216 protein-coding genes and 4 tRNA genes (1 of these 220 running past the window's edge) are annotated in these 226251 nt (G+C 67.9%); 88 read left to right on the top strand and 132 right to left on the bottom strand.

Annotated elements, in window-relative coordinates; genetic code table 11:
• Positions 1-45 precede the first annotated feature (45 nt).
• The 8 genes from C882_RS07730 to C882_RS07695 all read left to right on the top strand — a co-directional run bounded on the left by C882_RS07730 (position 46) and on the right by C882_RS07695 (position 9956).
• A complete protein-coding gene (locus C882_RS07730) occupies positions 46-1485 on the top strand; it encodes a TolC family outer membrane protein (RefSeq protein WP_009540016.1) in 1440 nt (479 codons plus the stop codon).
• Positions 1486-1584: 99 nt separating this feature from the next.
• Positions 1585-2292 carry a DUF2497 domain-containing protein gene (locus tag C882_RS07725; protein ID WP_152415240.1) on the top strand — a complete coding sequence of 236 codons (708 nt, stop codon included), beginning with the start codon at positions 1585-1587 and terminating at the stop codon, positions 2290-2292.
• Between the two features lie 112 nt (positions 2293-2404).
• The gene (locus C882_RS07720; RefSeq protein WP_009540014.1) at positions 2405-5059 is read left to right on the top strand and encodes a valine--tRNA ligase; all 2655 of its coding nucleotides are present in this window, start codon (positions 2405-2407) and stop codon (positions 5057-5059) included.
• 18 nt (positions 5060-5077) lie between these two features.
• On the top strand, positions 5078-5644 hold the full coding sequence (locus C882_RS07715; protein WP_009540013.1) for a hypothetical protein: 567 nt from the start codon (positions 5078-5080) through the stop codon (positions 5642-5644).
• A gap of 5 nt (positions 5645-5649) precedes the next feature.
• On the top strand, positions 5650-6564 hold the full coding sequence (locus C882_RS07710; RefSeq protein ID WP_009540012.1) for an HAD-IIA family hydrolase: 915 nt from the start codon (positions 5650-5652) through the stop codon (positions 6562-6564).
• Between the two features lie 138 nt (positions 6565-6702).
• Positions 6703-8556 (top strand): dihydroxy-acid dehydratase, encoded by a 1854-nt coding sequence (gene ilvD, locus C882_RS07705; RefSeq protein WP_009540011.1) that lies wholly within the window; start codon positions 6703-6705, stop codon positions 8554-8556.
• A 30-nt stretch (positions 8557-8586) separates the two neighbouring features.
• Positions 8587-9471, top strand: coding sequence for a bacteriohemerythrin (locus tag C882_RS23050; RefSeq protein WP_009540010.1), 885 nt, complete (start codon positions 8587-8589; stop codon positions 9469-9471).
• A 62-nt stretch (positions 9472-9533) separates the two neighbouring features.
• Positions 9534-9956 carry a hypothetical protein gene (locus C882_RS07695; RefSeq protein ID WP_009540009.1) on the top strand — a complete coding sequence of 141 codons (423 nt, stop codon included), beginning with the start codon at positions 9534-9536 and terminating at the stop codon, positions 9954-9956.
• Between the two features lie 130 nt (positions 9957-10086).
• Here C882_RS07695 and C882_RS07690 read toward each other — a convergent pair whose 3' ends face one another.
• A complete protein-coding gene (locus tag C882_RS07690; protein WP_009540008.1) occupies positions 10087-10737 on the bottom strand; it encodes a DsbA family oxidoreductase in 651 nt (216 codons plus the stop codon).
• A 67-nt stretch (positions 10738-10804) separates the two neighbouring features.
• On the bottom strand, positions 10805-12130 hold the full coding sequence (locus C882_RS07685; protein WP_009540007.1) for a diguanylate cyclase domain-containing protein: 1326 nt from the start codon (positions 12128-12130) through the stop codon (positions 10805-10807).
• Between the two features lie 259 nt (positions 12131-12389).
• Here C882_RS07685 and C882_RS07680 point away from each other — a divergent pair, with 259 nt between their 5' ends.
• Positions 12390-13100 carry a hypothetical protein gene (locus C882_RS07680; RefSeq protein ID WP_152415239.1) on the top strand — a complete coding sequence of 237 codons (711 nt, stop codon included), beginning with the start codon at positions 12390-12392 and terminating at the stop codon, positions 13098-13100.
• Between the two features lie 10 nt (positions 13101-13110).
• Here C882_RS07680 and C882_RS07675 read toward each other — a convergent pair whose 3' ends face one another.
• From C882_RS07675 to C882_RS07655, 6 genes are all read right to left on the bottom strand, one after another.
• Positions 13111-13500: a response regulator gene (locus tag C882_RS07675; protein ID WP_009540005.1), complete on the bottom strand. Its 390-nt coding sequence runs from the start codon at positions 13498-13500 to the stop codon at positions 13111-13113.
• 238 nt (positions 13501-13738) lie between these two features.
• Positions 13739-14254, bottom strand: a complete 516-nt coding sequence (locus C882_RS07670; protein WP_009540004.1) for a sigma-70 family RNA polymerase sigma factor — start codon at positions 14252-14254, stop codon at positions 13739-13741.
• A 380-nt stretch (positions 14255-14634) separates the two neighbouring features.
• Positions 14635-14725, bottom strand: a tRNA-Ser gene (locus tag C882_RS07665).
• 194 nt (positions 14726-14919) lie between these two features.
• Entirely contained in the window at positions 14920-15126 is a 207-nt protein-coding gene (locus C882_RS25420) for a hypothetical protein (protein ID WP_236262542.1), read from the bottom strand.
• Between the two features lie 27 nt (positions 15127-15153).
• Positions 15154-15819 (bottom strand): thermonuclease family protein, encoded by a 666-nt coding sequence (locus C882_RS07660; protein WP_043644132.1) that lies wholly within the window; start codon positions 15817-15819, stop codon positions 15154-15156.
• 73 nt (positions 15820-15892) lie between these two features.
• Positions 15893-16156, bottom strand: a complete 264-nt coding sequence (locus tag C882_RS07655) for a hypothetical protein (RefSeq protein WP_043644129.1) — start codon at positions 16154-16156, stop codon at positions 15893-15895.
• Between the two features lie 463 nt (positions 16157-16619).
• On the opposite strand from C882_RS07655, the gene C882_RS07650 reads away from it, so the two are divergent.
• Positions 16620-17066 (top strand): hypothetical protein, encoded by a 447-nt coding sequence (locus C882_RS07650; RefSeq protein WP_043644127.1) that lies wholly within the window; start codon positions 16620-16622, stop codon positions 17064-17066.
• A gap of 195 nt (positions 17067-17261) precedes the next feature.
• Here the strand turns inward: C882_RS07650 and C882_RS07645 are convergent, their stop codons facing one another.
• Positions 17262-17531: a hypothetical protein gene (locus C882_RS07645; RefSeq protein WP_009540003.1), complete on the bottom strand. Its 270-nt coding sequence runs from the start codon at positions 17529-17531 to the stop codon at positions 17262-17264.
• On the bottom strand, positions 17528-17947 hold the full coding sequence (locus tag C882_RS23045) for a terminase small subunit (RefSeq protein ID WP_052000034.1): 420 nt from the start codon (positions 17945-17947) through the stop codon (positions 17528-17530). Before C882_RS23045 ends, C882_RS07645 begins: the two co-directional genes overlap by 4 nt.
• A 297-nt stretch (positions 17948-18244) precedes the next feature.
• Between C882_RS23045 and C882_RS07635 the strand changes: the two genes are divergently transcribed.
• Positions 18245-18850 carry a recombinase family protein gene (locus tag C882_RS07635; RefSeq protein ID WP_009540001.1) on the top strand — a complete coding sequence of 202 codons (606 nt, stop codon included), beginning with the start codon at positions 18245-18247 and terminating at the stop codon, positions 18848-18850.
• A gap of 577 nt (positions 18851-19427) precedes the next feature.
• Here C882_RS07635 and C882_RS07630 read toward each other — a convergent pair.
• Complete coding sequence (locus C882_RS07630; protein ID WP_009540000.1) at positions 19428-21083, bottom strand: AAA family ATPase; 1656 nt, start codon at positions 21081-21083, stop codon at positions 19428-19430.
• 194 nt (positions 21084-21277) lie between these two features.
• Positions 21278-21487 carry a helix-turn-helix domain-containing protein gene (locus C882_RS25795; RefSeq protein ID WP_043644123.1) on the bottom strand — a complete coding sequence of 70 codons (210 nt, stop codon included), beginning with the start codon at positions 21485-21487 and terminating at the stop codon, positions 21278-21280.
• A 130-nt stretch (positions 21488-21617) separates the two neighbouring features.
• On the opposite strand from C882_RS25795, the gene C882_RS07620 reads away from it, so the two are divergent.
• From C882_RS07620 to C882_RS07560, 13 genes are all read left to right on the top strand, one after another.
• On the top strand, positions 21618-22268 hold the full coding sequence (locus C882_RS07620) for a hypothetical protein (RefSeq protein WP_043644120.1): 651 nt from the start codon (positions 21618-21620) through the stop codon (positions 22266-22268).
• 23 nt (positions 22269-22291) lie between these two features.
• Positions 22292-23593 (top strand): site-specific integrase, encoded by a 1302-nt coding sequence (locus C882_RS07615; protein WP_043644118.1) that lies wholly within the window; start codon positions 22292-22294, stop codon positions 23591-23593.
• 166 nt (positions 23594-23759) lie between these two features.
• The gene (locus C882_RS07610; RefSeq protein WP_009539998.1) at positions 23760-24545 is read left to right on the top strand and encodes a YdcF family protein; all 786 of its coding nucleotides are present in this window, start codon (positions 23760-23762) and stop codon (positions 24543-24545) included.
• 69 nt (positions 24546-24614) lie between these two features.
• Positions 24615-25976: a lytic murein transglycosylase gene (locus C882_RS07605; protein ID WP_009539997.1), complete on the top strand. Its 1362-nt coding sequence runs from the start codon at positions 24615-24617 to the stop codon at positions 25974-25976.
• 88 nt (positions 25977-26064) lie between these two features.
• Entirely contained in the window at positions 26065-27183 is a 1119-nt protein-coding gene (locus C882_RS07600) for a septal ring lytic transglycosylase RlpA family protein (RefSeq protein ID WP_009539996.1), read from the top strand.
• Between the two features lie 115 nt (positions 27184-27298).
• A complete protein-coding gene (locus C882_RS07595; protein WP_009539995.1) occupies positions 27299-28525 on the top strand; it encodes a D-alanyl-D-alanine carboxypeptidase family protein in 1227 nt (408 codons plus the stop codon).
• Positions 28526-28543: 18 nt separating this feature from the next.
• Positions 28544-29248 carry a dTMP kinase gene (gene tmk / locus C882_RS07590; RefSeq protein WP_009539994.1) on the top strand — a complete coding sequence of 235 codons (705 nt, stop codon included), beginning with the start codon at positions 28544-28546 and terminating at the stop codon, positions 29246-29248.
• Positions 29245-30399, top strand: coding sequence for a DNA polymerase III subunit delta' (locus C882_RS07585; RefSeq protein ID WP_009539993.1), 1155 nt, complete (start codon positions 29245-29247; stop codon positions 30397-30399). The genes tmk and C882_RS07585 overlap by 4 nt, the downstream gene beginning before the upstream one ends.
• On the top strand, positions 30396-31994 hold the full coding sequence (metG, locus tag C882_RS07580) for a methionine--tRNA ligase (protein ID WP_268870307.1): 1599 nt from the start codon (positions 30396-30398) through the stop codon (positions 31992-31994). Before C882_RS07585 ends, metG begins: the two co-directional genes overlap by 4 nt.
• Positions 31994-32788, top strand: coding sequence for a TatD family hydrolase (locus C882_RS07575; protein WP_009539991.1), 795 nt, complete (start codon positions 31994-31996; stop codon positions 32786-32788). The genes metG and C882_RS07575 overlap by 1 nt, the downstream gene beginning before the upstream one ends.
• Entirely contained in the window at positions 32785-33576 is a 792-nt protein-coding gene (locus tag C882_RS07570) for an MBL fold metallo-hydrolase (RefSeq protein ID WP_009539990.1), read from the top strand. The genes C882_RS07575 and C882_RS07570 overlap by 4 nt, the downstream gene beginning before the upstream one ends.
• A 111-nt stretch (positions 33577-33687) precedes the next feature.
• The gene (gene fabI, locus C882_RS07565) at positions 33688-34458 is read left to right on the top strand and encodes an enoyl-ACP reductase FabI (RefSeq protein ID WP_009539989.1); all 771 of its coding nucleotides are present in this window, start codon (positions 33688-33690) and stop codon (positions 34456-34458) included.
• Positions 34459-34582: 124 nt separating this feature from the next.
• Complete coding sequence (locus tag C882_RS07560; protein WP_009539988.1) at positions 34583-35344, top strand: sulfite exporter TauE/SafE family protein; 762 nt, start codon at positions 34583-34585, stop codon at positions 35342-35344.
• Here C882_RS07560 and C882_RS07555 read toward each other — a convergent pair.
• Complete coding sequence (locus C882_RS07555; RefSeq protein WP_009539987.1) at positions 35341-35826, bottom strand: DUF3429 domain-containing protein; 486 nt, start codon at positions 35824-35826, stop codon at positions 35341-35343. The two genes, C882_RS07560 and C882_RS07555, sit on opposite strands and share 4 nt — an antisense overlap.
• A 299-nt stretch (positions 35827-36125) precedes the next feature.
• On the opposite strand from C882_RS07555, the gene C882_RS07550 reads away from it, so the two are divergent.
• The 3 genes from C882_RS07550 (at position 36126) to C882_RS07540 (ending at position 38078) form a co-directional block, all read left to right on the top strand.
• Positions 36126-36455 carry a hypothetical protein gene (locus C882_RS07550; RefSeq protein ID WP_009539986.1) on the top strand — a complete coding sequence of 110 codons (330 nt, stop codon included), beginning with the start codon at positions 36126-36128 and terminating at the stop codon, positions 36453-36455.
• A gap of 97 nt (positions 36456-36552) precedes the next feature.
• The gene (gene mazG / locus C882_RS07545) at positions 36553-37410 is read left to right on the top strand and encodes a nucleoside triphosphate pyrophosphohydrolase (protein WP_009539985.1); all 858 of its coding nucleotides are present in this window, start codon (positions 36553-36555) and stop codon (positions 37408-37410) included.
• The gene (locus tag C882_RS07540) at positions 37407-38078 is read left to right on the top strand and encodes a hypothetical protein (RefSeq protein WP_009539984.1); all 672 of its coding nucleotides are present in this window, start codon (positions 37407-37409) and stop codon (positions 38076-38078) included. The genes mazG and C882_RS07540 overlap by 4 nt, the downstream gene beginning before the upstream one ends.
• Positions 38079-38474: 396 nt before the next feature.
• Here the strand turns inward: C882_RS07540 and C882_RS07535 are convergent, their stop codons facing one another.
• Complete coding sequence (locus tag C882_RS07535; protein WP_009539983.1) at positions 38475-39203, bottom strand: hypothetical protein; 729 nt, start codon at positions 39201-39203, stop codon at positions 38475-38477.
• A 144-nt stretch (positions 39204-39347) separates the two neighbouring features.
• On the opposite strand from C882_RS07535, the gene C882_RS07530 reads away from it, so the two are divergent.
• On the top strand, positions 39348-40130 hold the full coding sequence (locus C882_RS07530) for an exodeoxyribonuclease III (RefSeq protein ID WP_009539982.1): 783 nt from the start codon (positions 39348-39350) through the stop codon (positions 40128-40130).
• Positions 40131-40221: 91 nt separating this feature from the next.
• On the opposite strand, the gene C882_RS07525 is transcribed toward C882_RS07530, so the two are convergent.
• The 4 genes from C882_RS07525 to C882_RS07510 form a co-directional block, all read right to left on the bottom strand.
• Positions 40222-40905 carry an OmpA/MotB family protein gene (locus C882_RS07525; RefSeq protein WP_009539981.1) on the bottom strand — a complete coding sequence of 228 codons (684 nt, stop codon included), beginning with the start codon at positions 40903-40905 and terminating at the stop codon, positions 40222-40224.
• Between the two features lie 6 nt (positions 40906-40911).
• Positions 40912-41706 carry a motility protein A gene (locus C882_RS07520; RefSeq protein WP_009539980.1) on the bottom strand — a complete coding sequence of 265 codons (795 nt, stop codon included), beginning with the start codon at positions 41704-41706 and terminating at the stop codon, positions 40912-40914.
• A gap of 135 nt (positions 41707-41841) precedes the next feature.
• On the bottom strand, positions 41842-43182 hold the full coding sequence (locus C882_RS07515) for an HlyD family type I secretion periplasmic adaptor subunit (RefSeq protein WP_009539979.1): 1341 nt from the start codon (positions 43180-43182) through the stop codon (positions 41842-41844).
• Entirely contained in the window at positions 43179-44957 is a 1779-nt protein-coding gene (locus C882_RS07510) for a peptidase domain-containing ABC transporter (protein ID WP_009539978.1), read from the bottom strand. Before C882_RS07510 ends, C882_RS07515 begins: the two co-directional genes overlap by 4 nt.
• A 185-nt stretch (positions 44958-45142) precedes the next feature.
• On the opposite strand from C882_RS07510, the gene C882_RS07505 reads away from it, so the two are divergent.
• On the top strand, positions 45143-47392 hold the full coding sequence (locus tag C882_RS07505) for a CHASE2 domain-containing protein (RefSeq protein WP_009539977.1): 2250 nt from the start codon (positions 45143-45145) through the stop codon (positions 47390-47392).
• Positions 47393-47449: 57 nt separating this feature from the next.
• Here C882_RS07505 and C882_RS07500 read toward each other — a convergent pair whose 3' ends face one another.
• The 3 genes from C882_RS07500 to C882_RS07490 form a co-directional block, all read right to left on the bottom strand.
• A complete protein-coding gene (locus C882_RS07500) occupies positions 47450-48277 on the bottom strand; it encodes an MBL fold metallo-hydrolase (RefSeq protein WP_009539976.1) in 828 nt (275 codons plus the stop codon).
• 120 nt (positions 48278-48397) lie between these two features.
• Complete coding sequence (locus tag C882_RS07495) at positions 48398-49171, bottom strand: SAM hydrolase/SAM-dependent halogenase family protein (protein WP_009539975.1); 774 nt, start codon at positions 49169-49171, stop codon at positions 48398-48400.
• The gene (locus C882_RS07490; RefSeq protein WP_152415238.1) at positions 49168-50421 is read right to left on the bottom strand and encodes an MFS transporter; all 1254 of its coding nucleotides are present in this window, start codon (positions 50419-50421) and stop codon (positions 49168-49170) included. Before C882_RS07490 ends, C882_RS07495 begins: the two co-directional genes overlap by 4 nt.
• A gap of 148 nt (positions 50422-50569) precedes the next feature.
• Here C882_RS07490 and C882_RS07485 point away from each other — a divergent pair, with 148 nt between their 5' ends.
• Both C882_RS07485 and infA read left to right on the top strand, forming a co-directional pair.
• A complete protein-coding gene (locus C882_RS07485) occupies positions 50570-51748 on the top strand; it encodes a M20 aminoacylase family protein (protein WP_009539973.1) in 1179 nt (392 codons plus the stop codon).
• A gap of 246 nt (positions 51749-51994) precedes the next feature.
• On the top strand, positions 51995-52216 hold the full coding sequence (infA, locus tag C882_RS07480; RefSeq protein ID WP_009539972.1) for a translation initiation factor IF-1: 222 nt from the start codon (positions 51995-51997) through the stop codon (positions 52214-52216).
• A 113-nt stretch (positions 52217-52329) separates the two neighbouring features.
• On the opposite strand, the gene C882_RS23040 is transcribed toward infA, so the two are convergent.
• Positions 52330-53130, bottom strand: coding sequence for a CoxG family protein (locus C882_RS23040; protein ID WP_009539971.1), 801 nt, complete (start codon positions 53128-53130; stop codon positions 52330-52332).
• 36 nt (positions 53131-53166) lie between these two features.
• The gene (locus C882_RS07470; RefSeq protein ID WP_009539970.1) at positions 53167-54048 is read right to left on the bottom strand and encodes an NAD(P)-dependent oxidoreductase; all 882 of its coding nucleotides are present in this window, start codon (positions 54046-54048) and stop codon (positions 53167-53169) included.
• An 84-nt stretch (positions 54049-54132) separates the two neighbouring features.
• Between C882_RS07470 and C882_RS07465 the strand changes: the two genes are divergently transcribed.
• Positions 54133-55113 (top strand): 2-hydroxyacid dehydrogenase, encoded by a 981-nt coding sequence (locus C882_RS07465; RefSeq protein WP_009539969.1) that lies wholly within the window; start codon positions 54133-54135, stop codon positions 55111-55113.
• A gap of 89 nt (positions 55114-55202) precedes the next feature.
• On the opposite strand, the gene C882_RS07460 is transcribed toward C882_RS07465, so the two are convergent.
• On the bottom strand, positions 55203-56246 hold the full coding sequence (locus C882_RS07460) for a TRAP transporter substrate-binding protein (RefSeq protein WP_009539968.1): 1044 nt from the start codon (positions 56244-56246) through the stop codon (positions 55203-55205).
• A gap of 555 nt (positions 56247-56801) precedes the next feature.
• Here C882_RS07460 and C882_RS07455 point away from each other — a divergent pair.
• From C882_RS07455 to C882_RS07445, 3 genes are all read left to right on the top strand, one after another.
• On the top strand, positions 56802-57416 hold the full coding sequence (locus tag C882_RS07455; protein WP_009539967.1) for a TRAP transporter small permease: 615 nt from the start codon (positions 56802-56804) through the stop codon (positions 57414-57416).
• A gap of 24 nt (positions 57417-57440) precedes the next feature.
• A complete protein-coding gene (locus C882_RS07450; protein WP_009539966.1) occupies positions 57441-58721 on the top strand; it encodes a TRAP transporter large permease in 1281 nt (426 codons plus the stop codon).
• An 87-nt stretch (positions 58722-58808) separates the two neighbouring features.
• A complete protein-coding gene (locus tag C882_RS07445) occupies positions 58809-59255 on the top strand; it encodes a universal stress protein (RefSeq protein WP_009539965.1) in 447 nt (148 codons plus the stop codon).
• Here C882_RS07445 and C882_RS23035 read toward each other — a convergent pair.
• Genes C882_RS23035 through C882_RS07425 form a run of 4 tightly spaced genes read right to left on the bottom strand, consistent with a single transcriptional unit; the run spans position 59242 to position 64462 of the window.
• A complete protein-coding gene (locus tag C882_RS23035) occupies positions 59242-60267 on the bottom strand; it encodes a dienelactone hydrolase family protein (protein ID WP_009539964.1) in 1026 nt (341 codons plus the stop codon). The genes C882_RS07445 and C882_RS23035 overlap by 14 nt on opposite strands.
• 24 nt (positions 60268-60291) lie before the next feature.
• On the bottom strand, positions 60292-61869 hold the full coding sequence (locus C882_RS07435) for a GH3 family domain-containing protein (RefSeq protein ID WP_009539963.1): 1578 nt from the start codon (positions 61867-61869) through the stop codon (positions 60292-60294).
• Positions 61870-61872: 3 nt separating this feature from the next.
• Positions 61873-64176 carry a penicillin acylase family protein gene (locus C882_RS07430; protein WP_009539962.1) on the bottom strand — a complete coding sequence of 768 codons (2304 nt, stop codon included), beginning with the start codon at positions 64174-64176 and terminating at the stop codon, positions 61873-61875.
• A 22-nt stretch (positions 64177-64198) separates the two neighbouring features.
• Positions 64199-64462, bottom strand: coding sequence for a GlsB/YeaQ/YmgE family stress response membrane protein (locus C882_RS07425; RefSeq protein ID WP_009539961.1), 264 nt, complete (start codon positions 64460-64462; stop codon positions 64199-64201).
• 171 nt (positions 64463-64633) lie between these two features.
• On the opposite strand from C882_RS07425, the gene C882_RS07420 reads away from it, so the two are divergent.
• Positions 64634-65581, top strand: a complete 948-nt coding sequence (locus tag C882_RS07420; RefSeq protein ID WP_009539960.1) for a 2-dehydro-3-deoxygalactonokinase — start codon at positions 64634-64636, stop codon at positions 65579-65581.
• A gap of 3 nt (positions 65582-65584) precedes the next feature.
• Here C882_RS07420 and C882_RS07415 read toward each other — a convergent pair whose 3' ends face one another.
• The 3 genes from C882_RS07415 to recG form a co-directional block, all read right to left on the bottom strand.
• Complete coding sequence (locus C882_RS07415) at positions 65585-66172, bottom strand: glutathione peroxidase (RefSeq protein WP_009539959.1); 588 nt, start codon at positions 66170-66172, stop codon at positions 65585-65587.
• Positions 66159-66821 carry a sulfite oxidase-like oxidoreductase gene (locus C882_RS07410; protein ID WP_009539958.1) on the bottom strand — a complete coding sequence of 221 codons (663 nt, stop codon included), beginning with the start codon at positions 66819-66821 and terminating at the stop codon, positions 66159-66161. The genes C882_RS07415 and C882_RS07410 overlap by 14 nt, the downstream gene beginning before the upstream one ends.
• A gap of 68 nt (positions 66822-66889) precedes the next feature.
• The gene (gene recG, locus C882_RS07405; RefSeq protein WP_009539957.1) at positions 66890-68980 is read right to left on the bottom strand and encodes an ATP-dependent DNA helicase RecG; all 2091 of its coding nucleotides are present in this window, start codon (positions 68978-68980) and stop codon (positions 66890-66892) included.
• Positions 68981-69087: 107 nt separating this feature from the next.
• On the opposite strand from recG, the gene C882_RS07400 reads away from it, so the two are divergent.
• Entirely contained in the window at positions 69088-69360 is a 273-nt protein-coding gene (locus tag C882_RS07400) for an FAD assembly factor SdhE (protein ID WP_009539956.1), read from the top strand.
• 11 nt (positions 69361-69371) lie between these two features.
• Positions 69372-72884: a transcription-repair coupling factor gene (mfd, locus tag C882_RS07395; RefSeq protein WP_009539955.1), complete on the top strand. Its 3513-nt coding sequence runs from the start codon at positions 69372-69374 to the stop codon at positions 72882-72884.
• Between the two features lie 486 nt (positions 72885-73370).
• Here mfd and C882_RS07390 read toward each other — a convergent pair whose 3' ends face one another.
• The 3 genes from C882_RS07390 to C882_RS07380 form a co-directional block, all read right to left on the bottom strand.
• Positions 73371-74162 carry a DUF502 domain-containing protein gene (locus C882_RS07390; RefSeq protein ID WP_009539954.1) on the bottom strand — a complete coding sequence of 264 codons (792 nt, stop codon included), beginning with the start codon at positions 74160-74162 and terminating at the stop codon, positions 73371-73373.
• 107 nt (positions 74163-74269) lie between these two features.
• A complete protein-coding gene (locus C882_RS07385; protein WP_009539953.1) occupies positions 74270-74644 on the bottom strand; it encodes a cyclic nucleotide-binding domain-containing protein in 375 nt (124 codons plus the stop codon).
• Between the two features lie 77 nt (positions 74645-74721).
• A complete protein-coding gene (locus C882_RS07380) occupies positions 74722-75138 on the bottom strand; it encodes a bacteriohemerythrin (protein ID WP_009539952.1) in 417 nt (138 codons plus the stop codon).
• Positions 75139-75791: 653 nt separating this feature from the next.
• On the opposite strand from C882_RS07380, the gene C882_RS24985 reads away from it, so the two are divergent.
• Together C882_RS24985 and C882_RS07370 are read left to right on the top strand one after the other, a co-directional pair.
• Complete coding sequence (locus C882_RS24985) at positions 75792-75950, top strand: hypothetical protein (RefSeq protein ID WP_009539951.1); 159 nt, start codon at positions 75792-75794, stop codon at positions 75948-75950.
• A 141-nt stretch (positions 75951-76091) separates the two neighbouring features.
• On the top strand, positions 76092-76286 hold the full coding sequence (locus tag C882_RS07370) for a hypothetical protein (protein WP_009539950.1): 195 nt from the start codon (positions 76092-76094) through the stop codon (positions 76284-76286).
• Between the two features lie 702 nt (positions 76287-76988).
• On the opposite strand, the gene C882_RS07365 is transcribed toward C882_RS07370, so the two are convergent.
• From C882_RS07365 to ssb, 14 genes are all read right to left on the bottom strand, one after another.
• Complete coding sequence (locus tag C882_RS07365) at positions 76989-77792, bottom strand: cytochrome c oxidase subunit 3 (protein WP_009539949.1); 804 nt, start codon at positions 77790-77792, stop codon at positions 76989-76991.
• 63 nt (positions 77793-77855) lie between these two features.
• Positions 77856-78434, bottom strand: a complete 579-nt coding sequence (locus C882_RS07360) for a cytochrome c oxidase assembly protein (protein ID WP_009539948.1) — start codon at positions 78432-78434, stop codon at positions 77856-77858.
• A 69-nt stretch (positions 78435-78503) separates the two neighbouring features.
• Positions 78504-80138, bottom strand: a complete 1635-nt coding sequence (gene ctaD / locus C882_RS07355) for a cytochrome c oxidase subunit I (protein WP_009539947.1) — start codon at positions 80136-80138, stop codon at positions 78504-78506.
• A 25-nt stretch (positions 80139-80163) separates the two neighbouring features.
• Positions 80164-81009, bottom strand: coding sequence for a cytochrome c oxidase subunit II (coxB, locus tag C882_RS07350; protein WP_009539946.1), 846 nt, complete (start codon positions 81007-81009; stop codon positions 80164-80166).
• Between the two features lie 422 nt (positions 81010-81431).
• Positions 81432-81854, bottom strand: coding sequence for a hypothetical protein (locus C882_RS24980; RefSeq protein WP_009539945.1), 423 nt, complete (start codon positions 81852-81854; stop codon positions 81432-81434).
• Between the two features lie 82 nt (positions 81855-81936).
• Complete coding sequence (locus C882_RS07340) at positions 81937-82242, bottom strand: hypothetical protein (protein WP_009539944.1); 306 nt, start codon at positions 82240-82242, stop codon at positions 81937-81939.
• Between the two features lie 100 nt (positions 82243-82342).
• Positions 82343-83113: a Crp/Fnr family transcriptional regulator gene (locus C882_RS07335; RefSeq protein ID WP_236262537.1), complete on the bottom strand. Its 771-nt coding sequence runs from the start codon at positions 83111-83113 to the stop codon at positions 82343-82345.
• A gap of 156 nt (positions 83114-83269) precedes the next feature.
• Positions 83270-83345, bottom strand: a tRNA-Lys gene (locus C882_RS07330).
• 99 nt (positions 83346-83444) lie between these two features.
• Positions 83445-83993: a peptidylprolyl isomerase gene (locus C882_RS07325; RefSeq protein ID WP_009539942.1), complete on the bottom strand. Its 549-nt coding sequence runs from the start codon at positions 83991-83993 to the stop codon at positions 83445-83447.
• 84 nt (positions 83994-84077) lie between these two features.
• Positions 84078-84608 (bottom strand): pantetheine-phosphate adenylyltransferase, encoded by a 531-nt coding sequence (gene coaD, locus C882_RS07320; protein ID WP_009539941.1) that lies wholly within the window; start codon positions 84606-84608, stop codon positions 84078-84080.
• Positions 84601-87429 carry a DNA gyrase subunit A gene (gene gyrA, locus C882_RS07315; RefSeq protein ID WP_009539940.1) on the bottom strand — a complete coding sequence of 943 codons (2829 nt, stop codon included), beginning with the start codon at positions 87427-87429 and terminating at the stop codon, positions 84601-84603. The genes coaD and gyrA overlap by 8 nt, the downstream gene beginning before the upstream one ends.
• Positions 87430-87605: 176 nt before the next feature.
• Positions 87606-89744: a sensor histidine kinase gene (locus tag C882_RS23030; RefSeq protein WP_009539939.1), complete on the bottom strand. Its 2139-nt coding sequence runs from the start codon at positions 89742-89744 to the stop codon at positions 87606-87608.
• Positions 89744-90808 carry a TRAP transporter substrate-binding protein DctP gene (gene dctP, locus C882_RS07305; RefSeq protein WP_009539938.1) on the bottom strand — a complete coding sequence of 355 codons (1065 nt, stop codon included), beginning with the start codon at positions 90806-90808 and terminating at the stop codon, positions 89744-89746. Before dctP ends, C882_RS23030 begins: the two co-directional genes overlap by 1 nt.
• 163 nt (positions 90809-90971) lie before the next feature.
• Positions 90972-91526: a single-stranded DNA-binding protein gene (ssb, locus tag C882_RS07300; RefSeq protein ID WP_009539937.1), complete on the bottom strand. Its 555-nt coding sequence runs from the start codon at positions 91524-91526 to the stop codon at positions 90972-90974.
• Between the two features lie 223 nt (positions 91527-91749).
• Here ssb and C882_RS07295 point away from each other — a divergent pair, with 223 nt between their 5' ends.
• A complete protein-coding gene (locus C882_RS07295; RefSeq protein ID WP_009539936.1) occupies positions 91750-92955 on the top strand; it encodes an ABC transporter substrate-binding protein in 1206 nt (401 codons plus the stop codon).
• Between the two features lie 79 nt (positions 92956-93034).
• Here C882_RS07295 and C882_RS07290 read toward each other — a convergent pair whose 3' ends face one another.
• The 12 genes from C882_RS07290 to folK all read right to left on the bottom strand — a co-directional run bounded on the left by C882_RS07290 (position 93035) and on the right by folK (position 104275).
• On the bottom strand, positions 93035-95356 hold the full coding sequence (locus C882_RS07290) for a DNA topoisomerase IV subunit A (RefSeq protein WP_009539935.1): 2322 nt from the start codon (positions 95354-95356) through the stop codon (positions 93035-93037).
• 86 nt (positions 95357-95442) lie between these two features.
• Positions 95443-96162, bottom strand: a complete 720-nt coding sequence (gene recO / locus C882_RS07285) for a DNA repair protein RecO (protein ID WP_009539934.1) — start codon at positions 96160-96162, stop codon at positions 95443-95445.
• Between the two features lie 7 nt (positions 96163-96169).
• Complete coding sequence (locus tag C882_RS07280; RefSeq protein ID WP_009539933.1) at positions 96170-96367, bottom strand: hypothetical protein; 198 nt, start codon at positions 96365-96367, stop codon at positions 96170-96172.
• A gap of 23 nt (positions 96368-96390) precedes the next feature.
• Positions 96391-97353 (bottom strand): GTPase Era, encoded by a 963-nt coding sequence (gene era / locus C882_RS07275; protein WP_083875727.1) that lies wholly within the window; start codon positions 97351-97353, stop codon positions 96391-96393.
• Between the two features lie 2 nt (positions 97354-97355).
• The gene (rnc, locus tag C882_RS07270; protein ID WP_009539931.1) at positions 97356-98045 is read right to left on the bottom strand and encodes a ribonuclease III; all 690 of its coding nucleotides are present in this window, start codon (positions 98043-98045) and stop codon (positions 97356-97358) included.
• A gap of 17 nt (positions 98046-98062) precedes the next feature.
• Positions 98063-98803 carry a signal peptidase I gene (gene lepB / locus C882_RS07265; RefSeq protein WP_009539930.1) on the bottom strand — a complete coding sequence of 247 codons (741 nt, stop codon included), beginning with the start codon at positions 98801-98803 and terminating at the stop codon, positions 98063-98065.
• 125 nt (positions 98804-98928) lie between these two features.
• Positions 98929-99348 (bottom strand): holo-ACP synthase, encoded by a 420-nt coding sequence (gene acpS / locus C882_RS07260; RefSeq protein ID WP_043644103.1) that lies wholly within the window; start codon positions 99346-99348, stop codon positions 98929-98931.
• Positions 99349-99390: 42 nt separating this feature from the next.
• The gene (locus C882_RS07255; protein ID WP_009539928.1) at positions 99391-100134 is read right to left on the bottom strand and encodes a pyridoxine 5'-phosphate synthase; all 744 of its coding nucleotides are present in this window, start codon (positions 100132-100134) and stop codon (positions 99391-99393) included.
• Positions 100131-100802 carry a DUF2062 domain-containing protein gene (locus tag C882_RS07250; RefSeq protein ID WP_009539927.1) on the bottom strand — a complete coding sequence of 224 codons (672 nt, stop codon included), beginning with the start codon at positions 100800-100802 and terminating at the stop codon, positions 100131-100133. The genes C882_RS07255 and C882_RS07250 overlap by 4 nt, the downstream gene beginning before the upstream one ends.
• 142 nt (positions 100803-100944) lie before the next feature.
• Positions 100945-103122 carry a RelA/SpoT family protein gene (locus C882_RS07245; protein ID WP_009539926.1) on the bottom strand — a complete coding sequence of 726 codons (2178 nt, stop codon included), beginning with the start codon at positions 103120-103122 and terminating at the stop codon, positions 100945-100947.
• Positions 103123-103209: 87 nt separating this feature from the next.
• Positions 103210-103671, bottom strand: coding sequence for a DNA-directed RNA polymerase subunit omega (gene rpoZ, locus C882_RS07240; RefSeq protein ID WP_009539925.1), 462 nt, complete (start codon positions 103669-103671; stop codon positions 103210-103212).
• 91 nt (positions 103672-103762) lie between these two features.
• Complete coding sequence (gene folK / locus C882_RS07235) at positions 103763-104275, bottom strand: 2-amino-4-hydroxy-6-hydroxymethyldihydropteridine diphosphokinase (RefSeq protein WP_009539924.1); 513 nt, start codon at positions 104273-104275, stop codon at positions 103763-103765.
• A 215-nt stretch (positions 104276-104490) separates the two neighbouring features.
• Between folK and C882_RS07230 the strand changes: the two genes are divergently transcribed.
• Complete coding sequence (locus C882_RS07230; RefSeq protein ID WP_009539923.1) at positions 104491-105063, top strand: LabA-like NYN domain-containing protein; 573 nt, start codon at positions 104491-104493, stop codon at positions 105061-105063.
• Positions 105064-105165: 102 nt separating this feature from the next.
• Here C882_RS07230 and C882_RS07225 read toward each other — a convergent pair whose 3' ends face one another.
• The 4 genes from C882_RS07225 to ehuR form a co-directional block, all read right to left on the bottom strand.
• Entirely contained in the window at positions 105166-106377 is a 1212-nt protein-coding gene (locus C882_RS07225) for a M24 family metallopeptidase (protein WP_009539922.1), read from the bottom strand.
• On the bottom strand, positions 106374-107360 hold the full coding sequence (locus C882_RS07220) for a cyclodeaminase (RefSeq protein WP_009539921.1): 987 nt from the start codon (positions 107358-107360) through the stop codon (positions 106374-106376). The genes C882_RS07225 and C882_RS07220 overlap by 4 nt, the downstream gene beginning before the upstream one ends.
• Positions 107360-108394 (bottom strand): hydroxyectoine utilization dehydratase EutB, encoded by a 1035-nt coding sequence (eutB, locus tag C882_RS07215; RefSeq protein WP_009539920.1) that lies wholly within the window; start codon positions 108392-108394, stop codon positions 107360-107362. The genes C882_RS07220 and eutB overlap by 1 nt, the downstream gene beginning before the upstream one ends.
• A 181-nt stretch (positions 108395-108575) precedes the next feature.
• Positions 108576-109955, bottom strand: coding sequence for a MocR-like ectoine utilization transcription factor EhuR (gene ehuR / locus C882_RS07210; RefSeq protein ID WP_052000032.1), 1380 nt, complete (start codon positions 109953-109955; stop codon positions 108576-108578).
• A gap of 144 nt (positions 109956-110099) precedes the next feature.
• Between ehuR and doeB the strand changes: the two genes are divergently transcribed.
• The 4 genes from doeB to C882_RS07190 all read left to right on the top strand — a co-directional run bounded on the left by doeB (position 110100) and on the right by C882_RS07190 (position 115036).
• A complete protein-coding gene (doeB, locus tag C882_RS07205) occupies positions 110100-111155 on the top strand; it encodes a N(2)-acetyl-L-2,4-diaminobutanoate deacetylase DoeB (protein WP_009539918.1) in 1056 nt (351 codons plus the stop codon).
• Positions 111156-111164: 9 nt separating this feature from the next.
• Complete coding sequence (locus tag C882_RS07200; protein ID WP_009539917.1) at positions 111165-111644, top strand: Lrp/AsnC family transcriptional regulator; 480 nt, start codon at positions 111165-111167, stop codon at positions 111642-111644.
• 401 nt (positions 111645-112045) lie between these two features.
• Positions 112046-113569 carry an NAD-dependent succinate-semialdehyde dehydrogenase gene (locus C882_RS07195; protein WP_009539916.1) on the top strand — a complete coding sequence of 508 codons (1524 nt, stop codon included), beginning with the start codon at positions 112046-112048 and terminating at the stop codon, positions 113567-113569.
• 51 nt (positions 113570-113620) lie between these two features.
• Positions 113621-115036, top strand: coding sequence for an aminotransferase (locus C882_RS07190; protein WP_009539915.1), 1416 nt, complete (start codon positions 113621-113623; stop codon positions 115034-115036).
• A 103-nt stretch (positions 115037-115139) separates the two neighbouring features.
• Here C882_RS07190 and C882_RS07185 read toward each other — a convergent pair whose 3' ends face one another.
• Positions 115140-116654 (bottom strand): catalase, encoded by a 1515-nt coding sequence (locus tag C882_RS07185; protein ID WP_009539914.1) that lies wholly within the window; start codon positions 116652-116654, stop codon positions 115140-115142.
• Between the two features lie 123 nt (positions 116655-116777).
• Positions 116778-117812: an EF-P lysine aminoacylase EpmA gene (gene epmA, locus C882_RS07180; RefSeq protein WP_009539913.1), complete on the bottom strand. Its 1035-nt coding sequence runs from the start codon at positions 117810-117812 to the stop codon at positions 116778-116780.
• A gap of 130 nt (positions 117813-117942) precedes the next feature.
• Here epmA and efp point away from each other — a divergent pair, with 130 nt between their 5' ends.
• The 9 genes from efp (at position 117943) to C882_RS07135 (ending at position 128629) form a co-directional block, all read left to right on the top strand.
• Positions 117943-118509, top strand: coding sequence for an elongation factor P (efp, locus tag C882_RS07175; protein ID WP_009539912.1), 567 nt, complete (start codon positions 117943-117945; stop codon positions 118507-118509).
• A gap of 14 nt (positions 118510-118523) precedes the next feature.
• Positions 118524-119324: an inositol monophosphatase family protein gene (locus C882_RS07170; protein ID WP_009539911.1), complete on the top strand. Its 801-nt coding sequence runs from the start codon at positions 118524-118526 to the stop codon at positions 119322-119324.
• A 132-nt stretch (positions 119325-119456) separates the two neighbouring features.
• Complete coding sequence (locus C882_RS23025) at positions 119457-120512, top strand: OmpA family protein (RefSeq protein WP_052000030.1); 1056 nt, start codon at positions 119457-119459, stop codon at positions 120510-120512.
• A gap of 76 nt (positions 120513-120588) precedes the next feature.
• Entirely contained in the window at positions 120589-121824 is a 1236-nt protein-coding gene (locus C882_RS07160; protein ID WP_009539909.1) for a hypothetical protein, read from the top strand.
• 67 nt (positions 121825-121891) lie between these two features.
• Positions 121892-123193, top strand: a complete 1302-nt coding sequence (locus tag C882_RS07155) for a peptidoglycan -binding protein (protein ID WP_009539908.1) — start codon at positions 121892-121894, stop codon at positions 123191-123193.
• Between the two features lie 101 nt (positions 123194-123294).
• Complete coding sequence (rpmE, locus tag C882_RS07150) at positions 123295-123519, top strand: 50S ribosomal protein L31 (RefSeq protein WP_009539907.1); 225 nt, start codon at positions 123295-123297, stop codon at positions 123517-123519.
• Positions 123520-123788: 269 nt separating this feature from the next.
• Positions 123789-125804: an adenylate/guanylate cyclase domain-containing protein gene (locus C882_RS25660; protein ID WP_152415235.1), complete on the top strand. Its 2016-nt coding sequence runs from the start codon at positions 123789-123791 to the stop codon at positions 125802-125804.
• A 67-nt stretch (positions 125805-125871) separates the two neighbouring features.
• Positions 125872-126369, top strand: a complete 498-nt coding sequence (locus tag C882_RS07140) for a DUF5872 domain-containing protein (RefSeq protein WP_009539905.1) — start codon at positions 125872-125874, stop codon at positions 126367-126369.
• 76 nt (positions 126370-126445) lie between these two features.
• Entirely contained in the window at positions 126446-128629 is a 2184-nt protein-coding gene (locus C882_RS07135) for a malate synthase G (RefSeq protein ID WP_009539904.1), read from the top strand.
• 72 nt (positions 128630-128701) lie between these two features.
• Here the strand turns inward: C882_RS07135 and C882_RS07130 are convergent, their stop codons facing one another.
• The 6 genes from C882_RS07130 to C882_RS07105 form a co-directional block, all read right to left on the bottom strand.
• Positions 128702-129025 carry a peptidylprolyl isomerase gene (locus tag C882_RS07130; RefSeq protein WP_009539903.1) on the bottom strand — a complete coding sequence of 108 codons (324 nt, stop codon included), beginning with the start codon at positions 129023-129025 and terminating at the stop codon, positions 128702-128704.
• Between the two features lie 82 nt (positions 129026-129107).
• Positions 129108-130253: a serine O-acetyltransferase gene (gene cysE / locus C882_RS25730; RefSeq protein ID WP_009539902.1), complete on the bottom strand. Its 1146-nt coding sequence runs from the start codon at positions 130251-130253 to the stop codon at positions 129108-129110.
• Complete coding sequence (gene nifV / locus C882_RS07120) at positions 130253-131437, bottom strand: homocitrate synthase (protein WP_009539901.1); 1185 nt, start codon at positions 131435-131437, stop codon at positions 130253-130255. The genes cysE and nifV overlap by 1 nt, the downstream gene beginning before the upstream one ends.
• Before the next feature lie 39 nt (positions 131438-131476).
• The gene (gene nifS, locus C882_RS07115) at positions 131477-132694 is read right to left on the bottom strand and encodes a cysteine desulfurase NifS (protein WP_009539900.1); all 1218 of its coding nucleotides are present in this window, start codon (positions 132692-132694) and stop codon (positions 131477-131479) included.
• A 23-nt stretch (positions 132695-132717) separates the two neighbouring features.
• Positions 132718-133680: a Fe-S cluster assembly protein NifU gene (gene nifU / locus C882_RS07110; protein ID WP_009539899.1), complete on the bottom strand. Its 963-nt coding sequence runs from the start codon at positions 133678-133680 to the stop codon at positions 132718-132720.
• 64 nt (positions 133681-133744) lie between these two features.
• Complete coding sequence (locus tag C882_RS07105; RefSeq protein ID WP_009539898.1) at positions 133745-134074, bottom strand: HesB/IscA family protein; 330 nt, start codon at positions 134072-134074, stop codon at positions 133745-133747.
• A gap of 307 nt (positions 134075-134381) precedes the next feature.
• On the opposite strand from C882_RS07105, the gene C882_RS07100 reads away from it, so the two are divergent.
• Positions 134382-136415 (top strand): hypothetical protein, encoded by a 2034-nt coding sequence (locus tag C882_RS07100; RefSeq protein ID WP_009539897.1) that lies wholly within the window; start codon positions 134382-134384, stop codon positions 136413-136415.
• 88 nt (positions 136416-136503) lie between these two features.
• Here the strand turns inward: C882_RS07100 and erpA are convergent, their stop codons facing one another.
• Positions 136504-136860, bottom strand: a complete 357-nt coding sequence (gene erpA, locus C882_RS07095) for an iron-sulfur cluster insertion protein ErpA (RefSeq protein WP_009539896.1) — start codon at positions 136858-136860, stop codon at positions 136504-136506.
• A gap of 171 nt (positions 136861-137031) precedes the next feature.
• Here erpA and C882_RS07090 point away from each other — a divergent pair, with 171 nt between their 5' ends.
• Genes C882_RS07090 through scpB form a run of 7 tightly spaced genes read left to right on the top strand, consistent with a single transcriptional unit; the run spans position 137032 to position 144429 of the window.
• Positions 137032-138204 (top strand): deoxyguanosinetriphosphate triphosphohydrolase, encoded by a 1173-nt coding sequence (locus C882_RS07090; RefSeq protein WP_009539895.1) that lies wholly within the window; start codon positions 137032-137034, stop codon positions 138202-138204.
• Complete coding sequence (gene argS / locus C882_RS07085) at positions 138201-139997, top strand: arginine--tRNA ligase (protein WP_009539894.1); 1797 nt, start codon at positions 138201-138203, stop codon at positions 139995-139997. Before C882_RS07090 ends, argS begins: the two co-directional genes overlap by 4 nt.
• The gene (locus C882_RS07080; protein WP_009539893.1) at positions 139997-141115 is read left to right on the top strand and encodes an SPOR domain-containing protein; all 1119 of its coding nucleotides are present in this window, start codon (positions 139997-139999) and stop codon (positions 141113-141115) included. The genes argS and C882_RS07080 overlap by 1 nt, the downstream gene beginning before the upstream one ends.
• Positions 141102-142127 (top strand): beta-N-acetylhexosaminidase, encoded by a 1026-nt coding sequence (gene nagZ / locus C882_RS07075; RefSeq protein ID WP_009539892.1) that lies wholly within the window; start codon positions 141102-141104, stop codon positions 142125-142127. The genes C882_RS07080 and nagZ overlap by 14 nt, the downstream gene beginning before the upstream one ends.
• A complete protein-coding gene (locus C882_RS07070; RefSeq protein WP_009539891.1) occupies positions 142124-142816 on the top strand; it encodes a site-2 protease family protein in 693 nt (230 codons plus the stop codon). Before nagZ ends, C882_RS07070 begins: the two co-directional genes overlap by 4 nt.
• 11 nt (positions 142817-142827) lie before the next feature.
• Positions 142828-143676, top strand: coding sequence for a segregation and condensation protein A (locus C882_RS07065; RefSeq protein ID WP_009539890.1), 849 nt, complete (start codon positions 142828-142830; stop codon positions 143674-143676).
• 3 nt (positions 143677-143679) lie between these two features.
• Positions 143680-144429, top strand: coding sequence for an SMC-Scp complex subunit ScpB (gene scpB / locus C882_RS07060; protein ID WP_009539889.1), 750 nt, complete (start codon positions 143680-143682; stop codon positions 144427-144429).
• A 320-nt stretch (positions 144430-144749) separates the two neighbouring features.
• Here the strand turns inward: scpB and smpB are convergent, their stop codons facing one another.
• Both smpB and dapA read right to left on the bottom strand, forming a co-directional pair.
• Positions 144750-145241 carry an SsrA-binding protein SmpB gene (gene smpB / locus C882_RS07055; protein WP_009539888.1) on the bottom strand — a complete coding sequence of 164 codons (492 nt, stop codon included), beginning with the start codon at positions 145239-145241 and terminating at the stop codon, positions 144750-144752.
• Between the two features lie 4 nt (positions 145242-145245).
• Positions 145246-146124: a 4-hydroxy-tetrahydrodipicolinate synthase gene (gene dapA, locus C882_RS07050; protein WP_009539887.1), complete on the bottom strand. Its 879-nt coding sequence runs from the start codon at positions 146122-146124 to the stop codon at positions 145246-145248.
• A 262-nt stretch (positions 146125-146386) separates the two neighbouring features.
• On the opposite strand from dapA, the gene C882_RS07045 reads away from it, so the two are divergent.
• From C882_RS07045 to C882_RS07030, 4 genes are all read left to right on the top strand, one after another.
• Positions 146387-148384 (top strand): lytic transglycosylase domain-containing protein, encoded by a 1998-nt coding sequence (locus C882_RS07045; RefSeq protein WP_009539886.1) that lies wholly within the window; start codon positions 146387-146389, stop codon positions 148382-148384.
• Between the two features lie 60 nt (positions 148385-148444).
• On the top strand, positions 148445-149173 hold the full coding sequence (locus C882_RS07040) for a haloacid dehalogenase type II (RefSeq protein ID WP_009539885.1): 729 nt from the start codon (positions 148445-148447) through the stop codon (positions 149171-149173).
• Positions 149170-150177, top strand: coding sequence for a threonine ammonia-lyase (locus C882_RS07035; protein ID WP_009539884.1), 1008 nt, complete (start codon positions 149170-149172; stop codon positions 150175-150177). The genes C882_RS07040 and C882_RS07035 overlap by 4 nt, the downstream gene beginning before the upstream one ends.
• Before the next feature lie 90 nt (positions 150178-150267).
• Positions 150268-151188: a DMT family transporter gene (locus tag C882_RS07030; RefSeq protein WP_009539883.1), complete on the top strand. Its 921-nt coding sequence runs from the start codon at positions 150268-150270 to the stop codon at positions 151186-151188.
• Here the strand turns inward: C882_RS07030 and C882_RS07025 are convergent.
• Positions 151152-151613 (bottom strand): DUF6789 family protein, encoded by a 462-nt coding sequence (locus tag C882_RS07025; RefSeq protein WP_009539882.1) that lies wholly within the window; start codon positions 151611-151613, stop codon positions 151152-151154. The two genes, C882_RS07030 and C882_RS07025, sit on opposite strands and share 37 nt — an antisense overlap.
• 264 nt (positions 151614-151877) lie before the next feature.
• On the opposite strand from C882_RS07025, the gene C882_RS07020 reads away from it, so the two are divergent.
• Positions 151878-152459, top strand: a complete 582-nt coding sequence (locus tag C882_RS07020) for an OmpA family protein (RefSeq protein WP_201448347.1) — start codon at positions 151878-151880, stop codon at positions 152457-152459.
• Between the two features lie 90 nt (positions 152460-152549).
• Here C882_RS07020 and C882_RS07015 read toward each other — a convergent pair whose 3' ends face one another.
• From C882_RS07015 to yajC, 4 genes are all read right to left on the bottom strand, one after another.
• Positions 152550-152927, bottom strand: a complete 378-nt coding sequence (locus tag C882_RS07015) for an Mth938-like domain-containing protein (RefSeq protein WP_009539880.1) — start codon at positions 152925-152927, stop codon at positions 152550-152552.
• 48 nt (positions 152928-152975) lie between these two features.
• Positions 152976-153950 (bottom strand): protein translocase subunit SecF, encoded by a 975-nt coding sequence (secF, locus tag C882_RS07010; RefSeq protein ID WP_009539879.1) that lies wholly within the window; start codon positions 153948-153950, stop codon positions 152976-152978.
• 11 nt (positions 153951-153961) lie between these two features.
• A complete protein-coding gene (gene secD / locus C882_RS07005; RefSeq protein WP_009539878.1) occupies positions 153962-155533 on the bottom strand; it encodes a protein translocase subunit SecD in 1572 nt (523 codons plus the stop codon).
• Between the two features lie 131 nt (positions 155534-155664).
• Entirely contained in the window at positions 155665-156129 is a 465-nt protein-coding gene (gene yajC, locus C882_RS07000) for a preprotein translocase subunit YajC (RefSeq protein ID WP_009539877.1), read from the bottom strand.
• 115 nt (positions 156130-156244) lie between these two features.
• Here yajC and C882_RS06995 point away from each other — a divergent pair, with 115 nt between their 5' ends.
• Entirely contained in the window at positions 156245-157102 is an 858-nt protein-coding gene (locus tag C882_RS06995; RefSeq protein WP_009539876.1) for an ATP-binding protein, read from the top strand.
• A 9-nt stretch (positions 157103-157111) separates the two neighbouring features.
• Here C882_RS06995 and C882_RS06990 read toward each other — a convergent pair whose 3' ends face one another.
• The 3 genes from C882_RS06990 to C882_RS06980 form a co-directional block, all read right to left on the bottom strand.
• Positions 157112-157915, bottom strand: coding sequence for an inositol monophosphatase family protein (locus C882_RS06990; protein ID WP_009539875.1), 804 nt, complete (start codon positions 157913-157915; stop codon positions 157112-157114).
• 89 nt (positions 157916-158004) lie between these two features.
• Positions 158005-158274 carry a hypothetical protein gene (locus C882_RS06985; RefSeq protein WP_043644093.1) on the bottom strand — a complete coding sequence of 90 codons (270 nt, stop codon included), beginning with the start codon at positions 158272-158274 and terminating at the stop codon, positions 158005-158007.
• A 62-nt stretch (positions 158275-158336) separates the two neighbouring features.
• Positions 158337-158996: a hypothetical protein gene (locus tag C882_RS06980; protein ID WP_009539873.1), complete on the bottom strand. Its 660-nt coding sequence runs from the start codon at positions 158994-158996 to the stop codon at positions 158337-158339.
• Between the two features lie 194 nt (positions 158997-159190).
• Here C882_RS06980 and C882_RS06975 point away from each other — a divergent pair, with 194 nt between their 5' ends.
• The 5 genes from C882_RS06975 to trhA all read left to right on the top strand — a co-directional run bounded on the left by C882_RS06975 (position 159191) and on the right by trhA (position 162831).
• Positions 159191-159796: an HdeD family acid-resistance protein gene (locus C882_RS06975; protein WP_009539872.1), complete on the top strand. Its 606-nt coding sequence runs from the start codon at positions 159191-159193 to the stop codon at positions 159794-159796.
• Between the two features lie 72 nt (positions 159797-159868).
• Complete coding sequence (locus C882_RS06970) at positions 159869-160321, top strand: YaiI/YqxD family protein (RefSeq protein ID WP_009539871.1); 453 nt, start codon at positions 159869-159871, stop codon at positions 160319-160321.
• Complete coding sequence (locus tag C882_RS06965; protein WP_009539870.1) at positions 160318-161505, top strand: BaiN/RdsA family NAD(P)/FAD-dependent oxidoreductase; 1188 nt, start codon at positions 160318-160320, stop codon at positions 161503-161505. The genes C882_RS06970 and C882_RS06965 overlap by 4 nt, the downstream gene beginning before the upstream one ends.
• A 202-nt stretch (positions 161506-161707) precedes the next feature.
• Positions 161708-161914 (top strand): cold-shock protein, encoded by a 207-nt coding sequence (locus C882_RS06960; protein WP_009539869.1) that lies wholly within the window; start codon positions 161708-161710, stop codon positions 161912-161914.
• A 194-nt stretch (positions 161915-162108) separates the two neighbouring features.
• Positions 162109-162831, top strand: coding sequence for a PAQR family membrane homeostasis protein TrhA (gene trhA, locus C882_RS06955; RefSeq protein WP_009539868.1), 723 nt, complete (start codon positions 162109-162111; stop codon positions 162829-162831).
• 1 nt (position 162832) lies between these two features.
• Here trhA and C882_RS06950 read toward each other — a convergent pair whose 3' ends face one another.
• Positions 162833-163270, bottom strand: a complete 438-nt coding sequence (locus tag C882_RS06950) for a nucleoside deaminase (RefSeq protein WP_009539867.1) — start codon at positions 163268-163270, stop codon at positions 162833-162835.
• A gap of 191 nt (positions 163271-163461) precedes the next feature.
• On the opposite strand from C882_RS06950, the gene C882_RS06945 reads away from it, so the two are divergent.
• From C882_RS06945 to C882_RS06930, 4 genes are all read left to right on the top strand, one after another.
• A complete protein-coding gene (locus C882_RS06945; RefSeq protein ID WP_009539866.1) occupies positions 163462-164982 on the top strand; it encodes an ATP-binding protein in 1521 nt (506 codons plus the stop codon).
• Positions 164983-165071: 89 nt separating this feature from the next.
• Entirely contained in the window at positions 165072-165686 is a 615-nt protein-coding gene (gene msrA / locus C882_RS06940; protein WP_009539865.1) for a peptide-methionine (S)-S-oxide reductase MsrA, read from the top strand.
• Positions 165687-165713: 27 nt separating this feature from the next.
• A complete protein-coding gene (locus tag C882_RS06935) occupies positions 165714-166385 on the top strand; it encodes a DsbA family oxidoreductase (RefSeq protein ID WP_009539864.1) in 672 nt (223 codons plus the stop codon).
• Between the two features lie 85 nt (positions 166386-166470).
• The gene (locus C882_RS06930; protein WP_009539863.1) at positions 166471-166968 is read left to right on the top strand and encodes a hypothetical protein; all 498 of its coding nucleotides are present in this window, start codon (positions 166471-166473) and stop codon (positions 166966-166968) included.
• Between the two features lie 98 nt (positions 166969-167066).
• Here C882_RS06930 and C882_RS06925 read toward each other — a convergent pair whose 3' ends face one another.
• The 6 genes from C882_RS06925 to C882_RS06900 all read right to left on the bottom strand — a co-directional run bounded on the left by C882_RS06925 (position 167067) and on the right by C882_RS06900 (position 168979).
• Positions 167067-167444, bottom strand: coding sequence for a hypothetical protein (locus C882_RS06925; RefSeq protein ID WP_009539862.1), 378 nt, complete (start codon positions 167442-167444; stop codon positions 167067-167069).
• A gap of 13 nt (positions 167445-167457) precedes the next feature.
• A complete protein-coding gene (locus tag C882_RS06920) occupies positions 167458-167676 on the bottom strand; it encodes a SlyX family protein (RefSeq protein WP_009539861.1) in 219 nt (72 codons plus the stop codon).
• 126 nt (positions 167677-167802) lie between these two features.
• A tRNA-Glu gene (locus C882_RS06915) sits at positions 167803-167878 on the bottom strand.
• Positions 167879-167938: 60 nt separating this feature from the next.
• Positions 167939-168014 (bottom strand) — tRNA-Glu (locus C882_RS06910).
• A 57-nt stretch (positions 168015-168071) separates the two neighbouring features.
• Entirely contained in the window at positions 168072-168548 is a 477-nt protein-coding gene (locus C882_RS06905) for a Mov34/MPN/PAD-1 family protein (RefSeq protein WP_083875741.1), read from the bottom strand.
• A 5-nt stretch (positions 168549-168553) separates the two neighbouring features.
• Complete coding sequence (locus tag C882_RS06900; RefSeq protein WP_009539859.1) at positions 168554-168979, bottom strand: hypothetical protein; 426 nt, start codon at positions 168977-168979, stop codon at positions 168554-168556.
• Positions 168980-169090: 111 nt separating this feature from the next.
• On the opposite strand from C882_RS06900, the gene C882_RS06895 reads away from it, so the two are divergent.
• Entirely contained in the window at positions 169091-170149 is a 1059-nt protein-coding gene (locus tag C882_RS06895; protein ID WP_009539858.1) for an RluA family pseudouridine synthase, read from the top strand.
• 15 nt (positions 170150-170164) lie between these two features.
• Here C882_RS06895 and C882_RS06890 read toward each other — a convergent pair whose 3' ends face one another.
• From C882_RS06890 to C882_RS06775, 24 genes are all read right to left on the bottom strand, one after another.
• Positions 170165-170716, bottom strand: a complete 552-nt coding sequence (locus C882_RS06890) for a hypothetical protein (protein WP_009539857.1) — start codon at positions 170714-170716, stop codon at positions 170165-170167.
• Between the two features lie 15 nt (positions 170717-170731).
• Positions 170732-172864 carry a protein kinase family protein gene (locus C882_RS24970; RefSeq protein WP_009539856.1) on the bottom strand — a complete coding sequence of 711 codons (2133 nt, stop codon included), beginning with the start codon at positions 172862-172864 and terminating at the stop codon, positions 170732-170734.
• Positions 172865-173022: 158 nt separating this feature from the next.
• Complete coding sequence (locus tag C882_RS06880; RefSeq protein ID WP_009539855.1) at positions 173023-174312, bottom strand: adenylosuccinate synthase; 1290 nt, start codon at positions 174310-174312, stop codon at positions 173023-173025.
• Positions 174313-174393: 81 nt separating this feature from the next.
• Positions 174394-175548, bottom strand: a complete 1155-nt coding sequence (locus C882_RS06875; RefSeq protein ID WP_009539854.1) for an ATP phosphoribosyltransferase regulatory subunit — start codon at positions 175546-175548, stop codon at positions 174394-174396.
• 154 nt (positions 175549-175702) lie between these two features.
• Positions 175703-177028 carry a methyl-accepting chemotaxis protein gene (locus C882_RS06870; protein ID WP_009539853.1) on the bottom strand — a complete coding sequence of 442 codons (1326 nt, stop codon included), beginning with the start codon at positions 177026-177028 and terminating at the stop codon, positions 175703-175705.
• Positions 177029-177185: 157 nt separating this feature from the next.
• Positions 177186-178361 (bottom strand): phosphoserine transaminase, encoded by a 1176-nt coding sequence (locus C882_RS06865; RefSeq protein ID WP_009539851.1) that lies wholly within the window; start codon positions 178359-178361, stop codon positions 177186-177188.
• Between the two features lie 77 nt (positions 178362-178438).
• Positions 178439-180343: an SLC13 family permease gene (locus C882_RS06860; RefSeq protein WP_009539850.1), complete on the bottom strand. Its 1905-nt coding sequence runs from the start codon at positions 180341-180343 to the stop codon at positions 178439-178441.
• A 60-nt stretch (positions 180344-180403) separates the two neighbouring features.
• Complete coding sequence (locus tag C882_RS06855) at positions 180404-181114, bottom strand: alanyl-tRNA editing protein (protein ID WP_009539849.1); 711 nt, start codon at positions 181112-181114, stop codon at positions 180404-180406.
• A gap of 28 nt (positions 181115-181142) precedes the next feature.
• Positions 181143-181952 carry a bifunctional hydroxymethylpyrimidine kinase/phosphomethylpyrimidine kinase gene (gene thiD, locus C882_RS06850; RefSeq protein ID WP_009539848.1) on the bottom strand — a complete coding sequence of 270 codons (810 nt, stop codon included), beginning with the start codon at positions 181950-181952 and terminating at the stop codon, positions 181143-181145.
• A complete protein-coding gene (gene glmM / locus C882_RS06845; protein ID WP_009539847.1) occupies positions 181952-183325 on the bottom strand; it encodes a phosphoglucosamine mutase in 1374 nt (457 codons plus the stop codon). Before glmM ends, thiD begins: the two co-directional genes overlap by 1 nt.
• A 78-nt stretch (positions 183326-183403) precedes the next feature.
• On the bottom strand, positions 183404-184564 hold the full coding sequence (gene folP, locus C882_RS06840) for a dihydropteroate synthase (RefSeq protein ID WP_009539846.1): 1161 nt from the start codon (positions 184562-184564) through the stop codon (positions 183404-183406).
• A 4-nt stretch (positions 184565-184568) separates the two neighbouring features.
• Positions 184569-186515 carry an ATP-dependent zinc metalloprotease FtsH gene (gene ftsH, locus C882_RS06835; RefSeq protein ID WP_009539845.1) on the bottom strand — a complete coding sequence of 649 codons (1947 nt, stop codon included), beginning with the start codon at positions 186513-186515 and terminating at the stop codon, positions 184569-184571.
• A gap of 16 nt (positions 186516-186531) precedes the next feature.
• On the bottom strand, positions 186532-187974 hold the full coding sequence (gene tilS, locus C882_RS06830) for a tRNA lysidine(34) synthetase TilS (protein WP_009539844.1): 1443 nt from the start codon (positions 187972-187974) through the stop codon (positions 186532-186534).
• Between the two features lie 8 nt (positions 187975-187982).
• Positions 187983-189017: a tol-pal system protein YbgF gene (ybgF, locus tag C882_RS06825; protein ID WP_152415232.1), complete on the bottom strand. Its 1035-nt coding sequence runs from the start codon at positions 189015-189017 to the stop codon at positions 187983-187985.
• A gap of 142 nt (positions 189018-189159) precedes the next feature.
• On the bottom strand, positions 189160-189693 hold the full coding sequence (gene pal, locus C882_RS06820) for a peptidoglycan-associated lipoprotein Pal (RefSeq protein ID WP_009539842.1): 534 nt from the start codon (positions 189691-189693) through the stop codon (positions 189160-189162).
• Positions 189694-189902: 209 nt separating this feature from the next.
• Positions 189903-191258 (bottom strand): Tol-Pal system beta propeller repeat protein TolB, encoded by a 1356-nt coding sequence (gene tolB, locus C882_RS06815; RefSeq protein ID WP_009539841.1) that lies wholly within the window; start codon positions 191256-191258, stop codon positions 189903-189905.
• A gap of 44 nt (positions 191259-191302) precedes the next feature.
• Positions 191303-192442: a TonB C-terminal domain-containing protein gene (locus C882_RS06810; RefSeq protein WP_009539840.1), complete on the bottom strand. Its 1140-nt coding sequence runs from the start codon at positions 192440-192442 to the stop codon at positions 191303-191305.
• Positions 192443-192459: 17 nt separating this feature from the next.
• The gene (tolR, locus tag C882_RS06805; protein WP_009539839.1) at positions 192460-192921 is read right to left on the bottom strand and encodes a protein TolR; all 462 of its coding nucleotides are present in this window, start codon (positions 192919-192921) and stop codon (positions 192460-192462) included.
• Between the two features lie 4 nt (positions 192922-192925).
• Entirely contained in the window at positions 192926-193606 is a 681-nt protein-coding gene (tolQ, locus tag C882_RS06800) for a protein TolQ (protein ID WP_009539838.1), read from the bottom strand.
• A 13-nt stretch (positions 193607-193619) separates the two neighbouring features.
• On the bottom strand, positions 193620-194081 hold the full coding sequence (locus tag C882_RS06795) for a YbgC/FadM family acyl-CoA thioesterase (protein ID WP_009539837.1): 462 nt from the start codon (positions 194079-194081) through the stop codon (positions 193620-193622).
• Positions 194081-195136: a Holliday junction branch migration DNA helicase RuvB gene (gene ruvB, locus C882_RS06790; RefSeq protein WP_009539836.1), complete on the bottom strand. Its 1056-nt coding sequence runs from the start codon at positions 195134-195136 to the stop codon at positions 194081-194083. Before ruvB ends, C882_RS06795 begins: the two co-directional genes overlap by 1 nt.
• Before the next feature lie 10 nt (positions 195137-195146).
• Entirely contained in the window at positions 195147-195824 is a 678-nt protein-coding gene (ruvA, locus tag C882_RS06785) for a Holliday junction branch migration protein RuvA (RefSeq protein ID WP_009539835.1), read from the bottom strand.
• Positions 195821-196327: a crossover junction endodeoxyribonuclease RuvC gene (gene ruvC, locus C882_RS06780; RefSeq protein ID WP_043644221.1), complete on the bottom strand. Its 507-nt coding sequence runs from the start codon at positions 196325-196327 to the stop codon at positions 195821-195823. Before ruvC ends, ruvA begins: the two co-directional genes overlap by 4 nt.
• A gap of 69 nt (positions 196328-196396) precedes the next feature.
• Positions 196397-197140: a YebC/PmpR family DNA-binding transcriptional regulator gene (locus tag C882_RS06775; protein ID WP_043644086.1), complete on the bottom strand. Its 744-nt coding sequence runs from the start codon at positions 197138-197140 to the stop codon at positions 196397-196399.
• A gap of 319 nt (positions 197141-197459) precedes the next feature.
• On the opposite strand from C882_RS06775, the gene C882_RS06770 reads away from it, so the two are divergent.
• Complete coding sequence (locus C882_RS06770) at positions 197460-199589, top strand: methyl-accepting chemotaxis protein (protein ID WP_009539832.1); 2130 nt, start codon at positions 197460-197462, stop codon at positions 199587-199589.
• An 86-nt stretch (positions 199590-199675) separates the two neighbouring features.
• On the opposite strand, the gene C882_RS06765 is transcribed toward C882_RS06770, so the two are convergent.
• Together C882_RS06765 and C882_RS06760 are read right to left on the bottom strand one after the other, a co-directional pair.
• Positions 199676-200995, bottom strand: a complete 1320-nt coding sequence (locus C882_RS06765) for an acetyl-CoA hydrolase/transferase family protein (protein ID WP_009539831.1) — start codon at positions 200993-200995, stop codon at positions 199676-199678.
• Positions 200996-201280: 285 nt separating this feature from the next.
• A complete protein-coding gene (locus C882_RS06760) occupies positions 201281-201544 on the bottom strand; it encodes a hypothetical protein (protein WP_009539830.1) in 264 nt (87 codons plus the stop codon).
• Between the two features lie 231 nt (positions 201545-201775).
• Between C882_RS06760 and C882_RS06755 the strand changes: the two genes are divergently transcribed.
• A complete protein-coding gene (locus C882_RS06755; protein ID WP_009539829.1) occupies positions 201776-201994 on the top strand; it encodes a helix-turn-helix domain-containing protein in 219 nt (72 codons plus the stop codon).
• A 48-nt stretch (positions 201995-202042) separates the two neighbouring features.
• On the opposite strand, the gene C882_RS06750 is transcribed toward C882_RS06755, so the two are convergent.
• Entirely contained in the window at positions 202043-202543 is a 501-nt protein-coding gene (locus C882_RS06750) for a DUF1465 family protein (RefSeq protein WP_009539828.1), read from the bottom strand.
• Between the two features lie 67 nt (positions 202544-202610).
• The gene (locus tag C882_RS06745; protein ID WP_009539827.1) at positions 202611-204299 is read right to left on the bottom strand and encodes a methyl-accepting chemotaxis protein; all 1689 of its coding nucleotides are present in this window, start codon (positions 204297-204299) and stop codon (positions 202611-202613) included.
• A gap of 375 nt (positions 204300-204674) precedes the next feature.
• Here C882_RS06745 and C882_RS06740 point away from each other — a divergent pair, with 375 nt between their 5' ends.
• From C882_RS06740 to C882_RS06730, 3 genes are all read left to right on the top strand, one after another.
• Positions 204675-205886: a 6-phosphofructokinase gene (locus C882_RS06740; RefSeq protein ID WP_009539826.1), complete on the top strand. Its 1212-nt coding sequence runs from the start codon at positions 204675-204677 to the stop codon at positions 205884-205886.
• A complete protein-coding gene (locus C882_RS06735) occupies positions 205886-206305 on the top strand; it encodes a DUF1489 family protein (protein ID WP_009539825.1) in 420 nt (139 codons plus the stop codon). Before C882_RS06740 ends, C882_RS06735 begins: the two co-directional genes overlap by 1 nt.
• A gap of 242 nt (positions 206306-206547) precedes the next feature.
• Positions 206548-207876, top strand: a complete 1329-nt coding sequence (locus tag C882_RS06730; protein WP_009539824.1) for an MATE family efflux transporter — start codon at positions 206548-206550, stop codon at positions 207874-207876.
• Here C882_RS06730 and C882_RS06725 read toward each other — a convergent pair.
• Positions 207859-208452 carry an NUDIX domain-containing protein gene (locus C882_RS06725; RefSeq protein WP_009539823.1) on the bottom strand — a complete coding sequence of 198 codons (594 nt, stop codon included), beginning with the start codon at positions 208450-208452 and terminating at the stop codon, positions 207859-207861. The two genes, C882_RS06730 and C882_RS06725, sit on opposite strands and share 18 nt — an antisense overlap.
• Positions 208453-208601: 149 nt before the next feature.
• Here C882_RS06725 and pepN point away from each other — a divergent pair, with 149 nt between their 5' ends.
• Together pepN and C882_RS06715 are read left to right on the top strand one after the other, a co-directional pair.
• Complete coding sequence (gene pepN / locus C882_RS06720; protein WP_009539822.1) at positions 208602-211241, top strand: aminopeptidase N; 2640 nt, start codon at positions 208602-208604, stop codon at positions 211239-211241.
• 39 nt (positions 211242-211280) lie between these two features.
• On the top strand, positions 211281-213053 hold the full coding sequence (locus tag C882_RS06715; protein WP_043644079.1) for an ABC transporter transmembrane domain-containing protein: 1773 nt from the start codon (positions 211281-211283) through the stop codon (positions 213051-213053).
• Here C882_RS06715 and C882_RS06710 read toward each other — a convergent pair.
• The 6 genes from C882_RS06710 to osmF all read right to left on the bottom strand — a co-directional run bounded on the left by C882_RS06710 (position 213035) and on the right by osmF (position 219253).
• Positions 213035-214324 (bottom strand): adenylate/guanylate cyclase domain-containing protein, encoded by a 1290-nt coding sequence (locus C882_RS06710; protein ID WP_009539820.1) that lies wholly within the window; start codon positions 214322-214324, stop codon positions 213035-213037. The genes C882_RS06715 and C882_RS06710 overlap by 19 nt on opposite strands.
• 72 nt (positions 214325-214396) lie before the next feature.
• Positions 214397-215227, bottom strand: a complete 831-nt coding sequence (locus tag C882_RS06705) for a hypothetical protein (RefSeq protein WP_009539819.1) — start codon at positions 215225-215227, stop codon at positions 214397-214399.
• Positions 215224-216009, bottom strand: coding sequence for an ABC transporter permease (locus C882_RS06700; protein WP_009539818.1), 786 nt, complete (start codon positions 216007-216009; stop codon positions 215224-215226). Before C882_RS06700 ends, C882_RS06705 begins: the two co-directional genes overlap by 4 nt.
• Positions 216006-217094 (bottom strand): ATP-binding cassette domain-containing protein, encoded by a 1089-nt coding sequence (locus C882_RS06695; protein ID WP_009539817.1) that lies wholly within the window; start codon positions 217092-217094, stop codon positions 216006-216008. The genes C882_RS06700 and C882_RS06695 overlap by 4 nt, the downstream gene beginning before the upstream one ends.
• Entirely contained in the window at positions 217091-218302 is a 1212-nt protein-coding gene (locus C882_RS06690) for an ABC transporter permease (protein ID WP_009539816.1), read from the bottom strand. Before C882_RS06690 ends, C882_RS06695 begins: the two co-directional genes overlap by 4 nt.
• A gap of 15 nt (positions 218303-218317) precedes the next feature.
• Positions 218318-219253 (bottom strand): glycine betaine ABC transporter substrate-binding protein OsmF, encoded by a 936-nt coding sequence (osmF, locus tag C882_RS06685; RefSeq protein WP_009539815.1) that lies wholly within the window; start codon positions 219251-219253, stop codon positions 218318-218320.
• 212 nt (positions 219254-219465) lie between these two features.
• Here osmF and C882_RS06680 point away from each other — a divergent pair, with 212 nt between their 5' ends.
• Positions 219466-220503, top strand: a complete 1038-nt coding sequence (locus C882_RS06680) for a TRAP transporter substrate-binding protein (protein ID WP_009539814.1) — start codon at positions 219466-219468, stop codon at positions 220501-220503.
• Here C882_RS06680 and C882_RS06675 read toward each other — a convergent pair.
• Complete coding sequence (locus tag C882_RS06675) at positions 220452-220706, bottom strand: DUF2061 domain-containing protein (RefSeq protein WP_083875724.1); 255 nt, start codon at positions 220704-220706, stop codon at positions 220452-220454. The two genes, C882_RS06680 and C882_RS06675, sit on opposite strands and share 52 nt — an antisense overlap.
• Before the next feature lie 106 nt (positions 220707-220812).
• A complete protein-coding gene (locus tag C882_RS06670; RefSeq protein ID WP_009539813.1) occupies positions 220813-221244 on the bottom strand; it encodes an Lrp/AsnC family transcriptional regulator in 432 nt (143 codons plus the stop codon).
• Positions 221245-221397: 153 nt separating this feature from the next.
• Here C882_RS06670 and C882_RS06665 point away from each other — a divergent pair, with 153 nt between their 5' ends.
• On the top strand, positions 221398-222513 hold the full coding sequence (locus C882_RS06665) for a saccharopine dehydrogenase family protein (RefSeq protein WP_009539812.1): 1116 nt from the start codon (positions 221398-221400) through the stop codon (positions 222511-222513).
• A gap of 208 nt (positions 222514-222721) precedes the next feature.
• Here C882_RS06665 and moaA read toward each other — a convergent pair whose 3' ends face one another.
• The 5 genes from moaA to napG form a co-directional block, all read right to left on the bottom strand.
• The gene (gene moaA, locus C882_RS06660) at positions 222722-223711 is read right to left on the bottom strand and encodes a GTP 3',8-cyclase MoaA (protein ID WP_009539811.1); all 990 of its coding nucleotides are present in this window, start codon (positions 223709-223711) and stop codon (positions 222722-222724) included.
• Positions 223712-223786: 75 nt separating this feature from the next.
• Positions 223787-224443: a NapC/NirT family cytochrome c gene (locus C882_RS06655; RefSeq protein ID WP_009539810.1), complete on the bottom strand. Its 657-nt coding sequence runs from the start codon at positions 224441-224443 to the stop codon at positions 223787-223789.
• 41 nt (positions 224444-224484) lie between these two features.
• Complete coding sequence (locus tag C882_RS06650; protein WP_009539809.1) at positions 224485-224937, bottom strand: nitrate reductase cytochrome c-type subunit; 453 nt, start codon at positions 224935-224937, stop codon at positions 224485-224487.
• A gap of 22 nt (positions 224938-224959) precedes the next feature.
• Positions 224960-225928 carry a quinol dehydrogenase ferredoxin subunit NapH gene (napH, locus tag C882_RS06645; protein WP_009539808.1) on the bottom strand — a complete coding sequence of 323 codons (969 nt, stop codon included), beginning with the start codon at positions 225926-225928 and terminating at the stop codon, positions 224960-224962.
• Positions 225925-226251: the 3' end of a ferredoxin-type protein NapG gene (napG, locus tag C882_RS06640; protein WP_009539807.1), read on the bottom strand. It continues 486 nt past the right edge of the window; 327 of the gene's 813 nt are visible here — the last part of the coding sequence; its start codon lies off the right edge, out of view; its stop codon occupies positions 225925-225927. The genes napH and napG overlap by 4 nt, the downstream gene beginning before the upstream one ends.

The following is a 226251-nucleotide window of genomic DNA, read 5'->3' as shown; positions in this document are numbered from 1 at the left end:
CGCCGCGGGGGACGCCGCCAGCAATTTCATTCAAGGTGATTGTCGATGAAAAAGCCTGTTTCCATCGCCGTCGCGGCCGCCATTTTCGGCGCTGCCGCCGCCTTTGTTCCGCTGTCGGCGGCCCACGCGGAAAGCCTCAGGGAAGCCCTGGCGAGCGCCTACCTCAACAACCCGACGCTCAAGGCCCAGCGCGCCGCCGTGCGCGCGGTCGACGAATCGGTGCCGCAGGCCAAGTCCGGCTGGCGCCCGACGGTGGAGGTCACGGGCTCGATCGGCAAGGCCATCGTCGACGACAATACCCGTACGACCGGCAGTTCCGACCTGACGCCCCGCGGCTATGAAATTCAGGTGGCGCAGCCGCTGTTTCGCGGCTTCCGCACGGAAGCGGCGGTGGAGCAGGCCAAGAATTCAGTGCGGTCCGCGCAAGCCGGCCTGCAGGCGACCGAGCAGGAAGTACTGCTTGCCGCGGCCACGGCTTACATGGACGTGATCCAGGCGCAGGCGGTGGTGGAACTGACGCAGAACAACGTGGATGTCCTGCAACGCCAGCTGGACGCGACGCGCGACCGGTTCCGTGTCGGGGAAGTGACCCGCACCGACGTGGCGCAGGCCGAGGCCCGCGTGGCTGGCGCGATCTCCGATCGCATCTCGGCCGAGAGCGAGCTTCAGTCGGTGCGCGCGACCTACGAGCGGGTCGTCGGAGCCGTGCCCGGCGAAGTGGACACGCCGCCGCCGGTCGCCAACCTGCCCGACAGTCTGCGCGAGTCGGTGGAACTGGCGATCACCAGCCGCCCCAGCGTCGTCTCGCGCCAGTACAGCGCTGACGCGGCCGTCGACAACATCGATCAGGTGCGGGGCGAGTTGCTGCCGACGGTCAACCTTATCGGCTCTTACGGTCAGAACTGGGAAAGCAGCCGCCAGGGCTTCCGCAGCGACAGTGCCAGCGTGGTGGTGCAGGCCACTGTCCCGCTGTACCAGGCGGGGCAGGTCTATTCCCGCCTGCGCGAATCCAAGCATGTCGCGGGCCAGCGCCGGATCGAGGTGGACGAGGCGCAGTTCGACGCCCGCGAGGCCGCCGTGCAGTCGTGGGAGAACCTGGCCGCCGCCCGCGCCGCCATCGAGTCGCTGACGGCCCAGGTGGAAGCTGCTCAGATCGCATTGGAAGGCGTCCAGCGCGAAGCCCAGGTCGGGGCGCGGACAGTCCTGGACGTGCTCGACCAGGAGCAGGAGCTGCTGGACGCCCGCGTCAACCTCGTGCGAGCCCAACGCACGGAATTCGTGGCGGCCTACCAGCTTCTGGCGTCGGTCGGTCGGATGACCGTCCAATCCCTCGACCTGCCCATCGAAGCCTATGATCCCGACGCCCACTATCTTGACGTGCGCGACCAGTGGATCGGCGGCAACAAGTGGGCCGAGGACGACGAAGAACTGGCGATCACCGGCAGCGAGCGCGGCGGCCCCATGGGTGTCCGGCTTGGCGAATGACCGGCGCGGATTAGGGGCGCTGGCTTTTTCTCGTGGTACGGTGAGGGGTTATCCGTTACTCTTCGCGGCCGGGAATAGGTATTAAGACGGTTTAGGCACATGGACGACAAGGGGCAGCAGGAACCATCGATGGAGGACATCCTCGCCTCCATTCGCAAGATCCTGTCGGAGGACGAGGAGGAGGACGCCCAGCCGGAGCCGAAGAAGGCCGAAGCGCCTCCTCAGCCCGAGCCGGAGCCCGAACCGGAGCCGGAGCCGGAACCCGAGCCCGAGCCCGAGCCGGAACCGGAGCCCGTCGCCGAGGACGAGGACGACGAGGATGTGCTCGAACTCACCGACAGCATGATGGTCGAGGACGAGCCGGAGCCGGAACCCGAGCCTGAGCCGGAACCGGAGTGGGAGCCCGAGCCCGAGCCCGAGCCCGAAGCGCCGGTCTTCTCGTTCGACGAGATGGACATGGACGAGCCGGAGCCGGAGCCTGAACCGGAGCCCGAACCCGAACCGGAGCCCATGCCGGAACCGGAGCCGGCGCCGCAGCCGAATCCTGCCGCCAGCCTGGACGACGATCACCTGATGAGCCAGGCCACCGAGGCCGCGTCCGCCGCCGCCCTGTCGCAGCTGGCCCGCACCATGACCTCGGACCGGCAGCTCACCGTCGGCCACGGCGCCATCACGCTGGAGGAACTGGTCCGCGATGCGCTGCGCCCGCTGCTGCGCGAGTGGATTGACGCCAACCTGCCGGGCATCGTTGAGCGCCTGGTCCAGCGGGAAATCGAGAGACTGGTATCCCGGTCCGAAAAGCAATAAAACCGCACCGGACCCATCATTATCTAACACCGCGCGCGACGCCGGGTCCCTGGGGCCCGGCGTCGGCGTTTTCGCCCCAATCGCCGTCAGAGAAAACGGGAAGACACACGCGATGCTGGACAAGACCTACAACGCCGCCGAGGTCGAGCAGAAACTTTATGCACGGTGGGAAGAGTCCGGCGTATTCGCTTGCAATCCCAAGGCCGACGGCAAGACGCCCTACACCATCATGATGCCGCCACCCAACGTGACCGGCACCCTGCACATGGGGCACGCGCTGACCTTCACCCTCCAGGACGCTCTGATCCGCTTCCACCGCATGCAGGGCCGCGACGTTCTATGGCAGCCGGGCACCGACCATGCCGGGATCGCGACGCAAATGGTCGTCGAGCGCAATCTGGAGAAAGAGGGAAAGACCCGCCACGACCTGGGCCGCGAAAAGTTCATCGAAAAGGTCTGGGAGTGGAAGGCGCAGTCCGGGGGCGCCATCATCAACCAGTTGCGCCGCCTGGGTGCCTCCGCCGATTGGCCGCGCGAGCGCTTCACCATGGACGACGGCCTGTCGGCCGCTGTTCGCAAGATCTTCGTCGACCTGCACCGCAAGGGCCTGATCTACCGCGACAAGCGCCTGGTCAACTGGGACCCCAAGCTGCACACGGCGATTTCCGACCTGGAGGTCGATCAGCGCGAGACAGTCGGCAAGATGTGGTACTTCCGCTATCCGGTGGAGGGGCAGGAGGGCGTCACCGTCACGGTCGGCACCACGCGCCCGGAAACCATGCTGGGGGATACCGGCGTCGCCGTGCACCCCGATGACGAGCGTTACGCCGACCTTATCGGCAAGCACGTCGTGCTGCCGATCGTCGGCCGCCGCATCCCCATCGTCGCCGACGAATACGCCGACCCGGAGAAGGGCTCGGGCGCGGTGAAGATCACGCCGGCCCACGATTTCAACGACTTCGAGGTCGGCCGCCGCAACGGCCTGGAGATGATCAACGTTCTCGACCGCGACGCGCGCATCAACGAGAACGCGCCCGAGGGCTACATCGGTCTCGACCGTTTCGAGGCCCGCGAGAAGATCGTCGCGGAGTTCGAGGCGCAGGGTCTGCTCGAGAAGGTCGAGGAAAACCCGATGACGGTCCCCTACGGCGACCGCTCGGGCGTGGTCATCGAGCCTTGGCTGACGGACCAGTGGTTCGTCGACGCCAAGACGCTGGCGCAGGAGCCCATCAAGGCCGTCGAGGAAGGGCGCACTCGCTTTGTGCCCAAGCAGTGGGAGAAGACGTTCTTCGAATGGATGCGCAACATCCAGCCCTGGTGCGTCAGCCGTCAGATCTGGTGGGGTCATCAGGTTCCGGCGTGGTTCGGCCCCGACGGCGAAATCTTCGTCGAGGAGACCGAGGCCGAGGCGCAAGGAGCGGCGGACAAGCACTACGGCAAGACCGTCGAGCTGACCCGCGACACCGACGTTCTGGACACCTGGTTCAGTTCGGCGCTCTGGCCGTTCTCCACGCTCGGCTGGCCCGAGGAGACGGAGGAGCTGAAGCGCTACTACCCGACCGACGTGCTGGTCACGGGCTTCGACATCATCTTCTTCTGGGTCGCCCGCATGATGATGTTCGGCCACTACGGCATGGATGAGGTGCCCTTCAAGGACGTCTACATCCACGCCCTGGTGCGCGACGAGCACGGCCAGAAGATGTCCAAGTCCAAGGGCAACGTCATCGATCCGCTAACGCTGATCGACGAGTACGGGGCCGACGCCCTGCGCTTCACCCTGGTCGCCATGGCCGCCCAGGGCCGCGATATCAAGATGAGCGAGCAGCGCGTCGCCGGCTACCGCAACTTCTGCACCAAGATCTGGAACGCCGCCCGGTTCTGCGAGATGAACGAGTGCCGCCCCGATCCGGCCTTCCAGCCGGCGGGCGTGACGTCGACGCTCAACCGCTGGATCGTCGGCAAGGCGGCCGAAACCGCCGCGACCGTCGCCAAGGCGGTGGAGGAGTACAAGTTCAACGAGGCGGCCCAGGCCGCCTACGGCTTCACCTGGAACACCTTCTGCGACTGGTTCCTGGAATTCGCCAAGCCCGTCTTCCACGGCGAGGACGAGGCCGCCAAGGCCGAGACCCGCGCCACGGCGGCCTGGGTATTGGACCAGATCCTGGTCATGCTGCACCCGTTCATGCCCTACCTGACGGAAGAACTGTGGGGCCAGATCGGCGGAACCGCGCGCGAGTCCATGCTGGCCCAGCACCACTGGACCGACGCCGGCGACGTGGCCGATGCCGCCGCGGCCGAAGAAATGGACTGGGTGGTGGAACTGATCTCCTCCGTCCGCTCGGTTCGCTCCGAGATGAACGTGCCGCCCGGCGCCCGTCTGGGCCTGCAACTGAAGGATGCCTCGCCCGAGACGGTGGCGCGCATGGAACGGCACGCAGCGCTCATCAAGACGCTGGCCCGGCTCGACAGCCTGGAGGCGGTGTTCGAGGCTCCGGCCAAGGGTGCGGCGCAGACCGTGGTGGGCGAGGCGACCGTCATCCTGCCGCTTGCCGGCGTCATCGACGTGGACCAGGAAAAGGCGCGCCTGGAGAAGGAGCTGAAGAAGGTCGAGGGCGAAATTTCCAAGCTCTCGGGCAAGCTCGGTAACGAGAAGTTCCTCGCCAAGGCGCCGGCAGACGTGGTGGCCGAGCAGCGCGAGCGACTGGCCGACGCCGAAGGCACGCGCGACAAACTGCGCGACGCGTACGACCGCCTGGCGGCCCTGTAAGCGGCCCGGCGGTGCGGCATGGCGAAAGGCGCGGACGGCAAGGGCAGGGCAGGGGCCAAGACCTCCGGTGGCAAGCCGTCCCGCCCGCCCGGCGCGCCCACGCCCGAGGAACGGGCCGAGGTGGTGGTGACCAAGCTGGAGCGGTTCATCCGCGAGGGCCGGTCCGCCACCGCCGGTGTCTCCTTCAAGTCCTGGCAGGGGATGGCGAAGGCGGAAATCACCGCCGCGCTCAAGGCCGCGGAGGGACAGGAGGCGCGCTCCTCCCGCCTGATCGACCGGTTCGTGCTGCTGGGTGGCGCCGCCCTGTCCACAATCGGGGTCTGGGGCACCGCGCTCGCCATCGGGCAGGCGCCCGACCGGGTGCTGGCGGCGGTGCTGAGCCTGCTGGCGGGGCTCGCGCTGCTCTGGATCGGCGGCGCGCTGGGGCTGAGGGCGCCGTTCGGGCGTTTCCGGGATGAGCGGCGCCGCGCCGCGCTCACGCGCGTCGATGACCTGCACCGCCAGGTCCGGCGCCTCGAAATCGACCTGAAATCAAGGGCAAAGAAGCTCCAGGCGGAGCGCGACGCCCAGGACGAGGCTTCATAAGTCAGATGCTCTATACCCCCTTCCAGACTGCCTGGAACATTTATCTGGAGGCGCATCCGCGCATGCCGGCCTTCCCGCCGCCGATGACGCCCGAACGGGTTTCGGGCCTGCTGGAGGTGGTCGACCGCGGCGGCGTGGACCTGGTGCTGTTCGATTCCTATGGCGTGCTGCACGTGGGTGGGGATGCCCTGCCCGAAGGGCTGGCCGCCTTCAAGGGGCTGCGCGAACGGGGGGTGCCGCTGTGCGTGGTCACCAACGACGTCACCCGCGGGCCCGACGGCGTGTGCCAGGGGCTGAACGCGAAGGGCTACGACATCGAGCCGGAAGAGGTTGTTTCCGGCCGCTCCCTGCTTCCCGCCATCATGGACGCCCGCCCGGCCGGAACCTGGGGCGTGCTCGCCACCCATGACGAAGACATCGCCGCCCGCTTCGCCGACTGCGTTCCCATGGGACGGGAGCGGGCACCGACGGCAAGCGATCTGGATGCCGTGGACGGCTTTCTGTTCGTCGACAACAACTACTGGACCGAGACCACGGCGGCGCTCCTGGATGCATCACTGACCATCAAGCCGCGCCCAATGGTCGTGTGCAATCCGGACGTCGCCTGTCCCTACGGCGAGCGCATTTCCGCCGAGCCCGGCTTCTACGCCCATACCCTGGCGGCGCGGGGCCTGACGGACGTGACCTTCCTCGGCAAGCCGTTCCGCGGGGTCTACGATCTCGTGGGCCAGCGCTTCCCCGCCGTGCGGCGAGAGCGCATGCTGATGGTGGGCGACAGCCCGCACACCGACGTCCTGGGCGGTCGCGGCGCCGGCATGAGGGTCATGCTGGTGGAGTACGGATTCCTGCGCGGCCAGGACACCCTGGCCCGCTGCCGCGAGGCCGGCCTGCTGCCCAACTTCATCGCTGCTACGCCTTGAGCGCCATTCCGGCAGCATTCTTCCGGCACCACACGGCGCTTGGGGTTGAAATGCCCCGAGTCGGCGTCTAACCGTAGACGTAGCCTTTCGCGTCCGATAAAAATCCGCATTAGAGCTGCGGCTTTCTGGAGAACGACCATGCCCGACTACCGCTCCCGCACCTCCACCCATGGCCGCAACATGGCGGGCGCCCGCGGCCTGTGGCGTGCCACCGGCGTCAAGGACGAGGATTTCGGCAAGCCCATCGTCGCGGTCGCCAACTCCTTCACCCAGTTCGTGCCGGGCCACGTCCACCTGAAGGACCTGGGCCAGATGGTCGCGCGCGAGATCGAGGCCAACGGGGGCATCGCCAAGGAGTTCAACACCATCGCGGTGGACGACGGCATCGCCATGGGGCATTCGGGCATGCTCTACAGCCTGCCGTCGCGCGAGTTGATCGCCGACGCCGTGGAATACATGGTCAACGCCCACTGCGCCGACGCGCTGGTGTGCATCTCCAACTGCGACAAGATCACGCCGGGCATGCTGATGGCCGCCATGCGGCTGAACATTCCCGCCGTGTTCGTCTCCGGCGGCCCCATGGAGGCCGGCAAGGTCCTGCGCGAGGGCAAGGAACTGGCCGTGGACCTGGTGGACGCCATGGTTGTCGCCGCCGACCAGAACGTCGACGATGAAACGGTGGCGGAGTACGAGCGCTCCGCCTGCCCGACCTGCGGATCGTGCTCGGGCATGTTCACCGCCAACTCCATGAACTGCCTGACGGAGGCCCTGGGCCTGTCGCTGCCGGGCAACGGATCGCTGCTGGCCACCCACGCCGACCGCAAGGAACTGTTCCTCGAGGCCGCGCGCACCGTCATGGCGATCACCAAGCGCTATTACCTGGAGGACGACGAGTCGGTCCTGCCGCGCAACGTCGGCGCGTTCGCATCCTTCGAGAACGCCATGCGCCTGGACATCGCCATGGGCGGTTCCACCAACACCGTGCTCCACCTGCTGGCAGCAGCGCAGGAGGCCGGCATCGACTTCACCATGGCCGACATCGACCGCCTGTCGCGCGAGGTGCCCGTGCTGTGCAAGGTCGCGCCCTCCGTGCCCGACGTGCACATGGAAGACGTCCACCGCGCCGGCGGCATCATGGGCATCCTGGGCCGGCTGGAGGCCGCGGGCCTGCTCGATGCCACGGTGCCCACCGTGCACTCCGCCACCATGGCCGACGCCATCGACAAGTGGGATGTCGCCCGCACCGCTGCGCCGGAGGTGGACACTTTCTACCGCGCCGCGCCGGGCGGCGTTCGCACGACGGAAGCGTTCAGCCAGAACCGCCGCTACATCGAGGTGGAGAAGGACCGCGAGAAGGGCATCATCCGCTCGGCAGAGCATGCCTTCAGCAAGGATGGCGGGCTGGCGGTGCTTTATGGCAATATCGCGCCCGAGGGTTGCATCGTGAAGACGGCCGGCGTGGACGAAAGCATTCTCAAGTTCTCCGGCCCCGCCGTCATCTGCGAGAGCCAGGACGAGGCGGTCGCCAAGATCCTGGGCGGCGTGGTGAAGGAAGGGGACGTGGTCGTCATCCGCTACGAAGGGCCGAAGGGCGGACCGGGCATGCAGGAAATGCTCTATCCCACCAGCTACCTGAAATCCATGGGCCTGGGGAAGGCCTGCGCGCTGGTCACCGACGGCCGCTTCTCGGGCGGCACCTCGGGCCTGTCCATCGGCCACGCCTCGCCGGAAGCGGCCTCGGGCGGCGCCATTGCGCTGATCGAGGAAGGGGACATGATCGACATCGACATCCCCAACCGCGGCATCGCCGTGCGGGTGTCCGACGAGGTCCTGGCCGAGCGCCGGACGGCCATGGAAGCCAAGGGCGCCAAGGCCTGGAAGCCGGCGAAGCGCGAGCGGCCCGTCAGCCAGGCCCTGCGGGCTTACGCCGCGCTGACCACCAGCGCACACAAGGGTGCGGTGCGCGACGTTTCGCAGGTCGAGAAGCAGTAGACCATTCAGTTACTAAGAGAGGGGAAGCGCGTGGGCAATCAGGGGGCGAGGAACATCGCGTGGAGCAAGGACCTTGAGATCGGCATTCCCGTCATAGACGCCGACCACAAGGTCCTGGTCTCCCTGCTGAATCAGGTTTTCGATACCGTCGGGGACAACGAGGAAAAGGCGACGCTCGGCAGCGTGCTCAACTCGCTGGTGGAGTACACCGAGTACCACTTCGCACGCGAGGAGAAGCTGCAGGAGGTCGCCGGGTATTCCGGGCTTGAGGCCCACAAGGCGCGCCATCGGGACCTGGAACGCCAGGTGATGGAAATTCGCAGCCGCTTCGAGGAGGACCCGGATAGTGTCCACGGCGGGGAAGTTCTGGATTTCCTACGGGACTGGTTGGTGGATCACATCGAAAAACGGGACTTCGACTACCGCGACGCCTGTCTCGCCAGCCCCGATGCCATCGCGGCAGCGGCCCGTATCCGCTTCGGTGAGTCCGATGCCGACCGGGAGGCGCAGGAGCGCGAGGAGGCCCGGGCGCCGGCGGTGGACTGGGCCGCTCTCAAGGTGCTTGTGGTGGAAGACAACCGCAACTTCCAGGTCATCATCCAGACGATCCTGAAAAGCCTGGGCGTGCGCGACATTCACGTCGCCGGCAACGGGCAGGAGGGACTGGACGACTTGGCGGAGCGGGCGCCCGACCTGGTGCTGTGCGACTGGCGCATGGAAACCATGGACGGGCTGGAGTTCGCCCGTCAGGCGCGGGAGCGCGGCTCGCAGGCGCGCATCATCATGATGTCGGGCTACTCCGATGGCGAGGTGCGCGAGAAGGCACTGGCGGCGGGCGTCGATGCCTTCCTGGAAAAGCCGATCACCGCCCGCGGGTTCCTCGATGCTGCCACCAAGGTTCTGTCCCACGTCTGACGGGCCGGCAACCCGACGGCGGACTGGCGAGTTTCCTTCCAGAGGATAGGGAGGAAACTCTTATGCTGTCCGCCAGTCCCGCCGCCGGCCTCATCCGGCGCACACAGGACATGACCCGGTTGCTGGGGGCGGCGCTCGACCAGGCGGAGTGGCTCGGCGACGAAACATCCCACGCGCAAGTGGGCCGGGCACTGGCGGCCCTGCACGACGCTATGACAGCCGAGATGTTTCCAGCTGTCCTGGAACTGGATCGGGACACCGGCCTCGTGGAGTTGCCGGAGGCCGTGGTTTCGGGGATGCGGCGCCGGAGCATCCTGAAACGCGATGACGACTGGCGCGCGCTTGGGCTGGTGTGCGATCGCGCCCGCCGCAACAGGGCCTCCGCTGCCGACATGGAAGACGCCGCCGACCGGATGGTGCTCATCGAGGCGCGGACACGCGCCTGGATTGCCCGGCGCCTGCGCCCAGGGTCGGCTGACCGATAGTCTACTAGTAGACGGCAGCCTGACGTGAAAGCGTGAAACCGGGGAGGTTTTTCGAGCGCACGGCACGAAAGATTTTCCAGAATTTACAGGGGCTTGCCGCAAATTCCTGAGCTACAATAGTAGCCGTCTGTCAGGCTTGGCTGACCGGATCGATGACCTGCGTTTCCGCGGCCAAATCGACCATGCGCACCAGCACCTCCACCTCCTGGGCACCGGCCAGGCTGTACGCCTGGTTGAACAGGAAGCAGGGAACGCCATTGATTCCCATGCGATGGCTGCGCGCGTTGGCATTGTAGACACCGTTCACGCCGGCCTCAGACCGCAGGTAGTGCAGGGCCGCGCGGTACTCCAGACCGCATTCGGCCGCGATGCCGGCAAGGACGGCCGGTTCGCCGATGTCCATGCCGTCGCTGAAGTAGGAGACAAACAGGGCATCCACCAGATCGGTCCGCAGATGGGACGGCGCCCACTGCACTAGGCGATGACTGTTCAGTGCGTTGGGCGTGCGGCGGATTCTGTCGAAGGCGAAAAGGATGCCTTCGTGGTGACCGGCGGTGGTCAGCGCCTCGTACATGCGGTCGACGCGCTGGCGGCCGCCGAATTTTCGCTCCAGGTACAACGACCGGTCCGTGCCCTCCGGCGGCAGTTCCGGGTTCAGCAGGAACGGCTGCCACGAGAAGGTCGCGCGCACCTCCGGACGGGCCCGCAGGGCACGTTCCATCCTGCGCTTCCCGATGAAGCACCAGGGGCAGACGGTGTCGAACACGATGGTGATGTGCATGCGTTCTCGCGGGGCGTGCCGTTCGCTTCCGGGCCTGCCACCGGACGCCCGGAAGGGCGGCGGCCCGTCAATCCTCCATCTGTGCTTCGGCCCGGTCCAGCAGGCTGTCGGCAGTGTCTTCGGGCCGCGCCTCTGCACCGCCCACGCGGGGCCAGACCTTGACCACCTCGTAAACGTCCTGAACGGCGAAGTCCGTGTAGCCGATCACACCGGCAATTCTGTGCATAACAACCTGCGCCTCGTCCAGCGGCGTGTCGGGCAGGACCACGGCGAAGCGCGCGTCGCCCATGTGCGCGGCCAGGTCTTCGGCGCGAATGAGGCTGGTGATCCACTGGCCGAGCTGCCGCCGCAGGTGATGGCCCGCCTCATTGCCGAATTCCGACGCAATCCGGTTGACGCCGCCGAAGGCGAACCGAATGACCGACAGCGCCTTGCCGCTGTGGCGCGCCTGGATCAGGTGGTCGGCCAGTCCGGCGCACAGCATGTCACGCGTGTACAGGTCGGGCAGGTCCTCCGACAGCAGGGCGGGGACGCGCGTGCGATCCAGCGCCCGGCGGATGGCCCATCGACTCTGCTGGCGGCGCACCAGCGTGGAGACTGCCCAACGCAGTTCCTCGGCGTCCGGCACGCGCGACAGCACCTGGCTCGCTCCCATGGCATGGGCGCGCGGCCCGACGTCCGGCGCCTCGTCGATCATCAGCACGACGGGTAGGTTGAACAGGCGCGGATTGCGGCGGATCTGGATGCACAGATCAAGCGCGGCGTCCGCCGACCCCGTCGCCGCCATCACGAAACAATCGAAGATGCGGCGGTTCATCAAGCTTTCGGCTTCAAACAAGCTGTCGGTCGCCGTGATCTCGACGCTGTTTCCTACGGCCGACCGCAGTCGCTGTACGTCGTCCTCTGAACCGGCCACCAGCACCTGCGGCCGCTCGTCCGCCACCGAAACCCGGTCCGAGGCCTCGATCCCGAACCGATTGGCGGCCGCAATCCGCAGGGACAGGGCCGCGCGCATGGTGGACATGCGCACCAGCGGCCGCAGGCGCGCGGCGAGAACGGCGCCGTCTATGGGCGGCGCCACCGCGTCATCCACGCCGGCGTCCAGCAGGTCCGTCAGCCGCGCGGGATCCCACGCGTGCAGAAGAAGGCAGACCGGCACGTCCCGCGTCTCCGGCCGGTCCTTGAGCGCCGCAACCACCTCCAGCGCCGGACGTCCGGGCGGGTCCTCGGCGATGACGATGACGTCCGGGCGCGCCGCGGCGGCATGTGCCACGGCCGCGTCCGGCTGCGTCAGGTGCTCGCCGGCGTGGCCCTCGGCGTTCAGGGCCTGCCACAGCGCGCATGACGCCGGGTCATCGGGTGCAATGAAAAGACAGTTGGCAACGTGAATCATCCCGTGTCCCCCCGGCACGTGAGCCCTGAAAGAGGCGCGGCAGCACGCCGCGACGGTCCCAGAATAGCCCTCCGGCGATCCTGTGGATAGGGGCGGAAAGCGGGAACGACGCTCGCGCGCATAGCCGCTTTCGTCTCAGTACCAAAACGTGTATCCTTTCAACGGATCTTTGGGGAAAGACCAGTCGCCGGCCATTCGTTACTGTGCCGTATCAGCAGCTCACCGAGCACGCGGCCGCCGGCAACGCGGGGGACATGGCATGAGCGCTACGCCGTTGGTTCAACGTCCGTTGGCCCGTCTGGCCACGGAAATCAACGATGCCCACCGTGAGGTGCGACGGCACGCGCGCGGTATGCTCGTGGACGCCCGACGCGCCGGTGACGCCCTTCTGGCCGCCAAGGCGGACGCCGACCGCGACATCCCCTTCAAGGACTGGGTGCGTCAGAACTGCGACTTCAGCTATTCCACCGCCGCCGTCTACATGCGCGTCGCGCGGGAATGGCAGGACGGGTCTAGCATGCTAGACCATCACGGATCTCTTCGGGACTTCATCAATAACAAGCCGAAACGATCCGTCGAGACCATGACGCGCGAAGATGCGGAATACGTTCTGAAGATCAACGCCTTGGCCGAGCGCGGGCATGCCGGCGAGGCTGAGGCGGCGCGGATCAAGCTGGACAAGGTCGCGCGCACTTTCGGCCTGAGTACGGCATCCGCTGTTCGGCGCGCCGGTGAGGTTCTGGCGCCGCCACACCCGGCGTCGGAGCTGGACGAGGCCATCACGCGCTTCATTCGCCCGTTCAACGCAGTGACCAAGCCGCAGCTTCTGGATTTGCTGGTGATGTGCTGTGCGCGCCATCCCGACCTGGTCGGACTGCTGGAGCGACAGCGCCGCAGCCTGATCGGCAGCGGAGCGCCGGACGACGCGACGCGCGAGGCGGCGCCGGAACGGAAAACCGGCAACCGCTAGCCTGGGTACCTCAGGCCGGGCAGGATTTTCGGATCAGGTCCTGCAGGCGCTCGGGCGGGAAGGGCTTCCGCAACAGCGGATACCGCCGCAAGGATGGCGGCAGGTGAGGGCGCTCGTAACCGGTGACGAAAATGATGGGAACCGAACGGCGCTCTAGCTCGGCAGCAACAGGATAGGCGGCGCGACCTTCAAGGTCTATGTCGAGAACGGCGCAGTCGACGGCTTCGGTCGCAACCAGCCGTTTCGCATCGAGAAGGTTGGACGCCGGACCGATCACGACCGCGCCGATGTCGGTCAGCGTCGACTCAAGTTCCTGTGCGGTCAACCAGATGTCCTCGGCCACCAGCACGCGCGGACCCTTCGCCCGGGCTGTACCTTCGGCGGTCACGGCCAATGCCATCGCTTGCAATCCTCTCCAACCCCTTGAGCCGGGACACCGGCACGGATGGAAAACCACGCAGAGGTCCCATTGGTTCCGTGCTGCCGCGTCGCGACCAATTGGCTGATAGGATGCCGGGGCGCTGTAAGCGGCGCAACCCGTAGCAGGCGAAAAAATACCACCAGGACCGCACGGGTCCTGGTGGCAAGGGACAGGGAGGACCTCCTCGGGTCGAACAGGAGGAGGAGGGCGGCGGCCTTTACAGGTCGCCGTCGGACATCTGCAGCACGGTGCGCAGGTTGGCGCGACCGCGCGACAGACGCGACTTCATGGTGCCCACCGGCAGGCTATTCAGCTCGGCAGCGGCCTGATGCGACAGCTCATCGATGCCCAGCATCTGGACGGCGGAGCGTTCCTGCTCCGACAACTCTTCCATCGCCTGCACCGTTTCCTTCAGGTACACACTGTGCATCTGGCTGGGGCGGGCGATGGTGCTTTCGTCGTGGACGGCCTGGCTCATGTAGCGCTGAGAGACCGCTTCGCGGCGCTTCTGGCTGATGAAGACGTTGCGCATCATGGTGAACAGCCAGCTCCGCAGGTTGGTGCCGGGCTTGTAGAGGTGCCATTTCAGAAGCGCGCGCTCCACGCAGTCCTGGACGAGGTCATTGGCGTCGGCCTCGCTGCGGGCGAGGGAGCGGGCATAGCGCTTGAGGTCGGGAATCTGGGCCTCGATCTGCTTGCCGGGATCGACATTCGCCATATCGGTATTGGTCATGCCGGTGCGCTCCTTGTTTTTGTGCGGTGGGAGCCGGGTTGGCGGCTCGCCTTTGCGTCATGGGTTCACCCTGCCCAAAGAGCGCGTAAAGACGCCATGTGAGTAAGAGGCCGAGGACATAAAAGTCTCGTGTCCATGGCCCGCGCCGCGCCCCGACCGCGCGCTCTGGCGACGGGAAATCTCGCAACGTACTGATTTTAAAAGAAAAACGGCGTCTCCTGATGTCGCCTGGCGGCTGCGGACAGGCGAAGAGGGGCCGCTCAGGGCCGTAAAAACGGCATAAAACTGCAGACGTGGAAGTCTTTCACGGAAGAAGGAACCGCAAAAAATCCCTTTGCTTCGGGAAATCCGGATACGTTGGGGCAAAAGGGGGGGGAAGGTGGCGGATGGGGTGGGATTCGAACCCACGGTGGGGCGGAACCCCACGCCGGTTTTCAAGACCGGTGCCTTAAACCGCTCGGCCACCCATCCCGCTTGATTTCCCTACATATTCGGGCGGGGTGGGTGGCGTCAATGGCCCTGTGATACTCGGTTGATACTCAAATGCGAATGGGGGCCGAGTGAGGGCGTCAATCCTCTAAACGGCCTTCTTTGTTTGCCCAACCTGGGTGGTCCGGGTGCCGGGGGGTCTTTAGTGCTGCGGCTTGGCGTTAGGTTGCTTCTAGTCAGAGGGGGGAGGCCACAAATCTCCCGCCTACCAACAATATTTCATCCCAGTACAGATAGGCGCCAAAAAATATTGCCCCTGTAATAGTGATATCCAGCGCCAGTAACATCACGATATAACTGTGACGGGGATATTTTTTAACGATGTGAGCAATTAGAATACCGGCCGCGACCGCTATTGCGATTGTGAAACCTAATTCCAGCATCTTGTGCCCCCTTTAATCGAAACGCCATTAGGGCAAGCTCTCGCACGCCCGCCCGTCGCCATCGCGGTCCAGCCGGTGCGGGTCGCCCGGCCCGGCTGATCGGAAGAAGGCTTGCGCCTCAGCATGCGTCCGGAAGTCGCCGCAGTCCTTGTCGCCACCCTGAGCGCCACCGCGGCTACGGGACCGGGCTTCTGGAGCGCTGCCGCCTTGCGCTTCGGCTAGACGCTTCCCGCGCCGCCAGTCCCACGGGGCCACGAAGTCGGTTGCCCATATGCCGCGCCCCTCCGCCTTAGCGGCCTGTTCGTCCCCAACGTAGTCGCGGCTGTACTTCCGGTAAGCCATCGCAAGCCCGTAGCGGACCATCCACGCATTGATGTTCGCGCCCTCGACGAAGCACTCACCGATGAGGCGCCCATAACGGTCTGTCTCGTTGCCCTCACATCGGACGGTGCGCCCTTCCAGGGCCTTATCCAGTTGGTTCGCGGAGTGCTGGCCGCACCGATAGGCCCGGCCGCCGGATCGGCACGTCTGGCCGCTTTCCGGTGCATCGATGCCATGGAGGCGGATGCGGGTGCCCCTGATTTCGAGTGTATCGCCGTCAATGACCGAGGCGCGGCCGGTCACTTCGGCATATGCCGGGGCAGAGAGTACCGCCGCGCCGACGAAGGCGATTGCGAAAGCGATTGAGCGCATGTGCCTGTTTCCCTTGGCAGTGGTTGCGCCAGGGTAACAGACCGCGGCTTAGGAGGTAGATATACCTTTTCCGCTAATCATGGCTGAACCGCCACCCGGCCCGCACAAGCTCATCAACAAGCCGATGCGCCAGGGCGCGCGCACGTTCGTCCGCGTCAATGCGCCGGTCAATGCCAAGGGCCTTGCGGTCGCCAGGGCTCATTGCGAGCTTGAGCGCAATCGCCAGGTCGCGTCTCAGGTCCGGGGTCGGGCGGTCAAACGTCATGCCCGCGAAGATGCACCGGACTTGAGAACAGGTCAAGAACACTACGCGGACAGGCGTGGAGTCGGCGCGCAACTATTGCCTCCCCCACATTTCCCGTGTAGCGGTGGAAATGGGACCATCAGAAGGAGGGGGCGCAGTGCTCACAATCCTAAAATTCCTCTTCGACGTGCTTTGCGTCGCGCTGGTCATCGCGGGGTTCATCGCCGCATGGCCCTAACGCCGCCCGAGTTCTGAAATTCCAGCGCAAATTTTCTCGGGCGCCCTGGAGGGCTCTCGCGCGCAACACGTCCGCCCCCTACCGGGGGGTCGGATCGGCCCCAGCGCCGCATCGGCGGATCGGACGAAACGGCTTGTCGGAACCTGCGGGCACTCTGTTGAGCGGCCCGACGCCCCGCCGGGCGGGTTCAACAGTGGCCCGGAAGCCTTTGATATTCCACGCCTCCACCGTCTGAAACTTTCGACAAATTATCTCCTTGACCGACACGCCGCGCGCTTCGCATCGTTTGGCGTATACATGGATCGAAGGAGGTAATTCATGCGCCAGTCAATCGCCTATGCCGAGGCCCGCCGGAAGCTCTCGGAGCTTGATCGCGCCTTTGAAAACGCGCTTGCCCAACGCGCCGCTAACTCCGGGGCCATCCACGGCAGCGTTTGCCAGTGGGCCGCTATCACGGACGCCGCGGAGCCGGACGGCGCGCGGGAGGCATTAGAGAAGCTGGGGCGCCTTTACCGCGGGACGGTCGGAGATTGGCTGCCCACTCCATCGCGGGAGGCACTGCGAGACGCCTTGAAGGCGCTTCAGGCTGGAGCGCCGTATGCGGTGCGGGCGGTGCGCCTTGCGGCCGAAGCGGCGGAACGTGAGGCGGACGCCTTCGCCGGATCGGAGTGCGCCACCGCGGAAGCCCATCACTCCGCCGTAGAAGGGGCTTGCTGCGTCATCCGCGCCACCCTGCGCGGTTTGAGCCGCCCACGGGTTCTATAGGCTTTTCCCGATTAAGTGTTAGTAGCAGATAGGGTGAGCGGCCTGCCCCGCCCCTCGATCTCCCTCAGAGGATGGGCCGCTACCTTCTGCCGGACCCGCTTTGGCCTGCCCAATGAGTCCGGCCAACTTTTTCAGATATCGCGGACTGTCTCGCGCCCCCCCCCGTGTCGCATTCGGGCAGGGGCGCGCGGTGGGTTAAGCGACGGAGGCGCCCGCCTCCAGTTCGTCCGCATAGGGTGCCAGGTCTTCGTCAAGGAAGGTCCGAAGCGACTCCGCGGCCCACTGCCGCGCCTTTGCATCGTCCTTGAAGTGGCGAAGCGCACCGACGTACAGACCGGCCGTGACCCACTCGTGCCAAGCGGTGCGAGGGGAGCCCTCCGCCGGAACCTTGAGGCCGGTCATGCGCTCGCATTTGCGCTCCAACTCGCGGCGGGTCAGGTCGGTGATTAGCCGCGGTTCGCTCATGCCACGCCCTCCGCCTTGTCGTCGCGGCCACCGCGGAGCACCCGGAGGACTTCGCGCGGATCGACCGTCGGCCGATCGTCCTCTTTGGCCCGCTCGCGCGCATCTTCCATATCCTTCGCGGTGCCCAACAGCCCGGCGTGTTCGCACAAGGCTCGTGCGGCGGACACGCGCGCATTGGCCGGGGCCTTGTCGTCCTGGGCCAGTTGCATGAGCGCGTTGATCCCCACCGCGCCGGAGCGGAAGCGCGCCCGCATCAGGTGGCGCAGGATCGCATCATGGACGTGCGGCTTCTCAAGTAGCTGGCGCCCGATCTCATGGGCCGACGCCTCAGAGTATCCGGCGGCTTTGGCCGCTGCGGTGGCGTTACCGCCGTTGCTGGCATATTCAACAGCGAACCGTTGTTGTTTATCCGTCATAGGAGCGGGCATGTCCTGCACCCCAACAAATCATCACCTTCCCGGGATTGTAGCACAAAGCCGGAACGATTGCGCCCCAAGAGGGTGCGCCATCGTAAATCCGCCTTATGAGAGAAGAGGGGCAAATCGGGGCTCGGGGAGACTGTACGGAAAACCCCTCCACCGGGCGCCGCTCGAAAGCCGCGGAAACCCTTGACCGGGATCGGCTGCTAGAGGGTGTACGGAAAACAGTTGTTAACCGTACACCCATGCCGTACCATCAGGGCCATAGGGAATTTCCGTTGGAGGGTGCCGACCATGAGCAAGCGCGTTGCGATCTACGCCCGAGTAAGCACGTCCGGCCAGACGGTTGAAAACCAGGTGCGTGAGCTTCGCCAGTGGGCGGAGCGGGCAGGGCATACCGTCGCCCTGGAGCTTCGGGACGAAGGCATTTCCGGCGCCAAGGGGCAGGACGCCCGGCCGGGGCTTAAGGCGCTCTCGGAGGCCGTGGCGCGGCGTGAAGTCGATATGGTGGCCGCTTGGTCCGTGGACCGCCTCGGGCGCTCCCTGCAAGACCTTGTGGGGCTGCTGAATGAGCTTCAGGCGTTCGGCTGCGATCTGTTCCTGCATCAACAGGCGCTCGATACGACCACACCGGCCGGGCGCGCCATGTTTCAGATGTGCGGAGTCTTCGCGGAGTTTGAGCGCGGGATCATCCGGGAGCGTGTCGCCTCGGGCCTGGAGCGCGCCAAGGCACAAGGCAAGCGGCTTGGACGGCCGGGCGTTGGCGATGTGCGCGAGGCGAAGGTACGCGACCTGCTGAAAGCCGGGTGCGGTATTCGTAAAGCGGCCCGTGAGGCCGGGGTAGGGGTCTCCGTGGCGCAACGGGTGGCGAAGGACCTGAAAGCCGCTCAGGCGGCCTAGAAAGCGCCCTCCGACGCGAAACGGGCCAAGGTGGGGTCGCCCCTGCCTTGGCCCGTCGCCGTTTGCTCCTTCCCGCGCAACGCCTATCCGGCGCTACGGACGGCCCGCTGTTCGAGGAAACATGACGATGCACGCGCCGCGGTGGTTATGTTCCTTCCGGTGACGCGCCACCGCCGAGACTGCGGTTTCTCCGGGGCGGACTTCAACAAAGGGCTTCCAGGTGGGTTTGCGGATCATGGTGGGTTTCTCCCTCTCGCTTCCAAACTTGGACCCGCTCCGGTGGCCGGTCACTGCGGGCCAAGCTATCTAGAGACCCGGAGCCATAAAGCTCCGGTCTCTATAGGTGGCTGGCAACGGAAAATGCAGCAAAATCAATGACTTGGAGCACCCCTCCGCCAGCCGTGGCGGCAACGGAAAATCCAGGAAAATCAAGGGGTTAGCGTCCTCGTGACCATCCGTTGCCGACCGTTGCCGCGTTGCCGCCATTGCCACGGCCACGCTTGGCAACGGCGGAAATGGCCCAAATCAAACAAATAGTCGGAAACATCCTATTGCCGATTTGGACCATTCTCGAAAGCTAGCTTAACATGGCTTCCAATACGGAGGGCCCGTTTCCTTCGCATTTGGCCGGAACGATCCCGCCGTCTTCACCCGTTACAAGGCGCCCGTCCGATAGCATGTAGTCAATGGCCGCCCGGACCTTGGCGCGGGACAGCCCCGCAATTTCACCGGGGCGGAGTTCGTAAAGCCCTGCTTGGCCGGTGCGCGTCACCTTGACCCCTTCGGCTGCCAAGCGGGCCGCTGCGCGGCTCACCGCCTCCAAAGCGGCGTCCTCCGGCGCGGAGCCGGTACGCTTGGCCGCTTGGTCGATCGGCCGGTGCTTGAACGTCTCATCGCACCGGACAAGCCGCCGCTGCCCCTGGAACATTTTGCGGGCGGGCAGATTGTGGAGGGGCGTACCGCTCGGGGCGGGAATGCCAAGCACAGTTTCGGCGCCGCTGCGGACCATGCCGAGGGTCACGCGCGGCCGGTCCAGGAACACGGCGGAGCCTCGGGCCGCCTCCGCGACCTGGGCAAGCGACGTGATAGGCGCGCCCTTCTTCGGGTGGTGGACCAGCACGACGGCGCAACCCTTGCGTTGCGCGAAGCTCTCCAGCGTCGAAAACAGCCGGTCCACGCTATCAGAACTGTCTTCGTCGCCCTGGAGGTACTTCCGCGCCGGGTCCACGACAAGCAGGCTCACCGGGGCGTTCTCATAGTCGGCTAGAATGTCCTCAATCGGCCGCCCGTCCACCGGGATCGTTTGCAGTTGGTCCGCCCGCTGTTCCGGGTCCATTGCCTCCAACCGCTCATACAGAATGTCGTGGCCGTCCTCACCGGACAGAAGAAGCGAAAGCCCTTTGCACGCTTCCTCCGGGACCGTGAAACCGCACCACTCGCCCCCGCCGGACCCCGCCACCGCGGCAAGCTCCGTTGCCACCGTGCTTTTGCCCGTCTTCCTGGACCCGACAAGCAAGGTGACGTAGCGCCGCGGAATGAGCCCTTCGACAAGGAAATTCACCGGCTGATCGTTCTTCTTCCGGCCTTCACAGAGCGCGGCGAACACCTCGGGATCGCCGCCCGACAGGCGCATGAACCGCTCCCACTTGGCGAAATCGCCAGTCGTCACCGTAGCGTCTGCGAACGCCTGCGCCTGTCGGCCCTCCTCTAACGCGTCAAATGACCAATTCGCCAGGGCAGGCCAACCAGCGTCCACCCAAGTGAACTGGCGCATGTGTTCTGTGGTAATAACGATCTCACCGAGAACGCGCTCGCCAGGTAGAGAAAACTTCAAATCCGGATCCCAAAGACCCTCGATTCTATTTGGAGTTCGGAGTTCTAAGTCGCCAAACTTCAGCCGGAATCGCGAGAAGAACGACGCAATAGTCTCATCAATGTTGGGTTCTCCGGGTTGTACAACGAAGGCAAAGCCCAAGCATATGCCCTCGCCGCCCATGGCGTACTTTACGAGAAGAAGGCTCACAACGGGGGGTGGAAAAACACGATCAAAAAACAGCTCAATGTTGCTCAACGCGCGCGGATCAACCCCCTTTATAAATTCCGGATAATCCTCGAGAGGTTCCCCTCTGTAGTAGACGGCCTTCAAGACCCCGCGGACTTCCATACCTGGGGGGATCATTACCGGCCCCCGATCTTCCGGTTTTTCAGGAATTTCGGTATACTGTTCCGTCATAAGTGCTTTCCATTACTTCGACCGTAGCGCCTCACGGCGCCCGCATCATTGGAGGGCCGGTGCAAGTCCAGTGGCCGGACGCCTCCAGTTGATGCGGCGGTCGGGTTGATGAACTGGACGCCAAAGGCGCCCGCGGTTGTGCCGGTGGGTGTTCATCGCCTCGTCTCCTTCCTCTTGTGCCGCGTTCGGCGGGCCTACTCAGTGGGCGCCGCGCCGTCCGTCGTCCCGTTGACCAGGGCTTCAATCTTCGCCTTCGGCAGAAGCACCCGGCCGCCGATCCGGACGCACGGGAGGTTTCCGCGCTTCACCGCGGCGTAAATCCCCTTCTCAGGCATTCCGAGGGCCACGGCCGCTTCCTTGACCGTCCAACAAAGCGGCGCGGGCGCGCTTGCGTGCTGTGGCATGACGTCAAAACTCCACGAATGTCACCGATATATCCGTTTTATCGGACAGCCAATGCTACCCGAAATCCGTTGCATGTCAATGACTGCCGGGGTATATCGATACTGAAGAGACTGGAGAGGGGAGTGCAAAGTGGCCGAAATCATCTATTTGGAAGGCAGCGGAAAGCGGGCCGAACTGCCGGAAAATTTGTTTCTCCGGTTCATGTGCCTGGAGCCCACGCGCAAGAGCTTCCAAGGCTTTGCCAATCTTTACGGCACCTTGGACTGCGGCGTAGAAGAGCCCGTCAGCGCTTGGCAATCCGAACGGGAGGCTTTCCGAAAGGCGGTCTTCCTCTGGCAGTTCATAGAGGGCACCACGGGGATTCCAGCCCGCGAAGATGAAGACATCCTCGGCATGTTCCCTGACTTGTTCGACGCGCTTGAGGATGAGGTTGTCGATGCGGGGGTTTTGGCGCTGGAGCTTTTTCCGAAGGCGGGATGGACTGTCGAGGCCCTCGGCGCCCACTCAATGCTTCACGGGATCGTAAGCGATCGCCTGCGGGATCGCATGGAGGCGAACCTTGTCTCCGATTTCGACCGCCTCTCATTGCGGGCGGAGCCCTTCAGCGTGTGTACCGCCGGAAAGATGTGGCTCCAACTCACGAACGCCGTAAACGAAAAGTGGAAGCTGAGGAAATGCCACTGGTGCCGGACGCCGTTCCGCCTGAAGGACCCGCGCGCCATGTACTGCTCCCCATCCTGTAAAACGTCCGCCATTAGAGCCCGGAGGGCAAAGAAATGAGCAGAGGACGCCCGCAAGGATACATGAAGGAGCGCACGCCCGGCCGGTGGTGGCTCAAGGTGGCCGCCGGTATCGACCCGCGCACCGGGCGCACGCGCTTCAAGACGAAGACAGTTGGCGCTGCCACTCGGAAGGAAGCGCAGCGGGAGCTTTCACGGTTCCTTGTCGAAGTGGACGAAGGCCGGGCGCCTGAGGCCGGAAGCCGTCTCACGGTCGGCGCCTATCTGGACCGCTGGCTTAGGGCTCACGCGCTCCACGTCTCAACCCGCACCTTGCAAGGGTATGAGTACATTGTGGAGGAGCGTATCAAACCGCACCTTGGGCGCCTGTCGCTCGTAAAGCTCACGCCGTCGGACATTGAAGCCGCCTACGCCGCCCTCTTGGAGTACGGCGCGAAGCACGGCGGGCCGCTGTCTCCGCAATCGGTGAAGCACGTCCACCGCTGCTTGTTCACCGCGCTCGATGCGGCCGTAAAGAAGGAAAGGCTTATCACCTACAACCCCGCATCGGCTATCCGGCCGCCGCGGGTGCCTCGCAAGGAAGCTCGCATCCTGCAAGGCCCTGAAGATGCCGCCCGACTGCTAGGCGCACTCCGCGGGCACAAATACTATGAGCCGGTCCTTGTGGCGCTGTCCACCGGCCTTCGGCGCGGCGAAGTTCTGGCGCTGCGGTGGCGAGACATTGACCTTGACGCTGGACGGCTCACGGTAAATCTCGCATGGGAAGCCGTGAAGGTGGACCCGAAGCCGGGAAGCAAGCTGGAGGAAAAAGGGCAGAAGGCCACCGAATACCGGCTGAAGGAGCCCAAGACCGCGAAGGGCCGCCGCACCGTCTACATTCCGGCCGTCGTGGTGGACGCGCTGAAAGCCTACAAGGCTCGTCAGAAAGAAGAGATGATGCAGACCGGCGCGCGGCAACCGGACGGCCTAGCTTTCTGCTGCCACTTCACCGGAGCGCCTATGAGCCTGAATGCCATGTCAGGCTCCTTCCGCCAGATCGCCAAAGACGCCGGGCTAAACGTGACCCTTCACGGCCTGCGGCACAGCCATATCTCTTCGCTGCTTATGGCGGGTGTTCCGCTGAAGCACGTCTCAGAGCGCGCCGGGCACGCCTCCGTCAGCGTCACGGCCGACATTTACGGGCACCTTCTGGAGACCATGGATCGGGCCACGGCTGAGGTTGCCGATGGCCCGCTGCGGGAAGCTTTGGACCGCGCCGGTGATACTCGGTTTGATACTCAAAGGAAGCGGCGGAAATCTGCCGTCGGGAAGACTGCTATCCGAAATATAGCGGACTTCAGGGTGAACAAGGATAAATTCGGGTAGCAAAAAGAGGCGAGGGAACCGGAATAACGGTTTTCAAGACCGGTGCCTTAAACCGCTCGGCCACCCATCCGTCCGCATCGCGCCGGAAAAAATGGCGCGGGCGCGGACTTTATCGTCTCTCACATCCGCCTTGCAAGCCTGCTCCACCTGCGCAATCCTCCGCGCCATGAGCTTCATCCTCTCCAAACTGGGCTGGATCGTCCTGCAGCCCGCCAACATCCTGCTCGCCGTCATCATCCTTGTCGCGCTGTTCGGGCGGATGGGACGGCGCACGCGGTGGGTGGTGCGCGGGCTGGCGGTTGCCGTGGCCGTGGTCGCGTTCACGCCCGTGCCGAGTTGGCTGCTGCGCCCCCTGGACGAGCGCTTTCCGCCGCCGTTGGAGGCGCAGGTTGCCGCCGCGCCGGGAATCATCGTGCTCGGCGGGTCCGTGAGCCTGGGCATGTCGCTCAACCGGCCGGGCATTGCGCTGAACAGCACGGCGGAGCGCTACACCGAGGCCCTCCGCCTCGCGCACGCTCACCCTGAAAAAACGATAGCATTTTCAGGTGGTAGCGGAAGCTTGTCGAACCAGGCTCTGAAGGAGGGACCGTTCGCCCGCATCCTGTTTTCCGAGTCCGGCATCGCGCCCGGACGCCTCGTGATCGAGTCCGATGCCCGCACCACTTCGGAAAGCCCCGACCTGCTGGCCGCCATGCTGCCCGAGGCCGCGCGGCACGAGGGCTGGCTGCTTGTGACGTCGGCTTGGCACATGCCCCGCAGCGTCGGCGTCTTCGAGGCGGCGGGGTGGCGGGTAGTACCCTACCCGGTGGACTATCGCACCCATCCCGCCGGCGGCTGGAACTCGGGGCTGATGAGCGGGCTGAGCGACCTCACCATGGCCGTGCATGAATGGGTGGGGCTTCTCGCCTACCGTGCCATGGGTCGAACGGACGAGATTTTTCCGGGTCCCTGAGGACCTTGCCGCCGGGCGTAAGGGTATGGCACAACCGCCGATGCGACTGCTTTTCGGGAAACCATCGCCATGCCGCGCCGCCGCCTGTCCGCCCCTGCCAAAGCCAATGCCCTGACCACCGCCGTGTGCGTCGCGGCCCTCACTGCCGCCACGGCGGCCTGCGCCGCCACGCCCACGCCCGAGGCGAAGCCGGGGCCGCAGACAGCCGCGCCGGCGCCGGCGGCGTCGCAGGCGCCGACCGTGGCTGAGCCCGAGCAGGTCGGGCCGGCCGAGCAAAAGGCCTTTGCGGCGTGGCTAGATGACCTGAGGTCCGAAGCCCGCGAGCGCGGCATCGGCGAGGACACGCTGGCGGCGCTAAGCGGGGTCGAGCCCCTGCCTCGTGTCCTGGAACTGGACCGCAGCCAGCCCGAATTCACCCAAACCTTCTTCGGCTACGTCGGCCGCCTCGTCAACGACCGCCGTATCGAGCAGGGCCGCGAGCGCCTGCGCCGCCATGCGGACCTGCTGCGGGAGGTTGAGGCGCGCTACGGCGTTCCGGCGCGGTTCATCGTGGCCTTCTGGGGGCTGGAGACCAACTACGGCGCCACGTTCGGCGGCTTCCCGGTGCTTGAGGCGCTGGCGACGCTGGCATGGGACACGCGCCGTAGCGACTTCTTCCGCCGCGAGCTGCTGACGGCGCTGGAAATCATCGACGCCGGGCACATTCCGGCCGACCGCATGATTGGCTCGTGGGCCGGAGCCATGGGGCACATGCAGTTCATGCCCACCACCTTCGCCGCCCACGCCACGGACGCGACCGGTGACGGCCGCATCGATATCTGGGGCAGCCTGCCGGACGCCTTCGCCTCTGCCGCCAACTATTTGACCAACGCCGGCTGGAACCCCAACGAGACCTGGGGCCGCGAGGTCCGCCTGCCGGACGGTTTCGACTACGCGCTGGCGGACGGCGAGGTCCGCAAGCCGCTGGCCGAATGGGCGGCTATGGGACTGACGCGAGCCGACGGTCGGCCTCTGCCCGTGGTCGACGGCATGAACGCGGCCTTGATCCTGCCGGGCGGGGCGCGCGGGCCGGCGTTCCTGATCTACGAGAACTTCGACACCATTCTGGACTGGAACCGCTCCACCCTCTACGCCATCGCCGTGGGGCACCTGGCCGACCGGCTGGTCGGCCTGCCGCCCATCGCCAAGGCGGCGCCGCCCGACGACCGCCCCCTCAGCCGCGCCGAGGTCATGCGCATGCAGACCCTGCTGAACGACGCCGGCTTCCCCGCAGGCGAGGCCGACGGCGTGGTGGGCTCGCGCACCCGTGCGGCGCTGCGGGCCTTCCAGACGGCCGCCGGCCTGCCGCCCGACGGATACCCCTCGGCCGAGGCGCTGGCCGCGCTGGAGACAGCGGCCAGCCGCCGCGCGGCGGAAGTGCCGGCCAACTAGCGCCGCCGCGTGCCGCATCGGTTGCGGCAGACGGCCGGACGGGGTACTCTCGCCACATCTGGGGAAGGCAGGAAAGCAGGGCCACCACATGATGGGTGATCGCGTTTCGTTCCAACGGCTTGTGCGCCGGGCCGGCGTTCTCACCGTCGCCGGTTTGACACTGGCCGCCTGCGCCGAGACGCAACTTGCCGTCCACACGGCCAAGCGGGTCGGCGGCACGGCCGACATCTCCACCGGCAGCGGCCGTTACAAGGTGGGGCAGCCCTACCAGATCGCCGGGCGCTGGTATCACCCCAAGGAAGACTATTCCTACGTGGAAGAGGGCATCGCCTCGTGGTACGGCCCCAACTTCCATGGCAAGGCCACCGCCAATGGCGAGGTCTACGACATGAATGACCTGACGGCGGCGCACCGGACGCTGCCGATGCCGTCTGTGGTGCGTGTCACGAACCTTGAGAACGGCCGGGCGCTCGTCCTGCGGGTCAACGACCGCGGCCCCTTCGCCAAGGAACGGATTATCGACGTGTCGCGCCGCGGCGCCCAGCTTCTGGGGTTCGAGGGGCAGGGAACGACGCGCGTGCGGGTCGAAATCCTGGCGGAGGAAAGCATGGCCATGCGCGACGCGCTGCTGAACGGCGGCGGCGAAGGGCGCATCGTGACGGCGTCGGCGCCCGCGCCGGCCGCGCCCGTTCCCCCGCCGGAGCCCCGGGTGACGGTGCGCGCACCCATTCCCGGCGGGGACGGAGGCGCGGCCAGCATCTCCGCCAGCCCGTCGGCCGGCGCCTCCGCCACCGTATCGGCGCCGCTTCCGGGTGCCGGGGCCGCTACGGTCGCCACCCGTCTTCTGCCGCCCCCCGGAGACGAACCCGCATCGCGTATCGCAACGTCGGAGCCCCAGAGAGAGCGGGTCATCGCGCCGGCTCCGTCCACGGTGCGGGCTCCGGCTCCGGCCACCGGTTCACAACCCGTGGCGGCGGCAGGCGGGGACACCTATGTCCAGGCCGGCGCCTTCTCCAGCATCGCCAATGCCCGGGCCTTGGAAGCGGACCTTCGGGATTTCGGGCAGACCCACGTAACGCCGGTGGACACCGGCGGCGGGACCATGTATCGCGTGCGGCTCGGCCCGCTGTCCGACGCTGCGGCCCGCAGCCTGCTCGACCGCATGGTATCGGCCGGGTTCGGAAATGCCATGGTGGTGACCGACTGACCACACCGCGTCCGGGCGTGCCGGGGGGAGCGCCGGATCGCCACGAGAATGCCCCGGTTCGCCGGTAAGAGACGGCCGCAGGGCTCCACGGATGCAATCAAGGTACGATCGATCGATGACGCGCACGACGACGGGTGACTTCTTCAAGGTCCTGCGACGGGGCCTCGCGGCTTCGGTGGTGGCGGCTTTCGCGGCCACGGCGGCCGGCGGCACGGCCTTGGCCATTGAAACCAAGGCGCGCGAGGCGCTGCTGATGGATTTCGATACCGAAACGGTTATGTTCGCCAAGGATGCCGACGTTCAGATGCCGCCGTCGTCCATGAGCAAGCTGATGACTACGTATGTAGTCTTCGACATGCTCAAGCAGGGCAAGCTGAAGATGGACGACATTTTCAGCGTCTCGGAGAACGCCTGGCGCAAGGGTGGCGCGGCGTCCGGCGGCTCGACCATGTTCCTCGAGCCCAACAGCCAGGTGACGCTGGAGGAGCTGCTGCACGGCATCATCATCCAGTCGGGCAACGATGCCTGCATTGTTGTCGCCGAGAATGTTTCCGGGAGCGAAGCGGCTTTCGCCCAACTGATGAACCGCGAGGCCGAAAAGATCGGCTTGACCGGTTCGAACTTCACCAACGCAACGGGCCTGCCGGCCCCGGATCATTACATGACCGCACGCGATCTGGCGACGCTGGCCAAACGCATCATCCTGGACTTTCCCGAGTACTACGACATCTACTCCAAGACCGAGTACACCTACAACGGCATCACCCAGCACAACCGCAATCCGCTGCTCTACATGCCCATCGATGCCGACGGGCTGAAGACGGGCCATACGGAGGTTGCGGGCTATGGCCTGACCGCCTCGGCCAAGCGGGCGGAGCGTCGGTTGATTCTGGTGGTCAACGGCCTGGACAGCACCAAGGAGCGTGCGCAGGAAACCCAGCAGCTGCTGGATTGGGGCTTCCGCACCTTCGAGAACCGCGACCTGTTCGACAAGGGCGAGGTGGTGGAAAGCGCCGAGGTCTGGCTGGGCGAGGCGGACACGGTGCCGCTCGTCATCGACCGGGACCTGCACCTGACCATCCCGCGCCAGCCCAGCGACGAGTTCCGCGTCAGCGTGGTCTACGACGGCCCCATCCCGGCGCCGATCCAGAAGGGCCAGCAGCTTGCGACCCTGGTGGTCGAGGGACCGGAAATGGAGCGCCAGACCGTGCCGCTTATCGCCGGCGAGGACGTGCCCAAGCTGGGCTTCGTCGGTCGCATGGGCGCCGCCGCCAAGCACCTGGTCTTCGGGGCCGCGCGCCAGGCCATGGACGCCGCCGCGCCGCAGCCGGCCGAGCAATAGGGCCGGGCGGGCGCGACGGTGACGGACGGCAAGACGGCGACGACGGCGGGGCTTCGGCCCCGGGGACGCTTCATCACGCTTGAAGGCGGCGAGGGTGCGGGCAAGTCGACCCAGGCGCGCCTGCTGGCTGACGCCCTGCGGGCGCGCGGGCTGGACGTCGTGCAGACGCGCGAGCCCGGCGGTTCGCAGGGGGCCGAGGACATCCGTGCCCTGCTGGTCACCGGCGAGCCGGGCCGCTGGGACCCCATGACCGAGGCCTTGTTGCACTACGCCGCCCGCCGCGACCATGTCCGCCGCGTCATCGCCCCGGCGCTCAAGGCCGGACGCTGGGTGATCTGCGACCGTTTCGCCGACAGCACCATGGCCTACCAGGGCTACGGCCACCGCATGGGGCGCGAGAGCATCCGCCGGCTGGACACGCTCGTGCTGAACCGTTTCCGGCCCGACCTGACGCTGATCCTGGACCTGCCGGTGGAGGAGGGGCTCGCCCGCGCCGGCCGCCGTGCCGAGGCGCCCGGCGATGCCGGCGAGGACCGCTACGAGCGCATGGACGACGGCTTCCACGCGCGTATGCGCGCGGGCTTCCACACCATCGCGGAACGGGAGCCGGAGCGCTGCGCTCTCGTTTCTGCCGCGGAGGATGTCGAGGCGGTCCATGCCGCCGTTCTGGCGGTGGTCGCCGGCCGCCTGCCGCTGCCGGAGCCGAAACGGGAGGCCGAATGATGGCCGCGGCCGACGACGCCCTTCTGGACGATCCATACGCGCCGTTCCGGACTCTCGACCTGCTCGGTCACGAGGCGGCGGAGCGCGAGGTGTTGGACGCCTGGAACTCCGGCCGCATGCACCATGCCTGGCTGATTTCCGGCCAGCGCGGAATCGGCAAGGCGACGCTCGCCTACCGCATCGCCCGCTTCGTTCTGGCCCAGGGCAACGTGGACGCGGGGCAGGGCGGGGCCGCGGAGGATGCCGGGCCGGGACTGTTCGGCGACGCCTTGCCGGCGCCGGAATCAGCCGCCCCCGCATCGCTCGACCTGCCGGAGGATCATCCGGTGGTGCGCCGGGTTTCGGCCGGCGGTCACGGCGACCTGCGCGTGGTCAAGCGCGAGGTGCAGGAAAAGACCAAGAAGCTACAGACCGTCATCAACGTCGAGAGCGTGCGCGGGGTGGGGTCGTTCCTCTCCATGACCTCAGCGGAGGGCGGCTGGCGCATCGTGCTCATCGACGGGGCGGAGGACATGAACGTTTCCGCCGCCAACGCCGTGCTGAAGGTGCTGGAGGAGCCGCCGCGCCGGGCGCTTCTGCTTCTGGTCACCCACAACCCCGCGCGCCTGCTGCCCACCATCCGGTCCCGCTGCCGCCGCCTGCCGCTGCGGCCGCTGGAGGCCGGGACGGTGCAAACCCTGCTCGCCCGCCACAAGCCGCAGCTGTCGGACGCCGACCGCGCGGCGCTCGCGGCCATGGGCGAGGGCAGTGTCGGCCGCGCACTGGAGCTGGAGGAACAGGGCGGCCTGGACCTCTACCGCGACCTTATCAAGCTGCTCCAGGGGCTGCCGCGGCTGGACGTCGCAGGGCTGCACGCGCTGGCGGAAAAGCTGTCGAAGGGCGACCACGGTTTCCGCATCGCCGCCGACCTGTTCACCTGGTGGCTGGGCCGGGTCATCCGCGCCAAGGGCTCGGGCGTTGTGGAGCCCGAAGTGGTGCCCGGCGAGGCCGCTCTGACCCAGCGGTTGGCCGCCGCGGGCGCCCTTGAACAATGGGTGCAGGTGTGGGAAAAGATCAGCCACCTTTTCGACCGCACCCAGGCGGTTCACCTTGACAAGAAACAGGCGCTGATCAGCGCGTTCCTCGCGGTCGAGCGACTGGTGCGCGCCTGAGTTCCCCTTTCCCGGAGGCCCTCGCGATGAGCGGGCAGACGACGCCCTATTACATCACCACGCCCATCTATTACGTGAACGACAAGCCGCACATCGGCCACGCCTACACGACGCTGGCCTGCGACGTGCTGGCGCGGTTCAAACGGCTGGACGGCTTTGACGTCAAGTTCCTGACGGGCACGGACGAACACGGGCAGAAGGTGGAAAAGTCCGCCGCGGCCAAGGGCATCGACCCGCAGACCTTCACCGACCAGGTGTCGCAGAACTTCCGCGACCTGGCGACGGCCATGAACTTTTCCAACGACGACTTCATCCGCACGACGGAAGACCGCCACAAGGCCGCCTGCCAGGCCCTCTGGAAGCGTCTTGTCGAGAAGGACATGATCTACCTCGACGCCTACAAGGGCTGGTACGCCGTCCGCGACGAGGCCTTCTATGCCGAGGACGAACTGGTCGACGGCCCCGACGGCCAGAAGATGGCCCCGACCGGCGCACCGGTGGAGTGGGTGGAGGAGCCCAGCTACTTCTTCCGCCTGTCGGCCTGGGGCGACAAGCTGATGCAGTTCTACCAGGACAACCCGGACTTTATCGCCCCCGAAAGCCGCCGCAACGAGGTGATGAGCTTCGTCCGCGGAGGATTGCAGGACCTGTCCATCTCGCGCACTACCTTCAAATGGGGCGTGCCGGTGCCGGGCGACGACGCGCACATCATGTACGTGTGGCTGGACGCGCTGACCAACTACATCACCGCCGTCGGCTGGCCCGAGGAAGGCGGCGAGTTCGACAAGTTCTGGCCGGCCGACCTGCACATGGTGGGCAAGGACATTCTGCGCTTCCATGCCGTGTTCTGGCCGGCCTTCCTGATGGCCGCCGGCATCACGCCGCCCAAGCGCGTCTTCGCCCACGGCTGGTGGACCAACGAGGGCAAGAAGATCTCGAAAAGCGTCGGCAACGTCATCGACCCGCTGGAGCTGATCGAGACCTACGGCCTGGACCAGGTGCGCTATTTCCTGATGCGCGAGGTGCCGTTCGGCAACGACGGCGACTTCAGTCATCGCGCCATGGTCGGTCGCATGAACGGCGAACTTGCCAACGACCTGGGCAACCTGTCCCAGCGCGTGCTGTCCATGACCGCCAAGAACTGCAAGGGCGAGGTGCCCGAGGTCGGCGCCTTCACGCCCGAGGACCGAGAGCTGCTGGACGCGGCCTACGGCCTGCTCGGCAAGGTGCGCCCGCTGATGGACCGCCAAGCCTTTCACGAGGCGCTGGAAACCATCTGGGTTGTCGTGCGCGCCGCCAACGCCTATGTGGATCGCCAGGCGCCGTGGGTGCTGCGCAAGAGCGACCCCGCCCGCATGGCGACGGTCCTGTACGTGCTGATGGAGGCGGTCCGCAACGTCGCCATCCTCATGCAGCCCGTGGTGCCCGAGAGCGCGGCCAAGATGCTCGACCAGTTGTCCATTCCCGATGACGCGCGCACCTTCGCCGCGCTGGGCGAGGGTGGGGCGCTGACGGCCGGAACGCCGATCCCCAAGCCGCAGGGCGTCTTCCCGCGCTATGTGGAGCCCGAGACCAACGAGGAGACCAAGGGCTGATGCTCGTCGACAGCCATTGTCACCTGGATTTTCCCGACTTCGCCGAAGACTTCGAGGGCGTGCTTGCGCGCGCCCGCGAGGCCGGTGTCGGTCATATGCTGACCATCTGCACGCACATCACGAAGTTCGGAAAGGTGCTGGCGCTGGCCGAGGCGCACGAGCAGATGACCTGCACGGTCGGCATCCATCCGCACGAAGCCGGCAATGAGCCCGAGACGGACGCCGCGACGCTGCTGGAGAAGGCCAGGCACCCCAAGGTGGTGGGCTTCGGCGAGACGGGGCTGGATTTCTTCTACGATCACAGCCCGCGCGAGGAGCAGAAGCGCAGCTTTCGCAGCCACATCCAGGCGGCGCGGGACATGCAGCTTCCCATCGTCATTCATACCCGCAATGCTGACGACGAGACGAGCGCGATCCTGGAGGAGGAGGTCGGAAAGGGCGCCTTCCCCGGCTTGATCCACTGCTTCAGTTCCGGCCCGGAACTGGCTGAAAAGGCTGTCGAACTCGGCCTGTACATCAGCCTGTCGGGCATCCTGACCTTCAAGAAGTCGGGCGAGCTGCGCGAGATCGCCGCCCGCGTGCCGCTGGACCGCCTGCTCGTGGAAACGGATGCGCCGTACCTGTCCCCGGTCCCCAAGCGCGGCAAACGGAACGAGCCGTCGTTCGTTGCGCACACCGCCAAGGTTCTGGCCGAGGTCAAGGGCGTGTCCATGAAAGAGGTGGAGGAAACCACCACCGCCAACTTCTTCCGCCTGTTCTCCAAGGCGCCGAATCCCGAGGCCATCGCCGCGTGACGGGGCAGGGCGCGCCGATCAAAGTCACCCTTCTCGGCACCGGCCCCGCCGGCGGCGTTCCCATGCTCTCTGCCGGCTGGGGCGACTGCGATCCGGACGAGCCCCGCAACCGGCGCCTCCGGGCCTCCATCCTGGTGGAGCAATCCGGCCGTCGTCTACTAGTAGACAGCGGCCCGGACGTGCGGGAGCAATTGCTGGCCGTGGGCGTGCCGGGGCTGGACGGCGTCCTCTACACCCACGCCCACGCCGACCACATCCATGGCATCGACGAGTTGCGCGAGGTCAACCGGCTCATCCGTGGGCCGCTTCCCATCTGGGGCGATGAGCCGACTCTTCACGACCTGCAGCAGCGCTTCAGCTATTGCTTTGAAGGCATTGATCTGGCGACACAACCGATCTTCCGCCCCTGGCTGGTTCCCAACCTCATCCAGCCACGTTTCACGGCCGTCGGGGTGGCGGTGAGGGCCTTTGCCCAGGATCACGGCTGGGCCACGTCGTGGGGGTTCCGCATCGGCAACTTTGCCTACTCCACCGACGTCCTGGACCTGGACGAGGCCGCCTTTGCCGTGCTCGACGGTGTGACGACCTGGGTGGTCGGCTGTCTGACGAACACGCCGCACAGCACCCACGCCCACGTCGACAAGGTGATCGGCTGGCACCAGCGGGTCCGGCCGGAGCGCACGGTGCTCACGCACATGGGGCCCAGCCTGGACTACGGCACGCTGCGCCGCACCCTGCCCGAAGGCCTGGAACCCGGTTACGACGGCATGGTGCTGGAGGTCGCCTGAGGGCGGCAAATTTTCGTCTCCAATCTTTCATTCTTCGACTCTGGACCCCAGGTGGGAAGTGCGCTTTGCTGCACCGCAGCACGACTTTGTGCTTAAACCGGGGAGAGAGCCATGACCACGTTTTCACTGGCCGGCAAGAAGGGCCTGGTGATCGGTATCGCGAACGACCAGAGCATCGCCTGGGGATGCGCGCAGCAGTTCCGCGAGGCGGGTGCGGATCTCGCCGTCAGCTACCTCAATGAAAAGGCCAAGCCCTATGTCGCGCCGCTGGCCGAGCGCCTGGATGCCGACCTGCTCGGCCCCTGCGACGTACGCCAGAGCGGCCAGATGCGTGCCGTCTTCGACGCCGTGAAGGAAAAGTGGGGCAAGCTGGACTTCGTGCTGCACTCCATCGCCTTCGCGCCCAAGGAAGACCTGCACGGCCGCGTCGTCGACTGCTCGCGCGACGGCTTCGCCCAGGCCATGGACGTCAGCTGCCACAGCTTCATCCGTGTCGCCCAGTACGCCGAGCCCCTCATGACCGACGGCGGCAGCCTTCTGACGGTGTCGTTCTACGGGTCGGAAAAGGTGGTGACCGACTACAACATCATGGGCCCTGTCAAGGCGGCGCTGGAAAGCGTCACCCGCTACATGGCCGCCGACCTGGGGGAAAAGGGCATCCGCGTCAACGCGCTGTCGCCCGGCCCGCTCAAGACCCGCGCCGCCAGCGGCATCCAGCGCTTCGACGCCCTGATGGAAAAGGCTGCCGAGCGCGCGCCCCAGCACACGCTGGTGACCATCGAGGAGATTGGCGCCTACGCCAACTTCCTGGTCTCCGACGGCGCGCGGACGGTCACCGGCGGCGTGCATTACGTTGATGCCGGCTACAACATCATCGGCTGATTTCAGCCTCTTGTGAGCAACCGCTGAGACGGCGGAGCGGGGAAGGGCGGCAATGGCCCTTTCCTGCCGCTGCCCGCGTGGCTACGGTACCGGCCCTTTCGCAGCAAGCACCCCGGCCGGACGCATGGACCTTCTCGACATTGCCATCATCGCCGTCGCCGCCTTCTTCGGCGGTGCCTTGAACGCCATCGCCGGTGGAGGCTCGTTCCTCACCCTGCCCGCGCTGGTGTTCATCGGCGTGCCGCCGGTGACAGCGAACGCGACAGGAACCGTGGCGCTGCTGCCGGGCTACATGGCCAGCGCGTGGGGTTTCCGTGATCTGTTGCGGGCGCCGCCGGGCGGCCTGCCGTTGTGGGCCGTGGCGGCGGTGTCGGGAATTGGCGGCGCCATCGGGGCAGGGCTCCTGCTCATGACCACCGACGCGGCCTTCTCGGCCATCGTGCCGTGGCTTCTGCTGGCCGCGACGCTGCTTTTCGCATTCGGTCCGAAGCTATTGGAAACGCTTGCGAAAGCTGGACGCGAGATCAGCCATGGACCGGCGCTGACCGGCGTGGCCATCTTGGCCGTCAGCATTTACGGCGGCTACTTCAACGGCGGCCTCGGCATCGTCCTCCTGGCGGTCCTGCGGCTGCTGGGCGAGGCCGACATCAATGTCGCGAACGGCGTGAAGAACCTGTTGTCGGCGCTGCTGACCATCATCGCCGTGATCCTGTATGCCGGCGGCGGCGTGGTCGCCTGGGCCGAGGTGATGCCCATGGCCGTGGCCGCGGTGATCGGCGGCTATGTGGCGGCTCGCGTTTCCCGCAAAGTGCCGCCGCAATGGGTACGCGGCGTGGTGGTTGTGACGGGTGCCGTGATGACCGTGCTGTTTTTCGTGAGAGGCTAGGGCGCCCCGGCCCACAGAACGACGAGCGCCGCCACGGCCAGTCCCATCTGCCACGGCCGCAACCGCGCAAAGTAGATCGGCACCTCGCCGCGCCGTGCCGCCACGGGGTCGAGGACGGCCATGCTGGCGTATGCGGCGACCAGCACGCCGAGAGCCGCTCCTTGCGGCAGAGCAAAGGCCAGGATGCCGGCGCCGAACAGCCAGAGGAACATGGCAAGTTGCGCCAGCGTCGGGCCGCCGGGCGTGCGAAAGCTCAGGCCGCGCCGCACGCCTGACAGGAACGCGAGAATGACGCCGCCCCAGAGGATCGACGCCTGGACGGCGAGGGCAGCCACCGGCTCGTCCGCCAGCCACACCGCGCCTGCACCGACGATCAGCGGTGCCATGGCGCCATAGGCGAAGAACAGGTCCAGGAGCGGAACGCGCGGCGGCTCGTCGATTTCCAGATGCCGGCCGGGGATGTCGGCGTCGCTGAGGGACATGGGCGGGTGCTCCTCGTGACGGTGGTCCAACAGGAGTAACCACCTGCGCAGTCCGCCCGTTGCCGGAAGGCCTCGACAGCGACCAGGGAAACCGGGACACTGCATGCCGACGGCGCCTGGCTGCGCAAACGCCCTCTTCCGGTGGCCTCTCTATCTCTATGCATAATATACATTATGCGACATTTAGGTGCCGCACTGTGTGGGGCTCTTTCATCGTCTCTCCTTGCGCCCACACAGCATGGCGGTGTAGTCCGAACGGTGGACCGCTCCGTTACACCATGATCATAGGCAACCGCCCCATGGCCCAGTCCGACGACGATCCGGCGCACGATCCCGACACGGCGGCCGACGAGGCGCCGCGGCCCCTGCCCGACCAGGCACAACGGTTCGGGGACCATTGGCTGCGGATGAGCGCCGTGCTGCTGTCGGAGCTGAAGCGCCGTGACCTCATGGACACACCCGAGGCTCAGGCGGTCGTCGGCACGCGGCGTCAGATCATCCGCAAGCACCGCGCCCAGAGCGAAGCGGCCGGCGGCGCCCGGCGCAAGCGGCGGCCTGAGACGAAGTGGGAAGCCTTCCTGCGCAAGGTCGGCCGCAAGCCGCGCTCGGGCTCTGGTTCGCGCGGCTGACGGTCTTGGCACGCCCTGCCCGGCCGCTTGCCAGCGCGGGCCACAACCTGCTACTCAAGCGCCGTCCGCACCGTCCCAGGCAAGCCGCCGAGGAACCATGACCGAGCAGCACGCCCGACCCCGTCCCATCGACGACCTTCTGGCCATCATGGCGCGTCTCCGCGACCCTGACGGCGGCTGTCCCTGGGACCTGGAGCAGACCTTCGCCACCATCGTTCCCTACACCATCGAAGAAGCCTACGAGGTCGCCGACGCCATCGAGCGTGACGACATGCACGAGCTTCAGGACGAACTGGGCGATCTGCTGCTGCAAGTGGTCTTTCACAGCCGCATGGCGGAGGAAGAAGGCCATTTCGCCTTCAATGACGTGGTCGGCTCCATCTGTCACAAGATGATCCGCCGTCACCCCAACGTGTTCGCCGACGCCGTCACCGAAGATGCCGAGGCCCAGCGTGTCGCCTGGGAGGAGCAGAAGGCCCAGGAGCGCGCCGCCAAGGCCGCCCGCCGCGCCGATGCCGGCGAGGGTGCAGGCGCTGCGGCGGATGCCCGCCACTCCGTGCTGGACGGCCTGCCGGTCGCCCTGCCCGCCCTGACCCGTGCGCTCAAGATCCAGAACCGCGTCGGCCGTGTCGGCTTCGACTGGCCCGCGGCCGTCCAGGTGATCGACAAGATCGAAGAGGAACTGGAGGAAGTGCGCGAGGAGCTGGACGCGCCCGTGCGCGACCAGGACCGCGTGGCCGAAGAGATCGGGGACCTGCTGTTTGCCGTCGCCAACCTGGCGCGCAAGGCCGACGTGGACCCGGAAAGCGCCCTGCGCCACGCCAATGCGAAGTTCGAAAAGCGCTTCAGGGCCGTGGAAGACCACCTTGAAAAGCGGGGAAGATCTCCGGAAACTTCCGACCTGGAAGAAATGGAGGCCCTGTGGGGCCAGGTGAAGAGGGACGCCCGCCCATGACCGCCCTGCCCGCGCCCGCCCGGCCGCGCCGCGCCGGCATCAAGCGGCTCGGCCGCCGCTTCGCCCGCGCCGCCACGGCCTGCGCCCTGGCGCTGCCGCTTTTGGCGGGGTGCTATCTGCCGGACCGCTTCGAATCGGAAATCCGGCTCACGCAGACCGGCGAGTACGGGCTCTACTACGAGGGCGACCTGATCTGGCTGCCGCTGGTGCGGGACCTGCGCATGGGCAAGGTCACCGAGGCGGAGATCCCCGAGAAGATGGACGTCCTGGAGGCGGATCTTGCTCGGGACAGCAACTTCAGCAAGGTGGAGCCGACCGGCACGGCGCGCTTTGCCGTGGAGTACAATCGCCTCGGCAAACTCAACTGGCCGGAACTGGTGACGTTCGTCCGCCGGAACGCGCGAATCATCAGCATGGAAACGGACCCTGAGACTGGCACCGTCTCCGTCCGCGGCAGTCAGGCCATCAAGATGATCGATCCGGAGACCATCGAGCGGATCGGGTTGAACAGCCGCGGCCTCCTGCGGGTGACCACCAACGCCGAGGTCATCGAGCACAACGCCGACTCCGTCCGGTCGGGGCCTCGGGGCTATACGCTCTACGACTGGAACATCAATGGCGTCCGGGGACAGGAGCCCCGCTTGAAAGCTCGCCTGCGCGCCCATTAGGCGCTGGCAGAAGTTACCGCCGAATCTACTAGTAGACTACGGGTAACGTTTCGCTATGCCGTGACAGGAATGTCCGTGGCGTTTCACGACAAGCATTCCTAGGATCAAAAGCCTAGGCATTCCATCCTCCAGCCTACTAGTAGACGACGAGAGCCGGTTTTGGCTTTCTCTTCCGTGAAACCGTGAAACGTCATAGGATTTCGTACTAAAACAACGATTTATCCGCTCGATGGCTGCAGCGCTGTCGTCCGGCGCACGGGTCGAGGCGGTCCGCGGGGCGCGTGAAACGGCGGGAAACGCAAGTGTGCGGGCCTTTCATTTCACACGTTGTGCATGAAAAGGCCCGCCGGAGAGAGCGGCGGGCTGGGAAAGAAAATGGGGCTTTGGGCGCAGGGCCTACCAGTTGTCGCAGCGCCGTTGAAGGCGGACGTAGTTGTCGTGGCCGTCGATCGCCTTGTTGCGGCGCCGGTGATCCGCCTTCAGGGCCACGACCGCCGGCTCCAGCGCCCGGTGCAGGAGCTTGGCCGCCGCTCCCTTGGCGGCCTCCCGCGTCGGAGCCCAAAGCGGGTTGATGGTCTGGACCGCCTCGGCCACAACGGTCCGCAGGCGGGGAGCATGATCGTCAAGTACCGCCCGCGTGATCGCCACGTGTTCCAGCTCATGCTCGCGCACGACATCGTAGGCACAGGAGCCGGTCGGGTACTCGCGCGGAATGTAGACGCGCAGTTCCGGATAGCCCACCTTCAGCCGCACGGACCTGAGGTCGGCGCAATAGCCCCCTCCCCGCGCAGAGCGGACCAGCGTGCTGGTGGACGTGACGATTTCGAGGCTGCTTTCTGTCAGACCCACCGTGTCCCACTTGCCGGTGGTCATGCGTGCGCCGGTGCCCTTGGCGTGACGGCTGGCAAAGCGGGCGGTCAGTTGCGCCTTGTCCAGACTGAGGTCGCCGACCACCCTGCCCCGCTCCACCTCCATCGTCACGTTGACCGGCGCGGCATCCTGCGCACAGACGGAGGCATCCCGCGCCTGGGCCGGAACCACCGTCAGCACCGCCAGAGCAGCGCCGGCAAGCGCTGCGGCGCGCAGACCGGTCCGGGCGGCGGAAGATCGTTCCGACGACGGCATGGCACCCCCTCGCACTCTCTTCTATTGTGTGTGGCGTCGGCTGGCGGGCACTCTCTCATCGCCCGTGCCGGGGCATCCTCTTTTGGAGAGGGCTCTACCCCGATCCGACGCAACGATGGTCTCATGCCGAGGTTAAGGAAGTCTATGCTCAAGATCGCCGCGTGGAACGTCAACTCCATCAAGGCCCGCCTGCCCAACGTGGTCGAGTGGCTGAACGAGGCGGCGCCCGACGTCGCCCTGCTGCAGGAGATCAAGACGGTCGAGGACACCTTCCCGCTTATGGAGATCCAGGCAGCCGGCTACAGGCACACGGCCATCTGCGGCCAGAAGAGCTACAACGGCGTCGCCATCCTGTCGCGCCACCCGCTGACCGAGGTGGTGCGCGGCCTGCCGGGAGAGCCGGAGGACCAGCAGGCCCGGTATGTGGAGGCCGTGGTGGATGGGCGCGTTCGCGTGGCCAGCGTCTATGTTCCCAACGGCAACCCCGTGGGCACGGAAAAGTATCCCTACAAGCTTCGCTGGATGGAGAACCTGCGCGCCCATGCGGAAGGGCTTCTGCGCACCACTGACCTGCCGCTGCTCATCGGCGGCGACTACAACGTCTGCCCCACCGACTACGACGTTTACGACCCCCAGGGCTGGGCCGGTGACGCCCTGTGCCGGCCGGAGACGCGCGAGGCGTTCCGGGCGCTCCTGTGGCTCGGCCTGACGGACACCTACCGCGCCTTCCACAAGGAACCGCACCGTTACAGTTTCTGGGACTACCAGGGCGGGGCATGGCAGCGCGACCTGGGCCTGCGCATCGACCATCTGCTGCTGTCCGGCCGGGCGGCCGACGCGGTCACCGCCTGCGACATCGACAAGGGCCCCCGCGGCAAGGAAAAGGCCAGCGACCACACGCCGGTGTGGTGTGAACTCGATCTCTGAGCCTCGCTGCTCAACCCACTGAAAAAGGCCGGAGAAAGCACTCTCCGGCCTTACTTGGCTTCGGGGCAGCCCGAAGCCACCAGTCGCGGTGTCAGCGCGGTTCCAGCCGGACCACGACGCGGCGGTTGACCTCCTGGTTCATGGGCAGAGGTTCGCCGTAGGCGTCGCGGTTGGGCACCTTGGGCCGCGTGTCGGCATAGCCGATCGCCTCCATGCGCTCGGGCGTCAGCCCCTGGTCGGCGAAGAATCGCACCACGCGCGAGGCCCGCCCGCTCGACAGTTCCCAGTTGGAAGGGAACTTCTCGGTGGAGATGGGAGTGTCGTCGGTGTGCCCCTGCACTTCCACCTGGAAGCTGCGGTAGCGTTCCGCCCCGATGGTGGCGGCGATGCGCTGGAGCGCCGGGATCGCCTCTTCGCGAATTTCTGCGCTGCCCGGCTCGTAGAAGGCGGACGACGCGAATTCGATGGTCAGGCCGCGGTCGTCGGTGCCGATGGCGACCACGTCCTCCAACTCCATGGCCTGCACGGCGTCCTGCACGTCGATCTTCAGAAGCTCGATGGGGCGCACCACGTCGCGGTTGCCGATGCCCTTTGCGACGCCGGCCTGGACCTGCTCGAACAGCACCACGTCCACCTTGGAGATCGCGACCAGCATGATGAAGAAGACCAGCAGCAGGGTGACCATGTCCGCAAACGTGGTCATCCAGCTTTCGTCTTCCTCGTTCTTGCCCTTGCCGAAGCGGCCGCCGCCGCCGTTGTTGTTGATCCCCATCATGGCGATTTACCTCCGCATCTTGTCGATGCTGAAGTGGATGGCCGGGTCGAGATAGGCGTTCATGCGGTCCTGGATGTAGCGCGGGCTCTTGCGCTCGGCCAGCAGGGCCAGGCCCTCGGCCACCAGATAATTGCGGAAGCGCAGGATTTCCTCGCGCTGCTGCACCTTGGTCGCCGCCGGCAGCAGGATCAGGCGCGCGAACAGGATGCCGTACAGCGTGGTAATCAGGGCCACCGCCATGCCCGGACCGATCTTGGACGGGTCGTCGCCCATGTTGTCCAGCATGATGATCAGGCCCACCAGCGTGCCGATCATGCCGAAGGCCGGCGCGTTGCTCGCCATGCCGCGCAGCACGTCCGACTGAACCGTGTGGCGCTGGAAGGTCGTCTCCACGGTAGTGGCAAGGATCTCGCGGATTTCCTGGCCGGTGTAGCCTGACACCACGAGGTCGATGCCAAATCCCATGAAACGGTCCTGGTGGCGGATCTTGCCGGCGTCGCTTTCCAGGCCCGGAAGCCCGTTCTTTTGGATGATGTAGCCCCAGCGGATGACGCGGCCGACCTCGTTGGTCAGGATGGCGCGGCCCACCTTGCTGACGAAGATGACCGAGCCCAGCCCCTTCAGAGACAGCATCACATAGCGGGCCTCATAGGCCGTGAAGGTCGCCGCAAACGTCCCCCCGACGACCATGATGAAACTGGCCAGGTTCAGGAAGACCATGAAATTGTCGGTCGACAGGATGACGGCCCCGACAAAGAGCCCGAACCCGACGATGACACCGATAATGGTCGCGAAACTCATCTAGCTTCTGCCCCTTCAGGCGCGCCACCCCACATGATCTCCCCCGGCACGCGTCCGCTTCTTTCGGAGTAGGCACTATAGGGTAAGGACACGCCAAAAGACAGAATTTTGCGGTACCCGGAGACGCATTCCCGCCTACCGTTCCCGGAAGGCCTCGTGCTTGAGCTTCAAAACCGGGCGTATGAGATAGTCCAGGACCGATCGCGTGCCGGTATGGATGTCCACGGTGGCCTGCATGCCGGGCGTGATGGCAAGGTCGCCGGGCGCCGCGCCCAGGTAATCCTTGTCGGTCTCGACCAGGACCCGAAAATAGGGCGGCGCGTTCTCCGGCTGCGTCGAATCGGGCGCGACCAGGGTCACCTCGCCCTCCAGCCCCCCATAGCGGGCGTAATCATAGGTGGAGACCTTCACGGTGGCCGGCTGCCCCACCCGCACATAGCCGCGGTCGACCGGGTCCAGCCGGGCCTCGATGACCAGCGTGTCGCCGGTGGGCACGATGTCCATGATCGGCTCGCCGCCTTTCACCACTCCGCCGAGCGTGCTGTAGCGCATGTTCTTGACCACGCCGTCGATGGGGCTGCGAACCTCGGTGCGCAGCGCCTGGTCGGTGGCCTGGCGCAGGACTTCGCGCGTGCGGGCGATGGCGACTTCGGTTTCGGCCAGTTGCTCGCGCGCTTCCCGGCGATAGCGCAGCGTCGCCTCGCCCATGCGCTGCTCGGCCTCGGCCAGTGCGGCCTCGACGCGGGGGCGCATCTCCTTCAGCACCGACAGCTCGCCCTGAATGTCCTCCAGTTCCGAGCGCAGCTTGAGGTGATCGAGCTTGGGCGTCAGGTTGTCGCGCAAAAGCTCCGCCGACATAGCCAGCTTCTGGCGCGCCAGGGTCTCGGACTTGCGCAGGGTTTCCTGGCGCGCCTCCAGTTCCCGGATTTCCTGGCGCCGCTGTTGCACCTGCTCGGCAAGGACGCCCACCTGCGCCGCCAATTCGGCGCGCCGCGCGCGGAACGCCTCGCGTTCGCCGGCCGCGATGGCAGGCCTGCGCGCGGCGACGTCGACGGGCAGCGAAAGTTCGGCGCCCGTGGCCTCAGCCTCCTGCCGGGCCTTTTCCAGCAGCAGGCCGTCGAGCCGCACCTGCAACTCGTCCTTGTTCATGGCCGTCTGGGCGAGGTCGAGCTGCAGAAGCGGATCACCGCTGTTCACCACCGCGCCCTCGCGCACATAGATGTCGGTGATGATGCCGCCTTCCAGGTGCTGGATGACCTTCACCTTGCTGCGCGGCACCACTTCGCCCGAGGCGACGGAGACCTCGTCCAGTTGAGCCAGCGCCGACCACCCGACACCGCCCGCCAGCAAGGCCGCGATCAGGCCCGCGACCACGCGCCACCCTGGCGCCTTGCGGGTGCGCAGCAGGGCGTCCAGCGGGCCGTCGGCCGGCTGGCCGGCGGGTGACGGGGTGGCGGGTGACGGGGAGGATTTCATGCCGCACCCCCGTCTGCCTTGGCCTCTCGTGTTTCGGGCGCTTTCGCCCCGCCCTGCTGCCCCGGCGCCGCGCCGCGTCCCTGCAGCCATGTCATCACCTGCCCGGCGGGGCCGCCGGCAGCGATACGCCCGCGCTCGAGCACGATGATGGAGCGTGCGGCGTTCAGCAGCACCGGGGAATGGGTGACCAGGATGACGTTGCGGTCGGCCGCCAGCGCCGCCAGCGACTGCGCCAGGGTCTGCTCCGCCTGGGTGTCGAGGTGGCTTGAGGGCTCGTCCATGATGATGACCGGAGGGTCCGTGACCAGCGCCCGCGCGATGGCGATGCGCTGGCGTACGCCGCCGGCCAGCAGAGCGCCGGCCTCGCCCACGTCGGTGTCGTAGCCGTCTGGCATGTCCATGATGATGTCATGCACGCAGGCGCGCTTGGCGGCCGTGATGATCGCCTCGTCACCGGCCTCGCCGGCCACGGTGCCCTGGGAGATGGCGTCGCGGATGGAGCCCGACAGCAGCACCGTTTCCTGCGGCACGTAGCCGATCCAGGTCGCCAGTTCCTCGCGCGAGAACTGGGCCATGTCGGCGCCGTCGAGCAGCACCCTGCCCTCGCCCGGCCGGTAGAGGCCCGTCAGCAGCTTCGCGAGCGTCGTCTTGCCGCTGCCGTTGCGGCCCATCAGGCAGGTGATGCCGCCCGGCGGCACGTCCGCCCGCGCCTCGTGGATCACCGGCTGACCATCTTTGCGGTAACGGAAGCCCACTCCGTCCAGGCTCAGGCGGCCGGCCGGGCGGTCGTGGGTGATGGCGGCGGTCATGCGCTCCTCGGCTTCACCGAACAGCTTGCCCAGCCGCGCTGCCGACTGGCGAAAACCGGCATAGGAGCGCCACGCGCCCACCACCTGGTTCATCGGCCCCATCATGCGGCCCGACAGCATGTTTGCGGCGATCAGGGCGCCGATGGTCATCTCCTGCTCCATGATCGCCAAGGCGCCGACGGTGGTCATGGCAACCGTGGTTGCCATGGTCATGACATGAGCAAGATTGACGTAGCCGTCGTTGCGCAGGCCGCGGTCGATGGACCGGCCGATGGTGTCGGCCTGCAAGTCCTCCCACCGCGGGCGCAGGTGGCGGTGCAGGGCCAGCGCCTTGACGGTGGCGCGCCCCTGGATCGTCTCAGCCACCAGCAGATCGCGGCGGGCGGCCTTGTCCTTTTCGGCCTTGGCGGCCTTGGCCATGGTCGCCGCCGACCACGCCGCCAGCAGAACGAAGGCGCCGAAGGCGATCAGCAGCACCCAGGCCACGGGCGCGGCGATGACGTAGACCAGCCCGACGAACAGCACGACGAAGGGCAGGTCCACCAGCAGCACCACCGTGGCCCCGGACAGCGTGTTGCGCACCGTATCCAGGTCGCGGAAGATGCCCTGCCAGAAGGCGGTGCGACGGCTTTCCAGGGTGCGCAGCGGCAGGGCCGTGATCTTGTCGAACAGACGGCGGCCGACCTTGGCGTCGATGGTCAGCGCCACCCGCTGCAACACGCGCGACCGGGTCTGGCGCAGCACGAAGTCGAAGGCGAGAACCAGCACCATGCCGGCAACCAGGCCCTGCAGCGTCGACAGGCCGTTGTGGAAGACGACCCGGTCGTAGACCTGCAGCGTGAAGATGGGCACCGCCGTCGCCAGAAGGTTGGCGAAGAAGGACAGCGTGAGCACTTCCAGGAAGGCCGGGCGCAACGGCTTCAGCACCGGCCGCAGCCACGAAGGCGCCGTGTCGTCGTCTGCCATGGATGATCGGTCCGCGCACGATCCGGCGTCGGGACGAGGCCCGTGTCCGCCGTTTGTTTCCCCAGGGTGCCCAGGGAACACCGCGCGGCCGAAGGTGGCAAGTTCTTTTTCTTCTGCGCTACGCCGGAAGTCTTGCGTTATGCTGCGGCCCCAGAGTTTCGGGGATATCGAGGGGAGAGGCGTCCATGGCGACGGGGGAAAGCCGCCGGGGCAGGATCGGGGGATGGATCAGGCGCGCGGCGCGCGGCACTGTGACCAAGGGGCGCGGCTGGGCCATTCTGCTGCTGATCGCCCTGTCGGTGCTGCGCACGCTGGACCCCGCGCCCATCGAGATCCTGCGGGTGAAGACCTTCGACCTCTACCAGCAGATCGAGCCGCGCGAGGTCACCCAGCGGCCGGTCACCATCGTCGACCTGGACGAAAAGTCCCTCAACCAGGTGGGCCAGTGGCCGTGGCCGCGCACGACCGTGGCCGAGATGGTCCAGCGCCTGACCGCCATGGGCGCGGTCGTCATCGGCTTTGATATCGTGTTCGCCGAGCCCGACCGCATGTCGCCCGCCCTCGTGCAGGCCAGCATGCCGGGCCTTGATCCGGAAATGCGCGAACGGCTGAAGTCCATGCCGTCCAACGACGAGGTCCTGGCCCAGGTCATCAGCCAGAGCCGCGTCGTCATGGGCCAGTCGGTGCGGGCCGATGCCGTTCCGGCGCCCGAAGACAGCCCCACCACCTCGATCGCGCTGATCGGCTCGGACGTGCGCGACAAGGTGGAACAGCACGCCGGCATGCTGCGCAACATCCCCATCCTGGACAGGGCCGCCATGGGCCGGGGCGTGTTCAACACCACCGGCGAGATCGACGGCATCGTCCGCCGCGTGCCCATGGTGGTGAACGTGGACGGCACCCTGCACCCCAGCCTCTCGGCGGAAGTCCTGCGCGTGGCGACCGGCAACCAGAGCCTCGCGGTCAAGGCGCGCGGCACGGCGGGGGTCGAGGGCATCGTCATCCGCCCCAACCTGATCCGCACCGACCACAAGGGCCGGGTCTGGGTGTACTTTTCGCACATGGACCCCGAGAAGTATGTCTCTGCCGCCGACGTCCTCAACGGCACCGCTCCGCCCGAGAAGATCGCCGGCAAGCTGGTGCTGATCGGCACGTCGGCCGTCGGGCTGCTCGACATCAAGTCATCGCCGGTGGATGCCTTCCTGCCCGGCGTGGAGGTGCACGCCCAGATTCTCGAGAACATCCTGACCAATACCCAGCTCATCCGCCCCCGCGACGCGCTGGGACAGGAACTGGTGGCGGGAATTGCCGCCGGTCTCTTGATGATCGTCCTGGTGCCCATGGTCCGCGCCCGCTGGACGGCCCTGCTCGGCTTCGTCTCGGTTGCGGCCATGTTCGGCTTTTCGTGGTGGGCGTTCCAGAGCCAGCGGCTGCTCTACGATCCGGTCTATCCGGCCCTGGTGGCGACGCTGCTCTACATGTACCTGACGTACTCGAACTACGTCCGCGAGGAAAAACAGAAGGCCCAGGTGCGCCAGGCCTTCGGCCAGTACCTGTCGCCGGCCCTGGTGGAAAAGCTGGCCTCCGATCCGAGCCATCTGAAGCTGGGCGGCGAAATGCGGCCCATGACGCTGATGTTCTGCGACGTACGCGGCTTCACGACCATCTCGGAACTGTTCGATGCCGAAGGGCTGACGCGGCTCATCAACCGGTTCCTTACCCCGATGACCGACGTGATCATGGCGCGCCAGGGCACCATCGACAAATACATGGGCGACTGCATCATGGCCTTCTGGAACGCGCCCCTGGACGATCCGGAACACGCGCGCAACGCCTGCGATTCCGCGCTGGCCATGATCGGCAACCTGAAGGGACTGAACGAGGCGCTAAAGCGTGAGGCGGAGGAGGAAAACCGGCGCCACGTGCCCATCAACATCGGCATCGGGCTCAACACCGGCACGGTCTGCGTCGGCAACATGGGCTCGGAACAGCGCTTCGACTATTCGGTCCTGGGCGACGACGTGAACCTGGCCTCCCGTCTGGAGGGCCAGTCCAAGACCTACGGCGTGACCGTGGTGCTGGGCGAGCAGACGGCCCGCCTGGCACCTGAGTATGCGCAGGTCGAGCTGGACCTGATCCGCGTGAAGGGCAAGACCGTGCCGGTGCGCATTTTCGCCCTGTTGGGCTCGCCGGACATGGCGTCGAGCAGCGAATGGCAGATCTTCAAGGCCCGCCACGATCAGTTCCTCGCCCTCTACCGCGGGCAGCGGTGGAACGAGATGACGGAAATGGGCGTCGCCCTGCGCGCCGAGGCCCATGCGCTGGGGCTGGACCTCGACGGCCTCTACGACCTGTACGACGGCCGCGCGGACGACTACCGCGCCGCGCCTCCCGGCGAGGACTGGGACGGCGTGTTCGTGGCGACCTCCAAATAGGCCCGCCAGAAAATGCTTTTTTGTCAGCAGGTTGGGCGAGAAGGCTAAAGCGCCGCTTCAGGCGCCGATGTCCACCGTCATGCCCTCGCGCGCAACAAAAGCGCCGGCCCAGGTCTCCGCGGCCTCGGCCTCCACCTTGGTCATGAAGGTGTCGTCGTGGTCGGGGTCGTGGTGGAAGATCGCCATGCGCTTGACGTCGGCCGCGCGGCACAGGCGCACGCCCTCCTGCCATGTGGAGTGGCCCCAGCCGACGTGGCGCGGGAATTCGTCGTCGGTGTAGGTGCTGTCGTAGATCACCAGGTCGGCGCCCCGGATCAGTTCCAGCACGTTGCGGTCGGGCTCGCCGGGCCGGTGCTCGGTATCGGTGACATAGCACATGGCCTTTCCGTCGTATTCGATCCGGTATCCGGTCGACCCGTTGGGATGGTTCAGCGCGGCAGTCCGCACCGTGACGTCATCCCCCAGGTGCAGCGTCTCGCCGGCCTTGAAGTCGTGGAACGTCAGCTTCGCCTGCAACGCCTCCAGCGGGACCGGGAAGACCGGATTGGACATGCTGCTGGCAAGCACGCTCTGGATGCCGCCGGCGTCGTGCAGGTGGCCGGCGTAGATGTCCAGGCTGCGGTGCTTCTGGAAGACGGGCGCGAAGAAGGGGAAGCCGTTGATGTGATCCCAGTGGGTGTGGGTCAGCAGCAGGGTGGAGGCCTGGATGCCCTGCTCCATCACCTTGTGGCCCAGGCCGCGGATGCCGGTACCGGCGTCCATGATGATGTGGCGCCCCCCGGCGACAACCTCCAGGCAGCTGGTATTGCCGCCGTAGATCACGTGGTTCGGCGACGGGCAGGCGATGCTGCCGCGCACTCCCCAGAAGGTCACCGAGAAATCCATCAAGAACCGCGCCCCTGCTCTGTCATGTGCTCCGGTGCCCCCGCCCCGGACTCCATACGCAAACATTCCACTTTTCGCGCACAACGATCAATCCTTTATCGGCCGACCTACTCCGATGGATCACCTGGGGTTTTCGCTTGTGCGCTCGACCACGACCGGCACTCCCGGCGTGAGGCTGAGGACCGATGCCGCACGGCCCTGGTTGACCGCAATTTCCACAAGGCCGTTGGAGTTTACGTACCAGAGCGGCCGGCCCACGGGCACGGCACCGAAAGTGCGGGCGTGGCTGACGCGGGTGCCGTCGGGCAGCACCAGCACCGCCTCTGTCGACAGTCGATACCCGAGCCGGCCGGTCATGGCATTGCCGTAGTGGTCGACGTAGACGATGCGGTCCAGATCATCGGGCCAGTTTTTTCGGCGGAGGCGCGACAGGGGCAGCGGAGACAGCCTGCCCTCGCCCGCCATCGCGTCCGCCCCGGCGGTGGCGAGGCCGGCCGCGACCGGCGCGAAGATGTCCCGGCCGTGGAAGCTGGCGCTCAGGACGTCGGGCGCCCAGGTGATCTCCCAGGCTCTTGCAGAGCCGTCGGGTGCACGGCGCAGGACAGGCTCGAACAGGCCGTTGCCGGGGCCGACGAACCGCTTGCCGCCGGCTTCCACCACCACGCCGGGGCGGTCAGTCCCGACGCCGGGATCGACCACGGACAGGAACACCGTGCCGGCTGGAAACCATTCGGCATAGGCCGCCAGAAGATAGGCGGACAGCATGGGATCGAAGCTGGGTGCATCGGCGAACAGGTCGATGACCGGCACCGCCGGGGCCTCCCGCGCCAGCACGGCCTTCATCTGGCCCACATAGGGACCTGCGAGGCCGAAGTCGGTGAACAGGACGATCATGGCGCGGCGGCCTCCTCTTCCCGCGTGTGAGCGACGCGCGCGGCCAGGCCCGACAACAGCCCGCCGCCCAGCGCCGCCAGCCCGAACAGGGTGAAGGCCGAGGCGTAATCTCCCGGCAGGACCTCGACGGCGATGCCGAACAGGCTCGGCCCGAAGACCACTCCGGCATAGGTAAAGAACAGGGCGCCGCCGGTGGCCTCCCCTGCCCGGCCCTTGGGGGCCAGGTGCGCCACCTCTGCCAGAAAGACGCCGTTCCAACCGATGGCGGTGGCGCCGAACAGGGCGACGACGGGCACCAGCAGCGCCACCGGCATGTCCGGCGCCAGCCAACCCGTGAGAATGGCGGCGGCGGCCATGACGGCGCCCAGGATCAACAGCATGGCGCGCGGCCCGATCCACTTGTCGGCCACCCAGCCCCAGATCACGCGCCCGGCGATCCCCGCGCCCTGCGCCACCGCCAGGATCAGCCCGGCGTCCACCAGGCTCATGCCCGCGCGGCGCGCCAGGTAGACCACGAGGAAGCTCGACAGGCTGAGCTGGATGGCGGCAAAGGTGAAAGAGGCGACCGACAACAGCCGCAACGGCGCGTGACGCCAGATCATGCCCAGCGGGGCCAGTACGGCAGCCACGTTGGCGCGCTTTCGCGGATCGCGGTCGGCGTCCAGGACCTGCCGCGTCGGCTGCACCAGAAGCGCCACCGCCAGCGCCGCCGTCCCCACGACCAGGGCCGCCCAACGCCAGCCGATGGCATCCGTCAGGCTCGGCACCAGGGCTCCGGCCAGCATGCCGCCGATGGGCACGCCCGTCTGCTTGATGGAGAACACCAGCCCCCGCCGTTCCGCCGGCGTGGTGCGGGCGAGGATGTGGCTGGAGGACGGCGTGACGGGCCCGTAGCCAAGCCCGATCACCAGTGCGCCGACGATGGCCATCACCACCAGCGGACCCGCCTGCATGGCCGCCACCCCGGCCAGGCCCGCCAGGCACAGCGCCAGGCAGACCTGGCTTGTCCGCATGGCGCCGTAGCGGCCGATGATTCCGCCCGACACCAGCGTCGTCACCATGGCGCCCAGGTACACCAGCGAGGTGTAATAACCAACGAAGCTGCCCGGCAGGCCCACGTCCTCCGTCGCGACGGCAGCGAAGACCGGCGGCGTCAGGGCTGCCATGCTCACCAGCGCCTGCACGGTGGTGGTCGCCGCCAGCACGCCCCAAGGGGAGCCGGCGGGAGGGGCGGATGCCGTCCCGCTCATGGGCGTGCGTGCCCCTCGCCTTGTCGCGCCGGTCGGCCGGCCCCATGTGAAAGTCGTTGCATGCCTTCTGCTTAGGCCCGATCGTAGCGCCTTCGCAAGGGCCACTGACGCCGTCCGTCGCCCCGCCGCAAGGAGAGCCGCTTCCATCATGCCCGTGCTCAACCGCATCGCCGACTTCCACGACGACCTGGTGGACTGGCGCCACGACATCCACCGGCATCCGGAACTCGCCTTCGAGGAACACCGCACCGCCGCCCTGGTGGCGGAAAAACTGCGCGGCTTCGGCTTCGACGAGGTGGTGGAGGGCATCGGCGGCACGGGTGTGGTCGGCGTGCTGCGCCAGGGCGACGGCCCGATGATCGGCCTGCGTGCCGACATGGACGCGCTGCCCATCGTGGAAGCCGCGGAAGACCGGCCGCACAAGTCGGTCCACCACGGCGTCATGCACGCCTGCGGCCATGACGGGCACACCACCATGCTGCTGGGCGCCGCCCGCTATCTGGCGGAGACGCGGCGCTTCTCCGGAACGCTGGTGTTCATCTTCCAGCCCGCCGAGGAAGGCCGCGCCGGCGCGCGCGCAATGATCGAGGACGGCCTGTTCGACCGATTCCCCGTTTCCGCCGTCTGGGGCGTCCATAACATGCCGGGCCTGCCGGCCGGATCGGTGGCGGTGTCTCCCGGTCCCGTGATGGCGGCGGCGGATCGATTCACCATCACCATCCAGGGCAAGGGGGCCCATGCCGCCGCACCGCACCTGGGCCGGGACCCGGTGGTGGCCGGCGCGGCTCTGGTGCAGGCGCTGCAAGCCCTGGTCAGCCGCCATTGCCCGCCGCATGAGACGCTGGTGGTGTCGGTGACCGAGTTCCACGCCGGTGACACGTTCAACGTCCTGCCCGACGCCGCGCGTCTGGGCGGCACTGTGCGCTACTTCGACAAGCAGATCGGCGAGCAGGCGATTGGCGGCATGAAGCGCATGGCAGAGGGCATCGGAGCCGCGCACGGCGTCGAGGTTTCGGTGGACTACCAGTATGGGTATCCGCCCACCGTCAACACTGCCGGCGAAACCGAGGCCGCGCGCGCCGTGGTCGCCGACACCTTCGGCGCCGAGCGGGTCTTGGACCAGGCGCCGGTGATGTTCGCCGAGGACTTCAGCTTTTTCCTTCAGGAGAAACCGGGCGCCTACGGTTTCATCGGCAATGGCGAGGGATCGGAAGACCTGGGATGCGTCGGGCTCCACAACCCGCGGTATGACTTCAACGACGACATCCTGACGACGGGCGCGACGTTCTTTGCGCGACTTGCCGAGTCGCAATGTCCGCAACGCTGATGCGCCCTCGCGCGTGGGCTCGCAACTGGACATCGGCTGAAGCATTCTTTATATAACTGGCAACGCTCGTGGGGCGGTCCCGCCGGGTCCGCCCCATTCCCGTTACGTGGTGCGCCGCTTCGGTGCCCTGTGATGCGGGAAGAAATTCATCTATGACGGTCGCCCCCAGCCCCGCGCGCCGCGAGGGTCCGAACGGCTTTCGCCGTCACGCGCCGCCGGACGCGGCGACCCAGCAAGGAGACAGGCATGGCGAAGGAAGAAACCCTCGAATTCAACGGCACCGTGGTCGAAAAGCTGCCGAACGCGATGTTCCGCGTGAAGCTGGAAAACGATCACGAAGTGCTGGCTCACACGGCGGGCAAGATGCGCAAGTTCCGCATCCGCGTGTCGGTGGGCGACAAGGTGGACATCGAGATGACCCCCTACGACCTGACGAAGGGCCGAATCGTCTTCCGCCACCGTCATTGATCGGCACGAGGGCGGGCGCCGCAGGGCGCCCCCGCCTCTCCGTCCGCCACGTCGGCGGCAAGGGCCCGCGAAAGCGGGCTTTTTCGTGCCCGCGTGGTGGTTCTGGTCTGGTGCTACAATGCGAACAGCAGCAGCAGGATTGCTGCCATGCCCACCCAGCCGGCGACGATGAGCAGCAGTGCGGCATTGACGGGAATGACTCCCTCGCGCGAGAGGGCCGGCGGAGGCTCCTCCCAATAGCCGGCGGTGGCGAGGCCGGCCGACTGCTGGTCGTCCTCCAGCGCCTTCAACTGATCGGCCAGGCGCGAGGCCGCACCGGTCCACGAGAACGGCGCCTCAACGGCGGCCGCTTCCGCGCGGAACGTCTTTCCCGAAAAAGGGTCCACCTTCACCGGCGCCGCCGCCGGGTCGGACGGTGACGCCGCCGTCTCGTCGGGCACCTGGCTTGCGTCGCGGGCGGCGATGGCGACCACCAACCGGTCGGCGAAGGCCTCGAAGAACGACTCTGCCGCCCGGTCCGCCACGCCGCGCACCAGCGAGCCGCCGATGGTCATCAGCCGGCCGCCGATGTCGGCGTCGCAGTCGTAGATGAAGATGGTCTCGTGGGCCGCATCGGGCGCTTCGGCCAGCCGGACACGGGCGGTGGCCTTGGCGAACCCCGCAACGCCGCCGTCGCCCTGGCCGATCAGCGTGTAGGCGTGCGGGGCGTCGATGTCCGCCAGTTCAATGGAGCCGCGGAACCGCGCCTTCATGGGTCCGACGCGGGCGCGGATGGTGGTTTTCAGGTCGCGCTCGCCGGTCCACTCCAGTTCCTCCACCTGGCGGATGGAGGCCTTGAGGATGTCGACGTCGTTCAAGGCGCGCCAGACGGCGCCCTTGGGTGCGGGTATGCGGTATTCCCCGGTGAACTTCATGGCCTGATCCCCATCCTGCCGTCAGCGGCGCGGCTGTCAGTCCTCGTACAACTCGTAGATGCCCTGGGTTCCGGACTCCCGACCGCCCTGTTCGACATAGCGTTCGTACTGCTCGATGGCAAGCTTCAACGCGCGCAGGTCGAGTTTGAAGTCTTCGGCCTCGGCGGCGGCGATGTTCATGTCCTTCTGGAAGTGATGCACGTAGAAGCCCGGCGCGTAGTCGCCGTGCGCGATGCGGCGCCCAAGCACGTTGAGCTGGAAGCCCCCGGCCGCGCCGTTGCCGATGACGTCCAGCACCGCGTCGGTGTCCAGCCCGGCCTTCTTGGCGTAGGCGATGGCCTCGGCCACGCCCAGGATGGTGCCGGAAATGACGATCTGGTTGACCATCTTGGTGTGCTGGCCGGCGCCCGCCGGGCCCAGCAGGGCGATGGATTTGCCCATGGTCTCGAACAGCGGCTTCACCGCGTCGAAATCATCCTGATTGCCGCCGCACATGATGGCGAGCTTGCCCTCGCGCGCACCAACATCGCCGCCGGAAACCGGCGCGTCCAGGGCGTGCAGGCCGCGCTGGTCGGCGTCGTTGGCGATGCGCTGGGCGATGGAGGGCGAACTGGTGGTCATGTCGACCAGATAGCTGCCCGGCTTGGCGTGCGCCAGGATGCCGCCCTCGCCGTAGTACACCTGCTCCACGTCCTGGGGATAGCCGACCATGGTGATGACGACGCCGCAGGTTTCGGCAAGATCCGCCACCGTGTCGTGCCAGATGACGCCCTCGTCCAGCAGGTCCTGGGCCTTGCTTTTGGTGCGGGTGTAACCGTGAACCTCGTAGCCGGCCTTCATGACGTTGCGGGCCATCCCCTTCGCCATGATGCCCAGGCCCACGAAGCCGACCTTGTGGGTGTCGATCCCGACCGTCATTGTCAGCTATCCTCCCGTCTGCGCGCGTGGCCGCCCGATTGCCGGGCGTTGGTGTGTATGTCCCACGACTATAAGGGAATTTCCATGGCTCACAAACCGGTTCTCCTGATCTCGCGACGGCTGCCCGACCCGGTGCACGAGCGGGCGGCGCGGGATTACGACGCCCATCTGAACCCCGAAGACCGCCAATACGGCGGCCTGGAACTGGCCGAGGCCGCGGCGCGGCTTGCCGCCGACGCCCTCATGGTCACGCCCACCGAGAAGGTCACGCGCGAGGTCATCGAGGCGCTGCCGGACAGCGTGCGCGTGCTGGCGACCTTCAGCGTCGGGCACGATCACATCGACACCGACGCCGCCCGCGCCCGCGGCCTGACCGTCACCAACACGCCCGACGTGGTCACCGAGGCCACCGCAGACATCGCCCTGCTCTGCCTCCTGGGCGCCGCCCGCCGGGCGTGGGAGGCGGAAAGCCTGCTGCGGCGGGGCGACTGGACCGGCTGGGCGCCGACCCAGCTTCTGGGCGTGCATCCCGGCGGCCGGCGGCTCGGGATTCTCGGCATGGGGCGCATTGGCATGGCGCTGGCTCGTCGCGCGCGGGCACTGGGGATGGAATTGCACTACTGCAAGCGCACCCGCCTGCCCGAGGGCGAGGAGGCGGACCTGGGCCTGACGTGGCACGACACCAGCGAGAGCCTTCTCAGGGTCTCGGATTTCCTCTCCATCCACATCCCCGGCTCGGCGGACAACCACCATTACCTCAACGCCGAGCGCATCGGGCTGCTGCCAAAGGGCGCGGTGGTGATCAACACGGCACGAGGCACCGTCGTGGACGACGCCGCGCTGATCGCCGCCCTGAAGGACGGCCGTGTGCAGGCTGCGGGGCTGGATGTGTTCGAGGGCGAGCCGGCGGTCAATCCCGGGTACCTGGACCTGCCCAACGCCTTCCTGCTGCCGCACCTGGGCACGGCGACACTGGAGACGCGCACTGCCATGGGGTTCCGCGCGCTGGACAACGTGGACGCCGTTGTGCTGCGCCGGGCCGAGCCGGGGGACCGGGTTGTCTGATTGTGGCGCCAGAACGAAAAACGCCCCGAAAACCAATGGTTTCCGGGGCGTTTCTGTGGTCACCGCTCAGGTGATCGCAGGCGCGGCGATCAGCCGCCCTGCATCTCCTTCTCAGTTTCCTCGATTTCGGCCGTCAAGGCGTCCAGCACCTTCTGAGCGTCCTCGCCGCCGACCTCGATGAAGGTGTCGCGCGCGCCCATGGCGGCTTCCTTGAACTTGGCGCGCTCTTCCTCGGTCAGCTCGATCATGGGCATGTCGGGCTTGGCCTGCTTGATCTTTTCCAGGCGCTCCTCGGCGTACTGGGTCTTCACGTCGAAGATGAAGTCGGCCAGTTCGCTGGCCACCTCGTCGACCATCTGGCGCCGGTCTTCCGGCAGGTTCTCCCAGAAGGTCTGGTTGGCGACGACGGTGGTCGTGAACTCCTGCTGGCCGGCCCAGATCATGTAGTCGGAGACTTCGTAGAACTTCATCTCCTCGATGGCGAAGACCGGGTTGACCTGGCCGTCGATCTGCTTGAGCTGCAGCGCGCCGTAGACCTCGCCGTAGGGCATCGGCGTCGGGTTGGCGCCCATGGCCTTGTAGCTCTCGGTCAGGATGGGCGACGTCATGGTGCGCATCTTGAAGCCCGAGAAGTCCTCGGGGCTGCGGACCTCCTTGTTGGTGGTCCAGACCATGTCACCCTCGGGGTACATGGTGATGAGGTGCAGGCCTTTGTCCTTAAGCTTCGGGGCCAGCATGTTGTAGACGGTTTCGCCCTCGGTCAGGACCTTCTTGTTGACCTCATCGCTCTGGCTGAGGATGTAGGGCAGGTTGAAGACGTTCACCTCGGGCACCAGCGAGCCCAGATGGCCCGGCGAGGCATTGGCGAACTGCAGCGTGCCGTTGGCGACCAGTTCCGTCAGCTGCGCCGAGGTGCCCAGCGTGCCGTAGGGATAGATCTGGACGGTGACCTCGCCGTTGGTGCGCTCCTCGACCAGTTCCTTGAACCTCTCGGCGTAGGCGTCCTGGACGCTGCCGTCGATCTCCTCCAGCGCGAACTTCCAGGTCTCGGCCTGGGCGGCGGACACGACGGCCGAGCCGGCGAAAACGGCGGCGGCGGCGGTCAGCGCCATGCCGAACTTGCGAATGGTCATTGAGGCTCTCCCTTACGGTGGATCGCATCGGACGGGCCCTGTCACGCCAGTACCCGCAAGGCGGGCAAGGCTGGCTGTGCGAGGCCCTCAAAAGGCAACGGCCGCCGCGGCAGAATGCGACGGCGGCACGCGCCGCTTGGCGACTCATGTGTTACAAGGCTAAGGGGGTCTCAAATCATTCGCAAGGATAAAATCCCTGCAAAGAGACCATACCCGTTCATGGAACAGTATTATCGCGCACGTGTGCCGATGCGGTAGAATAGTCTTGCGACATTCCGCCCGCCAGCAGGCACCAGTCAGACGATCCGGGACTTACGTCGCATACGGAAGGACGGTCGTCCAATCTTCTCTGATCTTCGCGTTTTCTAATCGGCGGTTGATCGTTTGCGATTTCTGTCCTAGCCTTTCAGGTACTTCCATGTTCCGATCGGCCGGCTGGGGTCCCTCTCCGGCCACCGGTCAAGATGAGGAACGCGGCGACGCGAAGGATGGTTCCGCGTCGCCAGTCGAGGTTGCGCCGGTTCGCGCCGGTGCCGTCGTAGGAGTTCGAGACGCATGGAGCGACGCAATCCGCCCCCCGGCGGCAGGGATGGCAAGTCCCATCCGGTCCTCAACGCCATCAGTATCCTGGACACGGTTCTGGCGAAGGTGGAGACCTTCATCCTGGCCTACGGCATCCTGCTGATGTTTCTGAACACCATCGGGAACGTCATCGGGCGCTACCTGTTCGGCCAGTCGCTGTACTTCTCCGAGGAATTGAACCAGTTCCTGATCGTCCTGGTGACGTTCGTCGGGCTGGGCTACGCGACCCGCCGTGGCCGCCACATCCGCATGTCGGCCTTCTATGACCAGTTGTCCGATCGCGGCCGCAAGATCCTGATGATCATCATCGCCGCGGTCACGGGCGCGGTGATGTTCTGGCTGTCGTGGATCAGCTACGAGTACGTCGCCAGCGTCGCCAACTCGGGCAAGGTCACGCCGGCCCTGCGGGTTCCGCTGTACCTGACGTATCTGTGGGTGCCCTTCGGCTTCTTCCTGACCGGCATCCAGTATGCGCTGACGGTGTTGCGCAACCTCCGCGACCCGGACGTCTGGATCTCGTGGGAGGCCGTCGACAGCTACGACGAGATCGACGGCACCGCCGCCGGCAGCGGCGAGGACCGCGAGTAGAGCCCGAACAAGGAGACCAGACCCATGACAGCCGTGATGCTGGGAACCATGATCGGGCTTCTGCTGCTCGGGTTCCCCATGATGATTCCCCTGATCGCCGCGACCATCATCGCCTTCGTCGGGTTCTTTCCCGGCATGCCCGAAACCAACATCATCCAGCAGATGATCGGCGGCGTTAAGCCCACCGCGCTGATCGCCGTGCCCATGTTCATCCTGGCCGCCGACATTGTCACCAAGGGCCACACAGCCGACCGCCTGCTGGACCTGGTGATGACCTTCGTCGGCCACATCAAGGGCGGCTTGGCCGTCACCGCCGCCACCACCTGCACCCTGTTCGGCGCCGTCTCGGGCTCCACCCAGGCCACCGTGGTCGCCATCGGCGGGCCGCTGCGGCCGAAGATGGTGGAAGCCGGGTACAAGGACAGCTTCGTCATGGCGCTGACCATCAACGCCAGCGACATCGCCTTCCTGATTCCGCCGTCCATCGGGATGATCATCTACGGCGTCATTTCGGGCACCTCCATTGCCGAGCTTTTCATTGCCGGCATCGGCCCGGGCCTGATGATCCTGGCCATGTTTTCGGCCTACTCCATCTTCTTCGCGGTGAAGGAGGGCATTCCGACCGCCCCCAAGGCCACCTGGGGCGACCGCCTGAAGGCGATCAAGGGCGCCATCTGGCCGCTTGGCTTCCCGGTCATCATCATCGGCGGCATTTACGGCGGCATCTTCAGCCCGACCGAGGCCGCCGCCGTGTCAGTCGCCTATGCGCTGATCCTGGAGGTGGTGATCTTCCGCTCCGTCAGCATCAAGGAGATCCCCGAGATCGCCCTGTCGACGGGCCTGATTACGGCCGTCGTTTTCATCCTGGTCGGGGCCGGTGCGGCGTTCTCGTGGGTCATCAGCTTCGCCATGATCCCGCAGGCCATCATCGGCAGCCTGGGACTCGAGACCGCGGAGCCGACGGTCATCCTGATCGCCATTTCCATCGCCTTCTTCGTCGGCTGCATGTTCGTCGACCCGATCGTGGTGATCCTGGTCCTGGTCCCAATCTTCGCGCCGCTGGTGCAGCAGGCGGGGCTGGACCCGGTGCTGGTGGGCGTCATCGTGACGCTGCAGGTCGCCATCGGTTCGGCGACGCCGCCGTTCGGCTGCGACATCTTCACGGCCATCGCCATTTTCCGGCGGCCCTATTTCGACGTCATCCGCGGCACGCCGCCGTTCATCATCATCCTGCTGGCGGCCGCCGTTCTGCTGATCGCCTACCCGCAGATCGCGCTGTTCCTGCGCGACCTGGCCTTCCGCTGAGGCGGACGCGGGCACCGACACACGACGCGCCCACGGCCCGGCCCCCGCCGGGCCGTGCGGCACTGGGGGATAAAGGAGGGAAACGTCATGTACTTCAAGAACCTGCTCGTCGCGGTGGACGGCTCCGACCACGCCATGAAGGCACTGGAACTGGCCGTGCAACTGGAGGACAAGTTCGACTCGAACCTGCACATCCTGTCGGTCTACCGTCACTACGGCATGTTCGAAAGCTCGCATTCGCTGGTGCGTCCGCGACAGGAACTGGCCGGACCCGACGAGGCCTTGCGCCAGATCGCGCAGGAAATCGTCGACATGGCCGCCAAGCGGGCGGAGGAACTGGGTGCGACTGGCATCAAAAAGGTGGTCAAGCGCGGCAAGGCCGCCCGCACCATCCTGGAGTACTCGAAGGACAAGGGCATCGACTGCATCGTCATGGGCAAGCGCGGCATCGGCGACGGCGGCGGCGGGTTGCTGGGCTCGACCTCCAACCGCGTTGCCACGCTCGCCCACTGCACCTGCATCACGGTGAAGTGACGGCCGCCCCGTCCACGCCGCGCTCGGGGGCCGCGACGGCGGTGCGCGCGCCCTCTTCCGGCTGCCAGCCGAAGGTGCGGTCGAAGTGCGTGAACATGCGGTCCAGGCTCTTCTGCGTCGCCTCGGCGTCCATCTTGATAAGGTAGCCCCGCGGGCTGGTGCCGGCGCCGATGGCGATCGTGCGGGATGCCTTCCCGCGCACCTCGATGCCGGTGATCTCGTCGCGGATGGTGTTGTCGCGCTTGACCCGCATCTTCACGTTCTTGATGGACCAGCGGACAAAGCGGGGCGTCGCGTCGTCGCTGTCCCACTGGTGATAGGTCCCGGGCAGCACCACCTCTTCCACCGGTGATCCGCCGCGCCTCAGGTCCTCGGCGATCTGCCCGGTGCGCTTCAGCGAAACATTCGCGTCCAATGCGCCATTGAGGATCAGCACCGGCGCCCCGGTCGCCGTGGGGTCGTCCAGCCGCGGAACCGAAGAGCCATAGAACGACGCATGTGCGGCGAACTTCAAATTGGCGTCCGGCGTGCCGTCCAGGAACAGGCGGCGCATCTGCTCGTACGCCGTCAGCACCGTGATCATGCCGCCGTAGGAAAAGCCGACGATGCCGATGCGGTCGGGATCGACGTCGGGCCGGTGGGCCAGCGTGCGCAGGGCGGCGAAGGCATCGGCCAGCATGGTGCTTTCCGTCGCAGCCAGGGCGCGCTTGCTGTGGCTGTCGTGGTCCTTGCCGCGAACGGCGAAGCTGTCCACCACCAGCGCCACATAGCCGTGCTCGGCCAGTCGGCGGCCATAGGTGTGCTCGCGGGCCTGCTTGAGGCCACCCAGGCCCTGCGAGACCACCACCGCCGGGCGCTTCGGGCGCGGATCGGTCTCGCCCTCGGCGACCTCCGGGCGGTACAGGTATCCCCGCCCCCGAATCGGATGCCGCCGGGCCTCGGGCACATCCTTCAGGGTGAAGGGGGTAGAGGTCTCGAAAGCGACCTCTTCGGAGTGCAGCGTGATCGTCATGCTGTTTGAACCACTGGCGAAGCATCAGGGTTGCGCTGTCGCTCCGCCAACCTCGCGGGCGCCCAGGTCGCGGGCAAACTCGCGCAATTGGCCGAAGAGGCCAGGATCGGCGATCACCCGCGGCACCTTGTTCTGTCCGCCGGCCCGGCCGCGCGATTTCATCCAGGCCGCGAAAGTGCCCGGCGCGGCGACCAGAAGGCGCGGCGGGTCCATGCCGACGGCGCCGGTCCGGTGGACGCGGTAGTCGTCGTTCGCATCCTGAAGCCGCGCATCCACGTCGGCGATGAAGCGGTGGGCCTGGGCGTCGTCGGGCGGCGGCTCCCCGGCGAATTCCACCACATAGAGGTGCCCGCCCTGATGGCCGGCCTGCTCTGGATACAGCGCCCCGACCGACCAGTCCGAAACCGCCCGCCCGCGATGCCGGGCGGCGGCGGTGACGGCAGCCTCGATCTCCTCGCCCTCCAGGTGCTCGCCGAAGGCCGACAGGGTGTAGGCGGTGCGGCCGGCGACGATGACGCGCGGCGGGTCCAGGTCCACGAAGCGCACGGTGTCGCCAAGCACATAGGACCACACGCCGGCATTGCTGGAGACGATGACGGCATAAGTCACGCCGGTCTCGACGTTGCCCACCCAGAACCGGCGCGGGTGGGGCGAATTCAGCTCCTCCACCGGCACGAATTCCAGAAACAGGCCATTGTCGAGAAACAGTCGCAGCCCCTCGCCCACCCCCCGGTCTGCGCACGCGATGAAGCCTTCGCTGGCCGGGTAGACCTCGCGCAGGTCCACGGGCCGCGTACCCCAGTCGGCCCGCGCCATGGCCTGGTAGCGTTCGCGGTAGGGCTCGAAGTTGACTCCGCCGTAGACGACCATTTCCAGCCCCGGATACAGCGACCGGAGATCGATCTCTTCCGCCGGACGGCCGGCAGTGCGCTCAAGAAACAAAAGCAGCCAGCTTGCCGTGCCACCGATCAGGCGGATGTCGCGCTCCACGGAATCGGCGCCCAGCGCAGCCACCTTCTCATCCCAGTCGGTGAGGCGGGCCAGGTCCCCCGGCGGATAGTAGCGCGACCGCGCCCAGGCCGGCACCTCGCGCGCCGCAATGCCCGTCAGGTCCCCCGAAAGCACGCCGCCGCCCTCGTCCTCCATGATCGTGGTGCCGCCCAGCATGAAACTGCGCCCGCCCAGGATGCGGGTATTGGGCCGCGCGGCAACGTGGAAGCTCAGAAGGTCCAGGACCGCCCGCTGGTTGGCCTTCGCCATGGGTTTGGTGACCGGAAGGTACTTCGTCCGCCCCGCCGTGGTGCCGCTGCTGACGGCCAGATAGGGCGTCCGGCCGGGCCAGGTGGCGTTCTCCATGGCGGGGAAGGCCGGCTTCCACCACTCCGTCCAGAAATCCTCGTAGCGGCGCAGCGGCACCGCCTTCTGGAAGTCCTCCACCGTGCGCAGGCGGTCGAAATCATGCGCCTGCCCAAAGCGGGTGCCGGCGGCCGTCTTCAGAAGCTGGCGAAGCTGCTTCTGCTGGGCGGCGCGCGGGTACATGCGGCGAAGCTGGCGAAGGCGCCAGCGGGCTCGCAGGCGCAGCAGCGGCGTCGCGTCGATCATCGGTCAGCCTCCTCCCGTCGGCGGACGCAGGGTCGTGCGGTAGGGAAAATCGCGGCGCACGCTTTCCAGCCGCAGGGGTACGTGCATCATCTGACCCTCGCGCCACAGGTCCCACTGGTCGAGAAAGCAGACGCTGCCCGGCCGGGCATCCTGTCCTCCCATGAGAACGAACCAGTTGGCATCCATGTCCGCGAGGTCCGACACGTGCCGCGCGTTGGCGCCCAGCCTCACCGCATGCGGACCGCCGGAAAAACCGTGAGCGGTCTTCATCACGGTCTCGTTGGAGCCGGCGATGGGCGCGTCCACGAACCGCCACCGCCGCCCGATGCCGGGCAGGGCGCCCAGCACATGGGACAGCCGCAGGCGGTGGACGGCACCCCAGGCGCGGTGGCGCCGCACGCCCTCCCCGGCCCGGTCCAGCCCCGCCAGCGCCGCGGTCGCGAGGCGGTCGGGACCCAGGCGCTCCAGGTCGTCGCGCAGCAGCGCCCAGGGATCCCAGGTGGCGGTGTAGATCGCCAGATCCTCTTCCCCGTGAAGGGCTTCGGCGAAGGCGTTGACGAACAGCTCGAAGGCGAGCGCGCCGGTGCTGTTGGCGTCATAGGTGCCGGTCCAGTCCATGAGGTGGCGGCGGATGCCCTCATGCTCGGGCTTCGCCGGCGCCAGGCCGAGCAGGGCGTCACGGAGAACCAGCGCACCCGGCATGGTGACGTCGGCCTGCAGCGCCTTCAGGCGGCCGACCGTCAGCGGCGGCCCCTCGGCCAGCAACTGGCGCAGGCGCGTGACGCGGTCGTCGGGCGAGAAGAACCAGCTGACGGCTACTGCCGGCGTTTCCTCCGGACGGTTATTGGCCGAGGCGACGAAGCCCTCCGCCGGCTCCACCACCGCCGGGAGGTCGGTGCCGGTGACGCGCCCGCCCCGCCACTGGTCCAGGTCGGAGCGCGGGGCCAGCATGTCTTCGGGCGTCGTCAGGGGGCGTTTGGGCAGGTGCGCGGCCATGACCTGGGCGATCCTGCCGCGTTCATCGGCATAGATCATGTTCTGCGCCGGGATGGCGAAGCCCTCCAGCGCGGCGCGGAACTCGCCGAGATCGCGGGCCCGGTTGACGCCCAGCAGGGCCGTGATTTCGTCGGAAGGGTCGTGTCCCACCCAGCGCAGCGCAAAGCGCGGGCGCGGTTCATCCCCCTCGCCCCGCTTCGGCCCGATCAGCGGCGCGTCGGACAGCACAGGCCCCCAGTCCGTTTCGCCGATGGACACCTCCCGGTCGGCGCCCCAGCGCACGCGGATGGTCTCGCGGCGCTCCCTCACCGCGCCGTCCGGCAGATCCGACAGGTCGAACAGCTCGCTCGACGCCGCGTGCAGCGACGTCCCGCCCCAGGCGATCCAGGGGTTGCGGCCTATGGCGACGGCGGGAACACCCGGCACCATGTAACCGACGCAGTGCAGGGTCGGGCAGTGCATCCCCACCAGCAGCCACAGGTTGGGCAGGGTGATGGGCAAGTGCGGGTCGCTGGCGATCTTGGCCGCCCCGCCGGCCCCGCGCGCGGCGTCCACGGCCACCGAGTTGCTGCCGCCGGGCCGGCCGAAGGTGTCGCACAGCCAGTCCAGCGCCTCCAGCCCGCCGCCGTCGGCGCCGCCGGAGCCCGACAGGGCCGGCACGGGAGGCTCGCCGCCGACATCCATGAGGCGGCTCCACAGCTTCAGCCAGTCGGGCCGGCCGCGCAGCTTCAAAAGCCGTATCCACACTTTCCAGGTGAAATCCGTCGCCGCCAGCCGGCCGAGCGTCAGCAGGTCGGACACCGTCCATGGCTGCGGCGCGACGCCCAGCAGGGCCAACTCCTCGGGCCGGTAGCGCCTGGCCCGGTTGACATGGGCGATGACGTGGTTGAGCCCATCGGCGAAGCCTTCCAGCCACGCCCGCGTCGCGTCGGGCAGCATGGCCTCCATGGCCGGGGTGGCGCGGCCGAGGTCCAGCACCCGCAGCACATGGTCCGCATCCACCGCCGCCGGCCCGAGAACCTCCGCCAGCCGCCCTTGCGAGATCCGCCGCATCGCCTCCAGCTGGGCAAGGCGCAGGTGCCCGTGCACGACGCCCAGCGCGACGGCCAAGTCGGGCTCGTCGGCCGCGTCGATGAAGGGCACCATGTGCTGGTTCCAGTGGATGGCGGCAGGCGCGACCAGCGGCGCGTCATCGATGGGCACGTTGTGCAGGCGTTCGCGCAGGGTCAGGCGGCGTCGCGGCGCCAGACTTCCGCGCGCCAGCCGCGCGGCCAGCGCCATGATGCCCGCCGTTGCGGCCAGACGGCTCATCTCACCTTCCCCTGCCGGCGTGTCACGACGATTTGCGGCCCCGTACCATGCGGTAGACGATCAGCAGCACGATGGCGCCAAGGACGGCGATGATGAAACTGCCGAAGTTGAAGCCCGTCACCCCGGCCCCGATGCCAAGGCCACGGGCGATGAACCCGCCCACCAGCGCACCGGCGATGCCCAGCAGGATGGTGACGATGAAGCCGCCCGGGTCCTTTCCGGGCATGAGCAGCTTGGCGATGATGCCGGCAATAAGGCCGAAAACGATCCAGGCGATGATCCCCACGGGTGTGATCCTTCTTCGTGCAGCGCGCGAGGCGCGGGTGGTTCCTGCACCTTCAACGCTCGCGGCACCGCTTTCGTGCGCCGCGCGTTGACCGCGAGGCCGAAGCCTCGTAGATACCGGGGGCAGCGTCAGCGCAACACCATCGCGCCATTTCGCGGGAAGGAGAGCCGGATGTCCGAGCAGCAGCGGGTAATCATCGTCGACTGGGGTGCGAAGTCCTTCCGGGCCTGGCTGGTCGATCTGGAAACCGACGCCGTCCTGGACGAAATTCCCGAAGGGCGCGGCATGCGCGACCTGGCGCGGTCCGAGTTCCCGGGCTACTGCCGTGCGGTGCTCTCGCGCTGGCGGGACGATCCGTCGCAGGTGCGTCCGCCGGTCTACATGGCGGGCATGGTGGGGTCGGTCCTCGGCTGGCTGACCGCGCCCCAGCCGCCCCTGCCGCAAGGGCCGGACGACCTGGCCGAGCACGTGGTGCCGGTGGAGGAAATGCGCGACACCTGGATCGTCCCGGGCGTGCGGCTGGAAGGCGAGCAGGACCGCGTCGACGTCATGCGCGGCGAGGAAGTGCAGATTTTCGGCGCCATCGACGCGGCCGGCTGCACGGATGCCACCCTCTGCCTGCCGGGCAACCACTCCAAATGGGCGGAGGTGAAGGACGGCAGGCTGATCCGCTTCACCACCTCCATGACCGGCGAAATCTTCCAGACCTGCCTTGACCACACCATCCTGGGCCAGCCCGCCGACCGCAAGGCGCCGTGGTCCGACAGCGCATTCGAGCGCGGCCTGCTGCAGTCGGCCCGTCCGGACGGGCTGTTGCATCACATCTTCACCGCCCGCTCCCGCCACCTCTACGGCGACCTGGGCGGCGGCGAGATCGCGCCGTTCCTTTCCGGCCTGCTGATCGGGCATGAGGTCCGCGCCATGGAAGACAGCTATCATCCGGGCCAGGACATCCTGCTGGTATCCGCCGACGCCCTGCGCGGGCCCTACGAGGCTGCTCTGCGCGCCTGCGGCCATACGCCCCGCTGGATTTCCGCCAAGGAGGCGACGCAGCGCGGCGTGCGGGCCGTCGTTGCCAGGCACCAGAAGCACCGCGCGGAGAGCGACGCCGGCCGCTGAGGATCACTGCGCGGCGCGGGCCTGGTCCTTGTTCGGCAGTGTTTTCTCGATCGCGGCCAGCACCTTGGGCGAGTCGGGACGGGTCACGGTGGAGAACCAGTCCACCAGACGCCCGTCCGGGCCGACGAGGTACTTGTGGAAGTTCCACTTCGGCGCCGCCAGGTCGCCCAGCTCGTCGCGCGCCCAGCGATAGAAGGGGTGGGGGTCATCGCCCTTCACCACTTCCTTTTCCGTCAGCGGGAAGTCGACGGAAAACGCGGTCTCGCAGAAATCCTTGATCTCGGCCTCCGTGCCCGGCTCCTGCCCGCCGAAGTCGTTGGACGGCACGCCGAGGACCACCAGTCCCCGGTCCCGGTATTTCTGCCACACCGCCTGAAGCTGCTCGTATTGGGGCGTGAAGCCGCACTCCGACGCCGTGTTGACCACCAGCACCGCCTTTCCCGCGAAGTCGTTCATGGGCAGGGGCGCGCCGTCGATGGTGCGGAATTCGAAGTCGTGGGCGCTGCCCTGCCCCGCGGCTTGCGCATTGGCCGCGAACAGGCCGCCCGCCAACATGGCCGCCGCCGCGAGGACGAATTTAGCCGCCGTCATAGCGTTGCTCCTTCCAGGGATCGCCATCGTTGTGATAGCCGCGCGCCTCCCAGTACCCGGGGGAGTCGTGCGTCAGAAACTCGATGCGCCGCAACCACTTGGCGCTTTTCCAGAAATACAGGCGCGGGATCACCGCCCGCACCGGGCCGCCATGGGCGGGGTCCAGCGGCGCACCGTTCAGCGTGTGGGCCAGCAGAACGTCCGGCCCGGCGAAAACCTCCAGAGGCACGTTGGCCGAATACCCGTCGTGGGATTTCAGCATCACGGCCCTGGCCTCGGGCTTCGGCCGGACCTCCTCCAGCAGGTCACGCGCCCGCACACCCGTCCATTCCTGGTCATAGACCGACCAGTTGGTGACGCAGTGGATGTCGTGGGTGAGCGTCGTTTGCGGCCGGTCCATCAAGGCATCCCAATCCCAGGAAACCGGCGCCTCCACGGCCCCGGCGACGGACAGGCGGAGGTCCACCGGCCGGATGCCCGGCTGAATGCCCAGGTCCAGCACCGGCAGATGCCCCACCAGCCGCTGCCCCGGCGGCAGGCGCCGGTCCTCCGGCGCGGCCGGCGGGTCTCCGCTCAGGCCCACGCGGCGGGCGGCCCGTCGCAGCTTGCTACGGATGCTGCCGGAGGTCGGATCAGGATGATCGGTCACGGTGATGGGCTCCGGGTTGATGCGGCGTGCCCGCCATATGAGGCCGCCGGGACGCCGGGAAAAGCCCCTTACCCGCTGCGCAGCGTGCGCACGCCCTCGTCGCGCTCGAACAGGTAGAGCAGCACCCGCAGCGCCTTGCCGCGCTCGCTGTCCAGGTTGGGGTCGCGGTCAACGATCAGGCGCGCGTCGTCACGGGCCATGGCGAGCAACTCGCCGTGGATCGCCAGGTCGGCGACGCGGAACTCCGGCATCCCGGCCTGCCGCGTGCCCAGAACCTCGCCGCCGCCGCGCAGGCGCAGGTCTTCCTCGGCGATGCGGAAGCCGTCCTCGGTCTCCTTCATGATGGACAGCCGCGCCCGCGCCGTCTCGCTGACCGGCTCCCCGAACAGCAGGAGGCAGGTGGATGCCTTGTCGCCGCGCCCGATGCGCCCGCGCAATTGGTGAAGCTGGGCGAGGCCGAAGCGGTCGGCGTGCTCGATGACCATCACGGTCGCCTCGGGCACGTTGACACCCACCTCGATCACCGTCGTCGCCACCAGCACGTCCAGCCCGGTGCCGGCGAAGGCTTCCATGACGGCGTCCTTGTCCGCCCCCTTCATCTTGCCGTGGACCAGCCCCACGCGATCGCCGAAAGCCTCCCGCAGGTGGGCATGGCGGGCCTCGGCGGCGGCGAGGTCGGACACCTCGCTTTCCTCCACCAGCGGGCAGACCCAGTAGACCTTGGCGCCGCTGTCCACCTTGCGGCGCACCGCGCCCACGATCTCGTCCAGCCGCTGGATGGAGGCCGAGCGCGTGTCCACCGGCTTGCGGCCGGGCGGCTTTTCGTCGAGCTTGCTGGAGTCCATGTCGCCGTAGAGCGTCAGCGACAGGGTGCGCGGGATGGGGGTGGCGGTCATCACCAGAATATCCGGATGCCGCCCCTTGGCCGCCAGTTGCAGGCGCTGGTGCACGCCGAAGCGGTGCTGCTCGTCGATCACCGCCATGGCGAGGTCGCGGAACACAACGTCTTCGCTGAACAGGGCGTGGGTGCCGACGATGATGTCGATGAAGCCCGCCTGAAGCTCTCCCAGCAGGGCCTCGCGCGCCTTGCCCTTGTCGCGCCCCGTCAGCAGCGCCATGCGCACGCCGGCCGCCGCCGCCAGCGGTTCCAGCGTGGCGAGGTGCTGGCGGGCGAGGATTTCCGTCGGGGCCATGAGCGCGGCCTGGGCGCCCGTCTCCACGGCGTTGAGCATTGCCAGCAGCGCCACAACCGTCTTGCCCGAGCCCACGTCGCCCTGGAGCAGCCGCAGCATCCGGCTTTCCGCCGCCATGTCGGCGCCGATTTCCTCCAGGCTGCGTTCCTGCGCGCCGGTCAGGGAAAAGGGCAGCGCCTCCAAGACCTTGGCGCGCAATCTTCCATCGCCCTGTAAGCCGCGGCCCGTCAGTTTCTTCTGGCTGGCGCGCACCAGCAACAGGGCGAGCTGGTTGGCGAGAAGCTCGTCATAGGCCAGCCGCTGGCGGATGGGCGAGAGCGGCGAGAGGTCCTCCTCGTCCTCCGGCGCGTGGGCGGCCCGGATGGTGCTCGCCCAGTCGGACCAGTGGCGACGGTCCATCACGGTCGCATCCAGCCATTCCGGCATCTCCGCCGGTACGCGCGACAGCGCCCCCGCCATGGCCTTGCCCAGCGTGCGCGGCTGCACGCCCGCCGTCATGGGATAAACAGGCTCCACCCGTTGCAGGCCGTCCAGGTCCTCCGGCGGGCCCACGTGGTCCGGGTGGGTCATCTGCGGCTCGTCGCGGTACAGCTCCACCTTGCCCGAGACCACGCGGGTGGAGCCGATGGGCAGCAGCGTTTCCAGGAACTTCCGCTTCAGGTGGAAATACACCAGATGCAGCCGCGCCCCCGATCCGTCGGCGCAGACGATGCGCGTCGGGCTGCGGGGCGTGGGGCCGGAATGATGCTCCAGCACGCGCACCAGGATCGTGATCACCTGCCCGTCCCGCACCTCGTTCAGCGGCGGCGCGTTGCGGCGGTCGATCATGCCGCTGGGCAGGTGCCACAGCATATCCACCACATGCGGCCCGCCCACAAGCTTCTCCACCAGCGGCGCCAGCTTGGGGCCGATGCCGGGGAGCGTGCGGATGTCGGTGAACAGGTCGTTGAGGACGTAAGGACGCATGGGGCCGTCAGGACGTTGAGGTGTCGGCGATGGGCTGACAGCAGCCGTGGAAGCCTATATATCTCAGGCCAACCGTCGTCGCACGCTTTGATGGAATGGATGGACCCGTGGACGAAATTCGCCGCAAGCGCCTGCTCTACCGCGCCAACCACCGGGGCATGAAGGAGGCCGACGTTCTCATCGGCCGCTTCGCCGAAACGCATCTGGACGAGCTTACGCCCGAGCAGGTGGACCGGCTGGAAACCCTGATGGACGAGCTGGACATGGACATCATGGACTGGATCATGGGCAAGGAGCCCGTGCCGGCCCGCCATGACCACGATGTCTTCCACATGCTGCGCGCCTTCCGCCCCAACGCCGAGCGTGAAGCGTACCGGTGACGGCAGCCCCCGTGATCGACTTCGAAGCCCTGTTCGCCCAGCCCGGCCGCCGCAAGCTGGCGGGTCTGCCGGAAGGCTATGACGCCCTGGTGCTGGCCGACCTCGCCCGATCCGGCTCCGCGCCGGAAATCCTGCACCTGGCCCGCGACGACGTGCGCCTCGCCACCCTGCGCGAGGCGTTGGCGACCTTCGCCCCGGACGTGGAGGTGATGGAGTTCCCGGCCTGGGACTGCGTGCCCTATGACCGCGTCAGCCCCCACGGCGACATCGTGGCGCGGCGGGTGGACACGCTCTCTCGGCTGGCCCAGCGGCGCACAGGGAACGAAGGCCCGCGCATCCTGCTGGCGACCGTCGGCGCCACCGTCCAGCGGGTGCCCCGGCGGGAGACGTTCCTTGAGGCCGTCTTCGCCATCCGGCTCGGCGAGGAGTTGGACCTGGAGAGCCTGTCCGAGTACCTGATCCGCAACGGCTACAGCCGCGCCGAACAGGTGATGGAGCCCGGCGAATACGCCGTGCGCGGCGGCATCGTGGACCTGTTCCCGCCCGGCAGCGAGGACCCCTTCCGCCTCGACCTGTTCGGCGACGAGGTGGACGGCATCCGCACCTTCGACCCGATGACCCAGCGCACCACCGGCAAGGCGGAACAGGTGCTGCTGAAACCCATGTCGGAAGTCTCGCTGGACGAGGACTCCATCGCCCGCTTCCGCACCGGCTACCGCGAGCTCTTCGGCGCCGCCGGCAAGGACGACCCGCTGTACGAGAGCGTGTCGGAGGGCCGCAAGTTCCAGGGCATGGAGCACTGGCTGCCGCTGTTCCACGACGGCCTGGACACCCTGTTCGCCTACGTGCCCGACGCGGTGGTGACGGTCGACCACCAGGGGCTTGAGGCCCGCGCCTCGCGCCTGGAAATGGTGCAGGAATACTACGACGCCCGCCGCACCCTGTCCGACCAGAACATGGCGGAGGGCGGCTTTGTCTACCACCCGGTGCCCATCGAGCGCATGTACCTGGGCGCGGACGAATACGACCGCCTGCTGAACGCGCGCCCCTGCGCCCTGTTCTCCCCCTTCCCGGCGCCGGACGTGGGATCGGACGCGGTGGATGCCGGCGGCGTGCCGGGGCGCGATTTCGCCGACGTGCGCGCCCGCCCCGACGAGAACGTCTATGACGCGCTGCGCACCCATGTGCTGGGCAAGCAGCGCGACGGGCAGACGGTGGTGGTCTGCTGCTACTCTCCCGGATCCCGCGACCGCATCGGCGGCGTCATGCGGGAACACGGGCTGGAGAAGCTGGAATACGTCGACACCTGGGAAGATGCCCGAAAGACCGGCGCCAAGGCCGTCGCCATGCTGGTGCTGGGGCTGGAGCGCGGCTTCGTCGCGCCCGGCCTTGCGCTGATTTCCGAGCAGGACATCCTCGGCGACCGCCTCGCCCGCCCGGCCAAGAAGAAGCGGCGGGGCGACAAGTTCATCCAGGACGTCAGCGCGCTGGCCGAGGGCGACCTCGTGGTGCACGTGGAGCACGGCATCGGCCGCTATGACGGGCTGGAGACGCTCCAGGTCGGCGGCGCGCCCCACGACTGCCTGCGGCTCATCTACGACGGCGGCGACAAGCTGTTCCTGCCGGTGGAGAACATCGACGTCCTCAGCCGTTACGGCTCCGAAACCGCCGGCGTGCAGCTTGACCGCCTGGGCAGCCCGGCATGGCAGGCGCGCAAGTCCAAGCTGAAGGAGCGCATCCGCGACATGGCGGAGCAGCTCATCCGCATCGCCGCCGTGCGCCAGTTGAAGTCTGCTGAGAGCATGACGCCGTCCGAAGGGCTGTGGGACGAATTCTGCGCCCGCTTCCCCTACGCCGAGACGGAAGACCAGCTGAAAGCCATCGACGCCATCACCGACGACCTGGGCAAGGGCCGCCCCATGGACCGGCTGGTCTGCGGCGACGTCGGCTTCGGCAAGACGGAAGTGGCCCTGCGCGCGGCCTTCATCGCCGCCATGTCGGGGATGCAGGTGGCCGTGGTGGTGCCGACCACCCTGCTCGCCCGCCAGCACTACATGACCTTCCAGGAGCGCTTCCAGGGCATGCCGGTGCGCATCGAGCAGCTATCCCGGCTGGTCACGCCCAAGCAGGCGACGGCGACCAAGAAGGGGCTGACGGACGGCACGGTGGATATCGTGGTCGGCACCCATGCGCTGCTGGCGAAATCCATCAATTTCAAGCGCCTGGGGCTGCTTATTGTCGATGAGGAACAGCATTTCGGCGTCGCCCACAAGGAACGCCTGAAGGCCCTGCGCGCCGACGTCCACGTGCTGACCCTGACGGCAACGCCCATCCCGCGCACGCTGCAACTGGCGCTGACGGGCGTGCGGGAGCTGTCGATCATCGCCACCCCGCCGGTGGACCGCCTGGCCGTACGCACCTTCGTCCTGCCCTTCGACGGCGTGGTGGTGCGCGAGGCCATCCTGCGCGAGCGCTATCGCGGCGGCCAGTGCTTCTACGTCTGCCCGCGCCTGGCCGATATCGACCGGGTGGCCGACCGCCTCAACCGGCTGGTGCCCGAGGTCAAGGTCGCCATCGCCCACGGACAGATGACGCCGACCCAGTTGGAAGACGTGATGACCGCCTTCGCGGAAGGCCAGTACGACATCCTGCTGGCGACCAACATCATCGAGTCGGGCCTGGACATGCCCTCGGTCAACACGATCTTCGTGCACCGGGCGGACATGTTCGGCCTGGCGCAGCTCTACCAGCTTCGCGGGCGCGTCGGGCGCGGCAAGGTGCGCGGTTACGCCTACCTGACCCTGCCGCCATCCAAGCCGCTGACGGTCTCGGCGGAGAAGCGGTTGCAGGTGATGCAGACGCTCGACAGCCTGGGCGCGGGGTTCACGCTCGCCAGCCACGACCTGGACATCCGCGGCGCCGGCAATCTGCTGGGCGACGAACAGTCGGGCCACATCAAGGAAGTCGGCATCGAGCTGTACCAGCACCTGCTGGAAGAGGCCGTTTCCGCCGCCAAATCGGGCGAGGGCCTGGGCGAGGAGGTGGGCACCGAGTGGTCGCCCAACATCAACATCGGCATGCCGGTGCTGATCCCCGAGCCCTACGTCAAGGACCTGGGCCTGCGCCTGTCGCTCTACCGCCGCATCGGCGACGTGAAGGACACCGACGAGATCGAGGCCCTGGCGGTGGAGATGATCGACCGCTTCGGGCCGCTGCCGGACGAGGTGAAGAACCTCCTGGAAGTGGTTACGATCAAGGCCTTCTGCCGCGTCGCCAACGTGGAGAAGCTGGACGCCGGGCCGAAGGGCGCCGTGGTGGGCTTGCGCGACAACACCTTCCCCAACCCCGGCGGCCTGGTGCGGTTCATCAGCCAGCAGGTGGGCACGGTAAAGGTCCGCCCCGACCACAAGCTGGTGGTCCAGCGCCGCTGGGATACGCCCAAGGAACGCCTGGAAGGTGCGAAGGCCTTGCTCAAGCAGCTGGCCGACCTGGCACGGGAGGAAGAGGGCGTGGGGGCGCGATGAACGGTCGAGGAGCCTTGAGCGCTTCGCGCTTGGGACCGCCGCCACCGTGCGCTCCGCGCGCCTTCCGCGCGACACCCCGCTTGGAGGGCGCTGCCTGCCAAGCCACCCAGGTTTCTGTTACTTGAGAAATGGCGCCTACGTCGGCGGTATCGCCAGCAGAGGCGTCGCAAGGGCGGCTGACGGAGTGCGTGGGTCCCTGCTTTCGCAGGGACGACGGATATCTTTTTAAGATGTTGTTTTAGATAAAGAAATTAGCCGTCATTCCTGCGAAAGCAGGAATCCGCATCCGCTGCCAGTCATCCTGCCGCGCTCCCTTTGGCGAGCGCCCACCGACTTCCTAACGGCCTCGAAAGCAGGAACCTACCCCCGTGCTAGCCCTGAGCGCGCCCTCTCCCAAAAACTGAAGAGTTTAGAGGTTGGCCCTCGCAATCGGGGGCTCAAGGGGCGGAAGCACCCGGACGCGGCCAGGATATATCTACGAGTAGATCACCACGGCTGCCGTTCCTCGGGCACCGCCGACGGCGGGTCCGGCTCCGTCGAGGCCAGCAGCGGCACTTTCCGCTCCTCGGCTGGGCGCGGGTCGACCGGGGTCACAATGCCGCCCGAGACGACCATCTTGATCCCCTCCTCCACGCTCATGTTCAGCACCACCAGGTCGCGCCGGGGCACGAACAGAAGGAAGCCGCTGGTGGGGTTGGGCGTTGTGGGCAGGAAGACGTTGATCAGTTCGTCCTCCGTCAGGTTCTGCACCTCGCCCTCGGTGATGCCGGAGACGAAGCCGATGGCCCAGATGCCGCGGCGCGGGTATTCCACCAGCACCACCTGGCGGAAGGCGGTGGACTTGGTGGCAAGCACGGTTTCGAAGATCTGCTTCACGGCGCCGTAGACGGACCGGATGACCGGCATGCGGGCCAGCAGGTTCTCGCTGGTACGAACTGCCATGCGGCCCAGGAATCCTGCCGCGAAGGCACCCACCATCACCAGGAAGATGATCAGGATGATCAGCCCGAGACCCGGAATGGAGAACGGCAGGATTTCGTTGGGGTTGTACCGGCCCGGCAACAGGCTGGTGACCTGTTTGTCGATGAAGCCGATGATGAGCCACGCCACATAGAACGTGATCGCCGCCGGGGCGGTGACCAGGATACCGGCAAAGAAGTACGCCCGCAGCCGCCCCAGCATGGTCATGCGCGGCGCGACGTGGGGAATGTTTACATGATCGTGCGGCGGCCCCGACGGGTCCGACGGGTCCGACGGGTCGTGATAATCCTGGCTCATGGAGGTCCGTTGAATTCGAAGGCCGTGGGATCAGACTGTGGTGGAAAGCGTGCCGGAGTTCAACGGCCTTCTTCCGGCGCCGGTTGGCGCGTCCGCCTTCGGCCGTCTCAGGTCCGGGAGGCCATCTGCCGGATGTTGCGGACGAAGATGTTCAGAAGCCCGCGAATGAAGGGGTCGGCATCCTTCAGCTTTTTCTCGAATTGCTCGTGCGTGACCACCACGAGCGTCGTCTGCTCCACCGCTCGGGCCGAGGCCATGCGCGGCTGGTTGTCGATCAGCGCCATCTCGCCGAAAATGCCGCCCCGGCCCACGTCGCCGAGCAGTTTTTCGCCGTTCGGTGTGCGCTTGATGATCTCGACCTTGCCCTCCTGCACCAGGTAGGCACGGTCGCCCGGCTCGCCCTCGCGGAAAACGTACTGGCCCGGGTTCACGACCCGCCGTTCGATGATCCGCGTCTGCTTCTCCACATTCGTGCTGCGCACCTGGCCGGCCCTCCCCCTTCGCCGATGGCTTTCGTCCGTTATAGCTCAGGCGGCCGGCCGCTCCAAGCGGTCGCTTGCTACAGGTCCGCGACCGGCCGGCCGCTGCGCGCGCGCATATAGGCGAACAGGTGCCGGTCGTTGGTCGAGATCTCGTGCAGTAGCCAGCGCCCAATGACCCGCACGAAGGTCGGCAGCGCCTCCGACGAGCGGTTGTCGTCGCACAGTGACATCCCGTCGCCGATCAGCCGCAGAAGGTGGGCGTGCTCCCGCCGGTGGGATGCCGTCGCCTGCGCCGCAAGCCTGCCCAGAAGCTTTTCCTCGTACTCGAAATGCATGCGCACGGCGCGGTCAAGGTCGCACATGGCCCCGGGCAACGCCGCAGGGTGCTCAACGCCGGCGGCGTCAAGGGTGGTCAGGCGGTCGATGATGAGGCGGTGCATGGAGTCCACCTCCTGTACGCCGCAGGAAAACTCCGGGCGCCACTCGATGCGCATGGGCCGCCTCCCTGCCCTCGCCATGAGGGGGTTTCCAATACCGGTCATGAGGGTGAAGTGTCCCATCGTGCTCCTCCCGGCGCAAAGGTACTGGAGGATACCGTCTCCGCCGGCATATCCGATGGTCATACTCGGCATTGAGCGGCATGCAGCTTAAATGGACACCCGGGGCGGAAACCCAAGGAGGTTGTCGCCGGCTCGCGCCGCACTGAAAGGAGTTGCCATGTCCGCCGTCAGCACCAGCCGATGCCGGGTCCTCGTCTGCACGAACCAGCGTTTCGGCGCCTCCGCGGACTCCTGTGGCCGTCGGGGCGCCGCCGAGGTCTTGGCAACCCTTGACGCGGCCGTGGCCGACGGACGACTGCCGCCGGACGTCGCGGTCGCACCAGGGCCTTGCTTCGGACACTGCACCAAGGGCCCCAACGTCCGCATCGTCGGTGGAGACCTGCTGCACGGCATCGCTGCGACGGACCATGAGTGGGCGGTCGCACGGATCGCAGAGGCCGTCGCCGCCAGCTGCGGGGGCGAAAAACCCAGTTCGTCCGATTAAGCCCGTTGGAACTTTAGGATTGAATGCAGCCACACATCCTTCCAAAGTCGTAATCGGCGCCCAAAATCGGGACCAAGCGCCACATTTGGATACGGGGATCGTCATGCCGCTGTACAACGTTGTCTGGAAGTCGGCCTTTTCGGGCGCAACGGGTGTTCTTTCCTCTCCTGTCGGACGGTACCTTGCCGAGTTCCGCGCCGCCCAGGAGCGCCGTGCCCAGCCGCACATGACCTGGTGGGTGGAGCCGGCGGCCTATCGCTGAGGCCGGTCCGAACCACCGGCCTTTGCCGCGCTGCCGAAAAATTGTAGCCGTTGGCCGCCTTCCCGCGTTTGACCGCCAAGGGCTCGGCTTGTTAGCCTGCGCCTGTATACACGGTATTTCGAAAACATAGGGGAAAGCCCAATGGCCACCATTGCCAACGTCGCCGGCGACATGCTCCGCGGCGCCGCCAATTTCTTCCGCGCCGTCGGTCAGGACAACCCGAACCTGGCCGAACAGATGGAGCAGAACGCGTCGGCTTACGAGGAAGTGGCGAAGCTCGTCGAGGCCGATCCCACCGCCGAGATCAACCTGCCGGAGCAGCCTCCCCAGGGCTGATCCCAGAATTCGCGCGGCGGCCGTCCCGACCGCCTTGCCGGAGGGTAAGGCGGCTTTGGCGGTTCCGGCCTCTCGCCCGCGCTTCTACGAGGAAGGGGACGCCCATGCGGTGTCCCCTTTTTTCGTTCAGAATGCTTGCGCGGCAGGCACGGCGGCGGCGGTGCCGGCGGCGTCAAGAAACCGACTTCTTTTCCCCAAAGTCTGTGGATAAGTCTGTGCACGGAGGCCGCTACCCAAGGCATCCCCGAGGGGGTCACCTCTATGCCCAAGAACTGGGCAGCCCCGCCGCCCACGAAAGAGGCAGGGCCGAACCCCACCAGACGGCCCGACTCGCACCCCGTTTGGATGAGGCGTCAGATCGCCGGAAAGGCGCCGATTTCCGCGATTTCTCGGTGCCGGCGGCGGCGGTGGTATCGGGGTGAGAGTCAAGGCGATCAAGACCGCCGTGCGCCCTTCGGAATGCACAAAACCTCGGCACCGACATAGGTCGGTCCGATGACAGCCGCGACGATGGTCTTGTGGAAAAGTCGGACGCGCCGGACGCGATCCGCCGAAGAGGAGCGGAACATACAGCAGCCCGAGGTCGATCGGCAAGCGCTTTCTCCACCCCTTACGGACCGTTCCGCCGGCGCACGAAAAGACCCGGCCGCCACAGGGGCCGGCCGGGCCGGAAACGGGTGATGGTTACGCGGGCGGTACGGTTCAGCCGACCCACCAATAGAAGACGACGAACAGGAACAGCCAGACCACGTCGACGAAGTGCCAGTACCACTCCGACGCCTCGTAGCCGATGCTGTGGCGCTCGTGGACGAAATGGCCGTTCCAGGCGCGCGCGAACATGACCGCCAGGAAGCACACGCCAACGAAGACGTGGAAGCCGTGAAAGCCCGTCGCCATGTAGAACACCGACGGATAGATGCCCTCGGTAAAGCCGAAGGCCGCTTCGCCGTATTCCACCATCTGCAGAATGAGGAACACCACGCCCAGGGCGATGGTCGTCCCCAGCCAGAACAGCTGGAGCGGCTGGTTCCCGCCCTTCATGGCCTTGGCCGAGAACATCAGCGTGACGCCCGACGTCAGCAGGATGGCCGTGTTGATGGCCGGCAGGCCCCATGCATGCAGGGTCTCGATCCCCTCCGGCGGCCAGGCGGTGACGCCGGGGCTGACCAGGAAGGCATTGTTGAAGTAGGCCCAGAAGAAGGCGACGAAGAACATCACCTCGGACGCGATGAACATTCCCATGCCCATGCGCAGGCCGAGCCGCACCTTGGCGGTGTGGGCCTTGTCTTCCATGCCTTCCTTCACCACGTCGCGCCACCAGCCGAACATGGTGACCAGCACCAGCGCGAAGCCGGCCAGCATCACCCACGGCGGGGCGTCGTGGAAGTACTGCACCGCCCCGACCGCCAGCACCAGCACGCCGAGCGAACCGAGGAACGGCCAGGGGCTGGGATCGACGATGTGGTAGGGGTGCTTGCGGGCCGAATGGGCCTGAACCTCGCTCATGGTGTGGCGCTCCCTTGCTCTGTCGCGGCGTTGACTCGCGCGCGGGCGGGCGGCGGATGCGGCTTATGAGGCGCCGTCGCCCTTTTTCTTCTCAAAGAACGTGTAGGACAGCGTGATGGTGGAGACGTCGCGGGCGTGTTCGTCTTCCAGGATCGCCGGGTCGACGTAGAAGGTCACCGGCATGTCGACGGACTCGCCCGGCTCCAGCCGCTGTTCGGTGAAGCAGAAGCACTCGATCTTGCTGAAGTACTGCGCGGCCTTCAACGGCGTGACGTTGAATGTCGCCGTGCCGACGATGGGCTCGTCCGATGTGTTGCGCGCCTGATAGGCGACCAGCGTATCCTGGCCCAGCGGCACCGTGACCGCCGTCTGCAGCGGGTGGAACCGCCACGGCAGGTCGCGGTTGACCGACCCGTCGAACCGGATCGTGATCTCGCGGCCCGCAGCGGCGGCGTCCATGGCGTCGCTTTCGTTCTGGGCGACCACCTTGGGCGTCCCGCCGTAGCCCGTGACCTGGCAGAACACCTCGTACAGAGGCACGGAGGCAAACGCCAGGCCCACCATGCCGACGGCGACGCCGGCCAGCGTCAGGCCCAGGCGGGCGTTGCCCTTGTTGGTCGTCGGATGCGTCTGCTGGCTCATGCCGAGCCCTCCCTTCAGCATCGAAAGCGGCGAGAGACGGCGCCCGCCGGACGCCGCCCCTGCCCTGCCCTATTCGGCCGGCGCGTGACGGCCGCCGCCGGGGATGACCGGCGGTTCCTCGAAGGCGTGCACCGGCGGCGGCGACGTCAGCGTCCACTCCAGCGTCGTGGCGCCCTCGCCCCAGGGGTTGGCCGGCGCACGCTTGCCGGCCCACAGGGTGTGGATGACCACGTAGATGAAGAACACCGCCGCGACACCCGCGATGTAGGCGCCCACGGTGGAAATCTGGTTCCAGGCGGTGAAGGCGTCCGGATAGTCGGGGATACGGCGCGGCATCCCGGCGGCCCCGGCGAAGTGCTGCGGGAAGAACGTCAGGTTCACGCCGACAAACGTCAGCCAGAAGTGGATCTTGCCCAGCATCTCCGGGTACTGCCGGCCGCTCATCTTGCCGATCCAGTAGTAGAACCCGGCGAACATGGCAAACAGCGCGCCGAGCGACAGCACGTAGTGGAAGTGCGCCACCACGTAGTAGGTGTCGTGCAGGGCGATATCGACGCCGGCATTGGCCAGCACCACGCCCGTCACGCCGCCCACGGTGAACAGGAAGATGAACCCCACGGCGAACAGCATGGGTGTCTTGAACTCGATGGAGCCGCCCCACATGGTCGCGATCCACGAGAACACCTTGATGCCCGTCGGCACGGCGATCAGCATGGTCGCCATGATGAAGTAGGCGCGGGTGTCGACATCCATGCCGACCGTGTACATGTGGTGGGCCCACACCGCGAACCCGATCAGGCCGATGGCGACCATGGCCCAGACCATGCCCAGGTAGCCGAAGATGGGCTTCTTCGAGAACGTCGAGATCACATGGCTGATGATGCCGAAGGCCGGCAAAATCATGATGTAGACCTCGGGGTGTCCGAAGAACCAGAACAGGTGCTGGTAAAGCAGCGGGTCGCCGCCGGCCGAGGGGTCGAAGAAGGCCGTGCCGAAGTTGCGGTCCGTCAGCACCATCGTCAGCGCGCCGGCCAGCACCGGCACCGCCATCAGCAGCAGGAAGGCCGTGACGAACATCGACCAGCCGAACAGCGGCATGCGGAACATGTTCATGCCCGGCGCGCGCATGTTCAGGATGGTGACCAGGAAGTTGATGGCGCCAAGGATCGACGAGATGCCGGCGATGTGCAGCGACAGGATCGCCAGGTCCACCGCCGCGTCGGAATGGCTGACGATGCCCGACAGCGGCGGATACAACGTCCAGCCCGTGCCCGGTCCGGTCCCTGTCACCAGCGCCAGAAGCAGCAGGATGAAGGCCGGCGGCAGCAGCCAGAAGCTGATGTTGTTCATGCGCGGGAAGGCCATGTCCGGCGCGCCGATCATCAACGGCACGAACCAGTTGCCGAACCCGCCGATCAGCGCCGGCATGACCACGAAAAAGACCATGATCAGGCCGTGGGCCGTGACGAACACGTTATATAGCTGGTTGTCGCCGCCCAGCACCTGCAGGCCGGGGGCATACAGCTCCGCGCGGATAACCATGGACATCAGGCCGCCGATCAGGCCCGCGACGATCGCGAAGACGATGTACATCGTCCCGATGTCTTTGTGGTTGGTCGACAGCACCCAGCGTTTCCAGCCGCTGGGCGCGTGGTCATGATGGTCGTGGGCGACCGTCCCGCCGGCCGCAGTCCCTTCGTACATGATGCAGTCCCCTCTCGGCCTCTGGTTACCGGCTGGCGAGTTCGGTCGCCGGCGTCTGCGCCGGGTCGATGCCCTGGGCGGCCTGTGTCTCGCTCATCCAGGCCTCGAATTCATCCTTGGGCACGATCTTCAAGGCGGCCGGCATGAAGCCGTGGTTGACGCCGCACAACTCCGAGCACTGGCCGTAGTACATGCCGGGCTCTTCCACCCGCACCCAGGTCTCGTTCAGGCGGCCGGGGATGGCGTCGGTCTTCAGGCCGAGCGCCGGGATGGCGAAGCTGTGGATGACGTCACTCGCCGTGGTGATGATGCGGATGTTGGTGTCCTCGGGCAGCACCACGGGCGTATCCACGGCCAGCAGGCGCGGCTCGCCCTCCTCCAGGTCTTCCGGGTACTTCATGAAGCTGTCCAGCGCGACGTTGCCGTGGTCCGGATACTCGAAGGACCAGTACCACTGGTGGCCGATGACCTTGAGCGTCATCTCCGCCTCCTGCGTGCGGTCCATGAAGTACAGCAGCCGGAACGACGGCACCGCGATGGCGACCAGGATGAGCACGGGGATGGCCGTCCAGGCGATTTCCAGCAGCGTGTTGTGGCTGGTCTTGGACGGCGTCGGGTTCTTCTTCGCGTTGAAGCGGAAGATGCAATAGCCCAACAGGCCCATGACCAGCAGGACGATGCCGATCATGATGATGGTGATGTAGTTGTGCAGGTCGTAGATCTGCGTCATGACCGGAGACGCGGGGTCCTGCATGTTCATCTGCCACGGTTCCGGCTGACCGGCCGCGGCGGGCCCCGCCATAATCGCGAGACCGATGAACGCCAGGACGGCGGCGCGAAAACCGCGCAGCCGTGAAAGCCCAAATGCCATGTCCTAGCCTCCCTTGGCTGGACCGTGCCGCCCTCGTGGTTCGGCGTTCCCTTGACGGGTCTGGATGCGTCGGGTGAACGCCGAGAGTTCGGCAACAAGTCCCTGCGAACGCTTATTACTTTTCTTGCATGTGACGACAGTATGAGGATTCGTCTCCGCTGCCGCAACACCTTCCTGAGCGGTTTGAAGGGTTTTTTGAACACATGCAAACCTATTTTTGACGTAGGAATTCCTTATGTTGCGGCGCGCAAAGCCCCTTGTTTTTCTTCTTTATCCGAGTTGCATACATGGTTTCCGTGCCGCATCACCGCCGCAGGCATAACGCTTAACGGTTGAGGCAGGACACGAAAAAGCGGCCCGGAACGGGTCCGGGCCGCACGTTTGACCGCCAATGTTCCGGCACGGAGCGCCGGAAACGAAGGTCAGCGGGGCGTCACGCAATCAAAGCGCACATACCACTCATCGCTCACTTCGAAGCGGCTGTCCAGGGCGGCGACGCGGCCATACTGCGCGCAGTAGAGGGCGGCATCCTCCTTCACATCCTCGTAGCCGCGACGGCTGAAGAAGCCCACATCCTCGGCGTAGGTGACGGTCAGGGCGCTGGGTGGCAGCGGCGGCGCGGCCTCGGGCGTGGCGGGGGCCGGAACCAGCGCTGCCGGCGTGCCCAGGGGGCGGGACACGGCCGGCTCAGGCGCAGGCATGGGGGCGGCTGTCTCGGCCGAGCGGGCGGGCGGCGGGTCGGCGTACTCCGGCGGCATGGCGCCCGCCAACGCAACCGCGGCGGGGGCGGCCGCCGCCACAAGCACCGCCAAGCCAAGGCGCGTGAAAGCCGGCATGAGTCGCATGATCCCCTCCTCCTCCCGAAGATAACGGGCGGAGTGTGCCACAGGAAGTCGGCCCCGCAAAAGGCGGAAAAACCGGCTGTTTTCAGTACTCGCGGTCAGGATGGTCGCGATGGTCGCCCAACCGCATGATCCCGACCGCCATGGCGACGCTGCCAAATGTGCCGCAAATCGACCCCACCAGCAGGTAGAGCCCGACGGTCATCCCGAAGCCATCGCCGCCGAACAGCAGCGTGCGCATGTTCGCCATGTCGGTGGCGATGACGGCCGCGCAGAAAACAAGCCCGGCGATGATGCCGGCGGCGCAGTGCTGGACGAGGAACCAGATGAGCGTGTTGCGCCGTATGTGATCCCGGCGGCTCCGGTGCTGGTGATCGTGTCCGAGACCCATGGCGACGCCTCCGCGGAATGCGCAAAACCTATCGTACGTTACGCATGGAGTTGGGTTCGGGATTGCGGTCGGCGCAAGATCGCTAACCTTTCGGTCGATGTCAGCCGTCGGAACCTGCGATCTCCTCCAGTCGCATCCTGTCGACCTCCACGCGCCGCGCATCCACCTTGTTAACGAGTCCGCTTCGCCGGAAGTCCGAGATGAGGCGGCTGGCCGTTTCCTTCGTGATGCCAAGAATTGCGCCGACGTCGTCCCGCGACGGAAGTTCGACGGCCGGCCGCGGAGACTCGGCGCTGGCACACTCGTCGTGCAAGTCCGCCAACAGGCGCGCCATACGCTGGCGCGCGCCCCCGGTGGCATAGTGGGTCAGCCAGCCGTGCGCCTTCTGGACCGCGAGGTGCCAGTGGTGGATCATCCGCGTGGAAAGCCAGGCCTGGCGCTCCATCACGGTCCGAACGACGCTGATCGGAACGCGGCAGACCTCCACCTCCGTCAGCGCCTCGGCCGTATGGTCGCAGGGCTCCCCCAGCAGCGTCTCAAGCGCCAGAACATCGGTGCGGCGCGCGAGGCGCACGATCCGGTACGAGCCGTCGGGCAGGTAGTTGACCAGCTTGACGACGCCGCGCCGGACGATGAAAAGCGCGTCGGCGTGCGTCTCCGCGTCATAAAGCGTCTCGCCTGCCGGAACGACGAGATCGGGCACCGCTGGCGCGATCTCGTCCAGTTCGGATGGGGACAGTCCCACGAACAACGCATTTTGCCGCACCGTACACTCGCGGCACCGCTGAGCCCTGCGTCCGGCCTCGGACTGACGCGCGGTGCTGGAGCACTTCTGCATCGACGGCCCTGCCAACTGGCCCATCCGGCTCATGGTAACCCTCGCCACCCAACGCGACAGAACGGGACCGGGCGGAGCCGGTCGCCCACCCTGTGTATCGTGCCCGGCGCCCCACGGCAAGCCGCCCGCCCCAGCCACAGCCATTGAACAAGAAAACCCCGCCAAGCCTTTGACTTGGCGGGGTTTATCTGGTGAGCCCGACAGGATTCGAACCTGTGACCCGCTGATTAAAAGTCAGCTGCTCTACCAACTGAGCTACGGGCCCTCACTGGGGAGGCGGCAATCTAGAAAACCGGGGGCGGCGGGTCAAGCCCCTAAAATCGCTGTCCCGCCGCCCTGTGACGCCGCGGCACCCCGGCCTTCGTCACTCCTTGACGTCGGCGGCGACACGCATTTCCAGAATGCGGTCGGGATAGCTGACCATGCCGTTGGGGCCGGACCCCTTCTTGATCTGGTCGACGGCGTCCATGCCTTCGACGACCTTACCCCAGATGGTGTACTGGCCGTCCAGGTGCGGGGCGTCCTCGAAGACGATGAAGAACTGGCTGTCGGCGCTGTTAGGGTTCGCCGCACGCGCCATCGAGACCGTGCCGCGCACGTGGCGCTCGTTGGAGAACTCGGCCGGCAGGTTCTGGCCCGAGCCGCCCGTGCCGGTGCCCGTCGGGTCGCCGCCCTGGGCCATGAAGCCCGGGATCACGCGGTGGAAGGGCGTGCCGTCGTAGAAGCCCTCGCGCACCAGTTCCTTGATGCGGGCGACGTGCTTGGGCGCCAGGTCGGGGCGCATCTCGATGACGACGCGGCCGTGTTCGAGGTCCATGTACAGGGTGTTCTCGGGATCGGCCGCGGAGGCCGTCTGCGACGCGGTCATGATGAGAAAAACTCCGATCAGTGCGCTCAGAATGCGGTTCAGCATGGATACATCCTTTTCCCGCACGCGCGGGTGCGAAAGCTGAGGGACGGGCGGAGATCGGCGCGGCGCCCTCCCCGCCTGAACGGGTCAGGTGGCATTGCCGTCGGGAGCCGCCTTCTCCTCGGCGAAGCGGCTCTCCAGCGCCTTGCGCACCGTTTCGGGCACGAAGGTGGAGATGTCGCCGCCCAGCCGTCCGATCTCCTTGACGAAGCGCGAGGAGATGAACTGGCAGCGTTCCGACGCCATGAGGAACACCGTGTCGATGCGCGGGTTCACGCGGGCGTTCATGCCGGCCATCTGGAACTCGTACTCGAAGTCCGAGACGGCGCGCAGGCCCCGGATGATGGTTTGCGCCCCGCACTCGGCGGCGAAGTGCATCAGCAGATTGTCGAAGGGTCGGACCTCGATGGCGCACCCGTTCTTGCCCGGCAGGGCGTCGACGGCCGCGCGGGTCAGGTCGGCCCGCTCCTCCAGGGTGAACAGCGGGCCCTTGCCGGCATTCACCGCCACCCCGATGATCAGCCGGTCCACCAGCTTGGTCGCCCGGTTGATGATGTCCAGGTGACCGTTGGTGATGGGGTCGAACGTGCCGGGGTAGACGCCGACGCGATCAGCCATTGCCCTCGCCTCCTTCCTGGGCGCCGCCTTCGTCGGACGCCTGGGCGTCGCCGGCCTCGGGCGCAGCCCCGGTCTCGGTCTCGTCACCGTCTTCCTCGCCCTCGGCGTCCTCGGGCTCGGTGCCGTCCAGCGGCAGGTGGGCGACGGACACCACCGACTCGTCGGCGGCGGTACGGAAGAGCGTCACGCCCTGGGTGTTGCGGCCGGCGATGCGGATGTCGTGCACGCCCATGCGGATGATCTGCCCGGCGTTGGAGATCAGCATCACCTGATCGGTGTCGGAGACCGGGAAGCTGGTCACCACCAGGCCGTTGCGGGCGCCGGTGTCGATATTGGTGATGCCCTGACCGCCCCGGCCGGTAATGCGGTACTCGAAGGCCGAGGTGCGCTTGCCGAAGCCGTTCTCGGTCACCGTCAGGATGAATTCCTCGGCCTCGGCGAAGGTGTCGAACTGCTCGCGCGTCAGGCTTTGCTCGGCCAGCACCGCGTCCAGGTCCACCTCGTGGGCCTCGCCGCCGTCCTCGCCGTTGCCGTTGCCGTTGGCGCGGCGGAGCGTGCCGGCGACGCGCAGGTAGGCGTCACGCTGCTCGGTGTCGAACTCCACGTGCCGCAGGATGGACAGCGACACCACATGGTCGCCGTCGCCCAGGCGGATGCCGCGCACGCCCATGGAGGTGCGGCCGGCGAACAGGCGCACGCCGCCGATGGGGAAGCGGATGCACTTGCCGTTGCGGGTCGCCAGCAGAACGTCATGGGCGTCGGAGCAGGTGGCGACGCCAATCAGGCTGTCGCCCTCCTCCAGCTTCATGGCGATCTTGCCGTTGGACTTGATGTTGGTGAAGTCCGACAGGCTGTTGCGCCGCACCGTGCCGGCGCTGGTGGCGAACATGACGTGCAGGTCGCCCCAGGTGTTCTCGTCCTCGGGCAGGGCCATGACGGTGGAGACCGTCTCGCCCTCGTTCAGCGGCAGCAGGTTCACCATGGCCTTGCCGCGCGATTGCGGGTTGCCCAGCGGCAGGCGCCAGACCTTCATCTGGTAGACCATGCCGGTGGAGCTGAAGAACAGCACCGGCTGGTGGGTGTTGGCGACGAACACGCGGGTGACCACGTCCTCGTCGCGCGTCTGCATGCCCGCACGGCCCTTGCCGCCGCGCCGCTGGGCCCGGTAGGTGGTCAGCGGCACGCGCTTGATGTAGCCCGACGAGGTGACGGTGACGACCATGTCCTCGCGCTGGATCAGGTCCTCGATGTCGGCCTCGAACTCGCTCTCCTCGATGGTGGTGCGGCGGGGAGTGGCGTACTCCTCCTTCATCTCCACCAGTTCGGCGCGCATGATCTCGAACAGCCGCTCGCGGGAACGCAGAATGGACAGGTATTCCTCGATCTCGCCGCCGATCTCGCGCAGTTCGCCGTGGATCTTCTCGCGCTCCAGGCCAGTCAGGCGCTGCAGGCGCAGCTCCAGGATGGCCTTGGCCTGAGCCTCGGACAGCCTGTACTTGCCGTCGATGACCTGGTGGCTGGGATCGGCGATCAGTTCCACCAGCGGCTCGACATCGCCCGCCGGCCAGGACCGCGCCATAAGCTGGTCCTTGGCGGTGTTGACGTCCGGCGCGGCGCGGATCAGCTCGATGACCGGGTCGATGTTCTCCACCGCGATCGCCAGGCCGACCAGCGTATGGGCGCGTTCGCGGGCCTTGCGCAGCAGATAGATGGTGCGCCGGCGGATGACTTCTTCCCGGAAATGGATGAAGGCCCGCAGCACGTCGACCAGCCGCAGCATCTCGGGCTTGCCGCCGTTGATGGCCAGCATGTTGACGCCGAAACTGGTCTGCAGCGGCGTGTAACGGTAGAGCTGGTTGAGCACCACGTCGGCCACGTGGTCGCGCTTGACCTCGATGACGACGCGCACACCGTGGCGGTCGGACTCGTCGCGGATGTCCGAGATGCCCTCGATGCGCTTGTCGCGCACGAGTTCGGCCATCTTCTCCTGCATCGTCGCCTTGTTCACCTGATAAGGCATCTCGGTGACGATGATGGCCTCGCGGCCCTTGGACGGTTCCTCGATGTGGCAGCGCGCCCGCATCACCACCGAGCCGCGCCCCGTGGTGTAGGCCGAGCGGATGCCCGAGCGCCCGAGAATCGTGCCGCCCGTCGGGAAGTCGGGTCCGGGAACGATGCCCAGGATGTCCTCGTCGCTGATCGACGGATCGTCGATCATGGCGCACAGCGCGTCGATCACCTCCCCCAGGTTGTGGGGCGGGATGTTGGTCGCCATGCCCACCGCGATGCCGCCCGCGCCGTTGACCAGCAGGTTCGGGAAGCGCGCCGGAAGGACGATGGGCTCCCAGGCGCTTTCATCGTAGTTGGCCTGGAAGTCGACCGTTTCCTTGTCGATGTCGTCCAGCAGCGAGTGCGCGGCCTTGGCCAGGCGCGCCTCGGTGTAACGCATGGCCGCCGGGGCGTCGCCGTCCATGGAGCCGAAGTTGCCCTGCCCGTCCACCAGCGGCAGCCGCATGGACCACGGCTGCGCCATGCGGACCATGGCGTCGTAGATCGCGCTGTCGCCGTGCGGGTGGTACTTACCCATCACGTCACCGACGATGCGCGCCGACTTCTTGTAGGGCTTGTTGTACTCGTACCCGCTTTCCTTCATGGCGTAGAGAATGCGCCGGTGCACGGGCTTGAGGCCGTCGCGCACGTCGGGAAGGGCACGGCTGACGATCACGCTCATGGCGTAATCGAGGTACGAGCGTTTCATCTCGTCCTCGATGGCGACCTGCGTGACGTCGTACTCGGGCGGAGTGGACGGGGGGTTCGTCAATGCTGTGGCCTGAAATGGATGACTGGGCGAATGTGCGGCGCCGGCGCGGTCCCGGCGCGAAGTGTCCCCGGGGCGGCGCCATGCGGTCGCGGTGCCGTGACCGGGGCGGAAAAACTAGCAAATGAGGGCAGATACGGCAACGTTTCTTACCCCTTCGGCGCCCGCCCCGGCAGCCTTTACGACGCCAGCGCGCGCACTGGCGTCTCTGCCGCGACATCGGGTGCAGGGGCTTCGGCGGCGCGCGGCAGGGCGGCGTGGAACGTGCTGCCCTCGCCGGGTGCCGAATCCACCCACAGGCGGCCGCCGTGACGCTCCACGATGCGGCGGCAGACGGCCAGTCCGATGCCCGTTCCCTCGTATTCGTCGCGGGCGTGCAGGCGCTGGAAAATCTGGAACAGGCGGTCGAAGTCGGCAGGATCAATCCCGATCCCGTTGTCGGCCACCGACAGAATGACCATCCCGCCTGCCGCGTCCTCATCCTCCTGCAGGCGCCACCCGACCGAGATGACGGGCTCTCGGTCAGGAGCACGGTACTTCAGGGCGTTGCCCACCAGATTCTGCACCAGCCGCACGAGTTGCGAGCGGTCCCCCAGCACCGGCGGCGCATCGGGCGCCACGGTGATGGTTGCCCCGGACTCGGCAACGGCGATGCCAAGATTCTCCACCGCCTCGGCCAGGACGGCGGCCGTGTCCTGCGGTGCAGGCTCCTCGCCGCGGGTGCCGACACGGGAATACTCCAGCAGGTCGCGGATGAGCTGCCCCATGCGCTTTGCGCCGTCAGCTGCCGTATCGGCGTAGCCGCGGCCCTTGTCCGACAGCCGGTCGCCTTCCCGCCGCAGCAGGAGCGACAGGTAGGACGACACCATGCGCAGCGGTTCCTGCAGGTCGTGGGAGGCGATATAGGCGAACTGCTCCAGGTCCCGGTTGCTGTCCTCCAGCGCCCGGGACTTTTCGTGCAGCGCGGTCTCCGCCTGTTTCCGGCGGGTGATGTCGGCATGGACGCCGATGACGCGCACCGCCCGCCCCTGCGCGTCGACCTCAACCGCACGGCCGCGGTCGGCGATCCAGGTCCAGCCGCCGTCCTTGCGGCGCAGGCGGTGCTCGGCCGCGAAGACACCGTTATCAGGAGTCTCCACGTGCGCCATGAGCGCCGCCATCGCGCGCGGCTTGTCGTCGGGGTGCATGAGCGCCTGGAACCCCTCCACCGACAGGTCCAACTCGCCGGGTCCATAGCCCAGCATGGCCGGAAGGCGCGGGCCGAAGACGACGCTGTTGGTCGCCACGTCCCAATCCCAGAGGCTGAGGTTTCCGTTTTCGAGCGCCGCCCCGAGGCGTTCTTCGCTCAGGCGAAGCCCTTCCTCGGCGCGCGCCCGGCGGCGCTCCCCGCGGACGAACAGGGCCAGCGCCAGGGCCACGGCCAGCACCATCACGACACCACCGGCCGCGGCGATGTCGCGGCGGCGGCTCCAATCCGCCAGAATGCCGTCGCGCGCCATCTCCACGAGGCCGATCAACGGAAAATCCCGGGCGAGCCCCACTCCAACAACCACACCGGCGGTTTCAAGTGCGGTGTCGGGGTCGGTTTCCTTGCCGTTGCGGACGCTTTTCAGCGCCGCGTCGAGCCGTCGGCGCAGCACTGCGGGATTGTCGACCGGAGCCGGCCCGCCCTTCGCAAGCGGGGCCAGAACCGTTCCGTCGGAAAGCATGAGCATGACCGTCGCGCCGGACATACGGGCCTGCTCCGCCGCCCATTCGCCCAGGCGGCTCAGGTCCACCAGCGAAACGGCGTAGCCCTCGAAGGACCGGGCATCATTCCATCGCGCGCGGCTGACCGCGATGGTGCCAGGGACGCCCGTTTCCGGCGCCGATGAAATGATCATGTCCTCCCAGCCGTCGCGGTGCCGTTCCAGAACCTGCTGGCGCCAGGACCGGGAGATTTCGGGGAAGCGCACGCTTGCGGCGATACGCTGACCGCGCGCGCCGAAGACGGCGCCCGAGTGCATCCCCGGCAACAGCGCAGCCTGGCTGTCCAGATCGAAATCGATCCGGGCGGGCTGGTGAGGGTTGCGGTAGGCGACCCGGTTGGCGTCCACCGCCGCCTTGTCGCCAAGCAGCGCCAGCGTGGCGGCGTCCGAGGCCACCTGCCGCGCCAGATGCATGGCGTCGATCTGCGCCAGCCGCAGCGTGGCGGTGCGCTCCTGCAGAAGGACCCAGGTTCCGGCGGACAGGCCGAGCGCACAAAGGCTGACTGCCCCTAAAACGGCGGCAAGCGTGACGCGGCGGGACCGGGCCGCGCTGTCTGTGGCGGCGGGCATCAGCGCTCCAGCGCGGTGCGCACCGCTTCGACCAGTGCCGGGTCCAGACCCAGCGCGCGGACGATCCCAACCTGATGGGCCATGAGGTCGGCCCGCGTGGCGGCCAGCACGTCAGGCGACGGCCGGACGATACGCACCCCCTCGGCCGCCAGCCGGGCAACGGCCTCTTCCTGCGCGGCTGCGGCCATGGCGCGCCCGTCCTCGACCACCGCATCCCAGGTTTCCGTCATGGCGGTCCGCACGTCGTCGGGCAGGCGGCCCCACAGCCGCGGCGAAACAATGGGCACGTATTGGGCGAAGTACTGGCTGTCCAGATACGCGCCGTCGATGCCGCGTGTCCACAGGCTGGCGCTGACCACCGTACCAGCGCTCGTCAGCGTCCCGTCGATGGAGCCGGACTCCAGGGCCGGCGGCAGGTCCGGCCAGGGAATCAGCACGGCTTCGGCACCCAGCGCCCGGATGCGGGCGGCGTTGCCCTCTCCGCCCGCCACCCGCAGGCGCAAACCTTTGATGTCGGCGGGGTCTTCAATGGTCGCGCCGCGCGTGAACAGGTGCGTCCTGCCCAGGTCGATCCAGCGGCCGAGCACGCGAACGCCCGTTGCCGCCTCCAGCCGCGCATTCAGTGTCCGGCCCGCCGCCCCGTCGCGGATGGCATGGTTCACCGTGTCCTCGCGACCGTAGAACATGGGCAGCAGGAAAACGGCGAAGTCGGGCTCATACCGGTCCAGGTGCCACATGCCCGGCACCGCGACGTCGACGCGGCCGGCGGCGACGGCCTCGACCACGTCGCGCCCGCGAAAGAGCGCCGCGCTGTCGTGAACCTCCACCCGCACCCGGCCGTCGAGCCGATCCTCCAGACGCTCCGCGAACAGGCGTAGCACCCGCGTCTGAACATGATCGGCCGTGTTTTCCGAAGAAATGCGGATGGTCGGTGTGGCTGCGCCCGCATCCGTCGCGCGCCCGCCGATCCCCACCGCCAGGACCGCCAGAAGCCCCGCCATGACCATGACGGTCACCGCCGGCCGCGCAGCGCGGCCGACAAGGCCATTGCACCCCACGCGCATGGCCACCCCCTCAATACGTTCTTACCACTTCGGATCAGAAGGTATGACAACCGCCCAACAACGGCAAGAGAACTCGGACCGCCGGCGGCGATATCGGGACATGACAAAGGCGGCCCCGCCGGAGCGGTGGCCGCCTCGCTGTCTCGCATCGCCCGTCGGGCGATCAGAAGGGGATTTCGTCGTCCAGGTCGGACGGCGGGGGCTCCCAGCCGCCGCCGCCGCCACCGCCGCCGGGGCCGCGACCGCCACCGCCCTGGCCGCCGCCGAAGCCGCCCTGGTCGTAACCGCCCTGGTCGTAACCGCCGCCGCCGTAGCCGCCGCCACCACCATAGCCGCCGCCCTGGCCGCCGCCGCCGCCTTCACCGCCACGGCCGCCCAGCAGGGTCAGCTCGCCCTTGAAGGGCTGCAGCACCACCTCGGTGGAATAACGGTCCTGGCCGTTCTGATCCTGCCACTTGCGGGTCTGAAGCTGGCCTTCGATGTAGACGGAGGAGCCCTTGCGCAGGAAGCGCTCGGCAATGTCGGCCAGCGGCGGCGAGAAGATCACCACACGGTGCCATTCCGTGCGCTCGCGCTTTTCGCCGGTCTGGCGGTCCTTCCACGTCTCGGACGTGGCGATGGACAGGTTCACCAGCTTGTTGCCGTTCTGCATGGTGCGGACTTCCGGGTCGCGGCCGAGGTTGCCGACCAGGATGACCTTGTTGACGCTGCCTGCCATGAAAGGGGTCTCGTTTATCTGGAGTCGTCGTTCAATCGCGAATGGCCGCACACTCTAACCGGTCGCGTCGGCGCCGCAAAGCCCCGTGTTCGACGGCTGTTCGGTATCCGACCGCCGGGCTGCGTTTCAAGAGGTTGCCAACGGCTTACCGCCTGATATTCTTACTGTTCGCGCGCCAGCGGCGATCGTTTGGCGCAGTCAAACAAGCGGAGGCTTTGCAAATATGATCAAGCGTGCAGCCATCGGCGCCGTTTCGGCGCTTGCGCTCACCCTGGGGGCCGGCCAGGCCATGGCCGAGATGAAGATCGGCGCCCTGGTGCCGCTGACCGGCGACCTGCAGGCCTACGGCGAAACCTCGCTCAACGGCATCAAGCTGGCCGCCAAGCACATCAACGAGCAGGGCGGCGTGCTGGGCGGTGACGCCGAGATCGCGGTCGGCGACACCCAGACCACTCCGCAGGTCGGCGTCGACGCCGCGCAGAAGCTGGTCAACGTCGAGGGGGTTTCGGGCATCGTCGGCGCGCTGTCGTCGGGCGTGACCATTCCGGCCGCCTCCAGCGTGACCTCGCAGGCGGGCGTGCCGCAGATCTCGGGCGCGTCCACCAGCCCCGAGATCACCACGCTGAACGACAACGACTTCCTGTTCCGCACGGTGCCGACCGACGCGGTGCAGGGCATCGCCCTGTCGGAGATCACCAACGCCCAGGGCCACAAGAGCGTCGGCGTGGTCTACATCAACAACGACTACGGCGCCGGTCTGGCCGAGGCGTTCAGCGAGGCCTACAAGGCGTCGGGCGGCAAGATCGCCGGCTCGGTGGCCTACGAGAAGGGCCAGGCGTCCTATCGCGGTGAACTGCAGCGCGCCGCCGAGGGCGGTGCCGACGCGCTGGTGCTGATCGGCTACCCCGAGAACGGCATCACCATCATCCGCCAGGCCCTGGAAGGCGGCTACTTCAGCAAGTTCGTGCTGTCCGACGGCATGAAGGCGCCCGAGATCATCGACTCCATCGGCGCCGACTACATGAACGGCTCGGTGGGCACCGCCCCGGCCGCCGCCGGCAAGGGCGCGGATCTGTTCAAGGAGGCCTATGAGGCCGAGTTCGGCGAACTGCCGCCGAAGCCCTACATCGACAGCGCCTACGATGCCACCTTCCTGCTGGCGCTGGCCGCCGAGAAGGCCGGCTCCAACGATCCGAAGGCCGTGCGCGACGCTCTGCGCGACGTTTCGGCGCCCCCGGGCGTGGAGGTGCTGCCGGGCGAGTGGGAGAAGGCCAAGAAGCTGCTCGCAAACGGCCAGGACATCGACTACCAGGGCGCCGCCGGTCCGGTGAACTTCGACGTCAACGGCGACGTGCTGGGCACCTACGAGGAGTGGACCGTCGAGGACGGCAAGATCGTTTCCAAGCGCATCTTCCTGCCCGAGAGCTGATCGGCTCCGCCGAGACGCTGACGGAAAAGGCCCGCGGAGCGATCCGCGGGCCTTTTTTCATGCCGGGCGATCCAGCGCTCTACCCCGAGAACCGTCCCGAGCGCGGGAAGCCCGACGGCGGCAGCTTGCCGGCCCCTGCCCGCTTGCCGCGCCAGGGCGTCAGGTCGGTTTCGGTGCGGGTCTTCTCGCCCCACTTCCACGACAGGCCGTCTTCGGCGCGGAAGACGGTCAGGTCGCGCATGCCGCCGTCCTTGTACTTCTGCAGGATCACGCCCCGTCCGCGCTGCATCTCCGGCACTTCCTCCAGGTCGAACACCAGCAGCTTGCGGTTGTCGCCGACCACGGCAACGCTGTCCTGCCCTTCCGCCAGCGGAATGCAATGGGTTGCGGTGTCATCCTTGCCCGGGTTGAGCACCTGCTTGCCGCCGCGGGTCTGCGCCACGACCTCGTCTTCCGACACAATGAAGCCACGGCCGGAGCGCGACGCGAGCAGCAGCCTGCTGTCCGGCCGGTAGACCAGCATGGCGGTGATGTCGCTGTCGTTGGGCAGGTCGACCATCAGGCGCACGGGCTCGCCGAAGCCGCGTCCGCGCGGCAGGCGGTCGCCGGTGATGGTGTAGAAGCGCCCGTTGGTGCCGAAGACCAGGATCTTGTCGGTCGTCTGGGCGTGCAGGGTCAGCTTCAGGCTGTCACCTTCCTTGAATCGCTGGCCGTTGTCGGCGCCCACGTCCACATGGCCCTTCACCGCCCTGATCCAGCCCTTTTCCGACAGGATGACCGTGATGGGCTCGCGCTCCACCAGGGCTTCCAGCGGCACCACGACGGCCGAGGGCGCCTCGCCGATCTCGGTGCGGCGGCGGCCCAGTTCGGTGGACTGGCCGAACTTCTTCTTCGTGTCGCGGATCTGCCCGGCGATGGTCTTCCAGCGCAGGCCCTCGTCGCCCAGCAGGGCCTCGATGCCCTCCTTCTCCTCCGACAGCTGGTCGTGCTCGCGCTTCAGCTCCATTTCCTCAAGCTTGCGCAAGGACCGCAGGCGCATGTTGAGGATCGCCTCGGCCTGGACGTCGGTCAGCTCGAAGGTGCGCATCAGTTCGGTCTTGGGCTCGTCCTCCTCGCGGATGATGCGGATCACCTCGTCCAGGTTCAGGAAGGCGATGATGTAGCCCTGCAGGACCTCCAGCCGGTGGTTGATCTTGCCCAGCCGGTGTTCGGAACGGCGGATCAGAACTTCGTGCCGATGGTCCAGGAAGGCCTGCAACACTTCCTTCAGCGACATGACGCGGGGCACGCCGTCGGCGTCCAGCACGTTCATGTTCAGGCCAAAGCGGATTTCCAGGTCGGTCTGCTTGAACAGATGCTCCATCAGCACGTCGGGATCGACGGTGCGCGAGCGCGGCTCCAGCACGACGCGCACGTCTTCGGCCGACTCGTCGCGCACGTCGCCCAGGATGGGCAGCTTCTTGGCGTTGAGCAGGTCGGCGATGCGCTCGATCAGCTTGGACTTCTGAACCTGGTAGGGAATTTCCGTGATGACGATGTGCCAGAGGCCGTGGGAAAGCTTCTCCACCTCCCACTTGGCTCGCAGGCGGAAGCCGCCGCGTCCTGTGGCATAGGCCTCGCGCACCGCATCGGCGGTTTCCACCAGAACGCCGCCGGTCGGGAAGTCCGGGCCCTGGACGTATTGCAGCAGGTCGCCGCTCTCGACGCCGACGCCAAGCTCGTATTCCCGCGTTGGTCCCTCCGCGCGAGCGGCATCGTCAAGCGGGGCTCCCGACACGTCGCGCTTCCGGGCTTTCTTGATGAGGTGCAGCAGCGCGTCGCACAACTCGCCGGCGTTGTGGGGCGGGATGTTGGTCGCCATGCCCACCGCGATGCCCGAGGACCCGTTGGCCAGCAGGTTGGGGAAGGCCGCCGGCAGGACGACGGGCTCGTGCTCCTCGCCGTCGTAGGTGCCGCGGAAGTCCACCGCGTTCTCGTCCAGGCCCTCCATCAAAGCCATGGCGACTTCCGTCAGGCGGGCTTCCGTGTATCGCATGGCGGCGGCGTTGTCGCCGTCGATGTTGCCGAAGTTGCCCTGGCCTTCCACCAGCGGGTAGCGCACGGCGAATTCCTGCGCCAGGCGCACCATGGCGTCGTAGACGGCCGTGTCGCCGTGCGGGTGGTATTTACCGATGACGTCGCCGACCACGCGGGCGCACTTCTTGAAGCCCTGCCCCGGGTCCAGCCGCAGCGTGCGCATGGCGTACAGCAGCCGGCGGTGCACCGGCTTCAAGCCGTCACGCACGTCGGGCAGCGACCGCGACACGATGGTCGACAGCGCGTAAGCCAGGTAACGCTCGCTCAGCGCATCGGCCAGCGGCGCGGGGCGGATGTCCTCGGGTTTGGCGGGTTTCGTCGTCATCGTGTGGGTGCGCTTCTCTGCCTTCTGCGTGCACGGGGCGGCGGGAGCCTGAGCCTACGCCCTTCGGTGGATCGAAATATAGGGGATCAACCGGTCATGCGGTCAAGAAATCGTGCCCGCTGCGGCGGAACCGGCCGCCCCAGCGCGGGAAACAGCCGCCGCTCTAGGAAGAATCCTGTCAGCCGCAACCCCGCCACCACCGCCGGCCGATCCGTCGGCGCCTCGGCGTCGATGAGGAAACCCGGCAGAGGCAGCAGGCGGTCGGCGTAGGGAGCCCCCGCCTCGTCCGAAACCGCCCGTCCGGTGCGCGGGCTGACCCATTCCAGCCCCTCTGTCGCCCCGGTCGCCGCGCATTCGGACAGATCCAGGCCGTAGCCGAGTTCGGCGATCAGCGCCGCCTCCCATCGTACCGTCAGCGGAGCCCATTCGTCATCGCGGGCCAGGGCACCGATGAGCAGGCGCAGGCCCTCGAACAGCAGGGGATGAGGCTCGCGCTCGGGCAGGGCGTTCTCGGCCAGGGCACAGACCGACGCCAGGCAGGCCAGCCGGTCGCGATCGCCCAGCAGCCCGGCGACGCGGGCATCCAGAAGCTCGCCGGTGAACTGGCCCAGGTGTTCTTCAAGCCGGCCGCGCCAGGTGACGTCCAGCAGGTTGCCCGGCTGCCAGAGCCCGCGCGCCGCCTTGCCCGATGCCCCGCGCACCAGGCCGCCGTGGCGGCCATGCGCGCGGGTGAGGATGTGGACGACGGCACTGGTCTCGCCATGGCGGCGGGCCGCCAGCACGATGCCTTCGTCCCGCCAGTCCATGAGAGGCCTACAGCACGCCGATGGCGACCGCGCCCAGGCCCAGGACCATGGCCGAAACGCCGAATCCGAGCAGGAGGGCATCGGCGTTGACCTGGGCGGCCGTTCGCGTCGCGCCCCGCCGGGCGCGGCGATCGCGGAGGGTTATCATGGTGCCCAGAAGCACCACGCCCAGTCCCAGAACCATCATGCCCAGCGCCAGCGACATGGCGTCTAGTCTCCCCTGCCTGTTCAGGCGTCGAAGTCCAGGCCCCAAGCCATGTAGTGGTCGCGCCGCTCGTGCCAGTCCTCGGCGACCTTGACGTGCAGGAACAGGTGCACGCGGCGTTCCAGCAGCTCCTCCAGTTCGGTTCGCGCGGCCGCGCCGATACGCTTGATCTGGGCGCCCTGCTTGCCGAGCACGATGGAGCGCTGGCTGTCGCGCATGACGTAGATGATCTGGTCGATGCGCACGCTGCCGTCCTTGCGCTCCTCCCACGCCTCGGTTTCGATGGAAACGCTGTAGGGCAGCTCCTGGTGCAGGTTCAGGAACAGCTTCTCGCGCGTGATCTCGGCCGCCAGCAGGCGCTGCGGCAGGTCCGACACCTCGTCCTCGGGGAACAGCCAAGGGCCTTCCGGCATCCGCGCAGCCAGGTAGTCCACCAGGTCGCGCACGCCATCGCCCTTCAGCGCCGAAATCATGAACACGTCGGAGAACGCGCCCGTGTCGAACAGGTCCGCCGAGAGGTCGAGCAGCGACGGGCGGGCGACGGTATCGACCTTGTTGATGACCAGCACGGCCTTTCGCTTGGCCTCCAGCAGGCCGTCGATGATGGCCTTGACGTCCTCGGAAAAGCCGCGGCGGGCGTCCACCAGCAGCATGACCATGTCGGCATCCGCCGCACCCGTCCAGGCGGCGGACACCATGGCGCGCTCCATGCGGCGGTTGGGCTTGAAGATGCCCGGCGTGTCCACGAAGATCAGCTGCGACTGCCCTTCCATGGCGATGCCGCGCACGATGGAGCGCGTCGTCTGCACCTTGGGCGATACGATGCTGACCTTGGTGCCGATGATGGTGTTGACCAGGGTCGACTTGCCGGCGTTGGGCGCGCCCAGCACGGCGATGAAGCCGGCGCGGGTGGGCTTCGCCCCCTCGGCGGCGCCCTCCGGCACAGGCTCGTTGTCGTTGGTCTCGGGCGTATCGGAGGGGGTCATGGTCACTGGCCTGTCACGTTGGCGAGCAGCGTCTCGGCGGCCATCTGCTCCGCCTTGCGCTTGGAAGTCCCGGTGCCGGTGGCGGGCGCGATGCCCTGGACCGTGACGGCAACGACGAAACGGGGATCATGGGCCGGCCCGGTGGTCTCCACCGTCTCATAAGCCGGCAACGGCTTGCCCTGGCCCTGGGCCCATTCCTGCAGCGCGGTCTTGGCGTCCTTGGGCGGGCGGACATCGGCTTCCATGAGGTCGGTCAGCGCCTTGAGCAGAAAGCGGCGCGCCGCCTCCAGACCGCCATCCAGGTACAGCGCGCCGATGACGGCCTCGCAGACGTCGGCCTTGAGGCTGGCGGAGTTGCGCGACCCCGCTTCCTCCTCGCCGCGCGACAGCTGGACATGGGCTCCCAGGTCGAGGCGGTCGGCGACGATCACCAGCGCCTCCTTCCGCACCAGGGCGGCATGACGGCGGGCGAGCGGGCCTTCGGGCTCCTCGGGATAGCGGGACAGCAGCATGTCGGCCACCACGAGGCCGAGCACCCGGTCGCCCAGGAACTCCAGGCGCTCGTAGCCCACGGGAAACGGCCCGCCGGCGCTGCGATGGGCCAAGGCCTCGGCCAGCAGGTGGGGGTTCTTGAAATGGTGGCCCAGGCCCTTCTCAAGGCGGGCCCGATCAGCGGGAACTGTGGCGGTCATGCCGGCTACGTGGAACCTCAGTCAACGGAATCGAAGAAGCGCGACCAGCGGATCGCGGACGGCCACTTCCAAACTTCCCACAGGCGGGCGGTGCCGTCGGTGGAGAAGAACAGGAATTCGGCGCGCCCCACGAAGTTCTCCAGCGGCACGAAGCCCACGTCGGCGCGGCTGTCGGCGGAGTTGTCGCGGTTGTCGCCCATCATGAAATAGTGCCCGTCGGGCACCGTGTACAGCCGCGTGTCATCGGACATGCTGGTTTCGCTGGCCTCGATGATGCGGTGCTGCGTGCCGCCGGGCAACGTCTCGATGTACTGCTTGAAGCGGTGCGTGTTGCCGTGAACGTCCCGGAAGATGTAGTCCTCGACCTGTTCGCGCGGAACCACCTCGCCGTTGAGGTACAGGCGGCCGGCCTTCATCTGGACCGTGTCGCCGGGCAGGCCGATGACGCGCTTGATGTAGTCGGTGCGGTCGTCGCGGGGATACTTGAAGACCGCCACGTCGCCCCGCTCCGGCGGGTCCTCCAGCACCCGGCCCTCGAACGGCGGCAGGCCGAAGGGGAAGCTGTGGCGCGAGTAGCCGTAGGAATACTTGGAGACGAACAGGTAGTCGCCGATCAGCAGCGACGGGATCATCGATCCGGACGGAATGTTGAAGGGCTCGAACGCCACCGTGCGCACCACCACGGCGATGAGCACGGCGTAGATGATCGTGCGGACCGTCTCGCCGAAGCCGCCCGACTTCTTTTTGTCGTTAAACAAGCGCTCTCACCCTATTGATAAACAAGAAAATCCCGCCGAACGACGCGCGGCAGGCCGCAAGGATCAAGCCAGCCCGCGCGTCACAAGTCAAGGCGGCGGTTCATCCGGCTCGGGCCGCGCTTTCGTCAGGCACTGCCGGCGGGCACGGCGGTGATGATGACCATGGCCTCGGCGATAGGATATTCGTCGGTCAAGGTCAAGTTGATCCGCGCTTCCATGCCCGGAGGCGTCATCTCCTTCAGGCGCTCCAGCGCGCCGCCGGTCATGACAATGGTCGGCTGGCCGCTGGGCAGATTCGCCACCCCCAGGTCGCGCCAGTAGACCCCCCGCCGGAAGCCGGTGCCCAGCGCCTTCGACGCGGCCTCCTTGGCCGCGTAGCGTTTGGCGTAGGTGCCGGGATACTGCTTGCCCGCCCCGCGCCGGCGTTCCGCCTTGGCGATTTCCGTCTCGGTGTAGATGCGCTGAATGAAGCGATCGCCGAAACGGTCCAGTGTCTTCTCGATGCGGCGGATGTCGATCAGGTCGTTGCCCAGGCCCAGGATCATCACGGCGGCGGGTCTCCTCTGTGGTCGCAGGCGTTGAACGGTCTACAGCACGCCGGCGCGCGCCTCGTCCATCAACGCCCGCATGCCGCGGATCGCCTCGGGCAGGCCACCGAAGATGGCCTCGCCCACCAGGAAGTGGCCGATGTTCAGCTCGGCGATGGTGGGAATGGCCGCGATGGGCTTGACGGTGGCGTAGGTCAGCCCGTGGCCTGCGTGGCATTCCAGGCCCAGGCTTTCCGCCTCGGCGGCGGCGGTGATGATGCGCTCCAGCTCCCGCGCGCGCTCGGTCTCGCTCTCGGCGTCGCAGTAGGAGCCCGTGTGCAGCTCCACCACCGGCGCGCCCAGGTCGGCGGCCGCCTTGAGCTGGCGCGCATCCGCCTCGATGAACAGCGACACGCGGATGCCCGCCGCCCCCAGGTCGTGGACGATAGGCTTGAGGTGTTCGAACCCGCCGGCGGCGTCCAGGCCGCCTTCGGTGGTGCGCTCCTCGCGCTTTTCCGGCACAAGACAGCAGGCGTGCGGCTTGTGGCGCAGCGCTATGCCGACCATTTCCGCAGTCGCCGCCATCTCGAAGTTGAGCGGCAGGGTCAGCGTCTCCATCAGCCGCTCGATGTCGTCGTCGCGGATGTGGCGGCGGTCCTCGCGCAGGTGCGCGGTAATGCCGTCGGCGCCGGCCTCGGTCGCCACCTGGGCGGCCCGCACAGGGTCGGGATGCCGGCCGCCGCGCGCGTTGCGCACGGTCGCGACGTGGTCGATGTTGACGCCGAGGCGAATGCCGTTGGTCACTTCTTGCCCTCCGAGGCTTGCGCGGTTGCGGGTTTGCCGGGCCCGGCCGTGCCGGTGCCCTCGCCGCCCGTGGTGCCGGTGCCGGTCTGCGTCAGCGCGGCCAGGCGCTCCAGGCGCCGCATGGTGCGGATACGGTCATAGGATGTCAGGAGCCGCTTCAGCGGGAAATAACAGGCCGCCCAGGCCGTCAGCGCCCAGGGCAGCGACCCGACGAGCATGGGCCACCACACCGGCCAGACGTTTTCCGCCAGCATCTTGGCGTCGGTGGTGATGACGCCTTCCCACAGCGCGGCGAAGACGGCGCCGAAATCCAGCGCGTGGGCCGACTGGGTCTCCTGTCCCAGCAGGAAGGTGCCGGTGTGCCAGCTCAGGATCCAGATAAAGGGAAAGGTCCAGGGGTTGCCGATGATCGTGCCGATGGCCGATGCCAGAACATTGGCCCGCAGCGCCCATGCCAGCGCCGCCCCCGCCAGGAAGTGAAAGCCCACCAGCGGCAGGAACGACACCGCCGCGCCGCAGCCAAATCCCGCCGCAATGGTGCCCGCCGTGCCCTGCAGGCGATAGAGCTTCAGCGCATACAGCCGCCCCAGCCTTCGCCAGCCCGGGCGCGGCCATACGAAGTCCCGTACCTTGACGGAAAACGTCTTTGGGACACGGCGCTTGAACATCGCGGGGTGAGAGGTCCTGAACGGAGGCGTGCCGGAAAGGCCCGCCGGGTGAGGTTTCGATGCTTCCGATATTGTGCGGCGACCGGCACCGGTCCAGCCCGCGGACCGACCCTAATCCCCCCGCAGCGCATCGGCAACGGCCTTACTGGCGCGCCCGCTCCACCGTGTTCACCGCCGCGTTGGCGCGCAGGGCAGCGATGATGTTGGTGAGGTGTTTCACGTCGCGCACCTCGATGTCCATGAGCATGTCGAAGAAATCAGTGGTGCGGTTGAGGATTTTGAGGTTCGTGATGTTGCCAAGGTTCTTGGCGATCACCGTCGACAGGGTGCCCAGCGTCCCCGGCTCGTTGGCAACGACCATCTTCACCCGGCCGATGTGCGTGCGGGCGCCGCTGTCACCCTCCCACGCCAGGTCCAGCCAGCGCTCGGGCTCGTCGGAAAACTGTTCCAGCTGGTCGCAGTCGATGGTGTGGATGGTCACGCCCCGCCCGGTGGTGACGATACCGACAATGCGGTCGCCCGGCAGCGGATGGCAGCAGCGGGCATAGTGCACCGCCATGCCGGGGATCAGGCCCTTGATCTCGACCGCGCCCGGGCCCATGGCCGTGCGCTGGCCGTCCACCTTGCGGTCGCCGGCCGCGCCGCCGGCCCGCTTGCGCCGGAAGAACTGCACCACGTTTTCAATGCGCGAGGTCTTCACGCCGGGGTAGACGGCGCCCAGCACCTCCTGGGCGGTGTGGGTGCCCTCGCCCACGATGGCGTAAAGATCCTCGACCGAATCGGCCTTGAAGCGCTTGAGGACGCCGTCGAGGCCCTTTTCGGTCAGGTCGTAGCCTTCATGCTTGAAGGTCCGCTGCAGCAGCTGCCGGCCCAGCTCCACATACTGCGCCCGGGCGGCGCTGCGGATGAAGCGGCGGATGCGGGCGCGCGCCTTGCCTGTGGCGACGAAGCGTTCCCACTCCGGCGACGGCGTCTGCGCCTTCGATGTGATGATCTCCACCTGGTCGCCGTTGTGCAGCACGGTCCGCAGCGGCACCATGCGGCCATTGACCTTCGATCCAACGCAGGTGTCGCCCACCTGGGTGTGGACGGCATAGGCGAAGTCCACCGGGCACGCCCCGGAGGGCAGCGCGATCAGGTCGCCCTTGGGCGTGAAGCAGAAGACCTGGTCCTGGAACATCTCGAGCTTGGTGTGTTCCAGGAATTCCTCGGGGCCGCTGGCGTGTTCCAGGATTTCCAGAAGCTCGCGCAGCCAGCGGTACTGCCGCCCTTCCACGTTGGGCGCGCCCTGCTTGTAGGACCAGTGCGCCGCGACGCCCAGCTCGGCGATCTCGTGCATGGCCTTGGTGCGGATCTGCACCTCGATGCGGTGCTTTTCGGGGCCGATAATGCCCGTGTGCAGGGACTGGTAGCCGTTGGGCTTGGGCGTCGAGATATAGTCCTTGAACCGCCCCGGCACCATCGGATAGGCGCCGTGGATGACGCCCAGCGCCCGGTAGCAGTCCTCGACGCTCGGCACGATGACGCGGAAGGCCATGATGTCGGACAGTTGCTCGAACGCGACGTCCTTCATCTGCATCTTCTTGTAGATGCTGAACGGCGACTTCTCGCGGCCTGACAGTTCCACCTCGACGCCGGACTCGGCCAGCACCCGCTTCAGTTCGGCAAGAATGCTGTCGACCAGCCCGCCGCCCTGCTCCCGCAGGTACTGGAGGCGGGTCATGATGGACTCGCGCGCGTCCGGGTGGAGTTCCGCGAACGCGCGGTCCTCCAGTTCCATCTTCCAGGCGTCCATGCCGATGCGCTCGGCCAGCGGCGCGTAGATTTCCATCGTCTCGGCCGCGATGCGCTGGCGCTTCTCGGGCTTCTTGATGAAGTGCAGCGTCCGCATGTTGTGCATGCGGTCGGCCAGCTTGACCAGCAGGACGCGGATATCCTCGGACATGGCCAGCAGCAGCTTGCGGAAGTTTTCCGCCTGCTTGGCGCTGTCGCTCGTCAGTTCAATGCGGGTCAGCTTGGTGACGCCATCCACCAGCCGGGCAACCTGCTTGCCGAAGAGCTTCTCGATCTCTTCCAGCGTCGCCGGGGTATCCTCGATGGTGTCGTGCAGAAGCGCCGTGATGATCGAGGCACAGTCGAGACGGTAGTCCGTCAGGATGCCGGCGACCTCCACGGGGTGCGAGAAGTAGGGGTCGCCGGAGGCCCGCAATTGCGAGCCGTGCATCTTCATGGCGAAGACGTAGGCGCGGTTCAGCGCGTCCTCGTCCGCCTGCGGATCGTAGGACGCGACCCGCTCCACCAGTTCGAACTGGCGCATCATGGCGCAAGGCCCTCCGCCCGGCGGGCGGCGGCCGCCGCCCTCTGGAAGAAATCGGCCGCGCGCGCCATGACGTCCTCCGGAACCCTCTTAGAGTTCCTCCTGGCCCTCGTCGGTGGCGGTGCCTTCGGTGTCGTCGGTCGCCTGGGCCACGCCCATGTCCTCTGCCGACAGGGCGTCGGCTTCCTCGTCGAGGGTCGAGCTTTCCTCCTGGGTGGTCAGCGCGTCGGCGTCGACTTCCTCAGCCGGGCTGGCATCGCCCAGTTCGCTGGAAAGCTGGCGGCCCTCCAGCTGCTCGAACGCCTCTTCCTCCAGCTCGTCCTCGTCGACATGGCGCTGCAGGCCGTTGATGACGCCTTCCCTCAGGTCGGGGACGGCGACGGTTTCCTCGGCGATCTCGCGCAGAGCGACGACAGGGTTCTTGTCGTTGTCGCGGTCGACGGTCAGCGGCGCACCGGCGGACACGTCTCGCGACCGCTGGGCGGCGACCAGCACCAGTTCGAAGCGGTTGGAGACCTTATCGACACAATCTTCGACGGTAACGCGGGCCATCGAGCACTCCAGAAAATACGAGACGAAACAACGAAAGGGAAGCAGACTATATATGAGTCCGCCCCGGAGAAAGCAAGGCTATTCCGGGTGTTCAGGGCTCCTCCATCACCTCGCAGGCGGCGACGTCATCGGACGGCAACGCGGCAATCAGGTCGTCCGCCGGCCGGCCCGAGCGCGGGTCCACCCAGTCGGGCGCCACATCGCGCAGGGGCAGCAGAACGAAGGCCCGGTCCTGCATGCGCGGATGCGGCACAGTGATGTTGCCCTCCATGACGTGGGCGCCGTGGGCGATCAGGTCCAGATCCACCGGCCGGGGCGCATTGGGCACCGTGCGGGCGCGGCCGAGGTCGTGCTCCACGGCATGCAATACGGCCAGAAGCGCCGCCGGGTCCAGATCCGTTACCACGCGCGCGACGCCGTTGACGTACCACGGCTGGTCCGACGGCGGCCAGGGCGGCGTCCGGTACCAGCGCGAGCGTGCGACGGTCCGCACCCCGCGCGCCGCAAGGTCGTCCAGTGCCGCCGCCAGCGTCTCGCGCGGGCCGCCGAGGCGGCTGGGAAGGTTGGCGCCCAGGGCGATCAGAACCGGGCCGTCTGGCTTCAACGGGACGCCTCCTTCATGCGTAGTGTGTCGGAGCCAGGGCTCGCTTGCGCGCGCGCGCCTGGGCCCTTACCCTTAACCCAGGGTTTCGTCGAAGGCGAGGCCCGAGGTCCGCACCCGCATTATCGTCGGACCCTATTTCAAAGCCGCCGATATTTCGCGGACCCCATCGCACGGGTCACCGGGCAGACACATTTTTTGGACAAGGATAATGACCAATGATCTTTTACCCGTCGGAACGCATATCGCTCTTCATTGACGGCTCGAACCTCTATGCCGCTGCCCGGTCGCTGGGCTTCGACATCGATTACAAACGCCTGCTGGAGTTGTTCGCCGCCAAGGGCCGCCTGATCCGCGCGTTCTATTACACTGCGCTGGTGGAGGATCAGGAATACTCGCCCATCCGCCCGCTGGTGGACTGGCTCGACTACAACGGCTACACCATGGTCACCAAACCGACCAAGGAGTTCACCGACGCCACCGGCCGGCGCAAGATCAAGGGCAACATGGACATTGAACTCGCCATCGACGTCATGGAGATGGCCGAGCATGTCGACCACATCGTCCTGTTTTCCGGCGACGGTGATTTCCGCCGACTGGTCGAGGCCGTGCAGCGCAAGGGCGTGCGGGTGACGGTCGTCTCCACCGTGCGCTCCCAGCCGCCCATGGTGGCCGACGAGTTGCGCCGCCAGGCCGACAACTTCGTGGAACTGCTGGACCTGGAGCCCTCCATCAGCCGCGTGGTGCCGCACCGCCAGCAGCCGCAGGCACCGCAGCAGGGCGACGAGTAGCCCGCCGCCGCAGCAAGCCCCGCAGACAAGAAAGAGGCCGACCGGAGCGATCCGGTCGGCCTTGACGCATGCATCGGACGGGATGCGGTCTTCGGTCCGGCGTCAGCCCTTCACGAACAGGCCGCGCCGCACGTTGGCGATGGGCGCCCCGCCCTGGGGCGTGACCACGAAGGTCTCGCTGATCTCGATGCCCCAGTCGTCCATCCAGATGCCGGGGATCATGTGGAAGACCATGTTGGGCTGCAGCACGGTGGTGTCGCCCGGGCGCAGGCTCATGGTGTGCTCGCCCCAGTCCGGCGGATAGGCGCAGCCGGTGGAGTAGCCGATGCGGCTTTCCTTGACCAGGCCGTGCTTGCGCGTGGACATGCGCCAGGCTTCCTCCACCTCCTCGCAGGTCGCGCCGGGGCGGGCGGCGTCAAGCGCGGCTTCCAGGCCTTCCACCACGATGGCGGCGGTGTCCACCAGCTTCTGCGGCGGATCGCCCAGGAACAGGGTGCGCGCCATCGGACTGTGGTAGCGGCGGTGGGCGCCGGCCAACTCGATGATGGTCGCCTCGCCTTCTTTGAAGACCTCGTCGCTCCAGGTCAGGTGCGGCGTCGCGGTGCCGGGGCCCGACGGCAGCATGGGCACGATGGAGGTATAGTCGCCGCCGAACTCGGTGGTGCCGCAGGTCTGGGCGTGGACGATGTCGGCCACGGCGTCGCACTGGCGGCGGCCGGGGACGATCGCTTCCATGGCGACGTCCATGACGCGCTCCACGATGCGGCCGGCGCGACGGATGAGCGCGATCTCGGTCTCGGACTTCACGGCCCGGACCCAGTTGACCATCTTCGCGGCGTCCTTGAAGCGCGCGTTGGGCAGGGCCGACTTCAGGCTTTCCCACGCCATGGCCGAGAAGAAGTAGGCGTCCATCTCCACGCCGATGGTCAGCGTGCCCCAGCCGCGGCCGGAGACGATCTCGCCGACGTAGTGCATGGGGTGGATGTGGCGCTGCTGCACGTAGTGGTCCGGGTAGCCGATGATGTCGTCGTCGGCCAGGAAGGTGGTCATGCGCGCCGCCGAGGCATCCATGCCGCGCCCGATCCAGATCGGCGTCGGATGCTCCAGCGCCACCAGCACCGCCTGGGGCACATAGAAGGACCAGCCGTCATAGCCGGTCAGGTAGTTCATGTTGGCCGGGTCGGCGACCAGCAGGACGTCGACGCCTTCCGTCGCCATGCGGTACTTCACGGCGGAGACGCGGCGGTCGTATTCCTCCTGGGAGAACGGCCGCGCGAGAGGCGGGGCACGATCGTGCAGGATCATCGGATTCATGCGTGAAACTCCCGTCCGAGGCCGGCCTTCTTGGCGGCGGCATATGCATGGTTGGCGATAACAGTGTCCTGGACCCCGGTCCCCGTCAGGTCGCAAACGGTGACCGCTTCCTCGGATGGTCGGGCCTCGCCTTCTTCACGGACGAGAACCCCAAGCTCCACGGCTGGTACATCCAGGCCGGCGGAGATCGCGTGGTGCAGTTCCCCCAGAAGGGCGCACTGCGCGGTCCGGTCGGTGACAAACAGATCGGCGCGCGTCAGCACGGCCGGCTCCAGTTCGTTCTTTTCCGACGCATCGGACCCCATGGCGGTGATATGCAGCCCCGGATGCAGCCACTCGGCGCGGATCAGGGGCTCTCGGGACGGCGTGGTGGTCACGACGACGTCACTGTCTCGTACCACATGCTCGGGCGTGGCCGCCGTGCGAAACCGCACGCCCAGCTTGCCCGACATCTCCTCGGCATAGGCCTCGGCCTTGGCGGTGTCCCGCGCCCAGACGGACACCTCCGCCAGGTCGCGCACCAGGGCCAGCGCCTCGATCTGAAGGCGCGCCTGCTCGCCGGCACCCAGCACGCCCGCCTTCAGCGGCCCCTTGCGGGCCAGGGTGCGGGCGGCGACGGCCCCGGCCGCAGCGGTGCGCACGGCGGTCAGGTAGCCGTTGTCCAGCATCAGGGCCTCCACCAGCCCCGTGCGCGCGCTCAGCAGCACCATCAGGCCGTTGAGGCTGGGCAGCCCGATCTTCGGGTTGTCGAAGAAGCCGGGGCTGACCTTCATGGCGAAGGCGTCGAAGCCGGGCACGTAGGCCGTCTTGACGTCCACCTCGCCGTTGTTCTGCGGGATGGCCATGGACAGGATGGGCGGCATCTGCACGCCCTCGCCCGCCAGCGCCTTGAAGCCGTCGGCGACCACGTCCACCGCCGTCAGGTCCAGCGGTACGCACTGGCGCAGATCGGCTTCGGTCAGGATGGTCATGGTGGTCGGCATCACGCGGCCTCCATGATCCGCGAGCCCTGCACCGCCGCCTCGACCGTAGGGGCGGAGACGATGCGGGTGAAGGTGTCCATGTCGACGTTGCGGCCAGTGACCAACGCCACCGTGCGGCCCGGCAGGCGGCCGGTCTCGCCGGCCAGGATCGCGGCGGCACCCACGGCGGCGGCGCCTTCGGCCACCAGTTGTTCCTGGCGGTAGAGCCAGCGCATGCCGGCTGCGATCTCCGCTTCGGTCAGCAGGATCACGTCGTCGATCAGATCGCGGGTCAGCGCGAAGCTGTGGCGGTTGGAGAGCCCGATGCCGCCGCCCAGCGAGTCGGCCAGTGTCGGCAGTTCCTCCACGGCGACCGGGCGGCCGGCGGCGAGGCTGGCGTGCATGGCCGCGCCCCGCTCCATGGATATGCCGATGAGCTTGACGTCCGGGCGCTGTGCCTTGATGGCCAGGGCTACGCCGGCGAAAAGACCGCCGCCGGACAGCGGCACCAGTACGGCGGCCACGTCGGGCGCGTCCTCCAGCACTTCCAGGCCGATGGTGCCCTGCCCTGCGATGATGGCCGGGTCGTCGAAAGGCGCGGCATAGGCCATGCCCTCCTCGGCCACCAGGCGGCGCGCTTCCTCGTCCGCCTCGTCCTGGCTGCGGCCGACGATGCGGATTTCGGCACCCAACGCCCGAATGGCGTCCACCTTGTTGGACGGCACCAGCGACGACATGCAGACGACGGCGCGCACGCCCATGCGGCGGGCGGCCAGGGCCACGGCGCGGCCGTGGTTGCCGGTGGAGACGGCGACGACACCCTTCGCCAACGAGTCGCGCGGCAGCGTGGCGAGCAGGTTCGACGCGCCCCGCAGCTTGAAGGCCCCGCTGTCCTGCAGCTGCTCCAGCTTCAGGTCGACGGGCACGCCCGCAATCGCCCCCAGACCCGGCGACGGAACCTGCGGCGTACGGCGCACCAGCGGCGCGATCCGCGCCCGAGCGGCACCGATCACGGCGGCGTCCATGGTCTTGAGGGTATCGGCGGTACCAGCCATGCCTGCTCCTGTCGGCATCCGGGTGGCATCAAAGCTCTTCCCGAAACCATCACTGACAGGTCCAGATCATGTCAATCGCGGAATTGATACCGTGCAATGAATCGGTCACACACTCGGCATTTCCGCCACACTGCGACCGCACACCATTGTCCGCGAGGCCAAGGCGCCGCGCGGGGCGCCGTCAGACGTCCATGAAGGCCGGCTCCGGGCGCTGGGACAAGTCTTCCCGAAGGATTTCCAGCGCCTGTTCGAGGTCGGCCCGTGTCTCCACCGACCCCACCGACAGCCGCACCGCATGGGGTGCGGCGGATCGTCCGACGATGAAAGGCTCGGGCGGTGTGATCACTACGCCGCGTTGAAAGGCGTGCCGCACGAAGCCTTCCGCCCGCCATTCGCCCGGCAGCATGAGCCAGACATTGGGACCCGCCGGATGGCTTTTCGTTTCAAAGTCCTCTAGATACGACGCGGCGATCGCCTGTCGCGCTGCCAATTCGCGACGTTGACCTGCGACGATTTCGTCAATGGTCCCGTCGTCGATCCAGCGCGACGCCAGGTCAGCCGCCAACGGCGTCGCCATCCACGACGTGGTCCGCACCCGCGCAACCAGGCGCTGCGTGTTGCGGCTGGGTCCCACCAGATAGCCCACCCGCAGGCCCGGCACGGTGCACTTGGTCAGGCTGGTGACGTAGTAGCTGTTGTCGGGATTGAACGACGACAGCGGCGGCGGGCTGTCCTCCACCAGGGGGCTGAACACGTCGTCCTCGATGATGGCGATGTCGTGTTCGGCGGCAATGGCGGCGATCTGCTCGCGCCGCTCCGCCGACATGATGGTGCAGGACGGGTTGTTGAGCGTCGGTGTCGTCACCAGCGCCTTGACGCTGCCCTTGGCGGCGGCCGCCGCGAAGGCCTCGGGCGTGATGCCCTCGTCGTCCGTCGCCAGCGGTTTCAGGTTGAATTTCAACAGGCTGGACAGGGCGATGATGCCGTGGTCGGTCAGGCTGTCGGTGACCACCGTGTCCTCGGGCTCCACCACCGCCGACAGTGCCACGAACATGCCGTGCGAACAGCCGTTGGTGATGACGATGTCGTTGGGGTCGGCCGGCATTCCCAGCCGGTACAGCCAGCGCGAGGCGGAAATGCGGTGCTCCGTCAGGCCGATGATGGGGCGGCACGCCAGCATGGACGCCAGGTCCGGCTCCTCCGCCGCCGCGCGGATGACATCCCGGATGGCCGTCATCTGGTCCGGGATGACGGCCGGGCGGCAGATGGACAGGTCAATGAGCCCGGCCGGATGGCCGTATGTAAAGGTTTCCTCCGTCCGCCGCCGCACGAAGGTCCCACGCCCGACTTCTCCCTGCACGTAGCCGCGGCGCTCGGCCTCCTGATAGGCGCTGGAGACCGTGTTGACCGACACCTTCAGCGCGTGGGCGAGATCTCGGCGCGCCGGCAGGCGTTCCCCGGGTGTCAGGTCACCGCTCTCCACCGCGTCGGCGATGGCGTTCGCCAGGGCCACGTAGGTGGGACCGCTCCGGCCTTTCAGGGAGGGGGTCCAGCTTGTCATGGCAATCTACACTCTGTTCTTGTCGGGAATCGGATGGGCGCGCTAGCCTTCCGGCGGGTGGAGCGCCCACTGTAAAGACATCTGCATCAAATGTCATGGTTCAATGAGCCGCGCGCTCGGGCCATGCAACAAGGGAGCCCGTTCATGTCGCACACCGATCGTCCGGCCGCCGGTCCCGCCACGGACGCCGAGAAGCCGTCCCGCGTGTCCTGCGACGTGGACCTCTCCGCGCCGGGGAAACAGCATGGCGCGCTGACCGTTCCCCACAGCCGCGACGACAGCGCCTGGGGCTCCATCATGGTGCCTGTGACCGTCATCAATGGCGGGCCGGGGCCGACCATTGTGTTCACCGGCGGCAACCACGGCGACGAGTATGAGGGCCCGATCAGCCTGCTCAAGCTCGCCAACCGCCTGACGGCCGAAGAAATCTCGGGGCGCGTCATCATCCTGCCGGTCATGAACCTGCCGGCGGTGCGGGCGGCGAAGCGGGTTTCCCCCATCGATGGCGTGAACATGAACCGCGCCTTCCCCGGCCGGCGCGACGGATCGGTGACGCAGATGATCTGCCATTTCATCGCCAGCCGCATCCTGCCCGAGGCCGACGTGGTGGTGGACATTCACGCGGGCGGAAAGACGCTGGACTTCGTGCCGTCGGCCGTCATCCACGACCTGCCCGACCCGGTCATGATGGAAAAGTCCCTGGCCGCCCTGAAGGCCTTCGGCGCGCCGCTCGGCCTGGTTCTCAAGGAACTGGACAGCGAGGGGATGCTGGACACGGTGGTGGAGGACATGGGCAAGGTGTTCATCTCCACGGAACTGGGCGGCAAGGGCACGGCCACCGCCTCCACCGTCGCCGTCGCCGATCGGGGCGTGCGCAACATGCTCCAGCACTTCGGCCTGATGAAGCCGACGGCGGAACCCGACGATCCGCCGGCGGGGGTCACCGAAACCCGCATCATGGGCACGCCCGACGGCGACTGCTTCGTGGTCGGCCGCCACACGGGCCTTTATGAGCCGCTGGTGGACCTGGGCGAGCCCGTGAAGGCCGGCCAGCCCATCGGCGCCATCCACCAGTTCGAGGTCACGGGGACCGAACCGGCCGTCTATCACGCCAGGCGCGACGGCATTCTCTATTGCCGCCACGTGCCGGGTTTGATCCAGCGCGGCGACTGTCTGGCGGTGATCGCCGTCGATCGGTAGGCTTGCCGCATGAAGCTGGATTCGCTTGACCTGAAAATCCTTTGCGCCCTCCAGACGGACGGCCGCATCACCAAACTGAAGCTTGCGGAAGCGGTAAACCTGTCTCCGTCGGCCTGCTTCGAACGCATGCGCCGGCTGGAGCAACAGGGGCTGATTACCGGCTACCACGCCGACGTGGACCTGCGGAAACTGATGCGGGCGAGCTTCATTTTCGTCGAGGTGACGCTCAAGACCCATCGGCGCGTGGATTTCGAGCGTTTCGAGCAGCACATCAACGCCGTGCCGGAAGTGCTTGAATGCTATGCCATCGGCGGCGGCGTCGACTACATCCTGAAAATGGTCGCCACCGACATCGCCCACTATCAGGAGGAGATCGACGCCCTGCTGGAGGCCGATATCGGGATCGACCGCTACTTCACCTACATTGTCACCAAGCCGGTCAAGCGCAGCCTGGAATATCCGGTGCGCGACCTGCTGGCGCGGGAGTGACGGTGCCGAAGGTTTTTCGGTGGAGCGGCGGGTGTGGGTTCCCGACTTCGCGGGAATGACGGGAATTTTTCCTTCTAGAACAGTTTCTTAGAAAAATTAACCTGTCGCTCCTGCGGAAGCAGGGGCCCCGCACCACGTCGGCAACCCATCACCTCGACAACAGCTGCCTCATTCCAAGGCATAGATTAAGACGCTGTAAATGCTAAAGAAAAATCATAAACCGCCCAATTCCCGCCCACCGTATGGGCACAATCCCGATATTGATCCCGAAAATCTCTCGGCTTGATCCGGTCGCGGCCGCATTTCCGTCGGCATCATCGGCCAACTTCGAAAACACCCACGGCGCCACCCCTGGCAGAGTGTGAGCATAGAGTTCAGCCCAGGCCCAGGAGGTTCGGCCCATGACGTACTCGGCTCCCCACACCGGCATGCCCGTCCTGCCCATCCGCGACGCCGCCCTGCTGCGCCAGCAGGCCTGGCTGGAAGGCCGCTGGCAGGATGCCGACGACGCCCATGTGGTCGAGGTCACCGACCCGGCCGACGGCAAGGTCATCGGCACGGTCCCCGACATGACCGGCCGCGAGACGGCCCGCGCCATCGCCGCCGCGGCCGCCGCCTATCCGGCATGGCGCGCCATGCTCGCCAAGGAGCGCGCCGCCATCCTGCGCGAGTGGGCCCGCCTGATGCGCGAGCACAAGGAAGACCTGGCGATCATCATGACCTGCGAGCAGGGCAAGCCGCTGTCGGAGGCGCGCGGCGAGATCGACTACGCCATGTCCTTCTTCGACTGGTACGCGGAAGAGGCCGTGCGCATGAACGGCGAGACCATGCCCTCGCACAAGCCCAACTCCCGCGTATTCGTGACCCGCGAGCCGGTGGGCGTGACCGCCGCCATCACGCCGTGGAACTTTCCGTCCGCCATGATCACCCGCAAGGCCGGTGCGGCGCTGGCTGCCGGCTGCCCGATGATCGTGCGCCCGGCGACGGAAACCCCCTACTCCGCCCTGGCCCTGGCCGAGCTTGGTCGCCGCGCCGGCGTGCCCGGCGGCGTGTTCCAGGTCGTCACCGGCGAGCCCAAGGCCATCGCGACGGCCCTGACCGACAGCCCCGTCGTCCGCAAGGTCAGCTTCACCGGCTCCACGGAAGTCGGGCGCAAGCTGATCGCCCAGTCGGCGGCGACGGTGAAGAAGGTCTCCATGGAACTGGGCGGCCACGCGCCGTTCATCGCCTTCGACGACGTCAACGTCATGGCCGCCGCCAAGGGCGCGCTGGGGGCCAAGTTCGCCACCACCGGCCAGGACTGCCTGGCGGCCAACCGGATTTATGTGCACGAGCGCATCCACGACGCCTTCGCCCATCACTTCACCGAAATGACCAAGGCCATGAAGATGGGCCCCGGCATGGAAGAGGGCGTTGAACTCGGCCCGCTGATGTCGGAAAGCGCGGTCCAGAAGTGCGAGGAACACGTCGCCGACGCCGTCGCCAAGGGGGCCAAGCTGCTCTGCGGCGGCAAGCGCAGCGACCTGGGCGGCACGTTCTACGAGCCGACCGTGCTGATCGGCGTGACCCCGGACATGAAGATCTACCGCGAGGAAACCTTCGGCCCGGTCGCGCCCATCCTGTCCTTCTCCCGCGAGGCGGAGGTGATCGCCAAGGCCAACGACAGCGACTTCGGCCTGGCCGCCTACCTCTATACCCGCGACATCGGCCGCGCCATGCGGGTGTCCGAGGCGCTGGAGTACGGCATGGTCGGCCTGAACACGCCCAGCTTCACCGGTGCGTCCATCCCCTTCGGCGGCTACAAGCAGTCGGGCCTGGGGCGCGAGGGCTCCGTCCACGGGCTGGAGGACTACACCGAACTGAAGTACACCTGCATCGGGTCGATCGACGACGACCTGGAGCCGGACGCCATCGCGGCCGAATAAGCCGCTGATACACCACCCTATTTCCAAACTCTGTCATTAACAGGTGACCCTATGACCCACTCGGCCGTGCCCAACCTGGACCTGGAGGCGATCGACCGCAACTCCGTCATCCATCCGTTCACCCATCTGAAGGACTACGCGTCGGGCAAGGCCCCGTCGCGGGTGGTGACCTGCGGTTCCGGCATCACCATCACCGACAGCAAGGGCAACGAGATCATCGACGGCTTCGCGGGCCTCTACTGCGTCAACGTCGGGTACGGCCGCGAGGAGATCGCCAAGGCCATCTACGACCAGGCGAGCCGGCTGGCCTACTACCACGCCTATGCCGGCAACACCAACGAGCCGACCGTGCTGCTGTCCCAGCGCATCCTGGAGATGGCGCCCAACAACATGCAGCGCATCTATTACGGCATGAGCGGGTCGGACGCCAACGAAACCCAGGCGAAGCTCGTGTGGTACTACAACAACGTGCAGGGACGCCCTGAAAAGAAGAAGATCATCGCCCGCCAGCGCGGCTATCACGGCGGGTCGGTGGTGTCGGGCAGCATGACCGGCCTGCCGGTCTTCCACCACGCCTTCGACCTGCCCGTCAGCCCCATCCGGCACACCACCACGCCGCATTACTACTGGGGCGCGGAGGCCGGCGAGAGCGAGGAGGACTTCGCCACCCGGTGCGCCGAGGACCTGGAGCGCATGATCCTGGAAGAAGGGCCGGAGACGGTCGCCGCCTTCATCGGCGAGCCGGTGCTGGGCACGGGCGGCATCGTGCCGCCGCCGGCCACCTACTGGGAGAAGATCCAGGCGGTGCTGGATAAGTACGACGTCCTGCTCATCGCCGACGAGGTGGTGTGCGGTTTCGGCCGGACCGGCATGCCCTTCGGCAGCCACCTCTACGGCATGAAGCCCGACCTCATCACCGTCGCCAAGGGCCTGACCAGCGCCTATCAGCCGCTGTCCGGCGCCATCGTCGGCGAGAAGGTGTGGAAGGTGCTGGAAGGGGCGTCCGACACCCACGGTCCCTTCGCCCACGGCTACACCTACTCCGCCCATCCCTGCGGCGCGGCGGCGGCCTTGGCGAACCTGGACATCATCGAGCGCGAGGACCTGACCGGCAACGCCCGCGACACCGGCGCCTACTTCCAGGAGCGCATGAAGGCGGTGTTCCAGGATCACCCGCTGGTGGGCGAGGTGCGCGGCGTCGGCCTGCTGGGCGCGCTGGAGTTCGTCGCCCACAAGGGCCGCAAGGAACGCCTGGACGCCAACCTGAAGGTCGGCGCGCGCATGTCGGCCGCCTGCATGGAGCGCAAGCTGATCGCCCGCGCCATGCCCCACGGCGACATCCTGGGCTTCGCCCCGCCGCTGTCCATCACCCGGGACGAGGTGGACGAGGTGGTGGCCCGCGCCAAGGGTGCCGTGGACGCCGTCACCGACGAGCTGGTCCGCGAGAACGTGCTGACGGTCGCCTGATCCCGACATTCCCGTCCGAAGGGGATCGGGCACCAGGAAACCCCGCCGAGGCAGGTCGCAGCGCCTCGGCGGGGTCTTTATCGTCGCGCCGTTGGGCGGAGCCTCAGCCGCCCTGCTTGGGGTGGACGGCCATGCGGTCCATGTCCATCTGGGTCTTCATTTTCTCGTCCTTTGCCGGCAGCGCCTCCACGGCCGCGCGCACGCCCTTGGCGTAGTCGGGGCTGACGGCCTCGAAGTGGTTCATCTGACGCTCGAAGATTTCTTCAGGGACGCCGTGAATGGCTTCGGCGACGTTGTTGAAAAGACGCTGTTTCTGGCCGTCGTCGAACATCTCGAACAGGGCACGGGCCTGGCTGAAGTCATCTTCCAGTTCGTGCTGGACGTAGCGCCGCGCATCGCCCGAAATGCGCAGCGGCGGCTCCAGGTACTTGGGGTCTTCCGCCGGGCCGCCGAAGGAGTTGGGCTCGTAGTAGGCGTCCGGCGGATTGTTGTCGGCGAAGAACCGCAGCAGGCCGTCCTTGTGGTAGTGGGCCACCGGGCACTTGGGCTGGTTGACCGGCAGGGCCTCATAGTGGCCGCCCAGGCGATACCGGTGGGCGTCGGCATAGGAGAAGATGCGCGCCTGCAGCATCTTGTCCGGTGAAAAGCTGATGCCGCGCACCACGTTCGACGGGCTGAAGGCCGCCTGCTCGATCTCGGCGAAGTAGTTGTCTGGGTTGCGATTCAGCTCCATTTCGCCGACTTCGATCAGCGGGTAGTCCTTGTGCGGCCAGACCTTTGTGAGGTCGAAGGGGTTGTACGGCGTGTTCTCCGCCTCTTCTTCGGGCATGACCTGGACGTAAAGCGTCCACTTGGGATAGTCGCCGCGGTCGATCGCGCCGTAGAGTTCCTCCTGATAGCTCTCGCGGGTCTTGCCGATCAGGTCCTGAGCTTCCGCGTTGGTGTAGTGCTTGTGGCCCTGCCGGGTCTTGAAGTGGAACTTCACCCAGTACCGCTCCCCGGCATCATTCCAGAAGCTGAAGGTGTGGCTGCCGTAGCCGTTCATGTACTGCGGGCCCTGCGGCAGGCCACGGTCGGACATCAGGATGGTGATCTGGTGGATGCTTTCGGGGCACAGCGACCAGAAGTCCCACTGCGCCGTCGGGCTGCGAAGATTGGTCCGCGGGTGGCGCTTCTGGGTGCGGATGAAGTCCGGGAACTTGTAGGGATCGCGCACGAAGAAGATGGGCGTGTTGTTGCCCACCAGGTCCCAGTTGCCCTCTTCCGTGTAGAACTTCACCGAAAAGCCGCGCACGTCGCGCTCGGCGTCGGCCGCGCCCTGCTCGCCGGCCACCGTGGAGAAGCGCGCCAGCAGGTCGGTCTTCTTGCCGACCTCGGAAAAGATCCGGGCGTTGGTGTACTTGCTGATGTCGTTGGTCACCGTGAACGTGCCGAAGGCGCCCCAGCCCTTGGCGTGGACCACGCGCTCGGGAATGCGCTCGCGGTTCTGGTGGGCCAGCTTTTCGACAAGCTGGTAATCCTGCAGGAGCAGCGGGCCGCGCGGCCCGGCCGTCAAGGCGTGCTGGTTGTCGCCCACAGGCGCGCCTGCCGTGGTGGTCAGTTTCGGACGTTCGGCCATTCGGTTTCCCTTTCGCCGGGAGGAGACGGAAAGCGGATGCCGAAGCGCCAGCCCCCTACGCGAAAGGATAACGATGATCCGCCGCTTGCAGGTTCATTGAAAGAAAGCGGCTTTTTGATCGGTTCAGCCGCTTGATCCGGTCTCCACCGGTGCCCACAGCACGTCGGCGATGTCGTCCGCACCCGCCGCCAGCATCACCAGCCGGTCCAGCCCAAGTGCGATGCCCGTGCAGTCCGGCAGGCCGTATTCCAGGGCCGCCAGGAAGTCCTCGTCCAGCGGGTAGCGCTCGCCGTAAAGCGCCTCCTTCAGGTCCATGTCGTGCTCGAAGCGCTTCCGCTGCTCCGCCAGGTCGGTGAGTTCGGCGAAGGCGTTGGCCAGTTCAAGGCCGTTGACGTACAGCTCGAAGCGTTCCGCGACGCGCCGGTCGTCCGGGTTGCGGCGCGACAGGGCGGCCATGCAGGCGGGATAGCTGTGCAGGATCGCGGGCCGCCCCTCGGTGCCCAGGTGGGGCTCGATGTGCTCCAGCAGCAGGCGGAAAAAGACGTCGTCCCAGCGGTCCCCCTCCCGCGCGTCATGGCCGAGCCGGGCAGCCTGCGCCTTGATGGCCGAGGGGTCGGGGTCCAGGGCCTCGGGATCGGCGATCGTGTCCAGCACGCTGAAACCGCACCAGCGGATGAAGGCATCCTCCACCGACAGGCGCTCGGCGGGCCGCGGCGAGACGCCGGTTTCCCACAGGATGCGGTCGCAATCGTCCATCAGGGCCGAAAGCCCCTCCCCGGCCCGGTACCATTCCACCATGGTGAATTCCGGGCTGTGAGTGGGCGAACGGTTCTCGTTCCGCCACACCTTCGCCATCTGGTAGATGCGCGGCAGCCCGCCCGCCAGAAGCTTCTTCATGGCGAACTCGGGGCTGGTGTGCAGGTAGAGCCGTGCGTCGGGACCGCCCAGCGCGTCATGCAGCGTGGTCTCGAAAGCCTTCAAGTGCGGCTCCAGCCCCGGGCTCACCTGCAGCGCCGGCGTCTCCACCTCGAGAAAGCCGTGGCTGTCGAAATAGCGCCGCAGGGTGGCGACGACCCGGGCACGGGTGCGCAAGTGCGGCAGACGATCCGCCAGGGCGTCGGGATGCCACCAGCGGCGGCCGGAGGGGGAGCGGGTCATGGGCGGCGTCTCTCAAGGGCTTTCGAAGGCGCCGAGCGGCGCCTTGGGCCGTGGTTGCCAAGGGTCGGGCAACCTGATAGAACCCGGCAACCCCACAAATCAACCATTCTCATCCGTTGGGTGACTTCCCATGAAGATCCAGGCCAATACGATTCGCCCCGGGAACGTTCTCGAGCACCAGGGCAAGCAGTGGGCCGTTACCAAGATCCAGCTCATCCAGCCGGGCAAGGGTAACGCCTTCATCGCCGTCGAAATGCGCGACGTCGAGACCGGTACCAAGACCAACGAGCGCTGGCGCACCGCCGACAGCGTGGAAAAGCTGGACGTCCGCCAGATCGACTGCACCTACCTGTTCAAGGACGACGCGGGTTTCCATTTCATGGACAAGGAAACCTTCGACCAGTTCAACCTGCCCGAGGACGCGGTGGGTGAAAAGGGCGCCTTCCTGCAGGACGGCATGGACGTCACCGTCGACACCATCGAAGGCAAGCCGGTGTCCGTGAACCTGCCGCAGACCGTGGTGCTGGAGGTCGTGGAGGCCGACGCCGTGGTGAAGGGCCAGACCCAGTCCAGCTCGTACAAGCCGGGCATCCTGGAGAACGGCCTCAAGGTCATGATCCCGCCGTTCATCGAAGCCGGCACCAGGATCGTGGTCAACACCGAGGACACCTCCTACGTCGAACGCTACAAGGGCTGAGGCGTAGACACGGCATGGCTCTTCGCAGCGCAAATCTCAACGTCATGGTCAACGCCGCCAAAAAGGCCGGCCGCGCCATGGCTCGCGACTTCGGCGAGGTCGAACAGTTGCAGGTGTCCGTCAAGGGCCCCAGCGACTTCGTGACCGCCGCCGACGTCAAGGCCGAAAAACTGCTCAAGGCCGAACTCACCAAGGCGCGCCCCGGCTGGGGCTTCCTGGGCGAGGAAACCGGCGAGCAGAAGCCCGACGAGTTCAGCGACCACCGCTGGATCGTCGATCCCATCGACGGCACCACGAACTTCGTCCACGGCATTCCCCACTTCGCGATTTCCATCGGGCTGGAGCGCGCCGGCGAGGTCATCGCCGGCGTCATCTACAATCCGGTGACCGACGACCTGTTCTGGGGCGAAAAGGGTGCCGGCGCCTTCCACAACGACCGCCGCCTGCGTGTCGCCGGCCGGCAGCGGCTGGACCAGGCGGTCATCGGCACCGGCATCCCGCACCTTGGGCGCGGCGAGCATGGCGCCTATCTGCGGGAACTGGCGCACGTCATGACCTCGACAGCCGGCGTTCGGCGCTTCGGCGCGGCCTCGCTGGACTTGGCCTATGTCGCCGCCGGACGCTACGACGGCTTCTGGGAGCACGGCCTGAAGCCGTGGGACGTGGCGGCGGGCATCCTTCTCATCAAGGAGGCCGGCGGCTTTGTCGAGGATCTGAACGGCAAGGCCAACCCGCTGTTCAGCGGCAACCTGGTGGCCGCCAACGAGAAGCTGATTACGCCGCTGCGCGACATGCTGCGCAAGGCAAACGCTTGATCGTTCTCGGGAAATCGGCGCTCGGCCGTTGCCCCTGAACGGTGCGGTGATATATACACATACTGGAACACCCTGAAGGTGTAGCGCCTTCGGGGTGTGCCTGTGTCACAGCGCGGAGGCTCCCGCCCGTCCATGACCCGAACGCGTCGCCGTTGCCTGCTGGCCGCCGGAGTGGCCGCGCTGGTGCTGCCCTTGGCACCCGTGCCCGCCGTATCGGCCGACAGTCCATATGTGGATCGCCCGGTGATCGGCGGCGGCGCGGTCTTTCCCGACCCCACCGCGCCGCGTTCTCGCCTGCTGGTCGAGCCGCCGCGGCCGGAGCCGAAAAGCCTGACCCCGCGCCGCGCGCCGGCTCCGGCTCCGGCCCCGGCTGCTCCTGCACCGGCGCCGCAGCCTGCTCCGCAACCGGATATCGAGCCCGAGCCGGTTGCGCCCAAGACGCCGCCGGCGCCGAAACCCGAACCCAAGGCGCAGCGCGCCGCGCCGCCGCCGCAGGAAAAGCCGGCGACACCGGCCGCCGCCGCGCCCGCCCCGGCCCCCGCCAAGCCAACCGCGCCTGCCGTGGCCGAGGCGCCGCCGGCGCGGCCCGAAGCCAAGCCCGACGCGCCCGGCGCCGCACCGGCACCGGAGCCCGGACCAACCAAGCCCGATGCACCCGAGGCGGCCGAACAAACCGCAGCGGCTGTGCCTGCTCCCCCGCCGCTGCCAGACCTGCCGCCTGTCCAATCGGCCCGATCCGCCGACGAGGCGCCGCAGCCGACGGCCAAGCCGGCGCAGGATGAGGCAGCGGTGCAGCAGGCTTCCGCGCCGCCAGAGCCGGAGTCCGCTCCGGCACGCGAACAGCAGGCCGCCCTGCCCGCCGACGTCGAGAGCGATGGCGACCGGCTGACCGTCGCTTTCGCGCCCAATGTGGCCGAACCGCCCGACGATGCCGCGGACTCGCTGGAGGCCCTGGCGGCCCGGCTGGACCGCGACCAGTCGCTGCGCCTGCGCCTGAACGCCTACGCCCCCGGCACGGAGGCGGAGGAAAGCCGCAGCCGCCGGCTGTCGTTGTCGCGCGCGCTGGCGGTGCGGTCGCGGCTGGTGGACGCCGGCATCAGCTCCACCCGCATCGAGGTGCGGGCGCTGGGCAGCACCGCCACCGACGGGTCGCTGGACCGCGTCGACGTCATCGTGCTGGAGCGCTGATGGTGCCCCGGCCCACCCCATCCCGCCGCCTCAAAGCGGGCGCCGCTCGACCGGCCCGCCGAAGGAAGGTTGATTCATGATCCGACCCAGACGCTTCCTGGTCCGCATCGCCGTATTCCTCATTGCCGTGCTGATCGTCGCGGGGCTGCTGTTCCAACCGCTGCTCGACGCCTTCATGGCCAATCCGGCGCTCAATGGCCTGATCCTGGGCGTGCTGCTGATCGGCATCGGCCTGAACATCCGGCAGGTCGCCATGCTCGGCCCCGAGGCCCGGTGGATCGACGACTTCCGCCAGCACCCCGACCGCGCCTCCGTCAGCACCGACACCGCACCGCGCCTGCTGGCGCCCATGGCGACCATGCTGGGGCAGAGCAAGCAGCGCGGCGGCCGCTTCACGCTGTCGGCCCCGGCCATGCGTTCGCTGCTGGACGGCATCGCATCGCGCCTGGACGAAAGCCGCGAGATCAGCCGCTATTTCATCGGCCTGTCCATCTTCCTCGGCCTGCTGGGCACCTTCTGGGGCCTGATGCAGACCATCGGCAGTGTCGGTGACGTCATCGGCCAGCTCTCGCTCGGCGCCGGCGCGGACATGCAGACGGTGTTCGACAACCTCAAGCAGGGCCTGGAACAGCCGCTCGAGGGCATGGGCACCTCGTTCAGTTCCTCGCTGTTCGGCCTGGGCGGATCGCTGATCCTGGGCTTCGTCGACCTGCAGGCCAACCAGGCCCAGAACGCCTTCTACAACGAACTGGAGGACTGGCTGTCCGGCGTCACTCGCGTCTCCGCCGGCGGCGTCGGCGGCAGCGTCGAGGCTGAGGCCTCGGTGCCGGCCTACATCCAGGCCCTTCTGGAACAGACCGCCGACAGCCTTCAGGAGCTTCAGCACACGGTCTCGCGCACGGAAGAGGCACGAGTCGGCGCCAACACCCAGTTGCGCGACCTGACCGACCGGCTGACCACGCTCACCGACCAGATGCGCGCCGAGCAGACGCTGATGCTGCGCATGGCCGAAAGCCAGCAGGAACTCAAACCCCTGCTCCAGAAGATCGCGGAGGCGACGGCCTCGGGCGGCTTCGGGCTGGACGATGCCAGCCGCGGGCACCTGCGCAACGTCGACGTCGCCGTCCAGCGCCTTAGCGAGGAACTGGCGCGCGGGCGCGAGTACACGGTCAAGGAAGTCCGCAGCGAGATCAAGCTGCTGGCCCGCACCATCGCGGCCCTGGCCGAGGAGCCCGCCCCGTCATCCGGCGGATCGTCCGAGCACGAACGCCTGTCCGGCCCCGGAGGCGGAACCCCGCCCTACGGCCGCTGAATGCGTGAGCCGCGGCGGCCCGGCATGACGGCCGCCGCTTCCCGTTTCCTGGTCCCGAGGACGCCGCATGGCCCTTTCCTCCCGCCGCAGAACGCGCCGCACGACCGATCACTGGCCGGGCTTCGTCGATGCCCTGGCTCAGCTGCTCATCATCATCATCTTCGTGTTGATGGTGTTTTCGCTGGCACAGTTCTTCCTCGGCCAGATGCTGTCGGGCCGCGAGGCGGCCCTTGAACGCCTGACGCGGCGGGTGTCTGAACTGACCGACCTGCTGGCCATCGAGCGGGCCGCCAACGAGGACATGCGCCTGAACGTCGAGCAGTTGACGGCGCAGTTGACCGACGCCAACGCGCAGATCGAGAACCTTCAGGCCACCCTGCGCCAGACCGCCGAGGAAACCGCCCGCCTGGACCGCCAGTTGACCGCTGCGCAGGCCGATGTCGCCGCCGCCGAGGACGAGGCCGCGGCCCTGCGCGAGCGCCTGGGAATGACGGAAGAGGAGCGCCGGCAGGCCTTGGAGCAGGCCGCTACCGCCCGCCAGCGGGCCGAGCTTTCCGAACAGGAGAAAGCCGAGGCGGAGCAGCGCATCCAGGACCAGTTGCGCCAGATCGCGCTGCTGCAACAGGACATCAAGGCGCTGCAGGCGCTCAAGGAAGATCTGACCCGCCAGGCGCAGGAGATGGCCGCCAGGCTTGAGGAGACCGAGCAGAAGCTGGTGGGCGAGGAAGAACTGTCGCTGGAGGCGCGCGCCCACGCCGCCCTGCTGGAACAGCAGATCGAGCGGCTGCAGCAGGAGCTGGCCCGCATCAACGATCTTCTTGAGGCCGCCGAGGCGCGCAACGAGGAACAGCGGGTGCAGATCGCCGACCTGGGACGGCGCCTCAACCAGGCCCTGGCGTCCAAGGTGCAGGAACTGCAGCGCTACCGGTCCGAGTTCTTCGGCCGCCTGCGGGAAATCCTGGGCGACCGCGAGGGTATCCGCATTGAGGGCGACCGCTTCGTCTTCCAGTCGGAAATCCTGTTCGGCAGCGGCTCCGCCACCCTGGGCCTGGCCGGCGAGGACGAGTTGAACAAACTGGCCGACGCCATCACGCAGATCGCCGACGAAATCCCCGAGGACATCGACTGGATCCTGCGCGTGGACGGCCACACCGACCGCCGGCCCATCCGCACCGCCCGGTTCGAGAACAACTGGGACCTTTCCACTGCGCGGGCGACCACCGTGGTGGAATACCTGATCGACCAGGGCGTGCCGCCGCAGCGTCTGGCGGCGGCGGGTTTCGGCGAGCACCAGCCGATCACCGACGGCGAAACGCCCGAGGCCATGGCGCGCAATCGACGCATTGAATTGAAGCTCGATCAGCGCTAGGTTTCGCGCACGAATTCCCCGCGCGTTTTCATTGACGCGCGCCCTTGAAAAGGCGCGCCGTCTCGGCTATACAACGCGCTCTTTTCAGGACGAGGCGGACGATGAAGAAGGACATTCACCCCGAGTACCACGAGATCACGGTCACCATGACCGATGGCACCGAGTTCAAGACCCGGTCGACCATGAAGGGCGACAGCATTCGCCTGGATATCGACCCGAAGTCGCACCCGGCCTGGACCGGCGTGCACCGCCTGATGGACACCGGCGGCCAGCTCGCCAAGTTCAACAAGCGCTTCGCCAACTTCGGTCTGAAGCGCGGCGAATAAGGTCCTGCCGGGCGCCGCCGGGCGCCCCTGAGACCCGGTCCTCGTGGACCGTTCGGAAAAGACCCGCCTTCCGTTACGGAGGCGGGTCTTTTCGTGTTCGGAACGCGCTGAAGCGCCCGGTTTCACGCGCTTCAGTGGCGATTTGTTAAGAATGTGACCCTCATCATTGCGGATGGGGATGCGCTCGGCGCATCTATGGGGTAGACCTAAGCCATGTGGTTGGTCGCCGGCACCGTGCGGCGACCGTGTCGAGGATGGGCCAGGGCAAGATGCCGGCGATCGTCAACTACGAGCTTTACGTGCTGGAAGGGACGGAATGGTCCCTTCACGCCCGTTTCCCCGGCGACGAGCGCAACAAGGCCATCGCCGAAGCCCAGAGTGTCGAAAGCCAGACCAACAAGCCGACCAAGGTCACGCGCGAGACCTGGTATCCAGAGAGCAACACCAGCGACGAGGCGCTGGCCTACATCAGCCCGCGCGCCAAGCAGGCCATGGCCGAGGCCAAGGCCGCCCGCGCCAGCCGGCAACAACAGGGCACCCCCTTCGCCGCCGCCTACGGCCGTCCCGATTTCGCCTTCGCCGGCGCCCCCGCCGCCGATGCGCCGCCGCCGCGCACCGCCGCCAAGGACTTCGTGCTGCGGCTGTCCATGGTCATGGTTTCGGCGCTGATCATCGCCATCCTGGGCACCGGCATGGCGTCGCTGTTCATGGGCCAGCTGGCCGGCATGGGCGTGGCGTTGGGCGGGAACCTGACGGGCATCCTGTTCCTGGTCTTCATCTCGTTGTTCCTGCTGAGCGCGGTGCCGCTGGTCCTGGCCTACGTGCCGCTGGAAGGCCTGGGCGGCGATCGCGCCAAGGGGCCGGCCGACGACGCGGACGCCGCCCGTCGTGCGGCTGACGCGGCAGAGAAGGAACGCAACGACAAGCGCAAATCCGCCGCCGACGAGAAGGCCGCTGCCGCCAAGGAAGCCGCCGACAAGGCCGCCCGGAAGACCGCGGACGACGAGGCTGCCGGCCACCCGGATCGCGAAGCCGAGGCCCGCCAGCGCGCCGAGGCGGAGGCCGCCGCGAAAGCCGCCGCCGCCGCGCAGGAGGCGCTCAAGAAGGCCACCACCGAAGGCGGCAAGGACAGCAAGGCCAAGACGGAAGAGGACGCCGCGGAGAAGGCCGAGGAGCCGCCTGCCCCGCCGCGTCGCGCCGAGCCCGAACCCGACGCGGAGACGCTCAAGTTCGAGCAGGACCGCGCCCGGATGATGAAATTCCTGGGTGCGGCGGTGCGTGTGCTGCGCAGTTCGCACCCCCAGTTGGACGCCTTCAACAAGTTTGGCGTCAACCTCTTCCTGTCGGGCGCCGCGCAGGCCCTGACCGAGCGTGCCAAGCAGCCGCGCCGCACCGAGCTTCTGCGGGAGACCATCGAGGTCATCGGCACCAAGCCCAAGCTGGCGGAAAGCTTCGTCTCGAAGCTGGACGAGTACATGGCCGAGCCGCGCTACGTCGCCATGGCCGAGGCCGGCCGCAAGGCCATGGAACAGTGGCTCGCCAAGAAGCCCGGCGCGCTGGACGCCCTGCCGCGCATCATGAGCGACTGGAATACCCCGGCCACCAAGGCGCCGCCGCCCAGCATGATCACGATCGTGTTCACCGACATGGTGGGCTCCACCGACCTGACGGACGAGGTCGGCGACGCCGCCGCCCAGGAGTCGGTGCGCGCCCACAACGCCGTTGTGCGCAGCGCCCTGGCGCAGTTGGACGGTCGCGAGGTGAAGCACACCGGCGACGGCATCATGGCCACCTTCTCGGTAGCGGCCAACGCCGTGGCGGCCTCCATCGAAATCCAGCGCGCCATGCAGGAGCACAACGAGGCCAACCCCGACCGCATCATCCGCCTGCGGGTCGGGCTAAACGCCGGCGAGCCCATCGCCGAGGACAACGACTATTTCGGCGCCACGGTGCAGTTGGCCTCGCGCCTGTGCAATGCGGCGGAGACCGATCAGATCGTCTGTTCCTCGGTGGTGCGCGACCTGTGTGCCGGCAAGCCGTTCTCCTTCGAGCCGCTGGGCGCCCTGGCCCTCAAGGGCGTGCGAGAGCCTGTCGAGGCCTATGCCATTCCGTGGCACGACGCCGCCCCGGCCGCACGATCCGCCCCCGAAACCCCGACCCCGGAAGCCGCCGAGGCCGCCGACGAGGCCACCGAAGCCGCCCGCGCCATGGCCGAGTCCCGGCCCGAGGCGGTGCGGGTGAAGGAGGATCGGGTTGCGCCGGGCCCACGCCCCGTTCGTTCTTAACCAGTGATCCGAACGCCCCGCTCCGTCGTCTCCTCTGCACGGGCCTGCGAAGGAGGAGACGCACCCCATGTCATCCAAGGCAAAACGCACCGATCCCAAGCTGTGGGACCGGGTGAAGAAGGACATCACCGGCAGCGACAAGGGCGGGGAGCCGGGCCAGTGGTCGGCCCGCAAGGCCCAGATGGCGGTACAGGAGTACAAGCGCCGCGGCGGCGGCTATGAGGGCCGCAAGCCGAAAACCCACCTCGACAAGTGGACGGAAGAGGACTGGGGCACCCGCAGCGGCGCGCGCTCCCGCGATACCGGCGAACGCTACCTGCCGAAAAAGGCGCGCGAGCGCATGACGGAGGAACAGTACCGACGCACCACCGAGAAAAAGCGCCGGGACATGCACCGCGGCCGGCAGTATTCCAGGCAGCCGCCCGACGCCGAGCGCATCGGCGCCCACGCCCGCGGCCAGGGCGAGCCCACCAAGGCGGAGCTTTATCGCGAGGCGCAGCGCCGCGACATTCCCAACCGCTCGCGCATGAACAAGGGCGAATTGGCCCGCGCCTTGAGCGAATAGCCCCTTGAAGTCCTAAGGTATCGGGCCGATCCTTATAGGCCGAACCTTAGAATGCTTCAGGGAGGAGCACCCCGCCGTGACCGACCGGATCGACGTCGGACGCCTTCGCGTCGCCAAGCCGCTTTACGACTTCATCACCACCGAGGCCCTGCCGGGCACCGGCATCGAGCCGGACGCCTTCTGGCAGGGGCTGGACGCCCTGGCGCACGACCTGGCGCCGCGCAACCGCGCCCTGCTGGCCGAGCGCGACCGCATCCAGAAGGAAATCGACGCCTGGCACCAGGGCCGGCGCGCCAAGCCCGTAGACCAGGCGGAATACACCCAATTCCTCAAGGACCTGGGCTACCTCCTGCCCGAGGGCGGGGATTTCGAGGTCGGCACCGCCAACGTCGACAGCGAGATCGCTCTCATCGCCGGACCGCAGCTTGTGGTGCCGGTGAACAATGCCCGGTATGCCCTGAACGCCGCCAACGCGCGCTGGGGCAGCCTGTACGACGCCCTGTACGGCACGGACGTGATACCCCAGACAGATGGCGCCGAGATCGGCACGGGCGGCTACAACCCCACGCGCGGCGCCCGCGTCATCGCCTTCGTCCGTGATCTGCTGGACGACGTGGCACCGCTCGATGGCGGCTCCCACAAGGACGCCGCCGGCTACACGGTGGAGAACGGCGCGCTGGTGGTGGCGCAGACGGGCGGTGCTCCGATCCGTCTGATGACCCCGGGGCAATTCGCCGGCTACACCGGCGAGGCGTCCGCGCCCCGCACGGTGCTCTTGAAGCACAACGGCCTGCACCTGGAAATCGTCATCGACGCCGACCATCCCATCGGCAAGGACGACGCCGCGCACGTGGCCGACGTGATCGCCGAGTCGGCGGTGACCACCATCATGGACTGCGAGGACTCGGTCGCCGCCGTGGACGCCGAGGACAAGGTGCACGTCTACCGCAACTGGCTCGGCCTCATGAAGGGCGACCTTACGGCGACGCTGGAAAAGGGCGGCAAGACGCTCAAGCGCAGCATGCAGCCCGACCGCACCTACACCGCGCCCGACGGCCACGCCACCGTCACGCTGCCCGGCCGATCGCTGATGCTGGTGCGCAACGTCGGCCACCTTATGACCAACGACGCCGTGCTGCTGGACGACGGCAGCGAAATCCCCGAAGGCTTCCTGGACGCCATGTGCACCAGCGCCATCGCCGTGCACGACCTGAAGGGCTACGGCAAGTATGCCAACAGCCGCATGGGCTCCATCTACATCGTCAAGCCCAAGATGCACGGGCCCGAGGAAGTGGCCTTCGCCGTCGAACTGTTCAGCCGTGTCGAGGACACTCTCGGCCTGCCGCGCAACACCATCAAGATGGGCATCATGGACGAGGAACGGCGCACCTCGGCCAACCTCAAGGAATGCATTCGCGCCGCCAAGGACCGGGTGGTGTTTATCAACACCGGCTTCCTGGACCGTACGGGCGACGAAATCCACACCTCCATGGAAGCCGGGCCCATGATCCGCAAGGGCGCCATGAAGGAAACGCCCTGGATCAAGGCCTACGAGGACCGCAATGTCGACATCGGCCTGGCCTGCGGGCTGCGCGGCAAGGCGCAGATCGGCAAGGGCATGTGGCCCATGCCCGACCGGATGGCCGACATGCTGAAGACCAAGGTGGGCCACCCGCAGGCGGGCGCCAACACGGCCTGGGTCCCCTCGCCCACCGCCGCCACGCTGCACGCCCTGCACTACCACGCCGTCGACGTGGCAGCCCGCCAGGACGAGTTGAAGGACCGCCCGGCGGCGTCTCTCGACGACCTGCTGACCATCCCGCTGGCCGACCGGCCCAACTGGGCGCCGGACGAGATCAAGGCCGAACTGGACAACAACGCGCAGGGCATCCTCGGCTATGTGGTGCGCTGGGTGGACCAGGGTGTGGGCTGCTCCAAGGTGCCCGACATCAACGACGTGGGCCTGATGGAGGACCGCGCGACGCTGCGCATCTCCAGCCAGCACATCGCCAACTGGCTGCGCCACGGCGTGGTGTCCGAGGATCAGGTGATGGAAACCATGAAGCGCATGGCCGCCGTGGTCGACCGCCAGAACCAGGGCGACCCGGCCTATCGCCCCATGGCGCCGGACTTCGAGGGCAGCGTCGCCTTCAAGGCCGCCTGCGACCTGGTGTTCAAGGGCTGCGAGAGCCCCAGCGGCTATACCGAGCCGGTCCTGCACGCCCGTCGGCGCGAGGCGAAGAAGGTCTACGGCAAGTAGGCCGGGAAACGCGAAAGGCCCGGGCGGAACCGCCCGGGCCTTTTCACATGACGTATCGGCAGCTTGCGCCGATCAGCCGGTACGCTGGATGAGGTGATAGCCGAACGACGTCTCCACCACGTCCGAGGTCTGGCCCGGCTCCAGCGCGAAGGCGGCCTGCTCGAACTCCGGCACCATGGCGCCCTTGGGGAACTGGCCCAGGTCGCCGCCCTCGCGGCCCGACGGGCAGTCGGAGTGCTTCTTGGCCAGTTCGGCGAAGTCGGCGCCGTTCTCCACCTGCTGCTTCAGGTCGGCGATCTGCACCTGCGCTTCTTCCTTGGAGCGGTCGGCGGTGGAGCGCATGGAGCCCTTGTACATGAGCAGGATGTGGCTGGCGCGAACCTGGTTGGGGGACATGGGGCACTCCCTCGTCGTCGTGTCTTTCAGTCGAAGGGTCGTTGTGGCCCATGCCCGACCATGGCGCAAGACAATTCGGGCGTCAGGACCGTGCCGACAGGACCTCGATCTCTTCCAGCCCGACGAAGGCCTTGCCGTGGGCGTTCTTGAACACCTTGAAGACCTTTTCCGTCACCGCGTCGGAGTCCACGAAATCGGCGTGCGCGATCGCCAACCTCTCGCGGTAGAGCGCGCGCAGGGCGTCGTCGTCCAGGCCGTCCATGTCGGCGCGCTTCAGGTAGTCGGAAAAGCGCTTGAGGATATGCAGGCGGTTGACGCGCACCACCTGCGGGTCGAAGGGCACGTCCAGGGCCTCGAAGAACTCCTCGGCGGCGGACAGGCTGTTCATTTCGGTCAGGAAGGGGCTGGTGGTGGTCATGGGGGAACTCCCGTGAGTGGGGGAAGAAGTGGAGGCGCCGTGCGGGGCATGGCCGATGCAGGCGCCGTCGCAGGGCGCGCCGCACAGGTGGCAGGCGTCGTCCTCGGCGGCGGCGGGCGGAGACACCGCCGCAAGCCGGGCCTCAAGCTCGGTGATGCGGTCGACCAGGCAGGCGAGCGCCCGGCCGACGGGGTCCGGCATCAGGTGGTGGTCCAGGTCGACGTCGCCCGCCACGCGGCGGCGGCGGTCCTCGGGCAGGACGACGCGGCCGGGGATGCCGACCACCGTCATGCCCGGTGGCACGTCGCCGATGACCACGGAATTGGCGCCGATGCGCGCGTTCTCGCCGATGGTGTAGGCGCCCAGAACCTTGGCCCCCGCTCCCACAAGCACGCCGTCCTTCAGCGTCGGGTGGCGCTTGCCCTTTGCCAGCGTGGTGCCGCCCAGCGTCACCCCCTGGTAGAGCGTCACGTCATCACCGATCTCCGACGTCTCGCCGATGACCACACCGGCGCCGTGGTCGACGAAGAACCGCCGACCGATGGTGGCGCCGGGATGGATGTCCACGTTGGTCACCAACCGCCCGACGAAGGCCAGGAAGCGGGCGGAGAAACGGAACTTCCGCCGCCACAGCCCATGCGCCAGCCGGTGTAGCAGGATGGCGTGCAGGCCCGGGTAGGTGACCAGCACCTCCAGCCGCCCGCGCGCCGCCGGGTCGCGGTCGAGCACGCTGTCCACGTCCTCCCGCAGCAGCGAGAGCAGGCTGGGCTTGCGGTTGAGGCTGGTCATGGAGGTGGCGTCCAGCGGCATCAGTTGGTCAGCCCGGACCCGGCCGGCGCCTCGGGCAGCACCAGCGCCGCCTCCGCCACCGCCAGGGTCTCGACGAAGAACCGACGCAGGTCGTCGGCCGAGGGCGCGCGCTTGGTCTCGGCGGCGTGCAGGCGGACGCGGGCGAGCATGGCGCGGCCCTGCGGCGCTTCCACGTCCAACCCGATCTCGCGGCAGGCGTTCAGCACGCCCGACAGGCCGGAATGCTTGCCCAGCACAAGCCGGTGCGCCCGCCCCAGCTCGCGCGGGTCCAGCGTCTGGTAGTTGGCCGGGTCGCGCAGGATGCCGGAAACGTGAATGCCGCTTTCATGGGTGAAGATGCCCTCCCCCACGATGGATTTGTTAACCGGCACCGGCCGGCCCGAGGCCAGCGCCACCATCTCCGACACCAGCGGCAGCGCGCGTGGAGAGACACCGGTCGCGCGGCCGTGCAGGTGGTGGAGCGCCATGACGACTTCCTCCAGCGGCGCGTTGCCGGCGCGCTCACCCAGGCCGTTGACGGTGGTCGACACATGGGTCGCCCCGCCCTGCACCGCCGCCAGGGAATTGGCGGTGGCAAGACCCAGGTCGTCGTGGGCGTGGATTTCCAGTTCCATGTCCGTCACCGCGCGCAGCCGCTCGAAGGCGCGGCGGGTGGCAAAGGGGTCCATGACGCCCAGCGTGTCGGCGAAGCGGAACCGCCGCGCGCCGGCGGCCTCGGCGGTTTCCACCAGGCGCGCCAGGAAGTCGGCGTCGGCGCGGCTGGAGTCCTCGCCGCCCACCGACACCATCAGCCCCATGTCGACGGCCCGCCGCACGGTCGCCGCGATGCTTGCCAGAACCCAGGGGCGGTCGCGGCCGAGCTTACCGCGGATTTGCTGGTCGGACACGCTGACCGACAGGTTGACCATGGGCACTCCGCAGGAGGCCGCCGCCGCCAGGTCACCAGGCAGCATCCGGCACCAGGCGATCGGCGTGGCCATCAACCCCAGGCCGACGATGGCGCGGATGTCCTCGCACTCCTCCGCGCCCATGGCGGGGATGCCGACTTCCAACTCCGGCACCCCGGCGTCCGACAGCGCGCGGGCGATGGCGATGCGCTCGGCCGTGGTGAAGGCGACGCCGGCGGTCTGTTCGCCGTCGCGCAGGGTGGTGTCGTTCATGACGATGGTGGTCGTCCTGCTCATAAAGCCGCCCTCCGGTCCGAGTGCTTGGGCTTGCGGGGATCAGGCGTAGGCCGGGTCGAAGGCCTCCGCCTTGGGCGTGTCCTTGTCCCAGAAGGGGGACAGGGCGCGCAGCTTCTCGATGATTGCCGGCACGGCGTCGATCACCGCGTCGATTTCCTCCGTCGTCGTCTCGCGCGACAGGGAGAAGCGCGTGGCGCCGTGCGCCGCCGTGAAGGGCACGTTCATGGCCCGCATCACGTGGCTGGGTTCCAGCGAGCCCGAGGTGCAGGCCGACCCGGAAGACGCCGCGATGCCGAGCCGGTTGAGGAACAGCAGGATGGCCTCGCCCTCGATATACTCGAACGCGATGTTGCAGGTGTTGGGCAGGCGGTCGGACGGATCGCCGGTGACGAAGCAGTGCGAGACCTTCGCCAGGATGCCCTGCTCCAGCTTGTCGCGGAGCGCCTTCACGGCGGTGTTCTCGTGCTCCATGTACTCCATGGCCAGCTCGCACGCCTTGCCCAAGCCGACGATGCCGGTGACGTTCTCCGTGCCGGCGCGGCGGTCGCGCTCCTGGTGGCCGCCGCGGATGATGGGGCGGAAGCGGGTGCCGCGACGCACGTACAGCGCGCCGATGCCCTTGGGGCCGTGCAGCTTGTGGCCGGACAGCGAGAGGAAATCGACTTCCGTCGCCGCCAGGTTCAGCGGCATCTTGCCGACGATCTGCACCGCGTCGGTGTGGAACAGGGCGCCAACCTTCTTCGCCATGGCCGCGAGCTTGGGGATGGGGAAGATGGTGCCGCTTTCGTTGTTGGCCCACATGAACGACACGATGGCCGTCTTTTCCGACAGCGCCTTGTCGTAGGCGTTGACGTCCAGCCGGCCCAGGCTGTCCACCGGGATCACGTGCAGGGTGTAGCCCTCGTGCTTCGCCAGGTATTCACACAGCGCGAGGACCGCGGGGTGCTCCACGGCCGAGGTAATGATCTCGTCCCGGGCCTTCTGGGTCTTGAGCGCGGAGAGGATGGCGGCGTTGTCGCTTTCCGTCCCGCCGGAGGTGAAGACGATCTCGCTGTCGTGCTCCGCCCCCAGCAGGGTCTTCACCTGATCGCGCGCCCAGCGCACCGTCTTGCCCACGTCGGCGCCGAAGCTGTGGATGGAGGACGGATTGCCGAACTGCTCGGTGAAGAAGGGCAGCATGGCCTCCACCACGCGCGGGTCGACGCGGGTGGTGGCGTTGTTGTCGAGGTAGATGCCCTGAGGCTTGACGTCGGTCATCGTGCTCACTCCAGGGTTGTTGTTCAGGCGCTGGCCATGGCGGTGTGGGGGATCACCCGCAGCGGGCGGCCGACCTTTTCCATTAGCGCGGCCTGCACGCCCTGGATGGTCACCGCGCTCATCTGGCAGCCCACACAGGTGCCCGACAGCTGCACCACCACCGTGTCGCCGTCCACGTCCACCAGCGAGATATCGCCGCCGTCGCGCTGAAGCTGGGGGCGGATCTCCTCGATGGCCTGCTGGATCAGCGTGATCTTCTGCAGGTTCGTCAGGCCCGACGGCTTGGCCTTGGTGGCCTGCTCCGCCAGCGGGCTGATCTGCACGGGGCCGGAGACGGTGGCCGGCTTGGGCGCGGGCTTGGGCGCATCGCCCAGCGTGAAGGCTTCCGCGGCGGACAGCGTGCCCTCCTCCACCATCTGCGCATTGAAGGTGGCCAGCGCTTCCTCGATCTTCTCGTGGCAGGTCTTGCAGCTGCCGCCGGCCTTGGTGTAGGCGGTCACCTGCTCCAGCGTGGTCAGCTTGTTGCCCTTGACCGCGCGTTCCACCATGCCCTCGTCGATGCCGAAGCACTTGCAGAGCAGCGCGCCTTCCTCGTGGTCGTCCTCGGCCAGTTCCTCGCCCTTGTAGTTGGCGATGGCGGCGATCAGCGCTTCGTGGCCCATGACGGAGCAGTGCATCTTTTCCGGCGGCAGACCGCCCAGGAAGTCGGCGATGTCCTGGTTGGTCACCGCCCGGGCCTCGTCCACCGTCTTGCCGATGATGAGTTCCGTCAGCGCCGACGACGACGCAATGGCCGAGCCACAGCCGAAGGTCTGGAACCTGGCGTCGGTGATCAGGCCGGTGGTCTCGTCCACCTTGATCATCAGGCGCAGCGCGTCGCCGCAGGAGATGGAGCCCACCTCGCCCACGCCGTTGGCGTCTTCCAGCACGCCGGCGTTCCTGGGATCGAAGAAGTACTCCTTGACCTTGTCGGTGTAGTTCCACATGGCTGGGGACCTTCCTTGGGAAATGCGTCTTGGTGAAGCCGGCGGGGCGCGTGCGGCCTTGGCGTCAGCCGGAGAAGGACTTGCCGCACGAGCACTTGTCGCCGGCGTTGGGGTTGTCGAACACGAAGCCCGAGCCCGAAATGTCGTCCACGAAGTCCAGCCGCGCGCCGGACAACAGCGGGATGCTCTCGGCGTCGACGAAAACCTTCACGTCCTCGAAGTCGATGACGGTGTCGCCGGCCTCGGCATCGGCCACCAGGCCCATGCGGTACTGGTAGCCCGAGCAGCCGCCGGCCGAGACCATGATGCGCAGGCCCGCGGGCGGCGCCTCGGTCGCGCCCTTGCCGATCACGCGGCGGATGGCGTCGACGGCGGTGTCAGTCAGGTTGAGCATTGGGGGGATCCTCCTGGACAACGACAGCCTTGTGCTGACACCTCCATAAGCAAGGCGGATGCCAAACACTAACACACTGAATTTCCAGGAAATCACAGGGCCGGACTGTGTGGCGGTCGCGACAATCCTTCGTCCGTGTCGGAAGTACGACACAGCCCGCCACTCATCCTCACCCTCAGGCCGGACCAAGACTTGACCAAGTAGACAGCCCGTTCGCGCCCCGCCGAGCTTTTTCGGCAAATCGAAAACCGGCAATACCCGACTCCCGTTCGCACCGCACATCCAAAACAAACGAAGGATGAAGCCGATGACACAGCGGAAGAACGGGTTGCTGACGCTGGCGGTGCTTCTTGGTGGTGCCGCGACGGCCGGCGCGGCCACGACGAAGGAGGATGCGGAACGCCCGGCCATGACCGAGCTGCCCCGGCTGCTGCAGGAGCACGGACAGGCCCACCAACTGCCCTTCGTGGAGCAGACGGCGCGGTATGCCTATGAACCGCCCGATGACATGGTTCTCAATCCGCCCGCCGAGCCGGCGGAAACCACCTACGACCTGTGGGGCGAGACGCTCACCCAGGCCGACGTCGCGCGCGATCCCTCCAGGGCGGACCCGGCCAACGGGGCGGTCCCCATCACGCAGGACCTGCTGGACCTGGGGCAGGCGAAGTTCTACCGCGCGCCGTTCGGATCAGAGCGTTTCTTTTCCGACATCGTGGGCGTAGGTGCCGGCCCGATCACGGCGGATGGCATCCTGAAGGCCGCCCTGGCGCTGGACGGCGGACATACGGACAATCTGCGGGTCCCGCTGGCATACGACGTCTCCGTGGGCGGGCGAACCTTTCGGAAGGGCGAGTTGATCGACACCGGCTTCGACGTGCCCCAGGGCGCCATCTGGCCGATCGGGCTGGCGATCTCGGTGGACGAGACGGGCCGCGAGAGGGTCGGCATCACCTGCGCGCTATGCCACTCCGCGGTCGATCCCGAGAGCGGCAAGGTCATCCACGGCGCGGCGAATGTCGACGTGAACTCGTCCAGGCTCATCGCCTTCGCCCCCAACAGCACCGCCTTCATGACGCACACCGACATCGATCTGGCCGAGGTGCCCAAGGGCGACGACACGGTCACGCTGGCGGACGGAACCACGCACACGCTGCCCGACGCAGAGGCGCTGGAGGAGCGGGTGGACGCCCTGTTCCTGGACGCCTTTCCCGGCAGCACGGACACCAGCATCGACCTGACGGCCAATCCGACGCAGATCCCGGATTCCTTCACCAAGGGCGAGCATCCCTACAGCTGGAACGGCATCTTCATGGCGGGTCCGTTCGGTGGCCTGAGCGGGCTGACGAACAACGTCCACGCCTTCGGCGCCGACCCCACCGGGCAGGCCGACGATGCCCGGCGCTTCTTTGGTCTGCCGTCCGAGGTCTACCAGGCGATCCTGCTGCGCAACGCGGCCAATCCGGCCTTCCGCTGGGACCCCGACGGCGACCGCACGCCGGACGAGGTGTTCCGCCAGGCGGACCCGACGCCCGGCCGTCCCGGCCTGGCGGAGGTCATCCGCATGCCGACCTGGCCGCAGCCGAGCCTGCTGTCGCTGGACGGCTCCATGATCGCGCAGGAAGGTTCCACCGCATGGCGCGAGGTCAACGCCATCTCGGCATGGCAGAACGCGCTGACGCCGCCGCCGGCCGCTGCGGTGCCGGAGGAGCGCGCCGCCCACGGCCGCGCGGTATTCGAGGCCGCCGGCTGTGCCGACTGTCACTCCGGCCCCTTCCTCACCAACAACCGGATCATTCCGCTGGCGGAAATCGGGACCAACCCGTCGCGCGCCACCATCCAACTCATCCAGGAGCGGACACCGCCGCGCATGTGGGCGTTCGACGAACCCGTTCCGGTGCGCGAGGACGCCAAGGTGCTCGACGTGCCGACGGACATGCTGGACCAGGATCAGGTTGCGCTCGCCTTCGGCACGGGGACGGTGCGCGGCGGCTATGCGGTGCCGGGGCTGCTGGGCGTCGGCTGGAGTCCGCCCTACCTGCACGACGGCAGCATCGCTGTCGGTCCTGATGGCGAGACGGACCTCGGTCCGGCGGGCACCGTCTACCGCCACGTCCGCCCGGACGCGCGGGAAAGCCTGCGGGCGCTGGTCGATCGCGGCCTGCGCGACAAGGTCATCGCGGCGAACAAGGCGGATGACGTGCTCCGCCGCGCCCATTCGGACGGCACCGGACACGAATACTGGGCCGACGCCGACGCGGGCTTCTCCGACGACGAGCAGGAAGCCTTGCTGGACTACCTCATGAGCCTGTCCAAGCCGGTCCAGGAAGCCCGCGCCGACTGACCGGCCCGACCATTCCCGCTCCGATGAAGACGGCCCCTTCCGCGTCAGACGGAAGGGGCCGTTGCATTCCAGGAAATCTGCGAAACCCTCAGACGGCGAAGGACGTCCCGCAGCCGCAGGTGGCGGTGGCGTTGGGGTTCTTGACCGTGAAGGCCGCGCCCATCAGGTCCTCCACGTAATCGACCTGCGACCCGCTGAGGATCTCCAGGCTCGCCTCGTCGATCACCAACTTGACGCCGTGGAACTCGGCCACGCGGTCATCCTCGTTGACCGTCGCGTCCAGGTCGAACCCGTACTGAAAGCCCGAGCAGCCGCCGCCCGAAACCATGACGCGCAGCATCAGGTCGGGATTGTTCTCGCCCTTGATCAGCGTCTGCACCCGCTTGGCGGCGGACTCGGTCATGGAGATGCCGTCGGCCGGGGTCAGGGTCTCGGTGTCGCTCATGGTCTGGTCCTGTTCAACCTTGGGTGAATACGCGGGGGAGCGCGCGGTCTTCGCCTGTGGGGAATCTAGGCCGCCCGCCCCGCCGCCGCAAGTTGGAATGCGTCCAGAACGCCCCTGCCTCGCCCGTCGAGGCAGTTGCCAGTCCCGCACGGCGGCTGTACTGTCCCGGCCATGACAAGCGCCCTCGCCTCCTTCGCCTGCGATCCGGCCCGGACCCTCGGGCGGCTCCACCCGGAGCCGTCGACGCCGACGCGCTCGGAATTCCAGCGCGACCGGGACCGCATCATCCACTGCAACGCCTTCCGCCGGCTGAAATACAAGACGCAGGTGTTCGTCTACCACGAGGGCGAGCATTTCCGCACGCGCCTGACCCACAGCCTGGAGGTCAGCCAGGTCGCCCGCGCCATCTGCCGCATGATCGGCCTGAACGAGGACCTGGCGGAGGCGCTCGCGCTGGCCCACGACCTGGGCCACACGCCCTTCGGCCACGCCGGAGAGTTCGCGCTGCAGGACTGCATGAAGGACTACGACGGCTTCGACCACAACGCCCAAAGCTTGCGCATCGTCACAAAGCTGGAGCGCCGCTATGCCGAGTTCGACGGCCTCAACCTGACGTGGGAGACGCTGGAGGGGCTGGTCAAGCACAACGGCCCGCTCACCGGCCAGTCCGACAGCAAGCCCCTGCCCCGCGCCATCATCGAATACTCTGAAAAGCAGGACCTGGAGCTGGGCACCTATGCCTCGGCCGAGGCGCAGGTCGCAGCCCTGTCCGACGACATCGCCTACAACGCCCACGACATCGACGACGGCCTGCGCGCCGGCCTGTTCGCGGTCGACGACCTGCTGGACCTGCCACTGGTGGGACCCGTGTTCCGGGAGGTCATGGACCGCTACCCGGGCCTGGACGAGCACCGGCTGATCTATGAAAGCTTCCGCCGCATCATCACCCGCATGGTGGACGACCTGGTGGCGACCACGACGGCCAACATCGCCGCGTACAAGCCCGAAACGGCGGCCGACGTGCGCCATCTGGGCAAGCCCCTGGTGGCCTTCTCCGACGACATGGTCGCGCACGACAAGGCATTGAAAGCCTTCCTGTTTCCGAATATGTACCGGCACTTCCGGGTCAACCGCATGACCAGCAAGGTCAAGCGGGTGGTCAAGGACCTGTTCAACCTGTTCGTCGCCGAGCCGACCCTGCTGCCGCGCGAGTGGCAGCTGCCGTGCGACGGTCCCCACGGGCGCAAGACCGCGCGCCAGGTAGCGGACTACATCGCCGGCATGACCGACCGCTTCGCCATCGACGAACATATCCGCCTTTTCGACGTCTCGGTAAAACCATGAACCTTTTCAACGCCTTCAAGGACACCATCCTGACCGCCCTTTCCGCGCTGGCTTCGGAGGGCAAGCTGCCGGCGGGGCTCGACACCTCCAAGGTGACGGCGGAGCCGCCGCGCGATCCCGCTCACGGCGACGTCGCCACCAACGCGGCCATGGTGCTGTGCAAGGCCGCCGGCATGAAGCCGCGCGACCTGGCCGGGCTGCTGGTGGAGAAGCTGAAGCTGGTGCCGGGCGTCACCGACGCCGAGATCGCCGGCCCTGGCTTCATCAACCTGCGCCTGGACGAAAACGCCTGGCGCGACGTGCTGCGCGACATCCTGATGACCGGCACCCTGTTCGGCGACAGCGACATGGGCAAGGGCGAGCTGGTGAACGTGGAGTACGTCTCCGCCAACCCCACCGGCCCCATGCATGTCGGCCACGGCCGCGGCGCGGTGGTGGGCGATGCCCTGGCCGCCCTGCTCTCCAAGGCCGGCTATGCGGTGACGAAGGAATACTACGTCAACGACGCCGGCGCCCAGGTGGACAAGCTGGCCGACGCCCTGTTCGCCCGCTATCTGGTGGCGCTGGAGGACATGACCCAGGCCGAATTCGACGCCAAGCTGGCGGCGAAGGAGATCGAATACGGCGGCGACTATCTGGTGCCGGCGGCGGAAAAGCTGGTGGCCGTCGATGGCCGCAAGTGGGTCGATGCCGAGCCCGAGGAACGCCGCGTGGCCCTGCGCGAATTCGCCATCGCCCAGATGATGGACCTCATCCGCGAGGACCTGGCGGTTCTGGGCGTCCACCACGACCGCTTCACGTCGGAAAAGGGCCTCGTTGACGCCGGCAAGGTGGCCGAGGTGCTGGAGGACCTGGAGGCGCGCGGCCTGATCTACGTCGGCGTGCTGGAGCCCCCCAAGGGCAAGACCCCCGACGACTGGGAGGCCCGCCCGCAGACGCTCTTCAAGGCGACCGAGTTCGGCGACGACACCGACCGCGCGCTGAAGAAGTCCGACGGCAGCTTCACCTACTTCGCCTCCGACATCGCCTACCACCGCGACAAGTACCTGCGCGGCTTCAAGCAGCAGATCGACGTCTGGGGCGCCGACCACGGCGGTTACGTCAAGCGCGTGGCGGCGGCGGTGAAGGCGGTGTCCGGTGGCGAGGCCACCTTCGACGCCAAGCTGTGCCAGTTGGTCAAGCTTCTGGACAACGGCGAGCCCGTCAAAATGTCCAAGCGGGCCGGCACCTTCCTGACACTTCGTGAAGTGGTGGATGAACTGAACGACCGGTCCCAGGGCAAGGGCAAGGACCTGTTCCGCTTCATCATGCTGACGCGCAAGAACGACGCGCCGCTGGAGTTCGATTATTCCAAGGTCCTGGAGCAGTCCAAGGACAACCTGGCCTTCTACGTCCAGTACGCCCACGCCCGCGCCCGCTCGGTCCACCGTCACGGCATCGAGATGTTCGGGGCCGAGGCAGGCGACCCGGACATGCTGGCCGGCGCCGACCTGGCGCTGCTGGAGGACCCCGACGAAATGGCGCTGATCCGCCTGCTGGCCTCGTGGCCGCGCATGGTGGAGGGCGCTGCGGACGCGCATGAGCCGCACCGCCTGGCCTACTACATGAACGACGTGGCGGCCGGCTTCCATGGGTTGTGGAACAAGGGCAAGGACAATGCCCGCCTCCGCTTCCTGCACGAGGACAACAAGCCCTTGAGTCTGGCCCGTCTTGCGCTTGTGCACGGCGTGTCGACGGTGATAGCGTCTGGCTTGGCGGTATTCGGTGTCGAGCCGGTGGAGGAGATGCGGTAATGGCAGGGGATCGCAAGGAACCGGGACTGGGCAAGCCCAATCCCGACAAGGACGCGGACAAGACGAACGCGCAGGACGACTTTCTGGACCTGATTCCGGAACGTCTGTCGCCGCGCGGCCGGCCGGCGGAGCCCGACGACGCGCCGCCGTTGTCGGCCGAACCCGCGGGCGCCGAGCATGAGCCGCGCGCCGAGGACCTGCGCGGTCCCTACGCCGACGACGACATGGACGACATCCAGGACGACGAGGACGAAGGCCGCTCCGGCGGGTCCAAGGGCGTCATGGCGGCCGTGGTGATCGGCGCCGTGGCCGCCGGCATCGCCGGCTGGTACCTGTTCCTGCGCGAGGAACCGCAGCAGGTGGCGGCGACCACGCCGGTCATCACTGCCGACGAACAGCCCTACAAGGTCAAGCCGGCCGATCCGGGCGGCATGGACGTGCCCGACACCGACAAGATGGTCTACGACCGCCTGGGGCAGAACAGCGACGGCGGACAGGTGGAGAACCTGCTGCCCGAGCCGGAAAGCCCGACGGCCCCGCCCGTTCCGGCCGACGCCGGCGGCTCGCTGGAGCCGCTACCCGAGGCCGAGGTGGCCGCGACGCCGGACCCCGAGCCCGTCGATCCCGCCCCGGCGGACACCGCCGCAGCACCGGAACCGGCCCCCGAGCGCGAGCCTGCCCCGACGCAGGCGGCCGAGGCCCCCGCTGCCGCGCCGTCGCAGCCGACGCCGACGACCAAGCCCGCCGCGCCCGAGCAGCCGACCCAGCAGGCCGCCTCCGAGACGGCGCCGTCCCAGCCCGAGCCTCAGCAGCAGGCGGCGACGCCGGCGCCCGTCGCGCCCCGGTCCGCGGCCTCCGCGCCGTCGGGTGGTGGCGACCGGATGGTGCAGTTGGCCGCCCTGCGCGACCAGGCCGGCGCGGAAGCGGCATGGAAGAAAATCCAGGGGGCCAACCCCGACCTGCTCGGCAATCTGTCGCTGGACGTCGAACGCACCGACCAGGGCGAGCGCGGCATCTTCTTCCGCGTTCGCGCCAAGGGACTGGCCTCGGCGGACGAGGCGAAAGCTCTGTGCGAGAAGCTCGAGGCACGGGACCAGGCTTGCCTTGTTGTCCGTTAAGCATCCCCTGGCCGCCATCTTCGGGCTCGCCGGCCCGCGCCTGACCGATGCCGAGCGCGCCTTCTTCGCCGATGCGGACCCCTACGGGTTCATCCTGTTCGGCCGCAACGTCGAAACGCCGGACCAGGTCCGCGCGCTGGTGGCGGAGTTGCGGGCGTGCGTCGGGCGCGAAGCGCCGGTGCTCATCGACCAGGAGGGCGGCCGGGTGCGCCGCCTGAAACCGCCGCATTGGCGCGATGCGCCGTCCATGGCGCCCTTCGTCGCCCTGCACGCGCGCGATCCCGCCGCCGCCGGCCGCGCCGTCAGCCTGAACGCGAGCCTGCTGGCGGCCGAGCTTGCGGACCTGGGCATTGACGTGGACTGCTATCCGCTGGCCGACGTGCCGGTGGCCGGGGCCCACGACATCATCGGCGACCGTGCCTTCGGACATGACCCGGCGGTCGTCTCGACCCTGTGCGGCCATGCCATCTCCGGGCTCCTGGCGGGCGGCGTTCTGCCGGTGATCAAGCACATCCCCGGACACGGCCGCGCCTTCGCCGACAGCCACCTGGACCTGCCGACGGTGGACGCCGACCGCGCGACCCTGGAGGCCACGGACTTCGTGCCTTTCAAGGCGCTCGCCCAGGCGCCCTACGGCATGACGGCGCACATCGTCTACACCGCCCTGGACCCCGATCGCCCGGCCACCACCTCCCCCACCGTCATCCGCGGCGTGGTGCGAGGGGAGCTGGGGTTCGAGGGCCTGCTGATGACCGACGACCTGTCCATGAAGGCCCTGACCGGCGACTTCGCCGTCCGCGCCGCCGAAAGTCTGGCGGCCGGCTGCGACCTGGTGCTTCACTGCAATGGCGACATGGACGAGATGACCGCCGTCGCGCGCGGCTGCCGCCCCCTGGACCTGGACGCGCAGGCCCGCGTGAAGCGGCTGGACGTCTTCAAGGCTCAGCGGCTGAAAAGCCTGACCGTGGGCGCCATCAGGGCCGAGCTTGACGACCTTCTGGCGACGGCATGATGGACGGGATCACGGAAATCCTGTACGTCGCCAGCACCTGGATCATTCCGGTGCTGCTGGCGGTGACCCTGCACGAAGCCGCCCACGGATACGTCGCCGACAAGCTGGGCGATCCCACGGCGCGGCTGGCCGGGCGCATCACCGCCAATCCCGTGCGCCATGTGGATCCGTTCGGGACGGTGGTGCTGCCGGGCCTGTTGCTGGTGCTGTCCGCGCCGGTCCTGTTCGGCTGGGCCAAGCCTGTACCAGTGGACTTCCGCCGCCTGCACAAGCCGCGCCGTGACATGGTGATGGTCGCCGCCGCCGGACCGGGCAGCAACCTGCTCATGGCCTGCATCGCGGCCATCCTGATCCATGCCGCCTTCCTGCTGCCGCCGGACGCCGGCAACTGGGTCGGCCACAACCTGCTGAATGCCATCCGCATCAACCTGGTGCTGATGATCTTCAACCTGATCCCCTTGCCGCCGCTGGACGGCGGACGCATCGCGACGGGGCTGCTGCCCTATCCCTTGGCTGTGCGGTTCGCACGGCTGGAGCGGTTCGGCCTGCTGATCCTCATCGGCGCGCTGTTCCTTCTGCCCCTCATCGGCGGGCAGATCGGATATGACCTGAACATCCTGTATTGGATCGTGGCGACGCCCGTGCTGTATCTTGAGCAGGTGCTTTTGAGCATCTTCGGCGTCATCTGACGGTTTCACCCATGGCCGACAGCGATTCCCCCGAGGACCCGCCCGTCCCCGCTAACGACGATGCGCCCTTCGTCGACGACGCCGAGGCCGCCGCCGATGGCGAGGCGCCGGCGGCGCCGCTGCTGCTGGACCTGGACGGGTTCGAGGGCCCCATCGACGTCCTCCTGAACCTGGCGCGCGACCAGAAGGTGGACCTGGTCCACATCTCCATTCTGGCGCTGGCCGAACAGTACCTGGAGTTCATCCAGCAAGCCCGCGAGCGGCACCTGGAACTGGCGGCCGACTATCTGGTCATGGCGGCCTGGCTCGCCTATCTGAAAAGCCGTCTTCTGCTGCCGTCCGAGGAAACCGACGAGGAACCGTCCGGCGAGGAACTGGCCGCCGCCCTGCAATTCCAGCTCCGCCGCCTGGAGGCCATGCAGGAGGCCGGCGAACGCTTTCTGGAGATGCCGCGCCTGGGGACGAAGCGTCTCACCCGCGGCGCGCCCGAGGACCTCGCCGGCGTCACGCGCTCGGTCTACGACGTCACGCTCTACGACCTGTTGCGTGCCTATGCCGATCACAAGAAGCGCACCAGCCGCGTCGACTTCCAGATCGAGCCGCTGACGCTGTATTCCGTCGACGATGCCATCAAGCGCATCGAGCGCATGTTCGGCGCCATCCCCGACTGGAGCGCGCTGGACGATCTGCTACCGACCGGCATCACGGAACCGCTCATGCGCCGCAGCGCCATGTGCGCCCACTTTATCGCAAGCCTTGAACTGGTGAAGCAGGGCAAGCTGGACGTGCGGCAGGAGGGCGGCCACTATTCCCCCATCCAGATTCGCACCGCCCGCGACCCCCGCCCCGAGGAGATCTGACCCGTGGACGACGCCACCGACATGCCCCATGCCGAAGCGGCGGTTGAGGCCGTCGCCGCCGAAACCGACGAGGCCCCACCCCGCGATCCCGAGGCTCAGGGCACGCTGGACCTCGACTTCGACCACGCCTGCCGCATTGCCGAGGCGGTGCTGTTCGCCTCTGCCGAGCCGGTGTCCATCGAGGCGCTGAAGGAAAAGATGCCACAGCGCACCGACGCGCGGAAGGTGCTGAAAACGCTGATGGACCACTACAAGGGCCGCGGCGTGCAACTGACCCGCGCCGGCGACCACTACGCCTTCCGCACTGCGCCCGACCTGGCCGAGCGCCTGGGCGAGGAAACGGTGGCGACCCGGCGCCTGTCGCGCGCGGCGATCGAGACGCTGGCGATCATCGCCTACCATCAGCCTGTGACGCGGGCGGAGATCGAGGAAGTGCGCGGCGTCGCGCTCTCCAAGGGCACCCTCGACACGCTGCTGGAGGCGGGCTGGATCCGTCCGCGCGGCCGCCGCCCGACGCCGGGCCGCCCCCTCACCTGGGGCACGACGGACCGTTTTCTCGATCATTTCGGTCTTGAGTCGCTCAAGGACCTGCCGGGGGTGGAGGAGCTGAAGGCCGCCGGCCTGCTCGACGCCCGCCCCGCCATCACCGCCTACGGCGCCAGGGCGCACGACAGCGGCGAACTTGTCGATACCGACGAGACGGAGGACGATGGCGGGCAGTACGGCCTGCTGGACGACGAGGACGGGGAGTAGGCGGTTTTGGTGCGGGACGGCCCACTGTAAGGGCGGGCCCCTGGTCCACGGCCGTAGAGAAATCGGAACGCCATCTCCGGGAGAAGTGCGGCAAAATGGCCGGCACCGAGGGTGGGTCCCTGCTTCTGCTTCCGCAGGGACGACGGGTTTTGTAAATCTTTGTTTCAGTGCGAAAAACCGCCGTCATTCCTGCGAAAGCAGGAATCCACATACGGTGATAATCACCGTGCCGCGCTGCCGTCGGAGACCGGCCGCCAGCTCAGTTGCAGCCGCGAAAGCCGCGCTTCAGATCCCGCTGCCGACCGCCTTGTAAAGCCGCCCTACCCCTTGTCGCGCATGATGCGCGCCTTTTGGCGTTCCCAGTCGCGCTTCTTCACGGTCTGGCGCTTGTCGACCACGTTCTTGCCTTTGGCGAGGCCGAGTTGCACCTTGGCGTAGCCGCGGTTGTTGAAGTACAGCGACAGCGGCACGATGGTCGCGCCCTGCTTGCCGACGGCGGCGATCAGGCGGTTCAGTTCGCGGCGGTGGAGGAGCAGCTTGCGCTTGCGCCGCTCCTCGTGCCGGAAGTGCCTGGCCGGGGCGTAGTCGGCGATATAGGCGTTGACCAGATACAACTCGCCGCCCTGCGCCTGGGCGAAGGCCTCGGCGATGTTGGCGCGGCCGTGGCGCAGGCTCTTGACCTCGGTGCCCATGAGCGCAATGCCCGCCTCGATCGTGTCCTCGATCGTATAGTTGTGGCGGGCCTTGCGGTTCTGGGCGACCGTGCCGTGGCTGATGAGCTGGTTCTTGGGGTCGGCTTTCTTCTTCGACATGACGTCAGGACAGAATGCCCACGGTCTCCAGGGCGTTGCGAACCTTCTGCTTGCTGGCCTCGGAAATCTCCACCAGCGGCAGCTTCACCGATCCGTCGCACTTGCCCAGCAGCTTGGCCGCGTACTTCGCCGGGCCGGGGCTGGTCTCGCAGAACATCGCTTCGTGCAGCGGCAGCAGGCGGTCGCGGATTTCATAGGCCGTCGCGATGTCGCCCTTCTGCCACGCCTCGTGCATCTGCGAGCACAGCCTGGGCGCGATGTTGGAGGTGACCGAGATGCAGCCGTGGCCGCCCTGGCCCATGAAGGCCATGATGGTCGCGTCCTCGCCCGAGAGCTGGCAGAAATCAGGCCCCAGCGCGACGCGCGTCTTCAGCGGGCGCGTCAGGTCGTTGGTCGCATCCTTCACGCCGATGATGTTGGGCAGCTTCGCCAGCCGGCCCATGGTCTCGACGGTCATGTCGATGACGCTGCGGCCGGGGATGTTGTAGATGATGATGGGGATGTCGACGGCGTCGTGGATGGCCTTGAAATGCTGGTACATCCCCTCCTGCGTCGGCTTGTTGTAGTAGGGGGTCACCACCAGGGCGGCATCCGCGCCGGCCTCTTTCGCGCGCTTGGTCAGCCAGATCGCCTCGTCGGTGGAGTTCGAGCCCGTGCCCGCGATCACCGGAACGCGGCCGGCCGCCGTCTCGACGCAGAGTTTGATGACATGGGCGTGGCTCTCATGCAGGACCGTCGGCGACTCGCCGGTGGTCCCCATGGGCACGACGCCGTGAATGCCCTCCTCGATCTGCCAGGCGACGAACTCCTGGAAGGCCTTTTCGTCCACCTCTCCGCCGTCGCGGAAAGGCGTGATGAGCGCGGTGATGCACCCCTTGAACATGGTCTGCTCCGTCGGCACGCGAAATGACATATACAAGTAAAGGACCGAGACAGTAGACGGGCCGGAAGCGCGCCGCAAGCGTGCTTTCATCACCGCTTCGTCATGAGTCCGTCATCGCGTCTCTGTTGCCGGTGCGCGGGGTTTCGTGCGACACTCCCGGCGTGGGTCCGAAGCGGGTCGCGCAGCGCAGGGGGCGCACCCAAACGGCGGGCGTTTCGGAACCCGACGACACGGCTCCAACAACCTTTTTCGCGTCGAGGATATGGTGACGTCACGCACCGCTCCGTTGCGCGCCGGCGCTCTTGCGCTGGCGCTGGCCTTCATGGCGCCCGCCGCGCCCGCATTCGCGCAGACCACGGCGCCCGTTGCCTCCGACATTCTGTCGGCCGCCGACGAAAGCGCCTTCTCCGCCGCCTTTGCCGCCGCCGAGCGAGGGCAGTGGGACGAAGCCTTCGCGCAGGCCGAGGCCGCCGACAACCCCATCGTGCTCAAGGTGCTGACCTGGCGGCGCATGCTGGAATCCGGCACGGGCATGAGTTTCCAGCAGATTTCCCGCTTCGCCTCGGACAATCCGGACTGGCCGTGGCGCTCGGCCCTGCTGCGCCGGGCGGAGGAAGCCATCACGCTGACCGACGATCCAACGCAGGTCTTCGCCTGGTTCCAGGACAAGAACCCCGTCACCGCCGACGGCTGGATCGCCAAGGCCCGCGCGATGGAACTGCTCAACCTGAATGATAACCTGACGGAAACCGTCCGCCGCGCCTGGCGGACGGAGAGTTTCGGCAGCGTTCAGGAGAAGGCCTTCGTGGCCCAGTTCGGCGGCCACCTGCGCGACGAGGACCATCTGGCACGACTCGACCACCTGCTGTGGGAGCGCGAGACCGAGGCCGCGCGCCGCATGCTTCGCGTGGTGGACGCCGGCCATCGCGCCCTGGCCCAGGCGCGCATCGCGCTCATGGAGAACAAGGGCGGCGTCGATGCGGCCATCGACCGCGTGCCGGCGGCGCTGAAGGACGATCCGGGTCTGGTCTACGACCGCCTGCGCTGGCGCCGCACCCACGACATGGAAGATCGCGCGGTGGAGCTGTTCGACCACCCCAACGCCGACAAGGTCCGCCCCGACCTGTGGTGGCGGGAGCGCGCCATCCTCGCCCGCGACACGCTGGAGGCCGGGCGCCCGCAGGCCGCCTACGACATCATCTCCAACCACGGCGCCGCCGAAGGCTATCCGCTGGCCGACGCCGAGTTCATGTCGGGCTGGATCGCGCTGCGGTTCCTGGACGATCCGACGCGCGCCCTGCCCCACTTCGAACGCCTGTTCACCAACGTCTCCACGCCCATCAGCCTGGGCCGCGGCGCCTACTGGGCCGGCCGCGCCGAGGAGGCCGCCGGCAACATCGATGCTGCCCGCACCTGGTATGAAAAGGCCGCCGAGCACGGCACGACCTATTATGGCCAGCTTGCCGCCGTGAAGCTGGGCGATGACGCGCCGGGCCTGCCCGACGACCCGCAGCCCACCGCCGAGGACGTCGCCTTCCTCGCCGAGAGCGACCTGACGGCCGCCGCCCGCGCGCTGGCGGAGATCGGCCGCTACGACGACGTTTCGCCTTTCATCCACCAGCTCCAGGCCGAGGGCCGAACGCCGGGACAGAAGCACCTGGCGACACAGCTGGCCGTGACGCTCGGCCAGCCGCACATCGGGGTCGCCGCCGCCCGTCGTGCCGCGCTGGACGGGGTGACGCTGGTGGAGACGGGCTATCCGGTCACCCGCTTCAACACCGCCGACGGCATCGAGGAAGCCCTGGTGCTGTCCATCATCCGCCAGGAAAGCAACTTCAATCCGGATGCCGTCAGCCGGGTCGGCGCGCGCGGGCTCATGCAGCTGATGCCCGGCACGGCCGAGGGAGAGGCGCGCAAGCTGTCGCTCGGCTACGACAAGGGCCGGCTGACGGACGATCCGGCCTACAACGTGATCCTGGGGTCGACCTATCTGCGCGACCTGATCGACGGATTCGACGGCAGCTACATCATGGCGATTGCCGGATACAACGCCGGCCCGGCGCGCTCCCGTCAGTGGGCGGAACGCTTCGGTGATCCGCGCTCGGGCCGGGTGGACCCGGTGGACTGGGTGGAGATGATCCCGTTCTCGGAAACCCGCAACTACGTTCAGCGGGTGCTTGAAGGGCTTCAGGTCTACCGCGCCCGTCTCGGCGAGACGGACCGGCTGGCGATGAAGATGAAATCCGACCTCATGAGATAGCTTTTCCGGCGGGCGGTTTGTCGGCTAGGGTTCGGAAAACACTGCCGAGGACCGCCCGCCATGCCGCAATCCCCGACCCCCGATCTCGTCATTCGGGCGCCCGCCGGTGGCCCCATTCCCGCCGGCGCCTGCGTCTTCGACGCCTATGGCACCCTGTTCGACGTCAGCGCCGCCGCGCGGCACCTGCACGACCGCCTGGGCGAGCAGATGGCGCCCCTGTCGGACCTGTGGCGCCGCAAGCAGCTGGAGTACACCTGGCTGCGCAGCCTCATGGGCCGCTATGCCGACTTCTGGCAGGTGACCGGCGAGGCCCTGCGGTTCTCCATGGACAGCCTGGGGCTGGAGGGCGACGACCTCTACGCCGCGCTCATGGACCTCTACCGCCGCCTGGACGCCTTCGCCGAGGTGCCGGGCGTGCTGCAGGCCCTGAACGACGGGGGCATCCGCTGCGCCATCCTGTCGAACGGCTCGCCGGCCATGCTGCAGTCGGCGGTGCGCAACGCGCGGCTTGAAAACCTTCTGGAAGTGGCCCTGTCGGTCGATGAGCTGGCGATCTACAAACCCGATCCCAGGGTCTACCAGCTTGCCTGCGACCGCCTGGACCTGGCGCCGGAGAAGATCGTGTTCCTGTCGTCCAATGCCTGGGACGTGGCGGGGGCGGCGGCCTTCGGCTTCCGGGTGGTGTGGATCAACCGCTATGCCCAGGCGCCCGAGCGCCTGCCCGCCGGCCCGGAGGGCGAACTTCGGACCCTCTCCCCTCTCCCCGATCTGGTGACGCCCGCCCCATGACCGACGCCCTGCCGCTTCCCACTTTCACCGACGTCGAGGCTGCCGCCGCGCGACTGGCGGGTGTTGCCGTGCGCACGCCGCTTCTGGAAAGCCCGCTTTTGAACGAGCGACTGGACGGCCGCGTGCTCATCAAGGCAGAGCCGCTCCAACGCACCGGCAGCTTCAAGTTCCGGGGCGCCTACAATGCGCTCGCCAGCGTGCCAGAGCATCAACGGCGGCGCGGCGTGGTGGCGTTTTCCTCCGGCAACCACGGCCAAGGCGTGGCGGCCGCGGCGCGGCTGTTCGACGTGCCGGCGGTGATCGTGATGCCGTCGGATGCGCCGGCCATCAAGATCGCCGCGACCCGCGCCCAGAAGGCCGAGGTTGTCACCTACGACCGCTGGACAGAAAGCCGCGAGGACATCGGCGCGCGTCTGTGCGAGGACATGGGCGCGACGCTGGTGAAGCCCTTCGACGAGCCGGCCGTCATCGCCGGCCAGGGCACCATGGGCCTGGAGATCGCCGTCCAGGCCGCCGAGGCCGGAGCGCACCGCATCGACCGTCTGATCGCGCCGTTCTCCGGCGGCGGCATGCTGGCGGGCCTGTCGCTGGCGCTGGAGCGGCTGAGCCCGCACACGGTCATCTCGTCGGCCGAGCCCGAGGGCTTCGACGACATGGCGCGCTCGCTGGCCACCGGGGAGCGCCTGCGCAACCAGGACCCCGCCGCCCGCAGCCTCTGCGACGCGCTGATGGCGCCCATGCCCGGCGAACTGACCTTCCCCATCATCCGCCCGCGCGCCGACCGGGGCTTCGCAGTATCCGACGCCGAGGCCAAGGCCGCCATGGCGTTTGCGTTCCACGCGCTGAAGCTGGTGGTGGAGCCGGGCGGCGCCGTCGCGCTGGCCGCCGTGCTGAGCGGCAAGGTGGACTGCCGGGGCCGGACGACGGTGGTGGTGTGCTCGGGCGGCAACGTGGACCCCGCCGTCTATGCCGAGGCCCTGGCGGAAGGGCCGCTGCCCTTCTGACGGGAGCCTCAACGGCCCTTTCGCGCCGCCTTTCAACCTGATAAGGCTGCCGGTCCTTCGTATTCGAACCCGGCGGGAGCCTGTACCTTCATGCGCATGACCGGCCGCGACTGGGGCCTTTTGCTGGCGTTGTCGCTTCTGTGGGGCGGGGCGTTCTTCTTTTCCAAGATCGCGGTGGCGGAGATCGGCCCGCTGACCACCGTGGCCGGCCGCGTGTCGTTCGCGGCCCTGGTGCTGCTGGTGGCCGTGCGGCTGGGCGGGCACCGCATGCCGGTGGGTTGGGCGGCGGCCGGAGCCTTCCTGCTGATGGGGCTGGTCAACAACGCCATCCCGTTCTCGCTCATCTTCTGGGGACAGACGCGCATCGACAGCTCGCTGGCCGCCATCCTGAACGCCACCACACCGGTCTGGGCCGTGCTCGCCGCCCATATGCTGACGTCCGACGACCGCCTGACGCCGGCGCGGATTGTCGGCATTCTGGTCTCCCTGGCCGGCGTTGTCGTGCTGATCGGCCCGGCGGCGCTGGGCGGCATCACAGAGGCTGGATGGGGGATGCTGGCGGTACTGATGGCCGGGCTGTCCTATGCCCTGGCGGGGCTCTACGGCCGGCGGTTCAAGGCGCTGCCGGTGCAGGTGGCGGCCGCGGGCATGCTCACGGCCTCCACCGTCATCATGGTGCCGGCGGCACTGGTGGTGGAGCAGCCGTGGACCTTCTCTCCCGGCCTGATCCACGTCGCCGCCGTGGGCGGGTTGGCGCTGCTGTCCACGGCGCTCGCCTACCTTCTGTATTTCCGGCTCCTGCGCTCCACCGGGCCCACCAACACGCAGCTGGTGACATTCCTTATTCCCGTCAGTGCCTTGGGCCTGGGTGTTCTGATTCTCGGTGAACGCCCGGAGCCGCGGGCGTTCATGGGCATGGCCCTGATCTTCGCCGGGCTGGCGGTGATCGACGGGCGGCTGGCCGCCCGCCTGCGTCAACGCCGCGCCGGTTCCTCGCGCGCCGGCGGATAGTCACCGACGGTGCCGGTCAGGCGGCCGTAGGTGAAGCCCAGCACCCAGCCGTAGATGACGTGCAGGACCAGCGTCACCGCCCAGACGGCCCAGCCCAGCTGGTTGGCGAACAGGCCGGCGCCGATCAGCGGCATGAAGATCACCATCATGGCGACCCAGGCCAATCCGCCGAACAGCACGCCCCGCATGGCGCAGCCTCCGGGCAGGCCGCGCTCGATCAGCACGAAGGCGATGCCCCAGGGCACCGTACCGAGGACGAAGTGCGCGATCCAGCCAACCGCGCGGCTTTCGGACCCGAGCAACGCGGTGAGCGCCGCGATCACGTCAAGCTGCGGCATGAGGCCGACCGCGCCCTTGCCGAGCATGACAAGCGACAGGACGACGGTGGCGATGAAGCCGGCGAGCATTCCCTTGGCGTAGGTCATGGCGGACCTCCCTTTGCCTTTCCTGGTGAGGGGTCAGGCGGCGCCTTTCCGGCGTTCTTTCTTGCCCAACCTACGCACGAATGGCATCAGGGTGGCGTCACGTCCGCGTGAGACACGGTGAAACGGCGAGGCGCCACCGGCCGTTTAGCGCGTATTGGATTAGGCAATTTCAGGAAGGACAACCCAATGCTGAACCGTCGCTTTTCTTCCGTGGCCGTACTCGCCGGCTCCCTCGCCCTTGCCGCCTGTGCGCAGGACGGCAGCATGAGCAAGACCGGCGGCGGCGCCCTGATCGGCGCCCTCGGCGGGGCCGCGGTCGGGGCCGCCACCGGCGGTGACACGAAGGACACCGCCCAGCGCGCCGCCATCGGCGCGGCCATCGGCGGCCTGGCCGGCACGGCCGTCGGCGCCTACATGGACAACCAGGAGCGCGAGCTGCGCCAGGACCTGCAGGGTACCGGCGCCGAGCTTCAGCGGCAGGGCGACGCCATCCTGGTGAACATCCCGAGCGGTGTCACCTTCCCCTTCGATAGCGCGGATCTGCGTCCGGACGCGCGTGACTCCCTGCGCGAGGTGGCCCGCACGTTGGCGAACAACCCCAAGACCACCATCGACGTGACCGGCTACACCGACTCCACGGGACCCGAGGACTACAACATCGACCTGTCCCTGCGTCGGGCCGAGGCGGTGATGAACTACCTCATCCAGAACGGCGTCGACCGCCGCCGCATCGAGGCGTTCGGCGCCGGCGAGGCCAACCCGATCGCGTCCAACGAGACCGAGTACGGCCGCCAGCAGAACCGCCGCGTTGAACTGCGCATCGAGCCCATCCGCGCGAACGCCTGATGCCCCCACTGCGCGGACGAGTGCAGAACGCAAAGGGCCGGCTCCACTGGAGCCGGCCCTTTTCGTCGTGCTGACGCCGCGACAGCCTGGTCAGACTGCGATCAGGGCGGCCGCCACGCGCCGTTCCTCGGAAAGCAGGACGTTGTAGGTGCGGCAGGCCGCGCCGGTGTCCATCGGGTCGATGGTCGCGCCGGCGTGTTCCTTGATGTGGCGCCGCAGGCTGTCGGGGATCGGCGCCATGTAGCGGCCGCAGCCGACCAGCAGGATCTCCACGCCGGCCGCCTCTTCCACCACGGCTTCCAGGCTTTCGGCCGTCATCTGGCCGGCCTCGGCGACCGGCCACGGCACCACCTTGTGCGGAAAGACGATCACGCTGCCCTCATAGGACTCGCCGGTGATCTGGAACCGGCCGTCGCCATACTTCTGGATCAGCTTGCGGTCGCGGGGAATGAGCGGCGTGACGTCCATGGGACCTCCGGTAGGCGCTGGCGCAGGCGAGGCTGAGCGGGCGTGCGCTCAGCCCTTGCTCTCGGGCTGCTCGCCGCCGGGCTGGGCCTGCTCCGCGTTGACGCCGGGAATGTCCTCCTCCTCGGTGTCGCGGCGCACGCCCGTGTACAGCAGGATCGGCATGCCGACGTAGATGGACGACCAGGTGCCGATGACAATGCCCCACGTAAGGGCGAAGGCGAAACCGCGCAACACGGGACCGCCGAAAATCAGGATGGCCAGCACCGCCAGCAGCGTCGTGCCGCTGGTCAGGATGGTGCGGCTGAGCACCTGGTTCAGGGACTTGTTGATCAGGTCCGGCAGCGGCAGCAACTTGTACTTGCGCAGGTTCTCGCGCACGCGGTCGTAGTTCACCACCGTGTCGTTGATGGAATAGCCCGCGATGGTGAGAAGCGCCGCCACCGTCGTCAGGTCGAAATCGAGTTGCAGGATCGAGAAGATGCCGATGGTGGCGATGATGTCGTGCATCAGCGCCACCAGGGCGCCCATCGCGAACTGCCATTCGAACCGGAACCAGATGTAGGCGGCGATGACGAGCAGCGCGATGCCGACCGCCATGGCGCCGTCGGTCATCAACTCATCGCCCACCTTGGGGCCGACAAGTTCGGTGCGCCGGTACTCCACGCCCTCGCCCAGCGCGTCCTTGACGGCATTGAGAGCGGCCATCTGGGCCTCTTCCTCGCCCGGCTGCTTGGGCACGCGGATCATGACGTCGCGGCCGCTGTCGCCCAGGCGGGTGATGGACACCTCGCCCAGGCCCAGATTATTGAGCGTGCCGCGCATCCCGGCCAGGTCGGCCTGCTGCTCGGTGCGGACCTCGACCAGGATGCCGCCGGCGAAATCGATGCCGAAGTTGAGACCCTGCACCGCCAGCGAGCCCAGAGAAACCAGGATCAGCAGGCCCGACAGCGCCATGGCGATGACGCGCTTGCCGATGAAGTCGATTTTGGTGTCCGTCGGAACGAACCGAATACCGCGAAACATGCTAGCCACCTTCAGATCGGCAGGGTCTTGGGACGGGTGCGGCGGATATAGGTGACGACCATCAGGCGGTTCACCATGATCGCGGTGAACATGGACGTCACGATGCCGATGCCCAGCGTGACCGCAAAGCCCTTCACGGGGCCCGACCCGAAGGCGAACAGCAACACCGCCGCCACCAGCGTGGTGACGTTGGAGTCGAGGATGGTCACCATGGCCGAGCGGTACCCTGTCTCAATGGCGTTCTGCACCGTGCGGCCATTGCGGATCTCCTCGCGGATGCGCTCGTAGATCAGCACGTTGGCGTCGACCGCCATGCCGACGGTCAGCACGATGCCGGCGATGCCCGGCAGAGTGAGAGTCGCGCCAAGGCCCGACAGCGCACCCAGCAGAATGGTCAGGTTGGCCAGAAGGGCGATGTTGGCGAACACGCCGAACAGCCCGTAGGCGATCACCATGAATACCACCACGAGCACAAGGCCCAGCAGGGATGCCAGCGCGCCGGCCTCGATGGAGTCAGCGCCCAGGCCCGGACCCACCGTCCGCTCCTCCAGCACCGTCAGCGGCGCCGGCAGGGCGCCGGCGCGCAGCAGCAGGGCCAGATCCTGCGCTTCCTGCACCGAGAACTGTCCGGTGATGACGCCCGAGCCGCCGATGATCGGCTCGTTGATGCGGGGCGCGCTGATGACCTTGTTGTCCAGCACGATGGCCAGCTGGCGGCCGACATTGTCCGTCGTCACGTTGCCGAACTGGCGGGCGCCGGCGGCATCGAAGCGGAAGGACACCACCGGCTGCCCGTTCTGGAAGCTGGGCTGCGCGTCGGTCAGGCGGTCGCCGGATACGTTCACGCGCCGCTGCACCACATAGGGAATTGGCTGGCCCTGGGTCGTCGTCTCGTCCTGCGCATCCAGCAGCATGGAGCCCGGCGGCACGCGGCCGCGCATGGCCTCCTGGATGTCGGCGTCGTGGTCGACCATGTGGAAGGTCAACTTGGCGGTCCGGCCGATCAGTTCCTTCACGCGCTCGGGATCGTCGATGCCCGGCAGCTCGACGATGATCCGCTCCTCGCCCTGGCGCTGGATGGAGGCCTCGCGCGTGCCCGTCTCGTCGACGCGGCGGCGCACGATCTCGATGGACTGGGTGACGGCGTTGATGCGCCGTTCGGTCAGCGCCTCCTCGGTGTAGGAGACGATGAAGCGGCCCTCCTCGCGGTCCACCGTGGTGGCCTCGGGCTCCAGGTCGCGCAGGATGCTCTCGCCCTCGTCGCGGTCCTCGGCCTCGGGGACGCGCACGGTCACCGAACCGCCTTCCACGCCCAGGTCGCGATACCGGATGCGGGCCTCGCGGAAGCGGGCACGCACGGTCTCGACCAGGTTGGTCAGCTGTTCCTCGATGACGGCGTCGGTCTCCACCTCCAGAAGCAGGTGGGACCCGCCCTGCAGGTCGAGGCCCAGGTTGACGGGCGTCAGCCACTCGGGCAGGTCGTCGGTGGCCGACGACGGCAGGACGTTGGGGAAGGCGAAGACAAGACCGGCCAGGATCACGCTAAGGATCAGGCCGATCTTCCACTTGGCGAAATAGAGCATGGGAAGGCGTCGGTCCGGTCAGGGGAGGCGGTTGGACGACAGACGGCGGCGCGGCACACCCGTGACAGGCGCGGCCGGCCGCCCTTGCACATAGGGGCGCGGAGCATCCTCCGCCACCCCTGCGCCATCGCTTACTTGCGGCCCGAGAGCAGGCTCTTCAGGCCGCCGGCCTTGCCCTTCTCGGCTTCGGCGGAGGCACCGCCGGCGGTGGCCGTGGTCTCGCCCTCGGCAGTTTCCTCGTCGGCGGTCTCGTCCTTCTTGGCCTTGTCGCCGCCCTTGCCGGAGACCGGCTCGGTCTTGTCGAGGACGGTGGCGACCATGTCGCGCATGACCTTCACCTTGGTGTCGGGCGCGATTTCCAGGTCCAGTTCGGTGTCCTGCACGCGGGCGACCTTGCCGATGATGCCGCCGTTGGTGACGATGCGGTCGCCGCGGCGGATGTTGCGCAGCATTTCCTTGTGCTGCTTCTGGCGCTTCTGCTGCGGACGGATCAGCAGGAAGTAGAAGACCACGAAGATCAGGATCAGCGGCAGGAACGCCTCGATGCCGCCCATGGCTCCGCCGGGGGCCTGCGCGTAGGCGGGGGAAATCAACATGCGGACAAACTCCTAGGTCTAAACCGGTTGGGCGGACTATAACGGGCCGGGCCGGAGTTGCAAACGCAATCCGCCCGACCACCCGTCCCGTGTTCACCGCCGACCGACGACTGCCATGACCGACACCGATCTGCTGCCCGTCCTGACCCGCATCGCCGACGCCCTGGAGCGCCTTGCGCCGCCGGCCAACCCGGTGCCCGACATGGCTGCGGCCGACGCTTTCGTCTGGCATGCCGACGGCCGGCGCCTGGAGCCGGTGCCGCAGGTCAACCGGGTGGACATCGGCCTCCTCAAGGGCATCGAGCACCAGCGCACGACGCTGCTTGAAAACACCCGCCGCTTCGCCCGCGGCCTGCCCGCCAACAACGCGCTGCTGTGGGGTGCCCGCGGCACGGGCAAGAGCAGCCTGGTCAAGGCGGTCCACGCCCAGGTCAACGCCGACGAACCCGGCAGCCTGGCGCTGGTGGAGATCCATCGCGAGGACATCCCCACCCTGCCCGACCTGCTGCACATCCTGCGCGACGGCGGCCGGCGCTGCGTGCTGTTCTGCGACGACCTGTCCTTTGACGGCGACGACACCAGCTACAAATCGCTGAAGGCGGTGCTGGAGGGCGGCGTCGAGGGCCGGCCGGATTCGGTGATCTTCTACGCCACGTCCAACCGCCGCCACCTGCTGTCGCGCGACATGATCGAGAACGAGCGGTCCACCGCCATCCACGCCAGCGAGGCTACCGAGGAGAAGGTCTCCCTGTCCGACCGCTTCGGCCTGTGGCTGGGCTTCCACAACATGGACCAGCCGACCTACCTCGCGATCATCGACGGCTACGTCGCGGCCTTCGGGCTGGACATCGAAAAGGACACGCTGAAGGCCCGCGCTTTGGAGTGGACCGTCACCCGCGGCAGCCGCTCGGGCCGCGTGGCGTGGCAGTTCATCCAGGAACTGGCGGGCGAGTTGGGCAAACCGCTGAAGTAGCGGGCGCGCCTACCCCTTCTCCCCCCGCACATGCGGCAGCAGGATGTCGCGGATGCGGGACCAGGTATCCTCGTCCGGGGCCAGGATGAGGTGATCGCCCTCGCGATCGCCGGGGCGATAGCTGTCGCCGTCCACGGTGCGGCCGAATCCGCCCGCTTCGTGGTGGATCAGGGCGCCGGCGGCGTGGTCCCAGGGGTTCAGCCGGCGGCGGAACACCGCGAAATCCACCCGTCCGTCGCTCGCCTGCATGTAGTCGTGGGCCGCGCTGCCGCTCTGGCGTGTACGAATGCCGTGGGGCTTGAACAGCTTGGCGTGGCGGTAGCCCGTCGCCCCCACCAGCGCCTCCGGCCCGCGCGCCGGTGATACGCGTATGCGCTTGCCCTCGCGCCAGCTTCCCGCCCCCTGCTCGGCGACGTAGAGCACATCGGCGACAGGATCGAGAATCCAGCCGCACACCGTGTCGCCGCCGCGCACCAGGGCCACCATGACCGCGAACCGGGGCACGCCGTGCGCGAAGTTGCGGGTGCCGTCGACCGGGTCCAGCACCCAGACGGGCGCGTCCTCTTTCAGGCGGTCGAGCAGGCGGGGGTCGGCCGCCGTCCCTTCCTCGCCGACCACCACCGATCCCGGCAGCAGCGCCCGAAGGCGGGTGGCGAGCGCCGCCTCGGCGGCCTCGTCGGCGGCGGTCACCAGATCGCCGGGATGGCTCTTGGAGCGCACCTCGTGGGCTTCCAGCGTGTTGTAGCGCGGCAGGATCTCGTCGCGCGCGACGTCGCGGATGATGGCGGCGACGGAATCGGGATCGACAGTCATGCTGACCTTCTTACGGTATTCCCGTGTCGCCGACAACGCCCGACGCGCGGCCACGGCGTCCCGAAAGGCGCGACGGCGACCAGTGCTCCTCAGGGGCTGTAGAGGTCGCGGTCGCGGTGGTAGGCGTCGGCCAGCATCTCGAGCAGGCGGGCGAATTCGGCGGTGGTGCCCGACTGCTGGATCAGCCAGCGGACCACGAAGGCGTTGAAGGCCACCGCCTCGCCCTTGCCGCGCAGACCGAAGCGGTCCGCGCTTTCCTCCAGCCAGCGATGCACCTCGCCGCGCGCCATGACGTTGAGCTGCTTTTTCACAAGGCGGTTCTTGCGCCGCCAGCGCATCTGGGATTCGGAACTCGCCACCGGCCGATCCTTCACCGCTGTCTACTAGTAGAACAGCAGGATAACACGCCCGCCGACGCGCGTCAGGCGTGATCGCGGCGCGCCTGCGTCCGCTCCACCTGGCACGGCGTGGGCGCGTCGTCGGTCAGCAGTTCGATGACAAGGCCGCGCGCACTGCTGCCCCCGCCCCAGGGCACCCGGGCGCTTTCGTGCAGGCGGACGCGCCCGTCCTCCATGTCGTCGCCGAGCGCCACGCGACAGGTGCGGCGCACCGCATCCTCGGAGGGCAGAGGATGGCGCGACAGCACGCTCAGAAGGCCGTAGCGCACCGTGCCGCCGGCGTCCGGGCCGCAGGCGCGGGTAAAGGCGTCCAGCCGGGCGAGCGCGGCGGTCACGGCGCTGTCCTCCCAGCCGGGCAGCATTTCCAGCGCGCCGCGCGGCAGTTCCCGATGGTTCCAGACGACCAGCCCGGCCCGCGCCCGCAGGGCCGGCGCGGCGACGGCGGCAGCGGCTTCGTCCGGCACGCCCGAGGCGGCAATGGCGGCGGCGTATCGGGTGTCGACCGTAACGAAGGCGCGGCTGTCGGTCTGGCGGAAAACCTGCGTCAGCCCCCGCGCCACCGACGCCAGCACCGGCGCCACCGGAGGATGATCGCCACCATGGCCGCCCCGCGACCACAGGCCGTAGTCCGCAAGTCCCGCCGTCACCGCATCGGCGACGGCCGCACCCATGTTGATCCGCATGTCGGCCTTCCCGTCTGTCTTCGCCCCAGCACAAAGGGGGACTTTCTCATCCTAGCGGACGATGCGCCTGCGGCATACCGGCACTGTCGGATAGGCCGGGGCATCCGGCCGTTTCCGCCACGCCCCGCCCTGGCGGCGCGTTTCCTGCCCATGCACCCGCCCATGCACCCGGACGGATCATCGAAGGACACGCCATGGCCGACCGAGACCCGACCAGCCAGAACACCATGCTCGCCTCGCGCGAGGTGCTGGAGCGCACCAAGGGCAAGGTTCTTCTCGTGGGCGTGGCGGCGGTGCTGCTGGGGGTGCTGTCGGTCGGGCTGCCCCGCGCCGCAGCCACCGGCACCGGCTACGCCCTGGGCGCGGCGGGCCTGATCGCCGGTATCGTCCAGGCGCTGCGGGCGATTCCCGCCCGCGGTACGCCGGCCATGGTGACGCGGCTGGCGGCGGGGATCGGCATCATGATCGCCGGCGGGCTGCTGCTGGCCTGGCCGCGTCCGGCCGTGGCGGCGCTGACCCTCGGCCTGGGCGTGCTGGCGGTGGGGCTTCTGGCGATGCGGACGCTGGGAAATTGGCGCGAGCGCCAACCCAAGTGGTGGCTGCCGGCCATCCCGCTGGCGGCGTTGCTGGCGGGCTTCGCCGGCGTCATGTGGGCCGGCTGGCCCGGCTCTGTCCTGTGGGCGGCGGGCACCGTGGGCGGCTTCGCCCTGGCCGGGATCGGCTGGTGGCTGGTCATGATCGGCACCGCCCACGACAGCCATAAGGAGCGCGGGCTGGCCGGGAAGTGGCCGCCAAAGTAGGTCGAGGCCCTTGCGCCGGGCCGCCGGCCGGGGCACCTTGCGGCCTTCCCCGTTGCGAAGAGAGCGTCACCCGTGCCCGAAATCTATGTCGACGCCGATGCCTGCCCCGTGAAGGCCGAGGTGATGCGCGTCGCCGAGCGCCACAGGATGCCCGTCCACATGGTGGGCAACACCTGGATGCGCATGGACCAGAGCCCCCTGCTCAACCGCGTCGTGGTGGCCGAGGGCGCCGATGCCGCCGACGACTGGATCGCCGAGCACATCACCGCTGCCGACATCTGCATCACCGCCGACATCCCGCTGGCCGCGCGCTGCCTGGAAAAGGGCGCGCAGGTCATCGGATCGACCGGCAAGCCCTTCACCACGGCCAGCATCGGCAACGCGCTTGCCATGCGCGACCTGATGGCGACCCTGCGCGAGACCGGCGAGATCACCGGCGGCCCGTCCGGCTTCACCAAGGCCGACCGCTCGCGCTTCCTGCAGGCGCTGGAGGAAGCGGCGCGCAAGGCCGGGCGCGGATCATGAACGACAGCCACGACGCCATCATCCTGGGCGCCGGCGCCGCCGGGCTCATGTGCGCGCTGACCGCGGCGCAGCGGGGGCGGCGCGTCGCGCTGGTGGACCATGCCGAGGCCGTCGGCAAGAAGATCCTCATTTCCGGCGGCGGGCGGTGCAACTTCACCAACTTGGAGACCGTGCCGGAGCGGTTCCTGTCGGCCAACCGGCATTTCCACAAGTCGGCCCTGTCGCGCTACACGCAAGGCGACTTCATCGCCATGGTGGAGCGGCACCGCATTCCCTACCACGAGAAGACGCTGGGGCAGCTGTTCTGCGACGACAGCGCCAAACGGATCGTGCGGATGCTGCTGGACGAATGCCGGGCCGGACCGGGCAGCGTCGACATCCGCCTGTCCCACCGCATCACCGATGTCGCCCATGCCGACGCCGCCTTTCGCGTCACGACCGACAAAGGCTCTCTGAGCGCGCCGGCCCTGGTGGTGGCGACCGGCGGGCCGTCCATCCCCAAGATGGGCGCCACGGGGTTCGCCTACGATCTCGCCCGCCGGTTCGGCCTGACCATCGTGGACCCGCGCCCGGCGCTGGTGCCCTTGACCGCCCGCCCCGACGACCTAGCCCTGATGCGGCCGCTGTCGGGCGTATCGCTGGACGCAGTGGCCGCCTGCGGCAAGACGGCGTTTCGCGAAAACATCCTGTTCACCCACAGGGGCCTGTCGGGACCGGCCATTCTTCAGATTTCCAGCTACTGGCAGCCCGGCGGCGCGATCACCCTGGACCTGCTGCCGGGCACCGACGCGACCGCCTTCCTGCTCGACCGCAAGGCCTCCCGCCCAAAGGCCGGCATGAAAAGCGTGCTGTCGGAGATCCTGCCGTCGCGACTCGCCCAGGCGCTGGCCGACGGCCCGTTCCCCGGCGAGGCCATGGCGGCCATGCCCGACAAGGCCCTGCGCAAGGCCGGTGACGCGCTCAACCGCTGGCGCTTCGAGCCGGCGGGAACGGAGGGTTACGCCAAGGCCGAGGTCACCGCCGGCGGTGTCGATACCCGCGGACTGTCCTCCCAGACCATGGAGACGCGGGACGTGCCGGGCCTGTTTTTCATCGGCGAATCGGTGGACGTGACCGGATGGCTGGGCGGCTACAACTTCCAATGGGCCTGGTCCAGCGGATGGAGCGCCGGGCAGGCCCTGTGATGCCTCCGGCGGAAGATATTTGGCATAGGCGCCATCACGCCGCTTGACGCCGGTCGCCACTTGCCCCACTTCTGGGCGGTCGAATGTTTCCAAGGGTGGTTGCCTGGCGGTCTCGATGGCCGCGGTTTTCTCCCGTTAAGAACGTTTCGATGCCCGATGGCGCGTTGCTGTCGGGCAACGCCGAAGACAGGAGAACACCGTCATGGCGACTGGTACCGTCAAGTGGTTCGATTCCACCAAGGGCTATGGCTTCATCACCCCCGACGAGGGCGGACAGGACGCGTTCGTCCACATTTCCGCCGTCGAGCGCGCCGGCCTGGACACGCTGAAGGACGGTCAGCGCGTGTCCTATGACCTGGAGCGCGGCCGCAACGGCAAGATGGCTGCGTCGAACCTGCAGGCCGAGTAAGCCAGGCCGCGCTTCGGCGCACCTGACCCTCGCTTGAACGAAACGGGCGGTCCCTGAAGGGGCCGCCCGTTTTGCGTCGACGCACCGGATCATCCGGCTGAGGCTTTAATACCCTTCTATTACAGTGGGTGATTTCTGAGGCGTCCGGCTGTGGCAGGCGTTAATCTTTACAAGAGAAACGGACGAGGCGCCCCATGACCGCACCAGGCCAGCAATGGCTCCGCGACCATCTCCAGCCTCCCACGGCCGCTGGATGGGCGGACCTGTTTCCCAGCTACAGCCGCGCCGAGCGTATCGCCGACGCCGTGGTGCATGTTCTGGGCATTACCGCCGGCATCATCGCCAGTGCGTGGCTTCTGGCCGTCGCCGCCTTTCAAGCAGGCGGGATCGAGCTGGCGAGCCTTGCGGTCTACAGCCTGGGCCTGGTGGGGATGCTGACGGCCTCGGCGCTATACAACCTGTGGCCGCCGGGGCGGGTGAAGGAAATCCTTCAGCGCTGCGACCACGCCATGATCTACGTGATGATCGGCGGCAGCTACACGCCCTTCGTCGTCAACGTGCTGGACGGCGGCCTGGGCATGGTGCTGGCCGGCATCGTGTGGACGGGCGTGACCGCCGGGATCGTGCTCAAGGTGGGGTTCCCGCGCCGGATGGAACGCCTGGGCCTGGCGCTTTACCTGGCGCTGGGCTGGTGCATCGTCGTCGCCATCGAACCCCTGGCCGGCGCCCTGACGCCGCTGGGCCTGACGCTTCTGGTGCTGGGCGGGGTGCTGTACACCGTGGGCACCGGCCTGCACCTGCTGGAACGCCTGCCCTTCCACAACGTGGGCTGGCACGTCATGGTGCTGGCGGCCGCCGGCTGCCACTTCGCCGCCGTGGTCGTGGAGGTGATACCCGGGAGCGCCGTCGCCGGTTGACCTACTCCCCGATGTCCTCGTTCCAGACGTCCGGCCGCTCGGCGATGAAGCGGCTCATGAGGTCGGCACAGGCGGGGTCATCCACCACCGTCACCTCCACCCCGCGCGACCGCAGCAGATCCTCGTCGCCCATGAAGGTGCGGTTCTCGCCCACCACCACGCGCGGGATGCCGTAGAGCAGGATCGCGCCCGAGCACATGGGACATGGGCTGAGCGTGGTGTAGAGCGTGCTCTCGCGGTAGACCCTTGCCGGCAGACGTCCGGCGTTCTCCAGCGCGTCCATCTCGCCGTGCAGGGTCGCCGAACCCTTCTGGACCCGGCGGTTGTGGCCGCGCCCGATGATCCGGCCGTCGTGCACGATGACCGAGCCGATGGGGATGCCGCCCTCGTCGTATCCGGCCTGGGCTTCATCGAGCGCGGCTTGCAGGAAGGGGTCCATGGGCGGCGGCCTTTCGGTTGAACATCGCGGATGTTCCACAAGCGTGCCGCAGCCGCCGCGGCACCTCAAGGAAAAGCGCCGATAAGGCTGCGCTAGCCCCCGGGCATCACTTTCGGCTATAACCCTCTGCACCCCGCCGGCTCCGGTCATCGTCGAGCGGCGGGTCGTTCCGATTGGAGATGTGGAATTACATGAAGGTCAGCATCGACATGGGGCTGACGCGGGACAGCAAACCCGCGACGCTCGATCTCGAGGAGCTGCTCGCCACCCGCCTGCTGGTCCAGGGCAATTCCGGCTCCGGCAAATCCCACCTGCTGCGGCGCCTGGTGGAACAAAGCGCGCAGTGGGTGCAGCAGTGCCTGGTCGATCCCGAGGGCGACTATGTCACCCTGGCCGAAGAGTTCGGTCATGTGGTCGTCGACGCCGCCGAGCACAACGACGTCCAGATCGCCCAGATCGCCGCCCGCGTGCGCAAGCACCGGGTGTCGGTCGTGCTGAACCTGGAAAACCTGGAGGCGGAGTTCCAGCTGCGTCGCGCCGCGGCCTTCCTCAACGGCATGTTCGAGGCCGACCGCGACCACTGGTATCCCTGCCTCGTGGTCGTCGACGAAGCCCAGCTGTTCGCCCCCGTCGCCGGCGGCGAGGTCACCGACGAGGCCCGCAAGCAGTCGCTGGGCGCCATGACGAACCTGATGTGCCGCGGCCGCAAGCGCGGGCTGGCGGGTGTCATCGCCACGCAGCGCCTGGCAAAGCTGGCAAAGAACGTGGCGGCGGAGGCGTCCAACTTCCTCATGGGCCGCACCTTCCTCGACATCGACATGACACGCGCCGCCGACCTGCTGGGCATGGACCGGCGGCAGGCGGAGATGTTCCGCGACCTGGAGCGCGGCAACTTCATCGCGCTGGGCCCCGCCATGGCGCGCCGGCCCCTGCCCGTGCGCATCGGCGACGTGAAGACCGGCGGGCGCGGCGGCAGTCCGAAGCTCATGCCGCTGCCCGAAACCCCGCCCGAGGACGCGCTGGACCTCATCATGACGCCGGGCGAGAACGAGCCGCCGCCGCAGCCCGCCCGCAAGATCCGTCCGCTGCCGCCGCAGACGGCCACCAACGACGTGCTCACCCAGCTTGCCGCCGCCCGGCCGCCCGAGCCTGAGCCGGAGGAAGAAGACGGCGCGCCCGTCGATCCGGCGGTCACGATCGAGCGGATCATGCGCGAGGTCATTGCCGACCCGGACGCGGCTTTTCGTTCTACCGCAGTGCTTTACCAGGATTTCCTCGTGCGCTGCCGCATGAAGCGCATCAACGGCCGTCAGCTTGACCTGGCCGCCTTCAAGCGCAAGCTGGCGACGGCGCGGGCCGGTGTGTCCATCGAGGCCGAACATTCCGAGGACTGGGACAAGGCGCAGTCCGTCGCCGACCGCCTGCCCGAAGACCTGCAGCCCCTGTTCCTGCTGCTGGCCCGCGCGGCCATGGACCAGACGCCGTGCCCCTCGGACACGGAAATCGCCCGCGCCCGCAACAGCCGCAGTCCGCGCCGCGCCCGGGGCCTGCTGGAATACCTGGAAAGCCGTGGCGTCATCACCCAGCGCGAGGACGCGGGGGGCCTGCGCGTCATCGCCCTGCCCGACCTTGCGTGGGAAACCGCTCCCGGCGACCCGCGCGCCGGCGAGGAAGCCCCCGGCGGCGGCCAGTCGGACCTGTTCGGCACTTAGCCCTCTCACGCAGGTGTGAGTCGCGGTCGAGGCCCCGGGCGTACCATATGGACGGCAGAGCCCCTCGAACCAGAGAGAGGAGTCCGCTTATGCGACGCCTGCTCACCGCGACCCTGCTTGCCGGCAGCACGCTGGCCGCTCCCGCCCTCGCCCAGGACCAGGGCAACACCGCAACCGCCGTTTTCGCCGGCGGGTGCTTCTGGTGCATGGAACCGCCCTACGACGACATGACGGGCGTGCAGGCCACGATTTCCGGCTATGCCGGCGGCTCGACGCCCAACCCGACCTACGAGGAGGTGACCGCCGGCGGCACCGGCCATGCCGAAGCCGTGAAGGTGGTCTACGATCCCTCTGAAGTCAGCTATGAGGAATTGCTGCGAACCTATTGGCGCAACGTCGATCCCTTCGACGGCGGCGGCCAGTTCTGCGACCGCGGCCCCTCCTACCGGCCGGCCATCTTTCCGCAAACACAGGACCAGCGCGAGGCCGCCGAGGCGTCGAAGAACGCGGTCGCCGAACAGCTCGGCCGCGAGGTGGCGGTAACGATCGAGACGGCCCCGGCCTTCTACCGAGCCGAGGATTACCACCAGAACTACTACGAAAAGAACCCGATCCAGTACAGGTTCTACCGCTGGACCTGCGGCCGCGACGATCGCCTGGACGAAGTTTGGGAAGACGTGCCCCGCCTCGCCCTGGCAGAATAGCCGCCCCTTCAAATGCGGGAGTGCGCCATGCCGCCGGTCGAGATCACCTTCGTCTCCGATTACGTCTGCCCCTGGTGCTGGCTCGGGCGCGCCCGGCTCAACCGGGCGCTGGAGCGCATGAAGGCCGATAGCGCGTTGCCCGCCGAAGGCGTCGTCGTCCGCCACTGGCCGTTCGAGCTGAACCCGGACATGCCGGCCGAGGGCATGGACCGCCGCGCCTACCGCACCGCCAAGTTCGGCTCGTGGGAGGCCTCGCAGGCCCTGGACGCGCGCATCCTGGAGCAGGCGGAGGCCGACGGGGTGCCCTTCGCCTTCGACCGCATCACCCGGACCCCCAGCACCAAGGCCGCGCACCGCCTGACCCTGCTGGTCCAGCACTACCACCCGCAGGCGGTGGAACGCTTCGTCGACGGCGTCTTCAAGGCCTACTTCGTCCACGGCCGCGACATCGGCGATGTCGGCGTGCTCGGCCAGTTGCTGCTGGACGCCCGGCTGGACCAGGGCGCGCTGCTCGACCGCCTCCGGGCCGGACAGGCCACCGAGCCGGTGGAGGCGCTTGAGGCGCGCGTGCGGACCGCGGGCATCGCGGGCGTGCCCGTCTTCGCCATCGGCGACCGCCGTCTTGACGGCGCCCAGCCCGTCGACGTTCTGGTCGAGGCCCTAAGGGCGGCGATCCCGGCGGATACAACCGTTCCCTGAAAGAGCACCGAAGACCCCTACTCCGCCCTGCCCGAAAGGCGTATGATATCTGGACGAAGATCCAGCGGCGGAGGTGGAGCGCACCATGTTCGGTTTCGGCAAGCGGGGTCCCGCCTCCGACGCGGATGCACGGAAGCAGGCCATCGAGCGGGCCAAGGAGGCCTGCCTCAAGGAACTGCGGGACATGCACGAGGCCACGCCCGACGCGGCGGAGCGCCTGCACAAGCGCCTGAAGGACCGCTGCGGCAGCGACAAGTCCCTGCCCTTCGACTTCAAGCGCGCCCTGCTGGAAAAGGCCCGCACCTACGAGTGCAATGCCAACATGCGGGAAACCGACCGCCTGCTGCACGAGGCCAACCGCCTGGCCGCCGAGGAGCACATGACGGAACGTGCCAAGAAGCTGGGGGCAGCGCGGCGGCACTTCTCCAAGGCCTGCACGCTCGGCGCCGACGAGGATTTCCGCAAGGCCGCCCAGCGGGCCATGGAAACCATCATGCTGACCGGCGGCGTGCACCACAAGGGACCGACCAAGGCCAAACCGGCCGACTTCGCGCCGAAGACGCCGAACCGGGCGAAGGCATGAGCGCCTGACGACGCTGAGCGCTCCACGAGTGCGCGGGGCCAGCCCCGCACCCCGGTGGAGGCGGCAGCCTCCACACCTCCACATTCTTTGAAACGGGATTATTCCGCCGACAGATCGTAGCGGTCGATTATCGCCGGGTGGCACACCTTGGCCTGGAGGGTGAGCAGCACCAGCTGCGCGTCCAGGCTGTCGCCGGATTCGATGGCCTCGGCGACGCGGGCGTCGGCATGGCGGGCGCTGACGGTGCCGTTGTTCTCGGTGAACTCGTCCTCGCCCAGCATGCACCACGCCAGCAACTCGCCGGCGCGGTGGGTGCTTTCCGGCGAAACACCCTCGGGCGTTTCCTTCAGCAGGCGGACGACGGTGAACTTCACGGCATCGGGCACCAGCGCCTTGTGCAGGCCGTGGGCGCGCACGCCGTCCTCGATGAGCCGCACCTCTCGCGAGCGCCCGAACAGGCCGAACAGACTGACCATGATGGCGTCTCCCTCAGTAGTGCGGCGGCGGCTTGTCGTCCTGCGGCGACCGCGCCCACCCGCTTTCCAGATCGCCCATGCGCTCGGCCACCTGGCGCAGTTGCAGGGTCAGCCGGTCGATGGTCCGTTGTTGCTCGACCAGCACGTCCGACAACTCCTCCGCCATGCGCTCCTGATGCGCCAGGCGGATTTCCAGGTCGACAATGCGATCCTCGGGGGTGTCGGCGGGCATGGATGGGCTCCTCGGCATCTCGGCGCGGAAGTCTGCTCGGTGGCGCGGACGCGGTCAAGCCGCATGCACCACGGGCCGGCAAGCGCCTCTTGCCGGCTTCAGCACCCTGTGGAACTGGAAGAGAAATGGCGTCCCCTAGGGGATTCGAACCCCTGTTGCCGCCGTGAGAGGGCGGTGTCCTAGGCCTCTAGACGAAGGGGACGCAGGCGCGTGCGCGGTCTGCATCGCGTGTTCCCGAGGGCGCGCCGGAGAAGCGCCGAAGTGGCGTCCCCTAGGGGATTCGAACCCCTGTTGCCGCCGTGAGAGGGCGGTGTCCTAGGCCTCTAGACGAAGGGGACGTGGCCTCGGGAGGACCCGTATGTAAGGGATCGCCCGACCCCGTGCAAGCAAAAAATTCACCCTCTCGTCACATCCTCCACCACCAACGGAACCGGCGTGAAGGCGCCCGCCTCGGGCACCATTTTCCAGGCCGAAAGCGCCGCCTCTCCCGTCCCGGAGACGCCGCAGATCAGCCACAACAGCGCCGGCTCGTAGGCCTGGGCCAGATCGGTGGCCGAAGGCACGGCGGGGGCGTCGGGATGGCTGTGCCAGTGGCCGAGCAGGCGCTCGGGCGTACCACGCAGCGCCTTCATGAGGTCCAGGCGCACGCGCGGGTCGACCTCGAAGCGGTCGCGGCCGCGCAGCGCCACGTTGCGGCTCGGCACCACGCGCGTCACCCGCTCCCCCTGCCCCACCAGCAGGCCGCAGCCCTCGTCGGGGTAGGCGCTGCGGGCGGCGGCGCGGATGGATTCCGCCAGCGCGCCCGGCAGCACAATGCGCGGCGGCAGGGGCTCTCCGCCGCCGAACAGCCTGTCCCAGTCGCCGCTGCCCATGGCGGTCACCGGCCCGAGGCGGTGTCCGGGGCGTCGGCCTCGTCGGCACCGCCCAGGGTGATGGAGCCCAACCGTTCACCGTCGGTGGCGCGCAGGATCACCACGCGGTCGGGCCGGCCGCCGCCGCTCAGGCGCAGCAGGATGCGGTTCTCGCCAACCGTGGCGCCGGTGATCTCGGTGGCGGCAGGCTCGTCGAGCATGATGTCGCCGATGGGCTCCGCCGGCACGGCCCCCACCACGCCGCCGCCGGGCGCGGCCGGCGCGGGCGTGTCCAGCGGGGGCGCAACGCCGGGCGCCGTGGCCGGGCCGGCAATCGTCTCGCCCTCCTCCACATCCGGGCCGAACTGGGTCAACACGCCATAGATGACCAGGCCGACGCCGGCGACGATGAGGATGCCCATGACGACGACGAGCGCCTTCAATGCTTTCATGACGGATTTACCCTTGTGTCCTGGCGCGCGGATCGACTTCCGGTCCGCTGCGTTTGCGTTTGCGCCCGGCGCGGGCTATACGCGCGGGGCGAGTTTGATGAATGGGCCGCGATGATACAGCAACCGACCGATCCCGCCACTGTCGAGGACGACGACGACGCCCTCGCCCCGGACCTGGAGGCCGAACAGAGCCCCGGCGCCCTTCTCACGGCCGAGGCGGGGCCCGAGGCGGCAGGCCTGCGGCTCGACAAATGGCTGGCCGAGGCGCTGGGCGATCCCGGCCTGACACGGTCGCGCCTCAAGCAGCTTATCGACGAGGGGCGCGTCAGCCTGGACGGCCGCACGCTTACCGCCGCCGATGCCTCGCGCAAGGTCAGGGCTGGTCAGACCGCCGCCGTCACGGTGCCGCCGCCAGAGCCGGCCGTGCCGGAGCCGCAGGACATTCCCCTGTCCGTGGTGTTCGAGGACGCCCACCTGATCGTCGTCGACAAGCCGGCCGGCATGGTCGTCCACCCCGCCGCCGGCAACGCCGACGGCACGCTGGTCAACGCCCTGCTCCACCATTGCGGTGCCAGCCTGTCGGGGATCGGCGGCGTGCGCCGGCCGGGCATCGTCCACCGCATCGACAAGGACACCAGCGGCCTGCTGGTCGCGGCGAAGACCGACGCCGCCCACCAGGGTCTCGCCGCCCTGTTCGCGCGCCACGACATCGAACGCGTTTACACCGCCGTCGTGTGGGGCGTGCCCATGCCGCGCCGCGGCACCATCACCGGCAACATCGCCCGCTCCACCGCCAACCGGCAGAAGATGGCGGTGGTGAAAAGCGGCGGGAAGCCGGCGGTGACGCATTATCAGGTGGTCACGCCGCTGGCCGGCGACACGGCGCTGGTCACCTGCCGGCTGGAAACCGGGCGCACCCATCAAATCCGCGTCCACATGGCGACCCAGGGGCACCCGCTGGTCGGCGACCCGGTCTACGGCCGGTCGCGCAACGTCGGGCGCCGGGGCCTGAGCGAGGCGCAGGCGGCGGCGCTGAAAGGCTTCAAACGACAGGCACTTCACGCCGGAGTCCTGGGCTTCGTCCATCCGGTGACCGGCGCGGCGCTGCGGTTTGAAAGCGCCCTGCCGGCGGACATGGCCGATCTGGTGGCCGCCCTGCAAGAAGGCTGACGGCGCGGCCCTGCCTTACGCCTTGGCGTTGGCGCCGGCGGGCTCGGGCGCGCCGGGAGCGGACGGCTCTTCCGTCTCGGCCGCCGAGCCGATGTCGTCGTCGGCGCCTTCTGTCACCTCGGGGCCCCACTGCTCCACCAGCCTGCGCTGGTCGGCGCGCAGCTTGGCGATGCGGCGGCTGGAGGTCAGGCTGAGGAACGAGCCCACGAGCGTCGGCGTCACCGCGTACAGCAGCCAGCCGAAGCCGGCCGCGCCGTAGATCAGCATCAGGGCGAACACGTTCGACAGCGTGTCCAGCGCCATGGTGATGTCGTGGCGCTCGAACCACATGTTCAGAAGGTACGGCGAGACGCCGGCAAAGTTGAACCCGCCGACACAGATGAAACCGTAGCGGTAACTGCCGCGCTCCACCACATAGGCCACCACCGTCGGCAGCATGGCGAAGGCCAGCAGCACCACGGTCGGCAGGAACAGAATGACCAGCGGCACCCCCATGACCAGCATGCCGATGCCGTTCGCCACGCCGCCCTTGCGCTTGCTTGCGCGCTTCTTATTCTTCTTCGCCATACTGCGGCCCCTTCCCTAAAACAGCCGCACCAGCAGCAGCAGCAGGATCGTCAGAAGCCCGACGATCACCGAGCCCACCGCTGCCGCCTGGTGGCCCATGCGCGTGGCGTTTTCGTCGCGCGCCGCCTGTCCGGTTTCCAGCGCCGTGATCTGGCGCTTGGCCTGGGCGTATTCGGCCTTGGCGGTCTCGAATCCCTCGTGGTCCGAGCCGCGCTCCTCTGCATTGTCCAGCAGGTTGTAGAGTTCCGGCAGGCTGCCCTTGCGCACCACCCGCGGGATTTCCTTTTCCATGCGCTTGCGGCGCTCGCGGCTGTGGTAGCTGTTGACGACGGGCGTGACCAGTCCGCCCAGCCAACTGGTCAGCCCGAACAGGGCTTCCGGCCCCAGCCGCCATTGCAGCACCGCCAGCAGGCTCAGCATGCCCAGCGCCTGGCGCTCGGGTTCCGGGTCCTCCATGGCCTTCAGCTGCGGCGTCAGGTCCCGCTCGTAGCGCGAGGCGGTGAAGGCGGCGATGTGGCGATCCACGGGCCAGGTCTTTGTGTCGGCGCTCTTGCTGGCGTTTTCCAGCGCCGGCAACAGCTCCCGGATTTCGCTGACGTGCTCGGTCTCCACGAAGGAGCTGAGGCACGGCATGTTCTCGTTCTGCTCGTAGGCGATGCGCTCGATGCCGTAGCCCTTGTTCTTGTTGGCCAGGAAGATGCGCATGTCGCGGAAATTCTGCTCCGCCTGGGTGTGTTCCGGATTGTACACCGACTGGGCCTGCACCCAGTACTTCACCACGTCCCACGTCACCATGTCGGCGAAGGGCTTGACGTCGCCCTTGCGCATCATGGTCGACGCCAGCGCCGGGCCGAAGCCGTCCAGCGTGCAGCGGACGTTGCGGAAGCACAGCGGCGCCTCGGGGAAAAGCACCATGACGCACCGCGCGACCATCAGGTCGCCCTGGCCGCGCTTGTCGCCGGGCAGGGCCTCCACCACCTTGATGACGGTGCTCAGTTGGTCGGCGCGTTCGTTGTCCTCCAGGCCGCGGCGCAGCCAGACCTCCAGCCGGCCCTCCTTGATGATGCCGAGCGCCTTGTCCCAGTTCTTCATCAGGCCGTAGGCGGCGCCGCGAGCGGTGGCGAACTCGTTGTTCCCCACCTTGAAGGCGCGCTGTGCGCGCTTTTCCATGCGCGGCTGCAGCGGCGTCAGGCGGCGGCCGTTCAGCCACAGGTCCAGCTGCTCCAGCGTCCAGCGTTCGCGGCTGTCGTCATGCAGCAGCCCGCGCAGCGGTTCGATCATGGACAGGGGCACGCGGTTCTCGCCCGCCAGCGTGGCGTAGGAGCCCTGCTCCAGCCGCTGGCGCATGACCTCCTCCGGGTCGCGACCGCGCACCGGGTTGGTCCCCAGCATGAGGAACAAAAGCGTCACGCCCAGACTGAACATGTCGTCGGAATAGTGCCCGCTGCCCCGCCCCTCCGGCGTGCAGAGCGCGGTCTCGATGGGCTCGAACAGCGCCGGGTTGTCGTAGCCCGGCGGCGTGGTCAGGCAGTCGCCCAGCACCAGCCGGTCGCCCTTGGCGTCGAAGAAATAGACGTTGTCCGGCCGGATGGCACGATGCGTAACCGAGCGTGACCGCAGCTCGGCCAGCGCGTCGTGCAGCGGCTTGATGACCTTCTTGGCGAAGAACTGATCGGAAATGACGTCGATGGTGGCGTTGAGGTCCGCCATCACCTTGCCGCCGGCCGGCCGCTCGTAGATGGACGCGATGACCTTGCGGCCCTCGGGCGGCCAGTCGATCGTGCCGCCCTCGATGAACTGCAGCATGCCGGGGTTCTGCATGCCGCGCAGGGCCCGCATGACCGTGGTCCGCTGCAGCGTGTCGGCCCGCCCGATCAGGGCATAGAGCGCCCGCCCCGCGCCGCGCCGGTCCTGCACCTCGAAGGCCTTGGCGCTGGGCGTGTCCAGATCGGGGAGCGGCTTGTCGGGATGGATCTCGAAGCGGTCGCGCAGCTTGACCGGATCGGCGGACGCAGCACCGCCTCCGCCGCCCGTCTGGGGCGACCCCTTGCCCGCCTTGTCGGCCGCCTTGCCCTTCTCGGCGGACTTCTTGCCGCTGTCCGGGTCGGCGGCCTTGGCGGTGGCCTTGGCCGTTGCCGTGGCCGCCATGCCTCTCCCTCACCTCATCCGTTCCGGCCGGGTGCACCCGGCGATCGGAAGGGTAGCCTCGAAACCGATGGTTGGCAACGAGACGGATGAGGCCCCTCAGCCGAATGTCGCGAAAAATTGCGACATACCTACGCTGAAAGGCCTATGCCTTCCGGTCCTCAGCCCCGGAATGGATCGGTGACAAGGATGGTGTCCTCGCGCTCCGGGCTGGTGGAGAGCAGCGACACCGGCGCCTCGATCAGTTCCTCGATGCGGCGCACGTACTTGACGGCCGTGGCCGGCAGTTCGCCCCACGAGCGGGCGCCCTCGGTGCTCTCGCTCCAGCCTTCCATGCTCTCGTAGACGGGCTTGCAGCGTTCCTGCTGGGCGACGGCGGCCGGCAGGTGGTTCAGGCGCTTCCCGTCCAGTTCATAGCCGACGCAGACCTTCAGTTCCTCAAGGCCGTCCAGCACGTCCAGTTTGGTCAGCGCGATGCCGTCGATGCCGCCGGTCTTCACCGCCTGGCGCACCAGAACGGCGTCGAACCAGCCGCAGCGGCGCTTGCGGCCGGTGACGGTCCCGAATTCGCGGCCGCGCTCGCCGATCTTATTGCCGATGTCGTCGAACAGCTCGGTCGGAAACGGTCCGGCGCCGACTCGGGTGGTGTAGGCCTTGGTGATGCCCAGCACATAGCCGACACGCCCCGGCCCCATGCCCGATCCCGCCGCCGCCATGCCGGCGACCGTGTTGGACGAGGTGACGAAGGGATAGGTGCCGTGATCGACGTCCAGCATGGAGCCCTGCGCGCCCTCGAACAGGATGCGCTTGCCTTCCTTGTAGCGGTCGGCGAGCGTCAGCCACACGGGCTCGGCGTAGGGCAGCAGCTTGGGCGCCAGGGCGCGCAGTTCCTTGAGGATCGCCTCGCCGTCCAGCGGCTCCGACCCCAGGCCCTTGAGCAGGGCGTTGTGGTGGGCCAGCAGACGGTCGACCTTCATTTCCAGGGTCGCGTCGTCGGCCAGGTCGCAGACACGGATGGCGCGGCGGCCGACCTTGTCCTCATAGGCCGGGCCGATGCCGCGGCCGGTGGTGCCGATCTTGCCCTTGCCAGCCGCCTGCTCGCGTGCCTGGTCCAGGGTGGAGTGCAGCGGCAGGATCAGGCAGGCGTTCTCGGCGATGCGCAGGACGTCGGGCGTGATGGTGACGCCCTGGGCGCCCAGGCGCTCGATCTCTTCCATCAGCGCCCAGGGATTGATGACGACGCCGTTGCCGATGATCGACAGCGTGCCGCGCACCACGCCCGAGGGCAGCAGGCTCAGCTTGTAGGAGACGCCGTCGACGACCAGCGTATGGCCGGCGTTGTGACCGCCCTGGAACCGCACCACCACATCGGCGCGGGCCGCCAGCCAGTCGACCACCTTGCCCTTGCCCTCGTCGCCCCACTGCGACCCGACGACAACCACGTTCGTCATGTCTCTGATCCCGGTCGTTGATTGGTTAATGATACGATTTCAAGGCCTTGGAAGCCGGCCTTCATGCTCGTTCGAATGATGTCAGCCCACGGCCCGCGGTGCGCCTTCGACCATCGCGTGGTCGCAGTCCAGGCGCCTGGCCTCGGCCAGGGCATCCTCCACGGGCTCGAGCCCGGCGACGACGGTCCAACCCTCGTCCCGCAGGCGGATACGGTCGGCCAGCGGCGTCCCGGCGGGCACGAAAAGGCGCGGCCGCGCCTCCGGCTGGGGCGCCACGTCGAGCACCTTGTCGACGAACAGCGTCACGCCCACGGCAGGCTCCTGCGTCGACCCTGCCTCCTGCCCGGCCAGATACCGGCCGCCGCGGCCCAGTTCGCCGGGCGCGCCCTTGGCGAACAGCGAGAACGCGACGCCGGTGTGATATTCAAAGCCGCGGTTTTCCACCGCATCGACCGTCAGGCCGACATCCGGCAGGTCGGCCCGCACGCGGTCGAGAACCTGCGCCAGGCGGTCGCGCTCGGCCGCCGCGACCGGCGGCAGGTCCAGGGCGCGCAGGGCGTCCAATGCGGTGTCGGCGGAGCCGCAGGCCTTGAGCAGCGCCCCCAGGATGTCGGAGGCCGGGCCGCCCAGCGCGGCGACGGCGGCGGCGTCCTTCTGGTCCAGCGCCGTGCGCGCCTCGGCCCGCTGCTCGGCCGTGAGGTGGAGGGCGTCGCAAACGGCGGGCACCAGCGTCGGCAGGTTGAGGTCCACCGACAGGCCCGTGATGCCCAGCGCCGCCAGCGCAGAGGCGACGGTCACCACGACCTCGGCATCGGCGGCGGGGCTGTCGACGCCAATCAACTCAATGCCGCACTGGCTGAACTGGCGTTCCGGGTGAAGCTGGCTGCCGCGCACGCGCAGGATCTGTCCCGCATAGGACAGGCGCAGCGGACGCGGGGCGTTCTTCAGGCGCGTGGTGGCGATGCGGGCGACCTGGATGGTGATGTCGGCGCGCAGGCCCAGCATGCGCTGGGACATGGGGTCCATCACCCGGAAGGTCTGCATGGCGGTCGCCGCACCCGTACCGGCGAGCAGGTTTTCCTCGAATTCAATCAGCGGCGGCTTGACGCGCTCGAACCCGAAGCCGGCAAAATGCGACACCAGACGATCCACCACCGACGCCTCGAAGGCGGCCGCGGGCGGCAGAAGGTCGCGCAGGCCCGCCGGAAGCAGGGCCTTGGTGTCGGTATCGGTCATCGCGCGTGAACGTCCCGTATTCGCCTGAAGAGAAGAAACCGGCCCTGAAAACAGGAACCGCCGGCCCGCGAAGGCGGGTCCGGCGTTCCGCTGTGTAGCGCGTTTGGCCCTGACGGGCAACGGCCAATCGTATTTTACAACTTTATCAACGGCTTTACCGCGCCAGCACCTCGTCCAGCAGGTGCAGCACGTCGACCGAGGCATCGGCGACCTTGCTCAGTTCCTCCAGTGCACCGTCCATGTTGCCTTCCTCGTACATCTCCGCGCAGTGGATACCGTGGCGGTGCACTTCGGCGTGCGGAATGGCAAGGCGGCGGAAGGCGTCGTTGTCGGTGATGTCGCGATCGGTCTGGGCGTCGTACCACTTGCCCAGGCGGCAGGTGTGATGGTCGGCCAGCTCCTTGGAGTTCAGCGCCGCACGGCCCACCACCATCTGCGCCAGCTTCTTGCGCCAGATGACGTGGTCGGACTTGGCGGCGTGGATGGTGAAATCCTTGATTTCCAGCTTGGACAGGTCGCCGATGGCCGCCTGCACCTGCCCTTCCACGCCGTCCATGACGTCCAGCACCCGATTGATGGAGCTGACGTTGTTGCTGGCCGTGCCGGCGATGGCGCTGATGCCGTCGGAGACCTCGCGCGAGGCGTCGCTCTGCTGGCCCAGGATGCCGGCGATCTCGTTCATGCGCTCGGTCACGCCGTCGATCCGCGCGAGCACGTCGCCGATGCCGTCGCCGGTGTGGCTGATGATGCCCCGGCCCTTCTCGACAGCCTCGGCGCCGGTCTGCATGGCGCCGACGATGGCCGCCATGTCCTCGCGCAGGGCGCCGATGCGGTTGCGGATGTCCTCGGTGGCCTTGGCGGTCTGGGTCGCCAGGTTCTTGACCTCGCCGGCGACCACCGCGAAGCCCTTGCCCGCCTCGCCGGCGCGGGCGGCCTCGATTGTGGCATTGAGCGCCAGCAGGTTGGTCTGCTTGGCGATGGCCTCGATCTGCATGGTGATTTCGCCGATGCGGTCGGACGCCTCGGCCAGCCCTTCGGCCTTGGCGGTGGCGTCGACCACGGCCGAGGCGATGGCCTCCATGGCCTCGATCGCCTCGCGCGAGGTGCCGGCGGCGGCCTCGGCGGCGGCGTGGGCCTCCTGAGTGTGCTCGGCGACGCTGTCCGAGGACCGGGCGATCTCGTCGACGCTGGCCACCATTTCCTCGGCGGCGGCGGCGATGGCGTGGGTGCGGTTCTCCACGTCGCGGACGTCGCGGCTCATCTCGGCGGTGGCGGTGACGGCCTCGTTGGCGGTCATCGACAGCGACACGATGCGCTTGATCTCGCTCTCCGCGCGATCGTGCAGCACGTCGGCAAGCTGCTTGAGCTTGGCCGTCAGTTCGTCCGTCCCCTCTGGCACGGAGCGGTAGCGGCCCTCGATCAGCAGGTCGACGATGTGCTCGACCGAGCTGGCAGGCCCGGCCTCGACAGGCGCATTCATGCTGGCAATCCCCCTCTGAAGGGTCCGCCACCGGGAACGGCGGACACGATCAAGACATGCGCGCGCCGCCGCCCGCATTCCCCAATGCACGACGGCGCAGCATCGCAATACTAGGGCAGGAGATGTACCTTTTCAGCCATAAAGTGCAGCAAGCAACTCAGCCATGCTTTTCGGCAAGTTGGCCATAGGCCCACTCCACCCAGGGCAGCAGCGCCTCGATATCGGCGGTCTCCACCGTGGCGCCGCCCCAGATTCGGATGCCGGCCGGGGCGTCGCGGTAGCTGCCGATGTCGTAGGCCACGCCCTCGGCCTCCAGCATCTTCGCCAGTTCCTTGGCGACGGCGGCGCGGGCGTCGTCGTCCAGGGCGCGGAACCACGGCGCCGTGATCTTCAGGCAGATGGCCGTGCAGGAGCGGTTTTCCGGGTCGGTTGCCAGGAAGTCGATCCAGTCGGTGCGCGCGACCCAGTCGGCGACGGCCTTCAGGTTGGCCTCCGACCGCGCGATCAGCGCCGGCAGGCCGCCGATCCCTTCCGCCCACTTAAGGCCGTCCAGGGCGTCCTCGACGCACAGCATGGACGGCGTGTTGATGGTCGCACCCTCGAAGATGCCCTCGATCAGCTTGCCGTTCTTGGTCATGCGGAAGATCTTGGGCAGCGGCCGGCCGGGGTCGAAGCTCTCCAGCCGCTCCACGGCGCGCGGGGACAGCACCAGCATGCCGTGCTGCGCCTCGCCGCCCAGCACCTTCTGCCAGGACCAGGTGACCACGTCCAGCTTGCGCCACGGCAGGTCCATGGCGAACGCCGCCGAGGTGGCATCGCAGATTGCGAGCCCCTCGCGGTCGTCAGCGATCCAGCCGGCGTCGGGCACCCGCACGCCCGAGGTGGTGCCGTTCCAGGTGAAGACCACGTCGCGGGCGGAATCCACCTGGTACATGTCCGGCAGGCGGCCGTAGTCGGCCTTGAGCACGCGCACGTCGGGCAGCTGGAGCTGCTTGCGGACGTCGTTCACCCATTCCATGCCGAAGCTTTCCCACGCGGTCATGTCGACGCCGCGCGCGCCCAGCATCGACCACAGCGCCATCTCCACCGCGCCGGTGTCCGAGGCCGGGACGATGCCGATCCGGTAGTCGTCGGGAATGCCCAGGATCGCCCGGGTGCGGTCGATGACCTCCTGCAGCCGTGCCTTGCCTTCCTTGGAGCGGTGGGAGCGGCCCAGCAGCGCGCCCGACAGCACGTCGACGCTCCACCCCGGCCGCTTGGCGCAGGGGCCCGACGAGAAGTTGGGATTGGCCGGGCGGAGGCTCGGCTTGGGCGCGGCGGTGGTGGCGGTCATGGGTCGGGCGCTCCCTGTGGGGCTGGCGGTGAGAGGCGCACTCTATGCGCCGCCCGGACCCCCGTCAACGCGGCCGGCTACAGGCTCCAGTACACCGGCGCGAACAGGGTGAAGACGATCCACAGGACGACCACCAGCGGCAGCCCCACCTTCACGAAATCGGCAAAGTGGTACTGGCCCGGGCCCATGATCAGCAGGTTGGTCTTGTAGCCGATGGGCGAAGCGAACGAGCAGTTGGCCGCCAGCACCACGGTGATCGCGAAAATGCGCGGGTCGACGCCCATCTGGTCGGCCAGGCTGACGCCGATGGGGGTGAACAGCACGGCGGTCGCGTTGTTGGTCAGGATGTTGGTGAACACCGCCACCATCAGGAAGAAGGCTGACAACACACCGACCGTTCCCATGTCTCCCGCCACGGCCAGCGCGCCCTCGGCGATCCACCGCGCGCCGCCGGTGGCCTGCAAGGCATCGCCCAGGGCCAGGGCGGCGGCGACCACCAGGATGATCTTGCGGTCCAGGGCCCGCGCCGCCTGCCGCAGGTTTATGGCACCGACGCCGATGAGCGCCGTCGCGGCGATGATCGCGGCGGCGAGGATCGGCACGAGTCCCAGGGCCGCCAGGCCGACGGTGACGGCGAAGATGGCCCCGGCGGTCTTCGCCAGGTGCCGGCGTGGCAGGGCGTCGCGCGTGCCGGACATGATGACCAGGTCGCGCTCGCCGCGCAGGTTGTCGATGTCGCGCGAGCGGCCAAGCAGCAGGATCACGTCGCCGGCCTCCAGCCGGATCTCGGTCATGCGGGCGCGGATCATGCGGGCGCGGCGCAGGATGCCGACCGCCAGGCAGCGGTGCCGCTGGCGGATGCCATACTGCTCCAGCGTCAGGCCGATGAGGCGCGAGGCCGGGCTGACCATCGCCTCCACCAGCACCATTTCCGTCAGTTCGGGCGGCGGTGCGGCCTCGTTTTCCTCGTCCTCGCCATCCTTGGCGGAGTCGGTCTCCTTGGCATCGGCGGCCCCACCCTCCTGGACGGCCTTCTGCCCCTTGATGCGCTCCGCCTGGCTGTCGCGGCCGGGGACGGGCGGGAACAGGAGGCCCGGGTGGCGCGAGGCGACCTCGGTCAGGGCGCTGCGGGTGGCGGCGATGACCAGCACGTCGCCGGCCCGGATGGGGAAGTCGTCGAACGGCGGCAGTTCGGCATGCTCGCCCCGCTGGATCAGGCGCACGGTCACGTCGGGCAGCGCCTTGAACTTGCCTGCAGCGGCCTTCTGGCCGATGAGCGGGCTGTCTTCCGGCACCACGATCTGGCTGACGAACTGTTTGCCGCCACCGACCATGCGGCTGGACATGGGCTGGCGGCTGGGCAGCAGGCGCGGTGCGATGACCAGCGTGTAGACCATGCCGATGCTCGCCAGCACCAGCGCGATGGGCAGGAACTCGAAGAAGCCCAGCTCCTCGCGCCCCAGCTCGATCAGGGCCGAGGACACCAGCAGGTTCGTCGACGAGCCGATCAGCGTCGTCATGCCGCCCAGGATGGCGGCGAAGGACAGCGGCATCATCAGGCGGCTCGGCGACCAGTTCCGGCTGCGGGCGAGCGCCTGCATGATGGGAATGAAGATGACGACGACCGGTGTGTTGTTGAGGAACGCCGACAGCACGGCGACGCCCAGCAGCACCATCACGATGCCGCGGTGCACGCCCATGCGCGGATTGCCCACCTGCTCCGCCACCGAATCTAGGGCGCCGGTGCGGATCATGGCCTCGCCCACCACCAGCAGCGCCAGCACCGTCAGCAGCGCCGGGTTGGCGAAGCCCCGCACCAGGTCGGCGGACTCCAGCACCACCTCGCCGTCTTGCGTGACGGGGGCGACGTGGAACAGCAGCACCAGCGCCGACAGCAGCAGCAGCGAGGTCAGCTCCAGGCTCAGCCACTCGGTCACGTAAAGCACGATCACGCCCACCATCAGGGCGAGCGTGATCCACATCTGAATGTCGGCGACTCCCGGACCGAGGATGGCCTTAATCCCTTACCGCAGTTGGAGGATTCAGCCTGACATGAACGCGACACTGATGCGACGGTTCATGCGCCCCTTCTTTTCGATTTTTGCTACCTCGACGGGACCGATCTCGCCTGTGCGCGCGACATGGGTGCCGCCGCAGGGCTGCGTATCGACGCCCTGAACCGAAATGATGCGCACGCGCCCCTGCCCCATGGGCGGCTTGACCGACATGGTGCGGACCATCTCCGGGTTGGCCTCAAGCTCCTCGTCCGCGATCCAGGAATGCGCGACCGGCGCATCTGCTGCGATGAGCGCATTCAGCTTCTCCGTCAGCTCCGCCTTGTCCGGGCTTTCCTCAAGGTCGAAGTCGAGCCGCCCCTTGGCGTCGCTGACGTTGCCGCCGGTCACCGCGCCGGGCACCAGCGAGCACAGCAGGTGCAGGCACGAATGCATCCGCATGTGCCGGTGACGCCGGTCCCAGTCGAGGACGACGGTCACGGCCGCGCCCTCGGCCGGGGCGGTCTCGCCCTCGGCCAGGATGTGGAGGATGTCGCCGGTGTCCTTGTCCTTGCGCGTGTCGGCGATGCGCACCGCCCCGCCGTCGGCCAGCTTCAGCACGCCGGAGTCGCCCGGCTGCCCGCCGCCCATTGGATAGAACACGGTTCGGTCCAGGCAGACGGCGCCGTCGGCGGCACGGGTGACGGTGGCGGCGCACTCCTTGAGGTAGGAGTCCTCGCGGAACAGTTCGTCGGTCATGGGCTCGGCGGTCCTTCGGGAAAGATCGTCACAGGCGCTCGAACGGGCGCACGGTGTGGGCGTGGTCCAGGGGGCCGTGCCCTTGTCCGTAGCCCGGCGCGGTGCGAATGGCACCCAGGACATACTCCCGCGCGCGGGACACCGCACTGGTCAGGTCGCGGCCCTGGGCGAGCCCCGTCGCCACGGCCGAGGCAAGCGTGCAGCCCGTGCCGTGCGTGGACGTTGTGGCGACGCGCCCGCTCTCGAACCGGGTCACGCCTTCGGCGGTGATCAGAAGGTCGACGAGCTTTTCCTCGGCGGCCAGGTGCCCGCCCTTGAGCAACACCGCCTTGGGGCCGAGCGCCAACAGGTCGTCGGCGGCGGCCTCCATGTCCTTCAGGGTACGGACCTCGCGGCCTAGCAGCGTTTCCGCCTCCGGCAGGTTCGGCGTGATGACCGTCGCCCGCGTGATGAGCCGGCCCTTCAGCGCCGTCACGGCCTCGCGCGCCAGCAGCGGATGGCCGCCCTTGGCGACCATCACCGGATCCACCACCAGCGGTACGTCGGGGGCGAAGTCCTCCAGCGCCTGGGCGACGGTCTCGATGGTCGGCGCGTCCCCCAGCATGCCGATCTTGACGACGTCGGCCCCGATGTCGGTCATGCAGACCTGGATCTGCTGCCGGATGAAATCGCCCGGCACCGGATGCACGCCATGGACGCCGCACGTGTTCTGCGCCGTGAGCGCCGTGATGGCCGTCATGGCAAAGCCCTGGAGCGCCGTGACGGTCTTGGTGTCCGCCTGGATGCCGGCGCCGCCGCCGGAGTCACTGCCGGCGACAATCAGAACGCGGCCCTGCATCACGCGGCCTCCTTGGCGGCCTCGCCCTGGATGGTGGCACACAGGCCGTCCACCAACTCTTCCACCAGCGCCTTGTCGTCGCCTTCGGCCATAACGCGAATCTTGGGCTCGGTGCCCGACTGGCGGATGAGCAGGCGCCCGCCCGAAGCCTCCAGCCGCGCCTCGGCGGCCCCGATGGCGTCCGTCACCACCTTGCTGTCCATGACGGCCTTGGCCGCGTCCCGGTGGGCCAGGCGCACGTTCTTGAGCACCTGCGGCACCCGGTCGAAGACGTGGCAAACCTCGCTCGCCCGGCGCCCCTGCTGGATCAGTTCCGACAGCACCTCCAGCCCCGCCATGAGGCCGTCGCCGGTGGTCGCCTGCCCGCCGAGGACGATGTGGCCGGACTGCTCGCCGCCCAGGTTGTAGCCGTCGCGGCGCATGCATTCCACCACGTAGCGGTCACCCACCTTGGTGCGGACCATCTTGAGGCCCTCACCCTCGATGAAGCGCTCCAGCCCCAGATTGGACATGACTGTCGCCACAAGGGCATCGCCCTGCAGCTTGCCGTCGCGCTTCCAGGCGCGCGCGATCAGGCCCATGAGCTGGTCGCCGTCCACCATGGCGCCGTGCTCGTCGCAGACCTGGATGCGGTCGGCGTCGCCGTCCAGCGAGATGCCGATGTCGGCGCCGTGGCTGACGACCGCCTGCTGCATCCGCTCCGGGTACAGCGAACCGCAGCCTTTGTTGATGTTGAAGCCGTCGGGCTCGACGCCGATGGGAATGACCTCGGCGCCCAGTTCCCAGATCACCTGCGGCGCGACCTTGTAGGCCGCCCCGTTGGCGCAATCGACGACGACCTTCAGGCCGTCCAGCCGCCGGTCGCGCGGCAGCGTCGCCTTGACGCTCTCGATGTAGCGACCGGTGGCGTCCTCCATGCGGCGCGCCTTCCCCAGCTTCGCCGGCGCCACGCGAAGGGCATCCAGCCCGTTGTGCAGCAGATGCTCGATCTCGTCCTCGGTGGCGTCGGACAGCTTGAACCCGTCGGGGCCGAACAGCTTGATGCCATTGTCCTCGTAGGGGTTGTGCGATGCCGAGATGACGACACCCATGTCCGCCCGCAGGGACCGCGTCAGCATGGCGACCGCAGGCGTCGGCATGGGACCGACCAGGATCACGTCCATGCCGACGGAGATGAAGCCGGCCGTCAGCGCCGGCTCCAGCATGTAGCCCGACAGGCGCGTGTCCTTGCCGATGACCACCGTGTGCCGGTGGTCGCCGTTGGTGAAGTGAGCCCCCGCCGCCATGCCGATCTTCATGGCGACGTCGGCGGTCATGGGATAGGCATTGGCGGTGCCGCGCACACCGTCGGTGCCGAACAGCTTGGATGTCATGGGCAAGAGTCCGTGCTCGAAGGTCGGAACAGTTACCCTAAGGACTATCCCAGCGCACGGCCGCTTGGCAACCTGTCGTCAGACTGACCCGATGCCCCGCCATGTGGCGACCGCCTGCACCGCCTCCGGAACATCGTGGACCCGGAGTATCTGCAGGCCGCGGTCGAGCCCCGACTGATCGGCCGCGACGGTGCCCGGCAGGCGCTCCTTGGGCGCCTCGCCCCGGCTGAGGCGGCCGATGAAGGACTTGCGCGACAGGCCCAGCAGCACCGGGTGTCCCAGGCCGTGCAGCACCCCGGACCACGCCAGGATTTCCAGGTTGTGGCCGAGCGTCTTGCCAAAGCCGATGCCAGGGTCGAGGCAGATGTTCTGTGCCTCAACGCCCGCCGCCCGCGCCTGCTCCGCCCGCGCCCGCAGCCAGTCGGCGACGTCCAGCGGCGCGCAGTCGTAGACCGGGTCCTTCTGCATGGTCTGGGGCGTGCCCTTGATGTGCATGAGCACCACCGGTACGTCCAGTTTCGCCACTGTCGGAAGCGCATTCGGGTCCCAGGTGAGTGCCGTCACATCGTTGACGATGCGCGCGCCAGCGGTCACGGCGGCTTCCATGGTGGCGGCATTGCGGGTGTCGATGGAGACGACGGCCCCCTTCTCCGCCAAGCCCCGCACGACCGGCACGACCCGGCGGATTTCCTCTTCCGGTGGCACCGGGTCGGAGCCGGGGCGCGTGCTTTCGCCGCCCACGTCCAGGATGTCGGCGCCCGCCTCCATCATCGCCAGGCCGTCGGCGATGGCGACCGAGGGGTCGTAGCGGTCGCCGCCGTCGGAGAAACTGTCGGGGGTGATGTTCAGGATGCCCATGATGCGCGGCCGATCCATGGACAGACCCGCGAAGGCCGGGCGCGGCGCGGTCAGGCGGTCGAGCGTGGCCGCCACATGGGCCGCCACGGCCTCGCCGCATCCCTCGGCCCAGGCGGTGACGGCTTCCTCCGGCGCCACCACGGCCGAAGCACCGCCGCCCGGCTTGCGGATCAGCACGGCCAGCAGCGCGAAGGCCATGTCTTCGCGGCCCGCGAGCGGCAGGGCATGACAGCCCTCCACCGCCGCGCGGGCGGCGGCGCCGGTCAGCAGGCCGGCGGGGGCCAAGTGGATCATGGACGCCGGATCGGCGCCCTCGGGCAGAGAAAAGCCCCGCGCGAGCGCGGGGCTTTCCGTGATGGAAGGGGTAATGGTCACGCTCACGGCATCAGGTTCCCGGCTGAGGCTCCGGACCCGGGCCGATGCCGGCCTCGCCCTCGGAGCCCTTGCCCTTGCCGGCGACGGGAACCGACGACCGGCGACCGCCGGACGGCTGCGGGGTGCCGCCGCCCGTGTCGTCGTCGCGGCGGATCTGGCCGCCGGCCATGAGGGTCTTCAGCTCCTCGCCCGACAGGGTCTCGTACTCGAGCAGCCCCTGGGCGATGGCCTCCAGCTTGTCACGGTTTTCCGTGATGTACTTGTAGGCCCGCTGGTACCCCGCATCGACGATGCGCTTCACTTCCTCGTCGACCATCTGGGCGGTGCGCTCGGACATGTTCTTGTGCTGCGTCACCGAGTGGCCGAGGAACACCTCGCCTTCCGGCTCGCCGTAGGTCAGCGGGCCGAGCTTCTCGGAGAAGCCCCACTCGGTCACCATGCGCCGGGCGCGGTCGGTGGCCATCTTGATGTCCTGGCTGGCGCCGGTGGTGACCTTCTCCCTGCCGAAAATCACTTCCTCGGCCACGCGGCCACCCATGGCGATCGCCAGGAAAGCCTCCAGGTACTCGCGGGAGTGCGACATGCGGTCGCGCTCCGGCAGGCTCTGCACCAGACCCAGCGCACGGCCGCGCGGGATGATGGTCGCCTTGTGGACCGGGTCGTATTCCGGGCACATCAGGGTCACCAGGGCGTGGCCGCCCTCGTGGTAGGCCGTCAGCTTCTTCTCGTCCTCGGACATGACCATGGAGCGGCGCTCCGCACCCATGATGACCTTGTCCTTGGCTTCCTCGAAGTCGGACATGGTGACCACGCGCTTGCCCTTGCGGGCGGCCATGAGCGCGGCCTCGTTGACCAGGTTCGCCAGATCGGCGCCCGAGAAGCCCGGCGTGCCGCGCGCGACGATGCGCACGTCGACGTCCGGCGACAGCGGCACCTTGCGCATGTGGACCTTGAGGATCTTCTCGCGGCCCAGCACGTCGGGGTTGGGCACCACGACCTGCCGGTCGAAGCGGCCGGGGCGCAGCAGCGCCGGGTCCAGCACGTCGGGGCGGTTGGTGGCCGCGATGAGAATGACGCCCTCGTTGGCCTCGAAGCCGTCCATCTCCACCAGCAGCTGGTTCAGGGTCTGCTCGCGCTCATCGTTGCCGCCGCCGAGACCGGCACCACGGTGGCGGCCCACGGCGTCGATTTCGTCGATGAAGATGATGCACGGCGCGTTCTTCTTGCCCTGCTCGAACATGTCGCGGACACGGCTGGCGCCGACGCCGACGAACATCTCGACGAAATCGGAGCCCGAGATGGTGAAGAACGGCACGTTGGCCTCGCCGGCGATGGACCGCGCCAACAGCGTCTTACCGGTGCCCGGCGGGCCCACCAGAAGCACGCCCTTGGGGATCTTGCCGCCCAGGCGCTGGAACTTCTGCGGATCGCGCAGGTACTCGACGATTTCCTCAAGCTCCTGCTTGGCCTCGTCGATGCCGGCGACGTCGTCGAAGGTGACGCGGCCCGCCTTCTCGGTCAACATCTTGGCCTTGGACTTGCCGAAGCCCATCGCCTTGCCGCCGCCGCCCTGCATCTGCCGCATGAAGAAGATCCACACGGCGATCAGAAGCAGCATGGGGAACCAGGAAATCAGGATGCCCCAGAAGGTCGGCACGTTGTCTTCCGCCGGCGTGGCGCTCACGCGCACACCGGATTCGCGCAAGGTCGGGACCAGGTCACTGCTCTGCGGCGGCGCGTAAGTGGAGAACTTGCGGCCGTCGGTGTAGTGCCCGGTGATCTGCTCGCCCTGGATGGTGACGTCGCGAACCTGGTTCGATTCGACCTGCTCCATGAACTCGGAATACGCCACCGGCGCCTCCGTCCCGCGCGGGGAAGACGTCTGAAACAGGTTGAACAGCGCCACCAAGAGGACGGCGATGATCACCCACAGAAGCACGTTTTTGCTGAAGTTCAATTCCAGACCCTTCCACTCATGTCGCGCGACGGGGGCGATGTCCCGTACCTGCCTTCATTCGCCCTTCCGCCACGCGGGAAATATCTACCTGCCTACATAGGTGACGACGCCCCCGGCGCAAGCCGCCACATCCAACATACGTCATGGCAACGCGCGGGGCAAACCGCAGGCTTCCCGGTTGCAGCGGCGGTGCCGAAGCCATGTCTCTCCACCAGCCGAGGCCGGGCAACCCGATCACGCCGCCATCCTTCCATACGGCGGGAAGCGCCTGGACGACCACCGACGGCAAGGCCCTGCGCACCTCTTTCGGAACAGCCGGCAGGCCCGCCTCGCCCAGGGCTCCGACATGGATGTCCGGACGGTCGGAGCCCGGCACCCAGCACCAGCGGCCGTCCCAACGGCCGGCCGGCAGCGGCGCGGGCGGCGCGGCGCGTCCGGCCTCGCGACAGACGATCCAGCGCTTCTGGCGATGGACGACGCGGCACCCGGCGACCGTCAGCTCCGCCGTCCCCAACCGCGCGAACGCCTGCTCCAGCCCGTCGAGCCGGGGCGTATGCGCCGACCCACCGATGCAGGCAAGCACCCGCGACAAGGCCCGGAGCGCGATCTCTTCCGGCGCGTCGGCAAAGGGGTCGGGGTCCAGCGTCGCATGTCCCAGCGGATGAACCGTCGCCGCCTCGGCCAGCAAGGCCGCGACAGCCTCATCCTCCGCCGCCCGCGCGCGGCCGAGCCGGGCTGCCGTCTGCGCCAAGCGCGTCGCCGTCAGACCGATCTCCGCCGTCTCCAGCGCCGGAAGCAGCGCCCGGGCGCGCACCCGGGCATGGCGGCGGTCGCGGTTGCTGGGGTCGTCGACCCACTTCACGCCGGCGCCGGCGCAGGTGGCGGACAGGCTGGCGCGCGGAACATCCAGCAGCGGCCGCAGCACCCGGGCCTCCGCCATTTCGGCCACCGGTGCCATGGCCGACAGCCCGCGCAGGCCCGAGCCGCGGCCGAGGCGCAGCAAAAGCGTTTCCGCCTGGTCCTCGCGGTGATGGGCGGTCAGCAGATGCAGGATGCCCTCGCCCCGGCAGCGCTCCAGCAACAAACGATACCGCAAGCCGCGCGCCTCCGCCTGAACGTTGGCGTGGGGGGCAGGACCTTCATTCGTGAGGATGGCGTGGTCGATGCCGCGCGCCGCCAGCCGGCGGCCGACGGCGCGGGCCTCCTCCGCCGCCTCGGGCCGCAAGCCGTGGTCGACGGTCAGTGCCAGGACCGAGCCGCCGCGATGCGCCGCCCACTCATGGGCCAGCAGCGCCAGCGCCAGGCTGTCCGCCCCGCCCGAGACCGCCACGGCCAGGCGCGGCGGACGCTCGAACGGGCCCAGCGGCGCCATGCGTGCGGCGAAGTCCTCCGCCGAGACGGGACGGGCGGTGCCGTCCTCCGGCACCGCCCGATGGTCGAGATTTTCCGGGCCGCCCATGGCGCAGGTCAGAGGTTGCCGCAGCCCAGGCGCTCGGCCTCGGAGCGGGCGCGGCGCTGGATGGGATCGGGCGCCTGCGGGTACTCGCCGGAGATGCGCGTGAACGCGGCGCAGGCCTCGCGGGTTTTGTCCAACTGGGCCATGGTCAACCCAAGCTTGAGCAGGTTGTCCGGCGCCTTGGGGCTTTCCGGATAGCTGCGGTAGCCGTCCAGGAAGGTCACCGCCGCCCGCTCGTAGTCACCCTGCACATAGTGGGTCTCGCCCAGCCAGTACTGTGCATTGCCGGCCAGCGAATGGTCGCCGTGACGGTCGACGAAGGCCTCGAAGGCCTGCGAGGCGCGGTCATAGGCCCCTTCGCGCAGCAGGCCGAAGGCATAGGAATACTGCTCCTCGGGCGTGCCCTCGGGCAGCACGGGCCCCGTCTGCGCGGGGGCCTGCCCCTCCGCTTGAGCCTGCGCGGGAGGCTCCGCCGGGATGGTGCCGAGAGTGCCCTCGCCGGGCGCCAGCCCCTGCGAGCCTGCCCCCTGCCCGCCGGTCGGCGCGGGCTGGGACGGGGTGGCGGCACGGAAACCGCCCGATGTGGCAGGGGCTTCCTGACCCGGCGCGGGCGCCTGTCCTCCCGCGCCCTGGTTTTGGCTCTGGCCCTGCGCCGGAGCAGCGGCCGCGCCGCCCGTGCCCTCAAGCTGTTGCAGGCGGAAGTCCACGTCATCCATGAAGCGCTGGAGGCGCTGGTCCATCTGCTGGACCTGATACTGCGTCTCTTCCACGCGACCGGTCAGGCGCGTCACCAGTTGCTCCAGTTCGGTGATGCGCCCCTGAAGACGGGTCGCCACGTCGCCGGATACGTCCGCCCCCGCGGTGGCGGGCGGCGGCGTCTGGCCGGCGGCGAAATCACCCCGGTAGACCTGACGCTGGAGAAGCTGGAGGTCGCGCTCCAGGCGGTCCAACCGTTCCTGGGCAGACTGCGCGACGGCCGGCGCGGGCGCCGACACCGTTACGACGGCGGCCGCCATTCCCACGGCCAGCATTGAGGTGGCGAGCAATCGCCGGCCCAACGGGACGGAACGGCGGCGGATGCGTCGCAAGCCAAGGATCGACACGGTGGAACTCCTCTGCCTCTGCGCCCAGGAACCCGGCGGCGGGCGCCCGGCCCGCACAAGCGGGCCCGGTGCCGCCGCCGCGGCCTCAGCGGATGACGGTGACGCTGCGGCGGTTCTGCTGCCAGCAGTCCGGCGTGCTTTCGACGCAGACCGGGCGCTCCTTGCCGTAGGAGACCGTCTGGATGCGGTTGGCGGGCACGCCCTGCAGCACAAGGAAGTCCTTGGCCGAGTTGGCGCGACGCTCGCCGAGCGCCAGGTTGTACTCGCGGGTGCCGCGCTCGTCGGCGTGGCCCTCCACCAGCACGTTCTTGCCGGGGTACTGCTGCAGCCACGCCGCCTGGCGGCGCAGGGTGGCCTGAGCCTCGGGGCTCAGCGTGTAGGCATCGGTGGCGAAGAAGACGCGGTCGCCCACGACCTCGCGGAACTCCTGAACCGAGCCCGCGGCCGGACCGGCCTGGCCCATGCCGTCGGCACCCATGCCCGTGCCGGCCGCGCCCGCGCCCATGCCGGCTGTGCCCATGGCGCCCGCGCCGCCCGTGCCCGCGCCTTCCTCGGGCGGGGTGGTGCAGGCGGCCAGCAGCGCGACGGCGGCAAAAACACTCAAAGAACGGAACTTCATCGCAATGTCACTCCCATGAACCAATCGGTCGGTCCGGCTGCCGTCGACCGCCCTATGCGCGGCCGTCCTCCGACGCCGAAAGCCGTGTCGCGACGCCGGGCCGATGCCTGCCCGGACGCCGAAAGTCTTAGCCGAATTCGCCCCGCGCCGCCACCCCATGCCGGTGGCGACGCGAAAACATCGGCGTGAAGAAGGTCCCCTCGTCACCCCTACTGGAGCAGCGGCGACCACGCCGGATCGGACGCATCCTGCGGGGTCACCACAAGGCGCTCGTTCTGGCCGGTCAGGTCCACCGTCACCAGCTTGGGCGCGGCATTCGGGCCGCCCCTGCTCTGGCGGAAGAACATGAGCACGCGGCCGTTGGGCGCCCAGGTCGGGCCTTCCACCAGATAGTCGGTGGCCAGCATCCGCTCGCCCGAGCCGTCGGGCCGCATGACGCCGATGTAGAACTGGCCGGACTTCATCTTGGTGAAGGCGATCAGGTCGCCGCGCGGGCTCCAGACGGGCGTGGCGTAACGGCCGTCGCCGAAGCTGATGCGGCGCACGTTGCCGCCGTCGGCGTCCATCACGTAGATCTGCTGCGCGCCGCCGCGGTCGGAGTTGAAGGTGATCTGCTGGCCGTCCGGCGAATAGCTGGGGCTGGTATCGATGGCCGGATGGTTGGTCAGGCGCGTGATGCGGCGCGTGCGCAGGTCCATCTCGTAGATTTCCGAGTTGCCGTCGCGCGCCATGGACAGGATCACCTTGTTGCCGTCCGGCGAGAACCGCGGCGCGAACGTCATGCCGGGGAACTCGCCCAGAAGCTCCTGCCGGCCGGTGTCGATGTTGTAGAGGAACACCCGCGGCACGCCGTTGGAATACGACATGAAGGTGATTTCCTGGCTGGTCGGCGAAAACCGCGGCGTCAGCACCAGCGAGGACCCGTCGGTCAGGTAGCGGTGATTGGCGCCGTCCTGATCCATGATCGCCAGGCGCTTGGTGCGGTCCACGGCCGGCCCGCTTTCCGCCACATAGACGATGCGGGTGTCGAAATAGCCCTGCTCGCCGGTGATGCGCTCGTAGATGTCATCGGCGATGATGTGGGCGATGCGGCGCCAATTGTCGGCCTGGGTGGTGTAGGCCTGCCCCGCCATCTGGTTTTCCGCGAAGATGTCCCACAGGCGGTAGGCGATGCGCACCCGGCCGTCCGGCTGCGGCTGCACCGCCCCGTGCACCAGCGCCTGGGCGGCGATGGAGCGCCAGTCCATGAAGCGCGGCGGCGCGTTCATGGGCACGTCGCGCTGGATGAAGGCGGCCTGATCGATGGGCGCAAACAGGCCCGAACGCTCCAAGTCGGCGGCGATGACTCCCGAAATGTCGCGGGCGAGCTGGGCCGCCTGCGGGCTGTCGGCATTGAAGGGCACGACGGCGATGGGCAGCGGCTCCACCTTGCCGCGGGTGATGTCGATGCGCACCTCGGCAGCGGCGGGAGCCGGCTGAAGCGCAACGGCGGCCACCGTCGCCACCACGGCGACGACGGCGACCAGGCCGCGCTTCAGGGCATTGCGGACGTCATTCAAGCGCATGGTCGGGCGGGTCCTCCTGACTGGGCGGCGGAGATGGACGGCGATCACAGGGCATCCTCCGGACGGAACTGCAGGACCATGTCGCGGAACTGCTGGTACTTGCCCGGCGGGATGGGCAGCGGACTGGACTTGAGAACGGCGCGGCGCGCGCTCTCGGCGAATTGCTGGAACTGGCGGACGGCGCCCGGCGGGGCATCGCTGACGACACGCGCGCCCTGGACGGTACCGTCCGGCGCCACCTGAACGCGGATCTCCACGTAAAGGTCCGTCAGTCCCTTCATGCCGGGATCGAGGAACCAGTTCGGCTGGATGTGCGCGCGGATGGCCTCCTTCTCCGTCGCCGTGGCGACGTCGGACAGGTTGGGCGCCCGCTGCACCTGGTTGCTGGTCGCCTCCTGGCTGTCGCGACTGCCGCGCGCCTCGGCCACCTGCGTCTCCGGCGGCGGACGGCTGGTCTTCTTCTCCAGTTCCTCCACCGTCTTCAGCAGGCTGTCGAAGGGGTCCGGCTCCTTTTTCGGCGGCTCCTTCTTCGGCTCGGCCTTCTTCGGCGGCTCCGGCTTGGGCTCCGGCTCCTTTTTCGGCTCAGCCTTGGCGACCTGCTTGGGCGGCTCCTCCTTTTTCGGAGGCTCCGGCTTCTTCGGCGGCTCGGGCTTGGCCTGAGGGGTCGGCGTGGGTTTGGGCGGCGGCGCGGGCTCCGGCTCCGGTTCGGGCGGAGGTTCCGCCTTGGCAACTTCCTTGGGCGGCTCAGGCTCAGGCGCCGGCTCGGGCTCCGGCGGCGGGGCGGCCGGCTCAGGCTCAGGCGCGGGCGGCGGCGCGGGCGCCGGCTCAGGCTCCGGTTTGGGCGGCTCGGGTTCCGGCTCCGGTTCGGGTTCCGGCTCGGGCTTCGGGGGCTCCGGCGGGGGTTCCGGCTGAGGTTCGGGTTCCGGTTCGGGCTCGTCCTTCGGCGCCGGCGGCGGCTTGAATTCTTCCGCCCGCTTTGGCGCGGGCGGCGGCGCGGCCGTCATCTCGTCGATGACGGGATTGACCACCATCACGAACTCTTCCGGCTCCTCGGGCTCGCTCGTCAGGAACGGCAGCCCCACCAGCGCCGCCACCACGATGGCGCCATGGAACAGCACGGACAGGACGACGCCCTTGCCCATGCCCTTCGGCTGTTCCGAGATATGCTCTTCGCCGCGCGCCATGATCGTCTACGTCGTCCTCACTGCGCGCCGGACGGTCGCTGGGTGACCAGGTTCACCTCACGGTAGCCGGCGTCATAGAGAATGCCCATCACCTCCATCACGCGACCGTAGTTGGCCGCGCCGTCGCCGCGCACGAAGATGGCCCCCTCCGGGTTCGACTGACGCACGGCCGCCATCTGGGCCAGCAGGGCCTCCTTGGTGGACGTGCGGCTCATTTCCTCGCCGGCGTCGTTGATGGCGACCTGCCCGTCGGCCAGCACCTGGATCGTGATGCTCGTCGGGTCCTCCTGCGGCAGGGCCGGCGACGCGGCCTCCGGCAGGTCCACCTCCACCCCCGTCGCCAGCATGGGCGCGGTGACCATGAAGATCACCAGCAGCACCAGCATCACGTCCACCATGGGGGTGACGTTGATGTCGCTCATGGCCCGGCGGCCGCGGCGGTAGCCGGTGCTGGACTTGTTGTTGACGAACATCGCCATGGGATCAGCGCTCCAGCTGGCGCGACAGGATGGCGCCGAACTCGCCGGCGAAGTTTTCCAGGCGCTTGGCGTAGCGGTCGAGGTCGCCGCTGATCTTGTTGTAGGCGATCACTGCCGGAATGGCCGCGACCAGCCCCAGCGCGGTGGCAAACAGGGCTTCCGCGATGCCCGGCGCCACGGTGGCGAGGCTCGTGTCCTTGCTCATGCCGATGGAGTGGAAGCTGTTCATGATGCCCCACACCGTGCCGAACAGGCCGATGAAGGGCGCCGTCGCGCCGGTGGACGCCAGGAAGCCCAGCCGGCTTTCCAGGTTGTCCATCTCGCGCGCCAGGGTGATCTGCATGACCCGGTCGATGCGCTGGGCGAGGCCGGCGCGCACGTCGTTCTCCCGGCCCAGCGACCCCGAGGACCGGCGCCATTCGCGCATGGCGGCGATGAAGATGGCGCTCATGGGGTCCTTGGGGCGGTTGCCCATGCGGTCGTAGAGGTCCTCCAGCGAGCCGCCGGACCAGAATTTTTCCTCGAAGGCCTCGGCCTTGGCCTGCAGCTTGCGCAGGCGCATGACCTTCTCGAAGATGATCGCCCAGCACCAGATGCTTGCCAGCACCATGCCGATCATCACCGCCTTGACCACGATGTCGGCCTGAAGGAACAGGCCCCACATGGACAGATCTGCGGGCTCCATCGGTGTCTTTCCCCTATCCCCGGATCACGAGTTCGTCCAGCCGCGCCCTCAGGCCGGCGGGCAGGCGGCAGACGCCCCCGCCCATGGCCATGCTGGCGAGCGTGATGTCGATGGTCACAAGCGTCTCGCCGTCGCGCTCCACGCGCTGTTCGGCCTGCAGCGACGCCCCGCCGACCCTGGTGACGCGCGTGCGCACCTCCAGAAGATCATCGAGCATGGCCGGCTTGCGGAAATCCATGGTGGCCCGGCGCACGGCGAAGGCGAGACCGGGGTCGTCCATGAGCTGCGGATTGGTCCAGCCGCACAGGCGCATCATCTCCGACCGCGCCCGCTCGGCGAAGTGCAGGTAGCGGGCGTGGTAGACAATGCGGCCGGCGTCGGTGTCCTCGAAGTAGACGCGCACGGGAAAGACGTGCTCGCCGTCGCGGAAGGCGCCGGAGGCAGCATTTTCCAGGGCGCGCGAAACGGTATCCATCACGCCCCCTCCGAGCCGTTCAGCAGGTCGAACTGCCCGCAGGCGGCGTCACGGCGCGGCGGCATGAGCCCCAGGTGGGAGAAGCCGGCCTCCGACAGCACGCGGCCGCGCGGGGTGCGCTGGATCAGCCCCTTCTGGATGACGAAGGGCTCGATCACCTCTTCCAGCGTGTCGCGTTCCTCCGACAACGCGGCGGCCAGCGTTTCCACGCCCACCGGCCCGCCGCCGTAGTGTTTCGCGATGCATTCCAGGTACTTGCGGTCCATGGCGTCGAGGCCCATGGCGTCCACGTCCAGCCGCTTGAGGGCGGCGTCGGCGATGTGCCGGTCGACCGGGCTGCGCTTGGCGACCAGGGCGAAGTCGGACACCCGCCGCAACAGCCGACCGGCCACGCGCGGCGTCCCGCGTGAACGGCGTGCGATTTCCATCGCGCCGTCGGCGGTGATCTCCAGTCCCATGACGCTCGCGCCGCGCCTCACGATGGCCTCAAGCTCCTCCGGCTCGTAGAACTTCATCTGAAGGGGAATGCCGAACCGGTCGCGCAACGGACGGGTCAGAAGCCCCTGCCGCGTCGTCGCCCCCACCAGGGTGAAGGGGTGCAGGTCGATCCGCACGCTGCGCGCCGCCGGCCCCTCGCCGATGATGAGGTCCAGTTGGAAATCCTCCATGGCCGGATACAGCACTTCCTCTATGGCAGGATTAAGGCGATGAATTTCATCGATGAACAGGACGTCGTGGGCTTCAAGATTGGTCAAAATGGCGGCCAGGTCGCCGGCCCGCGCGATCATCGGGCCGGAGGTGGCGCGGAAGCCCACGCCCATCTCCTTCGCCACGATCTGGGCGAGCGTCGTCTTGCCCAGGCCCGGCGGGCCGTGGAACAGCACGTGGTCCAGTGCGTTGCCGCGCGCCTTGGCCGCCTGGATGTAGACGCCCAGGTTCTCGCGCAGAAGCTGCTGTCCGATGAAGTCGTCCAGCGCCTGCGGACGCATGGAGGCGTCGGCGTCATCCTCGCGCCGGCGGGCGGAGATCAGTCGGTCCTGGTCGTCGGCGGCCATGAGACTCCTGTTACACCTGGGCGAGGTCGCGCAGGGCGGCGGTGATCAGGCTTTGCGTCGTGGCGCCGTCGCCCTGGTCGCGGGCGGCGCGGGCGACGGCCGAATAGGCATCCATGCGCTTGTAGCCCAGGTTCACCAGCGCCGAGGTCGCGTCCTCGGTGACGTTGGCGGCCAGCGTCGCCGCCCCGCCCTCGCCCGGCTCGGCACCGACCGGCGCGGCTGTGGGCGCAACGTTACCCTGGGGCGCCACCGAAGCGGCCATCGCGGTCGGCTGGAAGGAGGCCGCGACGCCCGCGGCCTTGTCCTTGAGTTCGGACACGATGCGCCCGGCCAGCTTCGGCCCGACGCCGGCAGCGCAGGTGAGCGGCGCCTTGTCCTGGGCGGCGATGGCCTGGCCCACGGTTTCCGGCGGCACCACCGACAGAATGGCGAGGCCGACGCGCGCGCCCACACCTTGCACGGTGGTCAACAGCCTGAACCACTCGCGCTCCAGCTTGTCGGAAAAGCCGTAGAGGTGGATGTGATCCTCGCGGACGTGGGTCTCGATCTCCAGCGCCGCAGCCGCGCCCACCTCAAGCCGTTGCAGGGTGCGGCCGGAGCAGAAGACCAGGTAGCCGACGCCGTTCACGTCGATGACGGCGCCGTCGTCGCCGACGCTGTCGACGATGCCTTTCAGCTTGGCGATCATGCGGCACCTCCCGCCGCCACGGCCATGGCGGCGCGCGAGGCCCGGAAGTGGGCATGGCAAATGGCGACGGCCAGGGCATCGGCCGAGTCCGCGCTGTCGCAGGCGGCCCCCGGAAGGATGGCCTTGACCATCATGCCCATCTGCTGCTTGGCGGCGCGCCCGGTGCCGACGACGGCCTTCTTGACCAGCGACGGCTGGTATTCACACACCGGAAGTCCGGCCCGCGCGGGCGCCAGAAGCACAACACCGCGCGCCTGCCCCAATTTCAGCGTCGACGCCGGATTTTTGTTCACGAATGTTTCCTCGACCGCCGCCTCGTGCGGGTCGAGGTCGGCGATCACCCGCTCCAGCCCCTCGTAGAGCTGACCCAGGCGTTCGGCCAGAGAGCACCGCTCATCAGAACGCACGGTCCCGTCGGCGATCGCGCGCATGCGATTGCCGTCCACCTCGATCACGCCCCAGCCGGTGTTGCGCAGGCCGGGGTCGAGGCCCAGAACACGGATGACCATCGGCCCCTCCCCTCGCAATGGCGGAACGCCGGCGATGCGCGCCTCACACCGAGGCGGACGCGGTCAACCGCCGACCTTCTCCATGATGTCCTCGGAGACGTTGAAGTTGGCGGCGACGCGCTGCACGTCGTCGTTGTCCTCCAGCACGTCCAGGAACTTGAACAGGCTCTTGGCCTGGTCCTCGTCGGTGATGTCCACCACCGTCAGCGGCTTCCAGTCCAGGCGCGCGGCTTCGGGCTCGCCCAGTTCGTCCTCCAGCGCGTCGCGCACGGCCTGCAGGTCGTCGGGCTGGCAGTAGATGGTATGCGAGGTCTCGTCGCTTTCCACGTCCTGCGCACCGGCCATGATGGCGTGCTCCAGCATGGTTTCGGCGTCGGCCTTGTCCGCGGGGTACTGGATCAGGCCCACACGCTCGAAGTTGAAGGTCACCGTCGACAGCCCGCCGCCAGCCTTGGTGAAGGCCGAGCGCACTTCTGCGGCCGTGCGGTTGCGGTTGTCGGTCAGCGCCTCCACGATCACCGACACGTTGCCGGGGCCCATGCCCTCGTACCGGACCTCTTCGTAATCGGCCGAATCGCCGCCCGGCAGGGCACGCTTCATGGCGCGCTCGATATTGTCCTTGGGCATGGACTGGGCGCGGGCCGCGGCGATCGCCGCGCGCAGGCGCGGGTTCTTGTCCGGCTCGGGCAGGCCCTGCTTGGCGGCCACGGTGATTTCCTTGGCCAGCTTGGTGAACATTTTGGCGCGCTTCGCGTCCTGCGCGCCCTTGCGATACATGATGTTCTTAAATTGGGAATGACCAGCCATAACTCTCGTCCGACCGTATCTACGGGCTCAGTTCAGGTTCTTATACCAGATGTCGTGGTAATTGCCAGAGCGTGAGAACGCCTCGGCAACGCCTTGATGTGCCGCACTATGGCAGGAAGCCCGCGCCGTTGAAAGGCCCAAGGCGTGGCTTGCCGACGATGCCCGGCCCGCCCTCCTATCCATGAGGGTAATAGGGCTATACAGCATTGAAAATCCCGCATATCTGCAATGCGGCTAAGGCCTTCCTTAATTCTTTAGGCGTATGTGCACTATGGGTGAAACAAAAATCTAAATGTTTCGGAGGGGGGAGAAAGCCATCATGTCTCTGTTCAAGAGAATGCGGATTGCCGTCAAGTTGCCGGCGCTGATTGTCAGCACCGCGATCATCGCCGTGGTCGCCACGGCCGTCATTTCCTACGACAGGGCCCAAGACGCCCTGCAAACCGCCGCCGAGAGCAAGCTGGTGGCCGTGCGCGACGCCCGCGCCGACACCATCGTGCAGTACCTGGGGAGTATCCGCCAGGATCTGCAGGTCACGGCGGCAAGTCCTGCGGTGGCGGACGCGCTGACCAATTTCACCGCCGCCTTCGACGCCCTGCCGCGGGGCGGCGAAACCCTGCGCGACGTCTATGTCCGCGACCAGGCGTCCCAGGCCACGCTGGGCGACTACGCCACCGTGCACGAGCGCCGTCACCCCTGGCTCAAGCGCCTGCAGGAGGAGCGTGGCTATTACGACGTGTTCCTGATCGATGCGGAGGGCCGCGTGGTCTACACGGTGTTCAAGGAGCCCGACCTGGGGGCGAACCTCGTCTCGGGCCAGTACGCCGACACCGGGCTTGCCGAAGCGTTCTCGGACACCCGGCAGGCCACCAGCGGGGGTGCGCCGAACCCGGTCGCATTCATCGACTTCGAGCCCTATGAACCCTCGAACGGCGCCCCGGCCAGCTTCATCGCCGCGCCGGTGCGCGACGCCGATGGCTCCTTCCTGGGCGTCCTGGCCTTCCAGATGCCCGTCGACCGCATCAACGACGTGATGCAGAAGGCCGACGGGCTGGGCCGCACGGGCGAGACCTACCTGGTCGGCCCCGACAACCTGATGCGCACCGACAGCCGCCTGTCCGACGAGCCGAACCTGCTGAAGACCCGTGTCGAGACGCCGACCGTCGCGGCCGCGCTGAACGGCGAAAGCCTGATCCAGACCGTCACCGACTACCGCGGCGAACAGGTGGTCTCCGCCGCCGAGCCGCTGACCTTCGAGGGCGTCACCTGGGCCATCCTGGCAGAGGCCGACGAGGCCGAAGTCTTCGAACCCATCTACGAGCTGCGCAACACGCTGCTGGTTGCCGGCCTGATCGTGCTGGTGATTGTCGGTGCCTTCGGCTTCTGGTTCTCGCGCAGCCTGTCGGTGCCGCTGGCGCGCATGACCAAGGCCATGAACACGCTGGCCAACGGCGACCTGTCCGTCGAGGTGCCGGCGCGCGACCGCGGCGACGAGATCGGCGACATGGCGCAGGCCATGGGCGTCTTCGTCGACAACGGCCGCCGCATGGAGGAGATGAAGGAGGAACAGGAGGCCGCCGCCGAGCGCGCGGCCGAGGAACGCCGGCAGTCCATGCTCGACCTCGCCGACCGCTTCGAGAAGTCCGTCGGCAAGGTCGTCAAGGACGTCGGCACGGCCGCCGAGGACATGCAGGAGGCCAGCCAGGCCGTCTCCGCAGCCGCCGAGCAGACCACCCAGCAGGCCAGCGCCGTCGCCGCCGCCGCCGAGCAGACGTCGGCCAACGTGCAGACGGTCGCCAGCGCCACCGAGGAACTGACGGCCTCCACCGCCGAGATCGGCCGCCAGGTCGTCCAGGCCAAGGAAGTCGCCTCGTCGGCCGTGACCGAGGCCGAGGAGACCACCGGCGTCGTGCGCAACCTGGCCGAAGCCGTCGAGCATATCGGCACCGTGGTCTCGCTGATCGGCGACATCGCCGACCAGACCAACCTGCTGGCGCTCAATGCCACCATCGAGGCCGCGCGCGCGGGCGATGCCGGCAAGGGCTTCGCCGTGGTCGCCAACGAGGTGAAAAGCCTCGCCGGCCAGACCAGCAAGGCCACCGAGGACATCACCCACCGCATCGGCGAAGTGCAGGAGGCCACCCGCAAGTCGGTGTCGGCCATCGAACACTTCAGCACCACCGTGCGGCGGATCGACGATATCTCCACCGCCATCGCCGCGGCGACCGAAGAGCAGGACGCCGCCATGCAGGAGATCGCCCGCAACATCCAGGAGGCCGCGGGCGGCACCCAGGAGGTGACGTCGAACATCGAGGGCGTTTCCGGCGCGGCGCGGGAATCCGGCGAAATGGCCGGCACTGTACTCAGCCGCTCGGAATCGCTGGCCAAGGAGGCCCACCTGCTGCGCGATCAGGTCTCCGACTTCCTGAAGCAGGTGCGCGCCGGCTGATCCGGCTCAGGCCCTGACAGAGAAAGGCGGCGGAAGCCATTGGCTCCGCCGCCTTTTTCATGTCTGCGCCGTGGCCGGCACGAGGATCAGAGAAGACCCAGCTTCTTGGCCTCGGTCACCAGGTCGTCGCGGAACTGCGGCGCCGCCAGGCCGATCAGCAGCTCAGCACGCTCCTGCATGGACTTGCCCTTCAGGTTCACGATGCCGTGCTCGGTCACCACGTGGTGCGTGTCCATGCGCGGGTCGGTGACGGGCCCCGACAGCTTGGGCACGATGCGCGACAGGCTGCCGCCCTTGGCCGTGGAGTGCAGGGCGATGAAGCTCTTGCCGCCCTTGGCCGCGTAGGCGCCGCGCACGAAGTCCAGCTGTCCGCCGGTGCCCGAGAACTGGTGGCCGGCCAGGAACTCAGAGCCGATCTGGCCGGTCAGGTCCACCTCGATGGCGCCGTTGACCGAGATCATGTCGTTGTTCTTGGAAATCACCGCCGGGTTGTTCACCCAGGCCACCGGATAGCCCACGATGGACGGGTTGTCGTGCATGAAGTCGAACATGTCACGATCGCCCAGCGCCAGCGTATAGACGTGCTTGAACGGGAACAGCTTCTTCCGCTTGCCGTTCAGCACGCCCTTCTTGATCAGGTCCACCATGGCGGGGCTGAACAGCTCGGAGTGCAGGCCCAGGTCCTTGTGGTTGGACAGGAAGCTCATGACCGAGTTGGGGACGCCGCCGATGCCCATCTGCAGGGTGGCCCCGTCGGGGATCATCTCGGCGATGTAGCCGGCGATCTTCTCGTCCTCGGCACTGGCGTCCTTGTGGTGGGCCTCCATGAGCGGCGTGTCGCCCTCGACCACCGCGTCGACCTCGGAGACGTGCAGCAGGCACTCACCGAAGGTGCGGGGCATGTTGGGGTTGACCTCGACGATCAGCCGCTTGCAGTTGCGCACCACGGTGGCACCGTAGTCCGGGCTGGTGCCCAGGCTGAAGTAGCCGGCGCGGTCCATGGGCGAGACCTGCACGATGAAGCAGTCGGCGCCGATTTCCTCGGTCAGCAGCTTGCCGGCCTGGTGGAAGGCGCAGGGCACGAAATGGATGTATTCCTTGCCGACCTCGTAGCCCTTCTTGGCCAGCGCGCGGTCGAAGCCCGACATGAACAGCGGGTGCGGCTTGACCACGTCCATCAGTTCGGGCACCAGCAGCGTCTTCACGGCGGCGTCACTGGCGTGCATGTAGTAAACGGGCAGGCGGGTGAACTCGCCGGCCTTGACGCGCTCAGCGATGGCGCCCATGAGCACGGGCGGCATGGCGGCGCCCATGCCCATGACGAGGTTCTTGCCGTCTTCGACAAGCTTGGCCGCTTCGGCCGGGTTACAAAGCTTGTCCTGGTACATGTTGGCGTAAAAGGACACGGAAGCCCTCCTGCTGAAAGTCCCCTCGGCGCGGCCGACTCCCCCTCACCGGAGCGGCGGCCGCGCGGTTGCGGTGGCGCGATGTGCGCCGATGCTGCAATGCGAAAACTTCTAACAAGTCTAGGGGCCGGTGACCAGAGCACAACCCCTGAAAGGATGCGGATTTCACCGTTTCGTCGCGGAACCAGTGAGAAGTCTGCTGCCGACGCCCCCATACGCCGGAAGCCCGCCCCTGGGAGGGGACGGGCTTCCGGCGTATGGGTATGGTCGAAACGGTCGGGGCCGCTATTGGGCGCGCAGGACGGTGGTCATGCGGCGCGTTTCCTCGATCAGGCGGTCCATCTGTCGGCTGAGCGTGGCAGCCAGACGGGACAGTTCCGCGGCACGGCGTTCGTCGGCGGCGGATTCGGCGGTCACGTCGTGCAGCCCGTCCTCCACGGCGTGGAAGGCGTTGGCGGCATTGGCGTTGGCGAGCCGCATGCGCTGCACCGGGCCGGCCTGCGCCGGATCAACGGAAAAGGCGGCGGGACGAATGATTTCGGCGACCATGGCACTACCCCCCTGTGTCAGAGCGTTTGGGCGGGATGTCGCGCGGTGCCATGCCGGGAGGCATGGTCTTGCGTGTGCCGACGGCATCCATTCAACGTCTGGAAGTGTACGCACATTGTGCGGAAAATTCAAGAAAAAGCCGCACGTTGTGCGTTGCGAAAAGGGGGCGGGAGGCCTATGATGCCAGGACTGGATGAATATCGATCTTGTCGACGCACGGGGGAGGCCCGCATGACCCCGAAGGCATTCAAGCACTGGCGCAAGTCGCTGAAACTGTCGCAGAAGGAAGCGGCCACGGCGCTCGGGCTCAAGCACCGCATCGTGCAGTACTACGAGAAGGGCGAGCGCGACGGAAAGCCCATCCAGATCCCGAAATCCGTGCGGCTGGCGTGCTGGGCCATCAGCCAGGGTGTCACCGACTTCAACGGACCGGAGGAGGCGCATTCCTGATGCGCCTCCTCCGCAGTGTTCATCCGGTTCTGATGTGACTGGCGACGGTCAGGCGTAGGCCCGCTCGTCTTCGTCCGGGGCGTCGCCGGCGACCGTCTCCGGCACCTCCAGCGCGGCCACGGACGGGGCGCCCGTGGGCGGCACGGGCGTGTGGTCGCGGGCCTCCACGCCGTCCAGTTCCTCGCCCGGCAGGATCGCCAGGTGAACGGCGTGCAGGCGCTCGAACAGGTGGTTGGCCTTCTCGCACAACTCCAGCAGGCGCGGCGGCAGCAGGATGCTGTGGCGATCGACCGGCACCGGCGCCAGGCCGATGCGCGGCGGGCGGCCGGCCTCCAGGTCGCCCGCCAGCCGGGCCCGGTGCGCCTGGATGAGCTGAAGCGCGTGGCACAGCCGCACGGTCATCAGGCGGTTGACCTGGATGATGGCCGCCCGGTCCTCCCACGGCAGGGCCTCGCGGTCACGACGGGCGTCCTCGCGGACGTAGTCGCGCATCTCTTCCATGAGCGTCAGCGCATCATGGTAGATGTTTTCGAGCATGGTCTTGGTCACGGCGGTCTCTCCGTCGACGGAATGTCGCTGGGGAATGGGATCGGATTGTTCGGGTCGCAGGTGGTCGTCATGCGGCGCGGACGCCGCTGAGGAAGTGGTCCAGCTCCTTGCGCAGCAGGCCCGAGTGGTGGGCCAGGGTGGAAGCCGACATCTGCACCTGGGCGGCCGCCGCGCCGGTTTCGCCGGCGGCATCCTTGACGCCCTCGATGTTGTGGGTCACGTCGCCGGCACCCGCCGCAGCGGCCTGGACGTTGCGGGAAATCTCTTGCGTCGCGGCCCCCTGCTCCTCTACGGCGGCGGCGATGGAGTGGGCAGTTTCGCTGATGCGGCCGATGGTCCGCCCGATGCCCTGGATGGCGTCGACCGTACCCTTGGTCGCGGTCTGGATGGAGGCGATCTGCTGGCTGATTTCCTCGGTCGCCTTGGCCGTCTGGTTGGCGAGCGTCTTCACCTCGTTGGCGACCACGGCGAAGCCCTTGCCCGCCTCGCCGGCGCGCGCGGCCTCGATGGTGGCGTTCAGCGCCAGCAGGTTGGTCTGGCTGGCAATGTCGGAAATCAGCGTCACCACCTCGCCGATGCGCTCGGCGGCGTGGGCCAGTTCCAGCACCATCCGGTTGGACTGTTCGGCCTGCCCCACGGCCTCCTTCGCCTCGGCGGACGCACCGCCGACGCTGCGGCTGATCTCGCCGATGGAGGCGGACAGTTCCTCGGTGGCGGCGGCGACCGTCTCGACGTTGCTGGTGGCCTCCTCCGCCGCCGCGGCGACGGCGGTCGACTGGCGCGAGGTTTCCTCGGCCGTCGACGTCATGGCGGTGGCCGTCGCCTCCATTTCCGCTGCGGCGTCGGAGACCGACTTGACCACCTCGCCGACCGCGCGCTCGAAGTCGTCGGCCAGGCGGTTCATCAGGTCCTTGCGCTCGCGGGCGGCGCGGGCCTCGGCGTCCTTCTGGGCGGCCTCCAGGCGGGCGCGCTCGGCGGCGTTGTGCTTGAATATCTCCATGGCGCGCGCCATTTCGCCGATCTCGTCGCCGCGATGGGTGCCGACTACGTCCACATCCAGGTGCCCGTCGGCCAGATCGTGCATTCGGTGCGCCAGGTCGACCGTGGGGCGCGAGATGTCGCGCACGATCAGCCACGCCAGGGCGCCGACACCGCCCAGGAGCACGATGGCGATGGCGGCGAACGTCATGGCGCGGTTCCAGAACACCGCCGACACGTCATCCAGATAGATGCCGGTGCCGACGAACAGGCCCCAGGGCTCGAACGCCTGCACGTAGGACAGTTTGTCCACCGGCTGGTCGTGCCCGGCCTTGGGCCAGTGGTAGTGGACGAAGCCCGCGCCTTCGGCCTTCACGACCCCGGCCATGTCCGCCACGAAGGGCACGCCCTCGGGGTCCGTCGCCTCGAGCATGGAGGTGCCTTCCAGTTCCGGTTTGGGCGGAACCACGACGGCCCGGCCGTCCATGTCGAAGACGAAGACATATTCCTCGCCGTCGTAGCGCATGGCGCGGATGGCTTCCTTGGCCGCCGCGCGGGCTTCCGCTTCTGACGTCTCGCCGGTGGCCGCGCGTTCGGCGTGGCGGGCGAAGATGGCGTGGGCGGTTTCCGTGATGGCGCGCGCCTTGGCGCGGCGGTCGTCCATCAGCGTGTCCTGCACGAAGGCCAGCGACACGCCGCAGATGGCGATGAAGCCGAGCGCCAGAAGGCCGATGGGCAACCAGATCTTGGCGCCGAGTCCTAAATTACCGAGCCGCATGATGTCGTCCCCTCACCCTGGAAAACTCCTTGGCAAGGGCAAGATCATGTCCTTACCCGGCAAAAGGAAAATGAAGTTTTTTCTAAAGAGACCAGTCGTTTACGGGCCGTTGACCGTTCCGTGACCGGTGCGTTACCAGCCACCGCCAAGCCGTGGTAATCCCTCAATATTTCAAGGTTATAGACAATTGGATATACGCTGTAGACCTATACGACATTCATCCGCATCAATTCGGGGCTCCGGTGCCCAGCCATGGTCTTACGACGCAGGCGGCGCGACTCCGGCCGGGTGGCCCGAGTCTTGACAGATGCCCCGCAGGGCGCTTTTTGAAGCCCTTCGAAACACCTCGGCCCGCACAAGCCACAGGAGACGCCCGTGTCCGGAAAGGTTCTCGTCGCGCAAGGAGGCGGTCCGACCGCCGTCATCAATCAGTCCGTCGTCGGCGCGGTGCTGGAGAGCCGCAAGTTCCGATCGGTCGATCAGGTCTACGGCGCCCTGCACGGAGTGCGGGGCATCATTGACGAGGACATGGTCGACCTGACCCAGGAGACCACCCACAACCTTGAGCTGGTGGCCGAGACGCCCTCCTCCGCCCTGGGCTCGACCCGCGAAAAGCCCGACGCCGCGTACTGCAAGGAGATCTTCAAGGTCCTGAAGGCGCACGGCATCGACAAGTTCTTCTATGTCGGCGGCAACGACAGCTCCGACACGGTGCGCATCGTCGCCGAGGAGGCGCGCAAGGCCGCCTATGACCTGCGCTGCATCCACATTCCCAAGACCATCGACAATGACCTGGTGGTCACCGACCACTGCCCCGGCTACCCCAGCGCCGCGCGCTTCGTGGCACAGGCCTTCATGGGCGTGAACCTGGACAACGCGGCGCTGAAGGGCGTCTACATCGGCGTCGTCATGGGCCGGCACGCGGGCTTCCTCACCGCCGCCGCGGCGCTGGGCAAGAAGTTCCCCGACGACGGGCCGCACCTGATCTACATGCCCGAGCGCGCCTTCGACGAAGACCGCTTCCTGGCCGACGTGAAGGCGGCCTACGAAAAGCACGGCCGCTGCATCGTCGCGGTGTCGGAAGGAATCGCCGACGCGGACGGCGTGCCCATCGCCACCAAGCTGGCCGAGGAGATCGAGCACGACGCCCACGGCAATGTGCAGCTGGGCGGCGGCGCGCTGGGCGACCTGCTGGTGGAGTTGGTCAAGCGCCGGCTGGGGCTCAAGCGCGTGCGCGGCGACACCTTCGGCTATCTGCAACGCTCCTTCGTCGGCTGCGTGTCCGACGTCGACCAGCGCGAGGCGCGCGAGGTGGGCGAGAAGGCGGTGCAGTTCGCCATGTTCGGCGACCAGGACGGCTCGGTGACCATCCACCGCACCGGCTGGTACTCGGTGGACTACCGGCTGACGCCGCTGGTCGACATCGCGGGCAAGACTCGCCATATGCCCGACGAGTTCATCGCCGACAGCGGGACGGACGTCACCGACGCCTTCCGCCTGTACCTGCGCCCCCTGCTGGGCCGGGGCATGCCGGATGCCTACCGGCTGCGCACCGTGCCCGTCCCCAAGATCCTCAAGAAGGACTGATGCCGCTTCACCTCATCAAGCTGTCCGTCGGCACCGAGAGCCCGGAGACGCTGGCCCAATGGCAGGCCGGCGTCTCCCGGCGCCTGGGCCGCATCGTCCACACCACCCGCATGACGCCCCGCCGCGGCGGGGAGGTGCTGGACGGCGGGTCGATCTATTGGGTCATCAAGCGGCTGGTGCGCGTGCGCCAGCGCATCCTCGGCTTGCACGAAGGCACGGACGAGGGTGGCCGGAGCTTCTGCGCCATCGAACTGGACCCGGAGCTGGTGCCGGTGGAACCGCGCAGCCAGCGCCCGTTCCAGGGCTGGCGCTACCTCAAGCCCGAGGACGCCCCGCGCGACCTGCCCCAGGGTGCTGCGGGCGAGGAGCCTCCGCCGCCGGAGATGGCGGCGGAGTTGAGGAAGCTGGGGTTGTTGTGAGGGGGCAAATGGCCCTGCCCCGCCGTCACCTCGCGTGGTAAAAGGCTGCCAATTGTCAGGAAGCGGAGTGCGGCCGACACCGTTGGTGGCCCCCTGCTTTCGCAGGGTGACGCTGATTTCATAGAATTATTAAAGACTTAGCAGCCGTCATTCCTGCGAAAGCAGGAATCTACATTCGCTTTCAGACGACTTTCGAAACGCCCAAGCCGCTCTCGCCGACGTCCACCTCGCCGCGAAGGCCCATGACCACCCACCACCGCCGCGTCTGGGCGCTCGCGCTGCCCATCATCCTGTCCAACCTGTCCGTGCCGCTCCTCGGCGCGGTGGACACGGCCGTCATGGGGCATCTGGACAGCCCCGCCTATATCGGCGCCGTGGCGGTCGGCGCGCTGGTGTTCAGCTACATCTACTGGGGCTTCGGCTTCCTGAGGATGGGCACCACCGGCCCCACCGCCCAGGCCATCGGCGCGGGCGACGGGGCCGAGGCCCGCGCCGTGTTGGGCCGCGCGGTGCTCATCGGCCTGAGCGTCGGCGCCCTTCTGTGGCTGCTCCAGACGCCCATCCTGGCGCTTGCCATGAATCTGCTGGATGCGTCGGACGAGGTGGAGACGCTGGCGGCCGAATACGTCCGCATCCGCATCTGGTCCGCCCCCGCCGTTCTGGTGCAATACGCCCAGATCGGCTGGCTTCTGGGACTGGGACGGGCGCGGGCGGTGATGATCCAGCAGATCGGCGCCAACGTGCTCAACATCGTGCTCAACCTGCTGTTCGTCTTCGGCCTTGGCATGACGGTAGAGGGCGTGGCGCTGGCGACCGTCATCGCCGAGTATGCCGGCGTCGGCATAGGGCTTCTGCTCATGGCACCGGCCTTGCGCGGGCTCGGCGGGCGGTGGGACATGGCGCGGCTGCGCGACCCGGCCCGGCTCAAGCGGCTGATCGCGGTCAACGGCGACATCTTCATCCGCACGCTCTGCCTGCTGTCGGCTTTCGCCTGGTTCACCGCACAGGGTGCGGCCTCGGGCGATGTGGTGCTGGCCGCCAACGCGGTGCTGCTCAACTTCCTGACGTTCGCCGCCTTCGGCCTGGACGGCTTCGCCCATGCCGCCGAGACGCTGGTGGGCGGGGCCGTCGGGGCGCAGGACCGAGATGGCTTGCGCGCCGCCGTCCGCACCTCCACCGTCTGGGCGCTGGGAACAGCGGGCGTTATGGCCGGCGCCTACGTGCTGCTGGGCGACCTGCTGATCGCTGCACTGACGGGCCTGCCGGAGGTGCGCGAGGCCGCCGCCGGCTACATGCTCTGGGCCGCCCTCATGCCGCTGGTGAGCGTCTGGGGCTTCCAGTTCGACGGCATCTACCTGGGCGCGACGGAAAGCCGGCCGCTGCGCAACATGATGATCCTGTGCCTGGGCGCCTATCTGCTGATGACCTGGGCGCTGGTGCCGCTGTGGGGCAACCACGGGCTCTGGGCCGCCTTCATGGCCTTCATGGGCCTGCGCGGGCTGACGCTGGCGGTGCTCTACCCGGCGCTGGAGCGGCGGGTGACGGGAACCGGATCAGCCGTCAAAGCCTGAGCACGGAAACCCCTCCGGCAACTGCCCGCGCAGGGCCAGCACCTCCAGCCGCAGCAGGGCGGCGACGGAGATGGCGTCGGTGATGCGGCCGTCGTGGGCCATGGCGATGGCCTCGGCCACCGGCAGGCGGCGGATCTCAAGCGCCTCGGTGTCGTCGAAGTCCGTCTCGCCGGGCGTCAGGTCCCAGGCGAGGAACACCACCGCCCCCTCGTCGCTCAGGGCGTTGGAGAGGTCCAGGCGCAGAAGCTCCTGCCACCGCGCCGCCGTCAGGCCCGTTTCCTCGCGCAGCTCGCGCAGGGCCTCCTCGTGCGGCGGAACCTCCTTCGACGCACCACCCTCGGGGATTTCCCAGGAATAGCGGCCGAGCGGGTACCGCCACTGACCGACCAGCCAGGTATGCCCCTCGGCGTCCACCGGCAGCGCCCCCACGGCCACCGAGTTGGGCGAGATGATAGCGTAGAGCCCCGGCGTGCCGGCGGGCGTCAGCACTTGGTCTTCGGTGATGGTGATCCACGGGTTCTGGTAGGCGGTGCGGCGGGAAAGGCGGGTCCAGGGGTTGCGCGGCGCGTCGTCCATGGGGAACGGTCTCTGTCCTTGTGCGGGAGGATGAGGCTTGTGATACGACATCTACGGGAAGGGCGAAATGCCCGTTGCCCCTTTCGCACGGGCCCCCGCGCCCCCCACATGAAGGCACCGATCGTTTCAACCCTCACCGGAGGTTCCGCGTGAAGACCGACACCCCGCGCGTCATCCGCCTCAGCGAATACGCCCCCTACCCCTTCACCGTCGAGTCCCTGGACCTGGCCTTCGACCTGGACCCCAAGGCGACGCGCGTGGAAAGCACGCTCAAGCTTTCGCGCACCGGCGACTCCGGCGCGGCGCTGGAGCTGGACGGCGAGGACCTGCGGCTCGTGTCGGTGGCCATCGACGGCGAGGCGCTGGCGGAAGATCGCTACGAGGCGACCGACTCGGGCCTGCGCATCGCCAAGGTGCCGGACGCCTTCACGCTGACCATCACCACCGAGATCGCGCCCGAGGACAACACCAAGCTGGAGGGGCTGTACCTCTCCAACGGCATGTACTGCACCCAGTGCGAGGCCGAGGGCTTCCGCCGCATCACCTACTTCCCCGACCGGCCGGACGTGATGACCACCTACCGCGTCACCATCCGCGCCGACAAGGGCGTGAACCCGGTGCTTCTGTCCAACGGCAACCGGGTCGACGCCGGGGACCTGGACGGCGGCCGCCACTACGTGACGTGGGAGGACCCGTTCAAGAAGCCCTCCTACCTGTTCGCGCTGGTGGCCGGTGACCTGGCCCGTGTGCAGGACAGCTTCCGCACCCGGTCGGGCCGCGACGTGGAGTTGAACATCTGGGTGGAGCACGGCAACGAGTCCCGGTGCCCGTTCGCCATGGAAAGCCTCAAGAAGGCCATGAAGTGGGACGAGGACGTCTATGGCCTGGAATATGACCTGAACCTGTTCAACATCGTCGCCGTCAGCCACTTCAACATGGGGGCGATGGAGAACAAGAGCCTGAACGTCTTCAACGCCAAGGCCGTCCTCGCCGACCCGGAAACCGCCACCGACGCCGACTACGCCTACATCGAGGCCGTGGTGGCGCATGAATACTTCCACAACTGGACCGGCAACCGCATCACCTGCCGCGACTGGTTCCAGCTGTCGCTGAAGGAAGGGCTGACGGTCTTCCGCGACCAGCAGTTCTCCAGCGACATGCGGTCCGCCCCGGTCGAGCGCATCGATCAGGTGCGCAGCTTGCGCGCCCGCCAGTTCCCCGAGGACGCCGGCCCGCTCGCCCATCCGGTGCGGCCGGACAGCTACATCGAGATCAACAACTTCTACACCGCCACCGTCTACATGAAGGGGGCGGAGGTGATCCGCATGATGCACCGCCTGCTGGGCGAAGACGGCTTCCGCAAGGGCATGGACCTCTACATCGCGCGCCACGACGGCACGGCGACCACCTGCGACAACTTCGCCAAGGCCATGGAGGACGCCTCGGGCCGCGACCTGAGCCAGTTCAAGCGCTGGTACTCCCAGGCGGGCACGCCGCAGGTGGAGGCCGAAGGCCGGTTCGAGGACGGTGTCTATGCCCTGACCATCCGCCAGCACACCGACCCCACCCCCGGCCAGGACACCAAGCATCCCCAGCACATCCCGTTCGAGGTGGGCCTGATCTCGCGCGATGGCGCCGCCCTGCCCCTGCGGCTGGAGGGTGAGCCGGCCGATGGCGAGGCGCCGCTGACCCGCGTGCTGGACGTGACCGAGGCCGAGCAGACCTTCCGCTTCACGGGGCTTGAGGCCGAGCCCGTGCCGTCGCTCAACCGCGGCTTCACCGCGCCGGTGCGGCTGACGGCGCCGTGGTCAGACGCGGACCGGGCGCTGCTCATGCGCTATGACCCCGACAGCTTCGCCAAGTGGGAGGCCGGGCAGCAGTACGCGACGCAACTGCTGCTCAACGCCGTGAACGAGCGCGCCGCCGGCCGCAACGTCGCCCCCGACGCCACCCGCTTCGTCGACGCCCTGGGCACCACGCTGTCCGACGAGACGCTCGACCCCGCCTACCGCGCGCAGATGATGGCCCTGCCGACGGAGGACTATCTTGCCGAGCAGATGCCGGTGATGGACGTGGATGGTGTCCATGCGGCGCGCGAGGCGCTTAAGCGCGACATCGCGGTCACCCACGCCGATCTGTTCACCAAGCTGCGCGACCAGCACCGCGCCGCCGCCGGCCCCTTCGCCCCGACGGCCGAGGGCGCGGGGCATCGGGCGCTGGCGAACGGCGCGCTCGCCTACCTGACCACCGACCCGGCGAATGCGCATCTGGCGGCGGAGCAGTATGACGCCGCCGACAACATGACCGACCGCATGGCGGCCCTTCGGGTGCTGGTGGAACTGGACGTGCCGGAGCGCGACCGCTGCCTGACAGACTTCCACGACCGCTACCAGCACAACGAACTGGCGCTGGACAAGTGGTTCTCCGTCCAGGCCGTCGCCGCCCGGCCGGACACGCTGGCGCGCGTCAAGGACCTGATGAGCCACGAGAAGTTCACCATGCGCAACCCCAACCGGGTGCGCGCGCTGGTGGGCGCCTTCGCCATGGGCAATCCCACCGTCTTCCACGCCAAGGACGGCTCGGGCTATGCCTTCCTGGCCGACCGGGTGCTGGAGCTGAACAGCCTCAACCCGCAGATCGGCGCCCGCCTGCTGCAGCCGCTGGGCCGCTGGAAGCGCATGGACGAGGATCGCCGGAAGCTGATGACGGCGGAACTTGACCGCATCCTGGCCGCGCCTGACCTTGCGCGCGACATCTACGAGATCGCATCCAAATCGCGACAGGCGTAAGGGAGCCGCCGGACCGTGGCCCGCGCCCCCAAAGCCCAGATGCCCGACCGCCCGGCGACGCGGAACCTCAAGGTTCTGCGCCGCACCTGGGCGTTCATGCTGCCCTACAAGGGGCACATCATCGGCGCCTCGCTCGCGCTGATCGTCACCGCCGCCGCAACGCTGTCCATCGGCGTGGGCCTGCGGCGGCTCATCGACCAGGGCCTGAGTGCCGGCGACCCTGCCCTGCTGGACAAGGCTTTGCTGGCCCTGCTGGGCGTCATCGGGCTCATCGCAGCCGGCACCTTCGCGCGCTATTACCTGGTGACGTGGCTGGGGGAGCGCGTGGTCGCGGACATCCGCAAGGCGGTCTTCGACCGGGTGCTCACCCTCAACCCCGGCTTTTTCGAGGTCACCAAGACGGGCGAGATCCTCTCGCGCCTGACCACCGACACAACGCTGATCCAGACCGTCATCGGCTCAAGCGCCTCCGTCGCGCTGCGAAACCTGCTGACGCTGACCGGCGGCCTGGTCATGCTGGCCGTCACCAACCTGGAACTGACCGGGCTGGTGGTCCTGGTGGTGCCGCTGGTCGTCGTGCCCATCGTCTTCTTCGGACGGAAGGTGCGGCGGCTGTCGCGCGAGAGCCAGGATCGTGTGTCCGACATCTCCGCCTATGCCGAGGAGTCTCTGTTCGGCATCCGCACCGTCCAGGCCTTCAGCCACGAGGACGTGGACCGCGCCACATTCGGCCGCGCCACGGAAGGCGCCTTCGACGCCGCCATCAAGCGCACCCGTGCCCGCGCCGCCCTGACCGCCTGCGTCATCCTGCTGGCCTTCGGGGCCATCGGGACGGTGCTGTGGGCCGGCGGGCATGGCGTGCTGCGCGGCGATATTTCCCCGGGCGAGCTGACGGCGTTCGTCTTCTACGCCGTCGTCGTCGCCAGCGCCACGGGCGCGCTGTCGGAGATCATGGGCGATCTTCAGCGCGCCGCCGGGGCCACGGAGCGGCTGGTGGAACTGCTCCAGACCGAGCCCGACGTCGCCATTCCCACCGACCCCAAGCCCCTGCCCCAGCCTGCGGAGGGCCGGGTGACGCTGGACGCCGTGGCCTTCCACTACCCCTCCCGCCCCGACCGGGCCGCCCTGCATGGCTTCTCATTGGACGTGGCGCCGGGAGAGCGCGTAGCGCTGGTGGGGCCGTCGGGGGCCGGCAAGTCGACCGTCATGCAGCTGATCCTGCGCTTCTACGACCCCCACGCCGGCCGCGTGCTGGTGGACGGCGTCGACCTCCGCGAAGCCGACCCGCGCGACGTCCGCCGCCGGCTCGGGCTGGTGCCGCAGGAGCCGGTGATCTTCTCCGCCAACGCGCTGGAGAACATCCGCTACGGCCGCCCCGATGCCTCCGACGACGAGGTCCGCGCCGCCGCCGAGGCCGCGCAGGCGCTGGAGTTCATCGACCGCCTGCCGGAAGGCTTCAACACCTTCCTGGGCGAGAAGGGCGTGCGTCTGTCGGGCGGCCAACGCCAGCGCATTGCCATCGCCCGCGCCCTGCTCCGCGATCCCTCCATCCTGCTGCTGGACGAGGCCACGAGCGCCCTGGATGCCGAGAGCGAGCGGCTGGTGCAGCAGGCGCTGGAGCGGCTCATGCACGGCCGCACCAGCATCGTCATCGCCCACCGCCTGGCGACGGTGGTCGGTGCCGACCGCATCGCCGTCATCGACGAGGGCCGCCTTGTCGCCACCGGCACCCACCGGCAGCTTCTGGACACCAGCCCGCTCTACGCGCGACTTGCGGCGCTTCAGTTTGGACGTCAGGAGGCAGCGGCGTAAGGCTTCTGGCCGTAGAGGTCCAGGTTTCCGTCGCGCCCGCGCACCGGGTGCGGCGGCACGGTGACCCAGCCGCGCGGTGCCTCTCCCGCCGCCGCCAGGGCCTCCCGGCTGGCGATCAGGGACAGGCCCTGCACCTTGCACTCGTCCTGGAGGCGCGCGGCGACGTTGACCGTGTCGCCCAGCACCGTGAACTCCAGCCGGTCGGCCGTGCCCACGGCGCCCACGAAGACGTCGCCGTGGTGCAAGCCAATGCCCACCGCCACCGGTGCCTCACCGGCCGCGGCCATGTCCTGTGACCAGGAATCCACCTCCGCCAGGATGCCACGGGCACAGGACAGGGCGCGCCGCGCAGCATCGGTGCTGTCGTCGGGGATACCGAAGATGATGAGCGCGGCATCGCCGATGAACTTGTCCACTACGCCGCCATGTGCCTCGGCCTCGGCCGTGACGCGGGCGCGGAAGGCGCTGACGAAGGTGCTGACACCCTCGGGCGGCATGCCGCGGGTGCGGGCGGTGAAGCCGCGGATGTCGACGAACATCACCGCCGCCGATTGCCGGGCGCCGCGCTTCAGGGCCTCCACACCCTCGTCCGCCAGCCGCTCTGCCAGTTGGCGCGGCAGGTAGCGGGTCAGGTTGATGCGGTGCTCGGTCTCCTCGGCCATGCGCAGCAGAAGGCGGCGCGCCCGAATGCTGACGACCATCAGCACCAGTCCCAGCAGCACCAGCATCACAAGCCGCATGGCGTTGGGCGGCGGCTCCACAAGGCCGGGCGGTCCGGCCGGCAGTGCGGCATCCAGTCCGATGGTGCCGAGAAGTCCGATGACCCCGCACAACAGCAGCGTCAGATAGGCCTGGAGCCAGGGGTTGTAGCGCAGCGCCCCGAAGGCCAGGATCACCGGCGCCACCCACAGCGCCGGAACCACCACCAGCCAGGGGCCCGGCAGGTCCGTCACCCGCAGGGACAGCGCCAGGCTGCCAGTCAGAAGGGCCACGTCGAGCGTCGAGAACACCCACCCCATCCACGGCCGGTAGGTGCCCCGGTGGACCATGAACCAGGTGGACACGCCCAGCACCAGGAAAGCCAGCGAACTGCCGACCGCCACGGCGATCTGCGGCAGCACGGCATCGTCGGCCGCCTCCAGCGCCGGGCCGACCACCAACGCCACAACGCCCGTGACCAAGGCGACACCGACGGCCACGCGCACCTTCGCGACGGTGCGCTCGGCCTTGATTTCGGCTTCCATGAGAACGCGACGGGCGGCTCGGATCACGGCGGGTCCCTCCCATGCTGCTGTGCAACATGGTAGGCTCGCCCGGCCCCGCGCGCCAGTTGACCGAAAGGCTCAGATCAGGGAAGCGATCCCCACCGCCAGCCAGTACAGCGCCGCCGCCCCGCCGCCCAGTGCCAGGGCGACGGTGCGCATGGGCCGGTTGCCGGAGCCCATGCCCATGCGCGCCAGGCGGGGCGTGAGCACCAGCCAGCCCCACAGCCACAGCGAACTGATGAAGCCCGACCAGATGTAGATGGCGCTCAGGTTGCCGAAGGTCGCACCGTCCAGCAGCACGTGCGGCAGGGACTGGAACACGGCCAGTTGCTGCCGCCCCACCGGGCCGTTCTGCCCGGCGATGCCGGAGAAGACGAAGATCATGGCGATGAGCATGACCAGCGCCTTCACGCCCAGGTCCAGCGCCAGCGTCCGGGCCAGCGCCCGGACGCTCCAGCCCCGCGCCAGGCGTCCGACCACGTCGCGGCAGTAGACCAGGCAGATGTAGTCCACCGCGAGGTTCACCACGATGATGACCTTGAGGAACTGGCCGAACACGGCGCCGCGCTGATAGCTGTCGCTCAGGACGCTGGTCAGGAACACGGGGTTGACGACCAGGAACGTCGCCAGCAGAACCGCGCCGGTCAGCAGGGACAGCAGGATCGCCTTGAAGATGAACCCGAGCCGCCCCGGCGACGGACCGAACAGCCGGTCGAAGGCGCGGGTGAAGGCGGCCGGCGCCTCCGCCGTCGTCAGCGTCTTCAGGTCGCCGCGTCCGGCCAGCGAGGCCGCCAGGCGCTTGCGGTCCTCCTCGTCCTGGGCGGCGTCGCCCACCCACAGCGGCCCGCCCACCAGCAGTGCCAGAAGCCCGCCGGCCCCGGCGGTCAGGGCGACCGCCTCCCAGCTCATGCGCCGGCTCCGCCGCCGGCCTGGGCGCCGAAGGTAAAGCGGCGCTCCAGGCGCTCGAAGGCCAGGTCCGTGACAATCGCCAGCAGGCCGACGACGACGGCACCCTGGATGACATAGGCGATGTTGTCGCCCACAAGCCCCGCGATGATGGGCGTGCCGAGGCTTTTCGCCCCGACGGTGGAGCCGATGGTGGCGGTGCCGATGTTGATGATGACCGACACCCGCACGCCGGCGATGATGACCCGCATCGCCAGCGGCAGTTCCACGCGGAACAGGATCTGCCAGCGGCTCATGCCCGTGCCGCGGGCCGCCTCCAGCGCCGCCGGCGGCACGGTGCCGAGCCCGGCGATGGTGTTCTGGACCACCGGCAGCAGGCCGTAGAGGGTCAGCGCCACGATGGTGGGCGTGAAGCCGAAACCCGCCAGCGGCACCACGATCGCCAGTACGGCGGCCGGCGGAAAGGTCTGGCCGATGGCCGACAGGGCGGAAACGAGCGGCTCGAATTCCCGCCCCATCCGGCGCGTGACGAACACTGCCGCCGCCACGCCGACGCTGACCGAGATGGCCGAGGACACCAGCACCAGCACGATGTGGTCCAGCGTCAGTTGCAGGAAGGTCTCGCGCACGTAGACGGGCGTGTCCAGGTCCGGGAAGGCGTCGCGGAACAGGGGCTCCAGGTCGCGCATGAACAGCACCAGCGCCGCCAGCAGCAGCGACAGCGCGCCCAGCAGCATCCAGCGGCGGGCGTCGGTGCCGGAGACCAGGACGGTCGGCGTCGTCATGGCTGCCGTCCCATGATGCCGTCCATGGTGACCTCTCCGGCCAGGTGCCCGGCGTCGTCCACCACCGGCAGGGCGGTGACGCGGCGCCAGACCATGCGCGACAGCGCCTCCTTCATGGTCATGTCCGGGGTGGCGGTCCAGTCGGTTTCCACCTGGGTCAGGCGGCCGAGGCCCTGCTGCGCCTCCCGCGCCACGCCGAGGCGGGCGCCGAACAGGCCTTCCGGCCGTCCCTGGTCGTCGACCAGCCAGACATGGCCGTAGGAGCGCATGGTCTCGATGATCTCGCCCTGCGAGGCGCGGACGCCGGCATAGGGTGCATCGGCGGTGTACTGGTGGACCCAGCGGCGCGAGAGCAGCTTGAGACCCAGGTCGGACTTGCCCAGAAAATCCTGCACGAAGTCGTCGGCGGGCTCGAACATCAGCTCGATGGGCCGGTCGTACTGCACCAGCCGGCCCTGGTTGAGGATGGCGAACCGGCTGGCCAGCTTCAGGGCCTCGTCCATGTCGTGGGTGACGAAGACGACCGTCTTGCCCGTCTCCTGGTGGACGCGCTGCATCTCGGCCTGAAGCGCCTCGCGCGTGATGGGGTCGAGCGCGCCGAAGGGCTCGTCCATCAGCAGCACTTCCGGGTCGGCCGCCAGCGCCCGTGCGACGCCCACGCGCTGTGCCTGCCCGCCGGACAACTGATGGGGATGCTTGGCGCGGAAGTCCGGGTCCAGGTGGAACAGGTGCATCAGCTCCTCCACCCGGTCGTCGATGCGGCTTTTCGGCCAGCCGAGCAGTCTGGGCACCACCGCGATGTTCTGGGCAACCGTCCAGTGCGGGAACAGGCCGATGGACTGGATGGCATAGCCCATGCGCCGGCGCAACTGCTCCTCGGGCAGGGTGGTGACGTCCTCGCCGTTGAGGATGACGCGGCCGGCCGACAGCGGGATCAGGCGGTTGATCATCTTCAGAGTGGTCGACTTGCCGCAGCCCGACGGCCCGATCAGGACGCAGAATTCGCCGCTGTCCACCGTCATGGACACGTCGGACACGACGTCCTTGCCGCCGTAGGTCTTGGTCAGCCCCTGCAATTCGATCATGCGCTTCCCTCGGGCTTGCTCAGCGTCACCAGGATCTGGAGGAAGAAGTCCGCCGCCACGGCGAGGACGATGGTCGGAATGGCGCCCAGCAGCACCAGGTCGATGGCATACTGCCCGAGGCCCTGGAAGATGAACGTGCCCAGCCCCCCGGCGCCGATCAGCGCGGCGACCACCGTCAGGCCGATGGCCTGCACCGTGACGATGCGCAGACCCGACAGGATCACCGGCAGGGCCAACGGCACCTCCACCTGCCACAGCACCTGGCGCCGCGTCAGGCCCATGCCGCGCGCGGCCTCTATCGTTGACGCCGGCACGCCGGCGAACCCGGCATAGGTGTTGCGCACCACCGGCAGCAGCGAATAGAGGATCAGCGCGATGATGGCGGGCGCCGCGCCGATGCCGCTCACGCCCATGGCGCCCAGGACCGGCACGGCCTCGCCCAGTGCCGACAGGGGGGCCACCAGCAGGCCGAACAGGGCGATGGACGGAATGGTCTGAAAGAAGTTCAGCAGCCCGAACAGCGGCCCGCGCGCCTTGGCCTTGCGCCGCACCAGCAGGCCGAGCGGCAGGCCGATCAGCAACGTCGGCACCAGGGCGGCGCTCACCAGCCCCAGATGGGCCAGCAGTTGGGCGGCGAAGACGTCGCGCTGGTTCAGGTATTCCCGCATGATGGACAGATCGTGGAACACGCCCGCCCAGAACAGGGCCGCCACGCCGCCGGCCATCAGCAGCGTGTAGCCGATCTTGGCCGGCATCCCGGCGTTCAGCCGCAGGAAGGCGTCCAGCGCCACCAGGACCGGCGCGAAAACCAGAATCCAGAACGCCGCACCCAACGACACCCGGGCGGCCGGCGACCCCGCCTCGGCCACGGCGCGCGTGGCGTAGTCGCCGCCGCCGTACATGACCAGCAGGAGGAACGGCAGCGCCGCCGCCAGCACCAGCAGGCGCGCCGGCGTGCGCGCCAACGGCCGGCGCAGGGCCGCGAGCGTCATCGTGCCCGCAAGCACCAGCAGCGCCCCCCATTGCCAGGGCAGCAGCGCCTCCAGCAGGCCCACGGGCTGGCCGGAAACCAGGCGGTTTGGGGCCATGGAGGCGAACGGCAGCAGGACCACACCCAGCAGCCCCGCCACCAGCAACGTCATGAGAACGCGGTTGGCGACGATCCTGCCGCCGCCCTCCGCACCGTCTTCCGGGGATGTGTCAGGCACGAGCCGCGCAGCCCCTTACTTCAGGAGTCCTTCGCTTTCCAGGTAGTCGCGGGCCACCTGCCGGGCGGGCAGCCCCTCGACCTGGATCTTGCCGTTGAGGGTCTGCAGCTTTTCGCGGTTCAGCGAGGTGAACACCGGCTCGATCAGTTCCTTGATCTCGGGATTGGCGTCGAGCACCGGCTTGCGCACCACGGCCGAGGGTTCGTAGACCATCTGCACGCCCTTGGTGTCGTCCATGACCTTCAGGCCGGCCGGCGCGATGGCGCCGTCGGTGCCGTAGACCATGGCGGCGTTGGTGCCGCTGGTGCGGTCGGCGGCAGCGCGGATGGTGGCCGCGGTGTTGCCGCCCGACAGGACCAGCAGGTGGTCCTCGGTCATCTGGAAGCCGTAGGCGTCCTGGAAGCTGGGCAGGGCCGCCGGGCTTTCCACGAACTCGGCCGAGGCGGCAAGCCGCACGTCGCCGCCTTCGTTCACCCAGCGGGCGAAGTCTTCCATAGTGGACAGGTCGTTCTCGTCGGCGACGTCGTTGCGCACGGCGATGGCCCAGGTGTTGTTGGCCGGCGCGGGCTCCAGCCACACCAGGTCATGGGCCTCCATGTCCATCTCGCGGATCTTTTCGTAGCCCTGCTCGGCGTTCTTCCAGGCCGGGTCATCGGCGGTCTTGGTGAAGAACGCGCCGTTGCCCGTGTATTCCGGGTAGATGTCGATTTCGTCGGAAAGAAGCGCGGTGCGCACGATGTTTGTGGGGCCGAGCTGGGTCTTGTTCTCGACCGTGAAGCCGCCGTTCTCCAGCACCTCCACGATCATGTTGCCGAGCAGCGTACCCTCGGTATCGATCTTGGACGCCACCGTGATGGTGTCATCCTGGGCCAGCGCCGGTGTGGCGGCCATGGCGGCGAGAGCGGCACCCGCCAGGGCCCGCTTGATCCGGGTCGTGAACATCGTCGTCATGTACTGCCTAGCCTCCCGATACGTCTGCCTTGGCTGGTCGTCGTCGACTCGGAGTCTAGCCACCGTGTCGCGACGAAACCAGTTAAAGAAGGGGGTGTAAGTCCCTCTCACATAAGATGCGTCAGCCGATGTGCCACCCTTTCGCGGCGCTGGACGCCGGCCGGCGCCCCCCTTTACCCTGCCGGCTCCCAAGAACGCCCGGAGACGACAGGATGATGCAGAAGACGCGACGCTCGGCCCTCATCGGCCTCATGGCCGGCGCCCTGGGACTGTCCGCCGGCCTGCCGGCCACCGCCCTGGCGGAACCGGAGGTGACCCTGCGCGTCGCCCACTTCCTGCCGCCCTCCTCCACCGCCCAGACGCAGCTCATCGAGCCCTGGGCCAAGGCCGTGGAGGCGGACTCGGGCGGCCGCATCGCGGTGGAAATCTATCCCGCCATGCAGTTGGGCGGCCGGCCGCCGCAACTCATCGACCAGGTGCGCACGGGCGTGGCCGACGTGGTGTGGACCCTGCCCGGCTACACGCCCGGCCGCTTCCCGAAGACCGAGGTGTTCGAGCTGCCTTTCATGGTGCCCAGCGCCGAGGCCGGCAGCCAGGCGCTTTGGGCGTTCTATGAGAAACACCTGCGCGATGAATACGCCGATGTTCATCCGCTGGTCCTGCACGTACACGCGCCCGGCACCCTGCACATGCGCGAGGACCCGGTGACCAAGATGGCGGACCTGGAAGGCAAGAAGATCCGCCTGCCCTCCCAGCCCATCGGCCGGGCGCTCGACGCGCTGGGGGCGGTTCCCGTCGGGATGCCCGTGCCTGCCACCTACGAAGCCCTGGAGCGCGGCGTGGTGGACGGGGCGCTGCTGCCTTGGGAGGTCGTCGCCCCGCTGCGCATCAACGAACTGACGCGCCACCACCTGGAGTCGGACCTCTATACGGCCACCTTCCTGTTCGCCATGAACAACGCCACCTACGCCGATCTGCCCGATGACCTGAAGGCCGTCATCGACACCAACTCGGGCGCGGCGCTGGCAGGGAAGGTAGGCCGGGCGTGGGATGCGGCGGAGGTGCCTGCGCGGCAGGCGGCGAAAGAGGCCGGCCACTCCTTCCATGCGCTCACGCCCGAACAGCGCGAGCGGTGGGCGGAGGCGACCCGCCCGGTCATCGCCGAGTGGACCGACCGTACGGAAAACGGCCAGTCCCTTTACGAAGAGGCCAGGGCGCTGGTGGACCGGTTCGCCTCCGAGGGCGAGTAGCGCCGTGCCATCCGTCCCAGCTTCAGCCGGTCGGCGGCTTCCCAGATGCGCTCATGGAAAAAGTAGGCCACCGTGTTCACCATGGGCTCGACCAGGGCGAGCGCGCTGGAGATGGCGATGCTGCCGGTCAGGGCGTAGGCGACCGAGAACGCCACGGTGAAGTGCACCGCGGCGAAGGTGACGGTCTTGATCAGGCTGCGCATGACGGTGGTCCCTGTCCTTGCGGTGGAGCGGCGGTGACGGGGAGACTATCGTGCGAATCATTCGCATTTGCGAGAAGATTCGCATGTGGTTTTTGATCGGATTTTTCTATCGCTCGAACTTCGTCGTCATGAGGATGGACGTCGTGGTGCGCTCCACACCCGGCAGCGCGCCGATCGTGTCCACCAGGGCGTCCATGGCCTCCATGGTCTCGGCGGCGACGACGGCGATCATGTCATGCTGGCCGCTGATGGTGTGCAGCGCGCGCACCTCGGTCATGCGCTTGAGCGCCGTCACGACAGCCGCCGCCTGCTTGGGGTCGACGCTCAGCAGCACGTGGGCGCGGATCATGCGCCGCGCCGTCTCCTCCCCCAGTCGCACCGTATAGCCGGCGATAACGCCCGTTTCCACCAGGCGCCTCAGACGGCCCTGGATGGTGGAGCGCGAGGTGTCCAGGTCCCGCGCCAAGGCGGCGGTGCTCGCGCGCGCGTTGCGGCGCAGACACTCCAGAAGGCGACGGTCGAGGGGGTCCAGGGTCATTTCGCCGGCAACTCCGTCATATCGACGTCAATTGACCATCATTCTGGCAGGTCTGCGGCTTCAAATCGACACCCTTGCCGCCGACACTGGTCCGACAACCACAGTCGGCCATTCAAGGCCGCGGACACCACGGACCGGATCAGGAGAGGTTTCATGCGCGACATCCTCGTGCTCGGCGGCGGCAAGATCGGCGAGACCATCTGCGACTTCCTGGCGGGCAGCGGCGACTACCGCGTCACCGTCGGCGACCGCCACCAGAGCATCCTCGACCGCCTGCCCCGGCGCGAGGCCGTGCGGAAACAGGTGGTCGACGCCACCGACCCGGTCGGACTGCGGGACGCCATGAAGGGCCACTACGCCGTCATCTCCGCCCTGCCCTACGACCTGACGGTCACCGTGGCGGAAGCGGCGCGGGATGCCGGCGTGCATTACCTGGACCTGACCGAGGACGTCGCCAGCACCCGCGCGGTGAAAAAGCTGGCCGAGGGCGCGGAGACGGCGTTCATCCCCCAGAGCGGCCTGGCGCCCGGCTTCATCTCCATCGTCACGCACGACCTGTGCCGGCGCTTTGACGAACTGGACACGGTGGGGATGCGCGTCGGCGCCTTGCCCAAGTACCCGACCAATGCACTGAACTACAACCTCACCTGGTCGACCGAGGGCGTCATCAACGAATACCTGGAGCCGTGCGACGCCATCGTGAACGGCCGTGCGGTTCAGGTGCCGCCGCTGGAGGAGCGGGAGGAATTCTCGCTCGACGGCATGACGTACGAGGCCTTCAACACCTCGGGCGGGCTTGGCACGCTTTGCGAGACGCTGGCGGGCAACGTGCGCGCCATGAACTACAAGTCGGTGCGCTATCCCGGCCACCGCGACATCATGAAGGCGCTGCTCCATGACCTGCGCCTGGGCGACCGGCGCCATGTGCTGAAGGACATCCTGGAGCACGCCATCCCCGGAACCATGCAGGATGTGATCCTGGTGTTCGTCACCGTCAGCGGGCGCAAGAACGGGCGGCTGATGCAGGAATGCTACGCCAACAAGATCTATGGCCGCGAGATCGCCGGCGTCACCTACTCCGGCATCCAGACGGTGACGGCGTCGGGCGTCTGTGCCGTGCTGGACCTGCTGGCGGCCGGCCGCATCGCGCAGAAGGGCTTCGTGAAGCAGGAAGACATCGCCCTGCCCGACTTCCTCGCCAACCGCTTCGGCATGACCTTCGCGCGGGAGGAAGACCTGGCCGCCGAGGTGCGCGTGGCGGCGGAGTAAGGTGAAGCGTGAAGTTTAACCACCAAGACACCAAGACACCAAGACTTTCCGGCTGCGCCGGAATGTGAATGCGAGGGAGGCACGGCCTCCCTCGCGCTCCCGCGACTTCTTTTCTCCGGAACCTGAAACCGCCACACGTCAGGAGGCATGATGACGCGCCTTCGCGCGCAGTCTTGGTGTCGTTGTGTCTTGGTGGTTTATTTCTTCACTACCCGCCCGTCGCGTTCATCGCGCGGCCCGGCGTGGCGCCGCCGTGGAAGCGGTGGCCGTCCGGCTTCAGGCCGATGGCGCGGGCGATGGCGCCCTTCAGCGCATCGGGCTCGGCAGAGCGCAGCGGCCCGCGCAGGTCCACCGCATGATCCTGGCCGAGGCAGGGGTAGAGCATCCCGTCCGACGCCACCCGCACACGGTTGCAGCCGGCGCAGAAGCAGGCGCTGGTGGCGGCGATGAAGCCGATGCGTCCGCCCGTTTCCACGCACCGCCAGTAGCGCGACGGGCCGGGGGTGCGGTGGGCGTCGGGCAGCAGCGTCCAGCGGCGCGCAAGCTCTGCCTTCAGGTCGTCCATGGGGCGGTAATGGCGGTGGAAGTCGAACGCCGCCGGGCCGATGGGCATGACCTCGATGAAGGTCAGGTCATGACCGCGCGCGGCGGCGAATTCCATAAGCCTGTCAATGTGGTGCGGGCTGTCGTTGACGCCCTTCTGAACCACGCAGTTCAGCTTGATGCCCAGCCCTGCCGCCCGCGCGGCGCTGATGCCGGACAGCACGGCCGACAGGTCTCCGCGCCGTGTGATGCGGGAGAACAGGCCGTCGTCGACGGTATCCAGCGACACGTTGACCCGGCCCACACCGGCCGCGGCCAACAGGGGCACGAAGCCCTCCAGCATGCCGCCGTTGGTGGTCAGCGTCAGGGCCTTGAGGCGGCCTGCCGCCCGACGCTGGCCCAGGTGCTCGAGCAGCGCCGGAAGGCCCTTGCGGGTCAGGGGCTCGCCGCCGGTCAGGCGGATGTCGGTCACGCCCAGATCCAGGAAGGCGTCGGCCACCTGGCCCAGTTCCTCGATGGACAGGACGCGGGACTTGGGGGCGAAGGCCTGGTCCTCGGCGATGCAGTAGTGGCAGCGGAAATCGCAGCGCTCCGTCACCGACAGGCGCAGGTAGGTGATGCGGCGGCCCAGAAGATCGGTCAGCGACGGCGCCATGGCGGCGAACTCCGGTTGGGGCTCAAGTCCGCCGGGCCCAGGAGGGACAAGGCCCGGCGGCGGGTGGACGGATGGTCAGCCCTCCGGCTTGGCGGCCGGCTCCGGGTTGGCGTGGCGGTAGACCAGCTCGGGATTGATGCCGTAGGCGCCCTTGGGCAGTTCGTGCGCGATGCCCTTGTGGCAGTCGATGCAGGTCAGGCCCTCGTCGGTGGCGCGCAGGTGGTTCTCACGGGCGCGCTTGGACTGCAGGGTGACGTCCATGGCCTCGAAGTTGTGGCAGTTGCGGCATTCGCGGCTGTCCGTCTCCTTCATGGTCCGCCAGACGCTCTGCGCCATCTGCAGCCGGTGTGCCTCGAACTTCTCGGGCGTGTCGATGGTGCCGAGCGCGGTGTGCCACAGTTCGCGCGTCGCCTTGATCTTGCGCACGACCTTGTGCTGCCACTCGTGCGGCACGTGGCAGTCGGGGCAGGTCGCCCGCACGCCCGAGGCGTTCTGGTCGTGCACCGTGCCCGAGTACTCGACATAGACGTTGTCGCCCATCTCGTGGCAGGAGATGCAGAACTCTTCGTTGTTGGTCATCTCCATGGCGGTGTGGAAACCGCCCCAGAAGACGATGCCGGCGATGAAGCCGCCCACCAGCAGAACACCCAGGGAGATGGCGCCGGCCGGGCCCCAGAACCAGCCCCAGAGCCGCTTGATGAAGTTCGGCTTGCGATCCTGATCATTGGACATTTCTCGTCCCTCCTTGCAACAAAATCAGAGCCTTGCGGGGATCAGTCGCGAGCCGGCTCGAAGGTGTTCTCCACCAGCTCCGGCGCGTCCATCTGGGGCACGTGGCACTGGGTGCAGAACCAGCGGGTGCGCGCCACGTCGTCCAGGCGGTTGCCCTGGCGGTCGACGTAGTGGGTCTCGGAAACCTTGGGCGCGCCGAACTCGGTGTTGAACGGCCAGTCGTGGCAGCTCAGGCACTGGTTGGTCTTCAGGTCGACCTCGTACTTGTCGATGCGGTGCGGGATCAGCGGCGGCTGCTGCCGGTAGGAGCGGCCGAAGCTGTTGCCTTCCTCGACGCCGTGGATGTCCGGCTTGGCGTTGGCCGAGTCGACGGCGACCGGGCCGCGCAGGCTCTGCACGCTGGCATCCGGGCCGGCGGCGGTGGCGGCAAAGGCGATGCCCAGCGCCACGAGACCGGCGCCGGCGGTGGTGAGGATCTTCTGGAAGCGGTTCATCTCGGGTTCTCCCCTGTCGAAGTCATTCGGCGGCGGCCGGCGCGGCCGGGCGGGACTTGGGTTCGGTGTCGTTGGCGGGTTCGACCGTGCGGTGGTCGAACCGATGGGTGAAGGCGAAGACGTCGCGGTGGCAGATGTCGATGCAGCGCCCGCAGTTGGTGCAGTCGCGCGACAGAATGACGGGGGTCTCGCCCTCTCCCCCCTTCAGCGCGGGATTGATGACGTGCGGCTCCGGGCAGACGTGGTAGCAGGCCATGCACTGGTCGCAGGCATCCCGCGCCCGGGCGGAAACCCGCGTCAGGCTGGCGGTCCCGATCAGGCCGTAGGCGGCGCCGACCGGGCACAGATGCCCGCACCAGCCGCGGTTTGCGGCGAAAATGTCGAACAGCACCACGCCGCCGATCAGCATCCAGGCCAGAGAACCTGTGAACACCACCCCAAACACCAGCTCGCGGTGCAGCAGGGTGACGGGGTTCACCACCTCCCACGCGATGGAACCGGCGAGTGCGGAGACGGCCACCACGGCGGCCAGTGCCCAGAGGCGGGCGGAGCGTGAAATTTGCAGGCCCTGCTTGATGCCGAGACGCACCCGCAGCCGGTGGGCGCCGTCGGTCAGCACGTTCACCGGGCAGACCCACGAGCAGAAGGCCCGGCCGCCGAACACGACGTACAGCGCCACCAGCAGCGCGGCGCCGATCCAGGCGGTGGCGATCAGGCCATGGCCCGCCGCCAGCGACTGGACGAACACCAGCGGGTCGGTGAAGGGCACGACCCCCAGGATCTCGCTGGAGGCCAGCGTGCCGCGCATGATCCACACGCCCAGCAGCGGGCCCGTCAGGAACAGCACCAGCGCCAGCGCCTGGCTCACCCGGCGCAGCAGAAGCCACTTGCTGGCGCGCAGGCGCCCCTTGGCGGCGACGGCCAGGCGGGCCGGGTCCTGCGGCAAGACGATGTCGCGGCCGGCGGCGGGATTTTTCGGCGTCGTGCTCATGGCTTGAAGCCTTTCAGCCCGCCCGAGGGCGTGCTCTCAACATGGTCCGGCGAATAGCCCCGGTCCGGCAGGTCGATGGTGTCCTGGATGAGCGCCTCGCCGTGCTTGCGCTTTTCCTCCCACCCCAGCCGGTAGTGTTCGGCCGAGGAGCCCAGCGCCACCTCGCGCGGCAGCACCTTGATGGCGGCCGCCTCGGGCAGCACGCAGGCCTTCTCGCATTTGCCGCAGCCGGTGCAGGCATCAGGATGGACGGTGGGTTCGAAGATGGCGTGCACGCCGGTGCGGGTGTTGGGCCGCATGTCCAGCGTGATGGCCTCGTCGAT

The sequence above is a fragment of the Caenispirillum salinarum AK4 genome, from assembly GCF_000315795.1.
GTDB classification, from domain to species: Bacteria; Pseudomonadota; Alphaproteobacteria; order Rhodospirillales; family Rhodospirillaceae; genus Caenispirillum; species Caenispirillum salinarum.
The sequence above is the reverse complement of the archived record's forward strand: the minus strand, read 5'-3'. Positions and strand labels throughout refer to the sequence as shown.

Coding starts and splice junctions, on each gene's coding strand:
- ssb (WP_009539937.1), bottom strand. CDS start 91,526: ATGGCAGGCAGCGTCAACAAGGTCATCCTGGTCGGCAACCTCGGCCGC.
- tolQ (WP_009539838.1), bottom strand. CDS start 193,606: ATGGAGCCCGCAGATCTGTCCATGTGGGGCCTGTTCCTTCAGGCCGAC.
- C882_RS06900 (WP_009539859.1), bottom strand. CDS start 168,979: ATGAAAGCATTGAAGGCGCTCGTCGTCGTCATGGGCATCCTCATCGTC.
- C882_RS07635 (WP_009540001.1), top strand. CDS start 18,245: ATGAGCAAGCGCGTTGCGATCTACGCCCGAGTAAGCACGTCCGGCCAG.
- C882_RS07520 (WP_009539980.1), bottom strand. CDS start 41,706: ATGAGTTTCGCGACCATTATCGGTGTCATCGTCGGGTTCGGGCTCTTT.
- C882_RS07490 (WP_152415238.1), bottom strand. CDS start 50,421: ATGAGCGGGACGGCATCCGCCCCTCCCGCCGGCTCCCCTTGGGGCGTG.
- C882_RS07030 (WP_009539883.1), top strand. CDS start 150,268: ATGCGCATGACCGGCCGCGACTGGGGCCTTTTGCTGGCGTTGTCGCTT.
- C882_RS06665 (WP_009539812.1), top strand. CDS start 221,398: ATGCGCGACATCCTCGTGCTCGGCGGCGGCAAGATCGGCGAGACCATC.
- C882_RS07365 (WP_009539949.1), bottom strand. CDS start 77,792: ATGAGCGAGGTTCAGGCCCATTCGGCCCGCAAGCACCCCTACCACATC.
- C882_RS07670 (WP_009540004.1), bottom strand. CDS start 14,254: ATGACCAATACCGATATGGCGAATGTCGATCCCGGCAAGCAGATCGAG.
- trhA (WP_009539868.1), top strand. CDS start 162,109: ATGACCGCACCAGGCCAGCAATGGCTCCGCGACCATCTCCAGCCTCCC.
- C882_RS07650 (WP_043644127.1), top strand. CDS start 16,620: ATGCGCCAGTCAATCGCCTATGCCGAGGCCCGCCGGAAGCTCTCGGAG.
- nifU (WP_009539899.1), bottom strand. CDS start 133,680: ATGTGGAACTACACCGACAAGGTCAAGGAGTACTTCTTCGATCCCAGG.
- C882_RS06995 (WP_009539876.1), top strand. CDS start 156,245: ATGACCGACACCGATCTGCTGCCCGTCCTGACCCGCATCGCCGACGCC.
- C882_RS07530 (WP_009539982.1), top strand. CDS start 39,348: ATGCTCAAGATCGCCGCGTGGAACGTCAACTCCATCAAGGCCCGCCTG.
- C882_RS07220 (WP_009539921.1), bottom strand. CDS start 107,360: ATGCCGACCACCATGACCATCCTGACCGAAGCCGATCTGCGCCAGTGC.
- efp (WP_009539912.1), top strand. CDS start 117,943: ATGAAGATCCAGGCCAATACGATTCGCCCCGGGAACGTTCTCGAGCAC.
- C882_RS06975 (WP_009539872.1), top strand. CDS start 159,191: ATGGCCGACCGAGACCCGACCAGCCAGAACACCATGCTCGCCTCGCGC.
- C882_RS23025 (WP_052000030.1), top strand. CDS start 119,457: ATGACCCGAACGCGTCGCCGTTGCCTGCTGGCCGCCGGAGTGGCCGCG.
- C882_RS07295 (WP_009539936.1), top strand. CDS start 91,750: ATGATCAAGCGTGCAGCCATCGGCGCCGTTTCGGCGCTTGCGCTCACC.
- C882_RS07720 (WP_009540014.1), top strand. CDS start 2,405: ATGCTGGACAAGACCTACAACGCCGCCGAGGTCGAGCAGAAACTTTAT.
- C882_RS07465 (WP_009539969.1), top strand. CDS start 54,133: ATGGCTCACAAACCGGTTCTCCTGATCTCGCGACGGCTGCCCGACCCG.
- C882_RS07370 (WP_009539950.1), top strand. CDS start 76,092: ATGGCCACCATTGCCAACGTCGCCGGCGACATGCTCCGCGGCGCCGCC.
- C882_RS06795 (WP_009539837.1), bottom strand. CDS start 194,081: ATGGATACCGTTTCGCGCGCCCTGGAAAATGCTGCCTCCGGCGCCTTC.
- C882_RS07040 (WP_009539885.1), top strand. CDS start 148,445: ATGCCGCAATCCCCGACCCCCGATCTCGTCATTCGGGCGCCCGCCGGT.
- C882_RS07340 (WP_009539944.1), bottom strand. CDS start 82,242: ATGGGTCTCGGACACGATCACCAGCACCGGAGCCGCCGGGATCACATA.
- smpB (WP_009539888.1), bottom strand. CDS start 145,241: ATGTCGAAGAAGAAAGCCGACCCCAAGAACCAGCTCATCAGCCACGGC.
- infA (WP_009539972.1), top strand. CDS start 51,995: ATGGCGAAGGAAGAAACCCTCGAATTCAACGGCACCGTGGTCGAAAAG.
- C882_RS06950 (WP_009539867.1), bottom strand. CDS start 163,270: ATGGACCCCTTCCTGCAAGCCGCGCTCGATGAAGCCCAGGCCGGATAC.
- C882_RS07485 (WP_009539973.1), top strand. CDS start 50,570: ATGCCCGTGCTCAACCGCATCGCCGACTTCCACGACGACCTGGTGGAC.
- C882_RS23035 (WP_009539964.1), bottom strand. CDS start 60,267: ATGACGATCACGCTGCACTCCGAAGAGGTCGCTTTCGAGACCTCTACC.
- tilS (WP_009539844.1), bottom strand. CDS start 187,974: ATGGGCGGCCCGGAAAATCTCGACCATCGGGCGGTGCCGGAGGACGGC.
- cysE (WP_009539902.1), bottom strand. CDS start 130,253: ATGCCGCTGGACGCCACCTCCATGACCAGCCTCAACCGCAAGCCCAGC.
- msrA (WP_009539865.1), top strand. CDS start 165,072: ATGCGACGCCTGCTCACCGCGACCCTGCTTGCCGGCAGCACGCTGGCC.
- C882_RS07045 (WP_009539886.1), top strand. CDS start 146,387: ATGGTGACGTCACGCACCGCTCCGTTGCGCGCCGGCGCTCTTGCGCTG.
- C882_RS07610 (WP_009539998.1), top strand. CDS start 23,760: ATGAGCTTCATCCTCTCCAAACTGGGCTGGATCGTCCTGCAGCCCGCC.
- ruvB (WP_009539836.1), bottom strand. CDS start 195,136: ATGGCCGCCGACGACCAGGACCGACTGATCTCCGCCCGCCGGCGCGAG.
- rnc (WP_009539931.1), bottom strand. CDS start 98,045: ATGACCGCCACAGTTCCCGCTGATCGGGCCCGCCTTGAGAAGGGCCTG.
- dapA (WP_009539887.1), bottom strand. CDS start 146,124: ATGTTCAAGGGGTGCATCACCGCGCTCATCACGCCTTTCCGCGACGGC.
- C882_RS07025 (WP_009539882.1), bottom strand. CDS start 151,613: ATGACCTACGCCAAGGGAATGCTCGCCGGCTTCATCGCCACCGTCGTC.
- C882_RS07505 (WP_009539977.1), top strand. CDS start 45,143: ATGGCGACGGGGGAAAGCCGCCGGGGCAGGATCGGGGGATGGATCAGG.
- yajC (WP_009539877.1), bottom strand. CDS start 156,129: ATGTTGATTTCCCCCGCCTACGCGCAGGCCCCCGGCGGAGCCATGGGC.
- C882_RS07460 (WP_009539968.1), bottom strand. CDS start 56,246: ATGACCATTCGCAAGTTCGGCATGGCGCTGACCGCCGCCGCCGCCGTT.
- doeB (WP_009539918.1), top strand. CDS start 110,100: ATGTCGCACACCGATCGTCCGGCCGCCGGTCCCGCCACGGACGCCGAG.
- thiD (WP_009539848.1), bottom strand. CDS start 181,952: ATGCAGGGCCGCGTTCTGATTGTCGCCGGCAGTGACTCCGGCGGCGGC.
- mazG (WP_009539985.1), top strand. CDS start 36,553: ATGACCGAGCAGCACGCCCGACCCCGTCCCATCGACGACCTTCTGGCC.
- C882_RS07710 (WP_009540012.1), top strand. CDS start 5,650: ATGCTCTATACCCCCTTCCAGACTGCCTGGAACATTTATCTGGAGGCG.
- glmM (WP_009539847.1), bottom strand. CDS start 183,325: ATGACATCCAAGCTGTTCGGCACCGACGGTGTGCGCGGCACCGCCAAT.
- C882_RS07170 (WP_009539911.1), top strand. CDS start 118,524: ATGGCTCTTCGCAGCGCAAATCTCAACGTCATGGTCAACGCCGCCAAA.
- C882_RS23045 (WP_052000034.1), bottom strand. CDS start 17,947: ATGACGGATAAACAACAACGGTTCGCTGTTGAATATGCCAGCAACGGC.
- rpmE (WP_009539907.1), top strand. CDS start 123,295: ATGAAGAAGGACATTCACCCCGAGTACCACGAGATCACGGTCACCATG.
- C882_RS07675 (WP_009540005.1), bottom strand. CDS start 13,500: ATGGCATTGGCCGTGACCGCCGAAGGTACAGCCCGGGCGAAGGGTCCG.
- C882_RS07390 (WP_009539954.1), bottom strand. CDS start 74,162: ATGAGCCAGGATTATCACGACCCGTCGGACCCGTCGGACCCGTCGGGG.
- fabI (WP_009539989.1), top strand. CDS start 33,688: ATGACCACGTTTTCACTGGCCGGCAAGAAGGGCCTGGTGATCGGTATC.
- C882_RS07600 (WP_009539996.1), top strand. CDS start 26,065: ATGATGGGTGATCGCGTTTCGTTCCAACGGCTTGTGCGCCGGGCCGGC.
- C882_RS06735 (WP_009539825.1), top strand. CDS start 205,886: ATGCCGCTTCACCTCATCAAGCTGTCCGTCGGCACCGAGAGCCCGGAG.
- ruvA (WP_009539835.1), bottom strand. CDS start 195,824: ATGATCGCCAAGCTGAAAGGCATCGTCGACAGCGTCGGCGACGACGGC.
- coaD (WP_009539941.1), bottom strand. CDS start 84,608: ATGGCTGATCGCGTCGGCGTCTACCCCGGCACGTTCGACCCCATCACC.
- C882_RS07250 (WP_009539927.1), bottom strand. CDS start 100,802: ATGTTCAAGCGCCGTGTCCCAAAGACGTTTTCCGTCAAGGTACGGGAC.
- dctP (WP_009539938.1), bottom strand. CDS start 90,808: ATGCGCGTGGGGTGCAATGGCCTTGTCGGCCGCGCTGCGCGGCCGGCG.
- C882_RS25795 (WP_043644123.1), bottom strand. CDS start 21,487: ATGCCACAGCACGCAAGCGCGCCCGCGCCGCTTTGTTGGACGGTCAAG.
- secD (WP_009539878.1), bottom strand. CDS start 155,533: ATGCTCTATTTCGCCAAGTGGAAGATCGGCCTGATCCTTAGCGTGATC.
- C882_RS07555 (WP_009539987.1), bottom strand. CDS start 35,826: ATGTCCCTCAGCGACGCCGACATCCCCGGCCGGCATCTGGAAATCGAC.
- C882_RS07190 (WP_009539915.1), top strand. CDS start 113,621: ATGACCCACTCGGCCGTGCCCAACCTGGACCTGGAGGCGATCGACCGC.
- C882_RS07380 (WP_009539952.1), bottom strand. CDS start 75,138: ATGCGCATCGAGTGGCGCCCGGAGTTTTCCTGCGGCGTACAGGAGGTG.
- C882_RS07470 (WP_009539970.1), bottom strand. CDS start 54,048: ATGACGGTCGGGATCGACACCCACAAGGTCGGCTTCGTGGGCCTGGGC.
- osmF (WP_009539815.1), bottom strand. CDS start 219,253: ATGACGACGATGTTCACGACCCGGATCAAGCGGGCCCTGGCGGGTGCC.
- C882_RS06880 (WP_009539855.1), bottom strand. CDS start 174,312: ATGACGAACGTGGTTGTCGTCGGGTCGCAGTGGGGCGACGAGGGCAAG.
- C882_RS07495 (WP_009539975.1), bottom strand. CDS start 49,171: ATGATCGTCCTGTTCACCGACTTCGGCCTCGCAGGTCCCTATGTGGGC.
- C882_RS06930 (WP_009539863.1), top strand. CDS start 166,471: ATGTTCGGTTTCGGCAAGCGGGGTCCCGCCTCCGACGCGGATGCACGG.
- C882_RS06865 (WP_009539851.1), bottom strand. CDS start 178,361: ATGACCGCCACCACCGCCGCGCCCAAGCCGAGCCTCCGCCCGGCCAAT.
- tolB (WP_009539841.1), bottom strand. CDS start 191,258: ATGCGCTTGAATGACGTCCGCAATGCCCTGAAGCGCGGCCTGGTCGCC.
- recG (WP_009539957.1), bottom strand. CDS start 68,980: ATGCGTCCTTACGTCCTCAACGACCTGTTCACCGACATCCGCACGCTC.
- C882_RS06775 (WP_043644086.1), bottom strand. CDS start 197,140: ATGGCTGGTCATTCCCAATTTAAGAACATCATGTATCGCAAGGGCGCG.
- C882_RS07360 (WP_009539948.1), bottom strand. CDS start 78,434: ATGAGCCAGCAGACGCATCCGACGACCAACAAGGGCAACGCCCGCCTG.
- C882_RS06755 (WP_009539829.1), top strand. CDS start 201,776: ATGACCCCGAAGGCATTCAAGCACTGGCGCAAGTCGCTGAAACTGTCG.
- ctaD (WP_009539947.1), bottom strand. CDS start 80,138: ATGTACGAAGGGACTGCGGCCGGCGGGACGGTCGCCCACGACCATCAT.
- C882_RS07100 (WP_009539897.1), top strand. CDS start 134,382: ATGACACAGCGGAAGAACGGGTTGCTGACGCTGGCGGTGCTTCTTGGT.
- C882_RS07225 (WP_009539922.1), bottom strand. CDS start 106,377: ATGAATCCGATGATCCTGCACGATCGTGCCCCGCCTCTCGCGCGGCCG.
- pal (WP_009539842.1), bottom strand. CDS start 189,693: ATGAAGTTCCGTTCTTTGAGTGTTTTTGCCGCCGTCGCGCTGCTGGCC.
- argS (WP_009539894.1), top strand. CDS start 138,201: ATGAACCTTTTCAACGCCTTCAAGGACACCATCCTGACCGCCCTTTCC.
- C882_RS07280 (WP_009539933.1), bottom strand. CDS start 96,367: ATGTCGCTGGCGCTGGGCATGATGGTTCTGGGACTGGGCGTGGTGCTT.
- C882_RS06980 (WP_009539873.1), bottom strand. CDS start 158,996: ATGCGGATCAACATGGGTGCGGCCGTCGCCGATGCGGTGACGGCGGGA.
- C882_RS07525 (WP_009539981.1), bottom strand. CDS start 40,905: ATGATGGGGATCAACAACAACGGCGGCGGCGGCCGCTTCGGCAAGGGC.
- ehuR (WP_052000032.1), bottom strand. CDS start 109,955: ATGACAAGCTGGACCCCCTCCCTGAAAGGCCGGAGCGGTCCCACCTAC.
- napH (WP_009539808.1), bottom strand. CDS start 225,928: ATGAGCACGACGCCGAAAAATCCCGCCGCCGGCCGCGACATCGTCTTG.
- C882_RS06680 (WP_009539814.1), top strand. CDS start 219,466: ATGATGCAGAAGACGCGACGCTCGGCCCTCATCGGCCTCATGGCCGGC.
- C882_RS06650 (WP_009539809.1), bottom strand. CDS start 224,937: ATGAACCGCTTCCAGAAGATCCTCACCACCGCCGGCGCCGGTCTCGTG.
- C882_RS07550 (WP_009539986.1), top strand. CDS start 36,126: ATGGCCCAGTCCGACGACGATCCGGCGCACGATCCCGACACGGCGGCC.
- C882_RS07430 (WP_009539962.1), bottom strand. CDS start 64,176: ATGAGCCGTCTGGCCGCAACGGCGGGCATCATGGCGCTGGCCGCGCGG.
- C882_RS25660 (WP_152415235.1), top strand. CDS start 123,789: ATGCCGGCGATCGTCAACTACGAGCTTTACGTGCTGGAAGGGACGGAA.
- C882_RS07630 (WP_009540000.1), bottom strand. CDS start 21,083: ATGACGGAACAGTATACCGAAATTCCTGAAAAACCGGAAGATCGGGGG.
- epmA (WP_009539913.1), bottom strand. CDS start 117,812: ATGACCCGCTCCCCCTCCGGCCGCCGCTGGTGGCATCCCGACGCCCTG.
- erpA (WP_009539896.1), bottom strand. CDS start 136,860: ATGAGCGACACCGAGACCCTGACCCCGGCCGACGGCATCTCCATGACC.
- C882_RS07130 (WP_009539903.1), bottom strand. CDS start 129,025: ATGTCCCCCAACCAGGTTCGCGCCAGCCACATCCTGCTCATGTACAAG.
- C882_RS06890 (WP_009539857.1), bottom strand. CDS start 170,716: ATGGCGAAGAAGAATAAGAAGCGCGCAAGCAAGCGCAAGGGCGGCGTG.
- C882_RS24980 (WP_009539945.1), bottom strand. CDS start 81,854: ATGCGACTCATGCCGGCTTTCACGCGCCTTGGCTTGGCGGTGCTTGTG.
- C882_RS07645 (WP_009540003.1), bottom strand. CDS start 17,531: ATGAGCGAACCGCGGCTAATCACCGACCTGACCCGCCGCGAGTTGGAG.
- C882_RS06730 (WP_009539824.1), top strand. CDS start 206,548: ATGACCACCCACCACCGCCGCGTCTGGGCGCTCGCGCTGCCCATCATC.
- C882_RS06695 (WP_009539817.1), bottom strand. CDS start 217,094: ATGATCGAATTGCAGGGGCTGACCAAGACCTACGGCGGCAAGGACGTC.
- C882_RS07415 (WP_009539959.1), bottom strand. CDS start 66,172: ATGACGGCGGCTAAATTCGTCCTCGCGGCGGCGGCCATGTTGGCGGGC.
- C882_RS06920 (WP_009539861.1), bottom strand. CDS start 167,676: ATGCCCGCCGACACCCCCGAGGATCGCATTGTCGACCTGGAAATCCGC.
- C882_RS07695 (WP_009540009.1), top strand. CDS start 9,534: ATGCTGTCCGCCAGTCCCGCCGCCGGCCTCATCCGGCGCACACAGGAC.
- C882_RS07290 (WP_009539935.1), bottom strand. CDS start 95,356: ATGACGACGAAACCCGCCAAACCCGAGGACATCCGCCCCGCGCCGCTG.
- C882_RS06860 (WP_009539850.1), bottom strand. CDS start 180,343: ATGTGGATCACGCTCGCCCTGATGGTGGGCGTGATCGTGCTTTACGTG.
- nifV (WP_009539901.1), bottom strand. CDS start 131,437: ATGAGCAGGACGACCACCATCGTCATGAACGACACCACCCTGCGCGAC.
- C882_RS23030 (WP_009539939.1), bottom strand. CDS start 89,744: ATGCCCGCCGCCACAGACAGCGCGGCCCGGTCCCGCCGCGTCACGCTT.
- C882_RS07090 (WP_009539895.1), top strand. CDS start 137,032: ATGACAAGCGCCCTCGCCTCCTTCGCCTGCGATCCGGCCCGGACCCTC.
- C882_RS07585 (WP_009539993.1), top strand. CDS start 29,245: ATGATGGCCGCGGCCGACGACGCCCTTCTGGACGATCCATACGCGCCG.
- C882_RS06670 (WP_009539813.1), bottom strand. CDS start 221,244: ATGACCCTGGACCCCCTCGACCGTCGCCTTCTGGAGTGTCTGCGCCGC.
- C882_RS07335 (WP_236262537.1), bottom strand. CDS start 83,113: ATGAGCCGGATGGGCCAGTTGGCAGGGCCGTCGATGCAGAAGTGCTCC.
- C882_RS07420 (WP_009539960.1), top strand. CDS start 64,634: ATGTCCGAGCAGCAGCGGGTAATCATCGTCGACTGGGGTGCGAAGTCC.
- C882_RS07680 (WP_152415239.1), top strand. CDS start 12,390: ATGAGCGCTACGCCGTTGGTTCAACGTCCGTTGGCCCGTCTGGCCACG.
- C882_RS07035 (WP_009539884.1), top strand. CDS start 149,170: ATGACCGACGCCCTGCCGCTTCCCACTTTCACCGACGTCGAGGCTGCC.
- C882_RS07445 (WP_009539965.1), top strand. CDS start 58,809: ATGTACTTCAAGAACCTGCTCGTCGCGGTGGACGGCTCCGACCACGCC.
- C882_RS07685 (WP_009540007.1), bottom strand. CDS start 12,130: ATGATTCACGTTGCCAACTGTCTTTTCATTGCACCCGATGACCCGGCG.
- rpoZ (WP_009539925.1), bottom strand. CDS start 103,671: ATGGCCCGCGTTACCGTCGAAGATTGTGTCGATAAGGTCTCCAACCGC.
- C882_RS07725 (WP_152415240.1), top strand. CDS start 1,585: ATGGACGACAAGGGGCAGCAGGAACCATCGATGGAGGACATCCTCGCC.
- C882_RS07155 (WP_009539908.1), top strand. CDS start 121,892: ATGGCCCTTTCCTCCCGCCGCAGAACGCGCCGCACGACCGATCACTGG.
- C882_RS07185 (WP_009539914.1), bottom strand. CDS start 116,654: ATGGCCGAACGTCCGAAACTGACCACCACGGCAGGCGCGCCTGTGGGC.
- C882_RS06855 (WP_009539849.1), bottom strand. CDS start 181,114: ATGACCGACGAACTGTTCCGCGAGGACTCCTACCTCAAGGAGTGCGCC.
- C882_RS07195 (WP_009539916.1), top strand. CDS start 112,046: ATGACGTACTCGGCTCCCCACACCGGCATGCCCGTCCTGCCCATCCGC.
- C882_RS07200 (WP_009539917.1), top strand. CDS start 111,165: ATGAAGCTGGATTCGCTTGACCTGAAAATCCTTTGCGCCCTCCAGACG.
- C882_RS06945 (WP_009539866.1), top strand. CDS start 163,462: ATGAAGGTCAGCATCGACATGGGGCTGACGCGGGACAGCAAACCCGCG.
- C882_RS25420 (WP_236262542.1), bottom strand. CDS start 15,126: ATGCTGGAATTAGGTTTCACAATCGCAATAGCGGTCGCGGCCGGTATT.
- eutB (WP_009539920.1), bottom strand. CDS start 108,394: ATGGCTGGTACCGCCGATACCCTCAAGACCATGGACGCCGCCGTGATC.
- moaA (WP_009539811.1), bottom strand. CDS start 223,711: ATGGCGCCGTCGCTGACCGATCTTCTGGGCCGCCGCATCACCTACCTG.
- C882_RS06675 (WP_083875724.1), bottom strand. CDS start 220,706: ATGCGCAGCCTGATCAAGACCGTCACCTTCGCCGCGGTGCACTTCACC.
- C882_RS06745 (WP_009539827.1), bottom strand. CDS start 204,299: ATGCGGCTCGGTAATTTAGGACTCGGCGCCAAGATCTGGTTGCCCATC.
- C882_RS07070 (WP_009539891.1), top strand. CDS start 142,124: ATGATGGACGGGATCACGGAAATCCTGTACGTCGCCAGCACCTGGATC.
- C882_RS07325 (WP_009539942.1), bottom strand. CDS start 83,993: ATGCTGAACCGCATTCTGAGCGCACTGATCGGAGTTTTTCTCATCATG.
- C882_RS07540 (WP_009539984.1), top strand. CDS start 37,407: ATGACCGCCCTGCCCGCGCCCGCCCGGCCGCGCCGCGCCGGCATCAAG.
- C882_RS06990 (WP_009539875.1), bottom strand. CDS start 157,915: ATGACTGTCGATCCCGATTCCGTCGCCGCCATCATCCGCGACGTCGCG.
- C882_RS07450 (WP_009539966.1), top strand. CDS start 57,441: ATGACAGCCGTGATGCTGGGAACCATGATCGGGCTTCTGCTGCTCGGG.
- C882_RS23040 (WP_009539971.1), bottom strand. CDS start 53,130: ATGAAGTTCACCGGGGAATACCGCATACCCGCACCCAAGGGCGCCGTC.
- C882_RS07500 (WP_009539976.1), bottom strand. CDS start 48,277: ATGGATTTCTCGGTGACCTTCTGGGGAGTGCGCGGCAGCATCGCCTGC.
- C882_RS07160 (WP_009539909.1), top strand. CDS start 120,589: ATGATCCGACCCAGACGCTTCCTGGTCCGCATCGCCGTATTCCTCATT.
- C882_RS06760 (WP_009539830.1), bottom strand. CDS start 201,544: ATGGTCGCCGAAATCATTCGTCCCGCCGCCTTTTCCGTTGATCCGGCG.
- acpS (WP_043644103.1), bottom strand. CDS start 99,348: ATGATCCTGGGCCTGGGCAACGACCTGATCGACATCCGCCGCATCGAG.
- C882_RS07015 (WP_009539880.1), bottom strand. CDS start 152,927: ATGGACGTCACGCCGCTCATTCCCCGCGACCGCAAGCTGATCCAGAAG.
- recO (WP_009539934.1), bottom strand. CDS start 96,162: ATGGACTGGCGGGACGAAGGCATCGTGCTGGCGGCCCGCCGCCATGGC.
- C882_RS07595 (WP_009539995.1), top strand. CDS start 27,299: ATGACGCGCACGACGACGGGTGACTTCTTCAAGGTCCTGCGACGGGGC.
- C882_RS07615 (WP_043644118.1), top strand. CDS start 22,292: ATGAAGGAGCGCACGCCCGGCCGGTGGTGGCTCAAGGTGGCCGCCGGT.
- C882_RS06700 (WP_009539818.1), bottom strand. CDS start 216,009: ATGACGACGCCGACCGTCCTGGTCTCCGGCACCGACGCCCGCCGCTGG.
- C882_RS07575 (WP_009539991.1), top strand. CDS start 31,994: ATGCTCGTCGACAGCCATTGTCACCTGGATTTTCCCGACTTCGCCGAA.
- ilvD (WP_009540011.1), top strand. CDS start 6,703: ATGCCCGACTACCGCTCCCGCACCTCCACCCATGGCCGCAACATGGCG.
- C882_RS06925 (WP_009539862.1), bottom strand. CDS start 167,444: ATGGTCAGTCTGTTCGGCCTGTTCGGGCGCTCGCGAGAGGTGCGGCTC.
- C882_RS06875 (WP_009539854.1), bottom strand. CDS start 175,548: ATGACCGATACCGACACCAAGGCCCTGCTTCCGGCGGGCCTGCGCGAC.
- C882_RS07560 (WP_009539988.1), top strand. CDS start 34,583: ATGGACCTTCTCGACATTGCCATCATCGCCGTCGCCGCCTTCTTCGGC.
- tolR (WP_009539839.1), bottom strand. CDS start 192,921: ATGGCGATGTTCGTCAACAACAAGTCCAGCACCGGCTACCGCCGCGGC.
- C882_RS07535 (WP_009539983.1), bottom strand. CDS start 39,203: ATGCCGTCGTCGGAACGATCTTCCGCCGCCCGGACCGGTCTGCGCGCC.
- C882_RS07065 (WP_009539890.1), top strand. CDS start 142,828: ATGGCCGACAGCGATTCCCCCGAGGACCCGCCCGTCCCCGCTAACGAC.
- C882_RS06725 (WP_009539823.1), bottom strand. CDS start 208,452: ATGGACGACGCGCCGCGCAACCCCTGGACCCGCCTTTCCCGCCGCACC.
- C882_RS06935 (WP_009539864.1), top strand. CDS start 165,714: ATGCCGCCGGTCGAGATCACCTTCGTCTCCGATTACGTCTGCCCCTGG.
- C882_RS06770 (WP_009539832.1), top strand. CDS start 197,460: ATGTCTCTGTTCAAGAGAATGCGGATTGCCGTCAAGTTGCCGGCGCTG.
- era (WP_083875727.1), bottom strand. CDS start 97,353: ATGACCCCCTCCGATACGCCCGAGACCAACGACAACGAGCCTGTGCCG.
- C882_RS06960 (WP_009539869.1), top strand. CDS start 161,708: ATGGCGACTGGTACCGTCAAGTGGTTCGATTCCACCAAGGGCTATGGC.
- C882_RS24985 (WP_009539951.1), top strand. CDS start 75,792: ATGCCGCTGTACAACGTTGTCTGGAAGTCGGCCTTTTCGGGCGCAACG.
- C882_RS07605 (WP_009539997.1), top strand. CDS start 24,615: ATGCCGCGCCGCCGCCTGTCCGCCCCTGCCAAAGCCAATGCCCTGACC.
- C882_RS07730 (WP_009540016.1), top strand. CDS start 46: ATGAAAAAGCCTGTTTCCATCGCCGTCGCGGCCGCCATTTTCGGCGCT.
- C882_RS07140 (WP_009539905.1), top strand. CDS start 125,872: ATGTCATCCAAGGCAAAACGCACCGATCCCAAGCTGTGGGACCGGGTG.
- nifS (WP_009539900.1), bottom strand. CDS start 132,694: ATGACCGACGTCAAGCCTCAGGGCATCTACCTCGACAACAACGCCACC.
- secF (WP_009539879.1), bottom strand. CDS start 153,950: ATGTTTCGCGGTATTCGGTTCGTTCCGACGGACACCAAAATCGACTTC.
- C882_RS06895 (WP_009539858.1), top strand. CDS start 169,091: ATGATACAGCAACCGACCGATCCCGCCACTGTCGAGGACGACGACGAC.
- C882_RS07230 (WP_009539923.1), top strand. CDS start 104,491: ATGATCTTTTACCCGTCGGAACGCATATCGCTCTTCATTGACGGCTCG.
- C882_RS07435 (WP_009539963.1), bottom strand. CDS start 61,869: ATGATCGACGCGACGCCGCTGCTGCGCCTGCGAGCCCGCTGGCGCCTT.
- C882_RS06965 (WP_009539870.1), top strand. CDS start 160,318: ATGAACGACAGCCACGACGCCATCATCCTGGGCGCCGGCGCCGCCGGG.
- C882_RS06715 (WP_043644079.1), top strand. CDS start 211,281: ATGCCCGACCGCCCGGCGACGCGGAACCTCAAGGTTCTGCGCCGCACC.
- C882_RS07245 (WP_009539926.1), bottom strand. CDS start 103,122: ATGATGCGCCAGTTCGAACTGGTGGAGCGGGTCGCGTCCTACGATCCG.
- C882_RS07020 (WP_201448347.1), top strand. CDS start 151,878: ATGAGCAAGACCGGCGGCGGCGCCCTGATCGGCGCCCTCGGCGGGGCC.
- C882_RS07080 (WP_009539893.1), top strand. CDS start 139,997: ATGGCAGGGGATCGCAAGGAACCGGGACTGGGCAAGCCCAATCCCGAC.
- C882_RS06655 (WP_009539810.1), bottom strand. CDS start 224,443: ATGTCCAATGATCAGGATCGCAAGCCGAACTTCATCAAGCGGCTCTGG.
- C882_RS07510 (WP_009539978.1), bottom strand. CDS start 44,957: ATGGCAGACGACGACACGGCGCCTTCGTGGCTGCGGCCGGTGCTGAAG.
- C882_RS24970 (WP_009539856.1), bottom strand. CDS start 172,864: ATGGCGGCCACGGCAACGGCCAAGGCCACCGCCAAGGCCGCCGACCCG.
- coxB (WP_009539946.1), bottom strand. CDS start 81,009: ATGGCATTTGGGCTTTCACGGCTGCGCGGTTTTCGCGCCGCCGTCCTG.
- C882_RS06705 (WP_009539819.1), bottom strand. CDS start 215,227: ATGAGCTGGGAGGCGGTCGCCCTGACCGCCGGGGCCGGCGGGCTTCTG.
- C882_RS07660 (WP_043644132.1), bottom strand. CDS start 15,819: ATGCGCTCAATCGCTTTCGCAATCGCCTTCGTCGGCGCGGCGGTACTC.
- C882_RS07715 (WP_009540013.1), top strand. CDS start 5,078: ATGGCGAAAGGCGCGGACGGCAAGGGCAGGGCAGGGGCCAAGACCTCC.
- C882_RS06905 (WP_083875741.1), bottom strand. CDS start 168,548: ATGGGCAGCGGCGACTGGGACAGGCTGTTCGGCGGCGGAGAGCCCCTG.
- C882_RS07455 (WP_009539967.1), top strand. CDS start 56,802: ATGGAGCGACGCAATCCGCCCCCCGGCGGCAGGGATGGCAAGTCCCAT.
- C882_RS07105 (WP_009539898.1), bottom strand. CDS start 134,074: ATGCTCAACCTGACTGACACCGCCGTCGACGCCATCCGCCGCGTGATC.
- C882_RS07515 (WP_009539979.1), bottom strand. CDS start 43,182: ATGAAATCCTCCCCGTCACCCGCCACCCCGTCACCCGCCGGCCAGCCG.
- C882_RS06810 (WP_009539840.1), bottom strand. CDS start 192,442: ATGGCGCGCGGCGAAGAGCATATCTCGGAACAGCCGAAGGGCATGGGC.
- C882_RS07690 (WP_009540008.1), bottom strand. CDS start 10,737: ATGCACATCACCATCGTGTTCGACACCGTCTGCCCCTGGTGCTTCATC.
- C882_RS06870 (WP_009539853.1), bottom strand. CDS start 177,028: ATGAATGCGCCTGTCGAGGCCGGGCCTGCCAGCTCGGTCGAGCACATC.